This is a genomic window from Sphingomonas yantingensis, from assembly GCF_014199325.1.
Taxonomy (GTDB): domain Bacteria; phylum Pseudomonadota; class Alphaproteobacteria; order Sphingomonadales; family Sphingomonadaceae; genus Sphingomonas; species Sphingomonas yantingensis.
In genome coordinates this window covers 561,932-770,155 of the sequence record NZ_JACIJJ010000002.1, presented here as the reverse complement: position 1 = coordinate 770,155, position 208,224 = coordinate 561,932, and the positions used below count along the sequence as shown (strand labels likewise).

At 66.6% G+C, this 208,224-nt stretch carries 191 protein-coding genes, 2 tRNA genes and 2 pseudogenes (1 of these 195 running past the window's edge); 95 read left to right on the top strand and 100 right to left on the bottom strand.

What is annotated here, in order from left to right; all coding sequences use genetic code 11:
* Both cysC and FHR19_RS09820 read left to right on the top strand, forming a co-directional pair.
* Nucleotides 1–1,656, top strand: a 1,656-nt coding sequence (gene cysC, locus FHR19_RS09825; protein ID WP_184027549.1) for an adenylyl-sulfate kinase, incomplete at its 5' end; no start/stop codon positions are given.
* A 5-nt stretch (nucleotides 1,657–1,661) separates the two neighbouring features.
* Nucleotides 1,662–2,414 (top strand): 3'(2'),5'-bisphosphate nucleotidase CysQ, encoded by a 753-nt coding sequence (locus FHR19_RS09820; protein WP_425505961.1) that lies wholly within the window; start codon nucleotides 1,662–1,664, stop codon nucleotides 2,412–2,414.
* 43 nt (nucleotides 2,415–2,457) lie between these two features.
* Here FHR19_RS09820 and bktB read toward each other — a convergent pair whose 3' ends face one another.
* Nucleotides 2,458–3,639 (bottom strand): beta-ketothiolase BktB, encoded by a 1,182-nt coding sequence (gene bktB, locus FHR19_RS09815; RefSeq protein WP_184027544.1) that lies wholly within the window; start codon nucleotides 3,637–3,639, stop codon nucleotides 2,458–2,460.
* Nucleotides 3,640–3,837: 198 nt separating this feature from the next.
* Here bktB and FHR19_RS09810 point away from each other — a divergent pair, with 198 nt between their 5' ends.
* The 5 genes from FHR19_RS09810 to FHR19_RS09790 are packed head-to-tail and all read left to right on the top strand — an operon-like array spanning nucleotide 3,838 to nucleotide 9,386.
* The gene (locus tag FHR19_RS09810; protein ID WP_184027541.1) at nucleotides 3,838–4,977 is read left to right on the top strand and encodes an acyl-CoA dehydrogenase family protein; all 1,140 of its coding nucleotides are present in this window, start codon (nucleotides 3,838–3,840) and stop codon (nucleotides 4,975–4,977) included.
* Nucleotides 4,974–5,945, top strand: a complete 972-nt coding sequence (locus FHR19_RS09805; protein WP_184027538.1) for an acyl-CoA dehydrogenase family protein — start codon at nucleotides 4,974–4,976, stop codon at nucleotides 5,943–5,945. Before FHR19_RS09810 ends, FHR19_RS09805 begins: the two co-directional genes overlap by 4 nt.
* A gap of 14 nt (nucleotides 5,946–5,959) precedes the next feature.
* A complete protein-coding gene (locus FHR19_RS09800; protein WP_184027535.1) occupies nucleotides 5,960–7,138 on the top strand; it encodes an acetyl-CoA C-acyltransferase in 1,179 nt (392 codons plus the stop codon).
* A complete protein-coding gene (locus FHR19_RS09795; RefSeq protein ID WP_184027532.1) occupies nucleotides 7,135–8,199 on the top strand; it encodes a phosphotransferase family protein in 1,065 nt (354 codons plus the stop codon). Before FHR19_RS09800 ends, FHR19_RS09795 begins: the two co-directional genes overlap by 4 nt.
* Complete coding sequence (locus FHR19_RS09790) at nucleotides 8,199–9,386, top strand: acyl-CoA dehydrogenase family protein (RefSeq protein WP_184027529.1); 1,188 nt, start codon at nucleotides 8,199–8,201, stop codon at nucleotides 9,384–9,386. Before FHR19_RS09795 ends, FHR19_RS09790 begins: the two co-directional genes overlap by 1 nt.
* A 39-nt stretch (nucleotides 9,387–9,425) precedes the next feature.
* Here FHR19_RS09790 and FHR19_RS09785 read toward each other — a convergent pair whose 3' ends face one another.
* From FHR19_RS09785 to FHR19_RS09775, 3 genes are read right to left on the bottom strand one after another with little or no spacing between them, the layout of a single operon-like run.
* Nucleotides 9,426–9,656 (bottom strand): biotin/lipoyl-containing protein, encoded by a 231-nt coding sequence (locus tag FHR19_RS09785; RefSeq protein WP_184027526.1) that lies wholly within the window; start codon nucleotides 9,654–9,656, stop codon nucleotides 9,426–9,428.
* Between the two features lie 2 nt (nucleotides 9,657–9,658).
* Nucleotides 9,659–10,687 (bottom strand): alpha-ketoacid dehydrogenase subunit beta, encoded by a 1,029-nt coding sequence (locus FHR19_RS09780; protein ID WP_184027523.1) that lies wholly within the window; start codon nucleotides 10,685–10,687, stop codon nucleotides 9,659–9,661.
* Nucleotides 10,684–11,664: a thiamine pyrophosphate-dependent dehydrogenase E1 component subunit alpha gene (locus FHR19_RS09775; RefSeq protein ID WP_184027521.1), complete on the bottom strand. Its 981-nt coding sequence runs from the start codon at nucleotides 11,662–11,664 to the stop codon at nucleotides 10,684–10,686. Before FHR19_RS09775 ends, FHR19_RS09780 begins: the two co-directional genes overlap by 4 nt.
* 272 nt (nucleotides 11,665–11,936) lie before the next feature.
* Here FHR19_RS09775 and FHR19_RS09770 point away from each other — a divergent pair, with 272 nt between their 5' ends.
* The gene (locus FHR19_RS09770) at nucleotides 11,937–14,414 is read left to right on the top strand and encodes a TonB-dependent receptor (RefSeq protein WP_184027518.1); all 2,478 of its coding nucleotides are present in this window, start codon (nucleotides 11,937–11,939) and stop codon (nucleotides 14,412–14,414) included.
* 118 nt (nucleotides 14,415–14,532) lie between these two features.
* On the opposite strand, the gene FHR19_RS09765 is transcribed toward FHR19_RS09770, so the two are convergent.
* Complete coding sequence (locus FHR19_RS09765; protein ID WP_184027516.1) at nucleotides 14,533–16,092, bottom strand: GMC family oxidoreductase N-terminal domain-containing protein; 1,560 nt, start codon at nucleotides 16,090–16,092, stop codon at nucleotides 14,533–14,535.
* On the bottom strand, nucleotides 16,089–17,012 hold the full coding sequence (locus tag FHR19_RS09760; RefSeq protein WP_184027515.1) for an alpha/beta hydrolase: 924 nt from the start codon (nucleotides 17,010–17,012) through the stop codon (nucleotides 16,089–16,091). The genes FHR19_RS09765 and FHR19_RS09760 overlap by 4 nt, the downstream gene beginning before the upstream one ends.
* Before the next feature lie 157 nt (nucleotides 17,013–17,169).
* On the opposite strand from FHR19_RS09760, the gene FHR19_RS09755 reads away from it, so the two are divergent.
* Nucleotides 17,170–18,144 carry an SDR family NAD(P)-dependent oxidoreductase gene (locus FHR19_RS09755; RefSeq protein WP_343053226.1) on the top strand — a complete coding sequence of 325 codons (975 nt, stop codon included), beginning with the start codon at nucleotides 17,170–17,172 and terminating at the stop codon, nucleotides 18,142–18,144.
* Between the two features lie 135 nt (nucleotides 18,145–18,279).
* Here FHR19_RS09755 and FHR19_RS09750 read toward each other — a convergent pair whose 3' ends face one another.
* The 3 genes from FHR19_RS09750 to FHR19_RS09740 form a co-directional block, all read right to left on the bottom strand.
* Nucleotides 18,280–19,614: an aromatic ring-hydroxylating oxygenase subunit alpha gene (locus FHR19_RS09750; RefSeq protein ID WP_184027511.1), complete on the bottom strand. Its 1,335-nt coding sequence runs from the start codon at nucleotides 19,612–19,614 to the stop codon at nucleotides 18,280–18,282.
* A 263-nt stretch (nucleotides 19,615–19,877) separates the two neighbouring features.
* Nucleotides 19,878–21,614 (bottom strand): FAD-binding protein, encoded by a 1,737-nt coding sequence (locus tag FHR19_RS09745; protein WP_246359420.1) that lies wholly within the window; start codon nucleotides 21,612–21,614, stop codon nucleotides 19,878–19,880.
* A 108-nt stretch (nucleotides 21,615–21,722) separates the two neighbouring features.
* Nucleotides 21,723–22,949, bottom strand: coding sequence for a CaiB/BaiF CoA transferase family protein (locus FHR19_RS09740; RefSeq protein WP_184027509.1), 1,227 nt, complete (start codon nucleotides 22,947–22,949; stop codon nucleotides 21,723–21,725).
* A gap of 200 nt (nucleotides 22,950–23,149) precedes the next feature.
* Here FHR19_RS09740 and FHR19_RS09735 point away from each other — a divergent pair, with 200 nt between their 5' ends.
* Nucleotides 23,150–24,136 (top strand): NAD(P)H-dependent flavin oxidoreductase, encoded by a 987-nt coding sequence (locus FHR19_RS09735; protein ID WP_281375668.1) that lies wholly within the window; start codon nucleotides 23,150–23,152, stop codon nucleotides 24,134–24,136.
* Nucleotides 24,137–24,151: 15 nt separating this feature from the next.
* Here the strand turns inward: FHR19_RS09735 and FHR19_RS09730 are convergent, their stop codons facing one another.
* The 4 genes from FHR19_RS09730 to FHR19_RS09715 form a co-directional block, all read right to left on the bottom strand.
* Complete coding sequence (locus FHR19_RS09730) at nucleotides 24,152–25,081, bottom strand: electron transfer flavoprotein subunit alpha/FixB family protein (protein WP_184027506.1); 930 nt, start codon at nucleotides 25,079–25,081, stop codon at nucleotides 24,152–24,154.
* A 34-nt stretch (nucleotides 25,082–25,115) separates the two neighbouring features.
* On the bottom strand, nucleotides 25,116–25,865 hold the full coding sequence (locus FHR19_RS09725; RefSeq protein WP_184027504.1) for an electron transfer flavoprotein subunit beta/FixA family protein: 750 nt from the start codon (nucleotides 25,863–25,865) through the stop codon (nucleotides 25,116–25,118).
* A 115-nt stretch (nucleotides 25,866–25,980) separates the two neighbouring features.
* Entirely contained in the window at nucleotides 25,981–27,417 is a 1,437-nt protein-coding gene (locus tag FHR19_RS09720) for an NAD-dependent succinate-semialdehyde dehydrogenase (RefSeq protein ID WP_184027502.1), read from the bottom strand.
* Between the two features lie 31 nt (nucleotides 27,418–27,448).
* Nucleotides 27,449–28,234: an SDR family NAD(P)-dependent oxidoreductase gene (locus tag FHR19_RS09715; protein WP_184027500.1), complete on the bottom strand. Its 786-nt coding sequence runs from the start codon at nucleotides 28,232–28,234 to the stop codon at nucleotides 27,449–27,451.
* Nucleotides 28,235–28,401: 167 nt separating this feature from the next.
* Here FHR19_RS09715 and FHR19_RS09710 point away from each other — a divergent pair, with 167 nt between their 5' ends.
* Both FHR19_RS09710 and FHR19_RS09705 read left to right on the top strand, forming a co-directional pair.
* Nucleotides 28,402–29,604, top strand: coding sequence for a cytochrome P450 (locus FHR19_RS09710; protein WP_184027498.1), 1,203 nt, complete (start codon nucleotides 28,402–28,404; stop codon nucleotides 29,602–29,604).
* A 13-nt stretch (nucleotides 29,605–29,617) separates the two neighbouring features.
* A complete protein-coding gene (locus FHR19_RS09705; protein ID WP_184027496.1) occupies nucleotides 29,618–30,160 on the top strand; it encodes a nuclear transport factor 2 family protein in 543 nt (180 codons plus the stop codon).
* Nucleotides 30,161–30,167: 7 nt separating this feature from the next.
* Here FHR19_RS09705 and FHR19_RS09700 read toward each other — a convergent pair whose 3' ends face one another.
* The 3 genes from FHR19_RS09700 to FHR19_RS09690 form a co-directional block, all read right to left on the bottom strand.
* On the bottom strand, nucleotides 30,168–30,941 hold the full coding sequence (locus FHR19_RS09700) for an SDR family NAD(P)-dependent oxidoreductase (protein WP_184027494.1): 774 nt from the start codon (nucleotides 30,939–30,941) through the stop codon (nucleotides 30,168–30,170).
* Nucleotides 30,938–31,615, bottom strand: coding sequence for an SDR family oxidoreductase (locus FHR19_RS09695; RefSeq protein ID WP_184027492.1), 678 nt, complete (start codon nucleotides 31,613–31,615; stop codon nucleotides 30,938–30,940). Before FHR19_RS09695 ends, FHR19_RS09700 begins: the two co-directional genes overlap by 4 nt.
* A 141-nt stretch (nucleotides 31,616–31,756) precedes the next feature.
* A complete protein-coding gene (locus tag FHR19_RS09690) occupies nucleotides 31,757–32,545 on the bottom strand; it encodes an IclR family transcriptional regulator (RefSeq protein WP_184027490.1) in 789 nt (262 codons plus the stop codon).
* Between the two features lie 81 nt (nucleotides 32,546–32,626).
* Here FHR19_RS09690 and FHR19_RS09685 point away from each other — a divergent pair, with 81 nt between their 5' ends.
* A complete protein-coding gene (locus FHR19_RS09685; protein WP_246359418.1) occupies nucleotides 32,627–33,766 on the top strand; it encodes an amidohydrolase family protein in 1,140 nt (379 codons plus the stop codon).
* 45 nt (nucleotides 33,767–33,811) lie between these two features.
* Here FHR19_RS09685 and FHR19_RS09680 read toward each other — a convergent pair whose 3' ends face one another.
* Together FHR19_RS09680 and FHR19_RS09675 are read right to left on the bottom strand one after the other, a co-directional pair.
* Complete coding sequence (locus tag FHR19_RS09680) at nucleotides 33,812–34,642, bottom strand: enoyl-CoA hydratase/isomerase family protein (RefSeq protein ID WP_221228452.1); 831 nt, start codon at nucleotides 34,640–34,642, stop codon at nucleotides 33,812–33,814.
* A gap of 94 nt (nucleotides 34,643–34,736) precedes the next feature.
* Nucleotides 34,737–35,657 carry an NmrA/HSCARG family protein gene (locus FHR19_RS09675; RefSeq protein ID WP_184027486.1) on the bottom strand — a complete coding sequence of 307 codons (921 nt, stop codon included), beginning with the start codon at nucleotides 35,655–35,657 and terminating at the stop codon, nucleotides 34,737–34,739.
* Nucleotides 35,658–35,963: 306 nt separating this feature from the next.
* On the opposite strand from FHR19_RS09675, the gene FHR19_RS09670 reads away from it, so the two are divergent.
* From FHR19_RS09670 to FHR19_RS09660, 3 genes are read left to right on the top strand one after another with little or no spacing between them, the layout of a single operon-like run.
* Complete coding sequence (locus tag FHR19_RS09670) at nucleotides 35,964–36,122, top strand: hypothetical protein (RefSeq protein WP_184027484.1); 159 nt, start codon at nucleotides 35,964–35,966, stop codon at nucleotides 36,120–36,122.
* Complete coding sequence (locus FHR19_RS09665) at nucleotides 36,119–36,910, top strand: SDR family NAD(P)-dependent oxidoreductase (protein WP_184027481.1); 792 nt, start codon at nucleotides 36,119–36,121, stop codon at nucleotides 36,908–36,910. The genes FHR19_RS09670 and FHR19_RS09665 overlap by 4 nt, the downstream gene beginning before the upstream one ends.
* A 5-nt stretch (nucleotides 36,911–36,915) precedes the next feature.
* Nucleotides 36,916–38,157: a cytochrome P450 gene (locus tag FHR19_RS09660; RefSeq protein WP_184027478.1), complete on the top strand. Its 1,242-nt coding sequence runs from the start codon at nucleotides 36,916–36,918 to the stop codon at nucleotides 38,155–38,157.
* On the opposite strand, the gene FHR19_RS09655 is transcribed toward FHR19_RS09660, so the two are convergent.
* The gene (locus FHR19_RS09655; RefSeq protein WP_184027476.1) at nucleotides 38,154–39,284 is read right to left on the bottom strand and encodes an epoxide hydrolase family protein; all 1,131 of its coding nucleotides are present in this window, start codon (nucleotides 39,282–39,284) and stop codon (nucleotides 38,154–38,156) included. The genes FHR19_RS09660 and FHR19_RS09655 overlap by 4 nt on opposite strands.
* A 116-nt stretch (nucleotides 39,285–39,400) precedes the next feature.
* Here FHR19_RS09655 and FHR19_RS09650 point away from each other — a divergent pair, with 116 nt between their 5' ends.
* Nucleotides 39,401–40,183 (top strand): SDR family NAD(P)-dependent oxidoreductase, encoded by a 783-nt coding sequence (locus tag FHR19_RS09650; RefSeq protein WP_184027475.1) that lies wholly within the window; start codon nucleotides 39,401–39,403, stop codon nucleotides 40,181–40,183.
* A 6-nt stretch (nucleotides 40,184–40,189) separates the two neighbouring features.
* Here FHR19_RS09650 and FHR19_RS09645 read toward each other — a convergent pair whose 3' ends face one another.
* The 4 genes from FHR19_RS09645 to FHR19_RS09630 form a co-directional block, all read right to left on the bottom strand.
* Entirely contained in the window at nucleotides 40,190–41,272 is a 1,083-nt protein-coding gene (locus tag FHR19_RS09645) for an acyl-CoA dehydrogenase family protein (protein WP_184027472.1), read from the bottom strand.
* 3 nt (nucleotides 41,273–41,275) lie between these two features.
* Nucleotides 41,276–42,424, bottom strand: coding sequence for an acyl-CoA dehydrogenase family protein (locus FHR19_RS09640; RefSeq protein ID WP_184027468.1), 1,149 nt, complete (start codon nucleotides 42,422–42,424; stop codon nucleotides 41,276–41,278).
* A gap of 3 nt (nucleotides 42,425–42,427) precedes the next feature.
* Nucleotides 42,428–43,213 carry an enoyl-CoA hydratase gene (locus FHR19_RS09635; RefSeq protein WP_184027466.1) on the bottom strand — a complete coding sequence of 262 codons (786 nt, stop codon included), beginning with the start codon at nucleotides 43,211–43,213 and terminating at the stop codon, nucleotides 42,428–42,430.
* Nucleotides 43,214–43,288: 75 nt separating this feature from the next.
* A complete protein-coding gene (locus tag FHR19_RS09630) occupies nucleotides 43,289–44,092 on the bottom strand; it encodes a helix-turn-helix domain-containing protein (protein ID WP_184027464.1) in 804 nt (267 codons plus the stop codon).
* A 281-nt stretch (nucleotides 44,093–44,373) separates the two neighbouring features.
* On the opposite strand from FHR19_RS09630, the gene FHR19_RS09625 reads away from it, so the two are divergent.
* Nucleotides 44,374–46,185 carry an AMP-binding protein gene (locus FHR19_RS09625; RefSeq protein ID WP_184027462.1) on the top strand — a complete coding sequence of 604 codons (1,812 nt, stop codon included), beginning with the start codon at nucleotides 44,374–44,376 and terminating at the stop codon, nucleotides 46,183–46,185.
* 30 nt (nucleotides 46,186–46,215) lie between these two features.
* On the opposite strand, the gene FHR19_RS09620 is transcribed toward FHR19_RS09625, so the two are convergent.
* Entirely contained in the window at nucleotides 46,216–48,339 is a 2,124-nt protein-coding gene (locus FHR19_RS09620) for a 3-hydroxyacyl-CoA dehydrogenase NAD-binding domain-containing protein (RefSeq protein ID WP_184027460.1), read from the bottom strand.
* Between the two features lie 205 nt (nucleotides 48,340–48,544).
* Between FHR19_RS09620 and FHR19_RS09615 the strand changes: the two genes are divergently transcribed.
* The 7 genes from FHR19_RS09615 (at nucleotide 48,545) to FHR19_RS09585 (ending at nucleotide 55,594) form a co-directional block, all read left to right on the top strand.
* Entirely contained in the window at nucleotides 48,545–48,976 is a 432-nt protein-coding gene (locus tag FHR19_RS09615) for an acyl-CoA thioesterase (RefSeq protein ID WP_221228451.1), read from the top strand.
* A complete protein-coding gene (locus FHR19_RS09610; protein WP_184027455.1) occupies nucleotides 48,969–50,054 on the top strand; it encodes an acyl-CoA dehydrogenase family protein in 1,086 nt (361 codons plus the stop codon). Before FHR19_RS09615 ends, FHR19_RS09610 begins: the two co-directional genes overlap by 8 nt.
* A complete protein-coding gene (locus FHR19_RS09605; RefSeq protein WP_184027452.1) occupies nucleotides 50,051–51,238 on the top strand; it encodes an acyl-CoA dehydrogenase family protein in 1,188 nt (395 codons plus the stop codon). Before FHR19_RS09610 ends, FHR19_RS09605 begins: the two co-directional genes overlap by 4 nt.
* Before the next feature lie 53 nt (nucleotides 51,239–51,291).
* On the top strand, nucleotides 51,292–52,869 hold the full coding sequence (locus FHR19_RS09600; protein WP_184027450.1) for an AMP-binding protein: 1,578 nt from the start codon (nucleotides 51,292–51,294) through the stop codon (nucleotides 52,867–52,869).
* Nucleotides 52,870–52,960: 91 nt separating this feature from the next.
* Complete coding sequence (locus FHR19_RS09595) at nucleotides 52,961–54,118, top strand: NADH:flavin oxidoreductase (protein ID WP_184027448.1); 1,158 nt, start codon at nucleotides 52,961–52,963, stop codon at nucleotides 54,116–54,118.
* Complete coding sequence (locus FHR19_RS09590) at nucleotides 54,115–54,687, top strand: nuclear transport factor 2 family protein (protein WP_184027445.1); 573 nt, start codon at nucleotides 54,115–54,117, stop codon at nucleotides 54,685–54,687. The genes FHR19_RS09595 and FHR19_RS09590 overlap by 4 nt, the downstream gene beginning before the upstream one ends.
* A 1-nt stretch (nucleotide 54,688) precedes the next feature.
* A complete protein-coding gene (locus FHR19_RS09585) occupies nucleotides 54,689–55,594 on the top strand; it encodes a crotonase/enoyl-CoA hydratase family protein (RefSeq protein WP_184027443.1) in 906 nt (301 codons plus the stop codon).
* A 19-nt stretch (nucleotides 55,595–55,613) separates the two neighbouring features.
* On the opposite strand, the gene FHR19_RS09580 is transcribed toward FHR19_RS09585, so the two are convergent.
* Complete coding sequence (locus FHR19_RS09580) at nucleotides 55,614–56,357, bottom strand: GntR family transcriptional regulator (RefSeq protein WP_184027440.1); 744 nt, start codon at nucleotides 56,355–56,357, stop codon at nucleotides 55,614–55,616.
* A gap of 141 nt (nucleotides 56,358–56,498) precedes the next feature.
* On the opposite strand from FHR19_RS09580, the gene FHR19_RS09575 reads away from it, so the two are divergent.
* Together FHR19_RS09575 and FHR19_RS09570 are read left to right on the top strand one after the other, a co-directional pair.
* A complete protein-coding gene (locus FHR19_RS09575; RefSeq protein ID WP_184027437.1) occupies nucleotides 56,499–56,819 on the top strand; it encodes a hypothetical protein in 321 nt (106 codons plus the stop codon).
* 17 nt (nucleotides 56,820–56,836) lie between these two features.
* Nucleotides 56,837–57,640, top strand: coding sequence for a crotonase/enoyl-CoA hydratase family protein (locus FHR19_RS09570; RefSeq protein WP_184027434.1), 804 nt, complete (start codon nucleotides 56,837–56,839; stop codon nucleotides 57,638–57,640).
* Nucleotides 57,641–57,652: 12 nt separating this feature from the next.
* Here FHR19_RS09570 and FHR19_RS09565 read toward each other — a convergent pair whose 3' ends face one another.
* Nucleotides 57,653–58,369: an enoyl-CoA hydratase-related protein gene (locus tag FHR19_RS09565; RefSeq protein WP_246359417.1), complete on the bottom strand. Its 717-nt coding sequence runs from the start codon at nucleotides 58,367–58,369 to the stop codon at nucleotides 57,653–57,655.
* 137 nt (nucleotides 58,370–58,506) lie between these two features.
* Here FHR19_RS09565 and FHR19_RS09560 point away from each other — a divergent pair, with 137 nt between their 5' ends.
* Genes FHR19_RS09560 through FHR19_RS09550 form a run of 3 tightly spaced genes read left to right on the top strand, consistent with a single transcriptional unit; the run spans nucleotide 58,507 to nucleotide 61,444 of the window.
* A complete protein-coding gene (locus FHR19_RS09560; protein ID WP_184027429.1) occupies nucleotides 58,507–59,394 on the top strand; it encodes a metal-dependent hydrolase in 888 nt (295 codons plus the stop codon).
* Nucleotides 59,395–59,398: 4 nt separating this feature from the next.
* Entirely contained in the window at nucleotides 59,399–60,160 is a 762-nt protein-coding gene (locus FHR19_RS09555; RefSeq protein WP_184027427.1) for an SDR family NAD(P)-dependent oxidoreductase, read from the top strand.
* Nucleotides 60,161–60,196: 36 nt separating this feature from the next.
* On the top strand, nucleotides 60,197–61,444 hold the full coding sequence (locus tag FHR19_RS09550; protein ID WP_184027425.1) for a cytochrome P450: 1,248 nt from the start codon (nucleotides 60,197–60,199) through the stop codon (nucleotides 61,442–61,444).
* Between the two features lie 35 nt (nucleotides 61,445–61,479).
* Here FHR19_RS09550 and FHR19_RS09545 read toward each other — a convergent pair whose 3' ends face one another.
* The 5 genes from FHR19_RS09545 to FHR19_RS09525 form a co-directional block, all read right to left on the bottom strand.
* Entirely contained in the window at nucleotides 61,480–62,289 is an 810-nt protein-coding gene (locus FHR19_RS09545; protein WP_184027423.1) for an enoyl-CoA hydratase/isomerase family protein, read from the bottom strand.
* Nucleotides 62,286–63,515, bottom strand: a complete 1,230-nt coding sequence (locus tag FHR19_RS17980; RefSeq protein WP_184027421.1) for a cytochrome P450 — start codon at nucleotides 63,513–63,515, stop codon at nucleotides 62,286–62,288. The genes FHR19_RS09545 and FHR19_RS17980 overlap by 4 nt, the downstream gene beginning before the upstream one ends.
* A gap of 98 nt (nucleotides 63,516–63,613) precedes the next feature.
* The gene (locus FHR19_RS09535) at nucleotides 63,614–64,036 is read right to left on the bottom strand and encodes a carboxymuconolactone decarboxylase family protein (protein ID WP_184027418.1); all 423 of its coding nucleotides are present in this window, start codon (nucleotides 64,034–64,036) and stop codon (nucleotides 63,614–63,616) included.
* Between the two features lie 272 nt (nucleotides 64,037–64,308).
* Nucleotides 64,309–65,970, bottom strand: coding sequence for an MFS transporter (locus tag FHR19_RS09530; RefSeq protein WP_184027415.1), 1,662 nt, complete (start codon nucleotides 65,968–65,970; stop codon nucleotides 64,309–64,311).
* Nucleotides 65,967–66,710: a 2-oxo acid dehydrogenase subunit E2 gene (locus tag FHR19_RS09525; RefSeq protein ID WP_343053224.1), complete on the bottom strand. Its 744-nt coding sequence runs from the start codon at nucleotides 66,708–66,710 to the stop codon at nucleotides 65,967–65,969. Before FHR19_RS09525 ends, FHR19_RS09530 begins: the two co-directional genes overlap by 4 nt.
* A gap of 139 nt (nucleotides 66,711–66,849) precedes the next feature.
* On the opposite strand from FHR19_RS09525, the gene FHR19_RS09520 reads away from it, so the two are divergent.
* The 4 genes from FHR19_RS09520 (at nucleotide 66,850) to FHR19_RS09505 (ending at nucleotide 71,140) form a co-directional block, all read left to right on the top strand.
* The gene (locus FHR19_RS09520; RefSeq protein ID WP_246359416.1) at nucleotides 66,850–68,094 is read left to right on the top strand and encodes an acyl-CoA dehydrogenase family protein; all 1,245 of its coding nucleotides are present in this window, start codon (nucleotides 66,850–66,852) and stop codon (nucleotides 68,092–68,094) included.
* Between the two features lie 9 nt (nucleotides 68,095–68,103).
* A complete protein-coding gene (locus FHR19_RS09515) occupies nucleotides 68,104–69,216 on the top strand; it encodes an acyl-CoA dehydrogenase family protein (protein WP_184027410.1) in 1,113 nt (370 codons plus the stop codon).
* A 119-nt stretch (nucleotides 69,217–69,335) separates the two neighbouring features.
* Entirely contained in the window at nucleotides 69,336–70,208 is an 873-nt protein-coding gene (locus tag FHR19_RS09510; RefSeq protein ID WP_184027407.1) for an alpha/beta fold hydrolase, read from the top strand.
* Nucleotides 70,205–71,140: a flavin reductase gene (locus FHR19_RS09505; RefSeq protein ID WP_184027405.1), complete on the top strand. Its 936-nt coding sequence runs from the start codon at nucleotides 70,205–70,207 to the stop codon at nucleotides 71,138–71,140. Before FHR19_RS09510 ends, FHR19_RS09505 begins: the two co-directional genes overlap by 4 nt.
* Nucleotides 71,141–71,186: 46 nt before the next feature.
* Here the strand turns inward: FHR19_RS09505 and FHR19_RS09500 are convergent, their stop codons facing one another.
* Nucleotides 71,187–71,504 (bottom strand): 2Fe-2S iron-sulfur cluster-binding protein, encoded by a 318-nt coding sequence (locus FHR19_RS09500; protein WP_184027686.1) that lies wholly within the window; start codon nucleotides 71,502–71,504, stop codon nucleotides 71,187–71,189.
* Between the two features lie 137 nt (nucleotides 71,505–71,641).
* Here FHR19_RS09500 and FHR19_RS09495 point away from each other — a divergent pair, with 137 nt between their 5' ends.
* Nucleotides 71,642–72,532 (top strand): acyl-CoA thioesterase, encoded by an 891-nt coding sequence (locus tag FHR19_RS09495; RefSeq protein ID WP_184027403.1) that lies wholly within the window; start codon nucleotides 71,642–71,644, stop codon nucleotides 72,530–72,532.
* Here FHR19_RS09495 and FHR19_RS09490 read toward each other — a convergent pair.
* Genes FHR19_RS09490 through FHR19_RS09470 form a run of 6 tightly spaced genes read right to left on the bottom strand, consistent with a single transcriptional unit; the run spans nucleotide 72,524 to nucleotide 77,903 of the window.
* Nucleotides 72,524–74,104, bottom strand: a complete 1,581-nt coding sequence (locus FHR19_RS09490; RefSeq protein ID WP_221228450.1) for a GMC family oxidoreductase — start codon at nucleotides 74,102–74,104, stop codon at nucleotides 72,524–72,526. The genes FHR19_RS09495 and FHR19_RS09490 overlap by 9 nt on opposite strands.
* On the bottom strand, nucleotides 74,101–75,204 hold the full coding sequence (locus tag FHR19_RS17510; protein ID WP_221228449.1) for an NAD(P)/FAD-dependent oxidoreductase: 1,104 nt from the start codon (nucleotides 75,202–75,204) through the stop codon (nucleotides 74,101–74,103). Before FHR19_RS17510 ends, FHR19_RS09490 begins: the two co-directional genes overlap by 4 nt.
* A complete protein-coding gene (locus tag FHR19_RS09485; protein ID WP_184027399.1) occupies nucleotides 75,201–75,590 on the bottom strand; it encodes a PaaI family thioesterase in 390 nt (129 codons plus the stop codon). Before FHR19_RS09485 ends, FHR19_RS17510 begins: the two co-directional genes overlap by 4 nt.
* A 35-nt stretch (nucleotides 75,591–75,625) precedes the next feature.
* Entirely contained in the window at nucleotides 75,626–76,765 is a 1,140-nt protein-coding gene (locus FHR19_RS09480; RefSeq protein ID WP_184027396.1) for an acetyl-CoA acetyltransferase, read from the bottom strand.
* Nucleotides 76,762–77,133, bottom strand: coding sequence for a Zn-ribbon domain-containing OB-fold protein (locus FHR19_RS09475; protein ID WP_221228448.1), 372 nt, complete (start codon nucleotides 77,131–77,133; stop codon nucleotides 76,762–76,764). Before FHR19_RS09475 ends, FHR19_RS09480 begins: the two co-directional genes overlap by 4 nt.
* Nucleotides 77,133–77,903: an enoyl-CoA hydratase/isomerase family protein gene (locus FHR19_RS09470; RefSeq protein ID WP_184027390.1), complete on the bottom strand. Its 771-nt coding sequence runs from the start codon at nucleotides 77,901–77,903 to the stop codon at nucleotides 77,133–77,135. Before FHR19_RS09470 ends, FHR19_RS09475 begins: the two co-directional genes overlap by 1 nt.
* 200 nt (nucleotides 77,904–78,103) lie before the next feature.
* Between FHR19_RS09470 and FHR19_RS09465 the strand changes: the two genes are divergently transcribed.
* The 5 genes and pseudogenes from FHR19_RS09465 to FHR19_RS09445 form a co-directional block, all read left to right on the top strand.
* Nucleotides 78,104–80,347, top strand: coding sequence for a TonB-dependent receptor (locus FHR19_RS09465; RefSeq protein WP_184027387.1), 2,244 nt, complete (start codon nucleotides 78,104–78,106; stop codon nucleotides 80,345–80,347).
* Nucleotides 80,348–80,396: 49 nt separating this feature from the next.
* Nucleotides 80,397–81,656, top strand: coding sequence for an MFS transporter (locus FHR19_RS09460; protein ID WP_184027384.1), 1,260 nt, complete (start codon nucleotides 80,397–80,399; stop codon nucleotides 81,654–81,656).
* A 67-nt stretch (nucleotides 81,657–81,723) separates the two neighbouring features.
* A complete protein-coding gene (locus tag FHR19_RS09455; RefSeq protein ID WP_184027381.1) occupies nucleotides 81,724–82,971 on the top strand; it encodes an NAD(P)/FAD-dependent oxidoreductase in 1,248 nt (415 codons plus the stop codon).
* 78 nt (nucleotides 82,972–83,049) lie between these two features.
* A complete protein-coding gene (locus tag FHR19_RS18035; protein WP_425505960.1) occupies nucleotides 83,050–83,601 on the top strand; it encodes a helix-turn-helix domain-containing protein in 552 nt (183 codons plus the stop codon).
* A 150-nt stretch (nucleotides 83,602–83,751) separates the two neighbouring features.
* Nucleotides 83,752–83,988 (top strand): annotated as a pseudogene (locus FHR19_RS09445) (transposase); the annotation flags it as partial.
* A 192-nt stretch (nucleotides 83,989–84,180) separates the two neighbouring features.
* Here FHR19_RS09445 and FHR19_RS09440 read toward each other — a convergent pair.
* The gene (locus FHR19_RS09440; protein WP_184027372.1) at nucleotides 84,181–84,327 is read right to left on the bottom strand and encodes a hypothetical protein; all 147 of its coding nucleotides are present in this window, start codon (nucleotides 84,325–84,327) and stop codon (nucleotides 84,181–84,183) included.
* Here FHR19_RS09440 and FHR19_RS18030 point away from each other — a divergent pair.
* A complete protein-coding gene (locus tag FHR19_RS18030; protein WP_425505958.1) occupies nucleotides 84,293–84,436 on the top strand; it encodes an NAD(P)H-dependent oxidoreductase in 144 nt (47 codons plus the stop codon). The two genes, FHR19_RS09440 and FHR19_RS18030, sit on opposite strands and share 35 nt — an antisense overlap.
* Nucleotides 84,437–84,902: 466 nt before the next feature.
* Here FHR19_RS18030 and FHR19_RS17975 read toward each other — a convergent pair whose 3' ends face one another.
* From FHR19_RS17975 to FHR19_RS09430, 3 genes and pseudogenes are all read right to left on the bottom strand, one after another.
* Nucleotides 84,903–86,354 (bottom strand): SbcC/MukB-like Walker B domain-containing protein, encoded by a 1,452-nt coding sequence (locus tag FHR19_RS17975; protein ID WP_343053229.1) that lies wholly within the window; start codon nucleotides 86,352–86,354, stop codon nucleotides 84,903–84,905.
* Nucleotides 86,355–86,444: 90 nt separating this feature from the next.
* Nucleotides 86,445–86,669 (bottom strand): annotated as a pseudogene (locus tag FHR19_RS17695) (transposase); the annotation flags it as partial.
* A 191-nt stretch (nucleotides 86,670–86,860) separates the two neighbouring features.
* Nucleotides 86,861–88,606 carry an alpha-glucosidase gene (locus FHR19_RS09430; protein WP_184027366.1) on the bottom strand — a complete coding sequence of 582 codons (1,746 nt, stop codon included), beginning with the start codon at nucleotides 88,604–88,606 and terminating at the stop codon, nucleotides 86,861–86,863.
* A gap of 129 nt (nucleotides 88,607–88,735) precedes the next feature.
* On the opposite strand from FHR19_RS09430, the gene FHR19_RS09425 reads away from it, so the two are divergent.
* From FHR19_RS09425 to FHR19_RS09415, 3 genes are all read left to right on the top strand, one after another.
* Complete coding sequence (locus FHR19_RS09425) at nucleotides 88,736–91,630, top strand: TonB-dependent receptor (RefSeq protein WP_184027363.1); 2,895 nt, start codon at nucleotides 88,736–88,738, stop codon at nucleotides 91,628–91,630.
* A gap of 70 nt (nucleotides 91,631–91,700) precedes the next feature.
* Nucleotides 91,701–93,194 (top strand): tryptophan halogenase family protein, encoded by a 1,494-nt coding sequence (locus FHR19_RS09420; protein WP_184027360.1) that lies wholly within the window; start codon nucleotides 91,701–91,703, stop codon nucleotides 93,192–93,194.
* The gene (locus FHR19_RS09415) at nucleotides 93,191–94,702 is read left to right on the top strand and encodes a tryptophan halogenase family protein (RefSeq protein ID WP_184027357.1); all 1,512 of its coding nucleotides are present in this window, start codon (nucleotides 93,191–93,193) and stop codon (nucleotides 94,700–94,702) included. The genes FHR19_RS09420 and FHR19_RS09415 overlap by 4 nt, the downstream gene beginning before the upstream one ends.
* Nucleotides 94,703–95,172: 470 nt before the next feature.
* Here FHR19_RS09415 and FHR19_RS09410 read toward each other — a convergent pair whose 3' ends face one another.
* Complete coding sequence (locus tag FHR19_RS09410; RefSeq protein ID WP_184027354.1) at nucleotides 95,173–95,565, bottom strand: winged helix-turn-helix transcriptional regulator; 393 nt, start codon at nucleotides 95,563–95,565, stop codon at nucleotides 95,173–95,175.
* Nucleotides 95,566–95,656: 91 nt separating this feature from the next.
* On the opposite strand from FHR19_RS09410, the gene FHR19_RS09405 reads away from it, so the two are divergent.
* Nucleotides 95,657–96,391: an SDR family oxidoreductase gene (locus tag FHR19_RS09405; protein ID WP_184027352.1), complete on the top strand. Its 735-nt coding sequence runs from the start codon at nucleotides 95,657–95,659 to the stop codon at nucleotides 96,389–96,391.
* A gap of 594 nt (nucleotides 96,392–96,985) precedes the next feature.
* Here FHR19_RS09405 and FHR19_RS09400 read toward each other — a convergent pair.
* The 3 genes from FHR19_RS09400 to FHR19_RS17500 form a co-directional block, all read right to left on the bottom strand.
* Nucleotides 96,986–97,743, bottom strand: a protein-coding gene (locus FHR19_RS09400) for an IS5 family transposase (protein ID WP_184027349.1) whose coding sequence is annotated in 2 segments (ribosomal slippage) — nucleotides 96,986–97,410 and nucleotides 97,410–97,743 — 759 coding nt in all. Because the reading frame shifts where the segments join, the coding sequence is not laid out codon by codon here.
* A 416-nt stretch (nucleotides 97,744–98,159) separates the two neighbouring features.
* Nucleotides 98,160–98,612: a hypothetical protein gene (locus FHR19_RS17505; RefSeq protein WP_221228446.1), complete on the bottom strand. Its 453-nt coding sequence runs from the start codon at nucleotides 98,610–98,612 to the stop codon at nucleotides 98,160–98,162.
* 298 nt (nucleotides 98,613–98,910) lie between these two features.
* Nucleotides 98,911–99,102 carry a J domain-containing protein gene (locus tag FHR19_RS17500; RefSeq protein WP_221228445.1) on the bottom strand — a complete coding sequence of 64 codons (192 nt, stop codon included), beginning with the start codon at nucleotides 99,100–99,102 and terminating at the stop codon, nucleotides 98,911–98,913.
* Between the two features lie 685 nt (nucleotides 99,103–99,787).
* Between FHR19_RS17500 and FHR19_RS09390 the strand changes: the two genes are divergently transcribed.
* The 5 genes from FHR19_RS09390 to FHR19_RS09370 all read left to right on the top strand — a co-directional run bounded on the left by FHR19_RS09390 (nucleotide 99,788) and on the right by FHR19_RS09370 (nucleotide 104,794).
* Nucleotides 99,788–100,123 carry a DUF6481 family protein gene (locus FHR19_RS09390; RefSeq protein WP_184027346.1) on the top strand — a complete coding sequence of 112 codons (336 nt, stop codon included), beginning with the start codon at nucleotides 99,788–99,790 and terminating at the stop codon, nucleotides 100,121–100,123.
* The gene (locus tag FHR19_RS09385) at nucleotides 100,120–100,797 is read left to right on the top strand and encodes a spermine/spermidine synthase domain-containing protein (protein ID WP_184027343.1); all 678 of its coding nucleotides are present in this window, start codon (nucleotides 100,120–100,122) and stop codon (nucleotides 100,795–100,797) included. The genes FHR19_RS09390 and FHR19_RS09385 overlap by 4 nt, the downstream gene beginning before the upstream one ends.
* 38 nt (nucleotides 100,798–100,835) lie before the next feature.
* Entirely contained in the window at nucleotides 100,836–101,078 is a 243-nt protein-coding gene (locus FHR19_RS09380) for a hypothetical protein (protein ID WP_221228444.1), read from the top strand.
* Nucleotides 101,079–101,184: 106 nt separating this feature from the next.
* A complete protein-coding gene (locus FHR19_RS09375; RefSeq protein ID WP_184027337.1) occupies nucleotides 101,185–102,339 on the top strand; it encodes an endo-1,4-beta-xylanase in 1,155 nt (384 codons plus the stop codon).
* A 31-nt stretch (nucleotides 102,340–102,370) separates the two neighbouring features.
* The gene (locus tag FHR19_RS09370) at nucleotides 102,371–104,794 is read left to right on the top strand and encodes a glycoside hydrolase family 3 protein (RefSeq protein ID WP_425505957.1); all 2,424 of its coding nucleotides are present in this window, start codon (nucleotides 102,371–102,373) and stop codon (nucleotides 104,792–104,794) included.
* Between the two features lie 182 nt (nucleotides 104,795–104,976).
* Here the strand turns inward: FHR19_RS09370 and FHR19_RS09365 are convergent, their stop codons facing one another.
* The gene (locus tag FHR19_RS09365; RefSeq protein ID WP_184027333.1) at nucleotides 104,977–108,348 is read right to left on the bottom strand and encodes a TonB-dependent receptor; all 3,372 of its coding nucleotides are present in this window, start codon (nucleotides 108,346–108,348) and stop codon (nucleotides 104,977–104,979) included.
* A gap of 343 nt (nucleotides 108,349–108,691) precedes the next feature.
* On the opposite strand from FHR19_RS09365, the gene FHR19_RS09360 reads away from it, so the two are divergent.
* From FHR19_RS09360 to FHR19_RS09335, 6 genes are read left to right on the top strand one after another with little or no spacing between them, the layout of a single operon-like run.
* Entirely contained in the window at nucleotides 108,692–110,203 is a 1,512-nt protein-coding gene (locus FHR19_RS09360) for a tryptophan halogenase family protein (RefSeq protein ID WP_184027331.1), read from the top strand.
* On the top strand, nucleotides 110,200–111,624 hold the full coding sequence (locus FHR19_RS09355; RefSeq protein WP_343053223.1) for a tryptophan 7-halogenase: 1,425 nt from the start codon (nucleotides 110,200–110,202) through the stop codon (nucleotides 111,622–111,624). Before FHR19_RS09360 ends, FHR19_RS09355 begins: the two co-directional genes overlap by 4 nt.
* A complete protein-coding gene (locus tag FHR19_RS09350; RefSeq protein ID WP_184027326.1) occupies nucleotides 111,621–113,216 on the top strand; it encodes a tryptophan halogenase family protein in 1,596 nt (531 codons plus the stop codon). Before FHR19_RS09355 ends, FHR19_RS09350 begins: the two co-directional genes overlap by 4 nt.
* Complete coding sequence (locus FHR19_RS09345; RefSeq protein ID WP_184027324.1) at nucleotides 113,213–114,745, top strand: tryptophan 7-halogenase; 1,533 nt, start codon at nucleotides 113,213–113,215, stop codon at nucleotides 114,743–114,745. The genes FHR19_RS09350 and FHR19_RS09345 overlap by 4 nt, the downstream gene beginning before the upstream one ends.
* Nucleotides 114,742–115,767: a cupin-like domain-containing protein gene (locus tag FHR19_RS09340; RefSeq protein WP_184027322.1), complete on the top strand. Its 1,026-nt coding sequence runs from the start codon at nucleotides 114,742–114,744 to the stop codon at nucleotides 115,765–115,767. The genes FHR19_RS09345 and FHR19_RS09340 overlap by 4 nt, the downstream gene beginning before the upstream one ends.
* Before the next feature lie 13 nt (nucleotides 115,768–115,780).
* Entirely contained in the window at nucleotides 115,781–117,571 is a 1,791-nt protein-coding gene (locus FHR19_RS09335; protein ID WP_184027320.1) for a glycoside hydrolase family 9 protein, read from the top strand.
* Here the strand turns inward: FHR19_RS09335 and FHR19_RS09330 are convergent.
* Nucleotides 117,565–117,777 carry a hypothetical protein gene (locus tag FHR19_RS09330; protein WP_184027317.1) on the bottom strand — a complete coding sequence of 71 codons (213 nt, stop codon included), beginning with the start codon at nucleotides 117,775–117,777 and terminating at the stop codon, nucleotides 117,565–117,567. The two genes, FHR19_RS09335 and FHR19_RS09330, sit on opposite strands and share 7 nt — an antisense overlap.
* 157 nt (nucleotides 117,778–117,934) lie before the next feature.
* On the opposite strand from FHR19_RS09330, the gene FHR19_RS09325 reads away from it, so the two are divergent.
* On the top strand, nucleotides 117,935–118,114 hold the full coding sequence (locus FHR19_RS09325; RefSeq protein ID WP_184027315.1) for a hypothetical protein: 180 nt from the start codon (nucleotides 117,935–117,937) through the stop codon (nucleotides 118,112–118,114).
* Here the strand turns inward: FHR19_RS09325 and FHR19_RS09320 are convergent.
* Nucleotides 118,109–118,729, bottom strand: coding sequence for a S24 family peptidase (locus FHR19_RS09320; protein WP_184027312.1), 621 nt, complete (start codon nucleotides 118,727–118,729; stop codon nucleotides 118,109–118,111). The genes FHR19_RS09325 and FHR19_RS09320 overlap by 6 nt on opposite strands.
* Nucleotides 118,730–118,817: 88 nt before the next feature.
* Here FHR19_RS09320 and FHR19_RS09315 point away from each other — a divergent pair, with 88 nt between their 5' ends.
* Complete coding sequence (locus FHR19_RS09315; RefSeq protein WP_184027310.1) at nucleotides 118,818–118,994, top strand: hypothetical protein; 177 nt, start codon at nucleotides 118,818–118,820, stop codon at nucleotides 118,992–118,994.
* The gene (locus FHR19_RS09310; RefSeq protein WP_184027308.1) at nucleotides 118,994–119,308 is read left to right on the top strand and encodes a hypothetical protein; all 315 of its coding nucleotides are present in this window, start codon (nucleotides 118,994–118,996) and stop codon (nucleotides 119,306–119,308) included. Before FHR19_RS09315 ends, FHR19_RS09310 begins: the two co-directional genes overlap by 1 nt.
* Here FHR19_RS09310 and FHR19_RS09305 read toward each other — a convergent pair.
* Both FHR19_RS09305 and FHR19_RS09300 read right to left on the bottom strand, forming a co-directional pair.
* A complete protein-coding gene (locus FHR19_RS09305) occupies nucleotides 119,305–120,111 on the bottom strand; it encodes a hypothetical protein (protein WP_184027305.1) in 807 nt (268 codons plus the stop codon). The two genes, FHR19_RS09310 and FHR19_RS09305, sit on opposite strands and share 4 nt — an antisense overlap.
* Entirely contained in the window at nucleotides 120,108–121,346 is a 1,239-nt protein-coding gene (locus tag FHR19_RS09300; RefSeq protein WP_184027303.1) for a TIGR04063 family PEP-CTERM/XrtA system glycosyltransferase, read from the bottom strand. Before FHR19_RS09300 ends, FHR19_RS09305 begins: the two co-directional genes overlap by 4 nt.
* A gap of 94 nt (nucleotides 121,347–121,440) precedes the next feature.
* Between FHR19_RS09300 and FHR19_RS17860 the strand changes: the two genes are divergently transcribed.
* Nucleotides 121,441–121,575: a hypothetical protein gene (locus FHR19_RS17860; RefSeq protein WP_281375665.1), complete on the top strand. Its 135-nt coding sequence runs from the start codon at nucleotides 121,441–121,443 to the stop codon at nucleotides 121,573–121,575.
* A complete protein-coding gene (locus tag FHR19_RS09295) occupies nucleotides 121,572–122,627 on the top strand; it encodes an acyltransferase family protein (protein WP_343053220.1) in 1,056 nt (351 codons plus the stop codon). The genes FHR19_RS17860 and FHR19_RS09295 overlap by 4 nt, the downstream gene beginning before the upstream one ends.
* Before the next feature lie 4 nt (nucleotides 122,628–122,631).
* On the opposite strand, the gene FHR19_RS09290 is transcribed toward FHR19_RS09295, so the two are convergent.
* Nucleotides 122,632–123,186, bottom strand: a complete 555-nt coding sequence (locus tag FHR19_RS09290; protein ID WP_184027299.1) for a type 1 glutamine amidotransferase domain-containing protein — start codon at nucleotides 123,184–123,186, stop codon at nucleotides 122,632–122,634.
* 131 nt (nucleotides 123,187–123,317) lie between these two features.
* On the opposite strand from FHR19_RS09290, the gene FHR19_RS09285 reads away from it, so the two are divergent.
* From FHR19_RS09285 to FHR19_RS09275, 3 genes are all read left to right on the top strand, one after another.
* Nucleotides 123,318–124,334, top strand: coding sequence for a DNA topoisomerase IB (locus FHR19_RS09285; RefSeq protein ID WP_184027297.1), 1,017 nt, complete (start codon nucleotides 123,318–123,320; stop codon nucleotides 124,332–124,334).
* Between the two features lie 13 nt (nucleotides 124,335–124,347).
* A complete protein-coding gene (locus FHR19_RS09280; protein WP_184027295.1) occupies nucleotides 124,348–125,532 on the top strand; it encodes a mechanosensitive ion channel family protein in 1,185 nt (394 codons plus the stop codon).
* A gap of 94 nt (nucleotides 125,533–125,626) precedes the next feature.
* Nucleotides 125,627–127,258 carry an ATP-binding protein gene (locus FHR19_RS09275; protein WP_184027292.1) on the top strand — a complete coding sequence of 544 codons (1,632 nt, stop codon included), beginning with the start codon at nucleotides 125,627–125,629 and terminating at the stop codon, nucleotides 127,256–127,258.
* A gap of 307 nt (nucleotides 127,259–127,565) precedes the next feature.
* Here the strand turns inward: FHR19_RS09275 and nadA are convergent, their stop codons facing one another.
* The 6 genes from nadA to FHR19_RS09245 form a co-directional block, all read right to left on the bottom strand.
* Nucleotides 127,566–128,573, bottom strand: coding sequence for a quinolinate synthase NadA (gene nadA, locus FHR19_RS09270; RefSeq protein ID WP_184027290.1), 1,008 nt, complete (start codon nucleotides 128,571–128,573; stop codon nucleotides 127,566–127,568).
* Between the two features lie 51 nt (nucleotides 128,574–128,624).
* Nucleotides 128,625–129,344, bottom strand: coding sequence for a hypothetical protein (locus tag FHR19_RS09265; RefSeq protein ID WP_343053219.1), 720 nt, complete (start codon nucleotides 129,342–129,344; stop codon nucleotides 128,625–128,627).
* A gap of 232 nt (nucleotides 129,345–129,576) precedes the next feature.
* Entirely contained in the window at nucleotides 129,577–130,302 is a 726-nt protein-coding gene (locus FHR19_RS09260; RefSeq protein WP_184027288.1) for a DUF4230 domain-containing protein, read from the bottom strand.
* Nucleotides 130,287–131,153, bottom strand: a complete 867-nt coding sequence (locus FHR19_RS09255) for an MBL fold metallo-hydrolase (protein ID WP_425505956.1) — start codon at nucleotides 131,151–131,153, stop codon at nucleotides 130,287–130,289. Before FHR19_RS09255 ends, FHR19_RS09260 begins: the two co-directional genes overlap by 16 nt.
* A 383-nt stretch (nucleotides 131,154–131,536) precedes the next feature.
* The gene (locus tag FHR19_RS09250; RefSeq protein ID WP_184027284.1) at nucleotides 131,537–132,256 is read right to left on the bottom strand and encodes a hypothetical protein; all 720 of its coding nucleotides are present in this window, start codon (nucleotides 132,254–132,256) and stop codon (nucleotides 131,537–131,539) included.
* A 168-nt stretch (nucleotides 132,257–132,424) separates the two neighbouring features.
* A complete protein-coding gene (locus FHR19_RS09245) occupies nucleotides 132,425–132,817 on the bottom strand; it encodes a hypothetical protein (protein ID WP_184027282.1) in 393 nt (130 codons plus the stop codon).
* 64 nt (nucleotides 132,818–132,881) lie between these two features.
* Here FHR19_RS09245 and FHR19_RS09240 point away from each other — a divergent pair, with 64 nt between their 5' ends.
* From FHR19_RS09240 to FHR19_RS09230, 3 genes are read left to right on the top strand one after another with little or no spacing between them, the layout of a single operon-like run.
* A complete protein-coding gene (locus FHR19_RS09240; RefSeq protein WP_184027279.1) occupies nucleotides 132,882–134,459 on the top strand; it encodes a recombinase family protein in 1,578 nt (525 codons plus the stop codon).
* Nucleotides 134,456–135,352, top strand: coding sequence for a plasmid partitioning protein RepB C-terminal domain-containing protein (locus FHR19_RS09235; RefSeq protein ID WP_184027277.1), 897 nt, complete (start codon nucleotides 134,456–134,458; stop codon nucleotides 135,350–135,352). The genes FHR19_RS09240 and FHR19_RS09235 overlap by 4 nt, the downstream gene beginning before the upstream one ends.
* Nucleotides 135,352–136,245, top strand: a complete 894-nt coding sequence (locus FHR19_RS09230) for a plasmid partitioning protein RepB C-terminal domain-containing protein (RefSeq protein ID WP_184027275.1) — start codon at nucleotides 135,352–135,354, stop codon at nucleotides 136,243–136,245. The genes FHR19_RS09235 and FHR19_RS09230 overlap by 1 nt, the downstream gene beginning before the upstream one ends.
* Before the next feature lie 36 nt (nucleotides 136,246–136,281).
* On the opposite strand, the gene FHR19_RS09225 is transcribed toward FHR19_RS09230, so the two are convergent.
* Nucleotides 136,282–137,382, bottom strand: coding sequence for a DUF4268 domain-containing protein (locus FHR19_RS09225; protein WP_184027273.1), 1,101 nt, complete (start codon nucleotides 137,380–137,382; stop codon nucleotides 136,282–136,284).
* A gap of 308 nt (nucleotides 137,383–137,690) precedes the next feature.
* Between FHR19_RS09225 and FHR19_RS09220 the strand changes: the two genes are divergently transcribed.
* Complete coding sequence (locus tag FHR19_RS09220; RefSeq protein ID WP_184027271.1) at nucleotides 137,691–138,611, top strand: HNH endonuclease; 921 nt, start codon at nucleotides 137,691–137,693, stop codon at nucleotides 138,609–138,611.
* A gap of 230 nt (nucleotides 138,612–138,841) precedes the next feature.
* Complete coding sequence (locus FHR19_RS09215) at nucleotides 138,842–139,351, top strand: hypothetical protein (RefSeq protein WP_184027269.1); 510 nt, start codon at nucleotides 138,842–138,844, stop codon at nucleotides 139,349–139,351.
* A gap of 220 nt (nucleotides 139,352–139,571) precedes the next feature.
* On the opposite strand, the gene FHR19_RS09210 is transcribed toward FHR19_RS09215, so the two are convergent.
* Together FHR19_RS09210 and FHR19_RS09205 are read right to left on the bottom strand one after the other, a co-directional pair.
* On the bottom strand, nucleotides 139,572–139,763 hold the full coding sequence (locus FHR19_RS09210) for a DUF6961 family protein (RefSeq protein WP_184027266.1): 192 nt from the start codon (nucleotides 139,761–139,763) through the stop codon (nucleotides 139,572–139,574).
* 935 nt (nucleotides 139,764–140,698) lie between these two features.
* Nucleotides 140,699–141,163 (bottom strand): hypothetical protein, encoded by a 465-nt coding sequence (locus tag FHR19_RS09205; protein WP_184027263.1) that lies wholly within the window; start codon nucleotides 141,161–141,163, stop codon nucleotides 140,699–140,701.
* Between the two features lie 103 nt (nucleotides 141,164–141,266).
* Here FHR19_RS09205 and FHR19_RS09200 point away from each other — a divergent pair, with 103 nt between their 5' ends.
* A complete protein-coding gene (locus FHR19_RS09200; RefSeq protein WP_184027260.1) occupies nucleotides 141,267–141,743 on the top strand; it encodes a hypothetical protein in 477 nt (158 codons plus the stop codon).
* Nucleotides 141,744–141,910: 167 nt separating this feature from the next.
* Here FHR19_RS09200 and FHR19_RS09195 read toward each other — a convergent pair whose 3' ends face one another.
* The 12 genes from FHR19_RS09195 to FHR19_RS09140 all read right to left on the bottom strand — a co-directional run bounded on the left by FHR19_RS09195 (nucleotide 141,911) and on the right by FHR19_RS09140 (nucleotide 155,349).
* Nucleotides 141,911–143,071 (bottom strand): site-specific integrase, encoded by a 1,161-nt coding sequence (locus tag FHR19_RS09195; RefSeq protein WP_184027258.1) that lies wholly within the window; start codon nucleotides 143,069–143,071, stop codon nucleotides 141,911–141,913.
* A 243-nt stretch (nucleotides 143,072–143,314) separates the two neighbouring features.
* Nucleotides 143,315–144,376: an AAA family ATPase gene (locus FHR19_RS09190; protein WP_184027256.1), complete on the bottom strand. Its 1,062-nt coding sequence runs from the start codon at nucleotides 144,374–144,376 to the stop codon at nucleotides 143,315–143,317.
* Between the two features lie 121 nt (nucleotides 144,377–144,497).
* Complete coding sequence (locus FHR19_RS09185; RefSeq protein WP_184027254.1) at nucleotides 144,498–144,866, bottom strand: hypothetical protein; 369 nt, start codon at nucleotides 144,864–144,866, stop codon at nucleotides 144,498–144,500.
* Nucleotides 144,867–145,232: 366 nt separating this feature from the next.
* A complete protein-coding gene (locus FHR19_RS09180; protein ID WP_184027252.1) occupies nucleotides 145,233–145,625 on the bottom strand; it encodes a hypothetical protein in 393 nt (130 codons plus the stop codon).
* Nucleotides 145,626–145,700: 75 nt separating this feature from the next.
* Complete coding sequence (locus FHR19_RS09175) at nucleotides 145,701–146,084, bottom strand: hypothetical protein (RefSeq protein ID WP_184027250.1); 384 nt, start codon at nucleotides 146,082–146,084, stop codon at nucleotides 145,701–145,703.
* 69 nt (nucleotides 146,085–146,153) lie between these two features.
* Nucleotides 146,154–146,780, bottom strand: a complete 627-nt coding sequence (locus tag FHR19_RS09170) for a DUF4230 domain-containing protein (RefSeq protein WP_184027248.1) — start codon at nucleotides 146,778–146,780, stop codon at nucleotides 146,154–146,156.
* Nucleotides 146,777–147,142 (bottom strand): hypothetical protein, encoded by a 366-nt coding sequence (locus FHR19_RS09165; protein WP_184027246.1) that lies wholly within the window; start codon nucleotides 147,140–147,142, stop codon nucleotides 146,777–146,779. The genes FHR19_RS09170 and FHR19_RS09165 overlap by 4 nt, the downstream gene beginning before the upstream one ends.
* Nucleotides 147,143–147,712: 570 nt before the next feature.
* Complete coding sequence (locus tag FHR19_RS09160) at nucleotides 147,713–149,473, bottom strand: AAA family ATPase (RefSeq protein ID WP_184027244.1); 1,761 nt, start codon at nucleotides 149,471–149,473, stop codon at nucleotides 147,713–147,715.
* Nucleotides 149,474–149,860: 387 nt separating this feature from the next.
* Entirely contained in the window at nucleotides 149,861–152,167 is a 2,307-nt protein-coding gene (gene hsdR / locus FHR19_RS09155) for an EcoAI/FtnUII family type I restriction enzme subunit R (RefSeq protein ID WP_184027242.1), read from the bottom strand.
* A gap of 4 nt (nucleotides 152,168–152,171) precedes the next feature.
* On the bottom strand, nucleotides 152,172–153,440 hold the full coding sequence (locus tag FHR19_RS09150) for a restriction endonuclease subunit S (RefSeq protein WP_184027239.1): 1,269 nt from the start codon (nucleotides 153,438–153,440) through the stop codon (nucleotides 152,172–152,174).
* The gene (locus tag FHR19_RS09145; RefSeq protein WP_184027237.1) at nucleotides 153,437–154,888 is read right to left on the bottom strand and encodes a type I restriction-modification system subunit M; all 1,452 of its coding nucleotides are present in this window, start codon (nucleotides 154,886–154,888) and stop codon (nucleotides 153,437–153,439) included. The genes FHR19_RS09150 and FHR19_RS09145 overlap by 4 nt, the downstream gene beginning before the upstream one ends.
* 385 nt (nucleotides 154,889–155,273) lie before the next feature.
* A tRNA-Thr gene (locus FHR19_RS09140) sits at nucleotides 155,274–155,349 on the bottom strand.
* Nucleotides 155,350–155,523: 174 nt separating this feature from the next.
* On the opposite strand from FHR19_RS09140, the gene FHR19_RS09135 reads away from it, so the two are divergent.
* The 4 genes from FHR19_RS09135 to FHR19_RS09125 all read left to right on the top strand — a co-directional run bounded on the left by FHR19_RS09135 (nucleotide 155,524) and on the right by FHR19_RS09125 (nucleotide 162,256).
* Nucleotides 155,524–156,783, top strand: coding sequence for a PAS domain-containing protein (locus tag FHR19_RS09135; protein ID WP_184027235.1), 1,260 nt, complete (start codon nucleotides 155,524–155,526; stop codon nucleotides 156,781–156,783).
* Nucleotides 156,784–156,841: 58 nt separating this feature from the next.
* Nucleotides 156,842–161,473 carry an NAD-glutamate dehydrogenase gene (locus FHR19_RS09130; RefSeq protein WP_184027233.1) on the top strand — a complete coding sequence of 1,544 codons (4,632 nt, stop codon included), beginning with the start codon at nucleotides 156,842–156,844 and terminating at the stop codon, nucleotides 161,471–161,473.
* A 154-nt stretch (nucleotides 161,474–161,627) separates the two neighbouring features.
* Nucleotides 161,628–161,759 (top strand): hypothetical protein, encoded by a 132-nt coding sequence (locus FHR19_RS17855; protein WP_281375664.1) that lies wholly within the window; start codon nucleotides 161,628–161,630, stop codon nucleotides 161,757–161,759.
* A 29-nt stretch (nucleotides 161,760–161,788) separates the two neighbouring features.
* A complete protein-coding gene (locus FHR19_RS09125; RefSeq protein WP_184027231.1) occupies nucleotides 161,789–162,256 on the top strand; it encodes a hypothetical protein in 468 nt (155 codons plus the stop codon).
* Here the strand turns inward: FHR19_RS09125 and FHR19_RS09120 are convergent.
* Both FHR19_RS09120 and FHR19_RS09115 read right to left on the bottom strand, forming a co-directional pair.
* Nucleotides 162,253–163,566 carry an amidohydrolase gene (locus FHR19_RS09120; RefSeq protein ID WP_184027229.1) on the bottom strand — a complete coding sequence of 438 codons (1,314 nt, stop codon included), beginning with the start codon at nucleotides 163,564–163,566 and terminating at the stop codon, nucleotides 162,253–162,255. The genes FHR19_RS09125 and FHR19_RS09120 overlap by 4 nt on opposite strands.
* Nucleotides 163,563–164,414: a class I SAM-dependent methyltransferase gene (locus FHR19_RS09115; protein WP_184027227.1), complete on the bottom strand. Its 852-nt coding sequence runs from the start codon at nucleotides 164,412–164,414 to the stop codon at nucleotides 163,563–163,565. Before FHR19_RS09115 ends, FHR19_RS09120 begins: the two co-directional genes overlap by 4 nt.
* A 44-nt stretch (nucleotides 164,415–164,458) precedes the next feature.
* Between FHR19_RS09115 and FHR19_RS09110 the strand changes: the two genes are divergently transcribed.
* From FHR19_RS09110 to FHR19_RS09085, 6 genes are all read left to right on the top strand, one after another.
* The gene (locus FHR19_RS09110; protein ID WP_343053218.1) at nucleotides 164,459–165,100 is read left to right on the top strand and encodes a ComF family protein; all 642 of its coding nucleotides are present in this window, start codon (nucleotides 164,459–164,461) and stop codon (nucleotides 165,098–165,100) included.
* 31 nt (nucleotides 165,101–165,131) lie between these two features.
* Nucleotides 165,132–165,389, top strand: coding sequence for a glutaredoxin 3 (gene grxC / locus FHR19_RS09105; protein ID WP_184027225.1), 258 nt, complete (start codon nucleotides 165,132–165,134; stop codon nucleotides 165,387–165,389).
* Nucleotides 165,386–166,210: a nitrilase-related carbon-nitrogen hydrolase gene (locus FHR19_RS09100; protein WP_184027223.1), complete on the top strand. Its 825-nt coding sequence runs from the start codon at nucleotides 165,386–165,388 to the stop codon at nucleotides 166,208–166,210. The genes grxC and FHR19_RS09100 overlap by 4 nt, the downstream gene beginning before the upstream one ends.
* On the top strand, nucleotides 166,207–166,659 hold the full coding sequence (locus FHR19_RS09095; RefSeq protein WP_184027221.1) for a DUF1178 family protein: 453 nt from the start codon (nucleotides 166,207–166,209) through the stop codon (nucleotides 166,657–166,659). The genes FHR19_RS09100 and FHR19_RS09095 overlap by 4 nt, the downstream gene beginning before the upstream one ends.
* A 35-nt stretch (nucleotides 166,660–166,694) precedes the next feature.
* Nucleotides 166,695–166,771: transfer RNA gene (locus FHR19_RS09090), tRNA-Arg, on the top strand.
* 31 nt (nucleotides 166,772–166,802) lie between these two features.
* Nucleotides 166,803–168,023 (top strand): argininosuccinate synthase, encoded by a 1,221-nt coding sequence (locus FHR19_RS09085; protein WP_184027220.1) that lies wholly within the window; start codon nucleotides 166,803–166,805, stop codon nucleotides 168,021–168,023.
* Between the two features lie 235 nt (nucleotides 168,024–168,258).
* Here FHR19_RS09085 and FHR19_RS09080 read toward each other — a convergent pair whose 3' ends face one another.
* Nucleotides 168,259–171,222, bottom strand: a complete 2,964-nt coding sequence (locus FHR19_RS09080) for an L-glutamate gamma-semialdehyde dehydrogenase (protein ID WP_425505959.1) — start codon at nucleotides 171,220–171,222, stop codon at nucleotides 168,259–168,261.
* Nucleotides 171,223–171,320: 98 nt separating this feature from the next.
* On the opposite strand from FHR19_RS09080, the gene FHR19_RS09075 reads away from it, so the two are divergent.
* Both FHR19_RS09075 and FHR19_RS09070 read left to right on the top strand, forming a co-directional pair.
* Complete coding sequence (locus FHR19_RS09075) at nucleotides 171,321–171,773, top strand: MaoC family dehydratase (protein ID WP_184027216.1); 453 nt, start codon at nucleotides 171,321–171,323, stop codon at nucleotides 171,771–171,773.
* A 19-nt stretch (nucleotides 171,774–171,792) separates the two neighbouring features.
* Complete coding sequence (locus FHR19_RS09070; protein ID WP_184027214.1) at nucleotides 171,793–172,968, top strand: acetyl-CoA C-acyltransferase; 1,176 nt, start codon at nucleotides 171,793–171,795, stop codon at nucleotides 172,966–172,968.
* Nucleotides 172,969–173,028: 60 nt separating this feature from the next.
* On the opposite strand, the gene FHR19_RS09065 is transcribed toward FHR19_RS09070, so the two are convergent.
* The 7 genes from FHR19_RS09065 to FHR19_RS09035 form a co-directional block, all read right to left on the bottom strand.
* The gene (locus tag FHR19_RS09065; RefSeq protein WP_184027212.1) at nucleotides 173,029–173,451 is read right to left on the bottom strand and encodes an Hpt domain-containing protein; all 423 of its coding nucleotides are present in this window, start codon (nucleotides 173,449–173,451) and stop codon (nucleotides 173,029–173,031) included.
* Between the two features lie 72 nt (nucleotides 173,452–173,523).
* Nucleotides 173,524–173,727, bottom strand: a complete 204-nt coding sequence (locus FHR19_RS09060) for a sulfurtransferase TusA family protein (protein WP_184027210.1) — start codon at nucleotides 173,725–173,727, stop codon at nucleotides 173,524–173,526.
* Nucleotides 173,724–175,070 (bottom strand): ribosome biogenesis GTPase Der, encoded by a 1,347-nt coding sequence (gene der / locus FHR19_RS09055; RefSeq protein WP_184027208.1) that lies wholly within the window; start codon nucleotides 175,068–175,070, stop codon nucleotides 173,724–173,726. The genes FHR19_RS09060 and der overlap by 4 nt, the downstream gene beginning before the upstream one ends.
* Before the next feature lie 143 nt (nucleotides 175,071–175,213).
* The gene (locus FHR19_RS09050) at nucleotides 175,214–176,536 is read right to left on the bottom strand and encodes an outer membrane protein assembly factor BamB family protein (protein ID WP_184027206.1); all 1,323 of its coding nucleotides are present in this window, start codon (nucleotides 176,534–176,536) and stop codon (nucleotides 175,214–175,216) included.
* A complete protein-coding gene (locus tag FHR19_RS09045; protein WP_184027204.1) occupies nucleotides 176,533–177,237 on the bottom strand; it encodes a tetratricopeptide repeat protein in 705 nt (234 codons plus the stop codon). Before FHR19_RS09045 ends, FHR19_RS09050 begins: the two co-directional genes overlap by 4 nt.
* A 178-nt stretch (nucleotides 177,238–177,415) precedes the next feature.
* On the bottom strand, nucleotides 177,416–178,291 hold the full coding sequence (panB, locus tag FHR19_RS09040) for a 3-methyl-2-oxobutanoate hydroxymethyltransferase (protein WP_184027202.1): 876 nt from the start codon (nucleotides 178,289–178,291) through the stop codon (nucleotides 177,416–177,418).
* 43 nt (nucleotides 178,292–178,334) lie between these two features.
* A complete protein-coding gene (locus FHR19_RS09035; protein ID WP_184027200.1) occupies nucleotides 178,335–178,775 on the bottom strand; it encodes a hypothetical protein in 441 nt (146 codons plus the stop codon).
* A gap of 133 nt (nucleotides 178,776–178,908) precedes the next feature.
* On the opposite strand from FHR19_RS09035, the gene FHR19_RS09030 reads away from it, so the two are divergent.
* Nucleotides 178,909–179,547 (top strand): hypothetical protein, encoded by a 639-nt coding sequence (locus FHR19_RS09030; RefSeq protein ID WP_184027198.1) that lies wholly within the window; start codon nucleotides 178,909–178,911, stop codon nucleotides 179,545–179,547.
* Here FHR19_RS09030 and FHR19_RS09025 read toward each other — a convergent pair.
* From FHR19_RS09025 to FHR19_RS09010, 4 genes are all read right to left on the bottom strand, one after another.
* Nucleotides 179,544–179,891, bottom strand: coding sequence for an ArsC family reductase (locus FHR19_RS09025; protein WP_184027196.1), 348 nt, complete (start codon nucleotides 179,889–179,891; stop codon nucleotides 179,544–179,546). The genes FHR19_RS09030 and FHR19_RS09025 overlap by 4 nt on opposite strands.
* Nucleotides 179,892–179,994: 103 nt before the next feature.
* On the bottom strand, nucleotides 179,995–180,153 hold the full coding sequence (locus FHR19_RS09020) for a Flp family type IVb pilin (protein ID WP_343053216.1): 159 nt from the start codon (nucleotides 180,151–180,153) through the stop codon (nucleotides 179,995–179,997).
* A 131-nt stretch (nucleotides 180,154–180,284) separates the two neighbouring features.
* Complete coding sequence (locus FHR19_RS09015) at nucleotides 180,285–180,743, bottom strand: DUF1465 family protein (RefSeq protein WP_184027192.1); 459 nt, start codon at nucleotides 180,741–180,743, stop codon at nucleotides 180,285–180,287.
* A 101-nt stretch (nucleotides 180,744–180,844) separates the two neighbouring features.
* A complete protein-coding gene (locus FHR19_RS09010; protein ID WP_184027678.1) occupies nucleotides 180,845–181,042 on the bottom strand; it encodes a YdcH family protein in 198 nt (65 codons plus the stop codon).
* 162 nt (nucleotides 181,043–181,204) lie between these two features.
* Here FHR19_RS09010 and FHR19_RS09005 point away from each other — a divergent pair, with 162 nt between their 5' ends.
* Nucleotides 181,205–181,360, top strand: coding sequence for a YdcH family protein (locus FHR19_RS09005; RefSeq protein ID WP_184027190.1), 156 nt, complete (start codon nucleotides 181,205–181,207; stop codon nucleotides 181,358–181,360).
* A 99-nt stretch (nucleotides 181,361–181,459) separates the two neighbouring features.
* Here FHR19_RS09005 and FHR19_RS09000 read toward each other — a convergent pair whose 3' ends face one another.
* The 5 genes from FHR19_RS09000 to FHR19_RS08980 all read right to left on the bottom strand — a co-directional run bounded on the left by FHR19_RS09000 (nucleotide 181,460) and on the right by FHR19_RS08980 (nucleotide 184,412).
* Entirely contained in the window at nucleotides 181,460–181,858 is a 399-nt protein-coding gene (locus tag FHR19_RS09000) for a PilZ domain-containing protein (RefSeq protein WP_184027188.1), read from the bottom strand.
* A gap of 88 nt (nucleotides 181,859–181,946) precedes the next feature.
* Nucleotides 181,947–182,405, bottom strand: a complete 459-nt coding sequence (gene dksA / locus FHR19_RS08995) for an RNA polymerase-binding protein DksA (RefSeq protein ID WP_184027185.1) — start codon at nucleotides 182,403–182,405, stop codon at nucleotides 181,947–181,949.
* 566 nt (nucleotides 182,406–182,971) lie between these two features.
* Complete coding sequence (locus FHR19_RS08990) at nucleotides 182,972–183,481, bottom strand: hypothetical protein (protein WP_184027182.1); 510 nt, start codon at nucleotides 183,479–183,481, stop codon at nucleotides 182,972–182,974.
* Between the two features lie 6 nt (nucleotides 183,482–183,487).
* Nucleotides 183,488–183,862, bottom strand: a complete 375-nt coding sequence (locus FHR19_RS08985; RefSeq protein ID WP_221228443.1) for a hypothetical protein — start codon at nucleotides 183,860–183,862, stop codon at nucleotides 183,488–183,490.
* A gap of 106 nt (nucleotides 183,863–183,968) precedes the next feature.
* Complete coding sequence (locus FHR19_RS08980) at nucleotides 183,969–184,412, bottom strand: host attachment family protein (RefSeq protein WP_184027179.1); 444 nt, start codon at nucleotides 184,410–184,412, stop codon at nucleotides 183,969–183,971.
* A gap of 100 nt (nucleotides 184,413–184,512) precedes the next feature.
* Here FHR19_RS08980 and serS point away from each other — a divergent pair, with 100 nt between their 5' ends.
* The 5 genes from serS to FHR19_RS08955 are packed head-to-tail and all read left to right on the top strand — an operon-like array spanning nucleotide 184,513 to nucleotide 189,017.
* The gene (gene serS, locus FHR19_RS08975) at nucleotides 184,513–185,793 is read left to right on the top strand and encodes a serine--tRNA ligase (protein ID WP_184027176.1); all 1,281 of its coding nucleotides are present in this window, start codon (nucleotides 184,513–184,515) and stop codon (nucleotides 185,791–185,793) included.
* On the top strand, nucleotides 185,793–186,563 hold the full coding sequence (surE, locus tag FHR19_RS08970; RefSeq protein WP_184027173.1) for a 5'/3'-nucleotidase SurE: 771 nt from the start codon (nucleotides 185,793–185,795) through the stop codon (nucleotides 186,561–186,563). The genes serS and surE overlap by 1 nt, the downstream gene beginning before the upstream one ends.
* A gap of 11 nt (nucleotides 186,564–186,574) precedes the next feature.
* Nucleotides 186,575–187,651, top strand: coding sequence for a M23 family metallopeptidase (locus FHR19_RS08965; protein WP_184027171.1), 1,077 nt, complete (start codon nucleotides 186,575–186,577; stop codon nucleotides 187,649–187,651).
* On the top strand, nucleotides 187,648–188,673 hold the full coding sequence (locus FHR19_RS08960) for a potassium channel family protein (protein ID WP_184027168.1): 1,026 nt from the start codon (nucleotides 187,648–187,650) through the stop codon (nucleotides 188,671–188,673). The genes FHR19_RS08965 and FHR19_RS08960 overlap by 4 nt, the downstream gene beginning before the upstream one ends.
* Nucleotides 188,670–189,017, top strand: a complete 348-nt coding sequence (locus FHR19_RS08955) for a DMT family protein (protein WP_184027165.1) — start codon at nucleotides 188,670–188,672, stop codon at nucleotides 189,015–189,017. Before FHR19_RS08960 ends, FHR19_RS08955 begins: the two co-directional genes overlap by 4 nt.
* Here FHR19_RS08955 and FHR19_RS08950 read toward each other — a convergent pair.
* The 7 genes from FHR19_RS08950 to FHR19_RS08920 form a co-directional block, all read right to left on the bottom strand.
* Nucleotides 189,007–189,879 (bottom strand): GNAT family N-acetyltransferase, encoded by an 873-nt coding sequence (locus tag FHR19_RS08950; RefSeq protein WP_184027162.1) that lies wholly within the window; start codon nucleotides 189,877–189,879, stop codon nucleotides 189,007–189,009. The two genes, FHR19_RS08955 and FHR19_RS08950, sit on opposite strands and share 11 nt — an antisense overlap.
* Complete coding sequence (locus tag FHR19_RS08945; protein WP_184027159.1) at nucleotides 189,876–190,829, bottom strand: polysaccharide deacetylase family protein; 954 nt, start codon at nucleotides 190,827–190,829, stop codon at nucleotides 189,876–189,878. The genes FHR19_RS08950 and FHR19_RS08945 overlap by 4 nt, the downstream gene beginning before the upstream one ends.
* Before the next feature lie 46 nt (nucleotides 190,830–190,875).
* The gene (locus FHR19_RS08940) at nucleotides 190,876–193,674 is read right to left on the bottom strand and encodes a DUF3857 domain-containing protein (RefSeq protein WP_184027156.1); all 2,799 of its coding nucleotides are present in this window, start codon (nucleotides 193,672–193,674) and stop codon (nucleotides 190,876–190,878) included.
* A gap of 91 nt (nucleotides 193,675–193,765) precedes the next feature.
* The gene (gene uvrC, locus FHR19_RS08935) at nucleotides 193,766–195,697 is read right to left on the bottom strand and encodes an excinuclease ABC subunit UvrC (protein WP_184027153.1); all 1,932 of its coding nucleotides are present in this window, start codon (nucleotides 195,695–195,697) and stop codon (nucleotides 193,766–193,768) included.
* A gap of 44 nt (nucleotides 195,698–195,741) precedes the next feature.
* Entirely contained in the window at nucleotides 195,742–196,785 is a 1,044-nt protein-coding gene (locus FHR19_RS08930; RefSeq protein WP_184027150.1) for an alpha/beta hydrolase, read from the bottom strand.
* Between the two features lie 48 nt (nucleotides 196,786–196,833).
* On the bottom strand, nucleotides 196,834–197,490 hold the full coding sequence (locus FHR19_RS08925) for a phytanoyl-CoA dioxygenase family protein (protein ID WP_184027147.1): 657 nt from the start codon (nucleotides 197,488–197,490) through the stop codon (nucleotides 196,834–196,836).
* Nucleotides 197,490–199,292, bottom strand: coding sequence for a DUF885 domain-containing protein (locus FHR19_RS08920; protein ID WP_184027144.1), 1,803 nt, complete (start codon nucleotides 199,290–199,292; stop codon nucleotides 197,490–197,492). Before FHR19_RS08920 ends, FHR19_RS08925 begins: the two co-directional genes overlap by 1 nt.
* A gap of 98 nt (nucleotides 199,293–199,390) precedes the next feature.
* On the opposite strand from FHR19_RS08920, the gene FHR19_RS08915 reads away from it, so the two are divergent.
* A complete protein-coding gene (locus FHR19_RS08915) occupies nucleotides 199,391–200,569 on the top strand; it encodes a tetratricopeptide repeat protein (protein ID WP_184027141.1) in 1,179 nt (392 codons plus the stop codon).
* 9 nt (nucleotides 200,570–200,578) lie between these two features.
* Here FHR19_RS08915 and phaR read toward each other — a convergent pair whose 3' ends face one another.
* Entirely contained in the window at nucleotides 200,579–201,136 is a 558-nt protein-coding gene (gene phaR, locus FHR19_RS08910; RefSeq protein ID WP_184027137.1) for a polyhydroxyalkanoate synthesis repressor PhaR, read from the bottom strand.
* A gap of 142 nt (nucleotides 201,137–201,278) precedes the next feature.
* On the opposite strand from phaR, the gene FHR19_RS08905 reads away from it, so the two are divergent.
* The 5 genes from FHR19_RS08905 to FHR19_RS08885 all read left to right on the top strand — a co-directional run.
* A complete protein-coding gene (locus FHR19_RS08905) occupies nucleotides 201,279–202,274 on the top strand; it encodes an alpha/beta hydrolase (RefSeq protein WP_246359412.1) in 996 nt (331 codons plus the stop codon).
* The gene (locus tag FHR19_RS08900) at nucleotides 202,271–203,446 is read left to right on the top strand and encodes an acetyl-CoA C-acetyltransferase (RefSeq protein ID WP_184027135.1); all 1,176 of its coding nucleotides are present in this window, start codon (nucleotides 202,271–202,273) and stop codon (nucleotides 203,444–203,446) included. The genes FHR19_RS08905 and FHR19_RS08900 overlap by 4 nt, the downstream gene beginning before the upstream one ends.
* A gap of 153 nt (nucleotides 203,447–203,599) precedes the next feature.
* Nucleotides 203,600–206,695, top strand: a complete 3,096-nt coding sequence (locus tag FHR19_RS08895; protein WP_184027132.1) for a TonB-dependent receptor domain-containing protein — start codon at nucleotides 203,600–203,602, stop codon at nucleotides 206,693–206,695.
* Nucleotides 206,696–206,782: 87 nt separating this feature from the next.
* Nucleotides 206,783–207,751 (top strand): 2OG-Fe(II) oxygenase, encoded by a 969-nt coding sequence (locus FHR19_RS08890; RefSeq protein ID WP_184027129.1) that lies wholly within the window; start codon nucleotides 206,783–206,785, stop codon nucleotides 207,749–207,751.
* A 1-nt stretch (nucleotide 207,752) separates the two neighbouring features.
* On the top strand, nucleotides 207,753–208,224 hold the 5' portion of the coding sequence (locus FHR19_RS08885; protein ID WP_184027126.1) for an immunity protein Imm33 domain-containing protein. Its footprint extends 161 nt past the window's final position; only the first 472 of its 633 coding nucleotides appear in the window; it begins with the start codon at nucleotides 207,753–207,755; its stop codon lies beyond the right edge, outside the window.

Here is a 208,224-nt window from a genome sequence, read left to right as displayed (position 1 = left end):
GTCGACGGCCTCGCCGCCGAGCGCGAGCAGGGGATCACGATCGACGTCGCCTATCGCTTCTTTTCGACCGAGAAGCGCAAGTTCATTGTCGCCGATACGCCCGGGCACGAGCAATATACGCGCAACATGGTGACCGGCGCGTCCACCGCCGACCTCGCCGTCATCCTGATCGACGCGCGCAAGGGCGTGCTGACGCAAACGCGGCGGCACAGCTATCTCGCGCATCTCGTCGGCATCCGCCACGTCGTGCTGGCGGTGAACAAGATGGACTTGGTCGGCTACGACCAACAAAAGTTCGACGACATCGTCGCCGATTATCGAGCGTTCGCCGAGAGCATCGGTATCGCCGCCTTCACCGCGATGCCGATCTCGGGGTTTAGGGGCGACAACATCACTACCCCCTCCCCCAACACGCCCTGGTACACCGGTCCCTCGCTTGTCGAGCATCTGGAACGCGTCGAGATCGATGCCGAGCGGGATCGCGCCCGGCCGTTCCGCCTGCCCGTCCAGTGGGTCAACCGCCCCGACCTCGACTTTCGCGGGTTCGCCGGGCTGATCGCCGGCGGCGAGGTGCGCCCGGGCGACAAGGTGCGCGTGCTCCCCTCGGGCAAGATGAGCAGCGTCGCGCGGATCGTCAGCTTCGGCGGCGACCTCGACGTGGCCGTCGCGGGCCAGTCGGTGACGCTGACGCTTGCGGACGAGATCGACTGTTCGCGCGGCGACGTGATCGCCGCCGCCGACGCGCCCCCGCAGGCCGCCGACCAGTTCGAGGCGACCTTCGTCTGGATGGCGGACGAGGCGATGCTGCCGGGGCGCAGCTATTGGCTGAAGCTCGCGACGCAAACCGTGAGCGCGACGGTGCAGGCGCCCAAATACCAGATCGCCGTCAACACGATGGAGAAGCTGGCGGCCAAGACGTTCGACCTGAACGCGATCGGTGTCGCCAACCTGTCGACCGACAAGCCGATCGTGTTCGAGGCTTACGGCGACAACCGCACGCTCGGCGGGTTCGTGCTGATCGACAAGCTGACCAACGCGACCGTGGCGGCGGGGATGCTGCACTTCAGCCTGCGCCGGTCGCAGAACGTCCATTGGCAGCCCGTCGACCTCGACCGCGAGCATCACGCCGCGCTCAAGAACCAGAAGGCCGCCGTCCTCTGGTTCACCGGCCTGTCGGGGGCGGGCAAGTCGACGATCGCCAACCTCGTCGAGAAGAAGCTGGCGCGGATGAACCGGCATACCTTCCTCCTCGACGGCGACAATGTCCGCCATGGCCTCAACAAGGACCTGGGCTTCACCGATGCCGACCGCGTGGAGAATATCCGCCGGGTGGGCGAGGTCGCCAAGCTGATGACCGATGCCGGCCTGATCGTCATCACCGCTTTCATCTCGCCGTTCAAGGCCGAGCGCGAGATGGTGCGCCGGATGATGGCGCCCGGCGAGTTTCTGGAGGTACATATCGACACCCCCCTCGCCGATGCCGAGGCGCGCGACGTGAAGGGCCTTTATGCCAAGGCGCGCGCGGGCCAGCTCGCCAACTTCACCGGTATCGACAGCCCCTATGAGGCGCCCGACGATCCCGAAATCCGCATCGACACGACTGGCATGACCGCCGAGGAGGCCGCCGACGCGATCGTCGAAAGGCTGATCCCATGAGCGCGATGGACGACGCCGACCTCGCCGCGCATCTGGCCGAGACCGCGGGCCGCATCCTGCGCGACGTTCGGGCGAGCGGCGTCTTCTCGCCAAAGGCGCTTGGCAAGGCGGGGGACCAGACCGCCAACGCCTTCCTCGTCCACGCGTTGCGCGAGGCGCGTCCTGACGACGGCCTGCTGTCCGAAGAGGCGAAGTGCGACGGTACGCGCCTGACCAGATCGCGCGTCTGGATCATCGATCCCGTCGACGGCACCCGCGAATATGGCGAGGCGCGTGCCGACTGGGCGGTCCATGTCGGCCTTGCCATCGACGGCGAGCCGGTGGTCGGCGCGGTGGCGCTGCCCGATGCGGGCGTGGTCCTCCGCTCCGACCGTGCCGAACCGCTCCCTCCGCCAGCCGATCCCCTGCGCATGGTCGTCAGCCGCACCCGCCCCGCCCCGGAAGCCGTCGCCGTCGCCGAACGGCTCGGCGCCGCGCTGATCCCGATGGGATCGGCGGGGGCAAAGGCGATGGCAGTCGTCCGCGGCGAGGCCGACATCTACCTTCACACCGGCGGCCAGTATGAATGGGACTCGATGGCGCCCGTCGCCGTCGCGCTCGCCCACGGGCTCCATTGCTCGCGGATCGACGGCACCCCGCTGCGATACAATCGCGAAGACGTGTATCTGCCCGACCTCTTGATCTGTCCGCAGGCGCTGGCCGGGCAGGTTCTAGCGACGGTGGGCGAGGCTCAAGAAGCGGGCGAAGCCGCAAACTGACGCAACCGACGGGCGCGCATCGCGCCCGCTGGTCGCGTACCGATCAGGACAGCGCTTCCACGACCATGGCGATGCCTTGCCCGCCGCCGATGCACATCGTGACCAGGCCGTAGCGGCCACCGCTGCGCTGCAGTTCATAGACGCACTTCACCAGGTTGATCGCCCCGGTCGCGCCGATCGGATGGCCGAGCGAAATCGCCGACCCGTTGACATTGGTCCGTGCCGCATCGAACCCCAGACGGCTGGCGACGGCGCAAGCCTGTGCCGCGAACGCTTCGTTCGATTCGATGATGTCGATGTCGCCCAGAGCAACGCCCGCGCGTGTCAGTGCCACCGGCACCGCTTCGACCGGGCCAAGCCCCATCAACGACGGTTCCACCCCGGCGAGACCCCATCCGACGATCCGTGCGACCGGCTGCTTGCCGGCACGTGCGGCGCCGGCAGGGGAGGCGAGCACCAGCGCCGCCGCGCCGTCGTTGATCCCCGACGCGTTCCCGGCCGTCACCGTGCCGTCCTTTGCAAAGGCCGGCTTCAGCGCCGCCATGTCCTCGATCCGGGCATCGTGGCGGACATGCTCGTCCACGTCGAAGATGACGCTCCCCCGGCGCCCCTTCACCTCTACCGGCACGATCTGATCGCGAAAGCGGCCCTCCGCGATTGCCTGTGCCGCTCGCCTGTGGCTTTCCACGGCCGCGGCATCCTGCGTCGCGCGGTCGACACCATCGGAACGCGCGACATTCTCGGCGGTGATGCCCATATGGTAGTTTTCGACAGGATCGCTGAGCGTCCGCGTCAACGCGTCGAGCATCACCGCGTCGCCCATGCGCTGGCCGAAGCGCGCCGTCGTGACATAGTGCGGCGCGCGGCTCATATTCTCCGCCCCGCCCGCCAGCGCGACATCGCATTCGCCGAGTGCGATCGCCTGCGCCGCGGAGATTACCGCCTGCAGTCCCGATCCGCACAACCGGTTGACGGTCAGGGCAGGCGCAGCGACCGGCACGCCGGCTGTCAACGCCGCGACACGGGCGATATACGCGTCGGCGGGGGTGGAGGGGATGACATTGCCCAACACCACCTGCCCGACATCCGCCGGTGCGACCCCGGCGCGGGCCATCGCCTCGCGCAGCACCAGCGCGCCGAGTTGTGCGGCCGGCACGTCCTTCAACGCCCCGCCGAACCCTCCGATCGCGGTTCGCGTGCCCGCAAGGATCAGGATATCGTGCATGCTTCGCTCCCTTCGTGACGCCAGTTGGCACTGCGTACGAATGCTGCGGTGCAGCGGCAAACCGGCCCGGAAGCCATCATGACCGCGATGCCTGTGCGTCAGCAGGCCCTGTCATCGTGTCCGTGATGATCGCGCCGGCCCTGTTGGTTGCGGTGCAATAGTGCCGCAAGGCATCCGCGTCTCTTCAGGGGAGTCGCTTTGCAGACGTTCGTTCCCGAATCGATCACGTGGCCGGACACCGCACCAGCGCTTCGTGCCCAGGTTCGCGCGCTGGTAGCGGCGCATGTCGACCGCGGCGATCCGCGTCGCCTCGCCAACAGCTGGGCCGTGCCTGATCCGCGGTTCAGCCGTGCACTCGGTGCGGCCGGGCTGATCGGCATGACCTGGCCCCAATCCTATGGCGGGCATGAACGCTCGCCGCTCGAACGCTATGTCGTGCTGGAGGAATTGCTGGCGGCAGGGGCGCCGGTGGGCGCCCACTGGATCGCCGACCGACAGACCGGCGCGCTGCTCATCCGCTACGGCACCGAGGAAGCGCGCGAGCGGTGGGTGCCCGGCATGGCCCGCGGCGAGATATACGCCTGTATCGGCCTGTCGGAGCCCAATGCCGGATCTGATCTCGCCTCGGTCCGTGCGACCGCACGGCACGACGGCGACGACTGGATCCTCGACGGGCAGAAGGTGTGGACCACCAACGCTCACCACGCGCATGTCATGATCGCGTTGATGCGGACCGAGGAAGGATCGGAACGCAACGCCGGCCTCAGTCAGTTCCTGGTGCCCATGGACGCGCCGGGCGTCTCGATCCGGCCGATCATCGACCTGACCGGCGGGCACGATTTCAACGAGGTGTTCTTCGACGGCGTCCGCCTTCCCGCTAACGCGCTGGTCGGGGTCGAGGGTGACGGCTGGCGGCAGGTGACGGCCGAACTGTCGCTCGAACGCTCGGGGCCGGAGCGCTATCTGTCGTCGACCGCGCTGCTGATCGAGCTGATCCGCCGTGCCGGCGCGCATCCCGATACGGCGGTCCGCGCGCTCATCGGGCGGCTCGCGGCTGAGACATGGACGCTTCGCCTCATGTCGGCGTCCATCGCGGTCAAGATCGCCCGCGGCGAGGATCCGGCGCTCGAGGCGACGATGGTCAAGGACCTCGGCAACAGCTTCGAACAGGCCATCCCCGAACTGGTGCAGGCCGCGGTCGAGGTCGATCCCGCCGGCCCCGAGCCGCTCGGCCTGGTGCTGGGGCATCTGCTTCAGCTGTCGCCCTCCTTCTCGTTGCGCGGCGGGACGAGGGAAATCCTGAAGGGTATCATTGCCCGCGGACTGGGACTTCGATGAACGAACAGCAGCAGATGATTGCCGAGATGGCGGATGACCTGTTCGCCGATCTGAGCGCGCGAAAGACGTCCGATTCGTCATGGGAAGCCATCGAGTCGGTGGGGCTGCCATCGCTGATGGTCGACGCCGACCGGGGCGGATTCGGCGGCAACTGGTGCGATGCGGTGATCGTCTTTCGCCTCGCGGGCTATCGCGCCCTTGCCCTGCCGGTCGTCGAGGCGACGATCGCCGCGGCCCTCGCGGATGGGGCATTCGACGGACGCGGCACGATCGCACCCGCGGCCGAGGGGACGCTGGCGGGAGATCGCTTCGACGGCACGATCACCGGCGCTGCCTGGGCGGAGGGCGCAGCCTATGTCGTCGCCCCGGCACCGGGGGGCGGATCGATGATCCTCGACATGGCGCAGGCCTCGATCGGCGGCGCCGCCAACATCGCGGGCGAACCGCGCGCGAACCTGGCGTTCCAGGGCGCGACGGCCAGGCGCCTTCCCGCCGACATATTCGCGCTCGGCGCGCTCGCCCGAGCGGCGCAGATCGCCGGTGCGCTCGACGCCAGCCTTGCGATGTCGGTCGCCTATGTGAACGAGCGCAAGCAGTTCGGGCGCCCCCTCGCCAAGTTCCAGGCGGTCCAGCAAAGCCTCGCGACCTTTGCGTGCGAGGCGGCGGCCGCGAATTGCGCCGCACTGGGCGCCGCGCAGGCGCAGGGGCGCGGCGACGGCGACTATGCGATCGCCGCGGCCAAGCTGCGCGCCAACCGGGCGGTCGGCGTGGGCACCGCGCTCGCCCATCAGGTGCACGGCGCGATCGGCTTCACGCACGAATACCCGCTGCATCCGCTGACCCGTCGGCTCTGGGCCTGGCGATCCGAATTCGGCGGCGACAGCCACTGGTCGGGCGTACTGGGCGATCGGATCTGCGCGCGCGGTGCCGACCAATTCTGGGCGGACCTGACCGCCGTTACGGACTGACGAGGAAGATACCGATGCGCGATGCCGTCATCGTCGCCACCGCCCGCACGCCGATCGGTCGTGCCGGGCGCGGGGCGCTCAACAATCTCGACGGGGCCGAGCTTGGCGGTATCGTCGTCGCCGAGGCGGCGCGCCGCGCCGGCCTTTCGGGCGAGGAGATCGACGACGTACTCCTGGGCGCAGCGCGCCTGGAGGGGCCGCAGAGCGGCAATATCGGCCGGACCAGCGCCTTGCGTGCGGGACTTCCCGTGTCCGTGCCCGGTGTGTCGCTGGATCGGAAATGCGCCTCGGGCCTCAACACGATCGCGATCGCCGCACAGAGCGTCATGGCGGGCCTGGGCGACATCTATATCGCCGGCGGTCTCGACAGCTGCTCGCTGGCCTTACCGAACACGCGCAGCGACCGGGCGGTCAACCCATGGCTCAAGACGAACGTCGCGGGCGCCTATGATTCGATGATCCAGACCGCCGAGACCGTCGCCCGCCGCTACGGCATCGATCGCGAAGCGCAGGACCGCTATTCGCTGGAGAGCCAGCAGCGCACCGCCGCGGGACAGGCAGCCGGCCGCTTCGATGCCGAGATCGTGCCCGTGACCGCCGTCAAGCTTTTGAAGGACAAGGCGGGCGAGGTCACCGGCGAGGAAACCGTGACGCTCGACCGGGATGAGGGCAACCGGCCCGATACGAGCTACGAGGGTCTCGCCGCGCTGAAACCCGTGGTAGAGGGCGGCTGCATCACCGCGGGCAATGCCAGCCAATTGTCGGACGGCGCCAGCGTCTGCGTGGTCATGAGCGCGGATGAAGCGAAGCGTCGGTCGCTCGCCGCGCTCGGAATCTTCCGCGGCTTCGCGGTCGCGGGCTGCGGGCCCGACGAGATGGGGATCGGTCCCGTCTTCGCGGTGCCGCGCCTGCTTGAACGCGCCGGGCTCCGGATCGACGACATCGGCCTGTGGGAGCTGAACGAGGCGTTCGCCGTACAGGTCCTATACTGCCGCGACACGCTCGGCATCGATCCGGCGCGGCTCAACCTCGACGGCGGCGCGATCGCGATCGGCCATCCGTTCGGCATGTCGGGATCGCGGATGACCGGCCATGCCCTGATCGAGGCGAAGCGGCGCGGCGAGAAATACGCCGTCGTCACCATGTGCGCGGCGGGCGGCATCGGCGCGGCCGGCCTGTTCGAGATCGTATGAGCATCGACCACCAACAGGCGTTCGGCGGCACCGGTGCGATCCGCGCGGGTCACGGCTTCGACGTCGAGGCGCTTGATGCGTGGCTGACCGCAAACCTGCCCGGCTATGCCGGCCCGCCGACGGTGACCCAGTTCAACGGCGGCCAGTCGAACCCGACCTATCGCCTCGACACGCCTGGACGCCGCTATGTCCTGCGCCGAAAGCCGCCAGGGCCGATCCTGCCGGGCGCGCACGCCGTCGAGCGAGAGTACCGGGTGATCGCGGCGCTTTCCGATGCGGACTTTCCCGTCGCCCGGCCGCTCGCGCTCTGCGAGGATGCGGGCGTGATCGGCACGCCCTTTTACGTCATGGCGTTCGTGCCGGGCCGCATCTTCTGGAACTCGACGATGCCGGGCCTCGATCCGGCCGACCGCGCCGCGCATTTCGACGCGATGAACGCGACGATCGCCCGGCTCCACACGCTGGATGTCGATGCGCTCGGCCTGTCGAGCTATGGCAAGCCCGGCAATTACTTCGAGCGGCAACTGGCCCGCTGGTCGCGCCAGTATCGCGAGGACGTCGATGCCGGGCGCAACGAGCATCTCGACAGGCTCATCGACTGGCTGGGCGCGAATACACCGCCGGGTGACGAGACGACGCTGGTCCATGGCGACCTTCGCGGCGACAACTTCATGTTCGACGATGCCGGACCGCGCGTCCTCGCGGTGCTCGACTGGGAGTTGTCGACGCTGGGCCATCCGCTCGGCGACTTCACCTATCACCTGATGATGTATCGCCTCCCGCCCGACGTGCTCGGCGGCTTTGCAGGGGCCGAACTCGCCACTCTGGGCATCCCGGAGGAAGCCGACTATGTCGCCGCCTATTGCCGGCGGACGGGGCGCGGGGGCATCGACGCGCTGGACTTCTACCTTGCCTTCAACATGTTCCGCTTCGCCGCTATCCTGCACGGCGTGAAGGGACGGCTGATCCGCGGCAATGCCGCCTCCGCAACGGCGCAATCGCTGGTCGACACGCTGCCCAAACTGGCGCGGATCGGCTGGGAACAGACGGGAACCCGCTGATGTCCACCTATGAAAGTCCAGCGGTCACGCCGCGCGCCGCCGAGATCGGCGACCGGGTCGAACGCTTCGTCCGCGATGTCGTCGCGCCGTTCGAGCGCGATCCGCGTCGCGACGCCCATGGCCCGACCGACGCGCTCGTCCACGAGCTGCGCGGGCTGGCACGCCAGGCCGGGGTGCTGACGCCGCACATCCTGCCCGGCGGCGGGCACCTGACCCAGCGCGAAACGGCGTACGTGCTGCGCAAGTCGGGCCTGTCTCCGCTCGGCCCGCTTGCCTGCAACACCATGGCCCCCGACGAGGGGAACATGTTCCTCCTGGGAAAGGTCGCGACCGAAGCGCAGAAGGCTCGCTTCCTCGCCCCCCTGATCGCCGGCGATGCGCGCTCGGCCTTCCTGATGACCGAACCAGCGGTCGATGGCGGCGCGGGTTCGGATCCGTCGATGATGAGGACGACGGCCACGCCAGCGGGCAACGGCTGGACGATCAACGGGCGAAAGGCGTTCATCACCGGCTATGCCGGCGCGAAGGTCGGCATCGTCATGGCGCGCACCTCGGCAGAGGGCGAGCCCGTGCGCGCGACGATGTTTCTGATCGACCTGCCCCACCCGGCGATCACGATCGAGCGCGTGCTAGACACCATCGACAGCTCGATGCCCGGCGGCCATTCGGTCCTATCGATCGACGATCTGCACGTTGACGGCGATGCCGTCCTCGGCGCACCGGACGAGGGCCTGCGCTATGCCCAGATCCGCCTCAGCCCCGCGCGGCTGTCGCATTGCATGCGCTGGCTGGGCGCGGCGACGCGCGCGAACGAGATCGCGACCGCCTATGCCCTAAAACGACAGGCCTTCGGCAAGCCGCTGATCGATCACGAGGGTGTCGGTTTCATGCTCGCCGACAATCTTATCGACCTCAAACAGGCCGAGCTGATGACCGACTGGGCGGCGGGTATCCTCGATACCGGCGATCTCGGCACCGCGCAGAGCTCGATCGCCAAGGTCGCCGTGTCGGAAGCGCTGATGCGCGTCGCCGATCGCTGCGTGCAGGTAATGGGCGGGACCGGCGTGACCGGCGATACGATCGTCGAGCAGGTGTTCCGCGAAATCCGCGCCTTCCGCATCTACGACGGACCGAGCGAGGTCCATCGCTGGAGCCTGGCCAAGAAGATCAAGCGCGACGCGCGATGATGGGTGCCCGGCGCCCGCCCGCGACGGGCGCCGTGGCCGTCATTCGATGATGCCCAGGACCGTCCCGACCTCGTAGCTTTCGCCCGGCTCCTTCAGGATCTTCAACGTGCCGCTGGCCGGGCTTTCGACCTCGTTGGTCGATTTGTCGCTTTCGAGCGCGAAAAGCGGCTCGCCCTCGACCGCCTGCCCGCCGTCGGCAACCAGCCATTCGGCGAGCACGCCCTCGTTCATCGAAAAGCCGAGCTTGGGGAGCAGTACTTCGGTCGCCATCGTCAGTTATCCTGTTTGCAGAGCGTGATTGCCGCCTCGGCGATCCGCCTGGCGTCGGGCGCGTAGGCGGCTTCGAGTGGCTTGGAGAAAGGCACGGGCGCATAGGGTGCGCCAAGCCGGGCAACAGGGCGCTTCAGCGTGCCGAACAGCTCCTCCGAAAGGACCGCCGCAACCTCCGCGCCGACGCCGAACTGCGTCACCGCCTCGTGCGTGACGAGACAGCGTCCCGTCTTGCGCACCGACGCGAGAACCGTCTCGCGATCCCAGGGCGAGATGGTGCGCAGATCGATGACCTCAGCCGAAAAGCCAGCCGCCTCGATCGCGTCGGCGGCCGCGACCGCTTCGTTCAGGACGCGCGAGTAGCTTACGATCGTGACGTCGGTGCCTTCTCGCGCGATCCGGGCCTTGCCGAGCGGCACGACATGGCCGGGCTGCGCCCCCTCGCCGCCGCTCCAGTAGGCGGGCAGATTCTCGATGTAGAGCACGGGGTCGGGATCATCGATCGCTGCGCGCATCAGGCCATAGGCGTCGGCGGGGTTGGACGGCGCCACCACCTTCATGCCCGCGGTATGCGCGAACCACGCTTCCAGATAGTCGCAATGCTGTCCGCCCGAGGAGAAGCCCGTGCCCGTCATGGTGCGGATGACGATCGGCACATGCGTCTGACCGCCCGACATGAAGCGCAATTTGGCGGCGTGATTGACGATCATGTCCATCGCCACCGTCGTGAAGTTCATCAGCATGATCTCCGCCACGGGCTTGTAGCCGACGAGGCTGGCGCCGATCGCGGTGCCGATGATCGCCTGCTCGGCGATCGGTGTCGAACGAACGCGATGCTCGCCGAACCGGCTCGACAGTCCCTTGGTCACCCCAACGACGCCGCCCTCCTCGGGATCGGCGACATCCTCACCCAGCACGACGACCTTTTCGTCGGCCTCCATCGCATCGGCGATCGCAGCGTTGATCGCCTGGAGGATGGTGACAGGCTTCACCTTCGCCGCCGCAGGCGATTCAGCGAGGTCGGTGGTCATGCTGCAACTCCGTAGACGTCGCGGGTCAGTTCATCGAGTTCGGGGAACGGAGAGGCGAGCGCGAACTCGACGGCCTCGTCGATCGCGGCCTCGATCCCGGCCTCGGCCGCGGCCAGTTCCTCCTCGGTCGCGATCCCCTCGGCGATCAGACGGGCGCGGAAACGGGGCACCGGGTCGGCCTCGACCGCCGCGGCCTTCTGCGCCTTGTCCATATAGCCATCGGCATCGCCAAAGACGTGGCCGTGGAAGCGGAAGGTCATCGCCTCGATCAGGGTCGGCCCCTCCCCCGCCCGTGCGCGGGCCACCGCCTCGCGCGCGGCGGCGTACATCTCGATGGGATCGTTGCCGTCGACGCGGACACCCGGAATCGCATAGCTGCCCGCCCGATCCGCGATCCGCGGCGCTGACGTCGCCTTCTCGTAGGTCGTGTGCTCGCCATAGAGGTTGTTCTGGCAGAGGAAAATCACCGGCAGCTTCCACACTGCCGCCAGGTTCAGGCTCTCGTGAAACGCACCGATGTTCGAGGCGCCGTCGCCGAACGTGGCGACCGCAATCCGCCCGTCTCCCGACAGTTGCGATCCCCAGCCGAGGCCGCACGCGATCGGCATCGACGATCCGACGATCCCCGTCGTCACCATGATCCCCTTGTCGGGATAGGTCAGGTGCATCGGCCCGCCCTTGCCCTTGCAGGTCCCATCGACGCGGCCCGCGACCTCCGCCCACAGATCCTTCAGCGGCATGCCTTTGGCCAGCATGTCGTGAATGCCGCGATAGATGGTAACGAGGTAATCGGTGTCTTCCAGCGCGGTCATCGTCGCGGCGGGGATCACCTCCTGCCCGCGATAACTGTAATAGGGCATGACGAGGCGACCGGTCTTGATGACCTTGCGGCTGCGCTCGTCATTGGCCTTGAGCAGCGCGACGCGGCGATAGATTTCGAGCTGCGTGGCTGCGTCGGGGGCGTAGTTGCTGGTCATCACGAACCTCTTGAATCGCACGGCACGTTGCCGGTCCCCCGATGGCACGAAACGGCGTCGTCGACGATCGTTCGCGACAGCGGTGGCAACGACATCGCCGCTTCCTGACGCGCTTTCACCCGCCGCCCAAGGGGCGCGGGGGCGACATCGCCAATGTGATGCTTGGCCCCGGGGCGGCGGTCCCGGATTGCGCGGCGGGCGATTGAGGAAGAGGTTCCGGGCCGGGACAACGCACCGCGATGTCGGTCGTGACCGCTATTTGGGGAGGATCCATGAAAGCTGCGTATTTGATCGCCGCGGTCAGCCAGCTCGCGCTGGCGTCCACCGCCAACGCCCAGACCGCCACGTCGCAGCCCCCGGCCGAAGCGCCCGCCGCGCAAACCGCTGGGGACGCCAGCGAGACCGACGCGCAGGCGTCGGACCGCGCCAGCGGCGGCGACATCCTCGTCACCGCCCGTCGCCGCGAGGAGCGTATCCAGGACGTTCCGGTCTCCATCACGGCCGTCTCGGGCGAAGCGCTTGTCGAACGCGGCGTCACCGACGCGTTCGGGCTCCAGAGTCAGACGCCATCGCTCTCGGTCACCGCGAACGGCGCCAGCCGCACCAGCGTCGCCTACGCGATCCGTGGGCAGCGCACGCAGGAAGCGCAGTTGCTGACCGACCAGCCGGTCGGCGCCTATTATGCCGAGGTGGTGGCGCCACGCCCCTACGGATTCGGCAGCAACTTCTACGATATCCAGAGTGTGCAGGTGCTCAAGGGCGTGCAGGGCACGCTGTTCGGGCGCAACATGACGGGCGGTGCCGTGCTGGTCGAGCCCAATCACCCCGATCTGAGCGATTATCATGCCGAGGTTACCGGGCAGTACGGAAACTACGACCTCAAAGACGTCACCGGGATGGTCAACATTCCCGTCGTCAAGGACGTGTTCGCATTGCGCGTGGCCGGCAAATATCGCGACCGCACCGGCTTCACCCGCGACGTCAGCACCGGACGCGATTACGACGACCAGCATTATTACGCGTTCCGTGTGTCGGGCGAGCTCAAGCTGGGCCGGCTCCGGAATTTCCTGACCTTCGATTACCTGAAGCAGGACGAACACGGTACGGGCCTGAAGCTGATCGGCTACAATCTGGTCGACCCGCGGAACGGCCAGCCGACGGTTATCGCCCAGCAGATTGGCGCATCGCCCTTCTTCCCGCTGGCAGCGGGCGCCCCGCCGCAGGATCTCGTCGCCAATTTCAATCGCGCGCTCGCTCTGGGCCGTTATCGCATCGATACGGGCGGCGTGGGAACGAACCCGACAATCGATGGCGCGGCCGGCATTCCCTATAACCGGATCAAAAACTACGGCATCATCAACAAGACGACGTTCGACGCAGGCCCGGTCACGTTCAAGAATATCTTCGGGTATCGCAAGATCGATTACGTCAATCACACCGACTATGACGGAAGCCCGAATGCGCTGATCTTCCCGATCCAGTTCTCGAATACCGAGAATTACAGCGAAGAGTTCCAGATGCAGGGAACGCCGTTCGGCGACGCGTTTCAGCTCACGACGGGTGGCTATTTCTTCCTGGAAAAGGGAACGGACGGCGCTTTCGCCAATACGTTCCCGCAACTTACGTCGATCGGATATGCTTCTGGCTTTCCTGCCCTGGCCGGGGTCTTCCTGACGCAGAATGCCGATGCCTTCAACCAGAGCCAGATAGGCGAAGGTCTCGCGCGCAGCTACGCCTTCTATCTGTCGGGAACCTACAACCTGACCGATCAATTCAAGGTTTCGGGCGGCGTACGCTACAACAACGACCTGCGCCGCGCCACGGTCGGCCCATCGGTTCCCAATCTGGTTATCCCCGGCTTCGGCACGGGTTTCTGCGTGTTCAACGGCTTCGGCGCGGTGCCGCTCAACGACTGCTCGTTCACGCGTCGGCTCAAGAACGAGGCCGTGACCTGGGATGCGACGCTCCAATACCAGACGGATTCGGATCTCAACCTCTATGTTTCCGCGCGTCGCGGTTATCGGGCGGGCGGCTTCAACCTGCGTGCGCAGTCGGACGTCGCGTTTCGGCCGTTTCAACCCGAAACGGTTCAGGAATATGAAGCCGGCATCAAGAACAGCTTCGATCTCGGCGTGGGCAAGCTGACCACGAATCTGGCGGCCTTCTTCCAGGACTATAAGAACGTACAGCGCCAGCAGAACATCGTCGTCGGTGCGCAGATCGCGACGATCGTCAGCAATATCGGCGTCCAGCACAACTATGGTGGCGAATTCGAGGCCAATCTGAACTTCGACAATGGTCTCTCCCTCAACCTCTTCTACTCCTATGTCGATATCAAGGTGATCGAGGGCGACAACGGAACCATCGCGCTCAACTCGATTCCGAAGCATCAGGTGGGCGGTGGCATCACCTACAACCGCGATATCGACGGCGTCGGCGATCTGAATGCCAACGTCAACGCCACGTACCGCAGCGACACCCCGCTGGACGATTTCGATCTGGGCGCCGTCCAGCCTGGCTATGCGCTGGCCAACGCAAGGGTCGGCGTCAGTCGGATCGGGGGCAGCAACTTCGGCGTTGCCGTGTTCGCGAACAACATCTTCAACACCTATTACATGCAGGGCGGCCTCTACCTGGCCAGCGGCGGGCCAGCGGTCGGCGGTGTTCCGCCGTCGGGCGGCCCCGGCTTCTCGGCGTCGACATTCGGCGAGCCCCGGACCTATGGGATCGAGCTGTCGGCGAAGTTCTGATCGGGCGCTAGGGGCCGGTCAGCGTTCTGGGTGCCGGTCTTCGGACCGGCACCCTTTTTATTGTCGATGGGTCGAAACGGATCGAGGTGGAGCGGACCTGCCGGTTTGCCCAGAACCCTCAGTTGCGGCGGCGCAGAATCAGTTCGGCGGCGCGCCATCCGATGGCCATGATCGGTCCGTTGGTATTGGCCGACAGCATCGTCGGCATCACCGAACCGTCCACCACGCGAAGGCCACTTACCCCGCGCACGCGCAGTTCGGAATCGAGTGGCGCATCCTCGCCACCCATCGCGACGGTGCCGCAGGCATGATAGCCCGCCTGGCCGCGCGTGCGATAGAGCTCGACGATATCCTGATCGCTCTCGATCTGGCGACCCGGCGCCAGTTCCTCGACGATCACGTCCGCCAGCGGCGATGTCGCGACCAGACGGCGGATGAAGCGGAACATCGCCACCGTCACCTGTCGATCGTAAGGGTCGGACAGGTAGTTGGGTTTGATGACCGCCGGGACATCGGGATCCGCACTCGCCAACCGGATCGTTCCCTTGCTTCGCGATCGAAGCGGATAGCCGAACATGTGAAAGCTCGGAAAATCGGGAACCTTGGTCGAGCCATCGGGCTGGAACAGATAGCCATAGGGCGCCATCAGCAGCTCGCAATCGGGCCGGTCGAGCGCCGGGTCGGTCTTGAAGAACGCACCCACGTCATAGGAACCTGCCGCAAGCACCCCCTTGCGCCCGAGCGCATAACGAAGCGCGCTGCGCAACAGGCCGAGCCCCTGCAAGCGGGGGTTCGCGCTGATCGGACGATTCAGCCGATAGTGCATCATCTGGAGCCGATGCTCGAGCAGGTTGGCCCCGACGCCCGGCGCGTCGTGGACCACCGGGATGCCGAGCGCCGCCAACGATGCCGCCGGACCGATGCCGGACCGCTGGAGCAGCTGGGGACTGAACAGCCCGCCGGTGCTGACGATGACTTCGCGGCGCGCAGCGTATTCCACCGGGGCGCCGCCGCGGCGACCGCGCACGCCGGTCGTCCGCGTTCCCTCGAACAGGATGCGATCGATCGATACCCCGGTCTCGACCTGCAGATTGTGGCGGCGCATCGCCGGCTTCAGGAACGCCGACGCAGCGCTCGTGCGGCGACCGTCGCGGATCGTGCGCGGCGCATAGCCGATGCCGAACTGCTCGTCGTGATTGAGGTTCTCGACGCGCGGCACGCCCAGCGCACCCGCCGCGGCGATCAGCCGGTCGCCCAGTTCGCCGTGATCCTGGCACACGGATGGCCGCAATTGGCGCTCTGTCGCGGCAAACGCGCGCGACATCACGTCCCACCCCCAGCCTGCTGCGCCCAGCGCCACCCATTCCTCGTAATCCTCGGGGTGGCCACGGAAATACATCATGCCGTTGACCGAAGAGGAGCCGCCCAGCATCTTGCCGCGGATCCAGGTCTCGCCCGGAATGTCGCCATCCGCGGCGGTCGGGATGTAATGCACGCGCTTCGGGTCGGTCAGCAGCTTGCCGAATCCCTTCGGCATCGAAACGAGCGCCGTCGCGTCGGTCGGGCCGGCCTCGAGCAGCAGCACCTTCGATCGCCCGTCGGCGGTCAGGCGATCGGCAAGGACGCAGCCCGCCGACCCGGCGCCCACGATGATATAGTCGAACGCCGCCTCGCTCACTTCAGATACTCGTCGAAAAAGGCCGCCGCCGCGCCGATCGTCTGTTCCCGATAGCCCGGTTTGTAGCAGTCGAGCTGATCCATGCGCAGCGAGACGAGGCGCTTGGGTTCGCCCGCCGCGCGATACGCGGTCTGGATCGGCTCGTTGGGATGATAGACGTCGTGCCCGGTCAGCTGGACGATGCAATAGGCACGCGGCGCGATCTTGCGGGCGGTATAGGTCGCATCGAACTCCATCAACCGCTCGAAGCTTTCGATCGTTATCTCGCTTGCGGAATGCATCAGCATGTCGCCGGTCTTGGCATACCAGCTCGTCACGTCCTCGATCATCGCCGGGTCGGCGGGCATCGGGACGAAGCCGTCATCCGCCGGCACCATCATCGGAAAGACCGGATCGCCGCCGCCCACCGCCCGCTCGCGCCGCGCATCGCGCAGATACTTGCGGATCGAGAGATAATCGCTCTCGCGGTTCAGGGAGCGGATCCAGAAATCCCCGTCGAGGATCGGTGCCTGCGCGACGCAGGCACGCACGCGGATGTCATGTGCAGCGACGTGCGTCACCACGCCCCCGCCAAAGCTCGTTCCCCAGATACCGATATTGTCGGGATCGACGCCGGGCTGGATCTCCAGCCAGTCGATCGCCGCCTTGAAATCCTCGGTCTCCTGAAGCGGCCAGAGCCGGCCACGCGGCTCGCCGCCCGATCCGCCGAAGTGGCGATAGTCGATCGCCAGCGTGACATAGCCGGCCTCCGCGAACAGCCGGCCTTCCTCAACCAGACTGGTTCGCGCGACGGTGAAGCCGTGACCGATCACCAGCGCGGGCGCCTTCCCACGCTCATCGAAGCCGGCGGGAAGATAGAGGTCACCCTCGCATTGCACGCCTTCGCTGGTGAAGGTGACGGTACGCTTGTCGATCGCCATGATGCTTCCTCGTTCAGTCGATGCCTCGATCCTAGCAGCACGCGCACGGGTGGTGCGATCCCGCCGGCCAGTATCACGGACCCGATATTCGCACGCGCATCTCGACGGGGATGTCGGCCCCGGCCACCCTTGTAGCGCTTTCGATTGGAGAGGCCCTGTGGACATTCGCTTCGATGACCGCGTCGCTATCGTCACCGGCGCCGGCAACGGCCTCGGCCGCGAATATGCGCTCGAACTGGCGCGGCGCGGGGCGCGGGTGGTGGTCAACGACCTGGGCGGTTCCGGTTCCGGCCACGGCCAGTCGGCGACCGCCGCCGATCGCGTCGTGGACGAGATCAGGGCAGCGGGCGGCGAGGCGGTCGCCAGCCATGACAGCGTCGCCACCCGGGCCGGCGGCGCCGCGATCGTCGCGGCGGCGCTCGACAACTGGGGCCGGGTCGATATCTGCATCAACAATGCCGGCTTCCTCCGCAACAACCGTTTCGAGGATCTGACCGATAAACAGATCGACGCGATCCTCGACGTGCACCTCAAGGGTGCCTTCTATGTCGGTCAGCCGGCCTATCGGGCGATGCGCCGCGGCGGCTATGGCCGGATGCTGTTCACGGCATCGGCGTCGGGCGTCTTCGGCCATGCGTGGCAGGCGAACTACGGCGCCGCCAAGAGCGGCCTTGTCGGCCTGAGCAACGTCGTCGCGCTCGAAGGGTCGGCTTACGGCATTCAGTCGAACGTGCTGCTCCCTACCGCCGATTCGCGGCTGGCGGCCGAGATGGACCCCGGCTTCATGGAAATTCCGGCGTTCGCCGATGCAGTCCGGAACGCCGACTTCGCCGCGAGCGAGGGGCGGGTCGTCCTCCCCTTCAACGTGCCGCTGGCGCTCTATCTCGTCAGCGAAGCGTGCAGCGCCACGCACGGACTATATTCCAGCAATTCGGGCCGCTACGCCAGGGTGCGGATTTGCGCAGTCGAAGGGTGGGTCGCGCCTGCGGGCACGACGCCGCCGACGGTCGAGGACATCGGTGCCCATTTCGATCAGATCGAGAGAATGGAGAACTGGTCCGAGCCGATGACCGTGTACGACGAATTCGGCGCGGTCGCGCGCGCCGCGCGGGCGCAAGGGGTCTATTCCTGAGCGGGTGTCACCGGCTCACCGGGTGAGGAGATGCTCAAACCCCGAGTGTCGGTGTCCAAGGTCGACGCCAGGGCTGCCGCACGACGCTTGGGGGGGGCGGCGATCGACGTCCCCGCCCCCCCTTAGCGTGTCGCCTCAGGCTTCCGGCGTGCCCTCGACATATTCCTCCAGATGCTTGTGGAAGTTGATGATCTCGACTTCCTGCACCGGGTTGGGGCGCGCGTAGCGGAATGCGCGGCTCTTCATTCCCTTCTGCACCTTTGCCATGTTGGCCACGTCCTGGTCGACGATCTGGCCGAAGGTCTGGCCGCTGACGTCCTTGACCACGCGCGTCTCGACCTTCGGCTCCTTGCCGGGGCCGTAGCGTTTGAGCGACCAGATGTTGAAGATGCACTTGTCGGGATCGTTGCCGTCGGGACGAGCGCGGTACCAGACGGCGCCGTCGAAATAGGGCAACGTCACGCAATTCGGAAAGACGTGCCAGTCGGTCCCGGCCTTGAACATCGCCTCCGGCGTCAGGTTGGGCGGATAACCGCAGCCATCCTCCTCCGCTGCGCGCCGGCCGAACTCGACCGCCATGCCGAATGCCGTCATCGGATCGGCATCGGCGGGCACCTCGTCCATGATCCTCTTGGCCGCTTCGTAGTCGCGGTCGGTGAAGATTGCGCCGAACGTGTCCTCCATCTTGCGGAAGAACTCGACGACACCGGGGCGCACGTCCGCCGGGGTGGCCTTTTTCAGGCGCGGCGACGGCGTGCCGAGCATCGCGGTCGAGTTCCAGTAGCCGAAATGGCTGTGCTTCCCGTGCGCGAAGCTGGTCGTATAATCCTCGCCCTGTTCGTCGAGCAGCTGGGTATGCGTAGCGGCGACATGATACCCTTCCATGAAGGCCTCGAGCGCCGTCTTCCAGTTACACGGCAAATGCAGTTCCAGCGACCAGCGGTACCGCATGTTCTCGAACTCGAAGGGATCGAGATATTCCGGGACGACGCCCAGATATTCCTCCAGCGTTTCGCTGTCGGAATCCATGTTGATCCAGACGAAGCCGCCCCAGGTTGCGGTCTTGACCTTCTGGAGATCGATACCTTCGCGGTCCAGCGTACCGGCCCAGTCATCGCGGTCCTGCACCGCGACGTTCTTGCCGTTCAGATTGAATGTCCAATTGTGATACTGGCAGCGGAAGTTCACGGCATGGCCGCACCCTTCCATGATCTGCCGGCCGCGGTGCGGGCAGACATTGTGAAAGGCGTTGAACCCGCCGTCGCGATTGCGCACCACGACGATCGTCTCGTCGGCGACGTCGTAGACGCTGTAATCACCGGGATTCGGAATTTCCTCCTCGCGGCAGGCGACCTGCCAGACGCGCGGCCAGAGATGCTCGTTTTCCTTATCCAGGAATTCCTTCGACAGGTAATTCTGCTTGGACACCCGGATCACGTCCCGCGGACGTGTGTCGACGACGGTTGCCATATCCAACTCCTTACGCCGCGCTTCAGCGCTTTGGGGGAATGTCGGCCTTTCGGGATGTAATGACAAGTACCCTTGTCGATAGGCTTTCCCGGCCGTTCGTCCATCGCATTCGCGAAATCCTGTCGTGGATGTCGGAAATGGCTTGCGTCGGCATCTCGGGCACGACGGCCACGCGCGCGCGCCTCATAGGCTCGCGGCACGCGCCCTTCGGGCATGGATAATGACGGCTCCGCTAAATGCTCGCGGAACCGAAGACCGGTCGGTCAGCTCAGGATTCGCGACAGCTCGTTCGATCCCGCACTGTGATGGGCCGCGATATAGCCGAATGTGAAGGATGCACCGATACTGGCGCCCGCACCCGGATAACACCGACCGAACACCGAGGCCGTCGAGTTGCCGACCGCATACAGGCCCGGGATGACCGACCCGTCCTCGCGGAGCACCCGTGCATATTCGTCGGCGACGACACCGCCGGCCGTGCCCACATCGCCCGGATAGATCGCAACGGCATAAAATGGCCCCTGCTCGATCGGGCCCAAATTGGGATTCGGCTTCACCGTGGGATCGCCATGGGCGTTGTCGAAGGCGCGACTGCCGCGCCCGTAATCCTCGTCGACGCCCGTCTTGCAGAACCGATTGTACCGCGCGACCTCGGCTTCCAGCCCGGCGGCATCGATCCCGCAAGCCGCGGCAAGCGCGGCCAGCGTATCGGCCTTTTTCATATAGCCGCTTTCGAGCCACGACTTGGGCGTGACACCGGGTTGCGACGCGCCCCAATTGTACCGCTCACGATGTCGCTTGTCGAAGATAACCCATGCCGGCACCGCCCGCCCGGTCTCGCGCTGACGCTGATAGATGCGCTCGCCGATCTCCATATAGGCGCCGGCCTCGTCGGCGATGCGCCGGCCGTCCTGATCGACCATGATCGAAAAGGGTTGGCTGAGATCGAGGTGATGCATGAAGGGCACCACCGTCCCGTCGGTCCACACCGCCCCCTCGGGCCAGCTGCCGTCGGTGTTGCGTGACGTGACGACCCACCAGGCCGCGTCGAGGCAATCGGTCGCGGCGCCCATGTCCATCATCGCCTGAATGACTTCGCCGGTGTCGCCCGGATTGGCATTGGTCCATTCGTTCGACGTCGGCAGCCCGCCCATCACCCGCTCGCGCATCTCCTTGTTGCGCGAGAAACCGCCGACATTGGCGATCACGCCGTCACGCGCACGCACCTCGATCTCGCGGCCGTTCTGTTCGGCGACGACGCCGACGACGCGATCCTTCTCGACGATGAAGCGCCTGACCGGGGTCGAGCGATGCAGTTCGACACCCTCGCGCAGCGCGATCTGGAGCATCCGCCCCTGGATCGCCGCACCGTTCGACACCGTTTGCCGCCCGGTGATCTTGTCGCGCAGCATCGTGGCCACGAATTTGGCGGCCATCAGCTTGCCGGCCATGGTCCGCTTCAGCAGGAACAGCACCGGAAACTCGTCCGATCCCATCGGCATGTGGGTCAACGGGCCGTAGAGCGCCAGCCTATCCTTCCACGCGCCAAGCTCCTTCAGGTTGAACTTGGCGGGCATGATCGATCGGCCCTCGGGAAGGCCGCCCTGCACCTCGTCGTAATAGTCGGGCCAGTCGAAATGCGGACGCCGGACCTTCAGGCCCAGCCCGATCAGGAAGTCGAGCATCCGCGGCGCGCCTTTGAGAAAGGCGTCGCGGCGCGCCGGCGTCACGCCGGGCCCGCGATAGGTGACGACGCTGTCGAAATATTGCCGCGACTTCTCGTAGCTGTCCTCGATCCCCGCCTTGCGTAGAAGCGAGCTGTTCGGGATCCACCAGACGCCGCCCGAAAAGCTCGTCGAACCGCCGACCTTGTCCATCTTCTCGAGGATGACCGCCCGCTTGCCGAGCGTCTTGGCGGTCAGCGCAGCCGCCATCGACCCGCCCCCCGATCCGATGACGATCAGGTCGTATTCGGATTGCAGCGCCGGCATCTCAGACATGTTTACTCTCCTGCGATCCTGATCCGTCGCGTTCCGGGGTGGTGCCCCTCACCCACTGGCGTGCTCAAGCGCATCGGGCGCTTGATCGCAATCGCGATCATCCCGACCTCAAATGACACCTTGCGCTCGCAGATCAGCGATTTCCCCGTCGCTGCGGCCGAGCAGGTCGCGCAGCACCGCCTCGTTATCCTGCCCCAGTACCGGCGGTGCGCGCGGGGGACCGATCGGCGTTTCCGACAGCCGGATCGGATTGCGCAGCATCTGGATGGCACCGGCGACCGGATGATCCACCGCCGACAACATCTCGCGGTGGCGGATCTGGGGATTGTCGAAAACGGTCTTCACGTCGTTGACCGGGCTTGCAGGCACATCGGCTGCCTCCAGCGATGCCAGCCATTCGGCCGCCGGCCGCCGCGCGAACGCTTCGCTCAGGATCGCGAGCAGCGCCTCCCGGTTCTCGATCCGGTGGCTGACCTCGTCGAAGCGCGGGTCGACGGCAAGCTCGGGCTGGCCGAGCGCACGGGTCAGCGCTCCGAACTGGCGATTGGTACTCGCGACGACGAAGATCTCGCGATCGGCGCAGCGGAAGGTCTGCGACGGGATACCGCCGTAGCCGCCATTGCCCCGCCGGCCCGGCACCTTGCCCGAGATGAGGTAGTTCTGGACGAAGTGCGAAAGCGAGGCGAGCCCGCAATCGAGCAGCGCCAGGTCGATATGCTGCCCTTCGCCCGTCCGATCGCGGTGACGCAGCGCCGCCTGAATCGCGTTCGCGGCATAGAGGCCGGTCAGGATGTCGACCATGGACACGCCGACCTTCATCGGTCCACCGCCGGGCTCGCCATCGGGAAGACCCGATACGCTCATCATCCCGCACATTGCCTGGAACACCCCGTCATAGCCGGGCCGGTTGGCATAGGGTCCGTCCTGTCCGTAACCGGTGATCGAGCAATAGACGAGCCCGGGGTTCGCTGTCCTCAGCGACGCATGGTCAAGGCCGTATTTGGCAAGGACGCCGGTCCGGAAATTCTCGATCAGCACGTCGGATTTCGCCGCCAGCTCGCGCACGATCGCCGCGCCCTCAGCCGTCGAGTGATCGACGGTGATCGCGCGCTTGTTGCGGTTGCACGACAGGTAGAAGCCCGCATCGCGAGTCGCGTTGCCGTCCGCATCGGCCAGAAACGGCGGTCCGTATTGCCGAGCGTCGTCGCCGACGCCAGGGCGCTCGACCTTGATGACTTCGGCGCCCAGGTCGGCCAGCAGCTGGCTGGCGAACGGAGCCGCGAGGATGCGGCTGAGATCCAATACCCTGACCCCCTCCAGGGCTTGCAACGTCATATCTGCTTCTCCCGCCCGTCAGGCAGCAGACTTCGACGCCAAAGCCGGACGCGACACAACGCCGCCGCCCGCCTTATCGAATTGGCGATATGTCCCCGGCCGGGCTTGCTCCGACACAACCGGCCGTTCGAAGTTGGGACGGCTCCGGACGCTTCGTCGGGATACCGCGACATCGTCTTGATCGAAGGATTTGCCCGCCAATGAGCATGCCGCCACCGCCCATGCGCACGCGCGTGACCGAATTGCTCGGCATCGACTACCCTATCATTCAGGGCGGGATGATGTGGTACGGCCGTGCAGAGCTTGCCTCGGCCGTCTCGAACGCCGGTGGCCTCGGCATCCTGACCGCGCTGACACAGCCGACGCCGGAGGCTCTGGCCGCCGAGATCGCGCGTTGCCGCGACATGACCGATCGTCCGTTCGGCGTGAACCTCACCATCCTGCCGTCGATCACACCGCCACCCTATGCGGAACTGGTGGAGGCGGTGATCGAAGGCGGCGTGACCGTCATGGAAACCGCCGGCCGAAGCCCCCGCGACCTCCTGCCCCGCATCAAGGCCGCGGGCATCCTCGTGCTCCACAAATGCACCTCGGTCCGCCACGCGCTGTCGGCCGAGCGTGACGGGATCGACATCGTCTCGATCGACGGGTTCGAATGCGCGGGCCATCCGGGCGAGGACGATATTGGCGGGCTGGTCCTCATCCCCGCGGCGGCGCGCGCGCTTGGCATTCCCGTCATCGCATCGGGCGGGATCGGGGACGGGCGCGGCATGGCGGCGGCGCTGGCGCTCGGCGCCGAGGGCGTCAACATGGGTACCCGCTTCTGCGCCACGCGCGAGGCGCCGGTGCACGATGCCGTCAAGCAGGCGATGGTCGAGGCGACCGAGCGCGACACGCGCCTCGTCTTTCGCACCTATCGCAATACCGGCCGCGTCCTTCGCAACCCGATCGCCGAACAGGTGATCGAGGCCGAGCGCGCCGGCGCCCCCTTCGAGGATGTCCGCCCGCTCGTGTCCGGCGCGCGGGGCCGGGCGACGCTCGAAACCGGGGCGGTGGACGATGCGCTGGTATGGGGTGGTCAGGTCGTCGGGCTGATCGACGACGTACCCGATTGCGCGACGCTCGTGCATCGCATCGTCACCGAGTGCCGCCAGCGGCTGGCGAGCGCGACCGCGCTGGCGGCGTGAAGCGCGCGAACCTGCCTAGAGCTTCTTGGTCAGTTCCGGCACCACCTTGAACAGGTCGCCGACGAGGCCGAGATCGGCGACCTGGAAGATCGGGGCGTCCTCGTCCTTGTTGATCGCGACGATGACCTTCGAATCCTTCATGCCGGCCAGATGCTGGATCGCGCCCGAGATGCCGACCGCGACATAGACTTCGGGGGCGACAATCTTGCCCGTCTGGCCGACCTGATAGTCGTTGGGGGCATAGCCCGCATCGACCGCCGCGCGGCTCGCGCCGACGCCGGCACCGAGCTTGTCGGCGAGCGGGTCGATCAGCTTGTGGAACTCGTCCGAGCTGCCCAGCGCACGGCCGCCCGAGACGATGATCTTGGCACTCGTCAGTTCAGGCCGCGACGACTGCGCGATCTCGGCGCCGACGAAGCTCGACACGCCAGCGTCCGCGCCACCGCCGACCGCCTCGATCGTGCCCGACCCGCCCTCGGCCGCTGCCTTCTCGAACGCGGTGCCGCGCACGGTGACGACGAGCTTGGCGTCCGAGGTCTTGACCGTCGCGATCGCGTTGCCGGCATAGATCGGCCGCGTGAACGTATCCGGCCCCTCGACCGAGAGGATGTCGGACAGCTGCATCACGTCGAGCAGCGCGGCGACGCGCGGGGCGATGTTTTTGCCCGTGGTGGTCGCCGGCGCGACGAAGGCGTCGTGGCTCTCCATCAGCCCCGCCACCAGCGGCGCGACATTCTCGGCGAGCGCGTGCGCGAAGGGCGCGCCGTCGGCGACATGCACCTTGTCGACGCCCGCGATCTTTGCCGCCGCCTCGGCGACGCCGCCGACATTCTCGCCCGCGACGAGGAGGTGGACTTCGCCCAGCTTGCTGGCGGCAGTGACCGCCGACAGCGTGGCGTCCTTGACGGCCTGACCGTCATGCTCGACCCAAACCAAGGTCTTCATTTCGATGTTCCTCTGATCCGTTGTGCCGGCAGGCTTACTTGGCGACGCCCATCGCCTTGAGCTTCATCACCAGTTCGTCGACGTCGGCGACCTTGGCGCCGGCCTGGCGCTTGGCGGGCTCGGCGACCGAGACGATCGTCAGGCGCGGGGCGATGTCGACGCCGTAGTCGGCAGGCGTCTTATTCGCGAGCGGCTTGGACTTGGCCTTCATGATGTTGGGCAGCGTCGCATAGCGCGGCTCGTTGAGGCGAAGGTCGGTGGTGACGATCGCGGGGAGCTTGAGGCTCACCGTCTCCAGCCCGCCATCGACCTCGCGCGTGACCTTGGCGGTGTCGCCTTCGACCTCGACCTTCGAGGCAAAGGTGCCCTGCGCCCACCCGGTCAGCGCGGCGAGCATCTGGCCGGTCTGGTTCGCATCGTCATCGATCGCCTGCTTGCCGAGGATGACCAGCTGCGGCGTTTCCTCGTCGACGATCGCCTTGAGGATCTTGGCGACGGCGAGCGGCTCTACCTCGGTCTCGGCGGTTACCAGGATCGCGCGGTCGGCACCCATGGCGAGCGCGGTTCGCAGCGTGTCCTGCGCCTTGGCAACCCCGATCGACACGGCGACGATCTCGGTCGCCACGCCCTTTTCCTTCAGGCGGATGGCTTCCTCGACCGCGATCTCGTCGAACGGGTTCATGCTCATCTTGACGTTGGCCAGGTCGACCCCCGACCCGTCCGCCTTCACCCGCGGCTTCACGTTGTAGTCAAGCACGCGCTTGACGGGCACGATGACTTTCATTCGCTACCTTCCGCTCCGGCCGGCACCCGGCACGATCATCCGGGCCGCGTCCTACTCCGGCCTGCTGCGAAGATCGACGCCCCCGCCCGCATATCGCAGCGGCGATTGCGCGCCTTCAGGCAGCGATCGAGGCGAGCTTGGTCTGGAGATAAGCGTCGAGGCCCTCCGACCCGCCTTCCGACCCGAAGCCGCTTTCGCCGACCCCGCCGAACGGCGTCTCGGCCGTGGAGATCGCGAGCGTGTTGACCCCGACCATTCCTACACGCAGCCGGTGCATCGCCGCCTGACGGTTGCCGATCGCCTGCGTGAACGCGTATCCCGCAAGGCCGGCGGCGGTCCCGTTGGCAAGTTCGATCGCCTCGTCCAGCGTGCCGAACGGCATCACCGGCAGGATCGGACCGAAGCATTCGTCGCGGAACAGGCGAATGTCGGGGGCATCGGCGGCGACGACGGTCGGTTCGAAGAACATGCCCGTATCGCCGCGCCTCCTGCCGCCCCCGACGATGCGCGCGCCGCCCCGTTCGGCATCGGCGACGAACGCTTCCATCGCCTCGACCCGGCGGGCGTTCGCCAGCGGCCCCATCTGGCTCTGAGGATCGAGGCCGTCGCCGAGCCGCAATGCCCGCGCCCGTGCCGCCGCATCGGCGACAAAGCGCTGGTAGAGACTTTCGTGAACGAAGAACCGCGCCGGGCTGACGCAGACCTGACCGGCATTGCGGAACTTGGCGGCCGTCAGCGCGGCAAGCGCCGCGTCGTAATCCGCGTCGGAAAAGACGAGCACCGGCGCATTGCCGCCCAATTCCATCGTCGTGCGCTTGGCGCCAGCCGCTGCCAGCGCCATCAGATGCTTGCCCACCGGGGTCGATCCGGTGAAGCTGATCTTGCGGACATCGGGCGCGGCGATCAGCCGCTCAGACACGTCGGCCGGTACGCCGAAGACGAGCTGCGCGCAGCCGGCGGGCAGCCCCGCCTCGTGCAGCGCGCGCATGATCTCGACCGCGCAGCCGGGGGTCTCCTCCGACGCCTTGAGGATGACGGTGCAGCCGGCCGCAAGCGCCGCGCCAAGCTTGCGTACCGGCGTCAGCGCCGGGAAGTTCCAGGGCGTGAAGGCGGCGCAAACCCCCACCGGCTCGCGCAGGACGAGGTGCTCGAGCGCCCCCGGCGCGCGCGAGGGCACGACGCGGCCATAGGTGCGACGCCCCTCCTCGGCCAGCCATTCGAACAACTCGATCGCGTGGGTCAATTCGCCCTTGGCCTCGGCGAGCGGCTTGCCCTGCTCGAGCGTCATGATCGCCGCGATCGCATCGATCCGGTCGCGCAGGATGCCTGCGGTCCGGCGCAGGATCGCGCTCCGCTCGAACGGCGCCGTCGCCGCCCAGCCCGCAAAGGCGCGCGTGGCGGCAGCGACCGCCTCGTCGAGTTCCGCGGTCGTCGCATGGGGCAATTCGCCCAGCACGGCGCCGGTCGCCGGATTCTCCACCGGCTCGCTCGTGCGGCCCGGCCCCGACCCGATGAAGCGACCGTCGATGCAAAGGAAGAGTTCGGTATACATGCGATCGTCCTTGACGCGTGAAAATTGCCGGTCAGCTGACGAGGAAGCCGCCATCGACGGGCAGGCTGACGCCGGTGATGTACGACGCTGCATCGGCAGCGAGGAACAGACACGCGGCAGCGATCTCGTGCGGGTCCGCCACGCGGCCGAGCGGCATTCGCCCCGGCCCCGTCATCGGCCCGCCGAGCGACAGGCCGTCCGCCTTCATCTGCTCAGTCGCGGCCTTCGCCCCCTCGGTCGCGACGCCGCCCGGCAGCACCGCGTTGATGCGGATGCCGTCACCCGCCGTCTCGATCGCCATCGATCGGGTGAGGTTGATGACAGCCGCCTTGGAAGCCCCGTAGTTCGCGTTGTTGGTCACCGATGCGCGCTCGCCGCTGGTCGATGCGACGTTGACGATCGCGCCGCCGCGTGCCCCGGCCTTCATCGCCTTGATCGCTTCCCGCATGACGAGGAACGTGCCGCGCGTGTTGACCGCGTGGAGCGCATCCCACTGCGCCGCCGTCATGCTGAGAAAGTCGCGCTTGGGGAAGATCGCGGCAACATGGACGACGGCATCGAGCCGGCCGAAGTCGCGCACGACCTGCGCGGTGGTCGCCGTCACCGAACCCTCGTCCGACACGTCGCATGGATACGCGACCGCGCCCGGCAGCATCGCCGCGACCGCCCCTGCACCTGCGGCATCGATGTCGCTGACCGCCACGCGGGCACCCGCCGCGGTGAACAGCTCGCATACCGCGCGGCCAATCCCCCGCCCGCCCCCGGTCACCAGGACGGTTCGGTCATGAAAGCCGTACAATTGAGCCAGGTCGATCATGCTATCCTCGCACGCGGGGGCCGCACCTGTCCTGCGACGGCGCGCGCGGCATCGCCACAATTCCGCGGCACACATCGCACACTCGATGCCTGACACGCCCGCCGCTACGCATGGTTGACCTGCGCGGCCGGGGGGCGAACGCTCGACGGCGATCACAGGAGACCCAGATGGCCGCCGCCGTCCGCTCGCCCGTTCCCACGCACGTCCCCGACGGCCTCGTCGTCGATTTCGACGGGTACCGCCCCGACGTCGAGGACAGCTATCACCGCCCCTATGCCCGGCTGCACGAGGCCGGGGTGCCCGACATCTTCTGGTCGCCCTATAACGGTGGCCACTGGATCCTCGCCCGGCGCGCCTACCTTGCGGAGGCATTCGGCGATCCGCTGCGCTTCACCTCGAGCGAGGGCGCATCGGTCGACGCGATCGAGCCGCCGGATCGCCCGCGCCTCGTCCCGATCGAGGCCGATCCACCGCGCCAGCAGGCATTTCGCAAGCTCTTCTCTCCCGCCTTCGTCGCGACCGCCCTCAAGGCGCGCGAGGCCGAGGCACGCGCACTGGCGATCGAGCTGATCGAGGGGCTGAGGCCGCGGGGCCGCTGCGAGTTCGTGACCGAGTTTGCGCAGCACCTGCCGATCCGCATCTTCATGAACATGGTCGACCTGCCCGAAGCGGACCGCGAGACGCTGCTTCCGCTTGCCGCCGCGCAGGTTCAGGCCGACGCGCCGAAGGCCGAGAAGCTGGCCCTCCTGTTCGAATATGCCGAGCGCCGTGTCGCCGAGCGGGCGGCCGATCCCGGAGACGACCTCATCAGCAAGATCGCAACCGCCGAGATCGATGGGCGGCCGATCGCCCTGCACGAGGCGGTGGGCGTGACGACGCTGCTGCTGATCGGCGGGCTCGATACAGTCGCCTCGATGATGGGGCACATTATGCAGCATCTGGCGAACCATCCCGGCGACCGGCATCGGCTTGCCGCCGATCGCGGGCTTTCCGCGGCGGCGACCGAAGAGTTCCTGCGCCGGTTCGCACTGACCAATCCGGGTCGGACCGTGGTTTCGGACATCGACTTTCACGGCGTTCGGATGCGCGCGGGCGACAAGATCATGCTGGCGACGCCGTTCGGCGCGCTGGACCCGCGCGACTATCCCGATCCGCTGGCGATCGATTTCGCGCGCAAGTCCAACACCAAGACCACCTTCGGCGCAGGTCCGCACGTGTGTCCGGGATCGATGCTGGCCCGCGCGGAGATCAAGATCCTGCTCGAGGAATGGCTGCCGCGCATCCCGGATTTCGCGCTCGATCCGGCCGACCCGCCGCGCATCCGCACCGGCGTGAACGGCAGCGTCGAGCATCTGCCGCTGGTCTGGTGAAGGAGGCTGCATCATGGATACCTCGCTCGAAGCCACCGTCCGCGAGCTGGCCGACCGTCAGCAGATCGAGGCGGCGCTGCTGCGCTATTGCCGCGGGGTCGACCGGCGGGACAAGGCGCTGATGCTTTCCGCCTATCATCCTGACGCGATCGACGATCACGGCGTCGTCGTCCTGGAAGCGGAGGCGTTCTGCGACTGGGCGATCGAGTTTCACGACACGCATAACGGCGTCACCCACCACGCGATCAGCAACCTGACGATCGACCTCGACGGGGATACGGCGCATTCGGAATGCTATTACACCTATATGGGCACCGTGCCCGGCGGTCCGACCCAATTGTGCTTCGGCCGCTATGTCGACCGGCACGAACGCCGCGAGGGGCGATGGGCGATCGCCGCACGCCTCTGCTTCAACGAATCGGTCAACGAGATCTCGCCGGCCACCTTGCCTGAGGATTATCGTCGGCTGCTGACGAGCAACGGCCCGCAGACGCTGGATCGCAACGACGCCTCCTACTGGCGTCCGCTGACGATCGACCCCGCACGGCGCGGGTGACCGACCGTCAGGCCGAGGGAAAGAGCCCGCCGTCCAGAAACAGCGTCTGCCCGGTCATGTAACGCAGATAGTCGGAGCAGAGCGCGACCGCACCCTCGCCGATGTCGCGGCGCGGATCGCCAAGATCGCCCAGCGCGAACTTGCGCTTGTACGCCGTCTCCATCGCCGGGAACTGGCCGAAGAACGCGCGGGTCGCCTCGGTTGCCGCGGCGGGCGAGATCGAGTTGACGGTGATCGAATCAGGCCCCCATTCGCGCGCCAGCGACTTGATGAAGCCGCGCAGCGACGCCTTCGACGCCGAATAGATCGCGTTCATCGCCGCGCCGTGATAGCCGAAATTGGACGTCATCACGACGAAACGGCCGCGACCCGACGCCTTCAGGTGAGGATATCCAGCCTGCGCCAGGGACAGCGCGCCGCCCAGGGTGATGTCCGTCTGCCGCCGCCAGGCCGCTTCATCGCTCAAATCCGCCGGCATCGGATAGGCGGAGTCGGGCGCGGCGGCGTTGTGAATGATGATGTCGATCGCGCCGAATTCGGCGTGGAGCCGCTCGATCCCGGCGGCCACCGAAGCGCGGTCGGTCGCGTCGACGCAGAGGACCAGGCCGCCGGTGCCGCCCTCCGCCTCGATCAGCCGCGCCGTTTCCTCGCCCGTTTCCGGCCGGCGCACCGCGATGCCGACGTGCGCGCCCGCCGCGGCGAGCGCACGGGCGAGATCGCGGCCGATTCCCCCGCCCGCCCCGGTGATGAGCGCGATCCGTCCGTCCAGAGGCTTGTTCAAGGGAGCATCCATTCGCCGCCATCCACGATCACGGTCTGGCCCGTCACGCCACCGGCATCCTGCCCGGCCAGCATCAGGGCGGTCCGGGCGACATCCGCCCAGTCAGGTCGCCGACCAAGCGGGGGCGTGTAGTCGCCTAGCTCGCACTGTTCGGGAATGTCGCCATAACCAATGTCGGGGAATATCAGGGGCGCCGTCACCGATACCCAGTTGAGCCGCCAGCTCTCGCCCCATTGCCGCGCCAGCGCCTTCATCAAACCGCGCTGCCCCTCCGTCGCCGTGGCCAATGCCACGTGGTTCGCCGCGCCGGTCATGCCGATGCTGGCGCCGAGCAGCACCACCGAGCACGGACGCCCGGCCAGGGCATCGCGCAGCCCTTGCAGGATCTCGAGCAACCGCAGTTGCGGCTCGTCGGCGCAGCGCCGCCAGTCATCCGGCATCCACTCGAGCAGCGGCCGCGCCAGCCCCCGATCCACGGGGGCGAACGCGACGATCGCCACGCGGGCTTCGCCCAGCGTGTCCGAAAAGGCCGCATGCAGACTGGTGCGCGATACCGTCTCGCAACGCGTGACCCGCACCCCCGCCCCCTGGCTGCGCAACGCGTCCGCGAGCAGGCGGCCGCTTTCGCCAAGTCCATGGGTATACAGGACGAGTTCTGGAGCAGGTTCAGCCATCGTCACTCCCCTGCCTGCCGCCGGGTGCCCGGCATCTTGACGCAACAGGGTAGATCAAGCCGCCTCAGGCGCAATCGACCTGCACGACGCATCGCAGGGACGATGACCCGGCACGACCGCGCTAGCGTTCGCGGCCCGGCATCACCCGGCGAGCGCCGCGAAGGCCGGTGCGAGCAGCGCTCGCGTCTCCACGAGCACCGCTGCCGCCCGGTCCAGGTCCTCGGCGGTCCAGCTTGCCGCCAACCCGCCACAGGTAAGCGCCCATTGCGTCGCCGGCTCGGTCCCCGTTTCGAATAGCGGCACTGCCACGGCAGTGTACCGGCCGTCGAGAATCTGTCCGAGCCGCACGGCCCCGTCGCGTGCCAGAGCCTCGACCGCCGCTTCGATCCTGGCGCGATGCCGTTCCCGCCGCGCCGCATCGGGATGGTCGATCGCCGCGATCCCGGCCTCCCGTGCGGCGGGCGGAAGTGCGGCCAGTACGGCCAGCCCCGCGGACACCGTATCGATGGGCGCGCGCCATCCGACCGGCTGGTCCCGAACGACGAAGTCGCCGTTCAACTGCTCGACCGCGACCATCTCGCTTCCTTGGCGCAAGCTGAGCGTCGTGCTCCCCCCGGTTCGCTCGAGGATCCGCTGCATGTACGGCATTGCCAGCGCAGGCGCATCGAGCCCCCTAGCGGCGGCATAGCCCAGCGTCAGCGCCGGCGCGCCGATCCGAAGGCCCGCGCCCGCTGGCGCCCGGACCAGGAACCCGCTTTCGATCAGCGTGTAGCATAGGCGCCAGACCGTCGGCTGGCTCAGCCCCGTACGCCGCGCGATTTCGGCGGTCGTCAATTCGATCCGCGGTCGATCGAAGCATCGCAGGACCGACAGACCGCGGGCCAGCGCAGTGACGAAGTGCCGATTTTCGGCAGGACTAGGGTCGACCATCCCTTTGACTCAGAGCCTCACGGTTGTTATATCAAGTTGCATAGCGATTGGGCTATTCACATAGCGAATAGAGAGGTTGCCATGGACTTTCAAGACACCCCCGCCGGGTCCGGCTCGCTCGACGCCATCGACTGGCCGATGCACCGCGTTTCGCGCGACGACGGCTGGCGGCCGCCTGCCGGCACGCGCATCGTCTCGGTCGACGACCACGGCATGGAGGAGATGCATCTGTGGGAAAACCGGCTGAAGGGAGCCGACAAGGATCGCGCGCCCAAGCTGTGGCGCGGCGACGACGGCCGGTTCCACATGGAAGTCGACGGGATGAGCTACGACGTCCCAGGGCTCGATTCCGATGTGGGTGAGGGACGTCCGGGCATGTGGGACCGCGACGAACGCCTGAAGGACATGGACGCCGAGGGGATCGACACCTCGCTGTTCTTCCACTCGCGCGCGATGTCGCTGGTGCGGATGGAGGACAAGGCGTTCTTCACCCGTTGCATGGACGTCTATAACGAGTGGCTCGGCGAATATTGTTCGATCGCGCCCGACCGCCTCGTCGGCGTGGGAATCCTGCCGACGATCTATGAGCCGGAAGCGACGCGCGACTATATCGCCAAGATGAAGGCGCTCGGCATCAAGGCGCTCGAAATCCCGTCGGCGCCCAAGAACGTGCCCTACAACTCGTCAAAGATGGAACCGCTCTGGGAAGCGATCGCCGAGAGCGGCATCCCCGTCATGTTCCACATCGGCGCCTATATGGAGTTCCGGGGCAAGGGCGCGATCGGCGCCAACCTGACCAAGAATCTCGGGCCGTATCGCCCGCTCTGGTCGATCCTCGCCTTCTCGGGCATTCTCGAGCGGCATCCGGAGCTCAAGGTCGTGTTCTGCGAGGGCGGCTTCGGCTGGGTGCCGTGGACGCTGCAGGACGCCGATCGCGTCTATCAGGTCTATGAGAGCGAGATGAAGCCGAAGCTCGCCAATCCCCCGAGCTTCTATTTCCGTCGGCAGTGCTATGCGGCGATCATGCAGGACGATGTCGGACTGAAGGCGGCGAAGGACTACGACCTGACCGGCAACCTGCTCTGGTCGTGCGACTATCCGCATGGCGAGAGCGTGTTCGGCGAGTCGCGCGGCGAGATCCGCAAGATCTTCGAGACGCTGGGCGACGAAAAGGCGAAGATGGTCGTCGGCGGTACCGCCGCGAAGCTCTGGAACCTGTGACCTGACCGGCCGCGGCCTCCGGATGGATCCGGAGGCCGCGAAGCCTCAGTAAAAGTCCTCGCCGGAGGGCTGGAAGACGGGCGTTTCCCGGGCCTGAAGCGCGCGCATCGCCTCCTTGGCCTCGCTGCTGCCGAAATTGACCATCTCGAACGCCGCGGAGAGATCGAAGACAGTCTGATTCTGCCGCAGAAAATGGTTGAGCACGTATTTGCTCATCCGCAGCGCATTCGGCGCCGTCGCGGCAAGCTTGCTCGCGACCTCGACCGCCCTGTCCTGCAACACCTCTGCTTCGACCGACAGCGCGATCAGGTTCATCGCCTCGGCCTGCTCGCCCGTGACCGGCTCGTTGGTCAGCAGATGGTATTTCGCCTTGGCGAGCCCGCACAGCAGCGGCCAGATCATCGCCGCATGATCCCCCGGCGTGACGCCGACACGGAGGTGCCCGTCGAAAAGCTTGGCGGTCTTCGCGGCGATCGGAATGTCGGCGAGCAGCGCGATCGCGAGCCCCGCCCCCACTGCCGGTCCGTTGATCGCCGAGATCAGCGGCTTTCGCATCGTCGTCAGCGCTTGAACCAGCCGCCGGGCATTGCCGAAATCGTGACAGAACTGCTCAAGGCTGTCGCGCTGCACGTCGTTGGGCATCTCGTCGAAGGAGCCGCCCGCTGAGAAGGCGCGCCCCGCCCCCGTGACGATTGCGACGCGCGTGTCGGGATCGGCATCAACGACGGCCCACACCGCCTCGATCTCATGACCCAGCTTGCCGCCGATGGCATTCATCTTCGCCGCGTTGTCGATCGTGACGCGCAGGACGAACGGCGCCGGTCGTTCGAAGCGAAGATGCTCGAAGGCAGCGTAAAGGGTCAGGTCTTCGGACACGGCGTTGCTCCCGGATGATTCGGCAGACGGTGCAGCGCGCACTCGCACCGGGCAAGCCGCACCTTCCGCCATCGCCGGGGCGATGCCCGGCGGGTCAGGCCGCGCCGATCTCGATGCGGTCGCGGCGGCGCGCGGCCCAGTCGGCGAAACGTTCGAGCGCGATGCCGTGGCCGTTAGCCCGGTCCAGATCGACCTTGTAGCCTTCGACGGTCGCCCATTGCTGGCTTTCGACCAGCCCCGGCATCACCCCGGCGGCGCGCGCATCCGCACCTTTCATCGAGCGCGCGACCACCGGCTTGCCGCTGGCCGCGGACAGCACCTCGGCCACCTGGGTCATCGTCAGCGATTCGGCGGCGAGGTCGATCTCCCGACCATCGAAGCGCGCCGGATCGGCGAAGGCGGCGGCGGCGAACCGGCCGATATCGGTGGCGGCGATCAGGTCGAGGCGCGTGTCCGGCTTCATCGCCGTCTCCATCGCGCCCCGCGCCAGGCCGGGGAACATGTACGCTGCCTTGGGCTTGATGAAGTTGTCCATCATGAACGCAGGCTTCAGGATGACCCAGTGGGGAAAGCCCGCCTGCCGGACGAGGTCGTTCACGCCCGACTTGGCGTTCCAGTAATCGGGCCACCAGCGCCCCGCATCCCAGTCGACGAATTGCGTCTGCTCGCCCGCGCGCGCGACCGAGGTGTGGACGAACACCTCGACGCCGGCTTGCCGCGCGGCCTCGATCAGATGACGACCGGTGCGGACCTCGCTTTCCAGATCGCCGGGCGTCGGCGGCAATTGAACCGAAAATACCCCCCATGCGCCGTCCGCCGCTGCGGCTAGGGTCTCACGATCGTCGAAGTCGCCCTGGTACAGCTCTACGCCGCGCGCCGCCAGCGCCGACGCCCCCGGCGCCGACGGATCACGCACCAATGCGCGCACGCGAAAGCCCGTGCCGAGCAGCGCGTCGACGGTGGCGCCGCCCTGTGCGCCCGTCGCACCGGTGACGAGGATGATGCGATCGGTCATTCGATGAATCCCCTGGTGGTTCGGCGACGCCGGGCATCGGTCCACACGCCGCATTCGGGAGAGATGCGAGGCCCTGGAAACGCCCCGCACCGGGCGCTCGACAGGTTCGCGAACTCGTCTCCGGACGACGGGCCTGTCGCATGGCGTCTCTATCTGCGGTCGCGACGGGCCGACACGGGAAAGCTTGGTGCAGGTCCGCCAGCCTTGCCAGTCACGCGGCCTCATCGATCGCCCTCTCGATATCGGGCGCTCCGGCTGGCTGGGGCGGCTCTGCCATCATAGCGTTCACGCGAGCGAGGAACCGCCATGCACGACACGCCCGAGGACCTGTACGTCGATCGCTCGATCCGCGTCGTCTTCTTCTCACAGCCCGTAGCGGCGCGGTGCCGGCGGCTGATCTGCGGCTCCGACCACGCGCGCGCTGTCGAGGCGATCGTCGGCCGGCAGGAGGGGTGCCCACGATGAGCGGCCGTTTCACCGGCACGCTGTTCGACCTGACGGGCCGGACCGCGCTCGTCACCGGATCGAGCCGCGGCATCGGTCGCGCGATCGCGCAGCGATTGGCGCAGCACGGGGCGAACGTCATCGTTTCCGGCCGCAAACCCGGGCCGGCGCAGGATGTCGCGAACGCGATCAATGCCAGATCCGATGGCGGCTCTGCCATCGCCGTCGCAGCGAACGTCACCCGCGCCGACGAATTGGCCGCGTTGGTCGATGCCGGCGAGGCGGCGTTCGGCGCCATCGACATCCTCGTCGCCAATGCCGGCCTACATATTCATGTCGGGCCGAGCGCCGAGATGACAGACGCCGTTCTAGCCAAGACGATCGACGGCAATTTCGGACAGCTGCATATCCTTTCGCAGCGTGTGCTGCCCGCCATGACGCAGCGCGGCTGGGGCCGGATCGTCAACATCGGCTCGATCGCCGCGCACTTCGGCAGCGGGATCTACCAGAGCTATACGCTGAGCAAGACCCTCGCGATGCAGTATATCCGCAACATCGCGGTCGAGCATGGCGCGGCGGGCGTGCGCGCCAATACCGTGTCGCCGGGTCTTGTCCGAACGGACATGGCCGCCGGACTGATCGACAATCCCGAAACGCTGGCCCGCGAACTCTCCCGCTCGACCGTTGGTCGTGTCGGCGAGCCGGACGAGATCGCAGGCGTGGTGGTGATGCTGGCGAGCGAGGCCGGCAGCTATGTCAACGGCCAGACCATTGCCGCCGATGGCGGCATGAGCATCCGATACGAGTGAGCCCCATGACCGATCTTCCGCCCGGCGTCCTTCCCTATGACCCCATGGCCAAGGAGGTGATCGACGATCCATTCGCCGAATATCGGCGACGGCAAAGCGGATGCCCGATCGGACATAGCGAAACGCTGGGAATGCCGTTCTGGGCATTGTTCGGTTACGATGATGTCCGCTCGGCGATGCTCGATCCCAAGGCGTTCTCCAGCCGCTACGGACCGACGCCCGTCTTCCAGAAATCGATCGGTTTCTTTGCCGACGGAAAGGAGCACACGCATTTCCGCGCCATCTTCCGCAAGCGGTTGAGCCCGGAAGGCATCGCCGCGTTGCAGCCGCGCGTCGCGGAGTTGGCCCGGCGCTTGCTGGACGACATGATCGCCAAGGGTCCCGTCGTCGATCTGCACGACGATTTCGCGCTGCCGCTGCCCGTCCATGTCATCTCGTGGCTGCTCGGCATCCAGGGGGACGATTTCGTCACGCTGAAGCATTGGTCCGACGAGTTGATGGAGAATGCGTTCGGCAAGAGCAACGAGCGCTTTCTGAAGGTGTATGCGGGCATCTGCGCCTTCTTCGACCAGCATCTGGATGCCCGATACGACATGCTGACGGCGGCCGGAATCGAAGAGGCGCTTCCCGAACATGTCGGTTCGGTGTTGCCGGACGATTGGATCTCGGATGCCGTCTGCGCCGATTATCTCGGCCGCAAGCTCAACCGCGACGAACAGCGCATGGCGCTGATGGGGCTGCTCGTCGGCGGAAATGAAACGACCACCTCGCTCATAACCAACCTGATGTGGCGGCTGCTCGAGGAGCCTTCGCGCTGGGAGCAAGTGAGGAGCGATCCCGATCGCTTCATACCCGTCGCCATCGAGGAAAGCCTCCGCTTTGATTCGCCAGCGCAGGCGATGTTCCGCACGACCCTGTGCCCCGTCGAGGTCGCCGGCGTCGAGATCGGCCCGAAGCAGAAGCTGATGCTCAATTTCGCCGCCGCCAATCGCGATCCGGCCGCGTTCGACGATCCCGACAGCTTCCGTCTCGATCGCGACGCCCGCGATCTGTCGCGTCGGCACCTCGCCTTTGGCGGTGGGCCGCATGGCTGCCCCGGCGCGCCGCTATCGCGAATGGAAGTTGCCGTCGTGATGCAGCTGTTCGTCAAGCATCTGCCCGCCGCGACGCTCGCCGGTCCTTCCGAACGAAGCGTCGGCTATAATATGTGGGGTCGCTCCAGCCTGCCGATAAACCTCGGCTGCTAGATAAAGTCGCGCAGGAACGTGCGAACATCCTCGCTGAACAGGGCGGGCTCCTCCAGTGCGGCAAAATGCCCGCCGCTCGGCATCTCGGTCCAAGACCGGATGTCGTAGACACACTCGGCATTGGCACGGGTGGGCATCGGATAGAATTCGCCGGGGAACAGGGCGGCCCCTGTTGGTACCGCGATACGCCCTTCGAACGGCCGCTCCCGCATGATCGAGCGATAGGCCCAGAATGACGACAGCATGGCGTCGTTGACGAGGTAGCTCATCACGTTCGTCAGCAGCACGTCCTTGCTGAAGCGGCTCTCGATATCCCCGCCCGTGTCGCCCCAGCCGTGGAACTTCTCGATGACCCAGGCGGCGGTCCCGACAGGGTTGTCGAACAGCGCGAGGCCGATCGTCTGCGGCTTCGTTGCCTGCTCGCTCATATACGCGCCTTCGGTCGCCTGCACGCGCTGGTACGCGGCCCAATATGCCTGGTTCGCGTCCGCGTCCGCCGGATCCGTTCGCGGTCCGACGAGAAAATTGAGGTGGATCGCGGCGACAACGTCGCTGTGCTCGCCGCCGAGCCGGGCCGTCACCACCGATCCCCAATCGCCGCCCTGGGCGGCAAAGCGCGGATAGCCCAGCTCCTCGGTCATCAACCGGCGCCACAGCGTGGCGACGCCCTTTGGCCCTATCGGCTTTGGCGGACGCCCGGACCAACCGAAACCGGGCAAGGACGGGATGACGAGATCGAACCCGTCCTCCGCCCTGCCGCCGAAGCGTTCGGGAAAGGCAAGTCGCTCGATCACCCCCTGGAACTCGACGATCGAGCCGGGCCAGCCGTGGGTCAGCATCAGCGGACGTCCACCGCCCGAACCGCGTATGTGCTGGAAATGGATGTCGATGCCGTCGATCTCGGCCTTGAAATGCGGCCAGCGGTTGAGCGCGCGTTCGTGTGCACGCCAGTCATAATGCTCGCGCCAATAGGCGACCAGCTCCGCAAGATACGCCGCATCGGTGCCGTAGGACCAACTGCCGTGGTCGTCCGCGGGCGCGTAGCCGATCCGCGCGTCGCCGACCTGTCGCGAGATGCGATCGAGAACGGCATCGGGCACGGCGATCTCGAACGGACGAACGGTCATCGCGGGCTCTCCTCTGCACGCACCATGGCAGGCGGCGGCGGGGCGACAAGCAGCGTCCACGCGATATCGCAGGGCGGATACTCGCGCATGCCGGCCCGTTCGATAGATATCGCCGCATGACCGACACGACACGTCCGCTCGCCGACCTTCGCGGTCGCACCCTCCTCATCACCGGCGCCTCTTCGGGCCTCGGTGCCCACTTCGCCCGCGCCGCCGTCGCGGCCGGCGCCGCCGTGGCGCTCGCGGCGCGACGTGCCGATCGCCTGGCCGACCTGGTTGCCGACCTGACCCGCGATGGCGGCCGCGCCGCAGCGATCACGATGGACGTCGCCGACGAGGCGTCGGTCGCCGCGGGTTATGACGCGGCTGAAGCGGCGCTGGGGCCTGTCGATTCGGTCCTCGCAAATGCCGGCCTCAACGTGCCCGGCAGCGCCATCGACCTGACTGCCGCCGATTTCGATCAGATCATGTCGGTCAACCTGCGCGGGGTTTTCCTGACGGCGCGAGAGGGTGCGCGGCGGATGATCGCCAGCGGATCGAAGGAAAAGGGCAACGGACGCATCGTGCTGGTCGGGTCGGTCGGATCGCATCGCGTACTGCCCGGCCTCACCGCCTATTCGACGTCGAAGGCGGGCGTGTTGATGATGGGCAAGAGCTTAGCGCGCGAATGGGCGACGCGCGGGATCAACGTCAACACGATCTTGCCCGGCTGGATCAAGACCGAGCTCAACACCGAATGGCTCGAAAGCGCCAGCGGGGAGAAGCTGATCGGCAGCTTCCCGCGCCGCCGGGTGATGGTCCCCGCCGACCTCGACGGGATCACGCTTTACCTGTTGTCCGACGCCTCGCGCGCGATCACCGGCGGTGGGTTCGAGCTCGACGACGGCCAGTCGCTCTAGGCGAATTCACGCGGCGGCTTCCCAATAGGGTGCCGCCGCAACGAACCCGCCAAGCCCCGCCAGCGTGCGCGTGGCCGACACCCCGTCGAGCAGCAGGCCGATCGCGGTCAGCCGCAGGAACCAGTGGCCGACGGCATGCTCCTCGGTCACGCCGATGCCGCCGTGCAACTGCACCGCCTGCTGCGCGACGAAGCGACCCGTCTTGACCGCGACGATCGAGACGGCCGCCATGATCCGCTCGCGTTCGTCAGCAACGGGCTCTTCCAGCGAGCAGGCTGCAAGGATCGCCGCGGATCGCAACTGCTCGATCTCGACCAGCATCTCGGCCGCACGATGCTGGAGCGCCTGGTTGCTGGCGAGCGGCTTGCCGAACTGGACCCGCGTCTTGAGATAGTCCGACGTCGCCTCGAACGCGCCTTCGGCGGCGCCAAGCGCCTCGGCCGCCAGAAAGGCGACGCGCCGATCTCGCAACTCAAGGCGCAGGCGAGCCGCCTCGTCTCCAGCCGCAATCTGCTCGCCCCGGACGCCGTCCAGCCGCACATCTGCGGCCGTACCGCCGCCGTGCAGCGGTCGGGCCGCCCGGGACAGGCCGGGGGCGCCAGCATCAACCAGATAGAAAGCGTGGCCGGTATCGACGATGAACGCCTCCGCCGTCCCGCATCCGAAAAAGCCGTGCGCCTTTCCCGTTAAGGTGCCCTCGTCGTCCGATATCGCGCCCGTGACCAGCGCATAGCGCCGACTGCCGTCTAGCAATTCCCCCAGGGCGCGCTCGCGAAGCGGTGCCGGCGCGGCGGACAGGGCTGTGCCGCACAGGATCGCGGTGTCGAGATAGGGCACCGCAAGCAGATGGCGTCCGATCGCTTCGCCAAGAATCATCAACTCGGCCCCGCCGCCGCCCAGCCCACCCGCGGGCTCCGATACCATGACCGCTGTGAGGCCCAGATCCGCCATCCCCTGCCAGGCATTCTCGCTCCAGCCGGCGGCGGTGCGGGCCGCAGCACGATGCGAGTCGAGGCCGCCGGTGTCTTCGGCGAAGCGGTCGACCATCTCCTTCAATAGGCGCTGGTCGTCATCCAGTTCGAGATTCATCGCTCAGAGCCCCAGCACGTTCTTGGCAAGGATGGTCTTCTGCACCTCGCTCGCGCCGCCATAGATCGATGCCGCGCGCAGGACCGCATAGTTCGGAAGCGCGGTGCCCTGCGCATCCTCGATCGCCTCGGGCCCTTCGGGATCGGCACGGAGCGCCGCCGGGCCGATCGCCTGCACCAGCAGCTCCGACGCCGCTTGTCTCAGTTCGACGCCCTTCAGCTTCAGCACCGACGATCGCGGATCGGCACCGTCGGACCGACGCTGGGCATCGAGGATACGAAGCTGCGTCACCTCCAGCATGCGCAATTCGGCCTCGATCGCCGCCGCCTTGGCCAACAGCCCGGCATCCCCCGCCGCCTGCGTCTTGATCCGGCGCAGGATATGCTTGGTCATGCCGATCCGGGCGATGTTGGTCCGCTCGCTTGACAAGAGCGCCTTGGTCACGGTCCAGCCATCGTTTTCCGCGCCGACCAGGCAGTCGGCGGGAACGCGCACCTCATCGAGGAAGACCTCGTTCACCTCGTGCCGGCCATCGATCGTGATGATCGGCCGGATCGTCACGCCGGGCAGGCGCAGGTCGATCAGCAGGAACGACAGACCCGCCTGCCGCTTCGCCGCGGTTGGATCGGTGCGGACCAGCGTGAACATCCAATCGGCATGGTGGGCCATACCCTGCCAAATCTTGTGGCCTGTCACGACATAGTCGTCGCCGTCACGCACCGCGCGCGTGCGCACCGCCGCCAGATCCGACCCGGCGCCCGGCTCCGAAAACCCCTGACACCACCAGATGTCGAGATTGGCGGTCGGGCCGAGGAACCGATTCTTCTGCGCTTCGGTGCCGTAGCGGATCAGCACCGGCCCCAGCATCGCGACGTTGAACGACACCGGCTCGGGCGCCGGCGCCTGATGCAGCTCGTCGAGGAAGATTGCGCGCTCGACCGGCCCCCAACCCGGTCCGCCATGCTCGCGCGGCCAGGCGGGCGTCGCCCAGCCACGCGCATTGAGCGCGCGCTGCCAGGCAACCACCTCGTCCCGGTTCGGCAATCGCCCATCGAGCATCTTGCGATGCGTCGCGGGATCGAGTTCCGCGCGGATGAAGTCGCGTACCTCGCGGCGGAACGCGGCTTCCTCGGGCGTCGGGCGAAGGTCCATCGATCAGCGGCCAGTGAAGACCGGCTTGCGCTTCTCGGCGAAGGCCGAAATACCTTCCTTGTAATCCTCCGAGGCGTAGCAGATCTGGAACAGCTCCTCGCAGCGGGCGAGGTCGCGCTTCGATTCGTCCTGCGCGTAAGTCCAGAGCGTGTATTTGATGTCTTCGGCGGTCAGGGGGGCGCCAATCGCGATGTTGCCGACGATCTTCTCGATCCAGCCATCGAACTCCTTGTCAGGCACGACCCGGCCGACCAGTCCCTTCGCATATGCCTCCTGCGCATCGAAGCGCAGGCCGCCGAGCAGCATATCCTTGGCCGCACCATAGCCGACGATGTCGACCATACGCCGCAGCGATGAATAGCGGTAACCGATACCGATATTCATCGCCGGCTGACCGAACGACGATTTGGCCGAACAATAGCGAAGGTCACAGACCAGCGCGACCGATACGCCGCCGCCGATGCAATAGCCGTCGATCGCCGCGACCGTCACCTTCTTCGATCGGTAGATCGCCTGCAGGGCATCCTCGCCGGTCCTGGCGTAATGCTCCTGCGCATCGGCGGCACCGCGCTCCTCGGCATATTTGGAGACGTCGGCCCCGGCGACGAAGGCCTTGCCCCCTTCACCGGAGAAGACGACCACGCGGACTTCGTCGTCCGCCTCGAACGCCTTCATCGCCTGGCCCATGCCTTCCCACATCGCCAGCGACATGGCGTTCATCTTGCCGGGATTGTTGAAGATGATACGGCCGATCGCGCCGTCCTTGCGCGTCAGGATCTGGTCGGTCACGAAATTCCCCCAATGATGCGAAGGTGGCGCCGCGAGGCGGCACCACCTTGCGAAAGCTTACGTCGCTTCGGGCGTTCAGCCGACGCGGGCGTAGAGCGGCGTCTGACCCTGCAATGCGCCGTGTCGCACTGTCAGAGGTGCCGGCGTTGCCAGCGTCGCGACGGTTTCGCGCAACGCCCGAAGGAAAAAGCCGCAGCCGCGCAGATCCCCCTCGCCGACCACCACGGAGAGCGCGAGATTCTCGTTGGTCGCGCTCTGCGGCAGGCGCACGGCAACGATCCCGCCAGCGCCCTCCGACAGCCCGGCGCTGACCGCGAAACCCTGTGTCCGGATATCGTCGATCTCCACAAGGAAGTCCTCGCAACGCACGCGCTGATCCTCTGCGGCTTCGCTGTTCATGCGATGCACCAGCTTGCGGATCGCGATCCGGTCGTGAACCGACAGCAGCAGCCGGCCCAGCTGACCACGGCTGAGCGGCCCGGCATTTTCGATCCCGGGCAAGTCGGTGCCGCCGTGGACGACCTCGAGATGCTCGGTGCGCAGACCGACGCAGCCGGTCAGCACGACCGAGCACTCGAGCTCGGCAGCCAGATCGTCCATCAGCGTGAGCAGATGACCGCGGCGGAACAGGCGAGGATGCGTCCAGGCGCCGAGCATCGCGACTTTGGCCGTCGGCCGATAGGTCCGGCGATACCGATCACGGGTCAGGAAACCCAGTTCGACGAGACAGCCGAGCAGTTCCGACGTGCTTGATTGCGGATAACCGTATTCGCGGGCGATCTCCATGACCGTCGCTTCCGAACGCTTCGAATTGAAGAACTCGAAGATCTCCAGCACGCGCTTGGCCGACTTGATCTTCTTCACGTCCAGGGTTGCCATCCGTCCTCTCCATGCGCCGGTGTACCGATCTGCACGCATCGTCTGCTGATATGTCGTACGCGTCAAGTGGGCATGTTGTCATAACAATAGATGTACGGTCGACGGTTCATTCTCAGCGACAAAAAGGTGCGCCGCGACAAGTGATCCCATCGGCTATCCGATGCTGCGGCAGGACAATTGCAAAGCGGGCGCCGGGCGGCTCAAACACCCCCATGACCCAGCTCCAGGAACGCGACTCGCGCGGAATCGACAGCAGCGCCTACCCGGTGCGACCCGTTCGGATGGGCGCGAAAGCAGCGATCGTCACCCGGCGGGCCGATGGTTCGGTGCTCGTCCGGCACGCCGCCGAGCCCGCGCCGGTGGTGCAGAACTGGAATCAGCGGCTCGAAATGTGGGCCACGGCGCATCCCGATCGCACGTTCCTGACCGAAGCGTACGAGGATGGCCGGCGACGCTGGTCGTTCGGCGAGGCACTGGCCGATGCACGGGCAGTCGCCGCGGCGCTGGCCGAATTGCCGCTTTCGGACGAACGGCCGCTCGCGATCCTCGCCGAGAACAGTATCGACTGCGCACGCATCACCCTCGGGGCGATGTTTGCCGGGATTCCGGCAGCCCCGATTTCACCCGCCTATGCGCTGCTCGCCAACGACTTCGCCAAATTGTCTTCGGTGATCGCGTCGTTGGGAGCCGGCGCGATCTATGTCGCGGATGGCGAGCGATACGCCGCTGCGATCGCCGCCGCCGTCCCGCCCGACATGCCCGTGATTTCGGGCGGGCGGCCCGTGCCCGGTCGCGACACGCTGTCGCTCGCCGGTCTTCTGGCGACCGAACCAACCGCTTCGTCGCGCGATCGCGAGGCGTCGATTGCGATGGATCAAGTCGCCAAGATCCTCTTTACATCGGGATCGAGCGGCACGCCCAAGCCGGTCATGCTGTCGCATCGAATGCTCGCCGACAACCGCGCGCAGAACATGCTCGTCTATGCCTTCCTGCAGGATGAGCCACCGGTGCTGGTCGATTGGCTTCCCTGGCATCATACCTTCGGCGGCAACAACAATTTCGGCTTCGCGCTGTGGGCAGGCGGGACGCTTCACATCGACGAGGGGAAGCCGACGCCCGGCGGCGTCGCCGCGACGATCGCCAACCTCAAGCGCTATCCGATCAATATCTACATCACCTCGCCGAGCGGGTTCGAGGCGCTCATCCCGCACCTTCAGACCGACGCGGAGCTCCGCCAAGCGTTCTTCGCCAATCTGAAGTTGCTCCAGTACGGCGCCGCTTCGCTCGCGACACATCTGTGGTCGGCGCTCGACGACCTTGCCGTTGCGGAGACCGGGCAGCGCGTCCTGATGGTTTCGGGCCTCGGCTCGACCGAGTGCGGCCCCACGCCGATGCAATCGAGTTGGGAGCAGCATCGCAAACCCGAAACCGGCCTGCCGGTGCCCGGCGTCACCGTCAAACTGGTGCCGTTCGAGGACGCCTTCGAACTTCGGTTCGCCGGCGACAGCATCACGCCGGGCTATTGGAAGCGGCCGGACCTGACCGCGGCGGCGTTCGACGACGAAGGCTTCTTCCTGACCGGCGATCTCATCAAGGCGATCGACCCGGACCGGCTCGAAGAGGGCTTCCTGTTTCACGGCCGCACGTCGGAAAACTTCAAGCTCACGTCCGGCACCTGGGTCACGGTCGCGCCGCTGCGCGCCAAGCTTCTCGAGGCGCTGGCGCCGGTGCTCAAGGATGCGGTGATCGCCGGGGCGCAGCGTGACCGCGTCACCGCGATCGGCTTCCCCGATCATGCCGCCGCGCGCCGCATGGCCGGGCTCCCGGCCGATGCCGACATCGAAACGGTGGTCGCCGCCCCGGCGCTGCGCGACTGGATCGCCGAACGCCTGACCGGCCTCGCCCGGACGGCAGGCGGCAGTTCGCAGCGTATCGTCCGGATCGTTCTGGAAACGGAGCTGCCGAGCCTTTCGAACGGCGAACTGACCGACAAGGCGACGGCAGCGGCGCGCGCGGTGCTGGCCCGCCGGGCCGACGTGGTCGAGGAACTCTACGCCTCTCCGCCGTCGCCGCGCACGATCGGGATCGACTGACGCCCGGCGCCGTCGCGCCGGGCGCGCCGTTCAGCCTGCGCCGGCGATCGGCTTTCCGTCCCAATCCTTTCCGTCGGCGACGCGCGCTTCCAGCAGCGCCGCGGGCTTCCAGCGATCGCCGAACTTCGCGTGATTGGCGCGAACGATCTCGAGCAGCTTGTCGAGGCCCTTGCGCTGCGCCCAGAACATCGGGCCGCCTTCATGCTTCGGGAAGCCGTAGCCATAGACGTAGGTCACGTCGATATCGCTGGCCCGCTGCGCGATGCCCTCTTCGAGGATCTTGGCCCCTTCGTTCGCCATCGCCGCCAGGATCTGCTCGACGATCTCTTCGTCGGTGAAGCGGCGCTGGGGGACCTGCTTGGCGGCTGCAACGTCCCGGAGCATGTCGAGCACCGCCGGATCCGGCGACGCATCGCGGCCTTCGTACTTGTAGTATCCGGCACCCGTCTTCTGTCCGTGCCGCCCCGCTTCGACGATCCGGTCGGCGAGCGGCGAATATTCCGGGCTGGACGTGTCGAGCGTGCCCGCCTCGATCCGCCCCTGCCGCATCCGATAGCCGACATCGAGGCCCGACATGTCACGCATGAGGTAAAGGCCCATCGGGAAGCCGAAGCCCTTGAGCGCGCGATCGACGTCCCACGGCGCAGCTCCCTGCTCGAGGATCAGATCCGCCTCCTGGCCATAGATCTTGAGGATGCGGTTGCCGATGAACCCCTCGCAATTGCCGGCCAGCACCGGCACCTTGCCGATCCGTTTGGCAAAGGCCATGACCGTCGCGATCGTGGTGTCGGACGACTTGGTGCCGCGGACATTCTCGCACAGTTTCATGACGTTGGCGGGCGAGAAGAAGTGCATCCCGATCACGTTTTCGGGACGGCCGGTCGCCGCGGCGATCTCGTCGATGTCGAGCGCGGACGTGTTGGAGGCGAGGATTGCGTCCGGCTTTGTCACCCGGTCCAGCGTCCCGAAAATCTCCTTCTTGACGCCCATGTTCTCGAACACCGCCTCGATCACCAGGTCGCAATCGGCCAGATCGTCATAATCGAGGGTAGAGGTGAGTAACCCCAGGGCCGCGTCCACCTGCGCCTGGCTGCGCGAGCCGCGCTTGATCGAGATGTCGTAATTGCCGCGCACCTTCTCGAGGCCGGCGTCGAGCGCGTCCTGCGTGACCTCCAGCAGGACGCAGGCGATCCCTGCATTGACCACCGACATCGCGATGCCGCCGCCCATCGTGCCCGCACCGATCACGCCGACCTTGGCGATGTCGCGCGGCTTGGCGGCGGGATCGAGGCCCTCGACCTTGGCGGCCTGTCGCTCCGCAAAGAACAGGTGCACCTGCGCGGCGCGGCTCGGCGCTTCGAGGCATTCCTTGAACGCCGCCTTCTCGAACTCGAGGCCGTCCTGCGGCGACCGGGTGCACGCCGCCTCGACGCAATCGACGATCCGGAACGGCGCGATCGTGCCGGCCCACTTTTTGGCGTTGGCGCTGCGGGTCTTTTCGAACAGCGCGGAATCGGCGGTCGCCACCTTGTCGGTTCGTTCGATCGCACGCGGCCACGGCCCGCCCGCGTCCGCCTTGCGCCGGGCGAAGTCGATCGCCGCGGTCAGGAGGTCCGCGTCCGTCACCTCGTCGACGAGCCCCAGTTCCTTCGCCTTGGCGGCACCGATATGCTTGCCGCTCAGGATCAGGTCGAGCGCGACCTCCGGCCCGGCGATGCGCGTCAGTCGCTGCGTTCCACCGCCGCCCGGGAGCAGGCCGAGATTGACCTCGGGCAGGCCGAGCTTGGCGCGCGACGCCGCGACCCGGAATGGCGCCGCCAGCGCAAGCTCGAGTCCGCCGCCCAGCGCATGGCCGTCGATCGCGCACACCACCGGTTTCTCGCTGAATTCAAGGAGGTCCTGTACCTCGAGCAGCGTCGGCCCGCGCGGCGGCTTGCCGAATTCCCGGATGTCGGCACCGGCCACGAACCGGTCGTTGTCGCCGATGACGACGATCGCATGGACCGCGTCATCCTCGGCCGCCTGTCGCATCCGACGGACCATCCCCTCCTTCATCGCCGCGCCTAGCGCGTTGACCGGCGGAAAGTCGATGGTGAGCACGGCGACGTCGCCATGCACGTCATAACGGACGGCGGTGTCGGGATCCTGCGACATGCGAATATCCTTGGAAGCCAAAGGGAGTCGGCTTGGCGATAGCGCGCGCATCGGCGGAGGAAAGCGGCGAGGTGCGGGTATCGCCGTGCCGATATCGCGGGTCGCCCCTCGCCGTCCGCCCGCTCGGCAGCGTAAGCGGCGGACGACAACGGGAAGAGGATCGATGCACGCTCGCGAGGAACGCCGCGAAAATTATGGATGGGGCTTGGCGATCGCCAGCCGCTGGGCCGATTGCGACGCCTATGGCCACGTCAACAACGCGATCTACTATAGCTGGTTCGACACCGCCCTGACGACATTGGCGATCGAGCGGGGCGTCCTGCGCGGTCCGGCCGCATCGATCGGCCTGTGCATCGCCAGCGGCTGCGAGTTTCTGGCATCGATCGAATTCCCCGAGACCGTCGAGGCGCGAGTTCGCATCGGCCGCATCGGCGACAAGAGCCTCCGCTACGAGATCGCGCTGTTCCGGGATGGAGAGGCGGTCCCCGCTGCGGTCGGCCACTTCACCCATGTCTTCGTCGCGCCCGACACGCGCCGCCCCGTCGCGCTTACGCCCGAACAGAAGCAGGCGATAGCCGACCTCGTCCCGGCGACCCCCGCGACCGCACGAACAACTGGACCTGCGCACGATGGATGATTTTCTCGACGTCGACGGCCTGAAGGCGAGTTTTCGCGACGTGCTCAGCGTCGAGGCGAGCGTCGATACGGTGCTCGCCCATTTCGACCATGCCCGCGGGATGGCGCGACCGCTGTGGGACACGATCGTCGGGCTCGGCTGGACCGCACTCTCAGTGCCCGAGGCCCATGGCGGGCTCGGCCTGGGAATCGATGCGCTCGTCGCTCTCTACGAAGAGGCGGGCCGCGCGGTCGCGCCGGTGCCGCTCCTGTCGACGATGCTCGCCGCCGATGCGATCGCGCGCGGCGCAAGCGAGACGCAGCAGGCCAACTGGCTGCCGATGATCGTCGCCGGTGCGGTCGTCGCGATCGATCCCCCTGCCCCGCTTCAGCCGCCGACCCTGACGATCGCACCCACTGTCGACGGGTGGCACCTCTCCGGCACGACGCGCATGCTCGATGCCGCCGATGCCGATCGCTTGCTGCATCTGGCCGTCGCGCCCGATGGCAGCCTTCGTCGCGTCCTGCTCTCGCCCGAGCAGGTCGAGGGGCTCCCGCTCTGGGATCACGGTCACACGCTGTCGGACATCGTCTATCGCGACCGGCCGATATCCGCCGAGGCCGTGTTCGGCACGAATGGAAAGGTCGAGGAGGCGCTCGCCATTCATGCCTCGCTGGCGCTGGCGGCGGAGGCGGTCGGCGGATCGCAGGCGCTGCTCCCGCTCACGATCGACTATCTGAAGACGCGCCAGCAGTTCGGAAAGCCGATCGGCTCTTTCCAGGCGCTCAAGCACCGCGTTGCCGACCACCAGACCCGGCTCGAGGGCGACCGCCTGCTGCTGGCCTCGGCCGCCGCACTCGCCGCCGCGGACGACAGGCTCGCACCGAGCGAGGCATCGGCGGCGAAGGCCCTTGCCTGCGCCAACTATGCCGAACTCGCGCGCGATGCGATCCAGTTGCACGGCGGGATCGGCTTTACGGCCGAGCAGGCGTGCCACCTGTTCCTCAAGCGAGCCCGTCTGATCGAGCTGTTGTTTGGCGACAGGTCGCTTCACCTTGCGCGGGCCGCAAGCGCGCTCGACTTGGAGATCGCGGCATGACCGACCTGCTCGCCGCCGCACGAGACCTGGACGCGTTCCGCGCCGCCCTTCGCGAATGGCTCCCCGGCGCGATCCCCGCCGACTGGAAGGGCCGCATCCACCGGGAGGGCGAGCATGGCTATCTCGCCGTTCAGCGCGAGTGGTACGCCGCCCAGACCGCGGCGGGGCTGGCCACCGCGCATTGGCCCAAGGGATGGGGCGGCGCGGACCTGTCGCTGGCGGCGCAGGTCGTGCTGTACGAGGAAATGGCACGCGCCGATGCGCCGAACACCGATCTGTTCACCATCTCGCTCTATCACATGCCCGCCACGCTCTTCGCCTACGGCACCGCCGATCAGCGCGAGCGCTATCTGGAGGGCGCGCGCAGCGGCGGTGACATCTGGTGCCAGGGATTTTCAGAGCCGGGTGCCGGCTCCGACCTAGCGTCGCTACGGACCCGCGCCGAACGGCGCGGCGACGTCTATGTCGTCAACGGGCAGAAGATCTGGTCGTCCTATGGCATCTTCGCTGACTATTGCCTGCTGCTGGCACGCACCGATCCAGGTGCGGCGCGCAAGCATGACGGCATTTCCTACTTCATCCTCGACATGAAGTCGCCGGGCCTGACGATCAAGCCGATCCGGCAGATCACCGGCGAGGCCGAGTTCGCTGAAGTCTTTTTCGACGATGTCGAGATTCCGGCCGCGAACCTGATCGGTGCGGAGAATGATGGCTGGCGGATCGCCCAGTCGACGCTGACCGCCGAACGCGGGCTGCTGATCTTCGAGAACAGCGAGCGGCTGGTCCACGCGATCCAGCGTGATGCCGTTCGCCATCGCGAGCTTTTGCGGCGGGATCCGGCGCGGCGGGAGGCGTTCGCCGCCTTCTATCCGCGCGTACGGGCGATGAAGCATATGGTTGGCGAATTGCTGGCCCAGATCGACCGCGACCCGCACGGCGGCGGAGAGATCGCGACCTATATCAAGCTCTACTGGGCGACGCTGCTTCAGGATTATACCGGCTTCACCGCGCAGCTGGATGGCCTTGGCGGACAGATCGAGACCGAGCCGCTGCGCTGCGGGGGACTGACGCCCGAAGACGCGACCTATGCGTTTCTCAAAAGCTATAGCTGGACGATCGCCGGCGGCAGCAACGAGATCATGCGGAACGTGATCGCCGAACGGCTCCTCGGATTGCCGCGATGACCGCCGCCCCGCCCGCTGAGCATCCCCACACGCTTTCGCCCGGATCCTGAACCATGTTCGACCCAGCGCTCCCCTTCCCCTCCCCCTTCCACGCCTTTGCCGCGATGGCCGATCGGCAGCCCGCCGCCGTCGCGATCCGCGAGGGCGACCGGACAATCACCTATGGCGACGTGCTCGATGCCGCTCGGGCGGCGACGCGCGGCCTGATCGCCGCCGGCTTCGCGCCCGGCGACTGCGCGGCGATCTGGGCGGTGAACCAGTCCGAATGGATCGTCGCCGCGCTCGCCATCCAGGCGGCGGGCGGGACGCTCATCCCCGCGAGCACGCGGCTCAAACCTCGCGAGGTGTCGCACGTTCTCGCGCGGGCACGTGTCCGCTTCCTCTTCTGCGATCCGGGCTTCGGATCGACCGATTTCGTTGGCGGCATCCTCGACCTCGATCTGCCGGACCTGCGCCGCATCATCGTCTTCGGCGGCGATGCGGAAGATGGGCGGGTAACGAGCTGGTCACGCTTCGTGGCGGCCGGAGCTGGCGTCCCGGCGACCGAGCTGGACGCCCGCATCGCCGGGATCGATCCGGACGGACTGGCCGACATCATCTTCACATCGGGAACCACGGGCGTCCCCAAGGGCGTACCGATAACCAACGCCCAGAGCCTAATCGCGTGTGAGCAGCAACAGGCCTGTGTGAGCCGGTTCGGACCGGGCGACGTGTTGGCGGTCACATATCCCTTCGCGCACAATGCCGGCTATCGTGCCGGATGGCAGGCCGCCTTCCTCTACGGCATCACGCTCGTCATCGCGCAAAGCCTCGATGCGGATACGTTGCTGACCTTGATCGAACGTGACCGGGTATCGGTCCTGCCCGCGGTCCCGACCGTGTATCAGGGCATTCTCGAGCATCCCGACTTTGCCCGGTACGACACCTCCTCGCTCCGGTCGGCGATGACCGGTGCCACGACGATCCCCGTCGTCCTGATCGAACAGATGCAAGCCACTTTCGGCGTGGCGGCGGTGTCCGCCGGCTATGGCCTGACCGAGGCCGCAGGCTCGGTCAGCCATACCCGGCCCGGCGACAGCGCGATCGTCATCGCGACGACGACCGGCCGCCCGCTCGACAATCTCGACGTCCGGCTGATCGACGGCGACGGACAAGCGGTGCCGCCCGGCACTCCCGGTGAGATCGTCATCAAGGGCCCGCAGGTCATGCGTGGTTATTTCGAGGATGACGCCGCGACCGCGGCTGCCTTTACCGCCGACGGGTATCTGCGCACGGGCGATGTCGGCGTGTTCGATGCGGCCGGCAATCTGGCGATCACCGACCGGCTCAAGGACATGTACATCGTCGGCGGGTTCAACACCTATCCGGCGGAGATCGAGCAGCAGCTTGCCCGGATCGATGGCGTGGCCGAGGCCGCCGTGATCGGGATCGACGATCCGCGGTTGGGTCAGGTCGGCCGCGCCTTCATCGTGCCGCGGGCCGATGCGGTGCTCGACGAAGCCGGCGTTATCACCTGGTGCCGTGCCGAGATGGCGAACTACAAGGTGCCACGCGTCGTCACCTTCGTCGATGCGCTGCCGCGCAATCCGACCGGAAAGGTGTCGAAGGTCGACTTGCGCAAGCTCGCCTGATGCACCCCGACCCGACGCCGTGGCGGATCGCAGGCGCGATGCGCGAGCCCGCCGAATTGGCGCATGACGCCGGATTGGATAGCGTCGAGTCATGACGGACAATCTGACGGGGAGGTATCGCCTTGCCCCGCTCCTGACGCCGCTGACGGTACGTGATCTCACCGTCGCCAACCGCTTCGTCATGGCGCCGATGACTCGTGAACATTCGCCGGGCCGCGTGCCGGGCGAGGACGTCGCTGCCTATTACCGTCGGCGGGCAGCGGGGCAGGTCGGCCTGATCGTGACGGAGGGGGTCGCGATCGACGATCCCGCGGCCGTCGACACCGCGGCGGTCCCAGCAATGTACGGCGATGCGCCGCTGGCCGGCTGGCGTCGGGTGATCGACGAGGTGGACGCCGCCGGTGGGCGGATCATGCCGCAGCTCTGGCATCAGGGCGCGATGCGCGACGCGGCGACGAGCCCCGACCCCGATGTCGGCCCCCGCCGGCCGAGCGGCATCCTCGGCCCACTGGGCAAGGTCAGCCTCGCCGACGACCATCTGGTGCGACTGAACGTAGACACGCCGCCGATGACCGAGGAGGACATCGCCGACGTCATCGCGGCCTATGCCCGGAGCGCCGGTCATGCGGCCAAGCTGGGGTTCGACGGCATCGCGATCCACGGCGGCCATGGCTATGTGCTCGACAATTTTCTCTGGGCGGGCACCAACCGGCGGACCGATCGCTGGGGCGGCGATGCCGTGCAGCGGACCACCTTCGTGGTCGAGGTCGTGCGCGCGATCCGCGCGGCGATCGGAGACGGCTTGCCGATCCTGCTGCGCTTCTCGCAATTCAAGATGCAGGACTATCTGGCACGGCTGGCCGACACGCCGGCCGAGCTCGAGGCGATCCTGGGGCCGATCGCCGATGCGGGGGTCGATATCTTCGACGGCAGCCAGCGCTATTTCGACACGCCGGCGTTCGACGGATCGCCGCTCAACCTCGGCGGATGGGCGAAGAAGCTGACCGGAAAGCTCGGCATGGTCGTCGGCGGCGTCGGCCTGGACCAGGGCAAGCGCGACCATCATATCGACAGCGGATCGGGCGCGTCGGACAATCTCGGCAAGCTGGTCGAGCGGTTCGAGCGCGGGGAATTCGACCTGATCGGGGTTGGCCGATCGCTCCTCAACGATCCCGACTGGGTCGGAAAGGCGATCCGCGGCGAACCCTTTTTGCCGTTCGACAGCGCCAATCTGACGAGGCTCACATGAGCGACGCGGCCGATCTTCTGGCCCGGATCGACCGCATCGAATCGCGTCAGGCGATCGGCGAGCTACCAACCCGTTATGCCCGGGCGATCGATGCGCGCGACATCGACGCGTGGCTCGGCCTGTTCGTCGACGATGTCGATTGCGGCCGGCGGGGCAAGGGGCACGAGGCGCTGCGAAGCTGGATCGATCCGGGCGTGCGGACCTTTTATCGCTCGATCCATCTCGTCTGCGGCCAGGTCGTGGATTTTGAGGATGCCGACAACGCCGTCGGCACCGTCTATTGTCGCGCGGAACATGAGGACGGCGATCGATGGGTGGCGATGGCGATCGTCTATTTCGATCGGTACGCGCGGCGGAACGGCCAATGGTATTTCGTCACACGCGCCGAGAAGCACTGGTATTCGTCCGACGTGCTCGAGCGGCCCGCCCCGCCCTTTCAGCAATGGGATCGCTGGGCCGATCGTCTGCCCGACCTGCCCGGCGCGTTTCCGACATGGGCACCGTTCTGGGCACGTTCCAGCGACGAGGACATCGCGGCACTGACCGGCCAACCGATAGAAGGGAAATAGGATGAAGGACTATCGCGGCAAGTGGCTGTACGAGCCCGATTTCATCCTCTTCGAGGTCGATGGTCCCGTCGCCACGATCACCTTCAACCAGCCCGACAAGCGCAATGCCCTCGGCCCCGCGATGCTGAGCGAGATGCGCGACGCGATGCTCGAGGCCGACGACCGGCTCGACATCAATGTCATCATCCTTGCCGGTGCGGGCAAGGACTTCTGCGCGGGCTATGATCTGACCGGGGCCTATGCCGGTCGCGGCGAAACCACCGAACTCGGCGATTACAAGTATCGGGAATCGGGTAAGCGGTTCGACGACGATGTCTGGTCGCTGCTGCGCACGCAGGCTTTCTCGCTGATCGTCGCCGAGCTTCACAAGCCGGTGATCGCGAAGGTTCACGGCAATTGCCTGGCCGGCGGCACCGACATCGCGCTTTCCTGCGATCTCGTGATCGTCGCCGACGACGCGCGGATCGGCTTCCCGGCGACGCGGGCGAACGGAACGCCGCCAGCGCACATGTGGCTGTATCACTGCGGTCCGCAATGGGCGAAGCGAATGCTGTTTACCGGCGACAAGATGAGCGGCCTCGATGCCGTGAAGATCGGCCTCGCCATCGAATCCTGGCCCGCCGACACACTCGATCGCGAGGTCAAGGCGCTAGCCCAACGGATTGCCGCCACCGATCCTGAATTGCTTGCCTGTCACAAGCGCGTCGTCGACTTCGCGCTCGAGCAGATGGGTGCCCGCACCCTGCAACGCTATGCCGCCGAGCTTGACGCCCGCGGTCACCTGGCCAGCGGGCCGCGCCGCACGCAGTTCAAGGCGGATATGAAAGAGCACGGCCTTAAGGTCGCGCTGCAAAACCGCGACGCCCCCTATGGCGACGGTATCGTGAGGGTGCGGGGGCGGGGCTGATCCGCGCCTGCCGCGGCGTTCAGACGGCGAAGGGTGCCGCGCGCAGCTCGACCTCGTACCGGTAGCGCTCGGGGTGATAGAGGAGCTGCGCGACCTCGATCAGCTCGCCCTCTGCGGTGTAGTAACGCCGGCTGGTCTTCAAGAGCGGGCGGTTGACCTTCAGCCCCAGATGCTTCGCGGTTTCGGCTTCGGCGGCGGCAGCCTCGATCACTTGCGAAGCACGCGCGATCCGCACGCCCAGCTTTCGCTCGACGGTCCGGATCACGGGCTCCTGGTGACTCAGATCCTCGGCCGTCAGCACAGCGTCCACCTCCTGCCGGAAATAGAAGCAGGCATGCGCCAATGGCCCCTCCTCGCCATGGCTGAGCAGTTCGAGGCGCAGCACATGTCCGCGCGGCGAGAGGCCGAAATCCTCGGCGATCTCGCTGGGCGCCGGGCATATGCCAAGCGACAGGACCTTGGGCCGCAGCTGCGACGCGCTCGACAGGAATTCGTCGAGCGAACCGCTCAGATGAATCGCGTGGACGCCGCGCCGCCGCTCGGCGACGAACGATCCGACACCGCGCCGCCGCAGGATGAGGCCTTGCGACATCAGCGTGTCGAGCGCCTTTCGCACCGTGATGCGGCTGACGCCATAGTCGCGGCAGATCTGCTCCTCGGTCGGAAGGACCTGTCCCTCGGCGAATTCACCGGCGACGATACGGGCCGCCAGATCCTGTTCGAGCTGGTGATAGAGCGGAATGGGGCCGGCCGCGAGTTTCATGACAGGACAACATATCCGGCAACGTTGCGAACCATGCAAGGCATTCGGCCGGATCACGGCCCGTATCACATCGACGATGCCTCGACCCGCCGGTTTCTGCCCCGCCCGCGCCCTGATAGCAATCGGGCAAGGAGATCGCTCATGGCCCGCTACAAACTCGTCGCTCACTCCCACGCCATCGCGGGGCGAGAGGCCGATTACGAGCGATGGTACGATGACCGGCACATGCCCGACATGCCCGACATGCTCGCGGTGCCGGGTTTCGTATCGGCCGAGCGCTTCACCGTCGTGGGTGAAGGCCCCTATCGGTTCCTGGCGATCTACGAGGTCGAAAGCAACGACATCCGCGCGACGCTGGCCGAGATCGGCAACCGCGCGGGTACCGACGCGATGCCGATTACCGATGCGATCGACACGTCACAGGTCAGCGTGGTGGCCTGGCACCCGGTCGCGGCCGGCTGAGAAACGGGAGCATTGCCATGGGTGATTTCGTCGAAGTTTCGGTCGAGGGACCGATTGCCGTCATCCGCCTGAACAGGCCGGACACGCTCAACGCGGTCGCGACGCACGAGGATTGCGACGATCTCGTCCGCGCGATCGAGGCGCTGACCGACGATCGCTCGATCTCGGTCGGTATCGTCACGGGCAACGGCCGCGCCTTTTCCGCGGGCGGCAACCTGAAAGCGATGCAGCAACGCAACGGGATCGGGCCGCTCGATCAGCCCGACTCGACGCGTCACAATTATCGCCGCGGCGTCCAGCGGATCACCAGTGCGTTCATGGCATGCGAGGTGCCGCTGATCGCCGCGGTCAACGGCCATGCCGTCGGCCTCGGCTGCGATCTGGCATGCCTGTGCGACATGCGACTAGCCGCGGCGAGCGCGAAGTTCTCCGCCAGCTTCATCAAGGTCGGCATCGTCCCCGGGGACGGGGGCGCCTGGTCGCTCCAGCGCGTCGTCGGCTATGCGCGCGCGGCCGAGATGTTCTTCACCGGCGACCGCTATTCCGCCGAGGAGGCCGCGGCGCTTGGCCTGGTGGGTCGGGTCGTACCCGACGAGACCCTGATGGACGAGGCGTTCGCCCTCGCCCGCCGGATCGCCGCCAACCCCGCCCGCGCCTTGCGCCTGACCAAGCGGCTGCTGCGCGAGGCACAGACCCAGCGCATGTCGGAGATCCTCGAGCTTTCCGCCGCCTATCAGGCGCTCGCCCACGAAACCGCCGATCATCAGGAGGCGGTGAACGCCTTTCTCGACAAGCGCGACCCGATCTTCACCGGCGGCTGACCGGCTGGCTGCTCAGCGCTTCCAGGTCATCGCCCCCTGCGCCTTGCGACGGGCGAGCGCCTCACGCTCGATCGCAATCGCTTCGGCCAACGTCGCCTCGGTCCCGCGGTCGACGACCTGTTTGGCGATGCCGACGATCTCCGGGTCGTGGCCCGCCATCAGCGCCGCCAGCTCGATCGCGCGGGGCAGCAGCGCGTCGTCGGCAACGACCTCGTTTGCCAGACCGACGCGAAGCGCCGTCGCCGCGTCGATCGGCGCGCAGGTAAGCATCATCTGACGGGCGAAGCGCGCGCCGACCGCACGTGGCAGGCGCGATCCCATGCCGCTTCCCGACAGCGCACCGATCTTGGCATGGGTATCGGCGAAGCGCGCGCTTTCCGCCGCGATGATGAAATCGCAGGAGATCGCAATCTCCAGCCCGCCAGTGTAAGCCGCGCCATTGACCGCAGCGATCATCGGCTTGTGCCGGCCCGCGATGGCGACGATCACCTCGGTCACCCGGTTGCGCGGCGCGTCGGGCGCGGAAAACGCCTTTAGATCGAGCCCCGCGCAAAAGGCCGGCGGCGCCCCCGTCACGACCCCTGCCCGCCAGCGCGGCTCGGCCTCGAACTCGGCCAGCGCCGCCGCCAGCGCATCGGCCAGCGCAAGGTCGATCGCGTTCCGCTGCGCCGGGCGATCCAGTGTCAGCAGCATCACGCCGGATGCGGGTTCTTCGATCCTCAACGTCATCATTGTCTCCCTGCGCCCCACGATCCTTCGGCTCGCTGCCGCCGACCAGCCGCTGCGCCACACATCGCAGGCGCGATGCGCCAAACCGGGCCTGCGATGCTATACCGGGCCAAAGTGAGAGGCGAGGAGAGGCGAGGATGTCGCTGGTGGTCCGCTATCCCAAGGTCGATTACACCGGCGTGCGCCCGCACTGGGCGCGCAACGTCGCGTTCGCCCAGTATCAGAACGCGACCTCCCTCATCCCGACGCCGATCGAACCCTGGCTCATCAAGATTCTTCAGGCCGCGATCGAGGATCTTCCACCGGAAGACGACGCGCTGCGCGAGGATGTCCGCGGCTTCATCGGTCAGGAATCGCAGCATTTCCGCCAGCATCGCCTGTTCAACAAGGTCCTCATCGCCCAGGGGTATCCCAAGCTTGCCGAGTTCGAGCAGCAGTTGACCGACGATCTGAACGGCTTTCTGCGCGACCGGTCGCTCAAGTTCCTGCTGGCCTATGCCGACGGGTTCGAATCGCTCGGCGCCGTCGCCGGCGGCGTCTGGTTCGAGCGGAGCGACGGGATGCTCGAGGGCGCCCATCCCAACGCCGTCGCGCTCTGGAAATGGCACATGGCCGAAGAGTTCGAGCATCGCGAGGTCTGCTTCAACCTCTATCACGCGATGTTCGGTCGCGGTCTGTGGAACGCCATCAAGAACGGCTATTTCTACCGCCTCTACGGCACCATCTTCGCCATGCGGCATCTGAACGGCTATATGGACCGCATGTTCGCCTACATGCTGGACATCGACCGTCTGTCGATGAGCGGGGCGCAGAAGGCGAAGCTAGACGGCGACATCAAGGAGCTGAGGGACTTTCAGAAGCGGCACACCCTGCCGCAACTGCTCAAGGTTTTCTTGCCGTGGTACAATCCCGCACGCAAGCGGACGCCGAAGGGGATGGTCGACTACCTGCGCCGGTTCGAGCCGGGCGGGGACCTAGCCCGGCCGTCGCGCAGTGCGGCCAACGACGCGATGGCGACAGCCTGAGACGATGACCGATCGTCCCTTCGACGGCAAGGTCGCCCTCGTGACCGGCGCCGCCGCCGGCATCGGCCGCGCGGCCGCGCTTGCGTTTGCCGAACGCGGTGCGGTGGTCCTCGTCAGCGACATCGACGACACGGCCGGCGAAGCGCTGGCGACCGAGATCGAGGCGGCAGGCGGCCGTGCCTGTTTCCAGCGCGCCGATGCGACGGCGGAAGCCGATGTGGTGTCGCTCGTCGCCCGCGCGCGATCGACCTTTGGTGGCCTCCACCTCGCCTTCAACAATGTCGGCTTCAGCTGGGGTCGCGGGATTGGCGATCTGACGGTGGAAGATTGGGACCGCACGGTGGCGGTTTCGATGCGGGCCCCCTGGCTCTGCATGAAACACGAGCTACCCGTGATGCGCGAAAGCGGCGGCGGCGCGATCGTCAACACCGCCTCGATGGCCGGCGTCGCCTATGCGCCCGAAGCCAACATCGCCTATTCGGCGGCGAAGGCCGGCGTGATCCAGATGACGCGCTACGCCGCCAACGCGGTCGCGGCCGACCATATCCGCGTCAATTGCGTCTCCCCCGGCCTGACCCGCACCGCCGCGGTCGAGCGTTTCCTCGACGCCAGGCAGCAGCAGGAGCTTGCCGCGCAAACCCAGCCGATCGGTCGCATCATCGAACCGTCGGAAGTCGCCGACGCCGTGATCTGGCTCTGTTCGTCCGGCGCCGCGATGGTGACGGGCGAGAATATCTGTGTCGCCGGCGGTCAGCAGGCGCGCTGACCCGAATTGAACTTTGCTTCCCAAAGGTAGAATCGAATGAAGGCGATCAGCAAGATTCAGGATTTCAACGACCCCCACTATAATCCGTTCACCGCCATGAAGGATGCGGGTGAGGGATCGATCAGCGACTTCTATCCGGAATTGAAGCGCCTCCGCGACCTAAGCCCGGTCTTCGATGGCGATCTCCGCCGGCATTTCGGACTGCATGGCGATCTGACGATGGCGCATCTGCGGCATGTAGCGGTCCTCGGCTACAAGGAGGTCAAGGACGTCCTGCTCGCCCCCAAACTGTATTCGAACACGGTCTACGGGCACAATATGGGTGTGTTCTTCGGCGACTCGATCACCATCATGGATAATCCGGACCACGCCAGGTACCGGCAGCTCTTTCAGAAGGCCTTCATGCCCAAGATGATCGCCAGCTGGGGCGAACATCTGATTCCCCGCATGATCAACGACCTGATCGATGGCTTCGAAGGGAGAGGCCGTGCCGAACTCATCAGCGAGTTCACGCTGCATTTCCCTTTCCATTTCATTCATGAGCTGATGGGCCTGCCGATCGAGGATCGGGCAGTGTTCCACAAGCTCGCCTTCGGCCAGATCGCGATCACCTTCGACACGGAACACGGCATGGATGCCGTCACCAAGCTGAAGGATTATCTGACGGCCGTCGTTCACGACCGCCGGGACAATCCGCGCGAGGGTGATTTCATGTCGACGATCGCCACCGCCGAGGTTGATGGAGAGCGGTTGCCCGACAATGTCGTCATCTCGTTCTTCCGCCAGTTGATGAATGCCGGCGGTGACACGAGCTTCAACGGCTTCTCCAGCGTGCTGACGGCGCTCCTCACGCATCCGGACCAGTTCGAACAGGTCAAGGCCGATCGCACGCTGGTGCCCAAGGCGATCGAGGAAGGCCTACGCTGGAACTGCCCGGTTCCCGGAATTTCGCGCACGCCGGTCGAGACGGTCGAGCTTGGCGGCGTGACGATCAATCCGGGTGACCACATGATGGTCTTCCTTGCCTCTGCAAATCGCGACGAAAAGGCGTTCGAGCGCCCCGATGCGTTCGACATCAGCCGCGCGACCCGCAACCATGCGGCGTTCGGATACGGACCGCATATGTGCATCGGCCAGCACCTGGCCCGCCTTGAAATGGTCAACGCGCTCAATGCGTTGCTCGACCGCCTGCCGCGCCTGCGGCTGGATGGGGATTTTCCGCCGCCCGAAGTGTGCGGCATGGCACTGCGCGGACCAAAGGCAATCCACGTGCGCTTCGACTAGGTGCCGGACGCGGCGGGCGCAGGCCCGCCGCTGCCCTATTCGCTGGTGAACCGGGGAGCGCGCTTTTCGATGAACGCGCTGCGCTTCTCGGCAGCGTCGGCGGTCGACTGTGCGATCTGGACCGCGCGAGCCTCCAGTTCGATCGCCGCCTCGAGGCTGCCCGCACTCTGATTGAGCCAGAGCGACTGCTTCGTCAGCGCGATGCCCATCGGCACGTTTGCCGCGACGGCGCGCGCGATCGACAGCGCCTCGTCCATCAGCCGGTCGTCATCCACCGCGCGCAGGATCAGGCCGATCCGCTCGGCCTCGTCGGCTGGCACCGGCCGCGCGGTCAGCAGCAGTTCCGCCGCGCGCTGGCTACCGACCGCGCGAGACATCATGTAGGACAGGCCCAGTTCGGCCCCCGTCGCGGCATTGTGGATCGTGTTGACGAACTTCGCCGACCGCGCCGCGATGGTCATGTCCGACGCCAGCGCCAGCGTATAGCCGACACCCGCCACCACGCCGTTCACCGCACAGATGATCGGCTGTGGCAGGCCGCGCATCGCGATCGGGATGCGTCCCAGCGCGCTCACGCTCTGGCGGTTGTTATAGATCCGGCCGCGATCCTCGCGCGCGTGCGGATTGACCCCGGCTGCGCGCAAATCGTGCCCCGAACAGAAGCCGCGCCCGCTGCCCGTCAGGATCACCGCCCGCACCGATGGATCGTCGCCGATCGCGACGAGCGCATCCAGCAACGCCTGATACATTGGCCAGGTAAAGGCGTTGAGCGCCTCCGGCCGGTTGAGCGTCAGGCGTCGCACACCGTCCTCCGGCGTGTCGATCAGGATCGTTTCGGCGGTCATGCAGCAGCTTCCCATTCCAGTTCGAGCTTCAGGACGCCGTTCACCATGCCCGTCGCCATGACCGGGCGGGTGCCCGCCCGGATCCGGAAGTCGGGGATTCGGCGAAGCCATTCTTCGAGGAACACCTGTATCTCGCGGCGGGCAAGCACCGCACCGGGGCAGGTGTGCACGCCGTTGCCGAACGTGGCATGATGGATCGGAAAGGGGCGGGAGAGATCGACGGTCGTCGGGTCGCTCACCTTCCGTTCGTCCAGGCCGACGAGCATGTTCGGCGGCAGGATCATCTCACCCGCCTTCAGCACCGCGCCGTCCAACTCGACGTCGCGCGTCAGGACCCGCGCCGTGTTCGCGACGCCGTGCCGGCGCAACAACTCCTCGGTCGCATGCCGCAGGAACGCCGCATCGTCCAGCCGCGCCGCGATCTGTCGCCGCACCCCGTCATGGGTCGCGAGGAACCGCGCGATGAAGCCGAGCATCGATGCGACCGTGTCCAGGCCACCGAACATGACCAGCATCGAGAAGGATATCGCCTTGTCGAAGGCGATCTTCTCGCCGCCGATTTCCGCATTGACGATCGTGCTGAGCAGGTCGTTGCCCGGCGCCTCGCGCCGCGCCGAGACGATCGGCGCCAGATAGGCACCGAGATCCTCGAACGAGGACATCCGCACCGCATTGTCGCTCGCCCGTACCGATCGCTCGGCCATTTCACGCAGCATGCCGCGATCGCTCTGCGGGATGTTCACCAGTTCGAGGAAAACCGACACGGGAAAGATCGCTGCGAACTCGTCGATGAATTCGCATCGGCCCTGCGCGACCAGCGGCTCGATGAGTTCCACCGCGCGGGCACGGACCGCCGCCTCCATCGCGTTCACGACCCTAGGAAGCAGCGCCTGCATCAGCGGACGGCGATAGGGCGCGTGCTCGGGCGGGTCGAGTTCGAGCGGGATCTGCCGGGGCACGGCGTCGGGCAGCCGGGGCAACGTGATCCGCTGGTGCGAGAAGGTCGCGGTATCCTTCTGGATCGCTTCGATATGCTCGGCGCGGGTGGCGACCCAGTGGCCGCCATTGTGCGGTGTCCAGAACACGGCGGGAGCCGATTGCTGGAACGCCCGATACGCGAGTTGAACGTCCTCCGCCGATCCCGGCAGGTCGTAGACATCGAAGTTGACAACCCGCTCGACCGGAACATGCGACGGCCGCGCCGTCGATCCGATGTTCGCTGTCACCGCACCCGCTCCCCAACCAAGCCGGACTCAACCATAACCGTGTGGCGTTGCCGCCAACAGCACGACGCATCGACATCGTAGCCGCGATGCCCCCGCCGTCAGAGCATTCCACGTTCCTCAGACGTGCGCGTGGTCGTATCGATGCCCTGCTCTCGCAGCACCTCGACGACGGCGGTCGTTGCCGATGCGACCGCGGGGAAGCCCGTATAGGGGATGGCCTGGATCAGCGCCTCCTCGATCTCTCTCGCGGTCAGTCCGTTGGCCAGGCCAATGCGGATGTGATTCTTCAATTCGGCGATCTGCCGCTGCGCGATCAGGATGCCGATGACGACGAGGCTGCGTTGCTTGCGCGCCAGACCGTCCCGAGCCCAGACGTCGCCAAAAGCGTAATCGACCGCAAGCTGACCGATCGCGGCCCCGAAATGGTCGCCGGACAGGCCGGCGCGCATCTCAGTCGCCCGGGTCTCGCCCATCATCTCACCGAAGATCTTCAGCCCCCGCTCGGTCCGTTCGATCGTCATTCGCTGCTCCCTGCATGAGGCGGGACGGGCCCGTCCGCGCCACCGATATTTCAGCCATGACCGCACAGACCGCCGCCCGCCACGGAACGTCGAGGACCGGCCCGGCGATCAGACACCCCTTCCCGCGCAGCCACTGCTCGGGCGCCCTCGAACCAAGGTTCTGGTGCGCGATCATCTCGTCCCCCGGCCCGGTCACAGTTCTCGCCATCACGGGTCGTTTGACCACCACATGAGGCATAAGATCACCGATGCGATCCCGAAATCTCATCTCGTCAGGGGCCGGTGCCGGCGGCGACGGGCAGGGTCAGGCCGCGGTCGGGGGTTTCAGCCTGCCACCGGACCGAGCCCAGCGGCCGTTCGAGCAATCGGCGCACGCCGACGATCCCCGAGCCGCCGCCTTGCTCTATCGCGGCGCTCAGGGCCGCATGCTCGGCCTGCGTCATCCGATCGCGCTGACGCAGATAGTCGTTCCATGTCGGCGCGGTGAATCGTTCGACCCATCGCCTCTCGTCGGCGATGTCGCGCGACAGCGACCAGCCATAGGCGCCGTTGCGATGCCGGATCCGCTTCACCTCGATCATCGCCGCATAAAATGCTCGGGCACCGGCCGGATCGACGTCGTGCTCGACCTCGACCACGACCGGTCCGCTGCGACCGGTGATCGCGAGGTTGATGGCGATGTCGCCCGATGCGATGGCCCCGTCGCCCGGTTCAGCCCCTTCGGCCTCCGCCGGCCACGCCTTCGCCAGCAAGGAACAGGCGGCAAGCGCCGCTCCCGACAGTCCGAACGCGGTCCCCGTGCCTAGCGCCGCCGCGATCGCACCCCAGAGCAGGCTGCCGATGGCGAGCCCGCCGGCCGCTGCAGCCTGAAAGCCGGCCAGTGCCCGCCCCGCCACCCAGCGCGGCGCGCGGGTCTGGATCGCCACGTTGAAGCCGGTCATCAACTGCATCCACGCGGCCCCCGCCACGACGAGCGCGGCGAGACTGATCGGCTGCAGACGCGAAAGCGCGACCACGCCGATCGCGCCGCCCGCCACCAGGGCATTGAGCGCCAGCACGCTTCCGGGCGCCAGTCGCCTACGCATGCGGCCGATCATCGCGGCGCCGAGAACGGCGCCCACGCCGAATGCCCCCAGCAGCAATCCATACGTCCCCGCCGCACCGCCGAGCAGATCGCGCGACACGAGCGGCATCAGCGACGTGACGGCGCCGCCCGCGATCCCGACGGTCAGGCAGCTGAGCAGCACCGTCCGGATAGGCGGCGAGTGCACGATGTAGCGAACGCCGGACTGGATCGCCCAGCCGATACGCTCCGGCGGCAGCCGCGGCTCATCGGCGCAGCGGCGCCACGCCACCATCGCACCGACCATCGGCAGGTAGCAGAACGTCATCGCCGCGAAAGCCGCGACGGAGCCGGCCGCCGCCACGATGGCGCCGCCGACCGCCGGGCCGAGGCTGCGAGCGATGTTGTAGCTGACCGAATTAAGCGCGACCGCCGAGGGCAGATCGGCCGCCGGCACCTGTTCCCCCACCGACGCCTGCCAAGAGGGGCCGAACATGGCATTCGTCGTACCGATGACGAAGCACGCGGCGATGAGCAGCGTGGGGGTTAGCCAGCCCCGCCAGTCCGTCAGCGCGAGCGCTGCCGACGCGACGAGTGTGAATGCCAGCATGAGCAGTGCCACCCGGCGTCGGTCGTAGGTGTCGGCGATCGCCCCCGCCGCCATGGAAAACAGCATGTAGGGAAGCATCAACGCGGTCTGGACGAGCGCCACGTCCTGCGCCCGCCCGCTCATCGTCGTCATCGCCCAGCCCGCACCGACACCGTTGATGAGCAGGCCGAAATTGGAGAACAGGCTCGCCAACCAGATGCGTCGGAACGCCGCGTGGCGCAGCGGGGCAGACAGCCCACCAGGCGCCCCCTTCCCCGTCATTCGAAGCGATAGCTTGCCAGTTCGTCGCCGACACGCCGGACAAAACGCGCCGCATCCGCGCCGTTGATGACGCGGTGATCGTAGCTGAGCGACAGCGGCAGCATCTGACGCCACTCGATGGCGTCCCCTTCCCCCGGCATCGGCCGCAACTGAAGCCGCGTCATGCCGAGGATGGCAACCTCGGGCGCGTTGACGATGGGCGTGAAGGCCGTCCCGCCGATATGCCCGAGCGACGAGATCGTCATGCTGCCGCCCGTCATCTCGGCCATCGAAAGCCCCTTGGCTCGCGCCCGCGCGGACAGGTCGGCGATCTCCTTTGCGATCAATGGCGGCGCCTTCCTATCGCAGTCGCGCACGACACCGACCAATAGGCCGCCGGGCGTGTCAATCGCCACGCCGATATGGACGTAATCCTTCCAGACGAGCGACTTGCCATCGGCCATCAGCGACGTGTTGAACACCGGATAGGCACGCAGCGCCGCGGCGAGCGCCTTTACCACCGGCACGAGCAGCGTCGCCTTCGCATCGGGATTGGCCGCGTTCCACGCCTTCCTCGCGCCCTCCAGCGCGGTCACGTCGACCTCGTCCTGATGGGTCACGTGCGGGATCGCGACCCAGTTCCGACCGAGGAAGCTGGCGGTAAGCTGCTGGATGCGACCGAGCTTGCGGACTTCAACGGGGCCGAACTCGGCAAAATCCTGTTCGGGCCACGGGGGCAGCGTATCGATATAGGCGGCCACCGGCGCGCTCTCCTTGTAATGAAACTCTTCTCGACCATGCATGCCGCTTCATGAGGCGTCGAGCGAGCGGTGCGGGCATCGGATACGTGATGGGAAGCCGCGCGGCTTGATCGTGGCCGCTGCGATTGCTTCTAGTCGGATGCGGGCACGGCCGGAGCGGATCGGCTCCCGCGCGGAGATGGACATGGACCTGAAGCCCGGCGGGGAGCTCGACGATTTCCGGCAGATGGTGCGCGCAGCGGTGGCACAGGACCTGCCCCCCGACATGCGTGCGCGCCAACGGGCGTTCGGCGGCCTGCAAAGCGAGAACAGGGACGCGCTGAAATGGGCGGCGATCCTGAACGAGCGTGGCTGGTCGGTGCCGCACTGGCCGGTCGAACATGGCGGTCAGGACTGGACGCCGCTCCAGAAATTCGTGTTCGAGGACGAACTGGCCAGCGCCTGGGCGCCCGACGTCAACTGGGGCGCGACGCACATGGTCGGCCCGGTCATCTACACCTTCGGCACCGAGGAACAGAAGGCGCGCTTCCTGCCCGACATCCGCGCAGGCCGCTACTATTGGGCCCAGGGGTTTTCGGAGCCGGGCAACGGGTCCGACCTCGCCAACCTGCGAACCGCCGCAGTTCTTCAGGGCGACCGCTACATCGTAAACGGGCAGAAGATCTGGACGAGTGGCGCGCATGACGCGGACTGGGGGTTCTTCCTCGTTCGCACCGATCCGGCGGTGAAGGCGCAGCGCGGCATCTCGTTTCTGCTGATCGATCTGAAGAGCCCCGGCATCACCATCCGCCAGATCCCCGAGATTAACGGCGAGGCCGATCTTTGCGAGGTCTTCCTCGACAATGTCGAAGTGCCCGCCGAGAACCTCGTCGGCGAACCGGGCATGGGCTGGACCTATGCCAAGTTCCTGCTCGACCATGAGCGGACGACGAGTTCCTTCATCTATTGGAACAAGCGGGAATTGCGCCGCGTGCGCGCGATTGCCGAAGCGGAGACGCTGGACGGCCTGCCACTGGCGCGGTTGCCGCAATTCCAGTCGCGCCTTGCCCGGCTGGAGGCCGAGGTCGCCGCGCTCGAATGGTCGGTGCTCCGCGTCCTCGCCGCCGAAGAGTTCGCCTACGACCTCACCGCGGTCGCCTCGACGCTCAAGGTTTCGGGATCGCGGCTTCAACAGGCGATCACGGAGCTTCAGGTCGATCTGTACGGCGCGCTGGCCATGCGCCAGTTTCCGATCGAACTCGCCCACCAGACCCCGACGCCTCTGTGGCCCGAGAATATCGCGGGACGCACCGCGACGGCGCTGGGCAGCCGCGCGGCGACGATCTTCGGCGGTACGCTTCAGATCCAGCGCGGGATCATCGCCAAACTCGCCTTCGGGCTCTGAAGGACGAATATGGACTTCAATCTTTCCGACATGCAGCGGATGCTGCTCGACAGTGCGGAGCGGCTGGTGGGCGACCGCTACTCGCTCGAGCATCGGCGTGCGCTGCGCGATCGCCAAGACGGGTTCGATGCGGGTGCCTGGGCCAGCTTCGCCGAGCTTGGCTGGCTGGCACTCGCCGTGCCGGAGGAAAAGGGCGGCCTCGGCGGCAGCTTCGACGATGTCGCCGTGCTGATGACCGCGGTCGGCGGCCGGCTCGTGGTCGATCCGCTGGTCAGCAACGCCGTCATCGCGCCCGCCATCCTGTCCGACGCTCCGGACGCCGGCCTGCTGGCTGAAATCGCCGCGGGCGAACGGCGCGTCGCGCTGGCGCATGACGAGCCCGGTGAACGCTATGGCCGCGGACCGCGCCTCACGCGTCTGAGCCGCCGCGGCAATGGCTTCGCGCTGACCGGTCAGAAGATGCTGGTGCTCGATGCCGGATCGGCCGACACGCTGATCGTCACCGCCAGTATCGAGGGCGAAGACGGCACCGTACTGGTCCGGGTCGACAAAAACGCGGCAAACGTCACGGCCGAAGCCTATCCGCTGATCGACGGCACCGTCGCCGCCGACATCCGGTTCGGCGCGGTGGACGTGACGGCGGACGCCATCCTCGTTCAGGCCGAACACGGCCAGGTGGTCCTCGAAAAATCCTTCGATCACGGAAAGATCGCGTTGATGGCGCAGGCGGTCGGATCGATGGAGGCGACCCTCTCCATCTGCGCCGCCTATCTCAAGGAGCGGCACCAATTCGGTCAGGCGATCGGCAAGTTCCAGGCACTACAGCACATCATGGCCGACATGTTCGTCGCGGCGCATCAGGCGCGCTCGGCGTTGTACCAGTCCCTTTCCGTCGCGGGCGGCGACGGGCGGGCGCGCGCGCGCGCCGTATCGCTCGCCGCGATCACGATCGGAGAGACATCGCAGTTCGTCTCACGCAACGCCATCCAGCTGCACGGGGGCTATGGCGTCACCGATGAGTATGAGGTCAGCCATCATTATCGCCGGCTGCTGACGCTCGAAAAAACCTATGGCGACATCGACTTCCACATTCGCCGGATCGCGTCGCTGGACGCGGGATGAGCGCTTTGTCCGGGATAGCGGCCGCACGTGCCCGGCTGTCCGATCCGGCGCGGCGGACCTGGCCGCTTGCCGCGTTCGGCGGAGAACGGCCGCCCGCCCCTCGGTGGTACAGGGCCGCGATGGCAGCGCCGGTCGAGGAACGCCGGATCGAGGTCGAAGGCGCCGAGATCGAACTGCTTTGCTGGGGTAAGGTCGGCAAGCCGGGCATCCTGCTGGTCCATGGGTCGGGCGCTCATGCGCGCTGGTGGGGGCCGGTCGCGCCGATGCTCGCACGCGACTACCGCGTCGCGTCCTTTTCATGGTCCGGCACCGGCGGATCGGCACGGCGTCCGCGCTACGCCGTCGCGCAGACCGCGCGAGAGGCCTGGGCCGCGATGCACGCCGGCGCCCTGTTTGCCGCCGATGCGCCGCCGGTCATCGCCTGCCACAGCTTCGGCAGCAAGGCCGGTGCACTGCTAGCCGCCGAACACGGCGACCGGATGGCCGGCGCGATCTTCGTCGATTCACTGCTGGTCGCCGACGAGTTGCGACCCGACCCCCGCCTCTATCGTGAACGCCACTACGCCAGCCTCGCCGACGCGCTCTCGCGATTCCGCTTCGCGCCCGATCAGGACGCCGGGCACCCCTATGTCGCCGACGACATCGCGCGCGCTGCCCTTCGCGAGGAGGGAGGCGGGTGGACCTGGTGCTTCGACCCCGAGTTCTTCACCCGGCTGGACTTCACGAGCGGCTGGGAAGAGGTCGCGCAGGCAACCTGTCCCCTGGCCTTTGTGCGCGGCGAGGACTCGATCGTCCTGCTCGACGAGGATGTCGAGGAACAGAGACGGCAGGCGCCGCCCGGATCGGTCTTCTTCGACATTCCCGGCGCCGGCCATCACGTGATGGTCGATCAGCCGCACGCGCTCGTTGCCGCGCTTCGTTCCCTGATCGAGGGCTGGGCGGGCGGGCGGGCGGCGTGGCCTGGACTTTCGCACGACGGGGAGACGACATGACCCAGACCGCCGCCATCGATCCGCGCCTGTTCCGGCAGGCGCTCGGCTCGTTCGTGACGGGCGTGACGATCGTCACGACCCGTGATCCCGACGGCCGACCCGTCGGCCTCACCGCCAACAGCTTCAATTCGGTGTCGCTCGATCCGCCGCTGGTGCTCTGGAGCCTTGCCCTGAACAGCCTCAACCTGCCCGCGTTTCGCGACGCTGGCTATTGGGTGGTCCATATCCTCGCTGCGGGCCAGCGCGATCTGTCGCAGCGCTTCGCCTCCCGAGGGGCCGACAAGTTCGCCGGCCTCGACTATACGACCGGGCCGGGCGGCGTGCCGCTGCTGGACGGATGTGCCGCGCGATTCGTCTGCCGTGCCGCGTTCGAGCATGAGGGCGGGGACCATGCGATCTTCGTGGGCGAGGTCGTCGACCTGTCGATCGACACCGCTGCGCCGCTCGTCTTCCACGGTGGCCAATATGGTCAGATGATGCCGGCCGGCCGGCGGCCTGCGCGTCCCGAGGATGCCGAAGCCGGTGAGTTCGGGCGCTACTTCACCGGGCATCTGCTCGGCCTCGCCTATAACGCCGCCTTCGCCGATATCCGGCGCGAATACCGGCGACGCGGGCTGCGCGGGTCGGACTATACCGTTCTCGCCTCATTGGGTCTCGGCGACGGGCTGACGAGGGACGGTCTGGTCTCACGCGCTGGCAATGGCGGCGTCGTCTTGCCGGAGGACGCGATCGACCGGCTGGTCGCGCGGGGCGAGGTCGCGGTCGAAGGCGATCGACTTCATCTGACCGCGCAAGGCCGCGCGCAGTTGGCCGAACTGGTCACGGTAGCGGAAACGACGCAGCGGCAGCTCGACGAACGGCTGACGCCGGCTGAGATGGCGCTGCTGCACCAGTTGCTCGAGAAGGTCTCGGGAGCGCCCGAGACGGCCTGATCGGCCGGGCACCCCGCCAACTGGCGGGGCCCTCGGGAGACGCCGATCAATCCTCTTCGGCGATCCGAACCTTCAGGCCGTCGAGCGCATCGCTGAACGGGATCTGGCAAGACAGGCGCGACGTGTCGTCGCGATGCCCCGATGAATCGAGCAGATCATTCTCGTCCTCGCCCATCGACGGCAGGACGCCCGCGAACGAAGGATCGACATGGACGTGACAGGTGGCACAACTGCAACAGCCGCCACACAGTGCCAGCAGTTCGTCGAAGCCGTTCACCCGTAGCACCTCCATCACGCTCAGGCCGGCATCACCCTCGACCGTGCGCTCTTCCCCTTCGCGGTTCACGACTATCAGACGCGGCATGTTCAGCTCCAGCTTAGGCCCGGTCGGGCGAAGGTCGAGCCATGCCAAAGCCGCGACCGATCCGCATCCCCGCGGCCCAAGGATCGCGGTGGCGATGATGCGTTTGCGCGAGCCCGCGAAGCGCTCCACAACGCGCCATGACCGAACGAAATCACGACAATCCGCCCGAGGGCGGCCCAGAGGGCGATGCCACACGGCTCGTCGCGCTCGAGGAACTCGACACCGACCTGTTCCGCAATCGGTTCAGTGAGTACGAGCGGAGCGACCATCTGTTCGGCGGACAGGTGATGGCACAGTCGCTGGCCGCCGCGACCGCGACGATCGAGGCCGGCGTCGCCCATTCGCTGCACGGCTATTTCCTGCGCGCCGGATCGGCCGGACAGCGCATCATCTTCAATGTCGAGCGCACACGCGACGGGCGCAGCTTCGCGACCCGGCGGGTGGTGGCGGTGCAGAGCGGCATCCCGATCTTCCACCTCGAATGCTCGTTCCACCGCGGCGAGCCGGGCTTCGACCATCAGGAGCCGCCGCCGCTCGACGTGCCGCAGCCGGACGACTTGCCGACGATGGCCGAAGCGGCGGACATGATGGCCGACCGGTTGCCCGGGAGCACGGTGCGCATTCTCAAACATCTGCGACTGATCGAGGCGCGACCTGTCGATCCGGAGCAATTGCTGCGTCAGGATCGGCCCGCGCGCCGCCGCTTCTGGGTGCGCGTACCGAGCGCCGCGAACAGCGCCGACCCCGCCGTCCACCAGCAACTGCTCGCCTATCTTTCGGACTATTGGCTGGCCGGCACCACGCTCGTCCCGCATCCCGTCCGCATGGCGGGGCCGGAGCTGTTCATGGCCAGCCTCGACCACGCGATGTGGTTTCACGCGCCGCACCGTGTCGACGACTGGCTGCTCTACGACTGCGACAGCCCCCAGGCGGGCAACGGGCGCGGCCTTGCCCGCGGGGCGCTCTATACGCGCGCCGGTGACCTGATCGCGAGCACCGCGCAGGAGGCGCTGATGCGGCTACGCTGAGCGGCGGATCAGCTCGGCGCCCTTTTCCGCGATCGCGATGACCGCGGCGTTGGTGTTGCCCGACACGACCGCCGGCATGATCGAGGCGTCGATGACGCGGAGGCCCTCGACGCCACTGACCCGAAGCGACGCGTCGACGACGCGGCCCATCGCGGCGGTGCAGCTCGGGTGGTAGATCGACCCGCCGGTCTCACGCGCATAGTCGAGAAGCTGCACCGCGTCCGCGACCCCAACGCCGGGCAACAGTTCGCCAGCGATGAAGGGCGCGATTGCCGGCTGTGCCATGATCTGGCGTACGAGCTCGAGCGAGGCGACGATGTCGGCGCAGTCCTTCGGCGTCGACAGGAAGTTGACCAGGATCTCGGGCGCCGTTGCTGCATCGGGAGACGTGATGCGGACATGCCCGCGGCTGTCGGGCCGCAGGGGACAGACCGAGGCGGTGAACGCCGAGAAGGGATGCAGCCGGTCGCCCATCCTGTCGGTGCTGAAGGTGATGAAATGGACCTGCACGTCCGGCCTTCCATCGCCCGCACGCGCTAAGCGGAAAAAGCCCCCGGCATAGCCCGCCGATACCGTCAACGGCCCCTTGCGGCGCAGCGCATAGTCGAGCCCCACCTTCGCCATCCGCAGCGGCGATCGCATGTCGTCGTTGAAGGTGTTGGCGCGCGACGACCGAAAGACGGTGCGGACCTGAAGATGATCCTGAAGATTGGCGCCGACTTCCGGATTGTGATGGACGGGCGCGATATTGAGCGCGGCGAGATGCGCGGCGTCGCCTACGCCCGACAATTGCAGCAGCTGCGGCGATCCGATCGCGCCGGCCGACAGGATCACCTCGCGCGTCGCCTGCGACCGGCGCGTCGTGCCGTCGCCGATCCATTCGACTCCGACCGCGCGCCGCCCCTCGAACAGGATTCGCCGGACATGCGCGTCGGTCGCGATCTCCAGGTTGCGGCGACCGCGCGCCGGCCGCAGATAGGCGACCGCCGCACTGCACCGGCGGCCGCGCCGGGACGTGGTCTGGAAATAGCCCGCCCCCTCCTGCGTCGCGCCGTTGAAATCGGGGTTCACCGGATGGCCCGCCTGTGCCGCGGCAGCGATGAAGGCATCGCACAGCGGATGCGGCCCGGTCGCGTCGGAAACCGCGAGCGGCCCGCCCGCCCCATGCCATTCATCGGCCCCGCGCTGCTGATCCTCGGCACGGCGGAAATAGGGGAGCAGGTCGTCATAGCCCCAGCCCGCATTGCCGACGGCGGCCCACGCGTCGAAATCCTCGCGCTGTCCGCGAACATAGACGAGGCCGTTGATCGACGACGACCCGCCGAGCACGCGGCCACGCGGCTGCGATATCCGGCGATCATGCATGTGCGGTTCGGGCTCGGTCTTGTACCGCCAGTTGAGCACCGGATGGTCGAACAGCTTGCCATAGCCGAGCGGCACGTGGATCCACGGATTGGTGTCGGGCGGCCCGGCCTCCAGCAACAGGACGCGGACCGTCGGATCTTCGCTCAGCCGGGCGGCCACCACACAGCCGGCGCTGCCCGCGCCGACGACGATGTAGTCGTAGCTCAACGCAACCGCTCCACGACCAGATCGCCGATCGCAAGCGAGGCGGTAAGCCCCGGCGATTCGATTCCGAACAGGCTGACCAGCCCCTCCAGCCCGTGCGTGTCGGGACCGTCGATCACGAAGTCGCCGGCGGGTTGGCCCGGTCCGGTCACCTTGGGCCGGATGCCGGCATAGCCGGGCTGCAGGCGCTCGCCCTCGATCGCGGGCCAGATACGGCGTGCCGCGGCGAGGAACTTGCCGTGCCGGGCAGGATCGACGGTATAGTCGACATGGTCGATCCATTCGACATCGGGCCCGAAGCGCACTTGCCCGGCAAGATCCAGCGTCAGATGCGTGCCGAGGCCACCGGGCTCGGGCACCGGATAGATGAGGCGCGAGAACGGTGTGCGGCCCGAATAGGTGAAATAGACACCGCGGGCCAGAAACAGGGGCGGCACGTACCGCGGCTCGAGCCCCTCGATCGCCGCGGCCAGCCGCTGTGCGTCGAGGCCGGCGGCGTTGACCAGGATGGGCGCGGCGACGACGGGACCACTCTCGTCGTCGAGGTGGATGGCCCACAGCTTGTCCTTACGGGTCACGCGCGTCACCCGGCTGGACGGCACGAGCATCGCCCCGTTCGCCTCGGCCTCGCCCAGCAGCGCCAGCATCAGCGCATGGCTGTCGATGATGCCGGTCGATGGGGACAACAGCGCCCCCGCGCATTCGAGGGCCGGCTCCAGCGCGCGTACGCCCGCGGCGTCGATCAGGCGAAGGTCCTCGACCCCGGCATTGCGTGCATGCGTCTGGATTGCTTCGAGCTCGGGCAGTTGGCCGGTATCGTGCGCAAAAACGAGCTTCCCGGTCCGCCGATGCGCCACGCCCCGCTCGGCGCAAAAGGCGTAGAGGCGTTCGCGGCCGGCGACGCACAGATCGGCTTTCATCGAGCCCAGCGGGTAGTAGATGCCGGCGTGGATCACTTCGCTGTTGCGGCTGCTGGTCCACGATCCGAAGTGCGGTTCGCCCTCGACGATCAGCGGCGGCTTGCCCGCCAGCGACAGCGCACGTGCGATCGCCAGCCCGACGACCCCTGCCCCGACGACGATCGCGTCGTAGCGCTCGGTCATTTGCGTGGCTGGACGTGCCGCATGGTCAGCGTCAGCGTGGCGCAAAGCCGGCGCTCGCCGTCCGCCTCGACATGGATATCGGCCCGCGCGTGCGTGATCGTCCGCCCGGGTTCGATCACCCTCGCCTCCGCGATCAGCCGCTCGCCGCGGGCGGGGCCGATGAAATGGATGGCCTGGCTGAGCGTCAGGTTCGCCGATCCCGGTTCGGCGCCGGTCGCGGCGGCATAGCTTGCGGCATATTCGCCAAGCGCGGTGGTGATCGCACCCTGAAACCAGCCGGGCTGATGTTCGTATGCGCGCCGATGCGGCAGCGCGAGCGTCACCGCGCCGGGTTCGATCGACAGCACCTCGAGCTGGAAAAGCTCGTGGGCGTAGGGAGCCGTCATCGCCTCCCTAACCCACGTCTCGGCTTCCTGCTGGTTCATCGGCCGAGGACCACGGTCGCCTGGCTCGACAGCACGCCGCCATTGCCGTGCGCGATCGCCAGCTCGGCACCGGCGACCTGCCGCTCGCCGCATTCGCCGCGAAGCTGCCGCGTCGCTTCGATCAGTGTGAACAGACCATACATGCCCGGATGTGTGCACGAAAGGCCGCCGCCATTCGTGTTGACCGCCAGATCGCCGCCGGGCGCGATGCGTCCCCCCTCGACGAAGCGGGCACCCTCGCCCTTGGGGCAGAAGCCCAGATCCTCCAGGAACAGGATCGTGTTGATCGTGAAGGCGTCGTAGACCATCACGACGTCGATGTCGGCGGGCGCGACACCCGCCGCGGCATAGGCACGCCGCCCGCTTTCGGCAGCGGCGGTCACGGTCAGGTCGGCCATGCACATGATCTCCCGGTGCGAGGTTTCGGCCGCCGCACCGAGGACGCGGACGGGTCTAGCCTTGAGATCGCGAGCACGGTCGGTGCGCGTCATCACGATCGCCGCGCCGCCGTCGGTGACCAGGCAACAGTCATATTTGCCGAACGGGTCGTTGATGAGCCGCGCCGCAAGATAGTCGTCCATCGACAGATCGTCGCGAACCGCCGCCTCGGGATTGAGCTGCGCCCATTTTCGGGCGGCTAGCGCGACCTCGCCCAGTTGCGCCTTGGTCGCGCCGAACTGGTGCAGGTAGCGCTGCGCCGCCAGTGCATAGGAGGTCAGCGGCGTCATCGGGCGATACGGCGCTTCATAGGGATTGGGCATGACCGTGTTGACGAGCTTGCCCGCCGCCGATGCCTGGTTCGAGCCATAGGCGATGAGCGCGCAATCGATCGCGCCCGCATCCAGCAGCCAGGCGGCATTCTCGACCATCGTCTGAAAAGCCGAACCGCCGGTGCGGTTGTTGTCGACCACCTTGGGATGGATACCGAGATATTGCGCGAAGCTCAAACCCCCGAGCGTGTCGGTGCCGTGGCAGAAGAACAGGCCGTCGACTTCCGACAACGCCAGCCCCGCTTCCGCCAGCGCGCGGTGGGCCGCGATGGCGGCAAGGTCGGACGCCGAGTAACCGGGCGCCCGCACCGTCCCGAACGTACCGGTTCCGACGATCGCGGTGCGGCCGCGCGGAAACGCGCTCATGCGCTCGCCTCCGGCTCGAACACGATGAAGGGCTCGCCCGCCTCGTTCTTGCGGATATGCGCGGTGACCGCCATGCCGATGCGGACGTCCGCCGGGTCGATACCCTCGATACGGCTCATCATCCGAGGCCCTTCGGCAAGGTCGACCAGCGCCACGTTGTAGCTCGGCTCCGGCGCCCTCTTGTAAACGGTCGTCGAGGAATAGACCGTGCCGCGCCCGGATGCCCTGATCCAGCGGACGGTGTCGGCGGCGGTCCCGGGCACGACCGCACGAGGCGGATAGAAGGGCACGCCGTCCGAGTCCGCGGGCAGCATGAAGCGCCCCTCGGCAAGGTGTGCGTGATAGTCGAGATCGGGCTGCACCGGCATCATGCGCCCCGGTAGGCCGGCTTGCGCTTTTCCTTGAAGGCGGTCGTGCCTTCGCGGAAGTCCTCGGTCCACGTCATGAGCGCCTGCACCGTCGCCTCGAACTCGAGCGCATCATCGAGTGATTGGCCAGGGGCGTTCGAGAACTGCCGTTTGATCTGCGACAACGCCAGCGTCGGCGCCGTGGCGAAGCCCCCGGCCATCTCCCTTGCCCGCGCCAACGCGCCGCCGGCCGGCACCGCCTCCAGCGCGAAACCGAGCGCAGCCGCCTCGCTACCGCTGACGAAGCGGCCCGAATAGGCGATCTCCTTGGCGCGCATCACCCCGACGTGCCGCTCGAGCAGCCAGCCCGCGGCCCCGTCCATCGCGAGGCCGATATGCCGGAACGCGAACTGGAACCGCGCATTTTCCGCCGCGATCACGAAGTCGCAGGCGAGCGCGAGGGCGAAGGCGACACCGATGCAGACGCCCTCGACCGCCGCGATCACCGGCTTTTGGGTATGCGCAACGCTGCGCACCATGCGGTGCAGCGTACGCGCCTTCACCATGTTGCCGCGCACCCCGCCCGTGCCCATCTCACCGACATCCGCACCCGCCGCGAACTCGCCGCCCGCGCCGGTCAGGATGATCGCGCGAACCTCGTCATCATCCTGAAGCTGCTGGAACAACGTCTGGAACTGGCCGCGCATCGCCATGGTGATCGCGTTCTTGCGCTCGGGTCGATTGATCGTGACGACCGCCACGCCGTCCTTGACCGCTACATCGATCGACATCGTCGTCCTTCGCTTCGTTCGTATCGCGATGCCCTAGCACCGCCGGCGGTGCGGGCGGGAGAGGCGGCACGCCATATCGCCGCTGCGATCCGCTGCATCGGCAGGGCGATATCGGCCGGGATCGGTCGACGCGCATCGGTTCCCAGGACACGCTGTCCCCAAACAAAAGAATGACATGCACGTCCGGGGGGGGGTATCCGATGAAACGTATTGCAACGATCGCGGCACTGCCGGTGCTTGCGCTCATGATTCCTGCCGCGGCGCGAGCACAGGCCGCCGACGCCGCGAAGACGCCGCAGGACGAGGCGCCTTCATCGACCGCCCCCCAACCGGCGGGCGACGACATCCTCGTCACCGCACGTCGACGCGAGGAGCGATTGCAGGACGTGCCCGTCGCGATCTCGGCGGTCAGCGGCGATACGCTGCAATCCCGGGCGATCACGAATGTGGAGGGGCTTCGCTTCGCCGTCCCCGCGCTGGTCATATCACCCAGTCCCTTCGGCGCCGCGTCGCCCGGCTACACGATCCGGTCCCAGCGCCAGCTCGAATCGATCATCTCTCAGGATCCCTCGGTCGGCATCTACTTCGCCGACATCGTGCAACAGCGGCCGCAGGGGACCAACGTCTCGCTATACGACATCGCGTCGGCTCAGGTGCTGAAAGGCCCCCAGGGCACGCTGTTCGGGCGCAACACGACAGGCGGCGCCGTCCTCATCACCCCGGCCAGGCCGGTCTTCGATCCGGGCGCCTCGATCGCGATCACCGTCGGCGATTACGGACAATGCGTCGTGACCGGTATCGCCAACTTGCCGCTCTCGTCGAAACTGGCAATGCGCGTCGCGGGCAACCTGACCCGACGCGACGGCTTCTTCGACAACGTCGCCACCGGTCTCAAGGTCGATTCACAGCGTACCGAAAGCGGCCGCGTCTCGCTGCTATGGGAACCCGACGACCGCTTTTCCTCGCTGACGATCGGCACCTATTTCCATGAGGACGATGCCGGCCTCGGCTTTTTCCCCTATACGGTCCGCCCCGGAAGCGCCGCCGCGGCAACCCCCGGCTATCAGGCCGAATTCGCAGCCGCACAGCGCCGCGGCGATCGCACGGTCTCCAACAACCTGCAACCCGTCGTCAGGATCGAAAGCTACAGCGCATCGAACACCAGCACGCTGAAGCTGGGCGAGGTCACGCTGAAGAACATCTTCGGTTATCGCAACGTCAAGACGTTCGGCAGCTTCGACTTCGACGCCTCGGCGGTGACGCTGTTCGAATCGCGCAACGACTTTTCGTCCGAGCAGTGGACCGAGGAGTTTCAGCTGCTCGGCAAGATCGGGCCGTCGATCGACTTCATCACCGGTGCCTACTGGTTCAACGAGCGCGGACGGGACACGCAGAACTCGGTGCTGTTCGGAACACGCGCCAATGACGGGCTGGGCGACAACACCAGCTATTCGGTCTTCGCACAGGGCGACTGGAAGCTGTCGCGGGCGCTCACGCTGACGCTGGGTGCGCGCTACACCTGGGACGAGCGGTCGCTCTTCACGTTCAACCGGCTGAACGGTCAATGCCGACTGACCGCGAACAACGTGCCGGTCGGCAGTCCCGGTGCGCAGCGGCTCGATCCGTGCATCCGTCACACGGCCGTCGATTTCCGCGCGCCGACATGGCTCGCCACGCTGTCGTGGCGTCCGGTCGAGGATGTGATGCTCTACGGCACCTACAGCCGCGGCTATCGCTCGGGCGGCCTGCCGCTGCGTGCCAATCTGCCCGCCGAAACGCGGCCATTCGCGCCGGAGTTCGTGGACAATTTCGAACTTGGCCTGAAATCCGAACTGCTCGACCGACGCGTCCGCTTCAACATTGCGGCCTATTACGACAAGTATCGCGACATCCAGCGGACGCTTTCGTTCGGCTCGCCGCTGACAACCGTCGTTCTCAACGCTGCGGATGCCAAGATCTGGGGCGGCGAGGCCGATCTCATGGTCCGCCCGGCCAACTGGCTGGAACTCAACGCCACGGCGGCGTACAGCAAGAACGAATATGGCAGCTTTACCGGACCGGGGCTTGGCGATCTGTCCGGCAACCGCTTCGCGTTTGCTCCCGAATTCGTCTATACGCTCGGTGGTCGGCTGATCGCGCCGATGCCCGACGCATCGGGGGAGCTCAGCGTCCGGCTCGACTGGTTCCATCAGTCGAGCATCTTCGTCACCGACATCAACGACATCCCGATCCCGGCCTATGGCACGCTCGACGCAGGTGCCGAGTGGCGGGACGTGCTGGGGCGACCGTTCGACCTGCGTGTTTTCGTCAAGAACGTAACCGACGAGCATTACTTCAGCGGCGGGGTCAGCAGCTATCCGTCGACAGGTCTGACCGGCTTCTTCCCCGGCGCGCCGCGCCATTTCGGTGTCGAGTTCAAGGCGCATTTCGGCTCGGTCCGCTAGGGTGATCGCGTCGCAGCCCCGCCCGGTTCTGGCCTGGTGGTCGGTAGCGGTGCTGTTCCTCCTTTACTCCTTCGCCTTCGTCGACCGGCAGATCCTCAACCTGATGATCGATCCGATCCGAACGTCGCTCGGGGTCAGCGACTTTCAGCTCAGCCTGTTGCAGGGCATCGCCTTCGCGCTGTTCTATACGGCCTTCGGGATCCCGCTCGGTCTTGCCGCCGACCGCTTGCCGCGCCGGCGCGTGATCCTTGTCGGCGTGGTGGTCTGGGCGGTAGCGGCCTCGGCATGCGGTCTCGCCACTCGCTACTGGCACCTGCTCCTGGGCCGGCTGGGCGTCGGCGCGGGCGAGGCCGCGCTGTCGCCCGCGGCCTATTCGCTGCTGGCCGACCTGTTCCCGAAGGAAAAGCTGACGCTGCCGACCTCGATCATGGGAATCGGGGGGGCGGCGGGCACGTCAATCGCGGCGATCCTCGCCACCGTCGTGATCGGGATCGTGCCCGACCGCGGCGTCGCCGTCCCGCTCCTCGGCACGCTTCAGGGCTGGCAGGTCGCACTACTGCTCAGCGGCGTGCCCGGCCTGCTCCTGGCGCCGCTGGTACTGACGCTGCCCGAGCCGCTGCGCGGGGCAACGGCCGCCCGATCGTCGGCGCCAGAGCCCCGGCTGCTGCCGGCCCTTGCCGCCCGGCGCCGTTTCTACATCGGCCACTTCCTCGGCTTCGGCTGCTACTCGCTGATGAACTACGGCCTATCGAGCTGGCTGCCGACCTATCTCATGCGGGTCGAGCGGTGGAGTTCCGGCCAGGCGGCGGCGTTCGCGGGCACGATGCCGCTGCTGGCAACGCTGCCCGGGGCGGTCCTGATCGGCTGGCTACTCGATCGCTGGTACGCCAGCGGGCGGCGCGACGCCCATCTCCTCTTCTTCGCGATCGCCGCGCTGGTACAGCTTGCCGCGGTGCTGCTCGCGATCGGCGTCGCCTCGGGCCCTGCACTCCTTGCCTGCCTGTTCGTGCAGGCGACCATCGCCTCCTTCACCGGCGGCGCGGCGGCGATCCTTCAGATCAACACCGTCCCGGTCCTGCGCGGCCGGGTATCCGCCGTCTATCTGTTCGTCTTCAACCTGCTGGGCTTCGGCGTGGGGCCGAGTGCGGTCGCCTTTGTCACCGACTTCGTGTTCGCCGACGATCGCATGGTCGGCTGGAGCATCGCCGTCGTCTACGCCGTCGTCGCGCCGATTGCAGCGGCGCTGCTGCTGATGTCGGGTCGCGCCCTTGGCCGCGACCGGTCCACCGATCGCACCGGCGATGAATAGGGAGGCTTTCGCTTGCCGTTCGGGCGCGATTGCTTGATCCCGGCGGTTGCCAGCATGAGGACCTGTGATGCCTGCCCAGACGAATGAAGAAGCCCATGACGTGGTCATCGTCGGCGCGGGCCATGGCGGCGCACAATGCGCGATCGCGCTGCGGCAGCAGGGGTTCGCCGGATCGATCGCGATGATAGGGCGCGAGCCCGAATTGCCCTATGAGCGGCCACCGCTGTCGAAGGAGTATTTCGCGCGCGAGAAGTCGTTCGAGCGGCTCTACATCCGCCCCGCCGCCTTCTGGGCGGACAAGGCGGTGGAGATGCTGCTTGGCGTCGCCGTGACAGCGGTCGCTCCCGCCGCGAAGCGCCTGACGCTCTCGGACGGGCGGTCGGTCGGTTACGGCACGCTCGTCTGGGCGACCGGCGGCGAGCCGCGCCGGCTGACCTGTTCGGGTGCGACCTTGGCGGGGGTCCACGCCGTCCGCACCCGCGCCGACTGCGACCAGCTGATGGGCGAGATCGACGGCGGTGCCCGCAACATCGTCGTGATCGGCGGCGGCTATATCGGGCTGGAGGCGGCAGCGGTGCTGACCAAGCTCGGCTGCCGGGTGACGCTGCTCGAGGCGCTGTCACGCGTTCTCGCACGCGTCGCCGGCCCGGAACTCTCCGCCTTCTACGAAAAGGAGCATAGAGACCACGGCGTCGACCTGCGCACCGGCGTCGCGGTCGACTGCCTCATCGGCACGGGCCGCGTGGATGGCGTGAAGCTGGCCGACGGCAGCGTCCTGCCCGCCGACGCGGTGATCGTCGGCATCGGCATCGTCCCCGCGGTCGAGCCGCTGCTGGCGGCGGGCGCAGCGGGCGGCAACGGCGTCGATGTGGACGACCATTGCCGCACCTCGCTGCCCGACATCTATGCGATCGGCGATTGCGCGGCGTTCGAGAACGACCATGCCGACGGCATGCGGATGCGCGTCGAATCGGTTCAGAACGCCAACGACCAGGCCACCTGCGTCGCGCGCGCGATTACCGGCGACGCGCAGCCCTATGCCGCCCTCCCCTGGTTCTGGTCCAACCAGTACGACCTCAAGCTCCAGACCGCCGGGCTGTCGGTCGGCCATGATCGCACCGTCCTGCGCGGTGACCCGGCGACGCGATCCTTTGCCGTCGCCTATCTGAAGAGCGGGCGGCTGATCGCGATCGACGCGGTCAACAGCGTCAAGGACTACGTTCAGGGTCGCAAGCTGATCGAGATGCGTGCCCAGCTAAGCGCCAACGCATTGGCAGATTCTTCCGTGCCCTTGAAGCACCATACCCCTGCATAGCCAAGCTGGTTTCGGGGTAACGATGCGGAACGGACCGTGCTTGATATCGGCAGGTGCGGGGTCATCGCACCGTCGATCATGATCTCCCCGCATCGCAAGTGCGATGACTATGTCATTCCCGGTGCATTCATTCTCGTGAACCTCGAAAAGGGCCTCGAGGGGACGGTTGGAATGAAGCGGAAGCAGATTTTAGAGGAACCGCCCACGGGAATCCTAAAGGAAGACGCGAGGAACGCGGCGAAGACGGTGCAAAGCTGTGGGCGAGAAAGTCCGATCCCCACTTCTGAGGCGTCAACCGCACACCTTGAAAGCGTATTGGCGTTTGGAAAAACGCAGCCTCGAGATTTTGAGGAACACTCAACGAATCAAGTTCAACCGGGGGATAGCACGACAGACATAGCCGGTATGTACAGCCTGATGTCGCCGTCTCTAAGCATACTGTTGTACGAGATCGCGCGAGAAGGAAGCCTCTCCCGGGCGGCTCGCCACTTGGGGTGCTCAGCTCCCACGCTTCGAAAACGGATCGCGAAATTCGAAAGCGGCTCTAAGGTTTCTATCGTCGACTCTAGCAGCGTAGGTACGAAATTAACTAATGCGGGAAAGCTATTGCTAACACTTATTCAAGGTTAATAGTTCTGTCGGTGCGTAAAAATGGTGAGATATTAATATTTTGTATAACGGGATTTGATTTATCTTGTAAACGATCTGCCCCCGGCATTCAGGCCATTGTCAAGTTAATTCTGCCAATAGTGACGAGCGACGCAGCGAGGCTGTTTTGCCGCGGATCAGATCATTGGCGTGCTGCGCGAGCATGAGGCCGGCGTGAAGACCGTCGAGCTGTGCCGCAAGCATGGTATCAGCGATGCGGGGTTCCATAGTTGGAAGACGAAGCACGGCGGCATAACCGTGGCAGAGGCGACGCCTTTACGGACGTTGGAAGACGAGAGCCGGTGGCTGAAGAAGCTGCTGGCGAACTTGATGCTCGACGTGTTGGCGGTGAAGGATCTGCTGGGAAAAAACCGCCTCGAGCGTTGGATCGCTACGCTGCGATGGATAAGCTGATGACCGACATCCACTTCTCTGAGCGTGGTGTCTACAGGATGCTCGGGTTTCAACCGGTCGGCATGGTAATATTGGCCGCTTCAATGTCTCTAACGCCATTATCCCTCAACTGCTCGAATACACCCAATAGACGGAAGTTCGGATAAATTACGCGTAGCCATTCTTGTAGCAAGCCTGCGCGCCGGAAGGATCAACCTGAAGGTTGCAAGAATCATCGCAGCGCTGACCGGCGACCGCCTCAACCTCAAGATCGATAAAGTTGCCGACTTGTCGCTCTACAACGAGGATCTCCATTCCACTCTCCCGGCCCGAATGGACCCGCCTCCGCAAGCAGATCGCACGGATGGACAGCGTCATCCTCTGCGCGCCTGAATACAATTGCGGGGTTTCGGCAGCGTTATAGATCGCCAAAGATGTGGGCTCACGCCCCCCCCCCGAGCGAGATCGTCTGGGCCACGAAGCCGACGGCGGTCATCAGCGTCTCGCCCTATCCAATCGGCGGCCTCGACCCCGACCATCAGGTGCGACGGCTCTATACATTCCTCGCCATGCCCATGCTCCAGCAGTCGGAGGCCTACGGGATCTCACCTGAGCCATAAGCGCAACGTGACGCTTCCACTGGATCGGAAATGATCCTCGCGTCGAGGATCTGATCCCCTCCTTCAATATCGTCGCCTATTAGTCGACGCAGACAGCCAAGACTTTTTCACCAACATCCGACCCTACCTTCACATCTATTTTCGAGCTTCGGGTAGACTCCTGGAGCGCGTGATCGCAGGATCAGCTCCACGCAATGCTAGGTCCCGTTCTCCTTCATGCGCGTCGTGATCCGTAGCGTCCGCTGATCGATCGTGATCGGTCATCATGGGTCAGGCCGCCTTCTGCTCGACGCGGCTGCCGCCGACGCCCTTCACGATGGAGAAGCCGTTCGGCACTGCCTGCTGGACGAGCGGCACGTGCGAGATCAGGCCTGCGGCGCGGCTCTTCCCGACAATCTCCTGAAGCACCTGCAGGACCAGATCGAGCGTCCCGCTGTCGTTCTCGGTGTCGAGGCTGCCGAAGCCCTCGTCGATGAAGATGGTGTCGAGCCGGATGCGCCCGTGGCTCATTTCGACGATGTCGGAGAGACCCAACGCCAACGAAAGCGCCGCGATGAAAGTCTCGCCGCCCGACAGCGTGCTGATCTCGCGGGGACGCCCAGTCTGGATGTCGTGCACGCGAATGTCGAGGCCGCGCTTGGTCCTGCCGCCGACCGCCTGCGCGTCGCGCTCGAAGCGGTAGCGTCCGGCGGTCATCGGATCAAGCCTGAGGTTCGCCGCGTCGAGGACGTGGTCGAACAGGGCGCCGATGGCGAACGTCTCGAGCGGGGTGCGCATCGGGTTCTCGCCCGCGAAGGCCTCGGCGAGCCCGCGCAGCGGTCCCGTCTCCTCCTCGAGCCTGGCGAGCCGATCCAGCTGATCACGAAGCGATGCCAGCAGGTCGTCGAGCACCTTCCTGGCGGCGTCGGCATCGGCCGCCGCCCGACGGCTCCTCAGGCACTCGGCGCGCGCCGCGTCCCGCGCCACGGTCAGAGCGGCGACATCGGGTCGCTCAACGTCCTTGATGGCATCGCTAGCGGCCTTCGCCTGTGCCTCGGCGACGGCGACGTCGTGCCGGAAGGCTCGGATCCGCTCCGCAAGCGCGGCGATCCGCGGAATGTCCGCGCACCCGAGTTCGTAGGATGTCCTTTCGAGCCCAACTTCGACGAGGCGCGCCTCGAGGGCCGACCGCCCCTTCGCGACCTCGGCTTCGGCCTTGGCCACTGCATCGACTGCACCAAGCACCTGGGCAGCGGTCGTGTCCCGATCGGTCGCGGCCGTCCGCAGGCGTTCCTCGGCTCCGGCCAGCGCGTCGCGCAGCGCCTGGATCGACGCGGCGATGGCTGCCCCTTCCCGCTCCAAGGCGCCCTCGCTCCTGAGCGATTCCGGCACGCCGGCGATGGCGTCCTCGTACGCCCGGGCGGCGACGGCCTCGTCCGTGCGCGCCTTCTGCAGGATCTCCCGTGCCTTCTCCGCCTCGTCTGTGGCGATGCTGAACGACGCCTTCGCCTCTCCGGCCTGCCGCTCGAGCTCGGCCGGCGCGGCGATCTCCCCGAGCGCGTCCAGTTCGCCTTGAAGGCGTGCGACTTCGCCCGCCGCGTCGGCCGTCGACGACTTCGGCTGAGTCAGGGCGGCAAGCTCGCCGACGCGCTCATCCAACGCTGTCTCGGCGGTCGTGACCGCGGCTTCGCCGAGATCGGCTGCCCGCACGGCACTGTCCAGGCGCTCGCGCGCGGCGCGCATCTCCGTTTCGAGCGCGCGCGGATCGCCATCACCGTGCGCGGGCGAAGGGTGTTCCGGGCTCCCGCAGACGGGGCACGGTTCACCATCGATCAGGTGCATGCTTGCCAGCAGCCGCTTCAGTCGCGCGTTCTCGTCCTCAAGCACCTTCAGCTTGCGCGCCTGCGACACGTCCACGCCGCCATAAGCCGCCTTCCATTTGTAGAACGTCGCACTGCTAACGCCGTGCTTGCGGCACACATCCGCCGTCTTCGATCCAGCTTCCTGCTCCCGCAGGATCGCAATGATCTGCTCCTCGGTGAACCTGCTGCGCTTCATCGTCGTCCTCCTTCATGAAGGACTCTAGCTCAGACTGGAGGAATCTTAGGGGAGCACGTCATTACCGATACGGGCAAAATTCGAACTATTCGTCGGTCGTGACTCTACCCGAATGAGTTTTATTCGCTTACCGGTGGCGCCGATCTACGGCTGAGCGTCCGACTTTAGGGCGCGCAGTGGCTGTGGGGCGATCAGAGATCGAACGGCGGTTTAAGCCGCTTCAGGCGCCAAAAGCCGAAGTTCCGCTTTCCCTGCCCAAAGCGGACGATGCAGGTTTCGTGCGGCTGGAGCGTTAGCCCCCGCAATGCCTTGCCCGAGGCGCAGGTCGCACCCGCGCCCTGCGGAGTCACGCCGGCCAGTCCCGAGGGGCGCGCGGTACGGCGATCGGCGCCAACATTGGCAAGGACCATCGCGCCGCTGCCGTCGGGATTGACGCGCGCGAAGGCGAAGACCGAAGGGTCGCCGCTGTCGAGCGGCACATAGCGGCCGGTGCGGAACGCCGGATCGGTCCGTCGTAGCTTCGCCAGCATCCGGTACCAGTTCAGAAGCGAGTCCGGCTTCCCGTCCTCCGCCGCGACGTTGCGCGCCTGATAGCCGGTGGCGACCGGTAGCCAGGGCGTGCCGCGCGTGAAGCCGGCATTGACGCCCGCATTCCACTGCATCGGCGTGCGCGCGCGATCGCGATCGTCGGTGCGCGGGCGCTTGGGCCCGATCGGCGCCTTGGCCAGCGTCGCCTTGTCGGCGTCGCCCATGCCGATCTCCTCGCCGTAATAGAGGAGCGCGACGCCCGGATTTAGCATGGTGAGCGCCGCCGACATCTTGGCGATGCGGTCGTTGTTCCGTCCGTCGCCGAACTCGCTCCACTGGCGCGACTGGTCGTGGTTACTGAAGAACGACACCGGTGTCAGCCCGTCCAGCTTCGTCGCTGCCTCGTCGTACCGCCGTTTCAGTTCGGCAGCATCCAGTCTCGTCATGTTGCCGACGAGGAAGTTCATCGGCAGGTGGATCTCGTCCTTGTCCCGGCCATAGACGGCGCGCAGCTGCTCGATCGAGCGGGTCGAGCTTTCGCCGAGCAGCACCGGGTTGCCGGGATAGCCGTCGACGGCCTTGCGCAGCTCGCGCAGCACCTGATTGGTGCCGGGAAGCTGCGAGTTATAGGGCTTCAGCCAGACCGGATCGGCGTCGGGATCCTTGTCCTGCGGCCAGCTCGTATCCTCGAACAGATAGGGCGTGGCGTCGAGGCGGAAGCCCGCCGCCCCGTGGTCGAGCCAGAAGCGCACCACGTCGAACATCGCCTGCTTCAGGCCCGGGTTCTGCCAGTTGAGGTCCGGCTGCTGGGGCAGGAAGATGTGGTAGTACCACTGCTTGCGACCCGGGTCCCAGGTCCACGCCGGGCCGCCGAAGATCGACTTCCAGTTGGTCGGCGGCGTGTCGGGCGTGCCGTCGCGCCAGACGTACCAGTCGGCCTTCGCATTGGTGCGTGAGCTGCGCGACTCCTTGAACCACGCATGGTCGGCCGAGCTGTGGTTGACGACCAGGTCGACCATCACCCGGATGCCGCGCTTGCGCGCCTCGGCCACCAGCTCGTCCCAGTCGGCCATCGTCCCATATTGAGGGTCGATCGCGGTATAGTCGGAGACGTCATATCCGAAATCGGCGTTCGGCGACTTGAAGAACGGCGTGATCCAGATCGCGTCGAGCCCCAACGACTTCAGATAGTCGAGCCGGCTGGTGATGCCGCGAAGGTCGCCCACCCCGTCGCCGTCGCTGTCCTGGAAACTGCGCGGATAGATTTCGTAGATGACCGCATGCTGCCACCAGGGCGCGGGTGTCGCCCGCGCGGCGGGGCCCAGAGACGAACCGGGGCCGGCGATCGCCGGCTGGCAAACGATTGCGGCGGCTGCAAGAGCAACGCCCGGCGCGCGCATGATACGCATCAATTCCTCCCCTGACTTTGGGTATACGTATGCACCACAGGCGGGTATTGCAATCGATTGTTTCGTTGCGTATGCCATCCTCGGATGCGGCACCGCCGGAGAGCGCACGCCGCCATGGGGAGGGGATCGATGACTTCACGGCACCTGCTTGCTTGCTCGACCGCGGCCATCGCGCTGCTGGCGGCTGCACCGCTTCACGCACAGACCGCAACTGGCACCGTCGTGCCGCCCGTCGACCCGGCCGCGCCGGTGACGCAGCCCCCGGTCGGCGATACCCAGGCCGCCGATGCCGCCGCCGCGCCCGATCCGTCGCAGGACATCGTCGTCACCGGCCTTCGCGCCAGCCTCGAGCGCGCGCAGACGCTCAAGCGCAACAACAGCTCGGTGGTTGAGGCCGTGTCGGCCGAGGACATCGGCAAGCTGCCGCAGTCGAGCGTCGCCGATTCGCTCGGCCGCCTCGCCGGGCTGGCGGGCGAGCGCCGGTCGGGTCGCATCAGCGGCATCTCGGTCCGCGGTTTTCGCGAGGATTTTGTCGGCACCACGCTCAACGGGCGAGAGCTGATCGGCATCGGCGACAATCGCGGCGTCGAATACGACCTCTACCCGGCCGAGATTGTCAGCGCCGCCGTCGTCTACAAGACGCCCGATGCGGGCCTGACTGCGATGGGCGTCGGCGGCACCGTCGACATCCGCACCGTTCGCCCGCTCGAGCGGTCGCGCGCGCTGATCGTCAACGGCACCTATGAAAAGAACGGGATGAAGTCGAAGAATCCCGACTTCGACGACCAGGGCTATCGCTTTGCCCTCTCCTATACCGACAAGTTCGCCGACGACACGATCGGCATCGCGCTGACCGCGGCGACGACTTCTTCGCCGGTACAGGACGATTTCTTCAGCGTCTGGGGCTATGACAAGAACGCGATCACGTCCGGCCCCAATGCCGGCAAGTACGTGGCGCAGGGCATCGACATCTCCTCGCGCTCGCGCGTGCTGAAGCGCGATACCATCGCCGGCGTGTTCCAGTACCGGCCGAGCGATGCGTTCACCGCGACGTTCGACGCCCTCTACATCAATTTCGCCGACCAGGGCATTTCGCGCGGCTTCATCGAGGCGCTGCCGGTGGCCGCCGACGGCAGCGGCGTGCTCGCCTCCAACAGCACGACCGTCACCTCGGCGCGCACGACCGGCTTCAACTCGGTCATCCGCAGCGATCCGCTCGACAAGACCGGCGACCTCAAGGTGTTCGGCGGCAACCTGGCGTGGAAGGCGTCGTCGAACCTCGACCTCACGCTCGACGTGTCGCGTTCGGAAAGCAAGAAGAGCGACACCCGCGCGGAAAGCTATGCCGGCCTTGGCCGTGCGGGCCTCGCGACGCAGGGCGCGAACAACATCCGCACCTGGACCTATACCGACGAGGGGCTGCTCTTCTCGAACAACAGCCAGAGCTTCGACGACTATAACCGCGTCAAGCTCGCCGGCCCACAGTCGTGGGGCGGCAGCCTCGCGCCGATCACCGAACTCAACACCCCCGCCGCGCGCGCGGCCGGCATCGGCTTCGCACAGGCGCAGGACGGCTTCGTCAACACCGCGCGCTTCGACGAATATCTGAACGCCGCGCGGCTCGAGGCGGCGTACCGCTTCGACGGCGGCTTCCTGAAGTCGATCAACGTCGCGCTCCGCTATTCGGATCACAAGAAGTCCAAGGTCAACCAGGGCTTCTTCCTCACTGCCCAGACCTATCCGTCGGACGGCCCGGTGCCCGAGGATTCGCGCAACGGCCTTGCCGATCTCAACTGGGCCGGCCTCGGCAACGTCGTCGCCTATGACGCGCTCGGCCTCATCAACAGCGACTTCTATCGCCGCTGGGATGCCGGCGCGCTCGAGCCCGACCGCCTTGGCGATACCTATTCGATCAAGGAAACCGTCTGGCAGCCGTCGGTGAAGGCCGAGTTCGAAAGCGACCTCGGCGGGGTTCGCATGTTCGGCAATGTCGGCGTTCAGGGCCTTATCACCAACCAGCGCGCGACAGGCTTCGACGCGCTCGTCGTCTCCAACCTGCGCGTCCGCGCCAACCCGGTCGAGGACGGCGCCAAGTACACGCGCGTCCTGCCCAGCCTGAACACCAATTTCGATCTGGGCGGCGGCCACACGATCCGCTTCGCGCTGGCAAAAGTCGTCAGCCGGCCGCGCATCGACTTCCTGAACCCCGGCTCTTCGGTGAAGTTCTCGAACAACGTCGCCAACGTTACCAACACCAATCCCGAACTTGGCCCTTGGACCTCGCGTTCAGGTAATGCGCAGCTTCGTCCCTACGAGGCCGATCAGGCCGACCTCAGCTACGAATATTATTTCGCCAGCGACGGGTTCGTGTCGATCTCGGCCTTCTACAAGGATCTGAAGAACTGGAACGTCCAGACCACGACCATCCGTGATTTCCGCGAATTCTACATTCCCGGCTATCACCAGGCGGTCAGCAGCGACGGCCAGACCATCTACACCCCTGCGACGTTCCAGGGGCTGAACACGACCTATGTCGGCGGGCTGAAGGGCAAGGTGAAGGGGATCGAGCTTCAGGCGTCGCTGCCGTTCGGCCGCTTCGTCAGCGCGCTCGACGGGTTCGGCCTGACCGGCGGCGCGGCGTTCACCGACGGCAAGCTCGACGACGGTTCGCGCATCCCGGGCCTGTCTGCGCGGGTGTTCCAGGGGACGGCGTATTTCGAGAAGTCGGGCTTCTCGGCGCGCGTCTCCGCCAACAACCGCTCGTCCTGGCTGTCGGAGGATCGCGGCGGCAGCAACTCGATCTCGCCGGCCAACCGTTCGGGCCAGACGCTGGTCGATGCGCAGATCGGCTTCGACTTCGCCAATACCAACATCGACTATCTCGACCATCTGCGCCTGTCGTTCCAGGCGCAGAACCTGACCAACCAGCGCGACGTCTATACCGACGCGGCCAGCGGGCTGACCACGCGGCGTGAGACGTTCGGGCGCAACTTCCTCGTGAACCTGACCTACGCGATCTTCTGATCGGCATGAGAATGTCCTCGCCGGTATTTGCCGGCGGGGATATTCCCGACAAGGACATGAGGACGAGGACATGAAGGCGACGATCGACCGGGTCGTCATCGTCGGCGGCGGCACCGCGGGCTGGATGGCGGCGGCGCTGATCGCGCGCGTGATCGGCCCGCGCGTCACCGTGACGCTGGTCGAATCGGAGGAGATCGGTATCGTCGGCGTGGGCGAGGCGACGATCCCGCCGATCCAGCACGTCAACGCAGTGCTTGGGCTCGACGAGGCCGAGTTTCTTCGCGAGACGCGCGGCACGATCAAGCTCGCCATCCGCTTCGACGACTGGCGCGCGCTCGGGCAAAGCTATTACCACACGTTCGGGGCGGCGGGGCGCAACACCGCTTTCTGCTCATTCCATCATTACTGGGCACGCGCGCGCCGCGCGGGCGTCGCCGCCGGTTACTGGGACTACGACCTCAATTATCTGGCGGCGCGCGAGGGCAAGTTCGCCAAGATCCAGGTCGGCGACCCGATGTGGCAGCTCCCCTATGCCTATCACTTCGATTCGAGCCTCTACGGCCAGTATCTGCGCCGCTACAGCGAGCGGGCAGGCGTCACCCGGATCGAGGGGATGGTCGCCGACGTGCGCCGCCACGACAACGGCGACATCGCCGCGCTGGTCCTGAAGGACGGGCGGGAGGTCGCGGGCGACCTGTTCGTCGACTGTTCGGGCGCGCGCGGCCTGCTGATCCAGCGCCAGCTCAACGTGGGGTATGAGGACTGGAGCCACTGGCTGCCGTGCGACCGGGCGATGGCGGTGCCGACCGCGCGACACGACGCGACGCCGCCCTATACGCGTTCGACCGCGCGCACCGCCGGGTGGCAGTGGCGCATCCCGCTCCAGCACCGGGTGGGCAATGGCCTCGTCTATTCCAGCCGGCATCTGTCGGACGACGCGGCGGCGGAGCTGCTGCTCGGCAATCTGGATGGGAAGGTGCTCGGCGACCCGCGCATCATCCCGTTCCGCACCGGCCGCGCGCGGCGGCAATGGGATCGCAACGTCGTCGCGGTGGGGCTGTCGAGCGGCTTTCTCGAACCGCTCGAATCGACGAGCATCTACCTCATCCAGTCGGCAATCGTCCGGCTGCTCCACCATTTCCCGCACGCCGGGATCCAGCCGGCCGCGGTCGCCGAATATAACCGCCAGTCGCGGATCGAGTTCGAGACCGTCCGCGACTTCATCATCCTCCATTATCACGCTACAAGCCGCAACGATTCCCCCTTCTGGCGCGACGTGCGCGCCGCGACGCTGCCCGATCGCCTTGCCGCCAAAATCGAGCTGTTCCGCGCGACCGGTGCGCTGACGCAGGACCCGCTCGACATCTTCATGGAGCCGTCCTGGGTTCAGGTACTGATGGGGCAGGGGATCGAGGCGGCGGACTATCACCCGCTCGCCGACGAGACCGACCTCGGCGAACTCACTGCGCAGCTCGATCAGCTCGCGGCGATGAAGCGCGAACCGGTGCCCAACATGCCCGCGCACGACCAGTGGCTGAGGGCGTTCGGCGGCACCGCGGCATGATCGCACCGCGACGTTTCGTCATCCTCGGCGGCGGCACCGCCGGCTGGATCGCCGCGCACCTGTTGAAGCGCGCGTTCGCCGACAGCGCCGTTACGTTGGTGGAATCACCGGAGATCGGCACGATCGGCGTCGGCGAAGGATCGACGCCGACGCTCAAGCGCTTCTTCGAGCTGATCGGCGCGGACGAGGGCGAGTGGATGCCCCGCTGCGGCGCGACGTACAAGGCGGGGATCCGCTTCGACGGGTGGAGCCCGGCGGCGCCCTGGCCCGGCTATCGCCATCCCTTCACCACGCAGGTCGACGTGCATACCGAGGACGCGTTCGTCCTCAACTGCCGCAACCGGCGCCTCGGCTATGACGTGCCGACATTGCCCGACCGGTTCCTGCTGAACGGCGTCCTGTCGGCGCGGGGACTGACGCCCGTCGCGCCGCCCAGCTTTCCGTTCAAGATCGAGTATGGCTATCATTTCGATGCCGGGCTTCTCGGCGCGTATCTGCGCGACCTTGCCGTCGCGCGCGGCGTCGCTCACCGGCAGGGGCGCGTCGCCGGGGCCGAGCGCGCCGCGAACGGCGATATCGCCGCGCTGGCGATCGAGGGCGACGAGCGGATCGAGGGCGACTTTTTCGTCGATTGCAGCGGCTTTGCCAGCCTCTTGATCGAGCAGACGCTAGGCGTGCCGTTCGTGCCCTATGCCGACAACCTGTTCAACGACGCCGCGGTGGTATTGGCGACGCCGATGACGGGCGTACCGCCGGTCGAGACGGTGGCGACGGCGATGTCCAACGGCTGGCGCTGGTCGATCCCGCTCGAGCATCGGTTCGGCAACGGCTATGTCTATTCGAGCGCGTTCCAGTCGCCCGATGCGGCCGAGGCAGAGCTGCGCCGCGCGCTCAGTGTCGGCGACGACCTGCCCGCGCGGCACCTGAAGTTCCGGGTGGGACAGGCGGCGCGTGCGTGGGAGCGCAACTGCCTCGCGGTCGGCCTGTCGCAGGGGTTCATCGAGCCGCTGGAGGCGACCGCGCTCCACCTCGTCCTCGGCACCGTCGAGCAGTTCATCCGGCATTTCGGCGACGGCGGCGGCACCGATCGCCACCGCGATGCCTTCAACGCCGTCGTCGACGAGCGGATGGCGGGGGTTCGCGACTACATCGTCGCGCACTACAAGCTGAACACGCGCACCGACACCGAATACTGGCGGGCGAACGCCGCCAACATGGCGCTGTCCGAGCCGCTGCTCCACCTGCTCGACCGCTGGTTCCGGCGCGGCGACATGACCGAGGAACTGGCGCGGCAGGGCCGGCGCAGCCATTTCGGCCGCCTGTCGTGGCACTGCCTGCTTGCCGGCTATGGCGCGTTCCCCCCGGTGAGCCAGCCGCGGCGGCGCGACGTCGACTTCCACGACGACCGCGGGGTGGAGGCATTCCTGCACGGATGCAGCCTCAACTTCGCACCGCCAGCGGTGGGCTCGATACGTGCCGCTCAGGATGGAAAGCTTGACAATCGATGATTTCAGCGAGCCGGTTGGCTCACGTCCCGCTGCAGGCAGCGGCTGGCGACCGTAGCGCTTGAAGAGGTGCTGTGCCAATGCCATAGCCGGCCGGTGCTTATCGGCGCATCGTGTTACTTGTTGCGACATGCTTTGGCCACTTCATCTCGATCGTGGGCATGAATTTCAGCGCCGGGACCGGGCAGATAACCTCGGTGATCATGCTCGCTTGGCGTACGCTTAAAAGGCCAGGAGCAGCGCTGCTTTCTGGTTTCGTAGCCCAAATTGTTTAGACCAATCGCTAAATGTCCGCCCCCTGCCCATAGCAACATTCGGATATCCAAACGGTGCCAATCGCCGCGCTTCGGCGCGATGAAGGACCGACCGATTTGGGGACGCCTTTAGAGGCCGCCGAATGGCCGATTGTGGGTCAGGCTGATCCAGAAGCGATGGGCGCGATGCTCATCTATTCAGGCCCAATGGCCTGCCGTTCAATTGCGCCCACGTCCCCATCCGTCACGCTCAGCGAATAGCTTCTGCATTACGACCATGTTGTCGGTGCCCCACTGGCATAACGGCTCAAGCGCCCGGGCGAGACTCTGGCCAAGTGCGGTCAGCGTGTAGTCGACCCGCGGCGGCACCTCCTTGTAGTCGTTCCGGCGCAGGACGCCGTCCGCTTCGAGTTCCTTGAGCTGCTGGATCAGCACCTTGTCACTGACGTCGCGGATGGCGCGCTTCAGTTCCCCATAGCGGGTGGGGCCGCGCAGCAGAAAGTACAGGATCAGCGGCTTCCACTTTCCCGAGATGACCTTGAGCGTGGCGTCAAGCCCGCAGGTGAAAGCAGGCGCGATGGGGGCAACGGCGTGATCGTCGACCAGTGGCATTTCAGACATTATGAGTACTTACTAAAAGGTGCATACTTGTCTGTAGGTAGGTCGCCAGCCACCTGTGTGCAACCAATGAATGGAGGCACTTGTGACCAGACTGGACGGGAAGATCGCTGTTATTACCGGGGGTGGCACGGGGATTGGCTTGGCGTCAGCGAAGCGGTTCATCGCCGAAGGGGCGTTCGTGTACCTGTTCGGACGCAGGGCAGATAAGCTGGAAGCAGCTGTGGCGACGCTCGGCGGTAATGCACGGGCGGTGCCAGGATCGGTTACCGATGCTGAAGATCTCGACCGGCTGTACGACACGGTAAAGAAGGAGCACGGCAAGCTTGACATCCTGTTCGCCAATGCCGGCACGGGGGCATTGTTGCCCTTGTCCGAAATCACGCCCGACCACGTCGACGCGACGTTTGACGTCAATGTGAAGGGCACGATCTTCACGGTTCAAAAAGGCCTAAAGCTGATGGAGGCCGGCGGTTCGGTCATCCTCACCGGCTCGACCACAGGCGTCATGGGGACTCCGGCATTCAGCGTCTACAGCGCCTCCAAGGCGGCAGTCCGCAACCTGGCGCGGAGCTGGGCGCAGGATCTGCGGGGCACGGGTATCCGGGTCAATGTCCTGTCACCGGGGCCGACTTTGACCGAGCTTGCCGCCGAGGTCGTTGGCCGTGATGCCATGATCGAGATGGGGGCGACGACGCCGATCGGACATGTTGGCCAGCCGTCAGAAGTCGCGGCTGCTGCTGCCTTCCTGGCATCATCAGACAGTAGCTTTATGACGGGCAGCGAGCTGTTTACCGACGGTGGCCTGGCGCAGATTTGACGAAGTGCTTCAGCCGGCTTGAGGTCGGCTGGCACCATCAATCTAGCCCGCTGAGTGCTACACCAATAGCAGCTGCGACCTTTCCGGCCACCGCGCCACGCGCTGATGGTGCCGGAAGGTCGACATGAACGAATGGCAGAAGTTGGGAACGTGAAAACCGGCCGTGGATGACCGCAACTGGGTCGTTCCGTCCAACCGGGGGCGAGGGAACGCCTTTGACACTAGCGTTTGGCGGTTCTCTGAATGTTCTGCGCTATGCCGCCTAGGAAGCTTCCCAAGGTGGGTAGGCCACACGCAGTCAATACTCCATGCAGTAGCGCTGACGCGACATAAGGCATGGGATCATCTCGAAGCGCATGAGCTGCCCTTCTTGCATATCTGGCAGCCTCAGCGGCAAAGCCTTGGCCCAATTCGTCATCTAAGTGGCCGTGATCGGCGGCCTTTAGCAGTTCGCCAAGCGCCCCATGGAGGCTGCGGAGATGCTCAATAGCTGCTTCTTTCTCATCGAGAGGCGGTGCGCCGTTGCCCCCCGTATCAGACAAAGCAGCGATCATCCCCTCCACGGCTGCCCGTGCTAGGGTCAGGACTCGTTGATCACAGCCAGAAGATGACGGTTGCAGCGAGGGCGATGGCAGCGAAGAAGGCCGTGGGGCAGCGATCGTAGCGGGTGGCAACGCGTCGCCAGTCCTTGAGGCGGCCGAACATGATCTCGATGCGGCTGCGGCGCCGGTAGCGGCGTTTGTCGTATCTGACCGGCTCGTTGCGCGATCGTCGGCCCGGGATGCATGGCTGTATGCCCTTGGCCTGGAGAGCGTCCCTGAACCAGTCGGCGTCGTAGCCGCGGTCGCCGAGCAGCCATTGTGCGTTTGGCAGGTCGTCCAGCAGGGCAGCCGCGCCGGTGTAGTCGCTGACCTGACCCGCGGTCATGAAGAAGCTCAAGGGGCGGCCATTCTCATCCGCGACGGCATGGAGCTTCGTGTTCATGCCGCCTTTGGTGCGTCCGATCAGGCGGCCGAGATCCCCTTTTTTACCCGCAGGCTTGATGCCGTGCGGTGCGCCTTCAGGTAGGTCGCGTCGATCCTCACCGTCCTCGGCTCTGCATCGCCCGCAGCCAGCCCCTCCATCATGCGCGTGAACACGCCTCGCTCGCCCCAGCGCTTCCATCGATTGTACAGCGTCTTGTGGGGACCATAAGCGCTGGGCGCATCTCGCCAGCGCAGCCCGTTGCGATTGACGAACACGATGCCGCTCAACACCCGCCGGTCATCCACACGAGGCTTGCCGTGGCTCTTGGGAAAGAACGGCCGCAGCCGCTCGATCTGCTCGTCCGTCAGCCAAAACAGGTCACTCATTCTGGTCTCCTTGCGGAGCCTGAATCAGATCGCGACCCTCACATCAATGGGTCCTGACCCTAAGAGAGTGGGGTTCATAGCATGCTCGCGCCGCAGCAGCTCACGGCGCAGCTTGGGATATTGACCGTCATCGCTGATGCTCCGCCGGCCGTCAGCTGCATTAATCAGGATCGACTGCAGGCGTTCTGCAAGAGATAAGTCAGTCTGCTGCCGTAGCGCTTTCGCATTCTGGGTAGCCACGTAATCCTCGCCAGCCGTTTTTCCAGCTTATTCAATCGAGCCGTTTGCGGCCGCTTTGCTGCTGATTGATCAGCCTACCCGATTGAGGCCGTGGACCGGCCTAAGCTTAGCGAATGGCTGACGATGATACGGTCGGAGAAACAGCCCAACCACTTCTGACCCGCCATTGCCGCTTTTCACAGGCACCCCTCGACATATTCGATGCTGCGAGTCCCCACCGAAATGCCGGTGACCTTGCCGCCGTTGATCGAGAATTTGATCCCGCGTTCGCCGCCGGGCTCATAGTGAAACAGCTTCTTGTCGGGCGGCTCGGAGTAGATGTCAGGCAATTGCTTGAGCTCCTTATACGCCTTGCGCACCGCGGCCTCCGGATCGCCGAGCTTGACGCCGCGATCGGTCATGAAAATGGGTGCCTTGGGATCGAGGTAGGCCTCTACCGTGGTGACTTCTCCGCTCTCGACCAGCATCTGCAGGTTCTTGGGTCCGCCGATCACTTCGAAGGCGAGGCACGATCCATCGCCAGCCTCGGTATGGTGGCCACCATCGCGGATCTTCATGCCAGATCCGGCCTGGGCGCTGTCGGTGGATACCCCGGCCTCGATCCCGCCCCAGCCGAACGGCGTCATCACGCGGCAATCCATGCCCCGGCAGTCCGCGAGATTTGTAGGCGTCGGCGAAGGCAAAGGCGGCGGGGGCGGTGTCGGGACTGGCTGAGCCGGCACAGGCACGGGCTGCGCCTTCGCCGAATCGCTTAGCGCGCGCGGTGGCGGACTGTCTGGCCGCGTGGAGAAGAACAGGCTTATGGCGATCGCGGCCGCCCCCACTCCAAACGCTGCCAGGCGGCGGATCGACGAGCGCGGTGCGTCCGGGTTGGGCAACGGCCGGTAGGCTGCGGCGGGAGGCGGCGCGACCGGCCCCAGCGTCTCATCATAGGCGCGGCGACGTGTTGGATCGCAGCACTGAATAGGCTTCGTTCAGCTGCTTGGCGCGGCGCTCGGCCTCATCCTTGGGCCCGGCAAAAGTGTCCGGATGGTAGCGGCGCATCATCGCGCGGAAGGCAGCGTCAATAACCTCCTGCTCCGCTCCGCGATCCGCGCCGAGAATTTCATAGTAGTTCATCGCGCTCCCCTGCTTACATCGATGCGATGGGAGCATGGTTCGCGCAAGGCACGCTTGGCCTATTTCCGTGTCGATTCTCTGGTAGCTGCCAGTCCGTTACGGGCTTAGTTGCGGCCGCTGTCGGAAGCCGCTCCGGCGCACGCTGAATGTCGGCTCGTCGCAAGACCTCACGGTCAGGCCGCAATTTGGGAATGGCGGCTTTGTCCTCCTTTTCGCCATTTCCGCTATCGCTGGTCGAGGCGCCGGGCGAATATGAATGAATGTCCGAAGGTAGGGAGCGCGAAACGACAGCTGGATGTCGTGTCATGGGTCATTGCGCCAGGAGCGGGTAGGCTGGTGCTCGCCGAACGCCGATCTTAACCCGCCGTGCGCGCGTCCGTCGGCTTTTGTCGAAAACCGACGTTTAGCTAGTTGGGCAGGAACGGCATCAAAGTCCCAGTAGCAGACCATCGTGCTTGCCCCATCGCCACGGTCATTCGCGCGTCGAAGCGCCGATGCGGCACGATGGAAGCTGTCTCGATAACGCAACTATGCACGGAAAGCAGGAGCGGCGCAGTCTTGTGAAAACGGACTTGTTGTGAAACTTACGGGCGCTCTCCTGAAGCGGCGCAGGCTTCTTCAAGGAGGACAGCCGTGTCATCTAGGGGGTGCGTTTCGCCGCGCGGCCTGGTAGGGGGCGCGACATATGACAGGTTTCAAACTCCCCGATTTCGACGACCGCCGCAAGGCGTCGCAGGCCGCCAAGCTCGAAGCGCTCGCCAAGCTGCGCAAGGCCAAGGCCGAAACGACCGCTCCCGCCGCCCCGGCCGACCCCGACGCCAAGTCGTCGCGAGAGATCGCCGCCGAAGAGCGCCGCGCTGCGCACCGCGCCAAGATCGAGGCGGACAAGGCCGCCCGGATCGCCGCGCGCGAAGCCGCCGCCGAGGCGAAGGCCAATCAGAAGGCGCCGCTGACCCCCGAGGAGCAGAAGGCAGCGCGCGACGCGCGTTACGCCGCGCGCAAGGCACGCAAGGGCAAGTGACCCCGCGCGAGCTGATCGGCACCGCCGAGGTGCCGGGCGGCCCGCCGCTTCGCCTGTTCCGGCGGAACGACGATTTCATGATCGTCCTTGACCGCAACGAGCTGATGAGCACGCGCATGAGCGGGTCCGAGGTCGCGCTCGGCACGCTGACGTGCGAGCCGCTCGCCGCCCACCCCGCCCCGCGCGTGCTGATCGGCGGCTACGGCATGGGCTTTACGCTGCGCGCCGTGCTCGGCCCGTTGGGCGCGAAGGCGGAAGTCGTGGTGGCGGAGCTCGTGCCCGGCATCATCGAATGGGCACGCGGGCCGATGGCGGCGCTGACCGCGGGCTGCCTCGACGACGCGCGCGTCGACCTGCAGATGCGCGACGTGGGCGAGGTGATGCGCGAAGGCGCGGGGCGGTTCGACGCGATCCTGCTCGACGTCGACAACGGTCCCGACGGGCTGACTCGTGAGGCCAACGAGGGGCTTTACGCGCCGGCCGGCCTTGCCGCCGCGCGGCGCGCGCTGCGGCCGGGGGGCGTTCTCGCCGTCTGGTCCGCTGCGCCCGATCCCGCGTTCACCCGCCGGCTTCTCAAGGCCGGCTTCGCGACCGAGGAAGTGCGCGTGAAAGCGCGGGAGAACGGCAAGGGCGCGTCGCACATAATCTGGCTCGCCCGCCCGCGGACGGGCTGAAGCCGGTGGCGAAGCGGCGGCGATACCTGACCGCGACGATGCCCGATGGTTACGTCAAGACGATCGGGCCGACCGCCGCGCCCTTCACCCATTACTGGCGGATCGTCGCCGATCTGGGCGGTGGCCGGACCGAGGTCTTCTGGGGCCATGCCAAGTCGCTCAAAGAGGCGACGGGCAAGCGCGCCGCGCTGGACGAGGCGGCGCGCCAGCGCGGCTGGGCGAGCCATGTGTTCGAGGTGGTGGAGCTGACCGAAACCCATGATCCGCCCGGCAACGGCTGACTGCGCCAGCATACGTATTTTACCGCTACCAATAGGCCGCGTTCTAGTGAATTGTCGGCGGCAATGCCGGCGAACGATCGGCATGGTTCGGGCGGGAGGGGCGATGATGGCAACGCGGAACGAATTGAATGGGCATGGTGCGACCCGGCGCGAGGCCCTGGTGCTGTCGGCCGGCGCCGCGATCGTTGCGGCGATGCCCGCCGCGGCCGCCCCCGGCACCGGCCTGAACTCGATTGCGGGCAAGCGCGGGCTGCGGTTCGGCTCGGCCGTGGCCTGGTGCCCGCCGGGCGCGGATCGCGGCGGCGTCGGCAACCCGCGTTACACTGCGCTGCTGGAGCGCGACTGCGGCATCCTCGTCGCCGAGAACGAGATGAAGTGGCAGCGGCTGCGCCCCACGCCCACGACCTTCGACTTCGAGCGCGCCGACGCCATCGCCGCCTATGCAAAGGCGAAGGGCATGGCGATGCGCGGCCACACGCTGCTCTGGCACCAGACGAAGTGGATGCCGCGATGGGAGGCGAACCACGATTTCGGCCCCCGCCCCTCCCCCACAGGCGCGGCGATGCTGACGAACCACATTCAGATCGTGGTCGGCCGCTACGCCCCGCGCGTGACGAGCTGGGACGTCGTCAACGAAGCGGTCAATCCCGACGGCAGCGGGCTTTACGAAACGGCGCTCTCGCGCGCGATCGGCGGGGCGGAGGCGACGCTTGACCTCGCGTTCCGCACGGCACGCGCAGCGGCGCCCGGCGCGCAGCTCGTCTACAACGACTATATGAGCTGGGAGCCCGACAACGCCCGGCACCGTGCGGGCGTGCTCAAGCTGCTCGAGGGGTTCCGCACCCGCGGCACGCCCGTCGACGCGCTTGGCGTCCAGTCGCACCTCGTCACGCAGCCCGGCGGTTCGTTGACCGCGCAGCAGGCGGAGTGGCGCCGCTTCCTCGATGCCGTGACGGCGATGGGCTACAAGCTGGTCGTCACCGAGTTCGACGTGCGCGACAACGGCCTGCCCGCCGACCCGGCCGCGCGCGACCGCGCGGTTGCGGACTATGCCCGCGCCTATCTCGACGTGACGCTCGGCTATCCCCAGCTTCGCGAGATACTCGCCTGGGGCATGACCGACCGTTACAGCTGGATCGAGGGGTTCGAGCCGCGCGCCGACAAGGCGCTGCGTCGCCCGACGCTGTACGACCGCGAGTTCAAACCAAAGCCGCTACACGCCGCGGTTGCCGCCGCGCTGGCGGCGGCGCCCAAACGCTGACGACCAAAACAAAGAAAAGACGGGGGATATGATGAAGAAGACTGCCGCAGCCGCGCTTTCCGCGCTGCTCGCCACGACCGCCCTTGCGCAGGATGCGGGCACGCAGGGCGTCGCGCATCCGCAAGCGTGGCCGACCGCCAAGAGCCAGGGTCTGATCGACGCCGCGACCGAGGCGAAGATCACCGCACTGATGGCGAAGATGACGCTGGAGGAGAAAGTCGGGCAGATGATCCAGGCCGATATCGGCGCGATCAAGCCAGAGGACCTCAGGCAGTACCCGCTCGGCTCGATCCTGGCGGGCGGCAGCTCGCCGCCGCTCGGCAAGCCCGACCGTTCGCCGGGCGCCGACTGGGCCGCGACCGGCCGCGCGTTCGACGCGGTGGCGATGGAGAAGCGCGCCGGCCACACCGCGATCCCGCTGATCTTCGGCGTCGATGCCGTCCACGGCAACAACAACGTCGTCGGCGCTACGCTCTTCCCGCACAACATCGCACTGGGGGCGGCGCACGACCCCGACCTCATCCGCCGCATTGGCGATGCGACGGCGAAGGAAACCGCCGCCGCGGGCATCACCTGGGCATTCGGCCCGACGCTGGCGGTGCCGCAAGACGATCGCTGGGGCCGCACGTACGAGGGCTATTCGGAGGATCCGGGGATCGTGCGCAGCTATGCCGCGCCCATGATCGAGGGACTACAGGGGGCACCCGGTCGCGGCCGCATCCAGGACGGCCATGTCGCCGCGAGCGCCAAGCACTTCCTCGGCGACGGCGGGACCAAGGACGGCATCGACCAGGGCAATGACGAGATCGACGAGAAGACGCTGATCGGCATCCATTCGGCGGGGTATCCGCCCGCGATCGACGCGGGCACGATGACGGTTATGGCATCGTACAGCTCGTGGCAGGGCAGGAAGATGCACGGCAACAAGAGCCTGCTGACCGACGTGCTCAAGGGGCGGATGGGCTTTGACGGGTTCGTCGTCGGCGACTGGAACGGCCATGGCCAGATCCCCGGCTGTACCAAGGAGGACTGCGCGCAGACGTTCAACGCCGGGCTCGACATGGCGATGGCCCCGGACAGCTGGAAGGGCCTGTTCGACAACACCGTCAAACAGGCGCGCAGCGGCGTGATCCCGATGGCGCGCATCGACGACGCGGTCCGCCGCATCCTGCGCGTGAAGTTCAAGCTCGGCCTGTTCGACGCCGCGCGCCCGTACGAGAATCGTGCCGGCGTGATCGGCAGCACCGCCCACCGCGCGATCGCGCGCGAGGCGGTGCGCAAGTCGCTCGTCCTCCTCAAGAACGACGGCGTGCTGCCGCTCAAGGCCTCCGCGCGCATCCTCGTCGCGGGGACGCATGCAGACGATGTGGGGCTTCAGGCCGGCGGCTGGACGCTGAGCTGGCAGGGCGACGGCAACAAGCCCGCCGACTTCCCCAACGCCCAGTCGATCTATTCAGGCATCGCCGAGGCGGTTCGGAAGGGCGGCGGCATCACCGAACTGAACGTCGAAGGCCGGTTCACGACGAAGCCCGACGTCGCGGTCGTGGTGTTCGGCGAGATGCCCTATGCCGAGATGCGCGGCGACACCCGCACGCTGGAGTTCCAGGCGGGCGACAAGCAGGCGCTGGCGACGCTGAAGCGGCTGAAGGCGGCGGGGATCAAGGTGGTGTCGGTGTTCCTGTCGGGCCGCCCGCTCTGGGTGAACCCGGAGCTGAACCAGTCCGACGCCTTCGTCGCGGCCTGGCTGCCGGGGTCGGAGGGCGGTGGGATCGCCGACGTGCTGGTCGGCGATGCGGCGGGCAAGCCGCGCACCGACTTTACCGGGCGGCTGTCGTACAGCTGGCCCAAGACTGCGGGCCAGTTCACGCTGAATAAGGGCGCGCCCGGCTATGATCCGCTGTTCGCGCTCGGCTATGGCCTGTCCTATGCCAAGCCAGGCCGCGTGCCGAAGCTGGGCGAGGTCGCGGGCATCGACGCCAGCCTTGCCAACACCAGCCTGTTCTACACGCTCGGCCGCACGCCCGCCCCGTTCGCGTGGAAGCTCGACGGCGTTACGGCTGAGGCTGTGGATTCCGCGCGGACGCAGGAGGGTGCCTCGCGCCTTACCTTCGCGCGCGGTCGCCAAGGGACGGCGCGGATTGCCGGTCCGCAGCTCGACCTAACGCGCGAGACCAATGCCGACGTGCTGCTCCAGCTCCAGTACAAGGTTGAGGCCGCAGCTGCGGGTCCGGTCCGCCTGTCGCTGGGCAGCGGGAGCGTGAATGCGGCCGCGCTGTTCGCCGCGGGCAGCGGGTGGAAGACCGCGCGCATCCCGCTCAAATGCTTCGCCGCGGCGGGAAGCGACATGACGAAGGTCGATGTGCCGCTGGCGCTGTCGGCGACCGGCCCGTTCGCGATTGCCATCGCCGATGCGCGGCTCGTGACCGATCCCGAGGGTGCGGTCTGTCCGAAGTGAGCTGATCGACCGCAAGCGACCGCACCGTCACCCCGAACTGGTTCCTGGGTGACGGTGCGGTGGACTCCGGAGCAGGTCCGCGGTGACGGCAGATACGAAAAGGGGCGCGCCCGGATTGCCGGACGCGCCCCTTCTTTCGCGCGGCATCGGGAGCGGTCCCGAAGGACCACCCCCGCCCCCCTTTAGAAATTGCCGCGCAGGATGAACGAGAAGCGACGGTCGTTGATGAAGTAGGACCGCGGCGCCAGCTGGTCCGGATTGCCCGTGTACGCCTGGAGCGTGCGGGTCGATTCGTTGGTCAGGTTCACGCCCTGCACGCCGAGCTTGATATACTTGTTGACGTTGATGAACGCCGACGCGTCGAGCTGGCCCGTCTCGTCATTGTAGATCGACGTATACGGGAAGATCACGTCGGCCGCCGTCAGCAGGAAGCGCGAGCGCCAGTTATACGCCGCGCGCAGCGACACCGGCCCCTTTTCGTAGAACACCGTCGCGTTGACGTTGTGCTTCGAAAGCCCCTCCAGCGGCAGGTTGCCCGGCGTGATCGGCGACGCGTTCGACGGCGTGCCCCCGTTCAGGAACGAATTGGGCAAGCCCTGGCTTTCGATATACGAATAGTTGCCGTTGAAGCCGAGGCCGCTGAGCAAGCCGGGCAGGAAGTCGAACGTCTGCTGGTACGAAACCTCGACACCCTTGATCTTGCCCGTTCCGTCGAAATTGGCGGGACCGCGGATCAGCACCGGGATGGTCACGCCGTTGCTGGTGATGTTGCGGGTGATGAGCGACGAATAGAAGAAGTTGTCGACCGCCTTGTAGAAGCCGTTGACGGTGATCGAACCGACCCGCGCGAAATACCATTCGAGGGTCGCGTCGAACTGCCAGGCAGTGGCCGGCTTCAGGAACGGATTGCCCGCCGTCGCCGTGGCCGCACCCGAATTGGGGTCGGTGGTCACGCCGATGAAGTTGCGGATATTCGCAAGGTCGGGGCGCGTCAGCACCTTCGACACCGCGAACCGGGCGACGAGATCGCGCGACAGGCCGAGCTTCAGGTTGAAGCTGGGCAGGAAGTAATCATAGTCGTTGCGCGCCACGTCGCTGACCGTTTGGCCGGTCGCGAACTGCTGGAGCTGGGCATAGGCCGCAGCACCCAGATTACAGATGCCGCCCGGTCGCGACGGCGGGGTACCCGCCGGAGCGCCTTCCGGCACGCGCGGATCGCAGCGTCCTGTGAAGATCGTCTGGCCGGTGACCGGATCGATCTCCGTCCGCGTGAAGGGATCGACGATACCCAGCGCCTGCTGCGTCGGCACGCCGATCCGTCCTTCGGAGCGGATGTTCGTCGAAACGTAGCGAACGCCGATATTGCCCGACAGCCGGATGTTGCCGAACAGCGGATCGTCGGACCCGAAGTTCAGCATGGCATAGGCCGCCGCATCCTGCTGGTTCACCGGCTGGATTTCGTCGGGCAGATAGGGCGAGCCGGGGATCGCGTTGGGCCGCTCGTTGGCGGGCACCCAGCGGTTGGTCGCCGTGGCGCCGTTGGTGCCACGCCAGATGTCGTTCTGCGCCTTGAAGAACGTCGCCGACCCCTGATAGTCGTTGATGAGGTCGCCGTTGTAATAATAGCCACCCACCGGGCCCGGCGTCGCACCACGGAAGAAGTTCGGGAACGCGAAGAAGTCCGACTTCGAAGTGTCGCCCTGGTTGAACGTCACCGGCGCCCCCGACCAGACTTCGCTGATCGCGCCCCAGTTATAGGCAGAATACTTCACCGTCTGGTTGCGCTCCGAATAGCGCGCACCGAACTTGACGCGGTTCAGGAACGAGCCGTCGTCGAACTTGTACGTGAAGTCGCCCTTGATCTGATACTCCGACCCGCGCGAATCCTCGAGGTGATCCATCGCCGCGCGCCAGAACTGGAAATCGCGGTTCTGGAAATACTGCGCGTCGCTAGCCGCGACCATCGCGGGATTCGGCGTCGCCCAGCTTGCCGCCAGCGTCAGCGGCTTGTGCGGGATGACGACCGGCGTGTTGCCCGTCAGGTCGAGCTCCTGGTCGGCAAAGGTCGAGCCGAACACGCTGACGTCGAGGTTTTCACGACGCGCATAGGTGTAGTCGACGTCGAGGTTCATCGACAGCTTTTCGGTCAGCTCGTGCTTCAGGTTGAAGCCGAAGTCGCGAACCTCATTCTCCTCGAAGATCTGACGACGCGACAGTGACTGCTGGATGCCGCCGGTGGGGACCGTCGTGGTGGCCGACCCACTGGACGCCGAGCGCCAGCCGGTACCGGGCAGCGTGATATACCCCTTCTGGAACAGGCCGTCGTCGCCGAACTGATAGTTCTGCGTCGTGCCCGTCGGGCACTCGGCGCGCGTGCCGCCGTTCGGCCCGTTGGTGTTCTGAAGACAGCCATAGGGATAGGTGTTGTATTCGGACAGGTCGGGCGCGCTCTCGAACGTGCGCTCGCCCCAGGCATTGGTCGAGTGCGAGCGCAGGAACTGCGCGGCGATCTGCGTGCGCTTGTCGGTGCTTTCCCACTGGAGCGCCAGCGCCTGGCCGTCGCGCTTGCGGTCGAAGTCCTGCGTGCGGAACTGGCCGCCAATCGGCGCATAGAGCGGCCCCGCCGCCAGATCGAGGAACCCGTCGGCGCCCGCCGCCGTGCCGCCGAAGCCGCACGTGCCGGCCGGCGGCAGCGTCTGCGAATCGCCCGTTCCGGGCAGTGGATTGCGGCACTGGACGCCGCCGCCGTTGGCGCCCTGCGCGCTGCCGCCGTCGCGCGTCTGGATGTTGGTGATCTGGATGCCGTCGGCGCGGCTCTTGATCCGCGAATAGGACAGGTTGGCGAGGATACCAAACGTACCGATACCCGTCTCGAACGTGTCGCTGACGAGCAGCGAGGCGGTGGGCGTCCACTTCTTGCGGAAGTCGCCGTAATTCGCCTCGACGCCGCCGCCGATGTGGAAGCCGCGATTGTCGAAGGGCTTGCGCGTGTTGAGGTTGACCGTGCCGGCCAGACCGCCCTCGATCAGGTCGGCGGTCGCGTTCTTGTAGATCTCGACCGAGCCGAGCAGTTCGGACGGCACGTCGGCGAAATTGAGCGCCTGGCCGCCGATGCCCGCCGCGAACGCGCTGCGGCCGTTGAACTCGGAGCGGACGAAATTCAGACCGCGCACGACGACGCCCGAACCCTCGACCGAGAAGTGGTCGGGATCGTTCGACCCGGCGAAGCGGTTGATCGAGACGCCCGGCACGCGCTGAAGCGCCTCGGTCACCGAACGATCGGGCAGCGCGCCGATGTCCTGCGCGGTGATCGCGTCGACGACGGTGTCGGCGTTACGCTTGATGTTCTGCGCGTTGGCGAGGCTCTGGCGGATGCCGGTGACGACGATGTCCTGAGCGCCCGGCTCGTCCGTGGTCGCGGTCGTCGCCGACTGACCCTGCGGCGAGTCGATCGTCGGCTGCGTCGTGGCGCCGTCCTGCGGCTGGGCGGCCGGAGTCGCGTTGCCCGCGGTCCCCTGACCAGTCGCCGCGCCGGTTTGTGCCTGCGCTGGCATGGCAAGCGCGAAGGTGCAGACCGCACCCACGGAAACGCCACACTTCAACAACTTGCCGATTTCGCGCGTCTTCATTCCGCGCAGCGTCTCAGAGCCAGTAAAGGCCATGATCCTCTCCCCCCGTTAGCACCTGACATGTTGGCCATGCCTTGAATGCAACAGTAATCGTCATTTCGGGTCTTGAGCAAGCAAATTTGTTTGCGGTAACATCTTCGCGAGCCTGCATACGAAATCATGAAAATGATGTTGCCATCATGCAACATGCAGCCGTTTGCCGCGGCTTGACGCGCGCAGCATGATCGTCGAGCCAAGGTGGCGGGAGAAGGGCGTTGAGGCAGCGGCAATGACCGACGGACGCGCGCAGCGAGTCGTGATCGTGGGGGGCGGTACATCGGGCTGGATGGCGGCGGCGGCACTCGCGCGCCTGCTGCCGAAACGCTGCTCAATCCACCTCGTCGAATCTGAAGCGATCGGGATCGTCGGCGTGGGCGAGGCGACGCTGCCGCACATCCGCCATTTCAACGAACGGCTGGGGATCGCCGAAGCCGACTTCATGCGCTGGACCCGCGCGACGTTCAAACTCGGCATCGAGTTTCGCGACTGGGGGCGGGTCGGCGACAGCTATGTCCACCCGTTCGGCACGTTCGGGCGCGGGCATGGCGAGGTCGATTTCCACCACTATTGGACGCGCGCCCGGCTGGAGGGGCGCGACGTGCCGCCGCTCGAGCAATTCTCGGTCGCGTGCATGATGGCGCGGATGGGCAAGTTCGCGCCGCCCGGCGATCCCGCGAGCCTCGCCGGCACCTTCGGCTATGCCTATCAGTTCGATGCGGTGCTCTTCGCCCCCTATCTGCGCGCGATCGCCGAGGGGATGGGTGCGACGCGGACGGAGGGCCGCGTGGTCGACGTCGAGCTCGACGGCGAGCGTGGCGATATCCGCGCGGTTGTGCTGGAGGGGGGCAATCGGATCGAGGGCGACCTGTTCGTCGACTGCTCGGGCTTTCGCTCGCTTCTCCTGGGCGAGGCGCTCGGCGAGCCGTTCCAGGACTGGTCGCGCTGGCTGCCCGCCGACCGGGCGGCGGCGATGCCGTGCCGGACACGCACCGACGTGACGCCCTATACCAGCGCGATCGCGATGCCCGCGGGCTGGCGCTGGCGCATCCCGCTCCAGCACCGCACCGGCAACGGCTATGTCTATTCGAGCGCGTTCGTGTCGGACGACGAGGCCGCATCCGCGATCGAGGCGGCGGTCGAGGGCGAGCCGATGGCCTCCCCCCGCCTCCTCCGTTTCCGCGCGGGGCGGCGCGAGCGCAGCTGGGTGCGCAACTGCGTCGCGGTCGGGCTGGCGAGCGGGTTCCTGGAGCCGCTTGAGTCGACGAGCATCTACCTCGTCCAGCAGGCGATCACCGCGCTGGTCGAACTGTGGCCGGAGAACGATATTGCCGATGCCGACCGGGACGAGTTCAACCGGATCATCGACCTCGAATATGACCGGATCCGTGACTTCCTGATCCTCCATTATCACGCGACCGAGCGGGACGATTCGGACTTCTGGAACTATGTCCGCACGATGCCGATCCCCGACAGCCTTGCCGAGAAGATCGAGCTGTTTCGCCGCCGTGGGCGCATCGTGAAGTATCGCGAGGGCGTGTTCCTCGATGCCAGTTGGGTCGCGGTCTATCTCGGCCAGCGCGTTGTGCCCGAGGGGTTCGATCCGCGCGCCGGGCTACCCACCGACGCTGATTTGCTGCGCAGCATGGCCGCGCTCAGGCAGGAGGTTTCGGCGACCGCGGCGGCGATGCCGGGGCATCTCGATTTCATACACCGCTATTGCCCGATGGCGGAAGCGGCGTGAGCGGCGAGCCGATGCAGTCGGTCGTCGTTGCGGGGGGCGGCATCACCGGCTGGGCGGCGGCGGCGGCACTAAAGCGGTGTCTGCCGCATCTGGACGTTACGGTGCTGCCGATCCAGCCGCCTGCGGATGCCTTTGCCGACCGGCTGCCGGCGACGCTGCCGTCCGTGCTCGCCTTTCACGGCGACCTCGGCCTGTCGGAGGCGGACGCGATCGTCCGCACGCGCGCGGCGTTCAGGCTGGGGACGCGCTTCGTCGGCTGGGCCGAGGGGCTGCCCGACTATGTCCACAGCTATGGCGCGCACGGACAGGCGATCGCGGGGTCGGCCTTTCACCAGCACTGGCTGCGCACCGGCGACGCGCCGTTCGATCGCTACGCCCCCGCCGCGGCGCTGGGGCGCGAGGGGCGCTTCCTGCTGCCCGGCGAGCCGCCGGTGGACTTGTATGAATACGGCCTCGTCCTCGACCTGTCCGCTCAGGCCGCGATGCTGCGTGCCTTTGCCCGGCACCTCGGCGTGCGAGAGGCGGTGAGCGAACTGAGAAGCGTGCGTCACCGCGCGGACGGCTTCGTCGAGGCGATCGAGACCGGCGCCGGGCCGCTTGTCGCCGACCTGTTCGTCGATGCGACCGGGCCCGCCGCGACGCTACGCTCGGCGGTCGGGGGAGACCGCACCGACTGGCAACGCTGGCTGCCCTGCGACCGGCTGGCGATTGATGCAGCACCGACGGCGGCGCCGCCGGCCTCGCTCGATATGGTCGAGGCCATCGATGCGGGCTGGCGCTTCCGCATCGAGGGCGCCGTGCAGACCACCACCGGCGCCTGCTGGTCGAGCGCGCATGATCCCCGCCCCGGCGGCATCGCCTTTGCCGCGGGCAGCCATGCCGAGCCCTGGGCGAAGAACGTCGTCGCGATCGGCGATGCGGCGACGATGGTTGAGCCGCTCGAATGGACCAACCTCCATCTGGCGCTGAGCGGCATCGACCGGCTGGTGACGATGATGCCGGGCCGAGACTGCGCGCCGGTCGAGATCGCCGAGTTCAACCGGCAGGCGCGCGACGAGGCGGCGCGGGTCCGCGACTTCCTTCTCCTCCATTACGTCACCACACGCCGGCCCGAGCCGTTCTGGCGCGACATGGCGGCGGTCGAGCTGCCCGACACGCTCGCGCACACGCTGACGCAGTTCGCCGAGCGCGGCCGCCTGCCCTTCTATGAGGAGGAGACGTTCGCGCGCGACTCATGGCTTGCGGTGCTGCTCGGGCAAGGCGTGCGTCCGCGCCGGATCGACCCGATGGTCGAGGCAATCGACCCCGCACCGATCGCGGCCGGCATGGCCCGCCATCGCGACGCCCTGGCCGCCGCCGCCGCGCGCGCCCCCACGCATGCCGCCTTCCTTCAGGCGCTCCACCGACAGGTCCTTTCATGAACGAGCATACCATCCGCAACGTCGTCATCGTCGGCGGCGGCACCGCCGGCTGGATGGCGGCGGCGGCGTTCTCGCGCTTTCTCGCCAACGGCGTCACGCGGATCACGCTGGTCGAATCGGACGAGATCGGCACCGTGGGCGTGGGCGAGGCGACGATCCCGCCGATCCTCACCTTCAACCGGATGCTCGGCATCGATGAGGGCGAGTTCCTTCGCGAAACCGCGGGCACGTTCAAGCTGGGCATCGAGTTCGTCGACTGGGGTGGCCTCGGCGAGCGCTATTTCCATCCCTTCGGTTTCCACGGCCGCGACCTTCAGGGCGTGCATTTCCATCAGCTCTGGCTGCGCGAGCGGGCGCGCCGGCAGATCCCTGACATTTCGGCCTGGTCGATGAGCGCGGTCGCGGCGGGCGCGGGGAAGTTCGGCCGCCCGTCGCCCGATGCGAAGTCGGCGGTCAAGGAACTGCTCTACGCCTTCCACTTCGACGCGGGTCGCTATGCCGCGTTCCTGCGCCGCTATGCCGAGCGCGGCGGCGTCACCCGGATCGAGGGGAAGATCGAGGCGGTCGAGACGCGGCCCGCCGACGGCCATGTCGCGTCGGTGACGCTGGCGGACGGCCAGCGGATCGAGGGCGATCTGTTCGTCGATTGTTCGGGCTTTCGCGGGCTGCTGATCGAGGAGGCGCTCGGCACCGGATATGACGACTGGACGCGCTGGCTGCCCGCCGATCGCGCCGTCGCGGTGCCATGCGCGCTGCCGGGCGAGCCCGATCCCTTCACGCGCGCCACCGCCCGCGGGTCGGGCTGGCAATGGCGCATCCCGCTCCAGCACCGGATGGGCAACGGCCTCGTCTATTCGAGCAAGTTCATGGACGACGACGCGGCGGAGGCGGAACTGCTGGCCAACCTGGAGGGCGAGCCGCTTGCAGACCCGCGCCGCATCCGCTTCACCACCGGGCGGCGGCGGCAATGCTGGAACCGGAACGTCGTCGCGCTCGGCCTGTCGAGCGGGTTCATCGAGCCGCTGGAATCCACCTCGATCCATTTCATCCAGTCGGGCATCGCGCGGCTGATCGCGCTGTTCCCCGACCTGCGCTTCGACCCCATCGAACGCGACGAATACAACCGCCAGATGCGCGACCTGTATGAGGACGTGCGCGATTTCGTGGTGCTGCACTACAAAGCGACGCGGCGCAGCGACACGCCCTTCTGGAACCATTGCCGCACGATGGACGTGCCCGACAGCCTCAACCGCAAGATCGACCTGTTCGGCGCCAAGGGCCGGCTGTTCCGCGAGGGGCAGGAGCTGTTTGCGACGACGAGCTGGGTTGCCGTATGCCTGGGCCAGCATATCGTGCCCGAAACGCACGAGCCCGCCGCCGACGCCCTTGACGAGGAGAAGGTCGCCGCGGCGCTGGCGCAAATGTACGAGGAATATCAAGCCGTGGCCCAGCGCCTGCCCACCCATGCCGAGTTCATCGAAAAGAGCGGCGCCGCCTCCCCGCTCGCCGCGCCTAAGCCCGTCGAACCCGCGCTCCCGACCTTTTCGTTCGAGAACGAGACCCCGTTTGCCGACCGGAACTTCAGCCTGTGAGGGACGAGGCGATCCGCAAGGTCGTGATCGTCGGCGGCGGCACCGCGGGCTGGATGACCGCGGCGGGCATCTCGCGCGTCGTGGGCGAACTGCCGGGCCTTGAGATCGAGCTGGTCGAATCGGAGGAGATCGGCACCGTCGGCGTGGGCGAGGCGACGATCCCGCAGATCTGCCTCTACAACGCGATGCTCGGCTTCGACGAGGCCGAGTTCGTGCGCGAAACGCACGCGACCTACAAGCTCGGCATCGAGTTCGTCGACTGGACGCGGATCGGCCACCGATACGTCCACCCATTCGGCTTCTACGGCATCGACATGGGCGGCATCCAGTTCCACCATCACTGGCTGAAGGCGCGGATGCTGGGCGACCGCACGCCGCTCGACGCCTATTCGCTGAGCTGCGTCGCGGGACAGGCGGGCAAGTTCGCGCATCCCCGCCCCGACCAGCCCAATTCGCCCTTGTCGAAGATCGGCTACGCGTTCCAGTTCGATGCTGCGCTCTATGCCCGCTACCTACGCAAGCTCGCGGAGCGCTGGGGCGTCAAACGCACCGAGGGGCGGATCGTCGATGTGGTGAAGGATGGGACAAGCGGCCACGTCACCGCCGTCGTCCTCGCCGATGGCCGCCGGGTCGAGGGCGAGTTGTTCGTCGACAGCTCCGGCTTTCGCGGGCTCCTTATCGACGGCGCGATGGGCGCGGGGTTCGAGGATTGGTCGAGCTGGCTCCCCTGCGACCGCGCACTGGCTGTCCCGTGCGAGTCGAGCGGCGACCGCCTGCCGATCACCCGCGCCACCGCGCGCCCCGCGGGCTGGCAATGGCGCATCCCGCTCCAGCACCGCACCGGCAACGGCTACGTCTATTCGAGCGCGCATGTGTCGGATGACGAGGCGGCGGCGACACTGCTCGCCAATCTCGACGGCGCCCCGCTCGCCGAACCGCGCCCGCTCCGCTTCAAGGCGGGCCACCGGCGCGAGGCGTGGAAGGGAAACGTCGTCTCGCTCGGGCTGGCCGGCGGGTTCCTCGAACCGCTCGAATCGACCAGCATCCACCTCGTCCAGTCGGGCATCGCGCGGCTGATGACGCTGTGGCCGACGAAGGCCTTCGATCCGGTCGAGATTGCGCGGTTCAATGCGGAGACGGCGCAGGAATATGTCGATATCCGCGACTTCCTGATCCTTCATTATACCGCGACCGAGCGCGACGACACGCCGTTCTGGGACTATTGCCGCACGCTGACCCCGCCCGAGGGGCTCGCCTACAAGCTCGACATGTTCCGGCGGAACGGCCGCATCTTTCGCGAGCATGAGGAGCTGTTCACCGAGACGAGCTGGCTGTCGGTGATGGCGGGCCAGGGGATCGAGCCGCAGGGCTATCACCCCGTCGCCGATCTGTTTCCCGATGCCGAGACGCTCGATCGCCTTCGCCACATCCGCGAGGTGGTGGCACAGACCGCGGCGGCGATGCCCGAGCATGAGGGGTTCCTGCGCCGCATCGGCTGCGACCTGACGCCGCTCCGGCGCGCGTCGTGACCGCCCTGCCCACGCCCGCGCCGATCAGCGAGGTCGCGGGGCTGACGCGCTCGGCGTTCGATGCCGAGGTGCGGCCCGCAGGCGAGCCGGTGGTCATCCGCGGGCTCGGCGGCGACTGGCCGGTGGTGCACGCGGCGCGGGCGGGGGACGAGGCGCTGGTCGCCTATCTCAAGCGGTTCAGCCACGAGCGGCCCGTCAACGCGATCGTCGGCGCGCCCGAGATCGAGGGGCGGTTCGGCTATACCGACGACCTCACCGCGCTCAACTTCAACCGCGGCCAGTCGCCGCTTGCCCCGTTCCTTGACCGGCTGCTGCGGGACCGGGAGCACCCCCGCCCCTATGCGATGGCGGTCCAGTCGATCCCCGCCGCCGATCTGGTGCCGGGGTTCGAGCGCGAGAACGGGCACGATCTGGTCGATGCGTCGGTCGTGCCGCGGCTGTGGCTGGGTAACGCGATCCGCGTGGCGACGCATTACGATTTGCAGGAGAATGTCGGCGTCGTCGTCGCCGGCCGCCGCCGGTTCACGCTGTTCCCACCCGAACAGGTCGCGAACCTCTATATGGGGCCGCTCGAACTGACGCCCGCGGGTACGCCCGTCAGCCTGGTCGATCCGGCCGCCCCCGACCTCGACCGCTTCCCGCGCTTTGCCGAGGCGGCGCGGACCGCGAGGGTTGCGACGCTGGAGCCGGGCGATGCGATCTACATCCCCTTTCACTGGTGGCACGCTGTCGACTCGCTGGGGCCGGTCAACATCCTGATGAACTGGTGGTGGAGCTCGGCCGCGAAGCCGCCCGCCGCCGCCTATGACGCGCTTCTCCATTCGCTGCTCGCGCTCGGCTCGCTGCCGGACGACCAGCGTGCGGCGTGGCGGACGATGTTCGACCATCTCGTCTTCCGCCCCGACCGCGATCCGGCCGCGCATCTGCCGGAGAACGTGCGCGGCGTCCTCGGCGACATCGACGACGAGCTGGCCGCGCGCATCCGCCAGACACTGGCCCACCAGCTGACCCAACCCACCTGAGGAGCGATTGCCAATGATCCCGTTCGCGAGCATTGCTCTGTTAGCGGTAGCGGCACAATCTCCGCCGCCTGCGATCCATCTCAATCAGATCGGCTTTCTGCCCGACGGTCCCAAGCGCGCGATCGTCGCGACCAACAGCGATGCCCCACTCGACTGGCGCGTCGTCGATACCGCGGGCAAGGTCGTGGCCAGCGGCCGCACCCAGCCCGGCGGCACGGACGAAGCCTCGGGCGACCGCGTCCAGATCGTCGATTTCAGCACGCTTGCCGCACCCGGCGAATACCGCCTCGCCATCGCCGGAGCGGAAAGCCGCTCCTTCGCGATCCGGCCCGGCCTGTACGGGCCGCTGGCGAAGGGCGCACTCAACTTCTTCTACCAGCAGCGCGCCGGGGTCCCGATCGAGGCGCGCTATGCCGGCGGCGATCGCTGGGCGCGTCCCGCCGGGCATCCGCGTGAGGTGGCCACGTGCTTCAAGGGCAGGGATCCGCGCGGCACCGACTGGCCGGGCTGCGCCGATCCAGTCGACGTGACCGGCGGCTGGTACGACGCGGGCGACCACGGCAAATACGTCGTCAACGGCGGCATCGCGGTCTGGACGCTCCTGAATCTCCACGAAGTCACCGGCGCGTTTCCCGACAAGAGCGCCGCGCTGCCAGAGGCGGGAAACGGCGTCTCCGACCTGCTCGACGAAGCGCGCTATGAACTGGAGTTCCTCCTGAAGATGCAGGTGCCGGAGGGGACGCGGACGCCGCTGCCGATCGGGCACCAGCGCGGCGGCGGCGCGATGAACCCGACGATGGTCGATGCCGGCGGCATGGCGCATCACAAGATCGCCGACGCCAACTGGACCGGCCTGCCGATGCGCCCCGCCGACGATCGCGAGGCGCGGCTCCTCTATCCGCCGAGCACTGCGGCCACGCTCAACCTCGCCGCCGTCGCGGCACAGGGCGCGCGCATCTGGGCCAAGATCGACCCCGCCTTCGCCGCGAAATGCCTCGACGCCGCCAAGCGCGCCTTCGCCGCGGCCGAGCGAAACCCGGAGGTCTATGCCGCCACCGCCTTTACCGGCAGCGGCAGTTACGGCGACGGCGACGTGTCGGACGAGCTGTTCTGGACTGCGGCGGAGCTGTTCGCGACCACCGGCGACCCGGCCTATCGCACTGCCCTCACTCGGTCGCCACACTGGAACGACACGCCCGACCGCGAGCCGAGTTGGGGCGGCACCGCCACGCTCGGCACGATCACGCTGGCGACGCTGCCCGGCATCGACCCGGCAATCGGCACTCACGAGCGGACGCGCATCACCGCGCTCGCCGACCGCTTCCTCGCCGACCGCGACCGGGCGGGCTATCGCCTGCCATATGGCGGCACGCGCTATCCGTGGGGATCGAACGGCGCGATCCTCAACCGCGGGGTGGTGCTGGGCGCCGCGCATAAGGTGACGGGCGACGCGAAGTACCGGGCGGGCATGATCGACGCGGCCGACTATGTGCTCGGTCGCAACCCGATCAACCAGAGCTACGTCGCCGGCTTCGGGTGGAAGCCGCTCGCCAACCCGCACCACCGCTTCTGGGCGCCCAGCCTCGACCCTTCGCTACCCGGCCCGCCGCCGGGGACGCTGTCGGGCGGCGCGAACAACACCGCCTTTGCCGACCCGGTCGCCAGGCAGAGCGAGGGCAAGTGCGCGGCGCAGCGTTGCTATGCCGACGACGTGCGCGCCTTTGCCTGGAACGAGGTCGCGGTGAACTGGAACGCGCCGCTGGTCTGGGTGGCGGCTTATCTGGACCGCCCCGCGGCTCAGTGAAGCGTCGGGGCTTCCGCGCCGTCGTCGCCCAGGAACGCGATCAGCCGGCCGATCTGGCGCCACCGGCAAAAGGCGATGTGATTGCCGATGTCGCGGCTGCGCGCGGCCCGCGCATTGGCTTCGTTTTCGGCATCCCCGCCCAGGCTCGCGATCAATTGTTCGGCATCGCGAAGCGCGGCCGCATCGGGCAGGTAAAAGCTCGTCATGCTCGCCACATACCAAGACGCGTGCCAACCACCAGCCACGACGGTTACGCGCGCGATACGAAAGTTAACGGCTCAGATGGCCCCGTCCCCCGCCGGGACCGCCGTGCCGGGGCGGGACGGGTGGCGTCCCGCGGCGGGACGTGGCAAGGCGCTCGCCATGGCTGATCCCCGACGAAATCGCGGCCCCGTGGCGGGCGGTGGCATCCTCGCGCTGACGATCCTTGGTGGGTCGGCGATCGGTGTCGCGCTGCGTCAGCCGTCGCTCGGCCTTATCGGTGGTATCGTCGTCGGCGCGGTCATCTCGCTACTCATCTGGCGGCGCGACCGCCGGTCATAACGTCCGGCTGACCCAGACGACGCGGCCGATAATCGCCGCGCGATCCGCCGCCACTTCGCCCGGCGACGGGGCCTCCGGGTTGTCGCTGGTGACGACCAGCCCGCCAGCGTCACGCGCGACGCGCTTGACCATCAGCACGTCATCGAGGCGCAGGACATAGACCCCGCCCTTCCCCCGCACCGCCGTCTGGCCCGCATCGACGAGGATGTCGTCGCCCGGCCATAACGTCGGCACCATCGAGTCGCCCGCGACCCGGATCATCGAGGCGTCGGCGGCCCGCACCCCCAGCCCCGCGAGCGTTTCGGGCGGCAGCATCAGCGCGGCTCGCGGCGCCTCGATCTCGGCAATGCCCCCCGGCCCCGCCGATGCGGCAAGGTCGAAGCGCGCGACCGCGACCGTTCCGGGACCCCGCCCGCCCAGCGCCGCCTCCTCGATGCCGAGGAATGCTGCGATCGTCTCGCGGTCCCGCTCGTCCAATCGCCGCGGCGATCCGCGCGTCACGTGCTGCTGGATATAGGCCGCATTGCGCCCGATCAGCCGCGACAGCCGCGACAGGCTCACCCCCCGCTCCCCAGCGATCCGCGCCAGCGCCGCCCTCGGATCCTCGATCATCATGACCGACCCATAGGCATAGGATTTTTCCTAGACAAGTTGGAAATGAGAACAGAAATAGAACAAATGAGTCGGGAACGGGAGATGCGAGATGGAATTGCTGCCGCGGATCGAGGCACATCTGAAGGCGACGGGCACGCCGGTCACGTTGTTCGGACGGCGAGTCGCGCGCGATCCGCGCCTCGTCCTCGACATGCGTCGCGGGCGCGAGCCGGGACCGTCGATGCGCCGGCGGATCGAGGCCTATCTGGCCGAAGGTGCCAACTGATGGCGCGCGGACCCGATGCTGGCGCGCTGATCGAGCGCGCGCTCACTCTTTCCGCGGCGGGGGCCGGGGTGCCGATGCGGATCGTCGAGGCAAGCGCGACGCGCTGGGCCAGCGCGACCTTTGCCGGCGCGCGTCATGTCCTCGACCTGCAGGTCGGGACGGACCGCGCGTCGCGGGCGTGGCTCGGCAACCTCGGCGAGATGGACTTGCCAATGCGTGGACAATTGCTCGCGGACTGCACCGTCGTTGCGACGCGGACCAACCCCGCCTCGATCAGCGCCCGGATCGAGGCGCTGACGGTCGAGACCACTTAGCGCCCGGCGAAGCGTCGAAGTGTGGCGAGCGCCTCGTCGAGGTCGTCCGAATGGGCCCGCTCGACGAGCGCGGGGCCGCCGCCGCGACGGCGCACCCCGCGCTCCAGCCGATCGAGCAGCGCGTGGATCGTCGCCTCGGTCTCGGGCGCGGTGATCGCCGGCGCGTCGTCGATGTCGGGCACCGCGGCCAAGACCGGCTGGCGATAACTCGGCGTCACCTCGAAGGTTTCGATGCGCACATGCTCGATGACGGGATCGGGATCGGGATCGGGCTCGGGATCGGGGAGCGGCGGATCGGCCGGGACCGGCGGCGCGGCATCGATCGCCGGCTCGGCCCGGTAGAGCGGTTTGACCGGCTCGCTCGGCGTCAGCGGCGTTTCCGGGATCGCCGTGGGATCAAAGGCGGCGAGCGGCAGGTCGAGGTCGCGCGGAATGTCCTGCTCAGGCGGTCTCACACCCACGTCGAGAAACGGCGTGCCCAGGTCGCGCATCGCCATCACCGGCTCGCGCACCGGCGCATCGGAATGGCGGTCGGCGCGGCGGGTGACGGTGCGGACGACGCGGCGGGTCGGCGCGAACCGGCCGACCGCGGCCCAGGTCGCCGCACCCGCCCCGGCCATCGCCGCGAGGATCAGGCCGATGCGAAACGTCGTGCCCAGCGGCGGCGCCGCGGCAGGCAGCAGCGCGGGCAGCCCGATATCCGTTACCAGCGACTCGATCCGCCAGGCGGGCAGCAATGCCGCAACCAGCCCCGCGAATAGCGCGACAATGCCCGTGGCAGCCCATTTCGGATCGGCTTTCATGCGTTGACTGGCGGTAAGCGCGACCATGTTCCGTCCGTTGCTGCGGCCTGTGCAAGCCGTTGGTAAACAGGCTGGTAGCGGGAAATATTTGACGACCAGTTACGCTCGCGCTCGACGAACGCACGCGCCCGCGCTCGCCGCGCATCCCAGCCGGCGCGGTTCTCGAACAGGTCGGCCAGCGCCGTCGCGATCGCGGCGGGATCGTCGGGCCCGAACAACGTGCCCGTCACCCCGTCCTCGATCAGTTCGCGATGCCCGCCGACATTCGAAGCGGCGACCAGCTTGCCCTGCGCCATCGCCTCCAGCGGTTTCAGCGGCGTGACGAGATCGGTCAGCCGCATATGCTTGCGCGGATAGGCCAGCACGTCGATCAGGCTGTAATAACGCTCGACCACGTTATGCGGCACGCGCCCGACGAAGCGGATGCGGCTGGCGACGGGCGAGGCTTCGGCTGCGGCGCGAAGCTGTGGCTCCATCGGCCCGCCGCCCACCATCAAAAGCTGCGCCTGCGGCCGCTTCGCGACCAGCGCGGGTATCGCGGCGATCAGATCGTCCAGCCCCTCATAATCATAGAAGCTGCCGACATAGCCGACGACCTCGTCCCCCATCCCCAGTTCGGCCGCCAGCCGTTCATCGCGCGCCGGCGGCTCGCCGAACAGCGACAGGTCGACGCCGTTGGGGCTGACCATGATCTTGGTCCCGGGAATGCCGCGCGCGATCAGGTCGCCGCGCAGCCCCTCGCAAATGACGCCCACCGCATCGACGCGTCGGCACGCCCAGGTTTCGAGCGCGCGGGTGACGCGGTACTTGGCCGATCCCTCCCGCCCCGTCCCGTTGCCGACCGCCGCATCTTCCCAGAAGGCGCGGATTTCGTAGAGCAGCGGCAGACCGCGCTTCTTTGCGACGCGCAGCGCCGCCAACGCCCCCATGACAGGCGAATGCGCGTGGAGAATGTCGGGGCGAAAGGCATCGACCGCCCGCTCGATCGCGCGGGCGAACACGCCGATCTCGCGCCATTCGCCTAGCGGCGGGGGGCCGGCAGGGCGCATCGAGCTCCGGTGAAAATCGAGGCCGTCGAACGTCTCGACCGGCGCATCGACGACGTTGTAGCGCGGGCCGGTCACGCCCGCGACCGCCCAGCCGCGCGCCACCTGTGCCTTCAGGATCGCGCGCGTGCGGAAACTATAGCCGCTGTGGAGCGGCAGCCCGTGGTCGAGGACGTGGAGGATACGCATGACGTGTTCCTGCCACGACAGGGTTTAACGCCGCGTCAATCACGCCGGATCGGCGCTTAACCGCCCGGCAACGGCTCGCGTTTATGCCCGGCCCATGGTCGACGGCTTTTCGATCCTCATTACGCACGGGCTGATGCTGTTCGCGGCATGGCGCCTGTTGTCGCGCCCCGATCTCGACCGCGAGGACGGCGACGCGCCGAAGGGCTTTGCCGCCCGGCGAAAGCCGTGAGCCGGACGGGCGAGCTGCGCGCACTGACGGGCGCGCGGGGGATCGCGGCGTGGCTGGTGGTCTTCTACCATCTGCGCCTGTCGCTGCCACCGCTCCCCGACGCCGTCGCAGCGGTCGTCGCCAGGGGCTATCTGGCGGTCGATTTCTTCTTCGTGCTGTCGGGCTTCGTCATCGCGCTGTCGTGGCGCGACCGGATCGAGCAGCGCGGCTGGGCGGCGGTGCCGTCGTTCCTGAAGCGCCGGTTCGCGCGGGTCTGGCCGCTTCACGCCTTCGTGCTGACGGGCGGCGTCGCGATGGCGGCGGCGCTATGGGCGACCGGGCGGCACGTGCCGGACGATTTTCCCTTTGCCGAGCTGCCGCTCCACTATCTGCTGATCCAGAACTGGGGCCTGACGCCCTCGCTCAGCTGGAACGACCCGGCCTGGTCGATCTCGGCCGAGTTCGCCGCCTATCTCGCCTTCCCAGCGTTCGTCCTCGCGTTCGCCGGGCAGCGCATCCCGAGGGTCGCGGCGATCGCCGGGATCGCGGCGGCGCTCGCGCTGACCAACGCGATGCGCGGCGCGGCCGGGCTCAACGTCGATATCGCGCATTTCGGCGCGATCCGCTGCCTCGCGGGGTTCGGCATCGGCATGATCGTCCATTCGCTATGGTCGAGCCGCAGCGGCATGGTGGCGCTCGGCGGCATCGCACTGCTCGCTTCGCTGGGGTGGGCATTCGGCTCGGCGCCCGAGGCGCTGGCGGTGCCGCTGGTCTTTGCCGGCCTCGTGCTGGGGCTCGCCAGCCGCGACCCGTGCGCGTTGGGCCACCCGATCCTCCACCACCTCGGCGAGTGGAGCTATGCGACCTATCTATCCCACTTCCTGATGTGGAAGGCGTTCAAGCTCACCTTCGTCCACGCGCCCGGCCCGGTCGGGTGGCCGCTGATCGCGCTCTACCTGGCGATCGTGCTGGCCGCCTCTGCGCTGCTCTATCGCTTCGTCGAGCTGCCGGCACAGGCGTGGATCAACCGCAGCCCGGCAAAGGCGGGAGCGCGCACCCGCGCCCCCGCCTGAAGCGTCAGGCGTCCTCGCCCACCTTTTCCAGCGCCTCGATCAGCGCCTTGTTGAACGCCGGGATGTCGCCCGGGTTGCGGCTGGTGATGAGGTTGCCGTCGACCACGACCTCCTCGTCCACCACGTCGCCGCCGGCATTCTCGAGGTCGGTGCGCACCGACGGCCAGCTCGTCACGCGGCGCCCGTCGACCACGTCCGCCTCGACCAGCAGCCACGGGGCGTGACAGATGGCGGCGACGATCTTGTCGTCGTCCATGAACGCCTCGACGATGTCGATCGCCTTTTCCTCCAGCCGCATCTTGTCGGGATTGCCGACGCCGCCGGGCAGCAGGAGCGCGTGATAATCGTCGGGATCGACCTGATCGAGCGTCAGGTCGGGGGTGATCGTCTCGGTCGGGTCGCTGTCGTTCTTCACGCCCTGGATCGGGTCGGTCTTGATCGAGGCGAGCGTGACTTCGGCACCGGCTTCGAGCAGCGCCTGTCGCGGCGCGAAAAGTTCGTCATGCTCGAAACCGTCGGTGGCGAGGATCAGCACGCGGCTTGCTTTAAGATCGGCCATGGGGGGCACTCCAGTTCGCTTGGGGTTCGCGTCCTGAACCGGCACCCGTCCACGCTTGTTCCCTGCATGCGCGGCGGAACGAAAGCCCGTAGAGACGCATTGATCGGCCCTGCGAACAACGACTTGGACCCATGGCCGACACCATCCGCTACTGCGACGACAGCAAGCCCGGCATCACCCGCCGCAAGATGCGGCACGGATGGGGTTATTGGTCGCCGAAGGGCGAGCGGATCACCGACCGCGACGAGATCGACCGGCTGAACAAGATCGGCCTGCCCCCCGCCTATCGCGATGCGTGGTTCTGCCCCCATCCCAACGGCCATATCCAGGCGGTCGGCTGGGACGAGAAGGGCCGCAAGCAGTATCGCTATCACACCGACTTCCGCGAGGCGCAGGAGGCGGCGAAATACTCGCGGTGCAGCGAGTTCGGCGAACGCCTGCCCCGCCTTCGAAAACAGGTCGAAAAGGACCTTCGCGCCCGCAAGCTGACGCGCGAGCGCGCCGTCGCCGCGGTCGTGCGCTTGCTCGACCTGGGTAGACTGCGCGTGGGCAATGAAAGCTATGCCAAGGCGAACAAGAGCTTCGGTGCGACGACGCTGCGCCGCCGCCATGCCAAGCTGACGGGCACGCGCCTGCGCCTTCAATACACCGCCAAGTCGGGCAAGCAGCGGGTGCTGACGATTACCGACAATTCGTTGATCCGCTTCGTCAAGAAATGCCAGGACCTGCCCGGCCAGCACCTGTTCGGGTATCTTGACGAGGCGGGCGAGGCACGGCCCGTCACCTCCGGCGACGTCAACGACTATATCCGCGAGGCGATGGGCGCCCCCTTCACCGCCAAGCATTTCCGCACCTGGGGCGCGAGCGCCATCGCGTTCGAGGCGCTGGCGACCGCGCCCGAACCGATCGGCCTGAAGACGATGCTCGAGCCGGTGGTCGAGGCGCTGGGCAACACGCCCGCGATCGCGCGCAAGAGCTATGTCCACCCCGAGCTGATCGAGCTTGCCAAGGACAAGGCCGCGCAGCTTGCCCTCAGGCAGCGCCTCAAGCTACCGCGCGCCAAGCGTCATCTGACGCGTGCCGAGCGGGGGCTTATCGCCTTTCTCGGCGAGTGCGACCAAACGAGCGCCCCCGCCCGCGCGGCGTGACGACGGAGCCGGCATGAGCAACACCACTGCGGCGAACAGCAGCGCCGCGATCATCAAGTTCGATCCCGAAGGCGCCCAGCGCCAGGTCCATGGCCTGGTCCGCGACGGCGTCGTCTGGATCGGCGACCACTGGATCCAGATCGGCGTGGCGGTGGGCTTTGCCGCGCTCATCGTCCTCGCGCTCGACTGGGTGAAGCGCTGGGGCCGGCGCTATTGCGAGCGCCAGCCCGTCGTTACCGGCTGGTCGGGGATCTTCGGCCGGGCGATCTCGCGCACCAACCGTTTCTTCATGTGGATGATCGCGGCCAAGCTGGTCGTAGGCGTCGCCGACGCGCCAAGCGCGATCGTCAAGACGACCGACTTCCTCTTCACCGTCGCCGCCACCTTCCAGGCCGCCATCTGGGTGCGCGAGGTCATCCTCGGCCTGGTCGAGGCGCGGACGCAGACCGACCACCGCGGCAGCGAGGCGCTGGGCACCGCGCTCGGCCTCATCCGCCTGCTCGTCACTTTCGTCGTGTTTGCGATCGCGCTGATCGTCGTGCTCGACAACCTCAACGTCAACGTCACCGGCCTCGTCGCCGGCCTCGGCGTCGGCGGCATCGCCATCGGTTTGGCTGCACAGGGCATCTTCGCCGACCTGTTCGCCGCGCTGTCGATCATCTTCGACAAGCCGTTCCGCAAGGGCGACAGCATCACCTACGACACCACGCAAGGGAATATCGAGGCGATCGGCCTCAAGTCGACGCGGATCCGCAGCTTTCAGGGCGAGGAGCGGATCATCTCGAACAAGAACCTCCTCGAAAAGGAAATTCAGAACAACACGCAGCGCGTGCATCGCCGGGCCAAGTTCGCGCTCGGCGTCACCTATCAGACTCCGCCGGAGGTGTGCGCACGCATTCCCGGCATCCTGAAGGAGATCGTCGAGGCGCACGACCGGATCTTCATCCGCTCGGGCTTCGTCAATTTCGGCGCGTCGAGCCTCGATTTCGAGGTCGAGTTCGACAGCCCCGGCCCCGACTATGTCGCCTTCTACGACACGCGCACCGCGATCGGGATCGAGATCCTGCGCCGCTTCAATGCCGAGGGGATCGAAATCGCCTATCCGACGCAGACGACCTTTACCGCCGCGCCCGACGGCACGCTCGTCATGCCCTATCCGCAGGTGCAGGCCGTGCGCGCGATCGAAACCGATGTCTGAAGATTTCCATTTTGCGACGAAACCTTATGCGTCGCCGCTGATTGGGATTGATGCAGGATAAGATCACCGCGATAGCGCATCAGGATCCGAGTGAATGAGTCCCCAGCCCCAGCCCCAGCACGCCGTTGAGCTAGAACGCTATCGCGCTCTCTTCGAGACGATGGACGAGGGGTTCTGCGTCATCGAGTTCTTCGACGGGCCGCACGGGCCGGACAGCGATTACGTCCACGTGCTCGCCAACCCGGCCTATGAGCGCAACGCCGGCATCCCCAACGTCGTCGGCCAGAAGCTGCGCGAAATGGTGCCCGACGAGGCCGATGGCTGGGTGGAGCTCTATGGCAGCGTCCTGCGCACCGGGACGCCGATCCGCTTCCAGCGCGAACTCGTCGCGACCGGGCGCCATCTGGAAGTGTCGTCCTTCCGCCTCGAGCCCGTGACGCTCCGCCAGGTCGCGGTGCTGTTCAAGGATGTGAGCGACCGGGCAAAGGCCGAAACCGAGCTGCGCCGTCTCAACGAAACGCTCGAAGCGCGGATCGCCGCCGCTGTTGAGGAACGCGCGCAGATCGAGGAGGCGCTGCGCCAGAGCCAGAAGATGGAGGCGGTGGGCCAGCTGACCGGCGGGCTCGCGCACGATTTCAACAATCTGCTCGCGGGCATTTCGGGCTCGCTCGAACTGGCGCAGATGCGCATCAACCAGGGGCGGCTCGGCGACGTCGAGAAGTATCTGCTGACCGCACAGGGGGCGACGCGGCGGGCGGCAGCGCTGACCCATCGCCTGCTGGCGTTCGCTCGCCGCCAGACGTTGCTGCCCCGGCCGGTCAACGTCAACCGGCTGGTGGCGGGCATGATCGAACTGATCCAGCGCACCGTGGGCCCCGGCATCGCGATCGAGAATGTCGCCGCGACCGGGCTATGGACCGCACATGTCGATGCCTCGCAGCTCGAGAACGCGCTCCTCAATTTGTGCATCAACGCGCGCGACGCGATGCCCGGCGGCGGGCGGATCACGATCGAGACGTGCAACCGCTGGATCGATGCGGCGGGCAGTCGCCAGCTCGACATGCCCGAGGGGCAGTATCTGTCGCTCTGCGTCAGCGACACCGGCACCGGCATGACGCCGGAAGTGCGCGCCCGCGCCTTCGACCCGTTCTTCACCACCAAGCCGATCGGCGAGGGCACCGGCTTGGGCCTGTCGATGATCTACGGCTTCGCCAAGCAGTCGGGCGGACAGGTCCGCATCTATTCGGAGCCCGATCAGGGCACGATGGTCTGCATCTACCTCCCCCGACATCTGGGCGAGGACGAGCCGGAACTCCCCGCGCTCGAACCCGCCGTCGCGGCGCAGGCGGGCGCGGGCGAGACGGTGCTGGTCGTTGACGACGAACCCTCGGTCCGGCTGCTGATCGTCGATGTGCTGCACGAACTCGGCTATGCCGCGATCGAGGCGGCGGACGGCGCGGCCGGCATGCGCGTCCTCGACAGCGGGGCGCGGATCGACCTGCTCGTCACCGACGTCGGCCTGCCCGGCGGCATGAACGGCCGTCAGCTCGCCGATGCGGCGCGTGCCGGGCGACCGGACCTCCACGTCCTCTTCATCACCGGCTTTGCCGAGAATGCGCTCCTCAACAACGGCCAGCTCGAACCCGGCATGGCGGTGCTGACCAAGCCCTTCGCGATCGACGCGCTGGCGACGCGCATCCGGCAACTGGTGCGCGTGGGCGACTGACCCACCGCCGATCCGCCACATCCTCGTCATCCCAGCGAAGGCTGGGATCGTTCGGTAGAACGGCGTGCCCCATAGGCTAGTGGCCCCAGCCTCCGCTGGGGCGACGACCTTGTGGCTGCGGGTCGTCGCCAAGCTTATCAGTCCGCGGCCATGCGCGGCACCGGATCGTCCTTCCCGTCGTTGCTACAGCTGGCCGACCGCATCGCTGCCGTACCCCGGCGAAGGCCGGGGCCCAGTTGCGGAACGCCCCGATGGAGTCGCCGACATTGCCCACCTGGACCCCGGCCTTCGCCGGGGTACGCAGCGATCAGTCGCCCGTCACGCGCGGCCCCAGATCGCCCTGCCCCACGCTCGCCGTCGCCATCTCCAGCATCCGGTCGAGGCTCGCCTTTGCCTTCAGCCGCAGATCCTCGTCCACCTCGATCCGGGGAGACAGGTCGCGGAGCGCCACATACAGCTTCTCGAGCGTGTTCATCGCCATGTACGGGCAGATGTTGCAGTTGCAGTTCCCGTCCGCACCCGGCGCGCCGATGAACAGCTTGTGCGGGACCGCCTTCTGCATCTGGTGGATGATATGCGGTTCGGTCGCGACGATCAGCGTGTCGCCGGGCATCGTCTTGGCATAGTCGAGGATGCCGCTGGTCGAGCCGACATAGTCCGCATGGTCGACGATGTGCGCAGGGCACTCCGGGTGCGCGGCGACCGGCGCACCGGGATGCTCGGCCTTCAGCTTGACGAGCTCGGTCTCGCTGAACGCCTCGTGCACGATGCACACGCCCGGCCAGAGCAGCATGTCGCGCCCGAACTTGCGCGACAGATAGCCACCCAGATGCTTGTCGGGGCCGAAGATGATCTTCTGACTCTCCGGAATCTGCGCGATGATCTTTTCGGCCGAAGACGAGGTAACGATGATGTCGCTCAGTGCCTTCACCTCCATCGAGCTGTTGATGTAGGTAAGCGCGATGTGATCGGGATGCTGCGCACGGAACGCGGCGAACTGGTCGGGCGGGCAGCTATCCTCCAGGCTGCAACCGGCATCCATGTCGGGCAGGATCACCGTCTTTTGCGGGCTCAGGATCTTCGCCGTCTCCGCCATGAAGCGGACGCCGCAGAACGCGATGACGTCGGCGTCGGTTTCGGCCGCCTTGCGGCTCAGCTCCAGGCTGTCGCCGACGAAGTCCGCGAGGTCCTGGATCTCCGGCTTCTGATAATAGTGCGCGAGGATGACGGCGTTGCGCTCGCGCTTCAGCCGGTCGATTTCCGCCAGAAGGTCGACGCCCGAAAGCGACCCGCCGATGCCGTTGCGCGCGTCCATACCCAGTTCCTTACCCGTTCGCGCGCCACATGGCCCGCGGCGGCCGCCTAATCAACCCATCGGCGGCGGCAGCGGGAAGGCATAGGGGTCGACGGCGGCCCCCGGCGCGCCCGCGGTCACGACCTCATACAGCGCAGCGCCCACCGGGCTGAACGTCACGAGGTTGATCGCCACCATCATCGCCGTGATTGCGCCAAGTCCGTAGAACCACGCACGGTGCACCCGGCCCTGCCGCCGCCGGTCGGCGAGCATTCCGGCGAACGGGAAGAGGATCAGCACCGCGAACACCCACTCGCCCGCGTGCGGGATGAGCAGCGGCATCGGCAGCAGCCGCCCGATTGCCGGCCCCAGCAGCACCGCCATCCCGCAAAAATGCAGGCGCTTGTGCCACGCCGTCCGCCGCCGGTTGACGATCGCCGCCCCGGTGAGCGCCGCGAACGTCAGGATCGAGGCGGGGTTCATGACGAGGAAATAGGCCGGCTGGAAAAAGAACGGCGCCCCGCCCCGCCGCACCATCAGCACGGTGACGAGGATGCCGAGCACCACCATCGCGATCGCCCAGACCGAGGCCACCCAGCCCAGCGTCTTGTGCCCCTCGAGATGCCCGGTCGCCGCCAGCCAGTTCTGCGCGACGTAGATCGCTACCCAGCCCATGAAGACAATCGCATGAAGGTGGACCAGCGGCGGCGCGGCAAGCGTCGACCGGCCCATCGCGAACTGAAGCCCGAAGCCGGCGACGACCACCGCCGCCATCACGAACGCACTCGTCACGAAAAAACGATCGTCGCGCCGCGCGCGTACTTCACCCGGAAAGATCGTCGCCATGGTCATGCCCCCGCATCCCGTTGCGGCGGGCAGATTACCACAGGCGATGGTCAATTACGACTATACCTTCACTGGCCAGTCATCCCGGACTTGATCCGAAATCCCGCTTCTTTCTTCTTCAAATTCGGGCGAGAAAAGAAGAAGCGGGACCCCGGATCAAGTCCGGGGTGACGGGGGGCTATTGGCGGTTCCCAAGAACCTCGGCCGGCGTCTTCGACTGGTCCCAGCGTTCGCGGCTCCGCCCGCGTTCGGCGGGGAAGGTGACGATGACCCGCGCGCCGCTCTGCCCCGCGGCCTCCAGCGGCGCGCCCATCGTCCGGGCGATCGCGCCGCGGGCCAACTCGCGCGCCTGCGCCAGCCGCTCGGGACTCGTCGCCTCGCGCGTCGCGGCGCGGCGGGCGGCGCGCGACACGCGGGTGCCGAGCGCCTCGCCCGCCTCGCGCGTCACCAGCACGCCGCTCCGCTCGACGACCACGCCCTCGCCCTCGTCGATGTTGGGCGTGTCGGCGGTTACGTCGGGCGCATCGACGATCAGCGTGCGCGTCTCGGGGTCCCAGGCCATGTCGCGCGGCGACAGGCCCGACAGATCCACCGTATAGTCGACCGCATAGGGCATCTTGGCGACCCGACCCGATTTCAGGAATCCGCCCCAGCGCGTGTCGCTGGCCGATGCCTGGACGATGCCCGACAGCCGCGCGACGCGAAGCTGGCTCATCCCCGCGATCCGCGCGGTGACGATCTGCGTGACCGCCGGCCCCTCGGGCGCCTCGGCGGGCTTGGTGACGACATGCCTGTCGCGATAGTCGCTCCAGGCGAGCAGCAGCCCGCCGACCACCGCGAGCAGCAGCGCGCCCGCGACGATCAGCCGCCACGGCTCGCTGCCGCGCCCTAGACGGCGTGCCATGCGCCCCCCTCTCCCGCGACCGCCAGGCCGCGCTTCTGCAATTCGATCAGGTGCGCCAGAACGGACCGCGCCGCCGCGGGCTTCAACCGCGCGTCGAGGCCGACATACATCGCCTCGACCATCGCCTCGATACGTTGCGTGCCGCGCGCGAGCAGACGGACGATCTGCCCCTCGCGCTGCTTCCTATGGCCGAGCATCCCGCGCACCAGCCGCTGCGGATTGTCCACCGCCTCTCCATGTCCGGGATAATAGACCGTCTCCGAACGCCCAAGCAGCTTCTCGAGGCTCGCCATATAGTCGCCCATGTCGCCGTCGGGGGGCGAGACGATGCTCGTCGACCAGCCCATCACATGGTCGCCGCTGAACAGCGCCTGTGCCTCGGGCAGGGCAAAGGCCATATGGTTCGAAGTATGCCCAGGCGTCCCCACCGCCTCGATCGTCCAGCCATCGCCCTCGATCCGCTCGCCATCGGCCAGCACGCGGTCTGGCGCATAGTCGGTATCGAACGCCGCATCGGCACGCGGCCCTTCATCGTCCATCGTCAGCGGGGCGCAGCCGATCACCGGCGCGCCCGTAAGATCGCGCAGCCTTGCCGCCAGCGGGCTGTGGTCGCGATGCGTGTGCGTGACGAGGATCGCCGCGACCGGCCGCCCCGCGATGACCCGCTTGAGCGCGTCCAGATGCGCCGGCTCGTCCGGCCCCGGATCGACCACGGCAAGCGCGCCCGTCCCGACCAGATGCGTCTGCGTGCCGGTATGCGTATAGGGCGAGGCGTTCCCCGCCAGCACCCGCGTCACCAGCGGGCCAAGCGGCACAGCAACGCCGACCGGATACTTTGCCATCGCTCTCATGTGGCTGCCCCGTGGCTCAGCGGCAAGGGCTGTCGGATGGTGCCGCCTACAGGACTCGAACCTGTGACCCCCGCATTACGAAGGCTACTGACGCCAGAGCGTTCTTTCAACAAATACAACACCTTATGCGCAATCTAACTGTGCCGAGCCGCGCTCACCCAAAGACATCCCAAACGCAAAAGCACCGCTCAATCGGCGATGTCGAAGCTAGCGCGCGTTGCGCTGGTGGCGTTCCGCTTCTCGACCTACCCTATACCGCTTGGAGGCGAGCACAAGTCGCGGAAGTAGAGGGGGAATGAGCTGTCCGTCCGCTTTTGGCCATCGCGCCGAGCTGCCCCTGGAGTCCGCTTTGGGCAAGAAAGCGGAAGATGCGGCATCCGCCTTTATTCCGAACCAAAAGTCCGTTGCCACCACCCTTTGCCGGGCGCGGTCTTTAGGTCGTCACCAACGATTTGGATTGGTCCAGCCGCTTCCGGGTGCGGCGTGGCCACCGATCTTTCGCGCTCAATTCCGTTCTGGATGCGCGCAACCAAGTTAGCCACACGAGCACTCACATCGTTCGGCACGACTGTACCAATCATCGATGGTTCGCAGACATCGAGTTCAAACAGCGGCGTCTCAATCGAATTTACTCGAATGGTAATTTTCAACGCTGAGAGCGTTTCCGAACTCGTTGTAGTCGTTTGGACTGTGCCTTGAGCTGTTGCACCACCAATCACTGCGCCCACCGGACCGGCCACCATCCCGCCTGCTGCAGCCCTTAAGAGAACGCTACCCAGACTTGTACTGGTTTTTCCATTTGTCTCGTTAATGATCGATTTTACTGGCCTAACCTCCACAGATCGAATTGACGAGTATTTTATCCAACGCGTCTCCTTCGCATCGGATATGACGAGCAAAGCTCGACTTTCATTAACGCCAATTACAAAATTGGCGCCGCCCACCGCGTCTACAAGCCCCTGATCACGCGCTAAATCATTGATCCTGGTTCGGAGTTCAAGAACGCCTCGATTGGCTGCCCCAGTTGCCTTAGAAAGGTTGATTATAGCCGCGGCAACCGCAGCGCCTACGAAGAGCACTACAAAACCAATCGCTGTCCCCATCAGCTCACCCCGTAAATTGGACCGCAACATCGCTGATCAGCTTGGTCAGATCAACGCTCTCGTGCTCGGTTATGGGCATAGATAGCCCTTCACTTCCGGCCCTCGCGCCGATCGGTCCCAGCGCCTGCAATGGGCAGAGGAAGCGGGCGTTGCTCCCGTTGCCCCGTCCTATGTGTGACCGCCTGCTCTTCCGTGAGTCGATCGTCCCTGTCGGCGCAGGACTTCCAGAGCTCCGCTTGCCTTCGCAAGCGCCACCTCAACGGCATGGATGTCCGCGCCGAGCATTAGCTCCGGCCTTCCCGCCATTTCTATCATGGCGAAAAGCACGGCATCGGAATGCCGGGCCAGACTGACTAGGTGGTGCCCATTCGGGCCTACGATGCCGTTCAGCCAATTGCGCGCAGTCCGATCTGTTACATCGGTCCAGCGTTGAATCTGCTTGGCGGCGTTTCGACCGCTTTCAAATTCAGCACCAAGGGCATCGCTTATGGCTTTAACGTAGTCAGCCTCGCTAAGCCTCCCGGCTGCCCTGAGAAACTCGTTGCCGGTCTTTGGAAACATGTTTCCGCCCCTTTTACGTTAGTGGCCGGATCGGGAGCACGCACCTCTTGTTCGAAGGCCGCCGATGGTCATCAATTGGAACACAACTGCGGACCCAGAGCAGCCACAGCCGCCTCCACCCCGGGTGCGCGCGGCCGAATACGTGCGCATGTCGACCGAGCATCAGCAATATTCGACCGACAACCAGTCTACCGCGATCCGGCGCTACGCCGAAGCAAATGGCTACGAGATCGTCCGCACCTACAAGGATGATGGCAAGAGCGGCCTCAACCTCTCAGGGAGGTCAGGTCTCAAGCTGCTGCTCTCCGACATCGACGCCGACAACACGGACTTTGAGGCGCTGCTCGTTTACGATGTAAGTCGGCTTGGGCGGTTCCAAGATCCGGACGAGGCTGCCACCCACGAGTTGCGCATTCGCGCGGCCGGCATCCAAGTCGAGTATTGCGCCGAGCAGTTCAAGAACGACGGCTCGATCAGCTCGTCGATTATCAAAACAGTCAAGCGCACCATGGCGGCTGAATACAGCCGGGAGCTATCGGTGAAGGTCTTCGCGGGCCAGGCCAATTTGATTCGGCGCGGCTTTCGGCAAGGCGGTGCTGCCGGCTATGGCCTGCGGCGGTTGCTAGTTGACGTGAATGGGGAGCCCAAGGGGGAACTCGGACGCGGCGAGCACAAAAGCATCGCCACTGATAGGGTTATTTTGGTGCCTGGCCCGCCCGAGGAGATAGCAGTGGTCCAGGAGGTTTACCGGCTATTCACCGATGCGGAGATGCCAGAGCGCGAGATCGCGGATCGCCTTAACAAGCGCGGCCTTGTGACCGATCTCGGGCGCCCATGGTCTAGAGGAACAATCCACCAACTCCTGATCAATGAGAAGTATGTCGGTGACAATGTTTGGGCACGCACCTCATTCAAGCTGAAGCGGCAACATGTCCAGAACGCCGAGGAAGACTGGATCAGAGCAAAGGGTGCCTTCGGCGCCCTCGTAGATCGGCGCGTATTCAATCAAGCGCGCGCCATCATCGATGCACGTTCAGAGCGGCTGAGCGACCAGGTGATGCTGGAGTTGCTGTCGTCCGTTCTCGGCGCGAAGGGCATGCTTACAGGTTTGATTATCGACGAAGCGGAAGGTGTGCCCTCGAGCAGTGCGTACCGAAACCGCTTCGGAAGTTTGCTCCGGGCCTATGAGCTGGTCGGCTTCGCACCTGATCGCGACTATCGTTATCTTGAAATCAATCGCAAGCTCAGAGCGCTCCATCCGGAGATCGTCGCTGAAACGATGCTCGCGCTGGAGCGATCTGGCGGCAAGGTGGTTCGAGATGCCGAAACCGACCTTTTGGCCATAAACGGCGAATTCACCGCGTCGATGGTTGTCGTGCGCTGCGTTCAGAACACTTCTGGATCGCTGCGTTGGAAAGTCCGGCTCGACACAATGCTGAAGCCCGATGTGACGGTCGTAATCAGGATGGCACCGGGCAACGTGGCACCTCGCGATTACTACCTTTTACCAAGGCTCGATATGGCGGACGCGGTGCTGCGCCTCTGCGAGCACAACGGCCTGTCCTTAGACGCGTACCGGTTCGACGACCTGTCGGCTTTCCACCATCTTGCAGCAAGACGCCCATGGAGGGCCGCCGCATGAACATGCCCAAGCCAGCGCAACGTATAGAGTGGATTCCCCTTGAGCGGATCACGGTTGTGAATCCGCGAACTCGTAACAAAAAGGTGTTCAAGGAGATCGTAGATAACATTGCCCAGATCGGGCTGAAGCGACCCATCACCGTTACGCGAAGAGTGGAAGCGGATGGGCCATTCTATGATCTAGTCTGCGGTCAAGGACGGCTCGAGGCTTACCAGGCTTTGGGGCAGGCGGAGGTACCAGCGCTTGTTGTGTCGGCTGATCCAGAGGACTGCCTTATCGCAAGTCTCGTCGAAAATTGTGCTAGGCGCCAACACAACGCGATCGACCTACTGCAAGACATCAGTGGCATGCGGGAGCGCGGGCACAGCCTGCCTGAGATCTCCCGCAAGACTGGGCTCACTCTTGAATACGTGAGCGGGGTCGCGCGTCTGATCGAAAAAGGCGAGCAGCGACTCCTCCGATCGGTGGAGGCGAGAGCGATCCCCTTGAGTGTTGCCGTTGAGATAGCCGATGCCGAGGATCATCAAGTGCAACGTGCCCTGCAGCTTGCCTATGAGAAAGGCACATTGCGTGGTCGAAAATTGCTGGCCGCTAAGCGGATCGTTGAAGACCGGCGGCGGCGGGGTAAGCACCTAAAGCAGCAGAACGCTAGCAAAACGCCTGGGCAAACGCTTTCGCCTGCCTCCCTGCTCCGTGCCTACCAGGAGGATGTCGATCGAAAGCGAGCCCTGATTCGGCGCGCGAATGCGGCGCGCGACAAGCTGCTGCTGGTCACAGAGGCGCTGCGCCGATTGCGCTCGAACGACCAGTTTACAGCTTTAATCGAAGACGAAAATCTCGCCACGCTACCCGAGAACCTTGCGATGCGGCTTGATCGCATAAGGGTTATATGATGATCATCCGGTCGCAGAGCACTTCAGTCAAACTCGGTTTCGAGGAAGCCAGTCTACGCATTCCGATCGACCGCATCATGCCCTTACGCGCAGTATCGTCTGCGGTAAAAAAGTCGGTGAAGTACGGTCAGATTGCCGCCTCGATCGCTGAGGTCGGCATCATCGAACCGCCGGTAGTCGCAAGAGACGCGGCCGACCCCACCAGCTTTCATCTCCTAGATGGGCATCTTCGGGTCGAAATCGAGCGAGAGCGCGGCAGCACGGAAATTGTCTGTCTGGTTGCTACCGATGACGAGGCCTTCACCTATAACAAGCGGATAAGCCGAATAGCGACCATCCAAGAGCACAGGATGATTCTGAACGCGGTTAGGAAAGGCGTGTCAGAAGAACGAATGGCGCGCGCCCTCAACGTCGATATCGCCAGCATCCGCAAGAAGCGAAACCTATTGGTGGGCATCTGTCCCGAAGTGGTTGACCTATTAAAGGATCGGCACGTCCCCATTCAGGTCTTCACCGAGTTGCGCTTTATGAAGCCTGTACGCCAAGTTGAAGCAACCTTGGCGATGATCACGATGAATCGCTTCACGGTAAGCTATGCCCGCTCACTTGTTGCCTCTACGCCCGACGATCAGCTTGTCGCCGGCAAACCCCGACGAGTGCCGGGCCTCACCGATGACCAGGTCGCGACCATGCAACGCGAGAGCGAAAACGTAGACCGTCAGCTTCGCGCTGTTGAACAGTCCTACAGCGCCGATCAGCTCGATCTCATGCTTGCGGCTGGCTATGTTAACCGCTTGCTCGGCAACGCCCGGGTGGTTCGCTACCTGGCACAGCATCACGCTGACATTTTGGCTGAATTCCAGAAGCTTACTGAAATGCAAAGGGCCGCGTGACATGGATGTCAGGGCAAGCGCATTTAAGGCGCCAGTTCATACTGTGAGTAGACCCACGGGCGTTCTGAACGCGCGTTCCAACTGGACCATCGCGTCAATTAGCCGGCTTTGAAGATCGGGCCACTCGTCTTCGGGGGTCTTCCAACCACCATCGACGAACCCATAGATTCGGCAGCCCCGCTTCTCCGGAAGCGGCTGCCATTCCAATTTCGCGCCGTACTCGCGTTCGATCGCTTCTTTTTGATCGTATAAGGCTTGAAATGAGGCTTTTGTCCGCTGCTCGCCGCCTTTGCCTAGATCGATATACATTTCGACGCGGCTATCGTGCTGCTTCATCGTGAAAGTAGGTTGGAATCCGGCTTTTCCGATTGATCCGGTGAGCCAATGGTCGCGGCTGGTCGAACGGTTAGCGACCACCCCTGTGCGCGAGCGGCTACGATCTATAAGCTGCGACCAGAAACGCTCGAAGATTGCACCGCGGGCGGACACGGCGCGCTCGGCCTCCTGCCTTTGCGCTCGGACCTTAACTTCGTACTCGGCCGCTTCAGGAAGAGGGATAATCTGCTGAATGTCTATCAGCACGTCGGCGCCGAGCCGATGCGGTTTAAGACGGAAACAGCTGACGTCTAGTCCGCGCTTGTTAAGCCACATAACCGCGGTCGTGAGTTCGGTGGAAAAGTCAGCGGACAGCAAAACGATGCGAACGGTGTCGGATAGTGCACCGTCACTCGGCGTCTCCCAATCCAGAAAGTCCAGCAAGGCAGCCTCGGCACGCGGGACGGCTTCGATCCCGCCGATGTAGCGCGCATGCGCAGCTACGAGCCGCTCAAAGGTCATGCTTGATACCATCGCTGCATACCTAATCGCCTGCAGCTCCATGTGGCCGCCATCTTCGGTGCGCTTCAGCTCGACAACGACAAGATTGGCGTCCTTGTCGACGCATAGCAGGTCGATCCGACGCTGGCTGTCGGCCCAGTCGCCAAATTCCTCCGCCACAACCATCAGATCAGGGCTAAGCACCGTAATATCGGCCCTCAGCAGCCGCTGGATATCACCGCGCTCTCTGATGCTTTCTGCTGCGAACGTCGTCTCGGCTACCCGCTCCAACGTCTGTCCCGTAATGCGATACAACGGCATGCCAAATCTCGCTTTCTGGGCGACAAGAGCAGCCTACAACATGTTCGGCAAGAGACGCCTTTGGGCTCAACAACGCGTGTTTTGCCAAACTCCGGTTGGGTGAAGGTAGTTCGTTTGGCTTGAGCGAGGCGCACGAACCTTGATCAGACCTATTGGCGGCGAGCGAACGCGCTCGATGGGAGGTCGGGTTAGTGCCGCTGATGCGTTTCGCACCAACCTTTACCGCGGCGAGCACCCGTGTAGGATAGATGCCGGCAACGATTGCGTGGAAGAGGCGCATAGCGACGCTCAGCACGAGGGAGAGAGCGATGCGCTATTGGTGGGTCAATCAGAACCAAACTTATCGCCACGAGACCGAGGGCGGGTTCCTTTGGTCGCCGCAGCGAAATCGCGGTGGCGCGCGCAATCCCTTCTACGACACCATGGAGCAGGTCCGCGCGGGGCACCTTATCTTCTCATTCTGTGACACAAAGATCCAAGCGGTGGGCGTGGCTCAAGGCGCAGCGCAGGCTGCTGTCAAACCCAACTTCGGCTCAGTTGGTGACCAATGGGATAACGAGGGCTGGCTCGTACCAGTCGAGTTCACGCAAGCCGCGACGCCCGTGCAGCCCAAAAGCTTTATTGCCGAGCTTACCCCCCACATGGGTGTAAAATATGCCCCATTGCAGTCGAATGGGAATGGCAATCAAGGCGTCTATTTGACCGAGATTTCAGCCGGATTTGCCGCCGTTTTACTTGCAAAGCTGGGGATCAGTGCCCCAACCCTTATCAACCCACCTGAGCCTGTTATTTTGGCTGAAGACGACGCGGCGGAGGACTCGTTGCGCGGACGGGTCGATATTGGCGAAACCCACAAGCAGCAGCTTACGCTCTCACGTCGCGGTCAGGGTGTGTTTCGCGCCAACGTACGATTGAATGAAAATCATTGTCGTTTGACCGGCATCAGCGATCCGCGTTTTCTGGTTGCTAGCCATATTAAGCCCTGGCGTGATAGTACTGATGCAGAAAAGCTGGATGGTAGCAACGGCCTTCTCCTTTCGCCTCATGCGGACCGTCTGTTCGACCGCGGATTTATAAGCTTCGATGACGATGGAATGGTCTTACGATCGTCCCAGCTTTCCGACGCAGTTTGGACGGCCTGGGGCTTTAGCGCCGTGACCAACGTCGGCACCTTCAAGCCGTCGCAAGCGCAATATCTTGCCTATCATCGAGCAAAGATGGTGCTTTAGCAGGAGAGGCTCCAAGCTAAGCATGAGCGGATGAAAAATGAAAGCGGCTGACAGAGACCGCTTAGGGTTGTGACGCGGCGGCAGCCCATCAGGTGACAGCGTTGAAATCGTGAGATTGAGGGTTCGGCCAAACCGGACCAATCCGCAAGTCTCTGATTGCAAACGGAGGTATCAATACCGTAACGGAATTGCATCCGATCGAGGGAACGACCGGACTAGGGGGATTTCTAATGGTTTACCGTATCTTTGCAGCCGCGTTCTTAGGGTCAGTTGCCACCTCCGCGTCGGCGGAGCCTGTTTGGGGCAAGGTCGAATTTGGTATGACACGCGCGCAAGTCGAGGCGCTCTATCCCAAAGGGCCTGATACCGAATACCAAAAGGCTGCGATCGAAATTAGCAACGTCAACATCATGGGCAAGTGTGACGCAGAGGCAAATATTCGCTTCGATGATGCAGGCATTGTCAAAGAGGTCATGATTGCCGGAAACCCCAGCATGGGTGGGCGCTGTTCTAACGAGGTCATGACCGCCTTGTCTGCAAAATACGGCCAGCCCGCGAATTGGGACGGCAACGGCGGCAGCATTCTTGCTCGTCAAGGAAAGGTTGCGATTTGGAGCCGCCCGGACGGCGTCGCAATGCGATTCAAAAAGTATGAAAACGGAATCTTTGGCGGTGGCGGCCTTGCAAAAGCGTCATGGGAACTGACGTATTCGAAGGTTGATGCCAATTTCGGCCTCTAGTGCAAAGAGGGGAGCGCTTCGACGGCGCTCCCCCACAACGCAGTGATCAGCGTGCGTTTCGATCTCGAGAAAGCCGCCCTGAAGGAACCTCTTTCATAAAGCCGACGTCGGTAGATTAGAATGACTATTCAACCGCCGGGATCGGCAACACCGGAAAGGAAGCTGGCGAAAACCAGCACACTAAACAGCCAAGCTTTGATCTTTAGCAGGCTTGGACGCCTCACGTCAGTCGCTTAGGATGCTGATCGAGCGCGTCCAGCCGCGCCGCGATCTCAAGCCATCTAGCCACCCCCGCATCGTCTCCAGCAAGCGCCAGCGCGGTGATGCGCTCCGCAATATGCTCGCCCGCCCTATCGCCGTGCTGACGCTCTACCATCAGCGCCTCTGCCCAACGTTCCTCGTCAGGCGTCACAGCGATGCTTCCGCCAATAGCGCGTCCACTTCAACACCGTTCGAGTTTTCAGCATCGCGCACGACAGGTCGCCCACCTTCGGGGACGTGCACCAAGCGGCGGTCCGATTGCCGCGTCCGTCGCCGTCCGATCGACACGTCAGCTTAGGCCCGGCGACAATCACGTGCCCCTCCCGAGACCGCCGAACGGGTCGCCCCACCAACTGCACCAGCGCATCGCGCGCCCGTTCGGCCGATGCGGCGGGGCACGGCTGGTTCGATCGACAGTCACCGCCCATTTCTCGAGCGGCGATCCCGGCCAAGCGGACGCGAGGTCCCTCCTTGCACCATAGCGGGCCATCCCCGTCCCACACCCTATCGGGCGTGCAGGCGAAGGTCGTGCCGGCCGGGACCACGTCGACAAGGGACAGGAATAGGAAGGGCAGCATCAACATCGGGTTACATGACACGACTGCTTGCGGCGACGCTCGACATCATTCCCCATCCCGCTCGGTGCCTCGTCGGGGGCGGCAAACGCGAATGAGGGCGGCAAGGCTGCTCAGCAACGCGGCGAACGCGATCAGCAGTTGGGCATCGATGATGATCATCGTTGGCATCCTTTCGCCCTTGCTGTACCGTCTTTGTTCTCAGTAGGACAGCTGGCGGAACTGGCGTCGAGGCGCAAAAAAAATGGCGGTTGCGCCAGATCCCCACCCGCACGCCGGCCGCAAAGCCAACGCACGGGTGGGGTTTTAAATTAGGTCGTGATGCCGCCCATTCGCTTCGCCCCGGCTTCCACCGCGGCGAGGCGTGTGTCATTGGGGGAGCTTGAATACCGCGTCGTGCTTTTGTGGTTAGGACATAGGGGGGCATCCGTTGAGGCGCGGAACGTCGGCCCGGATATCGATCGCTTCCTGCGACCACCCGGCAGGAAATCAAGTCGATCAACCGCGACTATTAAACGCCGCCATGTCGCCAGCCAGCCTGATCGCAATACGCTCGCGTCTTTAAGCGCCAAGAATCGTAATTGGGGCCGTCACCCGCTTCCCTGTAAGCCATCGCTACGAGAGAATGCTGGGCGCAACGATTGCGGGTGTCAGTTGCAGGATCGTTGTTGAACCGCCGCAATTCTTCTGCCGCCACCTTCGCGAGTTTCGTGTCGGGCTTTGTCGAGCAGAACGCGTCCCGCTGCAAGGCCGATTGATTGGCGCTGTAGACGTTGGCGTTGCCGCCCTTGGCATACGTCTCAGCCATTGCCTTCATCAATCGACACTTTTCGGCGATTGGCGTGCCAGCGGTATCCTTGAGGGCAAACTGGCGAGCTAGTTCGTCTCCGCTGATGCGGGCTTGCTCCTCGGGGCTCGGTTCTGAGGCGCAAGCAGCAATTACAACGAACGTAAGTAACGGATACATGTGGCGCATCGTCCCTACGATGGCCTGTGAAACCGCTTCTCGCAAGCCGCCGGCTTAATCCTTGCAGCCGCGCAGCGTTTCGTGCAACTCTCCTTAGCAGAGGAGAACGAGGATGTTTTTGTTTGTGGAGTTGCGCGAAGAGGCGGCCGCAGCCGCCATCAATGCGATAGCGCCATTTTTGATTGGCCAGCCGAAGCTATTCGCAGCACAGCCGACTCCGGATAGCCAGGTACCAGAGTATGAATTAAAAGAGTTCGCGCAGAAAATCGCTGCGCACATTGCACCAAAAGGAAATCAGCCAGCAAGGCTAAAAGCCCTCCAAGTTGTTTTTACGGGGCATGACACCTTTTTAAACCAAGGAGGCGAGCCTGACTCAGATCTGAGAAATGCGGTTAGCGCCCTATCAAGGTCTCTCCGCGTCTTCACGGCATCCTCATCACCATTAGATATACTATGCACTAGGATAAAAGAGTACTTTTTGGAAGGGCCTTATAAAGGAAAGTATCGTGGAACCTACTATCGGCCAACAAAGCTAGGTGAGTATGTTTATCAAATTCTTCAAAATAAATATCATCTAATGCTTTATTGATGCGCTACGCCTGAGAAATTCAACATATTATTTGGCGTCTAAGCGGCAGGCAACGCCTAGTATACGCTAAGGATAAGTTGACCGTCGGGCCAAAAAAGATGGCGGCTGCGCCAGACCCCCCAACCCGCACGCCGGCCGCTAAGCCAACGCACGGGTGGGGTTCCGGATCAGGTCGTGCTGCCGCCCATTCGCTTCGCCCCGGCTTCCACCGCGGCTAGGAGCGTGTCGTTGGCGAGATGTGAATACCGCATCGTGCTCTTGTGATCGGCGTGACCGAGCACCCGGCCGACGGCGAACAAGTCGACACCCGCATTGATCATAAAAGACGCTGCCGCATGACGAAGGTCGTGGAGGCGCAGCTCCGGCAGGTAGGCGTCGTCCCGGGCCTTCTGCCAGCCGTGCTTGATGGACACGAAGGGCTTCAACGTCTCGGGATTGGGCAGCACGTAGGGGCAGCCGGCGAAGCGAGGCACGGCGGCCAGCACATCGATCGCCGCCTGAGACAACGGGACGTGCCGAGGCTTGCCGGTTTTCGACGTGGGAATGAGCCACGCCCGCCGCTCGATGTCGATGTGACGCCATTCCGCGTGCAGCAGCTCGGACACCCGCGCGCCAGTCAGAAGCAGCAGTGCCACAATGTGCGGCAGCTGCGTGTTTCTGGACGCCTCCACCGCCGCCATCAGTCGCTTGGCTTCGGCGGGGTTGAGGAAGCGTTCGCGCGCGTTCGAGATCGGTTTGCGCGGAATACCCCGAACCGGATTGTCACCCGACCCCGGTATGCCCCAACGCTTCGCCAGCTCGAACGATCGGCCCATGATGACGCGAATCTTCTCGACGGTCGCGGGCGCGAGACCCTCGTCCCCCTTCTCCGCCAGCCACCGAGCGACGTCCGGCTGGCGTATTTCGGTCAACCGCAGTTTGCCCCAACGAGGGATGATGTGCCGGCGCAGGTACGCTTCTGTGGTGTCCCAGCTGCGCTGATAGGTCTTGGCGTGATCGAGGTGTTGCTGCGCGAGTGCGGCGTAGGTGGGGACGGCCTTCACGTCCTCCTTGGTCGCCGCGGGATCGCCGCCGAGCACCACCTCGGAACGGAGCCGCTGCGCCTCCTTGCGAACCTTGTCCATCGTCAGGTCGCCGAATGCGCAAATCTTGTGCTGCCGCTGGCGACCGTGCTGGTCCTGATAGCGGAGGTAGAAGGTGCGGCCGCCGGTGGAGCGGACCTCGAGGACGAAGCCGCGAATGTGCTCGTCCCAGTAGTCGGTCTTTTTGCGGCCCGGCAGGCATACAGCCGACATGGCCGATGCGTGATCGAGTTTGAGCTTGGGCATGATGGTGTTCCTTGTTTGCGGCCGATAGCGGGCCTCGCGAGGGAGGCGGCGGTCGGCGCGCGGGATGAGGGGGCCGGGTCGCGCTGCGGCGAGCCGTGGCCTTCTGGAAATGGCAGACGTGGCAGTTTGGCGGGCGAAGGCGGGGGGGCTCGGAAAACGCCAGAAGACGATGCTTTCCAAGGAGACCCCGGCCGGCCCTCTGACGACAGACCGGGGTAAAATCTGGAAAGCTAAGATCTGGGTTCAGGCGGCGAGCGCGAGCTCGCAGCAGTCCTGCAACGGCACGTAGGCAAACTTGCCATGCGCTCTCACAACCCGCTTCCATCGGTGTTGGCTGGGGTCATCACCAGTGTATGCTTCGAGAAGCCTCGCGACGCGCATCTTCGACACTTTCGCCTGCTCGGCGGCGAGTTTCACCAGCTCCATCTTTCCACGATCCGGCCCGTGCTGGATAAACAGGCAGAGCGTCTGAAGCACTTCCTCGTCAGGCGTGAGCGGGTCGAGGCCTTCGTCATCACCGCCAGCGTAAGCGTCGGTGATATGCACGCCGCTGAGGCGCTCGACGTAGCTCATGGCCGGGTCAGCGGTGTACGCGTAGAGCAGCCTGTCAGGAAGGTTGCCCCGGCGCTTCACGTTCTCGAGTTCAACGATCCGCTTGCCATCCATATCGGGCTTCGGCTGGAAGACGTACATGGCATCGACGTCATCACGGATGTCGGCAACGCCGGCAAAGACGTTTTGCCCCGAAGCGTTGGGCGCCTTGTTGGTGTGAGCCAGGCAGATGATCGACCCGCCGGCCGCCGTGAACCGCCGCATCACCTGGGTGAATCTGACGGTGGCTGCCTTATCCATCACCTGCGTAAACTTTTTGAGCGTGTCGAGGATGAGGACAGCACCGTGCGCAGATCCGCCAGCAATCATTTCCTCCAGCACGTCCGAAAGCATCTGCGATCGAAACCCAAAATAGCCCTCCGCAACCATGTGAGCGCCATACTCGTCGAGCAGCTGAACCTTCGTGGCGACCCCGGAGGTGGTGTCGTCCGAATTGACGTAGATCACGCGCTCGGGATCGACGTGCCCGTCTTCAACAGCCTTGATGAGCGACGCGAGAGTGATGAGCGTCTTGCCGGCGTTGGGCGGCGCGGCGAGGACGGTAACTTGGCCTTTCAGGGAGAAGCCGCCCAGCAGCGGCACTTCCGCGATCGCCCTTGCTTCGAGCTCGGCGGCTTTGCCCCTCAATGAGAAGCGAGCGATCGACGGATTTACCGCCTTAGTGGGCGCCTTCAGGCGCGGGGTGTTGGACATATGTACCTCGTGATAATCGAATGACCGCGCTTGGGGCGGTCGGGAAAAGGGGGGGGGGCGGCGGCACGTCGCCGCCGGCCCAGAATTTAGTTTTCAGCTTTCGGCTCCCAGACGGGATCGGTTATTCGCCAGCATAGCGATAGTGGCGATGACCGGGTCGCTCTTCCGACATATCAAACATGTCCTCAGGTAGCGGGATATAAAATTCCCCCATCTCGCATCGCCAAAGGTGAAATTGCGGGTCGTCGCCGTCGAACGTATCGAGAATGAAGTTGAAGGTCTCGCGCCTAATACTTCCGCGATTCTCGACTACTTTCTCATATAAGCCATCGGCATCTAGCGTACTGGTCCTGATCAAGGCATACATGAAGACTACCAGATCTTCGATCGAAAACCGAGAAAGATCAAACGGCAGGCGATGAAAGTCCTTCAAGCTGCGAATGATATGTGGCGCATTACGTTCGACGTGGGTAACAATAGAGCTGGTCATTAGATCCTCCTTAGCTCAGCATCGAAATGCCTAAACCGCCCTTCCGCGGTTGAGGCGCAGACCCGAGAGCATCAAGCCTTCGGCTTGAGTTAAGAAGGAGATTGGCCGCAACTCATTCAAGGGGCGACTTCGCGTTGACGCGAGTCAATTTAGCAATTCTCCTTTTTGAGGCACTTAAAGAAGGCAAAAAATATTTTGAATGTGCTTCGATCGATTTGAAGGAGGGAAAATACTAACTGAATTTATGTGGCTTAAACAAGCGTCCGTGAGCAGGCTAAGCCGGAAGGCGTTTTGGCTTGGAGCAAACCTGCTGCCTTGATTAAGGCACTTTGAGCTTGAGATGATCGGGCAATGCCGACGGGTGGGTTAGCGGTTGCTCGACCCGTACCTGCTGCAAAGCTCGTCCAGCTGGCGGGGGGCATGGCACCCCCTCTCAATCAGAAGGACGCACGCGAACGTGCTTCCGAACGTGACGACCATCTCAGACCAGCCGTCGCGCTGGATCAGCAGGTCCCAGAACGGTTCAAAGCCCGGTTGACCATACCTCACGCCCTCGATTGGCTCGACGAGCGGCGAGAAGCCGACGGCGGCGACGATATCCGCTTCGGTGTCACCCTCTTCGACGACCACGTATTCGGTCCAGTCGATCAGCTCGGGCGGCAGCGCCTCGATGCGGGCGGTGAGAAGCGCCTTTAGCCGCGGCTCCAGGTCCATCGTCAGGGCGGCCGCCATGGTGGCGCGATCGTAGAAGTGCAGCATTGCTGTCGTTCCTTTCGGGCATAGAAAAAGCGCCCGAGGCGGGTGCCTGGACGCTTGCATGGACAGGGGGTTGACTCAGGCGGTGACGAGGCGCCGCAGATCGCAGTCGACGTCGGGGACAAGCAGCACCAGCGCGAAGCCGTCGTCGTTGAGGATCAGGCCCGCCTCGATCCAGCCGCTGTGGCGCTCAACGAACTCAAAGGACGGCGTGAAGTCGGGCTCGCCCAAGCGGCTGCCGTCGATGAGGTTGGTCGCCAGCGGAATGCCCGCCACTTGCTCGATCAGGTGGATGGGATCGCTCGGCAGCGCGACGATGAAGTGAGCGAGCTCGCTCAGATCGGTGCCGGGCAGGTCGCGAAGCAGTTGCGAGCGGCGTTCCGCCAGCAGGTTGTGAAGCAGCGGCTCAAGGCCGAACGCAAGCGCCCGCGCCATGTCGGCCGAGCTGCGGATCAGAAGCATGGTGCTTTCTCCAAAGAAAAAGCCCCGCGGATTGCTCCACGGGGCCAATGGTTGAGGGGGGAGTCAGAGTCAGCGGAAAGTCGCGACGACCCTCACGTCGGGTCGCCCGGCGATGCGGAGCGGGATTTCGAAATAGCTCTGGATGTTGGTGATGGCCTGCTTGCGGGCGGTGTCGAGCAACCCCGGCTGTTGGGCCTGCGCGACCATCGCTCGGCGTGCGTTGCGATAGTTGAGCTTTCCGAGGGCTTCGACCTGGCCTTCGCTCCAGCTGAGAATGCCGCCGTTGATGGTGGTGGCGTTCTCGGGTTGAAACGCGATGTCGCCCAACGTCACCTTGGGCAGCCGCACGGTGACCAGCTTCGCCGTATCGTTGTAGGTGACGTCGCCGAGGCTGAGGTTGGAGAGGTCGAGGTGGTAGGGCACGACGGCCGGCACGCTGAGCTCCTGCGTGCCACCGAGTATCCACCAGAGCGTGCGTTGCGCCTCGACCTTCGCAGTCCCCTTGTAGCTGAAGACGACCAGTTTGTTGTCGGTGCGCAGGCTTTCGACGGTCGCCGCCAGCACACGGGTTGTGTCGACGCGGAAGAAGCCCTCGTTTTTCACTTCGGTGTCGACGGGGCGTCGGTCGGTCAACGCGTACACCCCGCTCGCCACGGCGAGGTGCGACACGATCAGGAGCGGGACGGCGCCGTTCATTTCCAACGAACCTCCGCGAAGGCGCGACAGGAAGTGCGGGCGTTGACGATGTTGCGGCCGGTGGAGACGCGAATCTGCTGTTCGTCCAAAGGCAAAATTTCGCGACCGCGCCGCTTGGCTTCCTCGTTGATCCGGCCGGTGGCGATCGAGCGGCAGGCTGTCAGCAGTGGGCCGGCCTCGGGCACGAACTGGTAACGGGAATAACGGACGTCGACTGTGAAGCCGTCTGCGGTGTCCTTCACCTCGATCTTGGCGTTTTTGTCTGCGCCCTCGCTCAGCGGGCGGGAAACGTCGGCCGGCTTCGTGCAAGCCGAAAGGGCGAGCGAAATCATCACCGCGATCGCGGCGTTATGCTGATGCATGCTATTCTCCTTAGATGGACGCGCGGCGTCGCGCCGGGGCTGGATTGCGCCGACTTTCGTTGTGTTTGCCGCACGGTGATGTCGCCCTAACGGGGAGCGACCTTCGGCTTAGACCCTCGTGCCGCCCCTATGTACCTCTCGGGAGCGGCGGCCGAAGCCGGATGTTAGGAACCTAGCCACTAGAGCAGGCGCATGCGCCTTTACCGGCGGACCGGCTGGACATGCGCGCATGCCACCCGGCCTCGGATTTTCGTCCGCGACCGAGCCTAGTGGCTGGGGTTCCTACGCCCCGCCCCCCGGCTTTCACGAGGGGCGCAGCGATCATGGTCAGGCTCGACAGCGCACGCAATAGGCGTTTGCGCGGAGCGGACCGAAGGCTGAAAAAGCCTTCATATAAGATGGGCGAATTCGCGCGCGCCATCTCGGCCGTTCAGCGTAACCCGGCGAGATCTCGGAACCTGTCGTTTCATGATCTTGTCAATCGATGGAGATGGGCCGAACGCAGGCCCGAGAGGCCCGCTCCAAGTCAGACTTTCCAAGGACTGTTCCAAGTAGCCGCGTCAAAGCCCCTCAGTCCGCACACAGGGCGACTATTTGCGCCAACAGCTCCCTGACATCCTCCGGGATCTCATCCGCCTTCATCGCCGAAGCGATCTGAAAAGGCGAGACGGCGCACACGGTCATAATTGATTGATGCCCCTTCTGAGTTATTTCCTTTCCTCGAGCATCAATCATCGCGAACGCGACGTCACGAGCGACAAAGTTCTCAGGCACCACCAAGGCATGCTCCGCCATCAAAGCCTCAACAACTTCGACAGGCTGGCCACTCGCGCGCGCGATGGCGGCCGGCAACAACAAGTAGTTCTCAATGTGCCGCCTCCGCCACACGCGCAGCAAAAGATTGTCGTGAGCAGCGCTGAAGGATTTGTCGCAAAGCGAATTAGAATCTACTTGGTTCAGCTCCTGATCGTCTCTATCGCGAATGCTAAGTGCCTTCAGCTCTGGGATCTCCTTCTGCAACTGGAGGAATAGCTGCTTGCGCTCCCCGCTGCCACCGGTCCAAGGCCACTCTACCAGGTTCTTTGGCCAAGCAGTGCCGAGCTGCTTGGCCCAAGCCTTTAGCAAGCGCGCGTCACTCAGATTCTCAATGATGAGCAGCCGACGGGCACGCCTAAGGGGGTCGAGCTTTGGCGCATAATCACTTCCAAGCCCGAGGAACAAGCCAACCTTTTGGTCAGCCTCCTGGAGGTATTTGGCTCCCGACCCGGAAAAGCGGAGGACCTGCGAGTGATCGGCCCACCGCAGGATCTCGGTGCTGTGCGTGGCAAGCAACACCTGCTTCCCACTTCGTTGAGCGATGCTTTCGAGCTTTTCGACTAGCTGCGACTGCAAAGAGGGATGCAGGTGCGCATCCGGCTCATCAAGAAGGAGCGTCCGAACGGAGGGCGAAACAGCCAGCGCGTACACGCTCAGCCACTGCAAAAACCCACTTCCCTCCGCCATCAAATCCCGCGCTTTATAGCCGCTGTGGCGCGTGAACTTGCGGCCGTCTAATCGGCCCTTGATCGTGCTCACTTTGATGTAGGTGTGATACAGGTCATTGAAGGGCGCCACGTCAAGCTGAAGACCGAAAACTTCCGCCATGGTTTGCTGCAGGACCTCCCAGGGATCCTCGGCCCGAAGGCGTTCGAGGTCCGAATTTTTGATCTTTGTCCGTCCCTCCTTGAGCTCGGCACGTCTTCTCTCATTCTCCCCGTGAAGGTCGTGCAACAGGTTTCGGATCACGCCGCCGGCGAGTCCGCGACCGATCATGGCTCTCCGTTCAGCTCCCGACATGTAGTTTTCACGACTGCTGATGCCTGCGAATGGCGGTAGGTAAGCCAGGGGAGGCAGCAGATCGCCGTCTGCGAGGTTTGTGCTGGACGCTTTTAAGAAGAGCCGGTCATTCGCTAGGGCCAATACCAAAGTCAGATGTTTGTCTGCACCCGCCACGTCGGTCCAGTCGCAGCGAATCGATAATGAGTAACCATCTGCACCTGGCTGCTGAGTAGTCAGATTCGTCCAAAGGTGCTTCAGACTCGGCAACGCAAGTGGTGAGAATTCATCATCCGATAGGCCTAGGCCCTGCCTTCCGTAACCGGGATAGAGGCTCTCTCGGCCTCGCTCCATCTCCAAGACGGTCCGGCAGAAGTCCCAGACGGCCATTGCCTGCAGAAGTGTCGACTTCCCGGAGTTGTTACCTCCAGCTAAGAACGAAAGCCCAGCAGGATGGAGCTCGAACTCGGTATTCTTGAATTTCTTGAAATTGATTAGCGATACCTTGCGGATCACATGCGCCCCCTCGAAGTCCCTTATGCCATGTTCCTCTTCACGAGCTGGTAAAGCAAGGTAGGTCCGGCGTTCGCCTGTCGGGCGAATGAAAGCATCCGGCATCCAAGACCAAGGACCAGGGAGGGGCCCTTTCCCCAGGAGCTGGCCGAAGCTCGTGAGGAGAGTATACACGAGGCCCTCCTAACCCTCAGCGTCGCTCGCTGGGCAATTCGTCAGCTTCGATCGGTCTCAAGGGCCGCATCGGCCGCGAGCTGGCAGTCGATCGGCCGGCGCTGACGACTGACTTTGGCCGAAGCTATCGTGCGCGGCCAAAGGCCGGCTGTGGCAGCTTTCCTCGATCGACCTCCCGAAAGTTGTGAGTCAGCAACCAGCCCAGGAAGAGCCGTTCTATCCTTGGATAAAGAGGTGCCTCTGGATATTGATGAAGGCGCTCCTGATCTGCGGGATCGATCCAAGCGCTCGTTTTGCATCATTGGTGCCGCCATACCTAATCTGCAGAAAATCGCTGATCCGGTGCGGGGCGAGCTCTTGGATTCCCTGCATTTCGTAAGCCTGCAGGATATAGGTCAGGAACTCCCGCATTTCGGCCTCATAGCCAGACAGCCCTGTTGCCTTTGCGCCCTCAACCCGTGTTGAGCGCGAACGCGGACTGAGCATAAAACGCACGTAAGCGAGCACATCGAAAATATCGCTATTGGGAGCATCGATCAGTCGGCGCATGTCGTCCATGCGATCGTGATCATAGCCCATTTCTTCGAGCCGCCGGATGAATACAGTTCGGCGGTCGGGATCCGTCCAGATCGCGCGAAGCTCATCGGCGCTGCCAACCATGGTGCCAAGATCGCCAAACAGCTGCTCCATGAACTCCTTCGCGGTGATCTGTCGGCCGTTGAACCAATAGGTCGTCTCGGCGACATACCGGATCTTGCGTTCTTTGCCGTCGGCGAGCTTCACCACCACCTTTTCACCCGGAGGCGTGGGCTCGACCGGATCGTCACCACCGTCGGGCGGCTCGGGCGGCCGCGGCGGCTTCGGCCCACCCGGTCCTGTTACTGGCTCTTCGGGCTCGCCGTCCCACGCCGGATCCTTGAAGTGTTGATAGGCCTTCACAAAGTCGTAAATTGTGAAGAAGTCCTTCCCGTCGAACGTGCGCGTGCCCCGGCCGATGATCTGCTTGAACTCGATCATCGACTTCACCGGGCGCAACAGCACGATGTTGCGCACATTGCGCGCGTCCACCCCCGTCGAGAGCTTCTGCGATGTGGTGAGGATCGTCGGCAGGGTCTTTTCGTTGTCCTGGAACTCGCGCAGGTGCTGTTCGCCCAGCTTGCCGTCGTCCGCCGTCACCCGCTCGCAGTAGTGCGGGTCGGGGTTGGTCTTCACCTGGTTGATGAAGTTGCGCACCCGGGCGGCGTGATCCTGCGTCGCGCAGAACACCAACGTCTTCTGGCGCTGGTCGATCTGGTCCATGAACTCGCACACCCGGCTCATCTCGCGCTCGTCGATGATCAGCTTCGTGTTGAAATCGGCCTCGGTGTATTCCTTGTCCGGGTCGATCTCCCCGCTCACCACCTCGTCCTCATCGCTGAAGGTATAGGTGTCCATGGTGCTCGCCATCTGGCGCACCTTGAACGGCGTGAGGAAGCCGTCGCCGATCCCTTCCTTCAGCGCATAGGTATAAACCGGGTCGCCGAAATAGCGGTAGGTGTCGGCGTTCACGTCCCGCTTGGGCGTGGCGGTGAGGCCAAGCTGCACGGCGGGCGCGAAGTATTCGAGGATCCCGCGCCACGTGCTTTCGTCCCGCGCGCCGCCGCGGTGGCATTCGTCGATCACGATGAAGTCGAAGAAGTCCGGCTCATACCCCTCGAACCGGAACTCATCGTCGCCGGTCATGAAGGTCTGGAAGATCGTGAAGAACACGCTCGCATTGGTGGGCACCTTGCCCTGCTTGCGGATTTCCTCCGGGCTGATGCGGCACAGCGCGTCGGGCGGGAAGGCGCTGAAGGCGTTGTAGGCCTGATCCGCGAGGATGTTGCGATCGGCGAGAAACAGGATGCGCGGGCGGCGGGTTGGCTCGCGGGTCAGGTTCCAGCGCGACTGAAACAGCTTCCACGCGATCTGGAATGCGATCGAGGTCTTGCCCGTGCCCGTGGCGAGCGTCAGCAGGATGCGCTGCTGATCCTTGGCAATCGCCTCCAGCACGGCGGTGACGGCGTTGTGCTGATAATAGCGCGGCTGCCACTTGCCGCCGCCGGTCTCAAAGGGCACCGCACCGAAGCGTTCGCGCCATGCATTGCCGGTCGGGAAGCACCGTTGCCACAACTCGTCGGGCGTCGGGAAAGGCGGGGCGATGGCCCCTTCCTTGCCCGTGTGCATGTCGACCTCATACCACTGGGCCCCGTCGGAGGCATAGGCGAAGCGCGCCTTCAGGCGGGTCGAGTAATCCTTGGCCTGACCGACGCCCGCGCCTGCACCCTTGCCGTGGCGCTTGGCCTCCATCGTAGCGAGCTTATGCCCGCGATATTCAAAGACGTAATCGGCCGAGAGCGGTGCCCCGCGCTGCCCACCGGGCATGATGCGGCCGGGGCAGATCGCCTCCCGCCGGATTTGCGCGCCCTCGACCACTCCCCAGCCGGCATCACGCAGAATAGGATCGATGCGATTGGCGCGGGTATCAGCTTCAGTTTCCTGCATCGGCTCAGGTCAGCTCCCCGGCGAAGGCTTTTTTTAGGAGGGATGCTCTCATTTCGTTGATGTCCGAGATCTGCCCAGAATAAAGATCGTTAAGGCTTCGCGATTTTCCTTCAAGTTCAATAGCTGCAGCAATAACCCGCCTTTGGACAGGCAAATCGGGTATGGTGTGGGTGAGTCTTCGCTGAGCGGTGATCGGAACCTGATTTCGAGTAGCCTGCTTCATGACCGCCTCGTATTGTTTTTTGAATGCCGAGCTACGCATCTCATACATGAGAAACTCAGGGAGAACCCTTTCCAAAAAAGGACGATAATAGGTCACCGATGTGCTCAAAATGACCTTGGAATTTTCTGTTCTGAGGGTTGCGACAGGCCCTACCGTGGCGTTGTGTGCGAAGATGACGTCGCCGTCTTGGGCCACGCCCTTTCTAAAGACGGCGGCGCGATCCTCTGAAAGAAATTTCGCAAGTGTTAGATCGATTCGCCCATCTTTGATGCAGTTGGCCGACACATACGGGACACCTTCGTCAACGAACTCTTCTTTGCGGGGATAGTTCTCTCCGTGATTGCCGTCGAGATGACTGAGAATCATGCCAGCATCCAGCATCTGCTGCAGCGTCAAAACGGCACCGCCAGATTTCTCGAGCTCGGCTTCGATGAACGATGCAAAGAAGCCTTCGGCATCCGCCAGATTGGCTTCGGCTCGGGCGTGGGCGCGGTCGAGGGCGTCGAAGGCCTGATCCAGCACCGCAACAATCCGCTTCTGCTCTTCCAGCGGCGGTATCGGCACCTCGAGGCGTTGATATGCGCTGAAGTCCAGATTTCGGATACCGGTTGATCGTCGCTGGAGTGGCTCCGTCCGCCCGTCCACATACCACCAATACAAAACGCGGTGGAGGTATCGGGGGTCAAGCTGGTTCTGGTCTTTGACTCGTATTGCGCTTGTGAAGTTGCTGAAGGAGTAAACGCCTTCATCGATGTCGAACAGCACAACACGGCCAACGGGCTGCTTGGGGCCGCCGCCTGACTTCTCGATGATGATGTCGCCCTTTTGGAGGCGGCGCTTACTAAGCTGGTTGGCTTCGACTTGCAGCACCGCCACGTCCGAGAGATCGATCAATCCGTCGGCAGTGAAGTTGGTGTTTCGGATGACGGTCGCTGTTTCGAAAGGCGGCTTCTTCCCGGTCCAGAGCCCGTTGTGGAACGTGCAGCAATCCTCCAATGGAAGCCGCCGCCATCCAAATGCTTTGTCGGAAGCTTTGGCGATGGCTGTCACAGCATCCCCCGGATCTCTTCAAGGATTTGCCGCGTCTCGTCGTCGCGGGCGAGCATGTCGGCGATTATCTGCTCGGGTGCGCGCAGCGGCGCTTCCTCGGGTGCGGTAGGATTGCGGACCGACAGATCCCATGTCGCCTTGTCGAGATCGCCGACATCCACCGTCCAGCTCTTGGCGCTGTCCGCCTTGTCCGACTGAAGGGCGACGAACTCGGCAAGGTCGTCGTCATTTAGCGCATTGGTCTTGCCGAGCGAGCGGCCCGGATCGAGCTGGTAATACCAGACCTGCCGGGTGGGCGCGCCCTTCTCGAAGAACAGCACCACCGTCTTCACGCCTGCGCCCTGGAACGTGCCGCCGGGGCAATCGAGCACGGTATGGAGGTTGCAGCTGGTCAGCAATTCCTTGCGCAGTTCGACGCTGGCGTTGTCGGTGTTGCTGAGAAAGGTGTTCTTGATCACCACCGCCGCGCGCCCGCCGGCTTTCAGCTTGCGGATGAAGTGCTGCATAAAGAGGTAGGCGGTCTCCCCAGACTTGATCGGGAAGTTCTGCTGCACCTCCTTGCGCTCACCGCCGCCGAAGGGCGGGTTGGCCAGCACGATGTCGTGACGGTCGGCCTGCTGGATGTCCATCACGTTCTCGGTGAGCGTGTTGGTGTGGCGGATCTGCGGCGCCTCGATCCCGTGCAGGATCATGTTCATCACGCCCAGCACATAGGCGAGTGATTTCTTCTCCTGCCCGTAGAAGGTCTTACGCTGTAGAATGTCCCACTCGGCAGCGGACAGGTCCGGCCGGCGCAGGTATTCGAACGCCTCGCAAAGAAACCCGGCCGAACCAGCCGCACCGTCGTAGATGGTCTCGCCGATCGTGGGGTCAACGACCTTGATCATGGCGCGAATGAGCGGCCGCGGGGTGTAATATTCGCCGCCATTGCGCCCGGCGTTCCCCATGCGCTTGATACGGGTCTCGTAGAGATCGGACAGCTCGTGCTTGGCCTTGCTACTGCCGAAATCGAGCGTGTCGACGATGTCGATTACCTCGCGCAGGGAGTAGCCGGAGCGGAAGCGGTTGATGATCTCAGTGAAAATTTCGCCGATCTTGTATTCGATGGTTTCGGCATCGCTGGCAGATTTGCTGAAGCCCTTCAGATAGGGGAACAGCTTTCCATTGACGAAATCGATCAGGTCCTGACCCGTCATGGCGATCTGATGATCAATCTCGCCATCATACCGCTTCGGTGCGGCCCACACATCCCATCGATATTCAGGTTCCAGGATCGGTTGGTACTCGCGACCCTCGAGTTCGGCCTCATCTTCCTGCGCGGATTCGAGATCGTCGAGGTATTTCAGGAACAGGATCCAGCTGGTCTGCTCGGCATACTCGAGCTCCGACGCCAGGCCCTCGTCATTGCGCATCGCGCGATCGACGCTGTTGAATGCGTTTTCGAACATGGGCATCAGCTAGCCAGCCCTTGAGCGAGCGACAAGCTGATACCTCGCGGGCGGTTAGAGGGTATGGAGGGCGGTTAAACCCCAATCGGGCAACGCGACAATCCGTCGTAAGGACTTTTCGCCTGATCGGCCGATAGCTGTGGGGTAGTTCACGACTGAAAGCCCCACGCACCGTCGACAATCTGCACCGACCGATCTGGTGAGCCGCGCAGCTGAAAGCTGTCAATCCTGAACCGGCCCGACAGCAGACGCCTCAGGCCTCAGAAGAGCGTCAGCTGGATTTGGCCGCGCTTCCTACCCCAAAGCGTCCCACGTAGTACCCAAACGCCGACCCAGCCGAACGCACGTTCGCTTGGACGCCGCCGAATTCCCCTGCTGAAAGTGGTGGTGCCGCCTACAGGACTCGAACCTGTGACCCCCGCATTACGAATGCGATGCTCTACCAACTGAGCTAAGGCGGCTCCGGGCGCCGAAACGGCGTCGAGGCGGGGCGCTTAGCAGGGGTCGGGCGAGCTGACAAGCGGGCTTGAGCGCGATCGCGTCCGCCCGGCGGCTTTACACATCGTTTACCAAGCAGCGTGCAAAACGGCGCCCAAGGACCAAGGGGCGCTTCGTGCCCGAGCGAGGATGGCGGCATGAACATGGTGAAGGGCGCAGAGGGCGAGGCGACCGCAAAGACCGGCGGCGCGGGGCACCCGCTCGACATCGGCACCGACGAGCGCCGGATGCACGTCCGCGCCTATAATTACTGGGTCTCGCTGCTCGGCGGGCGCGCCTATCCCTCGATCGAGGATCTCGATCCCACGAACATCGCCGATTTCGGCGCGAACAGCGTGCTCCTCGATTTCTCGCATGGGGTCGAGGATCCGGCGGTCGCCTATCTCGGCCGGTCACTGCGCGAGGAATGCGGGGTCGAGGCGAGCATCCGCCAGATCAGCGAAGTGCCCGCCCGCTCGCTGCTGTCGCGGCTGACCGACCATTATCTCCAGATCATCGCCAACCGCGCGCCGATCGGGTTCGAGGCGGAGTTCGTCGGCCAGAAGGGACAGAACACGCTCTATCGCGGCATCCTGATGCCCTTCTCCTCCGATGACGACACGATCGACTTCATCTACGGCGTCATCAACTGGAAGGTGACCGTCGACGACGAGATGCAGGCACGTCTGGCCGCGGAGGTAGAGGCGGCGCGCCGCGAGTTGCCGCGGATCGAGGTGGCGGTGGCACCGGCCTGGGCCGACGGCCCCTCGGCGGTGTTTGCCGAGCCGCCGGTAGACGAAGCGCCGGTGGCGCCAGATTTCCTCGATGCCGATGCCGGGCTTGCCGACCTGCTCGACAATGCACGCGCCTGCGCCGACGATGTGGGCCAAGCCGACAAGCGGACCCGCGCCGCGCTGTATCGCGCGCTCGATCGCGCCTATGCCTTTGCAGAGGCCGCGGCGGGCGATCCTGAGGGTTATGCCGAACTGCTCGACGATGCGGGACTCAAGCCGCAGGCGCGCGCGCCGATGACGCCAATCGTCAAGCTCGTCTTCGGTGTGGGCCAAGACAAGACGCGGCTGACCGAATATGCCGCCGTGCTGACGCACGCTCGTCGCCAGGGGATCGCAGTCGAGGGATTCGCGGCGTTCCTGTCGGGCGCCGAGGGCGGGATCAAGGGGATCGTCGCCGCCGAGCGCGCCGTGCGCCGGCCGGCGACAAGGCCCGATGGCTTTGCCGCCGCCGCCGATATGCTGCGGGCAAAGGCGCCGATCGCCTCGCTGCCGATCGCTGCGGGGGACGAGGAATTCGTCCTTCTGGTAGCGCGCGCGGGCCTGAACGGGATGCTCGAGGTGGTCGCCCGGGTCGAGGGTGAGGCGGCGCTCACCGAAAAGGCGATCCGCTCCGCCGGCGGCTGATCGTACGGCCCGATCGTATGGCTTGAGACTATCGGGCATTGGGCGCATAGGCCCGCCCATGCTGAGCAAGAAAGGCACGACGCCGGCCAAGGCGATCGCAGCGCGCTTCTTCGATGGAGCGCTTCCGGGAGAGACTGAGGGCCTCGACAAGGCCGAGCGCGCCGATGCGGCGGGCTTCGTGGCGGAGGCGGCGGCGACGCGCCCGCCCGGCCGCCCCGCGATCGCCATCGACACCTTTGCTCGTGACGAGCGGCGGCGGATGCGCCTCGCTGTCATCAACGACGACATGCCGTTCCTGGTCGATTCGATCGCCGCGACGATCGGCGCGGCGGGCGCCCCGATCGAGCGGCTGGTCCATCCGGTCCTGCGCGTCGTGCGCGACAAGAGCGGCGCGCTGACCGCGATCGACGACGACGCCGGCGCCCCCGAATCGATGGTCTATATCGAGATGGATCGGCTGGACGCCAAGGAACGGCGCGAAGTGGTCGAGGATCTCGAGCGCAATCTTGGCCATGTCCGCCGCGCGGTCGCCGACTGGCCGCAGCTTCAGGCGGCGCTGTCGGCCGATGCCGACCGGACCGAGGATGACGAGGGCGCGGCGCTGCTCCGCTGGTTCCTTGACGGGCACATGACGCTGCTCGGCCACGAGTGCTGGGACGTCGAGGGCGGCGTGCGCGATGCGATCGGCATCGCCGCCGAACCACTGGAGACGCCGCTGCTGGCCGAAGCGTCGCGCGGCCTTGCCGCCGAGTATTTCGCCAAGGGTGGCCGCGCGCCGCTGCTCCTCAAGTCGAACTGCATCTCGACCGTCCATCGCCGCGTGCCGCTCGATCTCGTGCTGCTGCCGATCCTGAAGGGTGAGCGGGTCACCGGCCTGTCGATTCATGCCGGCCTGTGGACCAGTGCGGCGCTGCATTCGCCGCCGCACGAGGTGCCGCTGCTCCGCCGCAGCCTCAAGGCGCTGACCGCCAAGTTCGGCTTCGACCCGCGCGGCCACACCGGCAAGGCGATGGCGCATTCGCTGACCGAACTGCCGCACGACCTGACCACCGCGTTCGATCAGGATGCGCTGGAAACACTGGTCCTCACCGCGATGTCGATCGCCGATCGCCCGCGACCCAAGCTGGTGCTGGTGAAGTCGGTACTCGGCCGGCACCTGTTCGGCTTCGTCTGGCTGCCGCGCGACGAGCTGACGACGGGCCGGCGCGAGGCGATCGGCACGATGCTGGCGGAGGCGGCGAACGCCTCGCTGCTCAGCTGGTCGATCAGCCTCGAAGACGGCGAGACGGCGCTGATCCGCTACACGCTCGACCTGCGCGGCGCGGGCCGGATGCCCGATGCCGAGGCGCTGGACGACCGCCTTGTCCGCATGATGCGCGGCTGGTCCGCGGCGGTGGAGGCGGCGCTGGTCGATCTGGCCGGCGCGGGCCGCGCGGCGCGGCTGGCGCTGCGCCATGCCAGCAGCTTCCCGGTCAATTACCGCAACGCCTTCACGCCGGAGGAAGCGGCACAGGACGTGCTGCGCATCGCTGAACTGGAAGAGGCGAACGACCGGCAGGTTCGGATCCTCGCCGACGACAATCCCGACGACGGCCGCTTCCGCATCAAGATCTATCGCCGCGGCGGCGCGCTGCCCTTGTCGGACGCGGTCCCCGCGCTCGAGAATTTCGGCTTTCGCGTCATCGCCGAGCTGCCGACCCTGCTCGACGGCGAGGGCGAGATCGTCATCCACGATTTCTATGTCGAGGTGCCGGGCGCTCCGCATGCCGAGAAGCACCTGGACCACCCGATGGTCGAGGCGGCGATCCAGGCGGTGCTGGAGAACCGCGCGGAGAACGACGCCTTTAACCGGCTGGTGGTCGAGGCGGGCACGTCGCCGCTGTCGGTCGTCCTCTATCGCGCGTGGTTCCGCTATCTGCGCCAGACGGGTCTGGCTTACGGCCTCGGTACCGTCGTCGATGCGCTGCGCCGCGCGCCGAAGGTCGCGGCGGGGCTGATCGCGCATTTCTCGGCCGCGCACGATCCGTCGCGCGCCGACGGGCGCGACGCGGCGATCGAGAAGGCGGCGAAGGCGATCGAGAGCGGCCTCGACGCCGTCTCCGCAATCGACGACGACCGCATCCTGCGCGCGCTTCGCGGCGTCGTCGCGGCGACGCTGCGCACCAACGCCTTTGCGCCCGCCGCGGACGAGGCGCTGGCGTTCAAGCTCGATTCGGCCAAGGTACCGGGCCTGCCCCTGCCCCTCCCCTGGCGCGAGATCTTCGTCTATTCGCCGCGGGTGGAGGGTATCCATCTGCGTGCCGGCCCGGTCGCGCGCGGCGGCCTTCGCTGGTCGGACCGGCGCGACGATTTCCGCACCGAGATCCTCGGCCTGATGAAGGCGCAGCGCGTGAAGAACGCAGTCATCGTGCCGACCGGCGCGAAGGGTGGCTTCTATCCCAAGCAACTGCCGCCGTCGTCGGATCGTGAGGCGTGGCTGGCCGAGGGGACGGAGAGCTATCGCATCTTCATCCGCTCGCTCCTGTCGATCACCGACAACATCGTCGACGGCGCCGTGGTGCATCCCGACAGCGTCGTGATCCACGACGGCGAGGACCCCTATTTCGTCGTCGCTGCCGACAAGGGCACGGCGAGCTTCAGCGACGTCGCCAACGCGATCGCGCAGGAACGCGGCTTCTGGCTGGGCGACGCCTTCGCCAGCGGCGGGTCGAAGGGCTACGACCACAAGGCGATGGGCATCACCGCCAAGGGCGGCTGGGTGTCGGTGCAGCGCCATTTCCTCGAAATGGGCGTCGACGTGCAGACGCAGCCGATCGACGTCGTCGGTTGCGGCGACATGTCGGGCGACGTGTTCGGTAACGGCATGCTGCTGTCCAAGGCGATCCGCCTGCGCGCCGCATTCGACCATCGCCACATCTTCCTCGACCCCGATCCCGATCCGTCGGCGAGCTGGGCGGAGCGCGACAGGCTGTTTGCGCTGCCGCGGTCGAGCTGGGCGGACTACGACCCCTCGCTGATTTCCAAGGGCGGCGGCGTGTTCGCGCGCACCGAAAAGTCGATCAAGCTCTCGAAACAGGTCCGCGAGCTGCTGGGCGTGGACGCAACCGAGCTCGACCCCACCAGCCTGATCGGTGCGATCCTGAAAGCGCCCGTGGACCTCATCTGGTTTGGTGGCATCGGCACCTACATCAAGGCGGGACACGAAAATAACGCCGAGGTCGGCGACCCTGCCAACGACCGCCTGCGCGTCAATGCCGAACAGGTGCGCGCGAAGGCGATCGGCGAGGGCGCGAATCTGGGCGTCACGCAGGCCGCGCGCATCGCGTTCGCGACGAAGGGCGGGCGCATCAACACCGACTTCATCGACAATTCGGCGGGCGTCGATTGCTCGGACAACGAGGTCAACATCAAGATCGCGCTCAACCGCGAAGTGACCGAGGGCCGGTTGAAGCTCGCCAAGCGCGACGACCTGCTCGTGTCGATGACCGACGAGGTGTCGGAGCTGGTGCTGGAGGACAATCGCCTCCAGACGCTTGCGCTGTCGTTCATGGAGAATGACGGGTCGGTCGCGGTGCCGAGCTATGTCCGCGTGATCGAGATCCTCGAGGCGAACGGCCGGCTCGACCGCACGGTCGAGGGGCTGGGCACCAACGAGGACATGCTCCGCGTCGCGCAGGAGGGCCGCGGCCTCACCCGGCCCGAGCTCGCGGTACTGCTGGCGAGCGCCAAGCTGGCGCTACAGGATGCGATCGAACAGGCCGAGCTGGGACAGGACCCCGAACTCGAGCCCGACCTGATGGCCGCTTTCCCCCGGCCGATGCAGAAGAAGTTCGCCGACGCGATCCGCCAGCATCGCCTTCGCAACGAGATCGTCGCGACGAAGCTCGCCAACCGCGTCGTCAATCGCCTTGGCGTCCTCCACCCCTTCGAGCTTGCCGAAGAGGAAGGCGCCGGCATGGCCGACATCGCCGGCATGTTCGTCGTGGCCGAGCGGCTGTTCGGCCTCCCCGCGCTCTGGGAAGCGATCGAGACGACCGACATGCCCGAGGGCGCGCGGCTTGCGCTGCTCGAGGAAGTGGCGGTCGCCACCCGGTCGCAGATCGCCGACCTGCTCCGCATCGCCGCACCCGGCACGCGGCCGGGCGAAGTCATCGCCCGGCTGAAGCCCGGCATCGCCAGCCTCGACCGTCAGACCCGCGACCTGTTGCTCGAAGAGGCAAGCGCGCAGTCGGCGCGGATCGCCGACCGGCTGGAGGCAGCAGGCGCACCCGCCGCGCTGGTGAAGAAGGTCGTCCGCATCTTCGAACTCGACGGCGCGGTGGGCCTGGCCGATCTCAGCCAGCGGCTCGGAACCGAGGAGGCGGTGCTGACGCGCGCGTTCACGCATCTGGGCCATGCGCTCGGCCTCGACTGGGCACAGGCGAATGCCGCGCGCGTCGCCTCGGGCGATCCGTGGGAGCGGCTGCTGATCGCGGGCCTTGCGCGCGATTTCCAGCAGCTCCGCCTCGACTTCCTGTCGCGGCAGGACGGGCGCGATCCGCAGGCGGCGGTCGATGCGTGGCTGGCGACGAATCGCCCGCGCGTCGAGCAGTTCGCCTCGCTCGTGGCACGTGCGCGCCGGGCGCCCAGCCCGAGCGCGGCGATGCTCGCGCAGATCGCCGGGCAGGCCCGCGTCCTTCTCGGGCGCTGATTTCCGGGCGGGTGCGGTCTATCGCCGCACCCGCCCAGGCTAACTTTCGTCAGCAATAATTTGTTGCGGTGCGGTGCGAGTAACGCAACGCGCACGCGCTTAGCTGTTCCCTCGACGCGGCGCCCGCCGCGCTGACCCAAGGGGACGGCTCAACGTGTTCGACTTCAACGACCTTTCGACCCGCCTGATCGACCTCGGACCCACGTGGAACGATGCCGCCAGCGCGTTGATTGTCGCCATCGCGCTGGGGCTCGGCGTCGCCGTCGAGCTTCTGCGACCACGCTGAGCGCCCCCTTTTTGAGGAGAGATGCCGGTATGCGGACGATGATGGCGATGGGGGTGATGACCGGGGCATTGATGCTGGGCGCGTGCGGGACGAGCGACGCATCGAGCAACGACGGCGGCACCGTGGTGCTGCGCAACCTAGCCGAGACCGAGGTGGCGGCGCTCAAGCCGGCGAAGCTCGATATCGTCGGCGACCTGATCCCCACGCCGTCGGACAAGCGCTCCGATTATTACCTGCTTCGCCACCGCTCGACGCTGGCGGGCACCAGCATCGCGATCATCCGGCAGGAGCATGACGACCGCGTCGCCTATGCCCGGACCGAGGTCGATTGCGGGAAGCGCCTATTCCACGTCGTCGGCGTCGCCCCCACCCGCGGGCGGGTGGAAAGCGACGTCGCGCATGACGGCCCGCTCCGCTCGATCCACGGCATGCCGCTGCGCGAGGAACTGGCGCGCTATGTCTGCGAGCGGTCGGGCACGCCGCTGGCGGGCGCCTAGCCCTTTTTCAGCACGTCGAGCGCCGCGGCGGTCATCGCCTCCGCGGCGGTCGCGAACACCGTCTCGGCATCGGGTGCCCAGGCGGGGCTGTGCAGCGAGGGGAGCGACGCGCCCGCTGCCTGCGCCGCATCCCACTTCGCTTGAGGCACGCCGCCGACCCAGAAGAGCAGGCTCTGCACGCCTGCCTTGTCGGCGAGGTAATAGCGGCTGAAATCCTCGCCCACCATTGCCGCGGGCACGTCGGCGACGCGCGCCTTGCCGAAGCGCGTCTCGAAGACCGAGCGGATGCGCCCGGTGAGCGGATCGGTGTTGAACGTCGCGGGGGTCGAGTTCGGGCGGACGGTCATCACCGGCATCCGGTCCTCCGGCACGCCGCTGGCGATCGCCTCACCACGGGCGATCCGGGCGATGCCGTCGAGAAGGAGCTTTCGCGTCTTTTCCTCGTAACTGCGGACGGTGATGAGCAGCGTCGCCTCGTCGCCGATGACGTTGTGGCTGGTGCCGGCACGGAAGCTGCCGACCGTCACCACCGCGGGCGATTGCGGATCGTTCTCGCGGCTGACCAGCGTCTGGAGCGCCATCACGATCTTGGCGCCCAGCACCACGGGATCGCGCGTGCCGCTGGGATAGGCGCCGTGTCCGCCCACCCCGCGCACGGTAAGATCGACCGAATCGACCGTCGCCAGCGCGAAGCCCGGCCGCACCCCGATCGTGCCCGCGGGCAGCGAGGCGCTGTCGTGAAAGGCGAGCGCCACGTCGGGCTTTGGAAACCGGGTGTAGAGCCCGTCGTCGAGCATCGCCTTGGCCCCCAGCCCGCGTTCCTCGGCGGGCTGCGCGATCATGATCAGCGTGCCCGACCATCGATCCTTCATGCGGGCAAGGTTGTTCAGCGTCCCCACCCAGCCGGCCATGTGCGTGTCGTGGCCGCAGGCGTGCATCACCGCGGTCTCGTTCCCCTCGGCCGTCGTCGCCCGCGCCTTCGACGCGAAGGGCAGCCCGGTCGCCTCGGCCACGGGCAGGCCGTCCATGTCGGTGCGGATCAGCAGCGTCGGGCCGGGGCCGTTCTTCATCACCGCGACGACGCCGGTCTGGCCCACCCCCTCGGTCACGGTGAAGCCCGCCTTGCGCGCCGCGTCCGCCATCAGTTTCGCCGAACGCTTCTCCTGAAATGCGAGTTCGGGATTGGCGTGGAGAGCGCGGTAGAGCGCGGTGAGCGCCGGCATCTGCGCCGCCGTCGCGTCGCGAACGGCCTCCTGCGCGGCGAGCGGCGCGGCGACGAGCGCCGCGAGCGGGATCAGCGAACGGATCATGCGGGTCCTTCGGGACGGAGTGCGTCGGCGAGGCTGGCCCTGCCGCTGCCGCGCCGCGCGGGCTTGGGCTGGCTGGGATCGGGCGCCCAGCCGGTCAGGAAGACGATCTGGAACCGCTCGGTCACACGGCCATCGGCATCGGCGCGTGCGGCGAATGCCTCAGCTGCGCGGGCCAGCGCGGTTCGGGTCAGCGGCGGCGTGTCCTTCAGGAGGTTGGTCGCGCCCATCCCGCGCAAGTCCTCGATCAGCCGCCCGATCCCCGCATAACGCACCGCCAGCGGCTCGATATCGGCGACCGGCAGCGTCAGGCCCGCGCGCGACAGCAAGTCGCCGGCCGAGCGCACGTCGATCTGCGGATGCACGCGCGCAACCGCCCGCGGCGATTCTCCCTCAAGCAGCGCGGCGCGCAGCACCGGCAGGCTGCCGGCCCCGACGAACGCGGCGAGGAACAGCCCGTCGGGCCGCAGCACCCGCCGCGCCAGTGCCAGTGCGCCGGGCACGTCGTTGACCTGATCGAGCACGCCCGCCGACACGACGCAGTCGAAGCTGGCATCGGCGAAGGGCAGCCGATCCTCGTCCCCCTGCACGCCCCCGGTCGCCCGCGCAAAGGCGAAGCCCGGATCCAGCCGCGCCACCCGCGCGCCCGGCGGGGGCACGAACGCCCCATCGAAACTGCCGAGGTCGAGGAAGTCCTTGAGCGGCCGCTGCACCGCCGCCAGCCGTTCCTCGATTCCCTCCAGCATCGCCGCGCGCAGGAAATCGTGGCCGGCATAACCGGGCTGGGCGCGGTCGCGGCGCAGGCGCCGGGCCGATCGCGAAAAGGGTTCGGGGGGCGGGGTGGTCGCCATCGCCCGCGCTTGTGCGCCGGGCCGGCGGGCCGCACAAGAGGGGCGTGAGGGGGATCGTCACCACGCTCGGCCGCGCGGCCATCGACTATGCGCTGCCGCCGCGATGCCCGGCCTGTGCCGCGGTGACGGGCGAGGCGCATCGCTTCTGCGCGCCCTGCTGGCAGGGGCTCGATTTCTTGCCCGACGAGGGCGGGCCGGTCCGCGCCGCCGTCGCCTATGGCAGCGTCGCGAGGGACGTGCTGCTCAAGCTCAAATATGCCCGCCGACTCGGCCATGCCGAGCCCATCGCGGCGGCAATGCGGCGGCTGATGCCGGCGGATGCCGAGCTGATTGTTCCCGTGCCCCTCGCCCGCTGGCGGCTCTGGTCGCGCGGCTATAATCAGGCGGGGCTGATCGCCGGGTCGCTCGCGCGTTCGAGCGGCGTGGCGGTGCGCCACGACCTGCTGGTCCGCACCCGCGCGACGCCGGTGCTGCGCGGCCTCGGCCTTGCCGCGCGGCGGCGCGCGGTGGCCGGGGCGTTCGCCGTCATCGACCCGGCGGCGCTGGCCGGCCGTCACGTCGTCCTGATCGACGACGTGTTCACCACCGGCGCGACCACCGGCGGCTGTGCGTCCGTGCTTGAAGCGGCGGGCGCACGCGTGACCACGCTGGTCTTCGCGCGCGTTCTGGCCGGTTCCGACGATTGACAAGCGCGCCCGCGCTTTCCACCTCGCTCCCATGGCCAATGTCGAAATCTATACCAAGGCGTGGTGCCCCTATTGCACGCGCGCCAAGCGGCTCCTTTCGCAGAAGGGCGCCGCGTTCGAGGAATATGACATCACCATGGGCGGGCCGAAGCGCGCCGAGATGATCGACCGCGCGAACGGCCGAACGACGGTGCCGCAGGTGTTCATCGACGGCGCGCATGTCGGCGGCTCCGACGACCTTGCCGCGCTGGAGCGCGAGGGGCGGCTCGACGCACTGCTGTCGGCGTGAAGTTCGCCCTTCTCCAGATGACCGCGGGCATCGACCCCGCGGCCAATGCCGCGACGATCGTCGATGCCGTGGCCGAGGCGAAGGCCGGCGGCGCCGCGATGCTGTTCACGCCCGAAATGTCGAACCTGATCGACCGCGACCGCGAGCGGGCGGCGGCGAGCATCGTCGGTGAGGCGGCGGAGCCCGTGCTGGCCGCGGTCCAGGCGGCGGCGAAAGCGCATGGCCTGTGGGTCAGCCTCGGCTCGCTCGCGGTGCGACAGGCGGACGGACGGTTCGCCAACCGCACCTTCGTCATCGACGCGGGCGGCGAGGTTCGCGCGCGCTACGACAAGCTGCATCTGTTCGACGTCAACGTGGGCATCGGCGACCGCTGGCGTGAATCCGCGGTCTATGCGCCGGGCCAGCGCGCGGTGCTGGCGGAGGCGCCGATCGGGCTGATGGGCCTTTCCATCTGCTACGACCTGCGCTTCGCCGCGCTCTATCACGCGCTGAGCGCAGCGGGGGCACAGATCCTGTCGGTGCCCGCCGCATTCACGCGCCCCACGGGTGAGGCGCACTGGCACCTCCTCCTGCGCGCCCGCGCGGTCGAAACGGGCTGCTTCGTCATCGCCGCCGCGCAGACCGGCGAGCATGAGGACGGCCGCACGACCTATGGCCACTCGCTCGTCGTCGATCCCTGGGGCGAAGTGCTGCTGGACATGGGCGAGGCGCCCGGGCTCGGCTTTGCCGAGATTGAGCCCGAACGCGTGGCCGAGGTGCGCGCGCGCATCCCCGTGCTCGACCACGCCCGGCCGATCCCCGCGGTCGAGGTTGCGCGGTGATCGTCTTCGACCTGCGCTGTGGCACCGGGCATGTGTTCGAGGCGTGGTTCGGCAGCAGCGCTGCCTATGAGGAACAGCGCGCCGGCGGCCTCGTCGCCTGCCCGCTCTGCGGCTCGGCCGAGATCGAAAAGGCGGTGATGGCTCCCAATGTCGGCGCCAAGGGCAACCAGCGCGCCGCCGTCCCTGCCAAGGCCGACGAAACGCCCTCGCCCGCTGCGATCAAGGCGGCGCTCGCGGCGATGGCCGCCGCACAGGCGAAGGCGCTGGAAAAATCGCAATGGGTCGGCACCGCCTTTGCCGACAAGGCGCGCGCGATGCACCTCGGCGACGCGCCCGAAACCCCGATCCACGGCCAGGCCAGCCTTGCAGAGGCAAAAGCACTGGCGGAGGAGGGCGTGCCGATCGCCCCCCTGCCCTTCCCGGTGGTGCCGCCGGAGACGCGCAATTGATTCCGCCGCCTCGCTGCCATAGGGCGGGCGCGCGTGCCCCGATAGCTCAGCAGGACAGAGCAACGGTTTCCTAAACCGCAGGTCGGGAGTTCGAGTCTCTCTCGGGGCACCACTGATCACTGAACGTTGCGGAGCCTGCCCCCATGTCCGACCCGATCAAGCGCGTCGTCCTCGCCTATTCCGGCGGCCTCGACACCAGCGTGATCCTCAAATGGCTCCAACAGACCTATAATTGCGAGGTCGTGACCTTCACCGCCGACCTGGGCCAGGGCGAGGAGCTGGAGCCCGCGCGCGCCAAGGCCGAGCTGATGGGCGTCCGGCCCGAGCACATCTATATCGACGACCTGCGCGAGGAGTTCGTCCGCGACTTCGTCTTCCCGATGATGCGCGCCAATGCGCTGTACGAGGGGCTTTACCTGCTCGGCACCTCGATCGCGCGGCCGCTCATTTCGAAGCGGTTGATCGAGATCGCCGCCGAAGTGGGCGCCGACGCGGTCGCACACGGCGCCACGGGCAAGGGCAACGATCAGGTCCGCTTCGAGCTGTCCGCCTATGCGCTGAACCCCGACATCAAGGTCATCGCGCCGTGGCGCGAATGGGACCTCACCAGCCGCACCGCCCTCATCGCCTTTGCCGAAGCGCACCAGATCCCGGTGCCGAAGGACAAGCGCGGCGAGAGCCCCTTCTCGACCGACGCCAACCTTCTTCACACCTCGTCCGAGGGCAAGGTGCTCGAGGATCCGTGGGACGAGGTGCCCGATTATGTCTATTCGCGCACGGTGAACCCCGAGGACGCGCCTGACGCGCCGGAATTCATCACCCTGGATTTCGAGCGCGGCGACGGCGTGGCACTGAATGGCGAGGCGATGAGCCCCGCCACGCTGCTGGCGGCGCTTAACGAGCTCGGCCGCAAGCACGGCATCGGCCGCCTCGACCTCGTCGAGAACCGCTTCGTCGGCATGAAGTCGCGCGGCATGTACGAGACGCCGGGCGGCACCATCTACGCCCTTGCCCACCGGGGGATCGAGCAGATCACCCTCGACCGCGGCGCCGCGCATCTGAAGGACGAGCTGATGCCGCGCTATGCCGAGCTCATCTACAACGGCTTCTGGTTCGCGCCCGAGCGCGAGATGCTGCAGGCCGCGATCGACCACAGCCAGGAAAAGGTCGCGGGGACGGTGCGGCTGAAGCTCTACAAGGGCGGCGTGTACGTCGTCGGCCGCAAGTCGCCGAACACGCTCTACAGCGAAAAGGTCGTGACGTTCGAGGACGATGCCGGCGCTTACGACCAGCGCGACGCGGCGGGGTTCATCAAGCTGAACGCCCTGCGGTTGCGGCTGCTGGGGCGGCGCGGCGAGGGTTGAATCCCTTCCCGTCACCCCGGACTTGTTCCGGGGTCCACCTCGCGGCCCGCGAGGCCAATAGAGGTTCAGGCGGCAGCGCCAGCAGGTGGACCCGGAACTAGTCCGGGGTGACGTGAGCAACCGCTGCCCCTGAGCCGTACCCCGGCGAAGGCCGGGGTCCAGTTGGGAAAAGTGGCGGATCTTTCCCCGCGTCCGGTAACTTGACCCCGGCCTCCGCCGGGGTACGGCCTGGAACTCAGATCCCCCCTTCGTCCAAACTCAGCAGCGACGCATTGCCGCCCGCGCTGGTGGTATCCACCGACACTGCCCGCTCGGCGCAAAAGCGCGGCAGATAGTTCGGTCCGCCCGCCTTCGGCCCCGTCCCCGACAACCCCTCACCGCCGAACGGCTGGCTGCCGACGACCGCGCCGATCATCGAGCGGTTGATGTAGAGATTGCCGACATGCGCCCGCGCCTCGGCGATCTCGGCTGATCGGGCGATGCGGCTGTGCAGGCCCATCGTCAGCCCGAACCGCTTGGCGTTGACGTGCTCGATCGTCTTGGTGAGCTCGCCCGCCGGCCAGGTCGCGACGTGGAGCAACGGCCCGAACCATTCGGCATTCAGGTCCTCGATCCGGTCGATGCGGATCGCGGTGGGCGGCACGAACCGCCCCTCGGCGGGCACGCCGATCGTGCCGATCCAGCGGCCGCGCATACTCTCGCGATATGCCATCAGCTTCTCGTACGCAGCATCGTCGATCACCGGCCCCACATCGGTGCGCGGATCGGCGGGATCGCCGACGCGCAGCAACTGCATCGCACCCTTCAGCATCTCGAGGATCGGTTCGGCGATCTCCTCCTGAAGGATCAGCAGGCGCAGCGCCGAGCAACGCTGGCCCGCCGAGCGGAAGGCGCTGGTCACCACGTCCGCCACCACCTGTTCGGGCAGCGCGGTCGAATCGACGATCATCGCGTTGACGCCGCCGGTCTCGGCGATCAGCGGCACGATGGCGCGGTCGTCGCCCTCCAGCAGCGAGCGCGCGATCTTCTTGGCGGTCGGGGTGGAGCCGGTGAAGGCGACGCCGGCAATCCGCTCGTCGGTCGTCAGCGCCGCACCGACCTCAGGCCCGCCGGTGACGAGGATCAGCGCATCCGCGGGCACGCCCGCTTCGTGCGCCAGCTCGACCGCGCGCGCGGCGATGCCCGGCGTCTGCGGTGCGGGCTTGGCGACGACGGTGTTGCCTGTCACCAATGCGGCGACGTTCTGGCCGGTGAAGATCGCCAGCGGGAAGTTCCACGGCGCGATCGTCGCCCAGATACCCCGCCCGCCCATGCGCAGTTCGTTGCGCTCGCCGGTCGGCCCCGGCAGCACGCGCGGCGCGAGGATGCCCCGCGCCTGCATCGCGTAGTAGCGACAGAAATCGGCCGCCTCACGGATTTCGCCGAGCGCGTCAGGGATCGTCTTGAACGCCTCCTTCACCGCATAAGCCATCAGCTCGATCCGGTTGGCTTCGAGCAGGTCGGCATAGCGTTCGAGGATCGCGGCGCGCTCCTCGGGCGCGCGCGCGTTCCACGCCGGGAACGCCGCCTGTGCCTTGGCGATGGCGAGGCCAACATCGCTGCCCGCCGCCTTGCCGACATGCGGCACCGGCGCGGCGGCGATCGCGTCGCTCGTCGCCTTCAGGATCGCGCGGTCGAACAGGTCGATGCCGCCGCTGTTGCCCCATGCGCCGAACAGGTCCTTCGGCAGCGGGATCGACGGATGGCGCGTCCCGCCCACCTCGGCGATCTTCTCGACCGGATCGGCGAGCAGTTCCTCGTCGGTCAGATGCTCGTCGGCAAGCTGGTGGACGAAGCTGGAATTGGCACCGTTCTCCAGCAGCCGGCGGACCAGATAGGCGAGCAGGTCGCGATGCCCGCCCACCGGCGCATAGATGCGGCAGTGATAGCCCTGTTCGCGCACCAGCCGCTCATAGAGGCCCTCGCCCATGCCGTGCAGCCGCTGGAACTCGAAGTCGCGGCTGTCGCCCGCCCATTCGAGGATGGTCGCGACGGTCAGCGCATTGTGGCTCGCAAAGGCCGGGCGGATATGCACCGCGTCGAGCATGTCGCGCGCGCAGGCGAGATAGGAGACGTCGGTCGCCGCCTTGCGCGTGAACAGCGGATAGTCGCTCAGCCCCTCGACCTGCGTCCGCTTGATCTCGCTGTCCCAGTACGCGCCCTTGACCAGTCGGACGTTCATCACCCGGCCCAGCGCGTCTGCCCAGCGGATGACGGCGCGGGCGCGCTTGCCATAGGCCTGCACCGCCATGCCATAGCCGTCCCAGCCGGCGAGCTCGGGCCGGCGGGCGACCGCGCCAATGATCTCGAGGCTCATTTCGAGGCGCTCGCTCTCCTCGGCATCGACGGTCAGCGCGATGCCGCGCCCCGCCGCCTCGCTCGCGAGCTGCGCCAGCATGTCGGTCAGCTCGGGGACGCAGGTGTCCCACTGGCCGACTTCGTAGCGGGGGTGGAGCGCGGACAACTTGACGCTGACCGAATGCCCCGCCGCCGGATCACTGCCGACCGCACGGATCGCGCCCACATAGGCCTCGAAGTAGCGCTCGGCATCCGCCTTCGTCCGTGCGGCCTCGCCTAGCATGTCGAAGCTGGCGGTGAAGCCGCGGTTCTCGGGCTTCTTCATGCGGCGGGCGGCTTCGTCGATGGTGCGGCCCATCACGAACACCTCGCCCATCATCCGCATCGCCGCGCCCACGGCCTGGCGCACGAACGGCTCGCCCGCACGGGCGATGAGGCGCTTCAGCGCACCTGCCGCCCCCTCGCCCACCAGCGCGCGGCCGACGACCAGCCCCCAGGTCGCGGAATTGACCAGCGCCGAGTTCGACTTGCCGGTGTGCGCGCGCCAGTCGGCATCGCCCAGCTTGTCGGCGATCAGGAGATCGGCGGTCTCGGGGTCGGGCACGCGCAGGAACGCCTCGGCGAGGCTCAAGAGCGCCACGCCCTCCGACGAATTCAGGCGATATTCCTGCAGGAACTGGTTCACCCACCCCTTGGTCTGTGCCGCGCGCAGGTCGGCGATCAGCCCGGCGGCGTGGCCCAGCACCCGCTCGCGCGAATCGGGCGACAGCCGCGCGCGGTCGAGCAGCGGTTTTAGAACATCGGGTTCGCTCGCGCGGTGCAGCTTTGCCAGCGCATCTCGGGCGGGTGACGTTAGGGCCATCTGCATTTTCGTGTTTCCGGTTTCTTTGGGCTTGCGAGCACGCCCGCCTCGCCACTAGATGATGGCGCGCGATATGCGCCAAAGCCTGCGGAGAGGGAATGCCCGTCGCCATCCAAGAACGCGCCAAAGAGGTTGGGACGGTCCGCACGTCCGACTGGGTGCGCGTGGATCAGGCGATGATCGACGCCTTTGCCGAGGCGACCGGCGACCGCCAGTTCATCCATATCGACCCCGAACGCGCCGCTGAAACCCCGTTCGGCGGCACGATCGCGCACGGGTTCCTGACCCTCTCGCTGATGCCGCTACTGGCCGAGCGGACCGAGGGGCTGGAGATCGCCGACGCGAAGATGGGCGTGAACTACGGCGGCAACCGCGTCCGCTTCCTGACGCCGGTCCGCTCTGGGAAACGCGTCCGCGGGCGTTTCAAGCTGCTGGAGCTTGCCGAAAAGCGGCCGGGCCAGTGGCAGCACACCACCGAATTCACCGTCGAGATCGAGGGCGAGGACAAGCCCGCGCTCATCGCCGAATGGATCAGCCAGATCTTCGTTTGAACGACCAGAAGGAACAGCCATGCGCTCCGCCGTCATCGTCTCCACCGCCCGCACGCCGATCGGCCGCGCCTATCGCGGTGCGTTCAACAACCTGCCCGCGCAGTCGCTGGGCGCCAAGTCGGTCGAGGCCGCGGTCCAGCGCGCCGGGATCGAGGGCGCGCAGGTCGACGACGTCATCATCGGCGCCGCGCTACAGCAGGGGCACCAGTCGACCAACGTTGCGCGCCAGATCCTGCTGCGCGCCGGCCTGCCCGTCAGCGTCGCTGGCATGACGCTCGACCGCCAGTGCGCCTCGGGCCTGATGGCGATCGCTACCGCCGCCAAGCAGATCGTCGTCGACAACATGGACGTGGTCGTCGGCGGCGGCGTCGAATCGATCAGCCTCGTCCAGACGCCGCAGATGCGCATCGCCCCCGATCCCGAGCTGCTGGCGATGCACAAGGACGTGTACATGCCGATGCTCCAGACCGCCGAGACGGTCGCCAAGCGCTACGGCATCAGCCGCGAGGCGCAGGACGAATACGGCCTCCAGTCGCAGCAGCGCACCGCCGCCGCGCAGGCCGCGGGCAAGTTCGACGACGAGATCGTCCCCGTGACCGCGACGATGAACGTGGTCGACAAGGCGACGAAGGAAGTGTCCCAGAAGGAAGTCACGCTGTCGAAGGATGAGGGCAACCGTCCCGACACCTCGGCCGAGGGACTTGCCTCGCTCCAGGCGGTGCTGCCGGGCGGCGTCATCACCGCGGGCAACGCCAGCCAGTTGTCGGATGGCTCGTCGGCGAGCGTGCTGATGGAGGAGAGCGTGGCGGCCCGCCACGGCCTTACCCCGCTCGGCCGCTATGTCGGCATGGCGGTGGCGGGCACCGAGCCCGACGAGATGGGCATCGGTCCCGTCTATGCGATCCCCAAGCTGCTCGAGCGCTTCAACCTCAAGATGGACGATATCGGCCTCTGGGAGCTAAACGAGGCGTTCGCGGTGCAGGTGCTCTATTGCCGCGACAAGCTCGGCATCCCGAACGAGCTTCTGAACGTCAATGGCGGCGCGATCTCGATCGGCCACCCCTATGGCATGTCGGGCGCGCGGATGACCGGCCACGCGCTGATCGAGGGCAAGCGCCGCGGCGCGAAGTACGTCGTCGTGACGATGTGCGTCGGCGGCGGCATGGGTGCGGCCGGGCTGTTCGAGGTCCTCTGATATAAAAAAAGCGCCCCGGTTTCGGCCGGGGCGCCATTCCAGGGAGAGGGCTGAACGGCCTCAGACCGCGACGCGGCGTCCGAACCCGCCGCCGGGCTTGCGCATCACCAGCGGGTTCGCCTCGCGCTCCAGCAGCGTCAGCGTCTTTTCGAACAGCGGGCGAAGCTGCACCACCTGTTCCAGGATGAAATCCGGCGCGTCGTGCCGCTCGACGCAGTCGCGCGCGGCGACCTCAATCGTCTCGGCCAGATCGGCGAGCGGATCGGCCCCGAACTGGCGCGATTCGCCCTTCAGCGTGTGCGCCGGCACCACCAGGCCCGCGGCCGAGCGGGCGCGCATCGCCGCTTCGATCGCGTCGACGGATTTCAGCCCGTCCTCGCGGAAATAACCGAGAATGCGCACGAAATTGGCGCCCAGCTCGCTACGCGCCTGCGTATAGCTCGGCCAGTTCACCAGCGATCGGTCGTCGACCGATGTCGTCATCTTCGCGCCTCCTACCCCCGCGACCACGGGCTCGTTGGCCTTTGATCTAGCCCCCGCGCGGTAAAGGAGGGGTTACGATCCGGGCGCGCCGATGCGGAATGTGGCAGGCGCAATCGCTTCGAAACCAAGCCCTTGCGCCGCCGCCAGCGCCGCCAACTCGCGCGCCGCGGCGGGGTCGTCGGCGAGGATCTCGACCGCCTTCGTCTCGCGCAGCGCTCGCGCTGCGCGGAGCGCCGGCCACGGGCATTTCAGCCCCCGCGCATCGACCCGCGTCACGGATCGAACGGATTCTTCGGCGCGCGCAGGTTGAGGCGCACCGGCACCGCGCCGAAGTCGAACTCGCGGCGCAGGCTGTTTACGAGGTAGCGCTTGTAGCTTTCGGGGAGCAGGTCGACGCGCGTCCCGAACAGGACGAAGGTCGGCGGCCGTGTCGTGTTCTGGGTGATGTAGCGCGGCTTGATCCGCTTGCCGCCGGGCGCGGGCGGCGGGTTCGCCTCGATCGCCCGCTCGAACCAGCGATTGAGCGCGCCCGTCGACACGCGGCGGCTCCACGCCTCGCGCGTCTCGAACGCCACCTTCAGCATCGTGTCGAGGCCCTTGCCCGTCGCGCCCGAGGTGGTGAGCAGCGGCACGCCCTTCACCTGCGCCAGGCCGTCGTCCAGCGCCTGCTTGACGCCGTTGAACAGGTAGGAGGCGTTTTCCGCCACGTCCCACTTGTTGAGGACGATCATGATCGCGCGGCCCTCCGAAATCACCTTGTCGGCGATTTTGAGGTCCTGGCCCTCCAGTCCCTTGGTGGCGTCGAGCAGGATGACGACCACCTCGGCGAAGTCGATCGCGCGCAGCGCATCGGCGACGGAGAGCTTTTCCAGCTTTTCCTGCACCTTGGCACGCTTGCGCATCCCCGCGGTGTCGATCAGGCGGACGCGCCGGCCCTGCCATTCCCAGTCGATCGCGATCGAATCGCGCGTGATCCCTGCTTCCGGCCCGGTGATGAGCCGGTTTTCGCCCAAGAGCGTATTGATGAGCGTCGACTTGCCGGCGTTCGGGCGTCCGACGATCGCCAGCTTCAACGGCGCGTCGGGGCTCTCGGGATCCTCGATCTCCGCCTCCAGGTCGGGGCGATCGATATAGGGACGCAGTGCATCGAACAGGTCGGCGATCCCCTCGCCATGCTCGGCCGACAGCGCAATCGGGTCCTCGAAGCCCAGCGCCATCGCCTCATAGATGCTCGATTCGGCGAGCCGGCCTTCGGCCTTGTTGGCGGCGAGGATGACGGGCACGTCGGCGACGCGCAGCCAGCGGGCGACCTCCTCGTCCAGCGGTGTCAGGCCCTGGCGCGCATCGACCAGGAACAGCGCCACGTCCGCCTCGCGCAGTGCCGCCTCGGTCTGCTGGCGCATCCGGCCGGGCAGCGTCGCGGCGTCCTCATCCTCGAACCCGGCGGTGTCGATGACGCGGAAATCGCAGCCGAGCAGCGTCGCGTCCCCCTCACGCCGGTCGCGCGTCACGCCCGGCTGATCGTCGACCAGCGCCAGCTTCTTGCCGACCAGCCGGTTGAACAGCGTCGACTTGCCGACATTGGGGCGCCCGATGATGGCGACGGTGGGAAGCGGCATGAGTGGCTTTCGGTCAAAAACGAGTGCTCCCGCGAACGCGGGAGCCCAGGGTCACAAGCGGGTCGCCTGCGGCTCTAGGCCCCCGCTTTCGCGGGAGCACGGATCACTTGTCCTAGCGCATCCGACGCGGATGCGACAGGCGTTTAACGATAGGCGCTGAGCTCGCCGTCGTCGCTGAGCGTGTAGAGCGTGGAATTGGCGACCACCGGCGGCAGGGTGAAGCTGCCCTTGGTCTCGATCCGCGCGGCGACGCTGCCGTCGGCGGGATTGACCGCCGCGATCGTCCCCTGCGAGCTCAGCGCCCACAGCCGGTTGCCCGCCAGCACCGGGCCGACCCAGCCGATCGGCCCCTTCTTCTTCTTTTCGTTGCGCCAGCGGCCGAGGTTGCCGATCCAGCGCACGCGCCCGGTGCCGCGCGCCATCGCGAACAGCCGCGCCTCGCTGTCGACGACGAACAGCCATTCGCCCGCCAGCCACGGGGTCGAAATGCCAGCGATATTCTGTTCCCAGATCCGCTGGCCGCTGACGATCTCGAGGCTGACCATGCGGCCGCCCTGCCCGACCGCGAACACGCGACCCTGATCGATTACCGGCTCGGCATCGATGTCGGCGAGTGCCGAGACCGAGGTCGACATGCTGGTGCGCGACAGGCTGTCGCCCCACAGCGTACGGCCATTCTCGTAGCGATAGGCGTTGAGCTCGCCCGAGCTGAAGCCCGCGACGACGGTGCCCTGCGCGATCGCCGGTGCGGCCACGCCGAACACGCCCTGCGCCTCGAGGCTGCCCGACTGCGTCCACACCGTCTTGCCGTCGGCGGCGTTGAGAGCGAACAGCTGATTGTCCTGGCTGAGGACGAAGATGTCACCCAGGCCCACGCCCGGCGCGCCGCGCAGCGGCCCGCCCGGCTTCGCACGCCACAGCTCGGCCCCGTCCGCGGCATTGAACGCCACCACTTCGCCGAGGCCGTTGGTCGCAAACACGCGGTCGCCCTCGACGCTGACGCCGCCGCCGAAGCGCGCGGGCTGCTTGTCCTCGCCCTTGGCGGTCGGCGACTTCCACACGGCCGCGCCGGTGGCGGCGTCGAACGCGTGCACCACGCCCTCGACATCGACGACATAGAGGCGGCCGCCCGCGACGACGGGCGCGGCGCCCAGCCGAACGCGGGTGTTGCCGCCCGGGATCTTCACACTCCACGCGCGCGTCGGCTGGTCGGCGAGCGCCAGATGGCCCATCGCCTTCGACGCGCTGCCGCCGGGCTGGCTCCAGCTGTCGTTGGGCGCGGCGGCGGGCAGCAGGACGTCCTGCCCGGCCAGCGCCGGATCGACGTCGGTGCCGCTTTCGGCGACAAGGATCGGCACGCGGTTGCCGACGACCGGCGTCTTCTTGTCGCCGCCCTTGAAGATGCCGCAGCCGCCAAGGGCGGTCAGCGCCAGCGCCGCGAGCGGCAGCGTCAGCTTCTTGTTCATTCGGCTTTCTTCTTTTCCTGGTCCTGGGTCACGGCATCGACGCCGAGTACGCCTGCGAGCTGAACCGCGCGTTGACGAATGGTCTGCGGCACGCTTTCGGTGCCGGCGATCTCGCCGAACAGGCGCCCCGCCTCGGCGCGCTTGTTCATGCGGATATAGGCGACGCCGACCATCTCGCCGGCGCTGCCGAACCACGGGCTATCCTTGGTCGCGAGGCCGCCGAGCCGCTCGACCACCTTGGCGGGCGGAAGCGTGTCGTATTCGGCCGCGGTCTGGCGGACGAGCGCCAGGTCACGATAGGGCTGGTCGAGCCTGGTGTCGGCGGCGATCGCCGCGAACTTGGCGGCCGCACCCTTCAGGTCGTTGGCCTGGAGCGCCACGTCGCCCTCGACGAAGCGGGCCATCGCCGCATAGCCCTCGCTGTCGCTCTTGGCGAGTTCGGCGAGCGCCGCCTTCGCTGCGGTCGGCTTGTTGGCGCCCAGATCCTCGAGCGCCTTGGCATAGGCGACGCCCTCTTCGCCCGCCTTCACGGTCTGACGGTGCTGCCAGTAGAACCAGCCGCCAAGCGCGACGAGCGCCAGCACGATCGCGACGATCAGCCACCGGCCGTAGCGCGTCCAGAAGCTGGTCAGCCGCTCACGGCGCAGCTCCTCGTCGACCTCGCGCATGAAGACCGCATTGTTCTCGGGGGTAAGCGCCAAGTGAAACTCCGTGGGATCGTGCGGCGGCGGACCTTAGCGGCGACGCGCGTGAAACGAAATGGGGTGGAAAGGAACATCCATCCTATTCGTCACCCCGGACTTGATCCGGGGTCCCGCTTCTTCCTTCTTCCAAGGCAGCGGGACCCCGGATCAAGTCCGGGGTGAAGGAAAAGGCCTGTCAGGTCTGCGTCTTCGCCACCTCGGCCGGATAGAGTTGGTCCGACCCCGGAAACGCCCGCGACCGCACTTCGTCCGCGTACGTTTCCACCGCGGCGGAAATGCGGCCGGCCATGTCGTCGTACTTCTTCACGAACCGCGCGGTGCGGTCAAACAGGCCGAGCATGTCCTCGGTCACGAGCACCTGACCGTCGCAGTCGGCGGACGCGCCGATGCCGATGACCGGGCAGGCGACCGCGGCAGTGATCGCTTGGGCCAGCGGCTCGACCACCCCCTCGACCACCAGCGCGAAGGCGCCGGCATCGGCGATCGCCTTTGCATCGGCGAGGATCTTGGCCTGCTCGGCCTCGCTCTTGCCGCGCGCGCCATAGCCACCGAGCGCGTTGACCGCCTGCGGCGTCAGGCCGACATGGCCGACGACGGGGATGCCGCGCCGGGTGAGGAACGCGACGGTCTCGGCCATCGCCTCGCCCCCCTCGAGCTTCACCGCCGCCGCGCCGGTTTCCGCCATGACCCGAGCCGCGCTCGCGAACGCCGCCTGGGGCGAGGCCTCGTAGCTGCCGAAGGGCATGTCGATGACGACCACCGCGTGATAGCTGCCGCGCACCACCGCGGCGCCGTGCGCGATCATCATGTCGAGCGTGACCGACAGCGTGGACGGCAGGCCGTAGATCACCTGCCCCAGGCTGTCGCCGACCAGCAGCATGTCGCAATGCGCGTCGAGCAGCTGCGCCATCCGCGCCGTGTACGCCGTCAGCATCACGATCGGCTCGCCGCCCTTGCGCCGCTGGATCGCGGGCACCGTCAGCCGTCGCATCGGCGCGGGCGTCGGGTTGGCGCGGCTCGTCGCCGTATCGAGCGTGAACGTCGTGGACATGGGCGCGCGCTCTACCCCCGCGGCGCCCGCGTGGAAAGCCCGCTTACCGAAGCCAGCCCCGCCGGATGCCGCGCGTCGCGATGCCGAGGCCGAGGATCGTCACGCCGAGGATTACGATCGGAAACGGCACCACTGTCGCCGCGCCCTTCACTGCAATCAGATCGGTCGCCGCGAACACCCACCCGAACTGCACCACCACCGCGACTAGCGAGACGATATAGAGCGGCCGCGCGATCCGCCGTCGGAGCAGCAGCGCGATCGCGCCGAAGAAGCCTGTCCATACCGCCGTGCCGTAAACCCATATGAACCAGCCCGGCCGAGTCGCGAAGAATGTGCGATCCCAGGCCGGCATCGCCGCCAGCCGCGACTCGTTCATTGTCACGTCGCCGTAAAAGGCGAACAGCCCGGCCGCGCCGAACAGCAGGAGCAGCGCCGCGACGATCGTCAGCCAGCGCGGCGGCGCCTGTCGAATATAGCTTGCCAATCGGTCCTCCCTCGCTCCCAGCGCCCGTCCGCGTACCCCCGCCCTATCCGATTGCAGCACCCGGCGGGGCGACGTACGGGTACAGACTAGTCCATCGGTGCGGATGGTACAGCTTTGGTATGGGGGCGTGTCCGTGGCTCGACTTGCGAAAACGATCGGTCTGGCGCTCGCACTGCTTCTCACCCTTGTCCCGGTCGCGGCCGAGGCGAAGGTGCGACTGTTCTTCTGGTCGCGCGATTCGGGGAAATACTTTCCCCATGCGTTCGTGACGCTGAAGGGCACGCTCGACGCCACCGGCGCGCCGGTCGACACCAGCTACGGCTTCACGCTGAACAGCGTCTCGCCGATCGCGCTGTTCGCGGCGGTCCCGGCGCATGTCGACATCACCTCGAAGCAATATATGCGCCCCAGCACCGCGCAGTTCGAGCTCGAGATCAGCGACGCGCAATATCAGGCGATCGTCGACCAGGCCGCCGATTGGAACGACGCGCGCTGGAGCCTCAACAAGCGCAACTGCGTGCATTTCGTGGCGGAGGTCGCCCGCCGCGCCGGCCTTACGGTCGTCGAGGATCGCAAGCTCATGAAGAAGCCGCGCAGCTTCACGCTGTCACTGATCCCGCTCAATCCCGGCCGGGTGACGGTGATCGGCCTGACCGGCGAACAGCTCTGGGCTAAGGACCCGTCGGCGGAAAACCACAACGTTCCCGAAAAGACCAAGGGATCGGTGCTGGAAAACGAGATCCGCGGGCTCCCGGCCGAGGATGCGCGTTAAGCCAGCGCCGCCTGCCACTCGTCGGGCCTGAACCCGACCAGCAGCCCGCCGTCATGCTCGACCACCGGCCGCTTGATGAGCGACGGATGCGCCGCCATCAGCGCGACTGCCGCATCGGCATCGGCGATCGCGCGCTCGCCCTCGGGCAGCTTGCGGAACGTGGTGCCGGCGCGGTTGACGAGCTTCTCCCACCCGACCCGCTTCACCCAGCCGCGCAGGCGATCGGGATCGGCCCCCGCCTTCTTGTAGTCGTGAAAGTCGTACGCGATCCCGGCGGCATTGAGCCAAGCCCGCGCCTTCTTGACGGTGTCGCAATTGGGAATGCCGTAGAGGGTGATCGTCATCGTCGCTCCGGGTCGGGTTCGAAGCGCCGCGATAGCGAAGCCGCTACCCGAATGCAGCATCCCTGACGTTCATCGACCCGGAAGGCCTAAGGTAGCTCGTAAATCATGTCGTCTTCATGTTCGACGCCACGTTGTCGAACGTCGCCTTGAGCGAATTGCCAAGACCTTGCATCGCTGCAATCGCCGCAACCGCAATCAACGCGGCGATCAGGCCGTATTCGATCGCAGTCGCGGCCTTCGTATCCCTGAAAAGTCTCTTCACGACCTGGTCCTTTCGACGTCCGGATTTGCTGGATCGTCCTTGCCAAGTCATGAATAGGCGGCTCGCCTATCCCTCCGTAATTACACGATATGTCGGTCCACGGGCGAACGTCTAAGCCTGTAATCCGGCGCCTAGAACGCGCTCGACAGCCGCTCGAACATCATGCGTGCGGGGCTGGCGGCAGGCATCGCGCCGGCCTGCGCACGGTCGAGTTGCGCGACTCGCGCATGCAGGCGGCTGCTCGAGGCGACGAGTGTCTGCGCGCGCGAAGGCAGCGTCTCGATCACCCCCCCCTCGCTCGCCGGCGCGTCGCCCAGCCGCCTCGAGCCGTCGAGCGCATCGCCCAGCGACATCTCGCCCGCCATCACCGCTCGCTGCGTCAGCAGCCAGGCGATGACGTGCATCAGCCGCGTCGTGATCTTGAGCGACTCGCACGAAAAGGCGACGCGCGTCAGCGGCGCGAGGCCGTCGCGATCGGCGCGCCCGGATTCGTCGAAATAGTCACGCGCCTCGTCGGCCAGCACCATCGCCTCGGTATAGAGCGAGTCGATCAGACGGCGTTCGAAACGGACGGCGGCTTCCCCCTGCATTTGCCCTCGATGCCATAGCTGAGCGTTCGAGAAAATGTCCGATTCGGGTCAGAAACGCGCAATGTCCCGAACTGGCGCTCGGCCCGCGAGCGCCGCTCCCGTCAGGCGATGATGTCGGGGATCAGCTCGTCCTCGATCATCGCGATTTCGTCGCGCAGCCGGAGCTTGCGCTTCTTCAGCCGGGCGAGTTGGAGCTGGTCGACGCTCCCCGCCTCGCGCAGCGCGGTGATCGAGTCGTCGAGATCGCGATGCTCGACGCGCAACAGCTCGAGTCGGCGGCCCAGTTCGGCGTCGTCCATCGGCGCTTCGTCCCCATCCTGCCCCGGCTCGGCCATGCGACGAACCGCCGGGCGCGAAAAATCGCTCGCATCGGCGTGTCGCACGCCGATTGGATCGCGACAACCGGGGCGATCGGTGGTTTACTCCGCCTCCCCCAAACCAGAGCCAAGGAGACCGCAGCAATGCAGACCTCGCACCTGACCGCACTGGAAGCCAAGCACGCCACCCTCGATCGCCGGATCTCGGCAGAGGTCAAGCGGCCGCTTCCCGACCAGGCGCTGTTGGCCGACCTGAAGCGTCGTAAGCTCCGCGTGAAGGAAGAGATCGCCGCGATCTGATCGCGCGACCTGCCGCGCCGCTAGGGGCGGCGCGGCCACTTGCTAACCCCATTCCGTTATCAACGAACCAGCGGACCAAACGGCCCGCCCGGAACCCGCTCAGCGCTTGAGGCGCGGCGGCGTCGCTGCCGGATAGACGTGCAGCCACCCCTTGTTCTCGTCGCCGGGCTTTCGCGTCGCCACGGGTTTTCGCGCGAGCATGGGATCGATCGGCTCGTTGAATGCGATGCCGATGCGCCCGTCGGTCGCCCAGGCAATCCGACCCGCCACTGGCCCGACCCCGCGCACGTCGATTTCCAGCCGCTCGCCCAGCGACACCGCCCGCGGATATTCGGCCATCAGGCCGCCCGCCGACAGGTTGCGGATGCGCACGTCCGCCTCGTGATCGCCGATGCGCAGCTTGGCGGTCAGGAGCAGGCTGTCGCGGGACGCGTGACGTCCGTGGCCGCTCAACAGGGCAGCTGCATCGACGACGGGACGGTCAGGCGAACGGTCCATGGCGGGCTCGGCAAAGGGTGCAAATCGCCCGGACATTTGCGCGCCGCCGGGTATCCAAAGCGTTAACCCGGCGCGCGGCCGCCGGGGCTTATTCCTCGCGCGAGACCTTCTCGTTGCGCTCGTGCCGCTCCTGCGCCTCGACGGTCATCGTCGCGATCGGCCGCGCCTCCAGCCGAGCCAGGCTGATCGGCTCGCCGGTCACTTCGCAATAGCCGTATTCGCCCTCGTCGATGCGGCGCAGCGCCGCCTCGATCTTGGAGATGAGCTTGCGCTGGCGGTCGCGGGTGCGCAGTTCGATCGACCAGTCGGTCTCGCTCGACGCGCGGTCGGTCAGGTCCGCCTCGCGCAGCGAATCGATCTGGAGCTGGCCGAGCGTCACCTGCGCCTCGCGCAGGATCGCTTCTTTCCATGCGAGCAGCTTGGCCCGGAAATAGGCCTGCTGCTTTTCGTTCATGAACGGTTCGTCGGCGCTCGGCCGATAGCCGCCCATCAGGTCATTCGCCGCCGGAACCGCAGCGCTCTCATATCGATCCAACGCAGTCGCCATGCCACTCTCCACGACCGGGAGCCGGTGCGACACCCCCATGCCGCTTACGCCCGGGACCTCTTGCCTTGGGCTGCGCCTATAGAAGCGGCTAAGGGTCGCTACAAGTGCGCAAAATCCGATCTGCCCATCGGCGAATCGAGGCGTAGCCGCGACGGGCTTGCGCCGGCGTGAACGGACCCTTCACCGTAACCCGCGCCGATCGCCCGGTAATGTCCGCACATTCTGTCCCGTATGCGGACGTTAACCATAATTCCCGCGACGGGGCGTGCGGAATCCTGCGCCGGGACGCCGCGAACAGGGTTAACGTCGTTGAACTTAATTCTTTGTTCTGCACTGTGGGCTCATCGGCGGCTCGAGGGCTGCTTCATCCGATGAACGGCCCGCCGGGTGTCGGTAACGAGAAGAGATGTCGGTATGTCGGTAAAGATGGCCTTGGCGAAACTTTGCGCCTGCACTTGCGGCGGCGCCATCGTCGGTGGCGGCGCGGTTCACGTTGCCGAAACCGCCCGTACCGAGCGCGTCGTGACGAAGCGCGTCGTCGAAAAACGCGTGGCCGCCCAGCGCGCCTATGCCGGGTCGGGCAAGAAGCTCGTCCGCCGCACCATCACCAAGACGGCGCAGTGCCAGCCGCAGACCGTGACGGTCACGACGCAGGGCGCGCCGATCCCCGTGCCCCCCGCCTTCGACGCGCAGCCCGTGATCTCGGGCGGCGGCGGCGGCGGTCCGGTCTTCGTCGGCGGCTCGGGCGGCTTTGGCGGCGGGTTCGGCGGCGGCTTTTTCGGCGGCGGTTTCGCGGGCGGCGGCGGTGGCGGCTCGATCGTCATTTCCTCGACCTCGTCGGGCGGGTCGACCAGCACCAGCGGCGGCTCCACCTCGTCGGCGTCGGGCGGCTCGTCGACTTCCACCGGCGGCGTGTCGTCGACCAGCTCGACCTCGAGCGGCAACGTCTCCTCGACCAGTTCGTCGAGCGGCAACGTGTCGTCGTCCTCTTCCTCGTCGTCGGCCTCCTCGGCCTCCAGCGCGTCGTCGGCGTCCTCCGCCTCGTCGGGCGGTTCGTCGGGCGGCAAGCCGGGCAAGCCCGATCATCCGAGCTCGTCGGGATCGAGCGGGTCTTCGGGGTCAAGCGGTTCGTCGGGGTCCAGCGGGTCCTCGGGTTCCAGCGGGTCGTCCGGCTCTAGCGCATCAAGCGCCAGCTCAGCCTCCAGCGCGTCCTCGGCCTCGTCGGGGTCGAGCGGGTCGAGCGGCTGGTCGACTTCGGGCGGCTGGTCGAGCACCTCGTCGGGCTCCAGCGGCTCGTCGGCATCGAGCGCCAGCTCGGCCTCCAGCGCGTCGTCGGCGTCGAGCGCCAGCTCCTCCGGTTCGTCGGGCGGCACGCCGCCGACGCCGGTGCCCGCGCCGCCGATGCTGCTCCTGTTCGGGGCCGGCGCCGCCGCGCTCGTCGCGCGTGGTCGCTTCAAGAAGCGCAAGGCCGCCTGACACGAAATCGGCGGGCCGTTCGACCGACCCGCCTCCGAAACACTCCCTGCCCCTCCCGCCAACGGGAGGGGCTTTTCTTTTGGTGCCTCAGGCCGCGCTCAGCGCCTTTTCGATCTGGTCGACCGGGTGGCCGGTCAGGTCCTTGTCGAGCTCGCCCAGCAGCCGCTGCTCGACCTCCTTGTGGTAATGCTTGCGAAGCTCGCCCAGCGTCCTGGGCGGGGCAACGATGATGAGCGATTCGAAATCGTTGCGCAGCGCCCGCTTCTTCAGGAGCTCGGCGGTCTCAGCGGCGAAGCGGTCTTCCTCCAGCTGGTGGAAATCGACTTCGCTGAACGCGCTGCCCGCGGTGCCGGTGCCCGAGGATGCCGCGCGGCCCGGCCGGTCGGTCTTCTGGTCGCCGTCCGCGGGGTTGTCCTGCTCGCGCTTGCGCTCGACGATCAGGTTGGGATGCTCGGCATCCCCGTCGTTGCGCAGGAAGAGCATCTTGCGCCCATCGGCAACCACCACGACGGCATCGTGCGGGACCTGCATCGCGTTTCTCCTTATCGTTGTTGGACAGGGTGAACGCCCGCCCGCCACGCGGGTTGCGAGCGGCTTGCACAGGGGGGCGCTGCCGGGCCATAGCGCGGCGATGCACGACATCCGCCTGATCCGCGACGACCCCGCCGCCTTCGACGCCGCCCTCGCCCGCCGCGGCCTGTCGCCGCAGGCCGCCGACCTCGTCGCTCTGGACGAGCGCCGCCGGGCGATCGTGACCGAGCTTCAGCTGGGACAGGCGCGCCGCAATGAAGCGTCGAAGGCGATCGGCGCGGCGATGGCGCGCCAGGACCACGCCGCCGCCGACGCGCTGAAGGCAGAGGTCGCCGCGCTCAAGACCCGCCTGCCCGAACTGGAAGTCGAGGAGCGCGACGTCGCCGGCCGGCTCAAGGCCGCACTGGAGGTCATCCCCAACCTGCCCGCCGACGACGTGCCGGTCGGCGGCGGTGAGGCGGAAAATGTCGAGGTCGCCCGCTGGGGCACCCCGCGCGCATTCGACTTCGCGCCCAAGGAACACGCCGATCTCGCCCCCGCGCTCGGCATGGATTTCGAGACCGGCGCCCGACTTTCAGGCGCGCGCTTCACCTTCCTGCGTGGGCCTATGGCCCGCCTCCACCGTGCGCTCGGCCAGTTCATGCTCGACGTGCAGACGCGCGAGCACGGATACGAGGAATGCAACCCGCCCGTCCTGGTTAAGGACGAGGCGATGTACGGCACCGACAAGCTGCCGAAGTTCGCCGAGGACAGCTTCGGCACTACCGACCAGCGCTGGCTGATCCCCACCAGCGAAGTCAGCCTTACCGCCAGCGTCATGGGCGAGCTACTCGACGAGAGCGTCCTACCGCTTCGCCTCACCGCGCTCACGCTCTGCTTCCGGTCGGAGGCGGGCGCGGCGGGGCGCGACACGCGCGGTTTCATCCGCCAGCACCAGTTCGAGAAGTGCGAGCTTGTCAGCATCGTCCGGCCCGAGGACAGCGAGGCCGAACATGATCGCATGACCCGCGCGGCCGAAACGATCCTCGAACGCCTGAACCTGCCCTATCGCAAGCTCCTCCTTTGCACCGGCGACATGGGCTTCGGGGCGCGCAAGACCTACGACCTCGAAGTCTGGCTACCCGGCCAGGGTGCGTGGCGCGAGATCAGCTCGTGCTCCAATACCGGCGCGTTCCAGGCGCGGCGCATGAACACCCGCTACCGCGTCGCCGGCGAGCAGAAGAAGACCGAGTTCGTCCACACGCTCAACGGCTCCGGCCTCGCGGTCGGGCGTACCTTAGTGGCGGTGATCGAGAATTATCAGGAGGCGGACGGCAGCGTCACCGTGCCCGAAGTGCTGCGGCCGTACATGGGCGGCACCGAGCGGCTGGCGGCTCGCTGATGCGCATCCTCGTCACCAACGACGACGGCTATCACGCCCCCGGCCTCAAGGTGTTGGAGGACATCGCCGCGCACTTCAGCGACGATGTGTGGGTCGTCGCCCCCGCCGACGAGCAATCGGGCGCGGGCCATTCGCTGACCCTCACCCGTCCCTTGCGCGTCCGCCGCTTCGGCGAGAAGCGGTTTGCCGTCAGCGGCACGCCCACCGACGCGGTGATGATGGCGCTCGCCAAGCTGATGAAGGACACGCCCCCCGACCTGATCCTGTCGGGCGTCAACCGCGGCGCGAACCTTGCCGAGGACGTGACCTATTCGGGCACCGTGTCGGCGGCAATGGAGGGCGCGCTGGCCGGCGTCCGCTCGATCGCGCTCAGCCAGGTCTATGCGCGGCAGGGGATGGGCGACACCGTGCCGTTCGACGCGGCGATCGCCTGGGGGGCAAAGGTGCTCGCGCCGCTGATCGACCTCGACTGGGCACCGCGGACGCTGGTCAACGTCAACTTCCCCGCGCTACCCGCCGATCAGGTCAAGGGCGTGCGCGTCGTCGCTCAGGGCTTGCGCGATTACGGCCGGCTCCAGATCATCACCAACCGCGACCCGCGCGGATACGAGTATCACTGGTTCGGCCTCGGCGCCGTCGGCGTTCCGACGCCCGCGCACGCCACCGACCTCGAAGCGGTGCAGGACGGTTTCGTCGCGGTGACGCCGCTGCATCTTGACCTGACGCACGCGGAGTCGATGAATAGGCTGATCGCAGCGTATCGCGACTGAGGGGGATCGAGATGGGGGCATTGAGGCGCGGCACGAGCGCGGTACTGCCGGCGCTGCTGCTCGGCGGGTGCCTGATCCCCGGTGGGCGTGACGACTACGCCGCCCCGCCCCCGCCGCCCGCGCCGCGGCAGGTCGAGGAACCCGTCCGCCGCGACGTGGACGAGAATGTCCGCACGCTTCCCGCGCCGCCCCCCGCCTGGGTCGCGCGTCCGGTCACGCCCGATGCGCGGACGATCCCGTCCTCGACCTACACCGTCCAGCCCGGCGACAACCTCCGCCGCATCGCCGACCGCACCGGCGCGGCGAGCGAGGCGATCGCGCGCGAGAACGACCTTGCCGCCCCCTACACGATCTTCGCGGGCCAGCGCCTGTCGATCCCCGGCGGGCGCTGGCATCTGGTGCGAGAGGGGCAGACGGGCATCGCCATCGCCCGCGCTTACGGCGTCGAATGGTCGCGGATCGTCGACGCGAACCGCCTCACCGAACCCTATATCCTGCGCACCGGCCAGCGCGTGCTGATCCCCGGCGATGCCGCGCGCGGCCCCAGCCGGGCGGAGCGCGCCGCCGCCTTCCGCCTCGACATCGACGACCTCGTCACCGGCAGCCAGCCGGCGATCGCCGAAAATGCCGCGCCCGCCAAACCCGTGGCCACGGCGAAGCGCGTGCTTCCTTCGACGGCCGCGGTCGCCGAACCGACGCGCATCAGCGGCGGCTTCCAATGGCCCGTCGCGGGCGGCCGGATCCTGCGCCGCTTCGGTCCCGGCGCCAGCGGCGAGCGCAACGACGGCATCAAGATCGCGGTGCCGCTCCAGACCCCGGTCACCGCCGCCGCCGACGGCGTCGTCGCCTATGCCGGCAGCGACATTCCCTCATTGGGCGGCCTCGTCATCCTGAAGCACGGCAGCCGCCTCACCTCGGTCTACGGCCATGCCGGCCAGCTGCTCGTCCAGCGCGGACAGGCGGTAAAGCGCGGCCAGACGATCGCACTGTCCGGCGATACCGGCGCCGCGAACCAGCCCGAACTCCATTTCGAGATCCGCGACGGCCGTACCCCCGTCGATCCGCTGACCCGCCTGCCGCGGCGATGAGGGGGCGGATCACCGCCGGCACGCTCTTTCGCAAATCGCGCCGGCCGGTCTGGCTGTCGATCAGCTGGCGCGTGGCAGCCGTCCTCGGGCTGCTCGCCATCGCGATCGGCGTCCACTGGCTCGACCGCGACGGGCTTCGCGACAATTACGACGGCAAGATCAGTTTCGTCGACGTCGTCTATTTCACCTTCATCTCGATCACCACGACCGGCTACGGCGACATTGCCCCGGTGACCGAGCGGGCGCGATTGTTCGACGCGCTGATCGTCACGCCGATCCGCGTCTTCGTCGTGCTGCTCTTCATCGGCACGACCTACGACTTCGTTCTGAAGCGCACATGGGAGAAGTGGCGCATGGCACGCATCCAGCGCGAACTGACCGGCCATATCGTCGTCGCCGGCTTCGGCCAGACCGGCTCCGAAGCCGTCGACGAACTCATCGCCCGCGGCCGCGATGCCGCAACGATCGTCGTCGTCGACGGATCGGCCGAGCGGCTGGCGGTGGCCGAGGCACTGGGCTGCGCGATCATGGTCGGCGACGCGACACGCGACCGCACCCTGATCGACCTGCGCATCGCCGACGCCTGCTCGCTGATCGTAGCAGCAGGGCGCGACGATACCTCGATCCTTATCACCCTGACCGCCCGCCACCTCGCCCCCGACCTGCCAATCAGCGTCATCGTCAAGGCCGAGGACAACGAGGTGCCCGCCCGCGCGGCCGGCGCGACGACGGTCATCAATCCCGTCAGCTTCGCCGGGCTGTTGCTGGCAAGCTCGTGCAGCGGCAGCCATGTCGCCGATTACATGATGGACCTGGCGAGCTACGACGGGCGCGTGCAGCTGGCCGAACGCGCGGCGCGGGCGGAGGAGATTGGTCAGCCCTTGTCCTCGATCCGTACCGGGCTCGGCGTGCGCATCTATCGCGGCGGCAAACCGTTCGGCTTCTTCGATGACGAAGCCGCGGCGATCCAGCCCGGCGACGTCATCGTCGAAATCGTCGCGCACCGAGGGATCGCCGGATGAATCTGGAAGCATCGCGCATCCTGCCGATCGTCATGCTGATCGGCTCGAACATCTTCATGACCTTTGCCTGGTACGGCCATCTGAAGCACAAGGGCGCGGCGCTGTGGGCCGTCATCCTCGTCAGCTGGCTGATCGCGCTCCCCGAATACATGCTCGCCGTGCCCGCCAACCGGATCGGCAGCGGCGTCTATTCGGCGGCGCAGCTGAAGGGGATGCAGGAAGTCATCACGCTCAGCATCTTCGCGATCTTCTCGATCCTGTATCTGGGGCAGAAGATCACGCCCAACCACCTGATCGGTTTCGCGCTGATCGCGGGCGGCGCGTTCTTCCTGTTCAGGGCCTGAGCCGCCGCTTCGCCCACGCGACCGCCCGGTCGAAGCGGTTCAGCGCCGCCATCGCCGTGCGATTGGCAATCGTCGGGCGCAGCAGGAACAGGTCGCACGCCTCGACGTGGCCGGTCGCGAACTGGCGCTTGTGCTGCCCCTCGCCCTCGGTGAAGTCGAAGCGGGCATGGGCCCCCTCGTCCATCAGGTCCCTGAGCGCCGCGGCCATCAGCACCGTCCCCGGCGACAGTGCATCGAAGCGTTCGTCGTGGCCGACATATTCGTAGACCACCGTACCGCGCTCGATCGGGCAATAGAGATAGGCCACCGCCTCACCCCCCAGGAACAACAGCCACCCCCGCGCGGCATCGGCGGCGGCGGCGCGCAGCATCGACTCCACCCAGGCGGGATCGCCGGGCAGGCCCATGCCCAGCAGCTTCTCCTGATAGGTCCCCGCCGCCAGCGGCCGGGCGATCGCGTGGAACGCCGCCAGTTCCTCGGGCGAGCGATAGCGGCGGATGTCGATCGCGCCGCCGTTCGCCTCGGCGATCTTCTTACCCTTGCGCTTCAGCGTCGAGCGCAGATTGCGCGACAGCCCGGCAAGATAGGCGTCCCAGCCCATCGACAGGTCGGCATACCAGCGCCGATACCGCTGCCGTTCCGCGACGATCAGACCACGCGTGTCGAGGCCCTCGACCGCCGCCAGCGGCACCGACAGCAGCGAGTATCCGTCCGCCCCCGCCGGCAAAGCGGGCAGCGGCGGCACCTGCCCCGCCATTGCGTCCTCTAGGCTGACCGCCACGCGCACCAGCCGCCGCCGGAGCGACAGCAGCGTCCGCGTCCCCACCCGGAACGCGATCGGCAGGTCGAGCGCCGCGCTCATGCCGCGCGTTCGGCGATCAGGTTCGACCAGAGCTGCTCCGCCCGCCGCCGCGCGGTGCGCAGGCGATCGGCGGGAAGCGGCCGGTCGTCCTGCCCCAGCCGGAGCGCCGGGCGGTCGCGATACCATGTCGTCGACAGGTCCGCGCGCCGCTCGGCCAGCATCGCGCACAGCGCCTCGAACCGGCGCACATGCACCGCGTTCACCGCTGTACCGCTGCGGTTGGCAAGCTCGAAGCCGTGGCTGACGATCGTCACTGCCGCGTGATCCTCGCGCGCGGCATGGTCGAGCGCCGCGCGCATCTCGCCCACCGACAGCGCACATATCTGGAAATGGCGGAGCCGCCCCGGCGCTTCCTCGATCAGCGTCACCGGGCATTCGATCAGCCCGCGATGCCGGGTCGGCGCGATCCGCGTGGGCGGCAGGCTGAGCCCGCTCGGCCACGGATGCGCTGAGCCATTGTGGCTGCTGTCGTAATCGATCCCCAGCGCCGCCAACGCGTCGATCGTGTCGTCATTGGCGGCATAGCTGCCCGCGCGATAGGCGATCGGCCGATCGCACCCCGCCTCGACCAGCCAGTTGATCGCTCGGGCCAGCATCGCCTGCTGCGCGTCCCGGTCGAGGTCGACCAGCTCGAACACGCCGTGAGCCGCGCCACCGTCGCCGGCGACCGCGCCCATCCAGTTCGGATGCAAATGGAGCTGCACTTCCTGCCCCGCCGCCAGGATCGGCTCGACGATCCGCCGCACCACCTCGACACCGTGAACGGCCGCGGGCATCGGATCGACGAAAAAGCACGCCTTCAACCCATGCCTCGCCAGCATGTCGAGCTGATAGGCCACCCCCACACCCGCGGGCTCGATCGAGCGCGCGACCTGCTCGCCCAGCGGCAGGCGCGCGCAGTGGTGCCGCCAAATCAGCTCGGTATCGACGGTCAGGAACACGGGGGTCATTGCCCGGCCCTAACCCGCCGCCCGTGAAGAAAACGTGGATGCGCGCTCAGCCCGTCACGCCCCACCGCTTGTAATCGTCGGCGATCCGGGGCGATTCGAAGGATGCCGCCTCGATATCGGCCGCACCGCCCGCCACATCCCCCTGCCGCTTGCGGACGATCCCGCGAAGATAGAGCGAACCATTCATCTCCGGCGCAAGGCCTAGTGCCTGGTCGAGATCCGCCCGCGCCTTGTCCAGCCGGCCCGCCCGAAGGTGGATCAGCGCCCGGCTGTCGAGGGCCGCGGCGGTGCTGATGCCGAGCGCGATCGAGCGATCGCAGTCCGCCAGGCCTGCCTCCAACTCGACGTTCATCGTGCCGCGAAGCCAGCAGCGCGCGTTGTAGAGGTCGGGATCGTTGGGCTTGTCGGCGAGCGCGCGATCGAGCGCAGCGGTCGCTTCAGCGACGTCACCCTTGCGCGCCAGCACGTCGGCGCGGCTCTGCAGCGCGCTCCGCATGTCGTCGCCACCGCGCGCGATGAACGGGTCGAGCAGTTCGAGCGCCTCGTCGGCGCGGCCTGCGCGCGAAAGGGCGTCGGCATAGAAAGCCGCGTAGGATATGCTGGAATCCGCCTCGTACGCTGCCTTGGCGGCGTCCAGCGCCTCCGTTTCCCGGTTCAGGTTGTAGAGGGTCGAGGATCGCTGCGCCTGCCGCGATGCGCTTCCCTCGATCGCAATCGCCTTTTCGATGTCGGCCAGCGCCCCCTTCTGGTCGCCGATCCCCCAACGAAAATTGAAGCGCGCGTCGAGCGCGGTCGGATCGTCGGCCTCGGCATCGGCCACCGCCTTGTCGTACAGCGCCATCAGCGGCTTGATCTGGCCGCTGCGGATCGCCTGACGCCGCACCACTGCGTCGAGCGGCGCGTCGGTGGGCGCGACGATGCGCAGCGGGCGCGCCTTCACCGCGGCAAAGGCGCTGCGCTCCGCCGGGACGCGCTCGGGCGGGATTTCCGCGGCGGTCGACACCATCTTGTCCTCGATCGTCAGCACGCCGTTCGACAGGCTCGCCCGCCGCGACAGCGCCAGCCCGGCGAGCGACGGCGGTAGCGTTTCCGCCCCGTCGATCGCGAAACCCTTGCCGCCGTCGGGCAGCAGGAAGCGCTGGGTGATGACATTGGTCCCCGTCGCATTCGTCGCGACCGGGATCGCCTTCCACGCGGTGCGGCTGCGGTCGGGGGCGAAGTTGGTCTTCCGCATCACGATCTCCGTGTCGCGGCGATAACGGCCGTTCGCGAAGTCCCAGCCGGCCTGCGCGATCCCCTCGATCTCGACCGATCCGCTGTTCGCCGCCTTGTCGAACGTGATCCGCTGCGACAGGACGCGGGTGTTGTCGATGAAATTGCCGACGACCTGCGTCGCCATCTGCTCGACCTGTTCGGGCGTTCCGCTCGACTGGACGACGCGCAGCATCTCGGCCGCGCCGCCGCGCATCGTCATGCTGAACTTGAACGGCGTCGGCAGGCGGAACCCGGCCCGCTCGTCGATCTCGATCGCCACGATTGTATCGGGCCGGGCGCTTGCCCGGATCGGCAGCGGGATAAGGTCGCTGCCCGCCGTCCTGAGCGGCAGCACCCAGCGAAACGGCGGCGTGTCGTCGAGATCGGCAAGCCGCGCACCCTGCGCCGTCCCGTCGAGCCACAGGTCCTGGCCGTCGATCGTCGCACGGACCAGCACATGGTCGAACGCCGCCGCGCCGGGGAGCCGCTTCGGCACGTAATCGCCGCCGTCGATATTGGCGAGCACCGGCTCCGCCTCGACATCCAGCGCACGCAGCATCGCCAGCAGCAGCAGCGTCTTGGCCTTGCAATCGCCGTAACGCGCCTCCCACGTCCGCACGGGCGTCTGCGGCGTGTAGTTGCCGCCGGCCATCCCCTTGAACAGGTAGCGCACTTCGGTCTGCACCGACTGGAGCGCCAGCGCGGCGCGCTCGCGCGGGGTCTTGCCCGCGGTGCGGATGCGCGCGACCTCCGCCGCCAGCGGCGAACCGGCGGGGATCGCGCCTTCGGTCGAATAGAGCGGGGCAAAGGTCCGCGACACCGCACCCCAGTCGGCAAAGCTGCTCGCCTCCATCATCGGCAGCGGGCGAAAGCGCAGCGGCGCGTCGTTCGGCATGTCGGCGGGCTTGGCGGCGGGACCGATCAGCTCGACCTCCCGATACCCGCCCACCTCGGCGGGGGTCAGCGGCAAGCCGTCCAGATAGCCGCGCAGCTTCAGGTCGGTATCCTTGCGCCAGCTGATCCGGTTGCGTGCAAGACCGGCGGTTGCAGGCTTCGTGATGACGGGCATCAGCGCATCCACATTGCCCTTCAGCGCCGGGTCGCGCGTCGTCACGGTATAGGCGACGTCAAGCACGTCGCCCACCCGCGCTCCCTCGACCTCCAGCGTCGCGGTCAGGATGCCCGTCAGCATCCGCTGCTCCATGCCGAGCTCCCGCTTCAGCACGTTGAACCGCTCGCCCTTCGCCAGCAGGTCGATCGTCTCGCCTGCGCGCAGCAGGCGGGCGTGGTGGACAATGACGTCGCCGTGATCGGGCTGCCATTCGACGCTGATCGTGCCGGCCTGGTTGAGCATCGCCGGGCTGTCGATGACGTTGGCGGTGCGCAGGTAGCTCGACAGCCGCCCGTCCTCGATCCGCTGCTGCTGGTCGAAGATCAGCACTTGCGGCCGCGGCGTCGGCAGCTTCGCCGCGTCGGGCGCCGGCGCCTGCTTCACCCAGTCGGGCGTTGGCTGATAGAGCGGCGTGTCGCTGGCCCAAACGGGTGCAGCGCCTGCCAACAGGCACGCGGTCAAAACGGCGAAACGCGACATTCAAAACCCCCGAAACTTGTCCCCGGCGGGCAGGCTACCGTGCGTTCAATACACTGGATAGTGGGGCGAACTCGGTTCGTCGCAGGCGTAATCAGCGCGCGTGATAGAAGTCGTAGACCTGCTGCGCGGTCCCCTTCGACACGCCCGGCGCCTTTTGCAGGTCCTCCAGGCTGGCGCCACGCACCGCCTTGGCCGTGCCGAAGTGCATCAGGAGCGCCTTCTTGCGCGCCGGGCCGATGCCGGGCACCTCGTCCAGCGGGCTCGCGCCCATCGCCTTCGCGCGCTTTTCGCGGTGCGCGCCGATCGCGAAGCGGTGCACCTCGTCGCGCAGGCGCTGGAGATAGAAGAGGACCGGCGAATTGACCGGCAGCTGGAACTCGCGGCCGTCCATCATGTGGAACACCTCGCGCCCCTCGCGCCCGTGATGCGGCCCCTTGGCGATGCCGACGACGGTCACGTCCTCGATCCCCAGTTCCTCCAGCACCTGCATCGCGACGCCGAGTTGCCCGCGCCCGCCATCGACCAGCACCAGGTCGGGCCAGCCGCCCCCATTCCGGTCGCCTTCGCGATCGGGGTCCTCGTCCTGCGCGCGCTTGAACCGGCGGGTCAGCACCTCGCGCATCATCGCGAAATCGTCGCCGGGGGCGGTTTCCGCGCGCTTGATGTTGAACTTGCGATACTGGCCCTTGCGATACCCCTCCGGCCCGGCGACGATCATCGCGCCGAGCGCATTGGTCCCCTGGATATGGCTGTTGTCGTAGACCTCGATCCGCTGCGGCGGGTCGGACAGGCCGAACAGCTCCGCCACCTCGCGCAGCAGCCGCGCCTGTGTCGTCGATTCGGCCAGCCGCCGGTCGAGCGCCTCGACCGCGTTGCGCTTGGCCTGCTCGATCAGCCGCCGCCGCGCCGACCGCTGCGGCACCGACAGCGCCACCTTGTACCCCGCACGCTCGCTCATCGCCTCGGCCAGCAACTCGCATTCGGCCAGGTCGCGGTCGATCAGCACGTTGCGCGCCGGCGGCACCTCTTCGTAGAATTGCATCAGGAACTGGCTGAACACCTCGTCCTCGGGCACGTCGGCGACGTGCGCGGGAAAGAAGGCGCGGTGCCCCCAATTCTGCCCGCCCCGGATGAAAAAGGCCTGGATGCCCACCTGCCCCTCCTTCTCCGCCATCGCGAACACGTCGGCGTCGCCCACGCCCTCGGCATTGATCGCCTGGGTTCCCTGGATGAAGGTCAGCGCCTTCAGCCGGTCGCGCAGGACGGCGGCCAGCTCGAAGTCCATCTTCTCCGCTGCATCCTGCATCTGCGCACCGAGCTTGGCCTGCACCTCGGTCGACTTGCCCTCGAGGAAGCGTTTGGAGTCGGCAACCAGCTCGGCATAGTCGGGCGCACTGATGCGATCGACGCAGGGCGCCGAGCAGCGCTTGATCTGGTAGAGCAGGCACGGCCGGTCGCGGGTGTTGAAGAACCCGTCGGTGCAGGACCGCAGCAGGAACAGCTTTTGCAGCGCGTTCAGCGTCTTGCGCACCTGTCCCGCGCCCGCGAACGGACCGTAATAATCCCCCTTCGCCCGCCGCGCACCGCGATGGAGCTGGACCCGCGGATAGTCGTGGTCGGCACGGATCAGGATGAAGGGGAAAGATTTGTCGTCGCGCAGCAGCACGTTGTACGGCGGGCGATAGCGCTTGATGAGCTGCGCCTCCAGCAGCAGCGCCTCCGCCTCGCTGTTGGTCGTCACCACCGTCATGCTGCGCGTCTGACCGACCATCCGCTGCAACCGCTTCGACAGGCGGCTGACCTGCGTATAGTTGCCGACGCGGTTCTTCAGCGCCTTCGCCTTGCCGACATACAGCACGTCGCCGCGCGCATCCTGCATCCGGTAGACGCCGGGCCGGACGGGCAGCGTCTGCACGACGTTGCGGATCGCCGCGACCCCAGTCTGCAGGTCGGGCGCGTCGCTGCCCTTCACGGCATAGGTGGCGGCGTCTTCGTTGAAGCGGTCGGGGGTACGGACGGACATCGCCGCTGATCTAGGGATTCCGGCGGCGGCGGTGAAGCGGTGACTTATCGAAACGCCAGGTGCCGGCTGAAGAACGGGATGACCTTCTCCTGCATCCGCATCGCGACGCGGTTGACGTGGTCGCCATCATAGACCTCGTAGTCGTGCGCGATGCCGTACGACGCCAGCTTGGCGTGCAGCGTCGCGGTGTCCGCGGCCAGCCCGTCCTTGTCGCCCACGTCGAGCCCGATCGCGGCATAGCGCTTCAGGTCGGCGACATGCTGGTCGACGAACGCCAGCGGCGCATTCGCCGCCCAGCGGGCGAGCACATCCGCGCGATGCGCTTCGTCGCCGAAGGGCAGGTCGAGATAGAGCGGCGCCTTTGCCGGATTGGGCGACCACGCCGCCGCGGCGGCCAGCGTCGCGCGTTGCAGCCAGCCGAGCTTCTGCGCGTCCTCGACCGTCCTGACCCCCGCGAACGCCGCCTCGGCCTTGGCATCCAGGCCCTGTGCGGTGCGTGCCGACATGCAGCACGGGCTCATCATGTAGAGCGCGCCGAACACGTCCGCGTGATTCATACCGATCCGCGATGCGCCGTATCCGCCCATCGAATGACCGACAAGGCCGCGGCTTTCGCGCTTCGCCAGCGTCCGGTATCTCGCGTCGATCGCCGCGACCAGATCGCGCGAGACGAACGTCTCGAAGTCGCCCGTCGTCGGCGAGCGCGAATACATCGATCCGTTATGCACCGTCTTGCTGTCGGGCATCACGACGATCATCGGCCGCGCGCCCCTGGCAAAGGCACCTTCGATCGAACCGGGAACGTGAATCTCCTTCGCCCATTGCTCCGCGCCGATCGAATAGCCGTGCAGCGCATAGACCACCGGATAGCGCTGGCGCTTGTTCGCGGCATAGCCCGGCGGCAGGAGGACGATGACGTCGCGATCGGCGCTGTCGCCCTCCAGATTGCCCTCGATCGCGCGCGAATGGATCTTGATCCGCTCGACCGTCACGGGCTTCGCGCCGGCGACGGCGGCGGGCGCGCCGGTCTGGACCTGCGCCGATGCGGCGACGGGCAGCAATGCCGCCATCAGCCATGCGACCTTCATCGAACCTCTCCCCTGTTTCGAGAATTAGTCCGAGTTATTGAGCACAAGTCAACCGGCGAAGCGGAAATTGACCGGGCGGCGATAGTCGGCACGCGCGTCGAACGCGTGCTCGGCAAACGCCCCGCCGCGCTCGACCCAGTGCATGAACAGGTGCGCCGACCAGCCATTTGGGTTCGGGGTCGTCCGCCCGTGCCGGCGATGGACGCCGTTATAGAGCACCGCGTCCCCTGGCTGCATCGCGAAGCTGAGGACGGCGTCGCCCTCGAAATCATCGGTCACGTGTTTCACCGGCTCGGGCAGCGTCGTTGCCCCCACCTCGAGCGGCCAGACCTCGCCGTCCGAATAGTCGAGCGTCAGCGACAGGCTGTGCTCGCACGACGGGCGGTCGCTGTGGACGCGGCACAGGTCGCCCTCACGATAGATGCGAAGATAATCGTAGCTCGGCACCAGATCGAGGCCGGTGATCGACCGGACCGCCGGCGTCAGCCCCCAGAGGAAGGTGACGAGCGGGGACCAGGCGAAGCCGTATACCTCCGGCACGTCGCGGACGAGCAGCGGCGACCCGGTGCGCGGCGCGTCCAGCCCCGCCTCGTCCGGATCGAGCTCGCGCTGGAACTGGCGGAGCAGCGCATTACAGATCTCCGGCGGGACAAGGCCGCGAACCAGCGCCGCCCCGTCCGCGCGGTAATCGCCCTCGACCTGCATCAGCCCATCCGCGCCTGCGCCACGCGCTCCAGCACGGTGAGCGGCATCGCGCCCAGCGTCAGTACCTTGTGGAACACCTTGGGGTCCCAGTTCGCGCCCGCCTTCGCCCGCGCTTCGTCGCGCAGGCGGACCCAGACGGTGTGGCCGATCTTGTAGCTGCACGCCTGCCCCGGCCAGACGGTGTAGCGGTCGATCTCACCTTGGCTGCGCCCGCGGGCGATGCCGGTGGTGGCGATCAGGTAGTCGGTCGCCTTCTCGCGGCTCCAGCGCTTGGCATGCATGCCGCTGTCGACGACGAGGCGCGTGGCGCGGAACAGCAGCGACTGTAGATAGCCGACCTGACCCAGCGGATCGCCGTCGTACATCCCCATCTCGTCGGCCAGCTGTTCGGAATAAAGCGCCCACCCCTCCGAATAGCCCGAATAGCCGCCGCGGCGGCGGATCAGGGGAATGTCCTCGCTCTCCAACGCCGACATGACCTGAAGGTGATGGCCCGGCACGCCCTCGTGATAGCTCAGCGTCGCCAGCCCGAACTTCGGCCGGTCGAACGTGTCGCGCAGGTTGATGAAGTAGATCGCCGGCCGCGACCCGTCGAGCGAGGCGGACTGGTAATAGCCGCCCGGTGCCCCCGCCTGAATCGCGGGGGGCACGCGGCGGACCTCGACCGGCGCCTTGGGCAGCACCGCGAACTGCTCGGGCAGCCGCTTCGTCATCGCCGCGACCTGCGCGCGCAGTTGCTCCAGCAGCGCCTCTCGCCCCGGATCGGTGTTGGGATAAAGCTGGTCGGGCCGCTTGTTGAGCGCGACCAGCCGTTCGCCGACCGTCCCCTGCGCCATGCCCTGCTTCTTCAGGATGCCGTCGATCCGCGCCCCGATCTGCGCCACCTGCTCCAGGCCGAGCCGGTGGATCTCGTCGCCGCTCATCTCCGTCGTCGTCGCGGCGCTGGCGGCGGCGGCGTAGTAAGCCTCGCCGTCGGGCAGGCGCCAGACGCCCGCATCGTGGCTCGCCTTTGCCCGAAGCTCGGTGACGAGCGCGCGCTGGCGGTCCATCGCGGGGAACACCCTGTCCCGCATCAGCGCCTCGACCTGGCGCGCCCGCTCAGGCGGCAGGTTCGCGGCCTTGAGCTTGGCGGTGAGGTCGGTGACCGGCCCGCTGGCCGCCGGCGCAACGTCGCGCGCGGCGGCGAGCTGCTTCAGCACGGTGTCGAGGATATAGTCGGGCGCGAACACGCCCTTGCCCGCATCCTCGCGCTGGCGCTGCGTCTCGGCATCGATCGCTCCCGCGAACGCGCCCACCCGCGCGACATAGGCGTCGGCGTCGACCGCGTCCTTCACCCGGTGCTGGTTGGCGAGGAAGTCGGGCACGTCGCGATACGCGCCCGTCAACTGCGTCAGCACATAGGGCGCGTACCGCCCCGCGCTCGACCCGTAGCCGAAGCGTTCGCCCGCGATCGTGCGCGACAGGCTGTATTCGACGATCTCGTAATCGAGCCGTGCCGCCTCACCCAGCTTGTCGCGCGGGATCGCCTTCAGCGCCGCCAGCTCCTGCCGCGCCCGCGCGAACTGCTTCGCTTCGCTGGCGCGCGAAGTATCGGCGAGTTTCGACTTCAATGCTGCCCGCGCGCCGCTATCGAGGCCGAGCGAGGTCGCCCCCTCCGGATTGTCGGCCAGCCGGGCGTAGAAGAAGCGGTCGAGCAGCGCGCGCAGGTCCGCGTCGGGCGAACCCTGCGCGCGTGCGGCGACGGGCACGGCGGCGGTCGCGGCGGCGATGCCGGCGGTCGAAAGGAACTGGCGGCGGCGCATGGCGACTCCTCGCATCATTTTGTTGCCGCCGTGACTAAGCCATTGACGCCGGCCTGCAACCCCCTGACATTCGTGGCTTGACCGTTGCGGAGTCTGCCATGTCCCTGCTCGTCGCCCTGCTCCTGTCCCAGGCCCCTGTCGCGCCGGCCGCCGACGATATCGTCATTCTCGGCAAGCGGACCGGTGACGCGCTCGCCGCGTGCATCGCCCGCCGCTGCTCGACGCCCGACGACGCCCGGATATCGATCGCCCATGCCGAGGCGTTGTTCGCGCAGGGCAAGTATTTCGACGCGCGCGCCACGCTCGACCGCGCGCTATCGCGTCAGCGCGGCAATGCCGCCGCCTTCCCCCGCGCGGTGTCGGCACTCTACGAAGCGAACGCGACCGTGAACCTGCACATGGGGGACATGGAAGACTATCGCACGATGACGATCGGGCAGAGCCGGACGCTCACCGAAAACCTGCCCGCGAACGATCCGCAGGTGCTGGTCAATGCGATCCGGCTGGGCGATTTCTGGGCGAAGCTGCGCCAGCCGCACAATGCCCGGCTGCAATACCGCGCCGCGGCGGAGGGTTATACCGGCCGCGGCGAACATCGCCTCGCCGCGCTCACCCGACTTCGCGGCGCCGCGATCGAGGCGCAAATGGGCGACCTGAGCGCCGCAGAGCGCGAGATCGCCACCACGCGCCGCTCCCCCGCAGCGGGCGACAGCGACGTGGTGCTGAACGCGACGATCCTGCAAGCGCGGATCGATCGGGCGCGCGGCAAGAAGGAGTCGACCGACGCGCTTTTCGAGGCGCTGCGCACCGGCCCGGATCAGGCCCCCGTGCTTGTCTATCAGCCCCCGGTCGCGGACACGGCGACCAATATGGCTAACGCCGTGCTTGCACGTGTCGCGCCGGTGTCAGACCCGAATAGTTTGGGAACGGGCGGCGCGCTACCCTTACGCGACGCGGCGACGGCTTATATCCATTGGGCCGATCTCGGCTTCATGGTGAACCCCGATGGCAGCGTTTCAGATGTGGAGATCTTGCGGGGAACCCGTAGCCAGACTTGGCTCAAGCCCTTTATCAAAGCGGTCGAGGGGAGGCGCTATGCGCCGCTGAAGCTCGAGCCGGGCATCCCCGGACTTTATCGCGTCGAACGCCTGACCTGGCGGGCCGAGCGCGAAGTGCCGAGGGGGTCGCTCATTAAACAGCCTGCCGGCTATCAGGCTGTCGAAACGCTCGACATCACCCGCACAACCGCCGCCGCCGCATCGCCCCCGACCGGCTGAGCGATCCGCTCAGCCGAGCTTCTCTACCTTGGACTGAAGATCGGCAAGCTGCGCCTTCAGCGCGGCGATCTCCTCGTCCTTGGCATGCGGCGCCGCGCTGGCCGTCGCCGGTGCCGCCGCCTTGGGCTTGAAGGCCGCGGTCGCGGCCTCGAACATCTCCATGTTGCGCTTGGCCATCTCGGCGAAGGGCGAATGCGCGAACGCCCCCTCGACCGCCGACTTGAACTGTTCCTGGTTGCGGCGGAAGCTGTCCATCGACGCCTCCAGATAGCCCGGGACCATCGCCTGCATGCTGTCGCCATAGAGGCTGATGAGCTGACGCAGGAAGCTGACCGGCAGCATCGTCTGCCCGCCGCGCGCCTCTTCTTCCATGATGATCTGCGTCAGGACGTTATGGGTGATGTCCTCGTCGGTGCGCGCGTCGACGACCTTGAAGTCGCGCCCCTCGCGCGTCATCGCGGCGAGATGGTCGAGTGTGATGTAGGAAGAGGTTTCGGTATTGTAGAGCCGACGATTGGCGTATTTCTTGATGATGACGGGGCCATTCCCCGGATTGGCCTTCTTCATCGCTACGGACCCCATCGTTTTGAGTGACGCGACCGTAACATCCTTTGTTGACGCGCCGCAACACGGCCCGCGCCCGCTGCCGCTTTTTCTCTCGATGTTGCGCGAAGATGGCGCAGCATCCCCCCAACGCCGCGCTGCAATAATGGCGGGGCTGGCGGCGTATCAGCAGGCACCGCGCGCGCCCGCCCCGCCCCCGCGCCCGGTCGTGGCAAGCGCCGCCGGAGCGGCGCTTCGCAACCATTGCGGGCCGGCAAGCGCAGGGCCGCCGATCGTCTTCGTGCCGTCGCTCATCAACCCGCCCCGCGTCCTCGACCTGTCGCCTGGCAATTCGCTGGTCGGCTGGCTGGCGGCACGGGGGCATTGGCCGCTGTTGGTCGACTGGGGTGAGCCGGCACCAACCGACCGCCACCTCGATATCGGCGGTCATGTCACCGACCGCCTGCTGCCGCTGATCGCCGCGCTGCCCGAGCCGCCGGTGCTGGTCGGCTATTGCCTGGGGGCCACGATGGCGATGGCGGCGGCACAGCTTGCCCCCGTGGCGGGCCTCGCGCTGATCGCCGCGCCGTGGCGGTTTTCCGGCTTCTCCGATGCCGCCCGCGGCGATATCGCCGACCTTTGGACCGCGGCGGAACCCGCCTGCGACCGGCTCGGCCTCGTGCCGATGGAGGTGCTTCAGACCGGCTTCTGGCGGCTCGATCCGCAGCGCACGCTGGACAAATACGCGCGCTTCGCCGCGCTCGATGCCGACAGCGACGCCGCGGCGGCGTTCGTTGCGCTGGAGGACTGGTCGAACCAGGGCGCGCCGCTCACCTATGCCGCCGGGCGCGAACTGTTCGACGATTTCTACGACGCCGACCTGCCCGGCACCGGCCGCTGGCGCGTCGGCGGCCGGGCGATCGACCCGGCCGCGCTCACCTGTCCAGCGGTCGAGTTCGTTTCCGCCGGCGATCGCATCGTCCCCGCCGCGTCCAGCGCGATGCTGCCCGACCGGCGGGTGCTCGGCGCAGGGCATGTCGGCATGGTCGTGGGGTCGCGCGCGCACGAACAGCTCTGGGCACCGCTCGACGACTGGTTAAGCGCGCTTGCGCCCGCTAAGACGCGCGCGACCCGAACCCCAAGGAGCCGTAAAGCCCCATGACCGAGATCGTCATCGCCGCCGCCAAGCGCACCCCCGTCGGCAGCTTCCTCGGCGCGTTCGCCGCCACCCCCGCTCACGAACTCGGCCGCACCGCGATCGAGGCGGCGCTGGAGCAGGCGGGCGTGAAGGGCGAGGAGGTGTCCGAAGTCATCCTCGGCCAGGTGCTGACCGCCGCGCAGGGCCAGAATCCCGCGCGCCAGGCATCGATGGCCGCCGGCGTGCCCAAGGAAGTGCCCGCCTGGGGCGTCAACCAGGTCTGCGGCTCGGGCCTGCGCGCCGTCGCGCTGGGGGCTCAGGCGATCGCCAACGGCGACGCGACGATCGTCGTTGCCGGCGGCCAGGAATCCATGTCGCTCGCCGCGCATGCCGTGCCGCTTCGCGCGGGCACCAAGATGGGCGACGCCAGCCTCGTCGACACGATGATCAAGGACGGCCTGACCGACGTCTTCAACGGCTATCACATGGGCATCACTGCCGAGAATCTGGCCGAGCAGTATCAGGTGACGCGCGGCGACCAGGACGAGTTCGCCGTCCGCAGCCAGAACCTGGCCGAACGCGCCCGCGCCGACGGCCGCTTCGCCGCTGAGATCGCGCCGGTCACGATCAAGGGCCGCAAGGGAGACACCGTCGTCGCCGACGACGAGTACATCCGCGCCGGCGCGACGGTGGAGGGCGTGTCGGGCCTGCGTCCCGCCTTCAAGAAGGACGGCACCGTCACCGCCGCCAATGCCAGCGGCCTGAACGACGGCGCCGCCGCCCTCGTCCTGATGAGCCGCGAGGAAGCCAACAAGCGCGGGATCGAGCCGCTCGCGACGATCAGGAGCTTCGCGAGCGCGGGCGTCGATCCCTCGATCATGGGCATCGGCCCCGTCCCCGCCAGCCGCCGCGCGCTGGAAAAGGCGGGCTGGACCGTCGACGACCTCGATCTCATCGAAGCGAACGAGGCGTTCGCGGCACAGGCGCTGGCGGTCGGCAAGGACATGGGCTGGCCGATCGACAAGGTGAACGTCAACGGCGGCGCGATCGCGATCGGCCACCCGATCGGCGCGTCGGGCGCGCGGGTGCTGACGACGCTCCTCTACGAGATGCAGCGCCGCGATGCGAAGAAGGGCTTGGCGACGCTGTGCATCGGCGGCGGCATGGGCATCGCCATGTGCGTCGAGCGCCCCTGAACGCCGGGCTGACGACAGTATGAAGCGGATGTGACAGTTTTATCACATCCGCTTCATGAAGTTTCACTGCGTACGATCGACGTCTTGCCCCCGTTCGCCTGAGTCGCTTTGATCCGTCAATCAAGCTTTCAGAATACGAAAAAGGGGACAGAGATGCGTACCAACCGTTGGTTGTCCGCGACGGCACTTGCCGGTGCGGCAGCATTCGCGCCGAGCGTGGCGCACGCGCAGGCGACCGTGCCGCCGGCCGTTGCTCAGGAAGAGCAGGCAGATGCCGGCCAGACCGAGGGCGAAAGCTCGGGTCAGATCGTGGTGACGGGCACGCGCATCCGCCAGCCCAACCTTGAATCGACCGTGCCGATCACGTCGGTGTCGGGCGAGGAGTTCTTCGAGACCGGTCAGGTCTCGGTTGGCGACATCCTCAACGACCTGCCGCAGCTTGCCAACACCTACAGCCAGCAGAACTCGACCCGCTTCCTCGGCACGCGCGGCATCAGCCTGCTCGACCTGCGTAACCTCGGCACGCAGCGCACGCTCGTGCTGCAGAACGGTCGCCGTCACGTCGCGGGCGACATTCTCGTCAACGGCGTGTCGCCCGACGTGAACACCATTCCGACCGACCTGATCGAGCGCGTCGACATCACCACGGGCGGCAGCTCGTCGATCTATGGCTCCGATGCGATCGCAGGCGTCGTGAACTTCGTCCTCAAGGACAATTACGAAGGCATCCAGATCCGTGGCCAGGCCGGCGTCAACGTCGACTATGGCGACGCGGGCAACCAGTATGTGTCGGCGCTCGTCGGCAAGAACTTCGCCGAAGGGCGCGGCAACGTCGCGCTGAACGTCGAATATTCGCACCAGTCGAACTATTTCGGTTCGGGCCGCCCGGCGTTCCGCAACAACAACGGGTTCGTGGTGGTCGACACCGACGTCGGCGCCAACTTCGACAACACCCCCGACCGTCAGTTCTTCCGCGACATCCGCGCGGCGACGATCTCGCTCGGCGGGCAGGTCGCCTTCGCCAGCCCGACCGGGGCTTGCGGTCGCGATGCGCTCGGCGCCGCGTTCACCTGCGGCTATCTGTTCCAGCCCGATGGCACGCTCGTCCCGCAGACCGGGCAGCGAGTCGGCCTGGCGCCCAACGGCAACTTCATTGGTGGCAACGGCTCGAACAGCCGCGAGGGCCAGCTGTTGACGCTGACGCCGGATCTCGAGCGCGTCTCGGTCAACTCGCTCGGCCACTTCGAAGTGTCGCCGGCGTTCGTGCCCTTCTACGAGGCGAAGTACTCGCGCACGCGCGCCTTCGGTTCGCAGTCGGGTCCGTTCTTCTCGCAGGGCAGCACGCTCGGCGCCGATCCGCGCGAGCAGATCCGCTTCGACAACCCGTACCTGACCGACCAGGCGCGCGGTGTCCTCACCGCCGCCCGTCTCGCCGCCGGATCGACCGCGCCGGTCGGCACGACGCGGTTCGCGCTGCGCAAGAACTGGGTCGAATTCGGCATCCGCGACGAAGAGATCACGCGTGAAACCTTCCGTATCGTCGGCGGTGTCCGCGGTGACTTCAACGACGACTGGAACTACGAACTCTCGCTGAACTACGGCGAGCATAACGAGCGCAACGAGATTGCTGGCAACGTCAATCTCCAGCGCTACCTGCTCGGCCTCGACACCACGCGCAACGCCGCCGGCCAGATCGTGTGCCGCTCGCAGGTCGATCCCGCCGCGGCGATCGCGTACGTCCCCGGCGCCGCCGTCCTTGCGCAGGACGTCGCCGCCTGCGTGCCGATCAATCCGTTCGGACAGGGCTCCTCGTCGCAGGCCGCGCGCGATTACGTGACGGTTAACTCTTCGGCCGAGGGCAAGATCACGCAGTTCGTCGCTTCGGGCTTCGTGTCGGGCGATCTCAGCCAGCTGTTCGAGCTGCCGGGCGGTCCAGTCGCGTTCTCGGTCGGTGCCGAGTATCGCCGCGAGACCAACTTTTACGATCTCGACGACCTGACGCAGCAGGGCTACGCCTTCTACAACGCGATCCCCGAGTTCACGGCGCCCGCGTTCGAGGTGAAGGAAGTGTTCGGCGAGCTGTCGATCCCGATCCTCAAGGACCTGCCGTTCGCGCATGCCCTGACGATCACGGGCTCGGGCCGCGTCGCGGACTACAACAACGCCGTCGGCACCGTCTTCGCGTGGAGCGCGGGCGTCGACTACGCGCCGGTCCCCGACCTGCGCTTCCGCGGCAGCTACTCGAAGTCGATCCGTTCGCCGAACCTGTCGGAGCTGTTCTCGACGCAGAGCCAGAACTTCGCCCCGGGCTTCAGCGATCCGTGCTCGGCGCGTAACATCGGCACGGGTTCGAACACCCGCGCCGCCAACTGCGCCGCCGCGGGCCGTCCGGCCAACTACGACTTCGTCTATGTGCAGTCGCTCGAGATCGTCAGCGGCGGCAACCCGGACCTGCGTCAGGAAGAGGGTATCTCGTACACCATCGGCGGCGTGTTCGAGCCGACCTTCTTCCCCGGCTTCTCGATCTCGGTCGATTACTACGATGTCGCGGTGAAGGACGTTATCACCTCGGTCGCGGCGCAGACGATCGTCAACCAGTGCTATGACCTGGCGACGCTCGACAACCAGTTCTGCTCGCTGTTCCAGCGTGCGGGTGCCGGTGGCGGTCCGAACGGCGAAGAAGCGTTCCGCATCGTCGAGGGTTCGCTCCTTCAGTCGACGCTGAACTTTGCGAAGCTCAAGGCGCGCGGCATCGATACGAACGTCAGCTATCGCAAGAACTTCGACTGGGGCAACGTGATGCTCTCGGGCATCTGGACCCGCGTGCTGCAGCGTGACAGCTTCACCAACCCGACCGACCCGAACCGCATCAACCGGCTGCTCTATGAGCTGGGCAACCCGCGCGATCAGGTCAACGTCAATGCCCGCGTCGGGATCGGCAATGTCCGCTTCGGCTACGAGCTGCGCTGGATCGACAAGATGTACCTCAACACCTACGAGGACTTCAATTCGCTCCAGGGTCGTCCGCCCGAGAACCCGGACTATGCGCCGTTCCAGTTCTATCCGGACGTCTGGTATCACAACATCCGCGCCGACGTGGACGTGAACGACAAGTTCAACCTGTATCTCGGCATCGACAACGTCACCAACCAGCTGCCGCCGCTCGGCCTGACCGGCGTCGGCGCCGGCTCGGGCATCTACGACGTGCGTGGCCGCTACGGCTATGTGGGCTTCGTCGCGAAGTTCTGATCGCTTCGAATATCAACCTTTCAGGGGGCCGGGCGCATGTCGCCCGGCCCCTTTTCTTTTGTGCGCCGCACCCGCAATACTGGCGCGATGACACGCGACGACGCCGACGCCCTCCTCGCCCGCGGGCAGACCGAAGCCGCCATCGCCGCGCTCACGGCAGCGGGCCGAGGCGGAGACGGCCGGGCGTGGTTCAGGCTGGCGATCCTGCGGCTGACCGGCGATCGGATCGCGCGCGACCTGCCAGGTGCGCGGGCCGCGCTCGCCGCTGCGCGGATCGCCGGCGACCCCGATGCCGCGTTGATGGAGGTCGCGCTGACCGCCAACGGCACCGGCGCGCCGCGCGACTGGCGGGGGGCCGTCACTCTCCTCGAAGCGGCCGCCCGGCGCGACCGCGTCGCACAGGCGCATCTGGCGCTGCTGACCGCCATGGACCTCGATGCGGACGGCCTGCCCCGCCGCCTGCCCGAGCTGCGCCCGCTCAGCACCGCACCGCGCATCGGCATCGCCCACGGCTTCCTGACCGCCGCAGAGGGGCGCCACATCGTCGAAGCGGCCGCTGAGCTGCTCGAACCGTCGATGGTGGTAGATCCCCGCACCGGCCGACAGGTTCCACACCCCATCCGCACCTCGCGCAGCGCCGCCATCGGCCCCACGCGCGAGACGCTGCCGATCCAGGCGATCCTGCGGCGCATCGCGCTCCTGTCCGATACGGGCGTCGAACAGGGCGAGCCGCTGACGCTCCTCGACTATCGCCCGGGGCAGGAATATCGCCCGCACCATGATGCGATCCCCGGCCTTGCCAATCAGCGGATCGCGACGGTCCTCCTCTACCTGAACCAGGGCTATGCCGGTGGCGCGACGCGCTTCACCCGGAGCGGCCTGACGATCGAGGGGCGCGGCGGCGACGCGCTGGTCTTCGGCAACACGCTGCCCGATGGCCGCCCGGACCCGGATGCCGAACATGCCGGCCTGCCCGTGATCGAGGGGCACAAGCTGCTCGCGACCCGCTGGATCCGCGGCGCGCCGATCGACCCGTGGACGATGGGCGGCAGCTGAAATGGGCTCGGCCAGCTATGCGCTCACCGATCCGCGCCCGATCGCCGAGGAGGCATCCTATACCTTCTACCTTCCCAACGATGCGCAGATTGCCGCCGTCGGCATCAGCGACGCGGTGAAACTGATCTCCGAATGTCATGTGCCGGTCGAGAAATGGGCGGTCGAGCGCATGTGGGTCACGATATCGGCGGTCGCCGGTGCGACGCTGACCGGGACGCTGGACAAAGACCAGGCAGAGTCAAGCGCAACCGTGAAGCACGGCGACACCGTGACCTTCGACCGCGCGATGCTGATCGACATCGACTGGGCGAAACCCGATCGCGCGCCACCGCCGACGCCGCGGCGCGAGTATTGGGATCGCTGCATGGTGGGCGGCTGCATCCTCGCGAGTGAGCCCGTCGACTATCTCTATCGCGAAGAACCCGACATGACCTGGAAAGGTGACCGCTACCCCGACAGCGGCTGGCGCATCC

What these genes read in the sequence shown, in the direction of transcription:
- FHR19_RS09195 (WP_184027258.1), bottom strand. Translation starts at nt 143,071, where the DNA reads ATGCCCAAGCTCAAACTCGATCACGCATCGGCCATGTCGGCTGTATGC.
- FHR19_RS09605 (WP_184027452.1), top strand. Translation starts at nt 50,051, where the DNA reads ATGACCGACCTGCTCGCCGCCGCACGAGACCTGGACGCGTTCCGCGCC.
- FHR19_RS09620 (WP_184027460.1), bottom strand. Translation starts at nt 48,339, where the DNA reads ATGTCGCAGGATCCCGACACCGCCGTCCGTTATGACGTGCATGGCGAC.
- FHR19_RS09185 (WP_184027254.1), bottom strand. Translation starts at nt 144,866, where the DNA reads ATGACCAGCTCTATTGTTACCCACGTCGAACGTAATGCGCCACATATC.
- FHR19_RS08950 (WP_184027162.1), bottom strand. Translation starts at nt 189,879, where the DNA reads ATGAGCGCGGCGCTCGACCTGCCGATCGCGTTCCGGGTGGGGACGCGG.
- FHR19_RS09380 (WP_221228444.1), top strand. Translation starts at nt 100,836, where the DNA reads ATGCCCGATGGTTACGTCAAGACGATCGGGCCGACCGCCGCGCCCTTC.
- FHR19_RS17860 (WP_281375665.1), top strand. Translation starts at nt 121,441, where the DNA reads ATGGTCGACGGCTTTTCGATCCTCATTACGCACGGGCTGATGCTGTTC.
- FHR19_RS08890 (WP_184027129.1), top strand. Translation starts at nt 206,783, where the DNA reads ATGACACGCGACGACGCCGACGCCCTCCTCGCCCGCGGGCAGACCGAA.
- FHR19_RS08895 (WP_184027132.1), top strand. Translation starts at nt 203,600, where the DNA reads ATGCGTACCAACCGTTGGTTGTCCGCGACGGCACTTGCCGGTGCGGCA.
- FHR19_RS09535 (WP_184027418.1), bottom strand. Translation starts at nt 64,036, where the DNA reads ATGACGATCGAACGGACCGAGCGGGGGCTGAAGATCTTCGGTGAGATG.
- FHR19_RS09310 (WP_184027308.1), top strand. Translation starts at nt 118,994, where the DNA reads ATGGCGCGCGGACCCGATGCTGGCGCGCTGATCGAGCGCGCGCTCACT.
- FHR19_RS09495 (WP_184027403.1), top strand. Translation starts at nt 71,642, where the DNA reads ATGACCGAACGAAATCACGACAATCCGCCCGAGGGCGGCCCAGAGGGC.
- FHR19_RS09710 (WP_184027498.1), top strand. Translation starts at nt 28,402, where the DNA reads ATGGCCGCCGCCGTCCGCTCGCCCGTTCCCACGCACGTCCCCGACGGC.
- FHR19_RS09590 (WP_184027445.1), top strand. Translation starts at nt 54,115, where the DNA reads ATGAGCGACGCGGCCGATCTTCTGGCCCGGATCGACCGCATCGAATCG.
- FHR19_RS09820 (WP_425505961.1), top strand. Translation starts at nt 1,662, where the DNA reads ATGGACGACGCCGACCTCGCCGCGCATCTGGCCGAGACCGCGGGCCGC.
- FHR19_RS09800 (WP_184027535.1), top strand. Translation starts at nt 5,960, where the DNA reads ATGCGCGATGCCGTCATCGTCGCCACCGCCCGCACGCCGATCGGTCGT.
- FHR19_RS09130 (WP_184027233.1), top strand. Translation starts at nt 156,842, where the DNA reads ATGCTGAGCAAGAAAGGCACGACGCCGGCCAAGGCGATCGCAGCGCGC.
- FHR19_RS09245 (WP_184027282.1), bottom strand. Translation starts at nt 132,817, where the DNA reads ATGTTTCCAAAGACCGGCAACGAGTTTCTCAGGGCAGCCGGGAGGCTT.
- FHR19_RS09005 (WP_184027190.1), top strand. Translation starts at nt 181,205, where the DNA reads ATGCAGACCTCGCACCTGACCGCACTGGAAGCCAAGCACGCCACCCTC.
- FHR19_RS09550 (WP_184027425.1), top strand. Translation starts at nt 60,197, where the DNA reads ATGAAGGCGATCAGCAAGATTCAGGATTTCAACGACCCCCACTATAAT.
- dksA (WP_184027185.1), bottom strand. Translation starts at nt 182,405, where the DNA reads ATGGCGACTGCGTTGGATCGATATGAGAGCGCTGCGGTTCCGGCGGCG.
- FHR19_RS09420 (WP_184027360.1), top strand. Translation starts at nt 91,701, where the DNA reads ATGAAGGCGACGATCGACCGGGTCGTCATCGTCGGCGGCGGCACCGCG.
- FHR19_RS09720 (WP_184027502.1), bottom strand. Translation starts at nt 27,417, where the DNA reads ATGTATACCGAACTCTTCCTTTGCATCGACGGTCGCTTCATCGGGTCG.
- FHR19_RS09000 (WP_184027188.1), bottom strand. Translation starts at nt 181,858, where the DNA reads ATGGACCGTTCGCCTGACCGTCCCGTCGTCGATGCAGCTGCCCTGTTG.
- FHR19_RS09230 (WP_184027275.1), top strand. Translation starts at nt 135,352, where the DNA reads ATGATCATCCGGTCGCAGAGCACTTCAGTCAAACTCGGTTTCGAGGAA.
- der (WP_184027208.1), bottom strand. Translation starts at nt 175,070, where the DNA reads ATGCCGCTTCCCACCGTCGCCATCATCGGGCGCCCCAATGTCGGCAAG.
- FHR19_RS09675 (WP_184027486.1), bottom strand. Translation starts at nt 35,657, where the DNA reads ATGACCGATCGCATCATCCTCGTCACCGGTGCGACGGGCGCACAGGGC.
- FHR19_RS09390 (WP_184027346.1), top strand. Translation starts at nt 99,788, where the DNA reads ATGACAGGTTTCAAACTCCCCGATTTCGACGACCGCCGCAAGGCGTCG.
- FHR19_RS09280 (WP_184027295.1), top strand. Translation starts at nt 124,348, where the DNA reads ATGAGCAACACCACTGCGGCGAACAGCAGCGCCGCGATCATCAAGTTC.
- FHR19_RS09375 (WP_184027337.1), top strand. Translation starts at nt 101,185, where the DNA reads ATGGCAACGCGGAACGAATTGAATGGGCATGGTGCGACCCGGCGCGAG.
- FHR19_RS09775 (WP_184027521.1), bottom strand. Translation starts at nt 11,664, where the DNA reads ATGACCAGCAACTACGCCCCCGACGCAGCCACGCAGCTCGAAATCTAT.
- FHR19_RS09735 (WP_281375668.1), top strand. Translation starts at nt 23,150, where the DNA reads ATGAGCATGCCGCCACCGCCCATGCGCACGCGCGTGACCGAATTGCTC.
- FHR19_RS09215 (WP_184027269.1), top strand. Translation starts at nt 138,842, where the DNA reads ATGGTTTACCGTATCTTTGCAGCCGCGTTCTTAGGGTCAGTTGCCACC.
- FHR19_RS09600 (WP_184027450.1), top strand. Translation starts at nt 51,292, where the DNA reads ATGTTCGACCCAGCGCTCCCCTTCCCCTCCCCCTTCCACGCCTTTGCC.
- FHR19_RS09545 (WP_184027423.1), bottom strand. Translation starts at nt 62,289, where the DNA reads ATGACCGCCGAAACGATCCTGATCGACACGCCGGAGGACGGTGTGCGA.
- FHR19_RS09610 (WP_184027455.1), top strand. Translation starts at nt 48,969, where the DNA reads ATGGATGATTTTCTCGACGTCGACGGCCTGAAGGCGAGTTTTCGCGAC.
- FHR19_RS09565 (WP_246359417.1), bottom strand. Translation starts at nt 58,369, where the DNA reads ATGACGTTGAGGATCGAAGAACCCGCATCCGGCGTGATGCTGCTGACA.
- FHR19_RS09470 (WP_184027390.1), bottom strand. Translation starts at nt 77,903, where the DNA reads ATGTCGATCGATGTAGCGGTCAAGGACGGCGTGGCGGTCGTCACGATC.
- FHR19_RS09025 (WP_184027196.1), bottom strand. Translation starts at nt 179,891, where the DNA reads ATGACGATCACCCTCTACGGCATTCCCAATTGCGACACCGTCAAGAAG.
- FHR19_RS09335 (WP_184027320.1), top strand. Translation starts at nt 115,781, where the DNA reads ATGATCCCGTTCGCGAGCATTGCTCTGTTAGCGGTAGCGGCACAATCT.
- FHR19_RS09430 (WP_184027366.1), bottom strand. Translation starts at nt 88,606, where the DNA reads ATGCGTATCATGCGCGCGCCGGGCGTTGCTCTTGCAGCCGCCGCAATC.
- FHR19_RS09770 (WP_184027518.1), top strand. Translation starts at nt 11,937, where the DNA reads ATGAAAGCTGCGTATTTGATCGCCGCGGTCAGCCAGCTCGCGCTGGCG.
- FHR19_RS09250 (WP_184027284.1), bottom strand. Translation starts at nt 132,256, where the DNA reads ATGGGGACAGCGATTGGTTTTGTAGTGCTCTTCGTAGGCGCTGCGGTT.
- FHR19_RS09740 (WP_184027509.1), bottom strand. Translation starts at nt 22,949, where the DNA reads ATGACGTTGCAAGCCCTGGAGGGGGTCAGGGTATTGGATCTCAGCCGC.
- FHR19_RS09220 (WP_184027271.1), top strand. Translation starts at nt 137,691, where the DNA reads ATGCGCTATTGGTGGGTCAATCAGAACCAAACTTATCGCCACGAGACC.
- FHR19_RS09115 (WP_184027227.1), bottom strand. Translation starts at nt 164,414, where the DNA reads ATGGCGACCACCCCGCCCCCCGAACCCTTTTCGCGATCGGCCCGGCGC.
- FHR19_RS09520 (WP_246359416.1), top strand. Translation starts at nt 66,850, where the DNA reads ATGCGGGCACGGCCGGAGCGGATCGGCTCCCGCGCGGAGATGGACATG.
- FHR19_RS09240 (WP_184027279.1), top strand. Translation starts at nt 132,882, where the DNA reads ATGGTCATCAATTGGAACACAACTGCGGACCCAGAGCAGCCACAGCCG.
- FHR19_RS09580 (WP_184027440.1), bottom strand. Translation starts at nt 56,357, where the DNA reads ATGAAACTCGCGGCCGGCCCCATTCCGCTCTATCACCAGCTCGAACAG.
- FHR19_RS09655 (WP_184027476.1), bottom strand. Translation starts at nt 39,284, where the DNA reads ATGACCGTTCGTCCGTTCGAGATCGCCGTGCCCGATGCCGTTCTCGAT.
- serS (WP_184027176.1), top strand. Translation starts at nt 184,513, where the DNA reads ATGCACGACATCCGCCTGATCCGCGACGACCCCGCCGCCTTCGACGCC.
- FHR19_RS09630 (WP_184027464.1), bottom strand. Translation starts at nt 44,092, where the DNA reads ATGGCAACCCTGGACGTGAAGAAGATCAAGTCGGCCAAGCGCGTGCTG.
- FHR19_RS08915 (WP_184027141.1), top strand. Translation starts at nt 199,391, where the DNA reads ATGTCCCTGCTCGTCGCCCTGCTCCTGTCCCAGGCCCCTGTCGCGCCG.
- FHR19_RS09125 (WP_184027231.1), top strand. Translation starts at nt 161,789, where the DNA reads ATGCGGACGATGATGGCGATGGGGGTGATGACCGGGGCATTGATGCTG.
- FHR19_RS09440 (WP_184027372.1), bottom strand. Translation starts at nt 84,327, where the DNA reads ATGGAGATCCTCGTTGTAGAGCGACAAGTCGGCAACTTTATCGATCTT.
- FHR19_RS09325 (WP_184027315.1), top strand. Translation starts at nt 117,935, where the DNA reads ATGGCTGATCCCCGACGAAATCGCGGCCCCGTGGCGGGCGGTGGCATC.
- FHR19_RS09575 (WP_184027437.1), top strand. Translation starts at nt 56,499, where the DNA reads ATGGCCCGCTACAAACTCGTCGCTCACTCCCACGCCATCGCGGGGCGA.
- FHR19_RS09075 (WP_184027216.1), top strand. Translation starts at nt 171,321, where the DNA reads ATGCCCGTCGCCATCCAAGAACGCGCCAAAGAGGTTGGGACGGTCCGC.
- FHR19_RS09805 (WP_184027538.1), top strand. Translation starts at nt 4,974, where the DNA reads ATGAACGAACAGCAGCAGATGATTGCCGAGATGGCGGATGACCTGTTC.
- FHR19_RS09330 (WP_184027317.1), bottom strand. Translation starts at nt 117,777, where the DNA reads ATGACGAGCTTTTACCTGCCCGATGCGGCCGCGCTTCGCGATGCCGAA.
- FHR19_RS09135 (WP_184027235.1), top strand. Translation starts at nt 155,524, where the DNA reads ATGAACATGGTGAAGGGCGCAGAGGGCGAGGCGACCGCAAAGACCGGC.
- FHR19_RS09705 (WP_184027496.1), top strand. Translation starts at nt 29,618, where the DNA reads ATGGATACCTCGCTCGAAGCCACCGTCCGCGAGCTGGCCGACCGTCAG.
- FHR19_RS08905 (WP_246359412.1), top strand. Translation starts at nt 201,279, where the DNA reads ATGGCGGGGCTGGCGGCGTATCAGCAGGCACCGCGCGCGCCCGCCCCG.
- FHR19_RS09625 (WP_184027462.1), top strand. Translation starts at nt 44,374, where the DNA reads ATGGGCGCGAAAGCAGCGATCGTCACCCGGCGGGCCGATGGTTCGGTG.
- FHR19_RS09455 (WP_184027381.1), top strand. Translation starts at nt 81,724, where the DNA reads ATGCCTGCCCAGACGAATGAAGAAGCCCATGACGTGGTCATCGTCGGC.
- FHR19_RS09660 (WP_184027478.1), top strand. Translation starts at nt 36,916, where the DNA reads ATGACCGATCTTCCGCCCGGCGTCCTTCCCTATGACCCCATGGCCAAG.
- FHR19_RS09595 (WP_184027448.1), top strand. Translation starts at nt 52,961, where the DNA reads ATGACGGACAATCTGACGGGGAGGTATCGCCTTGCCCCGCTCCTGACG.
- FHR19_RS08925 (WP_184027147.1), bottom strand. Translation starts at nt 197,490, where the DNA reads ATGCAGGTCGAGGGCGATTACCGCGCGGACGGGGCGGCGCTGGTTCGC.
- FHR19_RS08940 (WP_184027156.1), bottom strand. Translation starts at nt 193,674, where the DNA reads ATGTCGCGTTTCGCCGTTTTGACCGCGTGCCTGTTGGCAGGCGCTGCA.
- FHR19_RS09170 (WP_184027248.1), bottom strand. Translation starts at nt 146,780, where the DNA reads ATGAACGGCGCCGTCCCGCTCCTGATCGTGTCGCACCTCGCCGTGGCG.
- FHR19_RS09180 (WP_184027252.1), bottom strand. Translation starts at nt 145,625, where the DNA reads ATGCTGCACTTCTACGATCGCGCCACCATGGCGGCCGCCCTGACGATG.
- FHR19_RS08900 (WP_184027135.1), top strand. Translation starts at nt 202,271, where the DNA reads ATGACCGAGATCGTCATCGCCGCCGCCAAGCGCACCCCCGTCGGCAGC.
- surE (WP_184027173.1), top strand. Translation starts at nt 185,793, where the DNA reads ATGCGCATCCTCGTCACCAACGACGACGGCTATCACGCCCCCGGCCTC.
- FHR19_RS09510 (WP_184027407.1), top strand. Translation starts at nt 69,336, where the DNA reads ATGGCAGCGCCGGTCGAGGAACGCCGGATCGAGGTCGAAGGCGCCGAG.
- FHR19_RS09275 (WP_184027292.1), top strand. Translation starts at nt 125,627, where the DNA reads ATGAGTCCCCAGCCCCAGCCCCAGCACGCCGTTGAGCTAGAACGCTAT.
- FHR19_RS09235 (WP_184027277.1), top strand. Translation starts at nt 134,456, where the DNA reads ATGAACATGCCCAAGCCAGCGCAACGTATAGAGTGGATTCCCCTTGAG.
- FHR19_RS09065 (WP_184027212.1), bottom strand. Translation starts at nt 173,451, where the DNA reads ATGACGACATCGGTCGACGACCGATCGCTGGTGAACTGGCCGAGCTAT.
- FHR19_RS09320 (WP_184027312.1), bottom strand. Translation starts at nt 118,729, where the DNA reads ATGATGATCGAGGATCCGAGGGCGGCGCTGGCGCGGATCGCTGGGGAG.
- FHR19_RS09685 (WP_246359418.1), top strand. Translation starts at nt 32,627, where the DNA reads ATGGACTTTCAAGACACCCCCGCCGGGTCCGGCTCGCTCGACGCCATC.
- FHR19_RS09480 (WP_184027396.1), bottom strand. Translation starts at nt 76,765, where the DNA reads ATGAGCGCGTTTCCGCGCGGCCGCACCGCGATCGTCGGAACCGGTACG.
- FHR19_RS09695 (WP_184027492.1), bottom strand. Translation starts at nt 31,615, where the DNA reads ATGGCTGAACCTGCTCCAGAACTCGTCCTGTATACCCATGGACTTGGC.
- FHR19_RS09485 (WP_184027399.1), bottom strand. Translation starts at nt 75,590, where the DNA reads ATGACGGCTCCCTACGCCCACGAGCTTTTCCAGCTCGAGGTGCTGTCG.
- FHR19_RS09505 (WP_184027405.1), top strand. Translation starts at nt 70,205, where the DNA reads ATGACCCAGACCGCCGCCATCGATCCGCGCCTGTTCCGGCAGGCGCTC.
- FHR19_RS09300 (WP_184027303.1), bottom strand. Translation starts at nt 121,346, where the DNA reads ATGCGTATCCTCCACGTCCTCGACCACGGGCTGCCGCTCCACAGCGGC.
- FHR19_RS08980 (WP_184027179.1), bottom strand. Translation starts at nt 184,412, where the DNA reads ATGCAGGTCCCGCACGATGCCGTCGTGGTGGTTGCCGATGGGCGCAAG.
- FHR19_RS09570 (WP_184027434.1), top strand. Translation starts at nt 56,837, where the DNA reads ATGGGTGATTTCGTCGAAGTTTCGGTCGAGGGACCGATTGCCGTCATC.
- FHR19_RS09175 (WP_184027250.1), bottom strand. Translation starts at nt 146,084, where the DNA reads ATGCTTCTGATCCGCAGCTCGGCCGACATGGCGCGGGCGCTTGCGTTC.
- FHR19_RS09750 (WP_184027511.1), bottom strand. Translation starts at nt 19,614, where the DNA reads ATGGCAACCGTCGTCGACACACGTCCGCGGGACGTGATCCGGGTGTCC.
- FHR19_RS09190 (WP_184027256.1), bottom strand. Translation starts at nt 144,376, where the DNA reads ATGTCCAACACCCCGCGCCTGAAGGCGCCCACTAAGGCGGTAAATCCG.
- FHR19_RS09645 (WP_184027472.1), bottom strand. Translation starts at nt 41,272, where the DNA reads ATGAATCTCGAACTGGATGACGACCAGCGCCTATTGAAGGAGATGGTC.
- FHR19_RS09730 (WP_184027506.1), bottom strand. Translation starts at nt 25,081, where the DNA reads ATGAAGACCTTGGTTTGGGTCGAGCATGACGGTCAGGCCGTCAAGGAC.
- FHR19_RS09255 (WP_425505956.1), bottom strand. Translation starts at nt 131,153, where the DNA reads ATGAGAGCGATGGCAAAGTATCCGGTCGGCGTTGCTGTGCCGCTTGGC.
- grxC (WP_184027225.1), top strand. Translation starts at nt 165,132, where the DNA reads ATGGCCAATGTCGAAATCTATACCAAGGCGTGGTGCCCCTATTGCACG.
- FHR19_RS09080 (WP_425505959.1), bottom strand. Translation starts at nt 171,222, where the DNA reads ATGGCCCTAACGTCACCCGCCCGAGATGCGCTGGCAAAGCTGCACCGC.
- FHR19_RS09305 (WP_184027305.1), bottom strand. Translation starts at nt 120,111, where the DNA reads ATGAAAGCCGATCCGAAATGGGCTGCCACGGGCATTGTCGCGCTATTC.
- FHR19_RS09050 (WP_184027206.1), bottom strand. Translation starts at nt 176,536, where the DNA reads ATGAACAAGAAGCTGACGCTGCCGCTCGCGGCGCTGGCGCTGACCGCC.
- FHR19_RS09145 (WP_184027237.1), bottom strand. Translation starts at nt 154,888, where the DNA reads ATGTTCGAAAACGCATTCAACAGCGTCGATCGCGCGATGCGCAATGAC.
- FHR19_RS09225 (WP_184027273.1), bottom strand. Translation starts at nt 137,382, where the DNA reads ATGCCGTTGTATCGCATTACGGGACAGACGTTGGAGCGGGTAGCCGAG.
- FHR19_RS08965 (WP_184027171.1), top strand. Translation starts at nt 186,575, where the DNA reads ATGGGGGCATTGAGGCGCGGCACGAGCGCGGTACTGCCGGCGCTGCTG.
- FHR19_RS09290 (WP_184027299.1), bottom strand. Translation starts at nt 123,186, where the DNA reads ATGGCCGATCTTAAAGCAAGCCGCGTGCTGATCCTCGCCACCGACGGT.
- FHR19_RS09760 (WP_184027515.1), bottom strand. Translation starts at nt 17,012, where the DNA reads ATGGCGATCGACAAGCGTACCGTCACCTTCACCAGCGAAGGCGTGCAA.
- FHR19_RS09725 (WP_184027504.1), bottom strand. Translation starts at nt 25,865, where the DNA reads ATGAAAGTCATCGTGCCCGTCAAGCGCGTGCTTGACTACAACGTGAAG.
- FHR19_RS09670 (WP_184027484.1), top strand. Translation starts at nt 35,964, where the DNA reads ATGCACGACACGCCCGAGGACCTGTACGTCGATCGCTCGATCCGCGTC.
- FHR19_RS09365 (WP_184027333.1), bottom strand. Translation starts at nt 108,348, where the DNA reads ATGCCAGCGCAGGCACAAACCGGCGCGGCGACTGGTCAGGGGACCGCG.
- FHR19_RS09360 (WP_184027331.1), top strand. Translation starts at nt 108,692, where the DNA reads ATGACCGACGGACGCGCGCAGCGAGTCGTGATCGTGGGGGGCGGTACA.
- nadA (WP_184027290.1), bottom strand. Translation starts at nt 128,573, where the DNA reads ATGGACGCGCGCAACGGCATCGGCGGGTCGCTTTCGGGCGTCGACCTT.
- panB (WP_184027202.1), bottom strand. Translation starts at nt 178,291, where the DNA reads ATGTCCACGACGTTCACGCTCGATACGGCGACGAGCCGCGCCAACCCG.
- FHR19_RS09015 (WP_184027192.1), bottom strand. Translation starts at nt 180,743, where the DNA reads ATGCAGGGGGAAGCCGCCGTCCGTTTCGAACGCCGTCTGATCGACTCG.
- FHR19_RS08945 (WP_184027159.1), bottom strand. Translation starts at nt 190,829, where the DNA reads ATGACCCCCGTGTTCCTGACCGTCGATACCGAGCTGATTTGGCGGCAC.
- FHR19_RS08960 (WP_184027168.1), top strand. Translation starts at nt 187,648, where the DNA reads ATGAGGGGGCGGATCACCGCCGGCACGCTCTTTCGCAAATCGCGCCGG.
- FHR19_RS09715 (WP_184027500.1), bottom strand. Translation starts at nt 28,234, where the DNA reads ATGATCGACCTGGCTCAATTGTACGGCTTTCATGACCGAACCGTCCTG.
- FHR19_RS09560 (WP_184027429.1), top strand. Translation starts at nt 58,507, where the DNA reads ATGTCGCTGGTGGTCCGCTATCCCAAGGTCGATTACACCGGCGTGCGC.
- FHR19_RS09425 (WP_184027363.1), top strand. Translation starts at nt 88,736, where the DNA reads ATGACTTCACGGCACCTGCTTGCTTGCTCGACCGCGGCCATCGCGCTG.
- FHR19_RS17510 (WP_221228449.1), bottom strand. Translation starts at nt 75,204, where the DNA reads ATGACCGAGCGCTACGACGCGATCGTCGTCGGGGCAGGGGTCGTCGGG.
- FHR19_RS09120 (WP_184027229.1), bottom strand. Translation starts at nt 163,566, where the DNA reads ATGATCCGTTCGCTGATCCCGCTCGCGGCGCTCGTCGCCGCGCCGCTC.
- FHR19_RS09200 (WP_184027260.1), top strand. Translation starts at nt 141,267, where the DNA reads ATGTTTTTGTTTGTGGAGTTGCGCGAAGAGGCGGCCGCAGCCGCCATC.
- FHR19_RS17500 (WP_221228445.1), bottom strand. Translation starts at nt 99,102, where the DNA reads ATGAACTACTATGAAATTCTCGGCGCGGATCGCGGAGCGGAGCAGGAG.
- FHR19_RS09555 (WP_184027427.1), top strand. Translation starts at nt 59,399, where the DNA reads ATGACCGATCGTCCCTTCGACGGCAAGGTCGCCCTCGTGACCGGCGCC.
- FHR19_RS09465 (WP_184027387.1), top strand. Translation starts at nt 78,104, where the DNA reads ATGAAACGTATTGCAACGATCGCGGCACTGCCGGTGCTTGCGCTCATG.
- FHR19_RS09690 (WP_184027490.1), bottom strand. Translation starts at nt 32,545, where the DNA reads ATGGTCGACCCTAGTCCTGCCGAAAATCGGCACTTCGTCACTGCGCTG.
- FHR19_RS17975 (WP_343053229.1), bottom strand. Translation starts at nt 86,354, where the DNA reads ATGCGCGCCGCGCGCGAGCGCCTGGACAGTGCCGTGCGGGCAGCCGAT.
- FHR19_RS09585 (WP_184027443.1), top strand. Translation starts at nt 54,689, where the DNA reads ATGAAGGACTATCGCGGCAAGTGGCTGTACGAGCCCGATTTCATCCTC.
- FHR19_RS09475 (WP_221228448.1), bottom strand. Translation starts at nt 77,133, where the DNA reads ATGCCGGTGCAGCCCGATCTCGACTATCACGCACACCTTGCCGAGGGG.
- FHR19_RS08930 (WP_184027150.1), bottom strand. Translation starts at nt 196,785, where the DNA reads ATGAAGGTCGCATGGCTGATGGCGGCATTGCTGCCCGTCGCCGCATCG.
- FHR19_RS09790 (WP_184027529.1), top strand. Translation starts at nt 8,199, where the DNA reads ATGTCCACCTATGAAAGTCCAGCGGTCACGCCGCGCGCCGCCGAGATC.
- FHR19_RS09745 (WP_246359420.1), bottom strand. Translation starts at nt 21,614, where the DNA reads ATGTCTGAGATGCCGGCGCTGCAATCCGAATACGACCTGATCGTCATC.
- FHR19_RS09315 (WP_184027310.1), top strand. Translation starts at nt 118,818, where the DNA reads ATGGAATTGCTGCCGCGGATCGAGGCACATCTGAAGGCGACGGGCACG.
- FHR19_RS09500 (WP_184027686.1), bottom strand. Translation starts at nt 71,504, where the DNA reads ATGCCGCGTCTGATAGTCGTGAACCGCGAAGGGGAAGAGCGCACGGTC.
- FHR19_RS09070 (WP_184027214.1), top strand. Translation starts at nt 171,793, where the DNA reads ATGCGCTCCGCCGTCATCGTCTCCACCGCCCGCACGCCGATCGGCCGC.
- hsdR (WP_184027242.1), bottom strand. Translation starts at nt 152,167, where the DNA reads ATGCAGGAAACTGAAGCTGATACCCGCGCCAATCGCATCGATCCTATT.
- FHR19_RS09085 (WP_184027220.1), top strand. Translation starts at nt 166,803, where the DNA reads ATGTCCGACCCGATCAAGCGCGTCGTCCTCGCCTATTCCGGCGGCCTC.
- FHR19_RS09165 (WP_184027246.1), bottom strand. Translation starts at nt 147,142, where the DNA reads ATGCATCAGCATAACGCCGCGATCGCGGTGATGATTTCGCTCGCCCTT.
- FHR19_RS09370 (WP_425505957.1), top strand. Translation starts at nt 102,371, where the DNA reads ATGAAGAAGACTGCCGCAGCCGCGCTTTCCGCGCTGCTCGCCACGACC.
- FHR19_RS09285 (WP_184027297.1), top strand. Translation starts at nt 123,318, where the DNA reads ATGGCCGACACCATCCGCTACTGCGACGACAGCAAGCCCGGCATCACC.
- FHR19_RS09640 (WP_184027468.1), bottom strand. Translation starts at nt 42,424, where the DNA reads ATGGACCTTCGCCCGACGCCCGAGGAAGCCGCGTTCCGCCGCGAGGTA.
- FHR19_RS09795 (WP_184027532.1), top strand. Translation starts at nt 7,135, where the DNA reads ATGAGCATCGACCACCAACAGGCGTTCGGCGGCACCGGTGCGATCCGC.
- FHR19_RS18035 (WP_425505960.1), top strand. Translation starts at nt 83,050, where the DNA reads ATGATCTCCCCGCATCGCAAGTGCGATGACTATGTCATTCCCGGTGCA.
- FHR19_RS09410 (WP_184027354.1), bottom strand. Translation starts at nt 95,565, where the DNA reads ATGCCACTGGTCGACGATCACGCCGTTGCCCCCATCGCGCCTGCTTTC.
- FHR19_RS08920 (WP_184027144.1), bottom strand. Translation starts at nt 199,292, where the DNA reads ATGCGCCGCCGCCAGTTCCTTTCGACCGCCGGCATCGCCGCCGCGACC.
- FHR19_RS09780 (WP_184027523.1), bottom strand. Translation starts at nt 10,687, where the DNA reads ATGACCACCGACCTCGCTGAATCGCCTGCGGCGGCGAAGGTGAAGCCT.
- FHR19_RS09205 (WP_184027263.1), bottom strand. Translation starts at nt 141,163, where the DNA reads ATGCGCCACATGTATCCGTTACTTACGTTCGTTGTAATTGCTGCTTGC.
- FHR19_RS09415 (WP_184027357.1), top strand. Translation starts at nt 93,191, where the DNA reads ATGATCGCACCGCGACGTTTCGTCATCCTCGGCGGCGGCACCGCCGGC.
- FHR19_RS09260 (WP_184027288.1), bottom strand. Translation starts at nt 130,302, where the DNA reads ATGGCACGCCGTCTAGGGCGCGGCAGCGAGCCGTGGCGGCTGATCGTC.
- phaR (WP_184027137.1), bottom strand. Translation starts at nt 201,136, where the DNA reads ATGAAGAAGGCCAATCCGGGGAATGGCCCCGTCATCATCAAGAAATAC.
- bktB (WP_184027544.1), bottom strand. Translation starts at nt 3,639, where the DNA reads ATGCACGATATCCTGATCCTTGCGGGCACGCGAACCGCGATCGGAGGG.
- FHR19_RS09010 (WP_184027678.1), bottom strand. Translation starts at nt 181,042, where the DNA reads ATGGACGACGCCGAACTGGGCCGCCGACTCGAGCTGTTGCGCGTCGAG.
- uvrC (WP_184027153.1), bottom strand. Translation starts at nt 195,697, where the DNA reads ATGTCCGTCCGTACCCCCGACCGCTTCAACGAAGACGCCGCCACCTAT.
- FHR19_RS09530 (WP_184027415.1), bottom strand. Translation starts at nt 65,970, where the DNA reads ATGACGGGGAAGGGGGCGCCTGGTGGGCTGTCTGCCCCGCTGCGCCAC.
- FHR19_RS09650 (WP_184027475.1), top strand. Translation starts at nt 39,401, where the DNA reads ATGACCGACACGACACGTCCGCTCGCCGACCTTCGCGGTCGCACCCTC.
- FHR19_RS09665 (WP_184027481.1), top strand. Translation starts at nt 36,119, where the DNA reads ATGAGCGGCCGTTTCACCGGCACGCTGTTCGACCTGACGGGCCGGACC.
- FHR19_RS08955 (WP_184027165.1), top strand. Translation starts at nt 188,670, where the DNA reads ATGAATCTGGAAGCATCGCGCATCCTGCCGATCGTCATGCTGATCGGC.
- FHR19_RS09785 (WP_184027526.1), bottom strand. Translation starts at nt 9,656, where the DNA reads ATGGCGACCGAAGTACTGCTCCCCAAGCTCGGCTTTTCGATGAACGAG.
- FHR19_RS09350 (WP_184027326.1), top strand. Translation starts at nt 111,621, where the DNA reads ATGAACGAGCATACCATCCGCAACGTCGTCATCGTCGGCGGCGGCACC.
- FHR19_RS09515 (WP_184027410.1), top strand. Translation starts at nt 68,104, where the DNA reads ATGGACTTCAATCTTTCCGACATGCAGCGGATGCTGCTCGACAGTGCG.